The organism is Microbacterium neimengense (genome assembly GCF_054782995.1).
The window spans coordinates 619,809-841,798 of the sequence record NZ_BAAGRK010000015.1; the positions used below are offsets into that span (position 1 = coordinate 619,809).

At 69.6% G+C, this 221,990-nt stretch carries 212 protein-coding genes, 5 tRNA genes, 1 other RNA gene, 1 pseudogene and 2 riboswitches (2 of these 221 cut by a window edge); of the genes and pseudogenes, 84 read left to right on the top strand and 135 right to left on the bottom strand.

Annotated elements, in window-relative coordinates:
• Positions 1-187 carry the 5' portion of an ATP-dependent DNA helicase RecG gene (locus ACYVJS_RS13580; protein WP_460740414.1) on the bottom strand. The gene continues 1,991 nt to the left of window position 1, outside the view, so only the first 187 of its 2,178 coding nucleotides appear in the window; the start codon lies at positions 185-187; its stop codon lies off the left edge, out of view.
• A gap of 50 nt (positions 188-237) precedes the next feature.
• On the opposite strand from ACYVJS_RS13580, the gene rsmD reads away from it, so the two are divergent.
• Positions 238-813: a 16S rRNA (guanine(966)-N(2))-methyltransferase RsmD gene (gene rsmD / locus ACYVJS_RS13585; RefSeq protein WP_460740415.1), complete on the top strand. Its 576-nt coding sequence runs from the start codon at positions 238-240 to the stop codon at positions 811-813.
• Here the strand turns inward: rsmD and thiL are convergent.
• A complete protein-coding gene (gene thiL / locus ACYVJS_RS13590; protein WP_460740416.1) occupies positions 783-1,769 on the bottom strand; it encodes a thiamine-phosphate kinase in 987 nt (328 codons plus the stop codon). The two genes, rsmD and thiL, sit on opposite strands and share 31 nt — an antisense overlap.
• Before the next feature lie 69 nt (positions 1,770-1,838).
• Between thiL and ACYVJS_RS13595 the strand changes: the two genes are divergently transcribed.
• Complete coding sequence (locus tag ACYVJS_RS13595) at positions 1,839-2,306, top strand: DUF3515 family protein (RefSeq protein WP_460740417.1); 468 nt, start codon at positions 1,839-1,841, stop codon at positions 2,304-2,306.
• A 3-nt stretch (positions 2,307-2,309) separates the two neighbouring features.
• Here ACYVJS_RS13595 and ACYVJS_RS13600 read toward each other — a convergent pair whose 3' ends face one another.
• Genes ACYVJS_RS13600 through leuC form a run of 6 tightly spaced genes read right to left on the bottom strand, consistent with a single transcriptional unit; the run spans position 2,310 to position 8,645 of the window.
• Positions 2,310-3,395: a D-alanine--D-alanine ligase family protein gene (locus ACYVJS_RS13600; protein ID WP_460740418.1), complete on the bottom strand. Its 1,086-nt coding sequence runs from the start codon at positions 3,393-3,395 to the stop codon at positions 2,310-2,312.
• Complete coding sequence (locus tag ACYVJS_RS13605) at positions 3,301-4,407, bottom strand: NAD(P)H-dependent glycerol-3-phosphate dehydrogenase (RefSeq protein WP_460740419.1); 1,107 nt, start codon at positions 4,405-4,407, stop codon at positions 3,301-3,303. Before ACYVJS_RS13605 ends, ACYVJS_RS13600 begins: the two co-directional genes overlap by 95 nt.
• 16 nt (positions 4,408-4,423) lie before the next feature.
• Positions 4,424-5,194 (bottom strand): lysophospholipid acyltransferase family protein, encoded by a 771-nt coding sequence (locus ACYVJS_RS13610; RefSeq protein WP_243227669.1) that lies wholly within the window; start codon positions 5,192-5,194, stop codon positions 4,424-4,426.
• On the bottom strand, positions 5,194-6,558 hold the full coding sequence (gene murA, locus ACYVJS_RS13615) for a UDP-N-acetylglucosamine 1-carboxyvinyltransferase (RefSeq protein ID WP_460740420.1): 1,365 nt from the start codon (positions 6,556-6,558) through the stop codon (positions 5,194-5,196). The genes ACYVJS_RS13610 and murA overlap by 1 nt, the downstream gene beginning before the upstream one ends.
• Before the next feature lie 10 nt (positions 6,559-6,568).
• Positions 6,569-7,174 (bottom strand): 3-isopropylmalate dehydratase small subunit, encoded by a 606-nt coding sequence (leuD, locus tag ACYVJS_RS13620; RefSeq protein WP_460740421.1) that lies wholly within the window; start codon positions 7,172-7,174, stop codon positions 6,569-6,571.
• 1 nt (position 7,175) lies between these two features.
• Positions 7,176-8,645, bottom strand: coding sequence for a 3-isopropylmalate dehydratase large subunit (leuC, locus tag ACYVJS_RS13625; protein ID WP_460740422.1), 1,470 nt, complete (start codon positions 8,643-8,645; stop codon positions 7,176-7,178).
• A 247-nt stretch (positions 8,646-8,892) separates the two neighbouring features.
• On the opposite strand from leuC, the gene ACYVJS_RS13630 reads away from it, so the two are divergent.
• Positions 8,893-10,212, top strand: coding sequence for an O-acetylhomoserine aminocarboxypropyltransferase/cysteine synthase family protein (locus ACYVJS_RS13630; protein WP_460740423.1), 1,320 nt, complete (start codon positions 8,893-8,895; stop codon positions 10,210-10,212).
• Entirely contained in the window at positions 10,209-11,525 is a 1,317-nt protein-coding gene (locus ACYVJS_RS13635; protein WP_460740424.1) for an LLM class flavin-dependent oxidoreductase, read from the top strand. The genes ACYVJS_RS13630 and ACYVJS_RS13635 overlap by 4 nt, the downstream gene beginning before the upstream one ends.
• A gap of 9 nt (positions 11,526-11,534) precedes the next feature.
• Here ACYVJS_RS13635 and ACYVJS_RS13640 read toward each other — a convergent pair whose 3' ends face one another.
• Positions 11,535-12,533 carry a TerC/Alx family metal homeostasis membrane protein gene (locus tag ACYVJS_RS13640; RefSeq protein WP_460740426.1) on the bottom strand — a complete coding sequence of 333 codons (999 nt, stop codon included), beginning with the start codon at positions 12,531-12,533 and terminating at the stop codon, positions 11,535-11,537.
• Between the two features lie 121 nt (positions 12,534-12,654).
• Here ACYVJS_RS13640 and ACYVJS_RS13645 point away from each other — a divergent pair, with 121 nt between their 5' ends.
• The 7 genes from ACYVJS_RS13645 to ACYVJS_RS13675 all read left to right on the top strand — a co-directional run bounded on the left by ACYVJS_RS13645 (position 12,655) and on the right by ACYVJS_RS13675 (position 17,375).
• The gene (locus ACYVJS_RS13645) at positions 12,655-13,203 is read left to right on the top strand and encodes an RNA polymerase sigma factor (protein WP_460740427.1); all 549 of its coding nucleotides are present in this window, start codon (positions 12,655-12,657) and stop codon (positions 13,201-13,203) included.
• The gene (locus ACYVJS_RS13650; RefSeq protein ID WP_460740428.1) at positions 13,200-14,279 is read left to right on the top strand and encodes a DUF4349 domain-containing protein; all 1,080 of its coding nucleotides are present in this window, start codon (positions 13,200-13,202) and stop codon (positions 14,277-14,279) included. Before ACYVJS_RS13645 ends, ACYVJS_RS13650 begins: the two co-directional genes overlap by 4 nt.
• Before the next feature lie 61 nt (positions 14,280-14,340).
• Positions 14,341-14,940 (top strand): ECF RNA polymerase sigma factor SigK, encoded by a 600-nt coding sequence (gene sigK, locus ACYVJS_RS13655; RefSeq protein ID WP_460740429.1) that lies wholly within the window; start codon positions 14,341-14,343, stop codon positions 14,938-14,940.
• Positions 14,940-15,671, top strand: coding sequence for an anti-sigma factor (locus tag ACYVJS_RS13660; protein WP_460740430.1), 732 nt, complete (start codon positions 14,940-14,942; stop codon positions 15,669-15,671). The genes sigK and ACYVJS_RS13660 overlap by 1 nt, the downstream gene beginning before the upstream one ends.
• Positions 15,672-15,759: 88 nt before the next feature.
• A complete protein-coding gene (locus ACYVJS_RS13665) occupies positions 15,760-16,287 on the top strand; it encodes a hypothetical protein (RefSeq protein ID WP_460740431.1) in 528 nt (175 codons plus the stop codon).
• Between the two features lie 147 nt (positions 16,288-16,434).
• Entirely contained in the window at positions 16,435-16,842 is a 408-nt protein-coding gene (locus tag ACYVJS_RS13670; protein ID WP_460740432.1) for a DUF4383 domain-containing protein, read from the top strand.
• Positions 16,839-17,375, top strand: a complete 537-nt coding sequence (locus ACYVJS_RS13675; protein WP_460740433.1) for a hypothetical protein — start codon at positions 16,839-16,841, stop codon at positions 17,373-17,375. The genes ACYVJS_RS13670 and ACYVJS_RS13675 overlap by 4 nt, the downstream gene beginning before the upstream one ends.
• A 160-nt stretch (positions 17,376-17,535) precedes the next feature.
• Here ACYVJS_RS13675 and ACYVJS_RS13680 read toward each other — a convergent pair.
• Positions 17,536-17,611 (bottom strand) — tRNA-Glu (locus ACYVJS_RS13680).
• Between the two features lie 109 nt (positions 17,612-17,720).
• Here ACYVJS_RS13680 and ACYVJS_RS13685 point away from each other — a divergent pair.
• Positions 17,721-18,359: an MBL fold metallo-hydrolase gene (locus ACYVJS_RS13685; RefSeq protein ID WP_460740434.1), complete on the top strand. Its 639-nt coding sequence runs from the start codon at positions 17,721-17,723 to the stop codon at positions 18,357-18,359.
• A 69-nt stretch (positions 18,360-18,428) separates the two neighbouring features.
• Here ACYVJS_RS13685 and ACYVJS_RS13690 read toward each other — a convergent pair whose 3' ends face one another.
• The 6 genes from ACYVJS_RS13690 to ACYVJS_RS13715 form a co-directional block, all read right to left on the bottom strand.
• Positions 18,429-18,698 (bottom strand): HPr family phosphocarrier protein, encoded by a 270-nt coding sequence (locus tag ACYVJS_RS13690; RefSeq protein ID WP_460740435.1) that lies wholly within the window; start codon positions 18,696-18,698, stop codon positions 18,429-18,431.
• Between the two features lie 33 nt (positions 18,699-18,731).
• Positions 18,732-20,792, bottom strand: coding sequence for a PTS fructose transporter subunit IIABC (locus ACYVJS_RS13695; protein WP_460740436.1), 2,061 nt, complete (start codon positions 20,790-20,792; stop codon positions 18,732-18,734).
• 24 nt (positions 20,793-20,816) lie between these two features.
• Entirely contained in the window at positions 20,817-21,761 is a 945-nt protein-coding gene (locus ACYVJS_RS13700) for a 1-phosphofructokinase family hexose kinase (RefSeq protein WP_460740438.1), read from the bottom strand.
• The gene (locus ACYVJS_RS13705; RefSeq protein ID WP_460740439.1) at positions 21,758-22,543 is read right to left on the bottom strand and encodes a DeoR/GlpR family DNA-binding transcription regulator; all 786 of its coding nucleotides are present in this window, start codon (positions 22,541-22,543) and stop codon (positions 21,758-21,760) included. The genes ACYVJS_RS13700 and ACYVJS_RS13705 overlap by 4 nt, the downstream gene beginning before the upstream one ends.
• 83 nt (positions 22,544-22,626) lie before the next feature.
• On the bottom strand, positions 22,627-23,058 hold the full coding sequence (locus tag ACYVJS_RS13710; protein WP_460740440.1) for a hypothetical protein: 432 nt from the start codon (positions 23,056-23,058) through the stop codon (positions 22,627-22,629).
• Positions 23,059-23,188: 130 nt separating this feature from the next.
• A complete protein-coding gene (locus ACYVJS_RS13715) occupies positions 23,189-23,962 on the bottom strand; it encodes a hypothetical protein (protein WP_137417202.1) in 774 nt (257 codons plus the stop codon).
• A gap of 162 nt (positions 23,963-24,124) precedes the next feature.
• Between ACYVJS_RS13715 and ACYVJS_RS13720 the strand changes: the two genes are divergently transcribed.
• Positions 24,125-26,137 (top strand): DUF262 domain-containing protein, encoded by a 2,013-nt coding sequence (locus tag ACYVJS_RS13720; protein ID WP_460740441.1) that lies wholly within the window; start codon positions 24,125-24,127, stop codon positions 26,135-26,137.
• A gap of 10 nt (positions 26,138-26,147) precedes the next feature.
• Here the strand turns inward: ACYVJS_RS13720 and ACYVJS_RS13725 are convergent, their stop codons facing one another.
• The 5 genes from ACYVJS_RS13725 to ACYVJS_RS13745 all read right to left on the bottom strand — a co-directional run bounded on the left by ACYVJS_RS13725 (position 26,148) and on the right by ACYVJS_RS13745 (position 31,978).
• The gene (locus ACYVJS_RS13725; protein WP_460740442.1) at positions 26,148-29,150 is read right to left on the bottom strand and encodes a DUF2207 domain-containing protein; all 3,003 of its coding nucleotides are present in this window, start codon (positions 29,148-29,150) and stop codon (positions 26,148-26,150) included.
• A gap of 32 nt (positions 29,151-29,182) precedes the next feature.
• Positions 29,183-29,836 (bottom strand): formylglycine-generating enzyme family protein, encoded by a 654-nt coding sequence (locus ACYVJS_RS13730; RefSeq protein ID WP_460740443.1) that lies wholly within the window; start codon positions 29,834-29,836, stop codon positions 29,183-29,185.
• A gap of 125 nt (positions 29,837-29,961) precedes the next feature.
• Entirely contained in the window at positions 29,962-30,189 is a 228-nt protein-coding gene (locus ACYVJS_RS13735) for a hypothetical protein (RefSeq protein WP_344228693.1), read from the bottom strand.
• Positions 30,186-31,034 carry a CPBP family intramembrane glutamic endopeptidase gene (locus ACYVJS_RS13740; protein WP_460740444.1) on the bottom strand — a complete coding sequence of 283 codons (849 nt, stop codon included), beginning with the start codon at positions 31,032-31,034 and terminating at the stop codon, positions 30,186-30,188. Before ACYVJS_RS13740 ends, ACYVJS_RS13735 begins: the two co-directional genes overlap by 4 nt.
• A gap of 32 nt (positions 31,035-31,066) precedes the next feature.
• Positions 31,067-31,978 carry an alpha/beta fold hydrolase gene (locus tag ACYVJS_RS13745; protein WP_460740445.1) on the bottom strand — a complete coding sequence of 304 codons (912 nt, stop codon included), beginning with the start codon at positions 31,976-31,978 and terminating at the stop codon, positions 31,067-31,069.
• Between the two features lie 64 nt (positions 31,979-32,042).
• Here ACYVJS_RS13745 and ACYVJS_RS13750 point away from each other — a divergent pair, with 64 nt between their 5' ends.
• The gene (locus ACYVJS_RS13750) at positions 32,043-32,648 is read left to right on the top strand and encodes a winged helix-turn-helix transcriptional regulator (protein ID WP_460740446.1); all 606 of its coding nucleotides are present in this window, start codon (positions 32,043-32,045) and stop codon (positions 32,646-32,648) included.
• Between the two features lie 139 nt (positions 32,649-32,787).
• Complete coding sequence (locus ACYVJS_RS13755; RefSeq protein WP_460740447.1) at positions 32,788-34,287, top strand: amino acid permease; 1,500 nt, start codon at positions 32,788-32,790, stop codon at positions 34,285-34,287.
• A 13-nt stretch (positions 34,288-34,300) separates the two neighbouring features.
• Here ACYVJS_RS13755 and ACYVJS_RS13760 read toward each other — a convergent pair whose 3' ends face one another.
• The 7 genes from ACYVJS_RS13760 to fepB form a co-directional block, all read right to left on the bottom strand.
• The gene (locus ACYVJS_RS13760; protein ID WP_460740448.1) at positions 34,301-35,764 is read right to left on the bottom strand and encodes a glycoside hydrolase family 28 protein; all 1,464 of its coding nucleotides are present in this window, start codon (positions 35,762-35,764) and stop codon (positions 34,301-34,303) included.
• A 60-nt stretch (positions 35,765-35,824) separates the two neighbouring features.
• Positions 35,825-36,706 (bottom strand): siderophore-interacting protein, encoded by an 882-nt coding sequence (locus ACYVJS_RS13765; protein WP_460740449.1) that lies wholly within the window; start codon positions 36,704-36,706, stop codon positions 35,825-35,827.
• Positions 36,706-37,830 (bottom strand): LLM class flavin-dependent oxidoreductase, encoded by a 1,125-nt coding sequence (locus tag ACYVJS_RS13770; protein WP_460740450.1) that lies wholly within the window; start codon positions 37,828-37,830, stop codon positions 36,706-36,708. The genes ACYVJS_RS13765 and ACYVJS_RS13770 overlap by 1 nt, the downstream gene beginning before the upstream one ends.
• On the bottom strand, positions 37,827-38,648 hold the full coding sequence (locus ACYVJS_RS13775; RefSeq protein ID WP_460740451.1) for an ABC transporter ATP-binding protein: 822 nt from the start codon (positions 38,646-38,648) through the stop codon (positions 37,827-37,829). The genes ACYVJS_RS13770 and ACYVJS_RS13775 overlap by 4 nt, the downstream gene beginning before the upstream one ends.
• On the bottom strand, positions 38,639-39,718 hold the full coding sequence (locus tag ACYVJS_RS13780; protein ID WP_460740452.1) for a FecCD family ABC transporter permease: 1,080 nt from the start codon (positions 39,716-39,718) through the stop codon (positions 38,639-38,641). The genes ACYVJS_RS13775 and ACYVJS_RS13780 overlap by 10 nt, the downstream gene beginning before the upstream one ends.
• Complete coding sequence (locus tag ACYVJS_RS13785) at positions 39,715-40,755, bottom strand: FecCD family ABC transporter permease (RefSeq protein ID WP_460740453.1); 1,041 nt, start codon at positions 40,753-40,755, stop codon at positions 39,715-39,717. The genes ACYVJS_RS13780 and ACYVJS_RS13785 overlap by 4 nt, the downstream gene beginning before the upstream one ends.
• 64 nt (positions 40,756-40,819) lie before the next feature.
• A complete protein-coding gene (gene fepB, locus ACYVJS_RS13790; RefSeq protein ID WP_460740454.1) occupies positions 40,820-41,815 on the bottom strand; it encodes a Fe2+-enterobactin ABC transporter substrate-binding protein in 996 nt (331 codons plus the stop codon).
• Positions 41,816-42,013: 198 nt separating this feature from the next.
• Between fepB and ACYVJS_RS13795 the strand changes: the two genes are divergently transcribed.
• Positions 42,014-43,411: a helix-turn-helix domain-containing protein gene (locus tag ACYVJS_RS13795; RefSeq protein ID WP_460740455.1), complete on the top strand. Its 1,398-nt coding sequence runs from the start codon at positions 42,014-42,016 to the stop codon at positions 43,409-43,411.
• 88 nt (positions 43,412-43,499) lie between these two features.
• Here ACYVJS_RS13795 and ACYVJS_RS13800 read toward each other — a convergent pair whose 3' ends face one another.
• Positions 43,500-44,738 carry a multidrug effflux MFS transporter gene (locus tag ACYVJS_RS13800; RefSeq protein ID WP_460740456.1) on the bottom strand — a complete coding sequence of 413 codons (1,239 nt, stop codon included), beginning with the start codon at positions 44,736-44,738 and terminating at the stop codon, positions 43,500-43,502.
• Between the two features lie 72 nt (positions 44,739-44,810).
• On the opposite strand from ACYVJS_RS13800, the gene ACYVJS_RS13805 reads away from it, so the two are divergent.
• A complete protein-coding gene (locus ACYVJS_RS13805) occupies positions 44,811-45,317 on the top strand; it encodes a MarR family winged helix-turn-helix transcriptional regulator (RefSeq protein WP_460740457.1) in 507 nt (168 codons plus the stop codon).
• A gap of 83 nt (positions 45,318-45,400) precedes the next feature.
• On the opposite strand, the gene ACYVJS_RS13810 is transcribed toward ACYVJS_RS13805, so the two are convergent.
• Positions 45,401-46,186 carry an SseB family protein gene (locus ACYVJS_RS13810; RefSeq protein WP_460740458.1) on the bottom strand — a complete coding sequence of 262 codons (786 nt, stop codon included), beginning with the start codon at positions 46,184-46,186 and terminating at the stop codon, positions 45,401-45,403.
• 93 nt (positions 46,187-46,279) lie between these two features.
• Here ACYVJS_RS13810 and ACYVJS_RS13815 point away from each other — a divergent pair, with 93 nt between their 5' ends.
• Positions 46,280-46,825 (top strand): DEAD/DEAH box helicase family protein, encoded by a 546-nt coding sequence (locus ACYVJS_RS13815; protein WP_460740459.1) that lies wholly within the window; start codon positions 46,280-46,282, stop codon positions 46,823-46,825.
• On the opposite strand, the gene ACYVJS_RS13820 is transcribed toward ACYVJS_RS13815, so the two are convergent.
• Positions 46,780-47,751, bottom strand: a complete 972-nt coding sequence (locus ACYVJS_RS13820) for an asparaginase domain-containing protein (RefSeq protein ID WP_460740460.1) — start codon at positions 47,749-47,751, stop codon at positions 46,780-46,782. The two genes, ACYVJS_RS13815 and ACYVJS_RS13820, sit on opposite strands and share 46 nt — an antisense overlap.
• Positions 47,748-49,250: an amino acid permease gene (locus ACYVJS_RS13825; RefSeq protein ID WP_460740461.1), complete on the bottom strand. Its 1,503-nt coding sequence runs from the start codon at positions 49,248-49,250 to the stop codon at positions 47,748-47,750. The genes ACYVJS_RS13820 and ACYVJS_RS13825 overlap by 4 nt, the downstream gene beginning before the upstream one ends.
• Positions 49,251-49,430: 180 nt before the next feature.
• On the opposite strand from ACYVJS_RS13825, the gene ACYVJS_RS13830 reads away from it, so the two are divergent.
• The gene (locus ACYVJS_RS13830; RefSeq protein WP_460740462.1) at positions 49,431-50,828 is read left to right on the top strand and encodes an aspartate ammonia-lyase; all 1,398 of its coding nucleotides are present in this window, start codon (positions 49,431-49,433) and stop codon (positions 50,826-50,828) included.
• Here ACYVJS_RS13830 and ACYVJS_RS13835 read toward each other — a convergent pair.
• Positions 50,794-51,477 (bottom strand): FadR/GntR family transcriptional regulator, encoded by a 684-nt coding sequence (locus ACYVJS_RS13835; protein WP_460740463.1) that lies wholly within the window; start codon positions 51,475-51,477, stop codon positions 50,794-50,796. The genes ACYVJS_RS13830 and ACYVJS_RS13835 overlap by 35 nt on opposite strands.
• 157 nt (positions 51,478-51,634) lie before the next feature.
• Positions 51,635-51,706: transfer RNA gene (locus ACYVJS_RS13840), tRNA-Gln, on the bottom strand.
• Positions 51,707-51,839: 133 nt separating this feature from the next.
• On the opposite strand from ACYVJS_RS13840, the gene ACYVJS_RS13845 reads away from it, so the two are divergent.
• Complete coding sequence (locus tag ACYVJS_RS13845; RefSeq protein WP_460740464.1) at positions 51,840-53,747, top strand: mannosyltransferase YkcB-related protein; 1,908 nt, start codon at positions 51,840-51,842, stop codon at positions 53,745-53,747.
• A gap of 9 nt (positions 53,748-53,756) precedes the next feature.
• Here ACYVJS_RS13845 and gltX read toward each other — a convergent pair whose 3' ends face one another.
• Together gltX and ACYVJS_RS13855 are read right to left on the bottom strand one after the other, a co-directional pair.
• Entirely contained in the window at positions 53,757-55,271 is a 1,515-nt protein-coding gene (gene gltX / locus ACYVJS_RS13850) for a glutamate--tRNA ligase (protein ID WP_460740465.1), read from the bottom strand.
• 11 nt (positions 55,272-55,282) lie between these two features.
• Positions 55,283-56,248 carry a LysR family transcriptional regulator gene (locus tag ACYVJS_RS13855; RefSeq protein ID WP_460740466.1) on the bottom strand — a complete coding sequence of 322 codons (966 nt, stop codon included), beginning with the start codon at positions 56,246-56,248 and terminating at the stop codon, positions 55,283-55,285.
• Between the two features lie 83 nt (positions 56,249-56,331).
• Here ACYVJS_RS13855 and ACYVJS_RS13860 point away from each other — a divergent pair, with 83 nt between their 5' ends.
• Positions 56,332-57,384, top strand: a complete 1,053-nt coding sequence (locus tag ACYVJS_RS13860; RefSeq protein WP_460740467.1) for an aminotransferase class V-fold PLP-dependent enzyme — start codon at positions 56,332-56,334, stop codon at positions 57,382-57,384.
• Here the strand turns inward: ACYVJS_RS13860 and ACYVJS_RS13865 are convergent.
• The 5 genes from ACYVJS_RS13865 to ACYVJS_RS13885 form a co-directional block, all read right to left on the bottom strand.
• Positions 57,381-58,628 (bottom strand): MFS transporter, encoded by a 1,248-nt coding sequence (locus tag ACYVJS_RS13865; protein WP_460740468.1) that lies wholly within the window; start codon positions 58,626-58,628, stop codon positions 57,381-57,383. The genes ACYVJS_RS13860 and ACYVJS_RS13865 overlap by 4 nt on opposite strands.
• On the bottom strand, positions 58,621-59,388 hold the full coding sequence (locus tag ACYVJS_RS13870; protein WP_274285546.1) for a fumarylacetoacetate hydrolase family protein: 768 nt from the start codon (positions 59,386-59,388) through the stop codon (positions 58,621-58,623). Before ACYVJS_RS13870 ends, ACYVJS_RS13865 begins: the two co-directional genes overlap by 8 nt.
• Positions 59,389-59,422: 34 nt before the next feature.
• Complete coding sequence (locus ACYVJS_RS13875; RefSeq protein WP_234075240.1) at positions 59,423-60,529, bottom strand: branched-chain amino acid aminotransferase; 1,107 nt, start codon at positions 60,527-60,529, stop codon at positions 59,423-59,425.
• A 61-nt stretch (positions 60,530-60,590) separates the two neighbouring features.
• The gene (locus ACYVJS_RS13880; RefSeq protein ID WP_460740469.1) at positions 60,591-61,643 is read right to left on the bottom strand and encodes a 3-isopropylmalate dehydrogenase; all 1,053 of its coding nucleotides are present in this window, start codon (positions 61,641-61,643) and stop codon (positions 60,591-60,593) included.
• 29 nt (positions 61,644-61,672) lie between these two features.
• Entirely contained in the window at positions 61,673-63,220 is a 1,548-nt protein-coding gene (locus ACYVJS_RS13885) for an MFS transporter (protein WP_460740470.1), read from the bottom strand.
• A gap of 68 nt (positions 63,221-63,288) precedes the next feature.
• Here ACYVJS_RS13885 and ACYVJS_RS13890 point away from each other — a divergent pair, with 68 nt between their 5' ends.
• Complete coding sequence (locus tag ACYVJS_RS13890; protein ID WP_460740471.1) at positions 63,289-63,834, top strand: TetR/AcrR family transcriptional regulator; 546 nt, start codon at positions 63,289-63,291, stop codon at positions 63,832-63,834.
• Positions 63,835-63,946: 112 nt separating this feature from the next.
• Here the strand turns inward: ACYVJS_RS13890 and serA are convergent, their stop codons facing one another.
• The 10 genes from serA to ACYVJS_RS13940 all read right to left on the bottom strand — a co-directional run bounded on the left by serA (position 63,947) and on the right by ACYVJS_RS13940 (position 76,888).
• Positions 63,947-65,551, bottom strand: coding sequence for a phosphoglycerate dehydrogenase (serA, locus tag ACYVJS_RS13895; RefSeq protein ID WP_460740472.1), 1,605 nt, complete (start codon positions 65,549-65,551; stop codon positions 63,947-63,949).
• Between the two features lie 156 nt (positions 65,552-65,707).
• The gene (locus ACYVJS_RS13900; RefSeq protein ID WP_460740473.1) at positions 65,708-66,052 is read right to left on the bottom strand and encodes a bacitracin resistance protein; all 345 of its coding nucleotides are present in this window, start codon (positions 66,050-66,052) and stop codon (positions 65,708-65,710) included.
• Entirely contained in the window at positions 66,049-66,534 is a 486-nt protein-coding gene (locus tag ACYVJS_RS13905) for a hypothetical protein (RefSeq protein ID WP_460740474.1), read from the bottom strand. The genes ACYVJS_RS13900 and ACYVJS_RS13905 overlap by 4 nt, the downstream gene beginning before the upstream one ends.
• 77 nt (positions 66,535-66,611) lie before the next feature.
• Positions 66,612-69,302, bottom strand: a complete 2,691-nt coding sequence (gene adhE, locus ACYVJS_RS13910; RefSeq protein WP_460740475.1) for a bifunctional acetaldehyde-CoA/alcohol dehydrogenase — start codon at positions 69,300-69,302, stop codon at positions 66,612-66,614.
• Between the two features lie 191 nt (positions 69,303-69,493).
• Positions 69,494-70,519, bottom strand: a complete 1,026-nt coding sequence (gene ilvC, locus ACYVJS_RS13915; protein WP_460740476.1) for a ketol-acid reductoisomerase — start codon at positions 70,517-70,519, stop codon at positions 69,494-69,496.
• A gap of 88 nt (positions 70,520-70,607) precedes the next feature.
• On the bottom strand, positions 70,608-71,117 hold the full coding sequence (gene ilvN, locus ACYVJS_RS13920) for an acetolactate synthase small subunit (protein WP_274285555.1): 510 nt from the start codon (positions 71,115-71,117) through the stop codon (positions 70,608-70,610).
• Between the two features lies 1 nt (position 71,118).
• Complete coding sequence (locus ACYVJS_RS13925; RefSeq protein ID WP_460740477.1) at positions 71,119-72,921, bottom strand: acetolactate synthase large subunit; 1,803 nt, start codon at positions 72,919-72,921, stop codon at positions 71,119-71,121.
• Between the two features lie 43 nt (positions 72,922-72,964).
• Positions 72,965-74,671, bottom strand: coding sequence for a dihydroxy-acid dehydratase (ilvD, locus tag ACYVJS_RS13930; protein WP_460740478.1), 1,707 nt, complete (start codon positions 74,669-74,671; stop codon positions 72,965-72,967).
• Positions 74,672-74,717: 46 nt separating this feature from the next.
• On the bottom strand, positions 74,718-75,482 hold the full coding sequence (otsB, locus tag ACYVJS_RS13935) for a trehalose-phosphatase (protein ID WP_460740479.1): 765 nt from the start codon (positions 75,480-75,482) through the stop codon (positions 74,718-74,720).
• On the bottom strand, positions 75,479-76,888 hold the full coding sequence (locus ACYVJS_RS13940) for an alpha,alpha-trehalose-phosphate synthase (UDP-forming) (RefSeq protein ID WP_460740480.1): 1,410 nt from the start codon (positions 76,886-76,888) through the stop codon (positions 75,479-75,481). The genes otsB and ACYVJS_RS13940 overlap by 4 nt, the downstream gene beginning before the upstream one ends.
• A gap of 114 nt (positions 76,889-77,002) precedes the next feature.
• Between ACYVJS_RS13940 and ACYVJS_RS13945 the strand changes: the two genes are divergently transcribed.
• Positions 77,003-77,260 (top strand): cytochrome c-type biogenesis protein, encoded by a 258-nt coding sequence (locus ACYVJS_RS13945; RefSeq protein WP_137417275.1) that lies wholly within the window; start codon positions 77,003-77,005, stop codon positions 77,258-77,260.
• A gap of 20 nt (positions 77,261-77,280) precedes the next feature.
• Here ACYVJS_RS13945 and ACYVJS_RS13950 read toward each other — a convergent pair whose 3' ends face one another.
• Entirely contained in the window at positions 77,281-78,465 is a 1,185-nt protein-coding gene (locus ACYVJS_RS13950) for an acetyl-CoA C-acetyltransferase (RefSeq protein WP_460740481.1), read from the bottom strand.
• Positions 78,466-78,559: 94 nt separating this feature from the next.
• Between ACYVJS_RS13950 and ACYVJS_RS13955 the strand changes: the two genes are divergently transcribed.
• Together ACYVJS_RS13955 and ACYVJS_RS13960 are read left to right on the top strand one after the other, a co-directional pair.
• Positions 78,560-78,994 (top strand): MarR family winged helix-turn-helix transcriptional regulator, encoded by a 435-nt coding sequence (locus ACYVJS_RS13955; protein ID WP_460740482.1) that lies wholly within the window; start codon positions 78,560-78,562, stop codon positions 78,992-78,994.
• The gene (locus tag ACYVJS_RS13960) at positions 78,991-80,214 is read left to right on the top strand and encodes an MFS transporter (protein WP_460740483.1); all 1,224 of its coding nucleotides are present in this window, start codon (positions 78,991-78,993) and stop codon (positions 80,212-80,214) included. Before ACYVJS_RS13955 ends, ACYVJS_RS13960 begins: the two co-directional genes overlap by 4 nt.
• Positions 80,215-80,298: 84 nt before the next feature.
• Here the strand turns inward: ACYVJS_RS13960 and ACYVJS_RS13965 are convergent, their stop codons facing one another.
• The gene (locus tag ACYVJS_RS13965) at positions 80,299-82,746 is read right to left on the bottom strand and encodes an MMPL family transporter (protein WP_460740484.1); all 2,448 of its coding nucleotides are present in this window, start codon (positions 82,744-82,746) and stop codon (positions 80,299-80,301) included.
• A 146-nt stretch (positions 82,747-82,892) separates the two neighbouring features.
• On the opposite strand from ACYVJS_RS13965, the gene ACYVJS_RS13970 reads away from it, so the two are divergent.
• Positions 82,893-83,447: a TetR/AcrR family transcriptional regulator gene (locus ACYVJS_RS13970; protein ID WP_460740485.1), complete on the top strand. Its 555-nt coding sequence runs from the start codon at positions 82,893-82,895 to the stop codon at positions 83,445-83,447.
• A gap of 25 nt (positions 83,448-83,472) precedes the next feature.
• Here the strand turns inward: ACYVJS_RS13970 and ACYVJS_RS13975 are convergent, their stop codons facing one another.
• The 3 genes from ACYVJS_RS13975 to ACYVJS_RS13985 all read right to left on the bottom strand — a co-directional run bounded on the left by ACYVJS_RS13975 (position 83,473) and on the right by ACYVJS_RS13985 (position 84,393).
• Positions 83,473-83,805, bottom strand: coding sequence for a hypothetical protein (locus ACYVJS_RS13975; protein ID WP_460740486.1), 333 nt, complete (start codon positions 83,803-83,805; stop codon positions 83,473-83,475).
• Positions 83,806-83,842: 37 nt separating this feature from the next.
• Positions 83,843-84,250 (bottom strand): DUF1622 domain-containing protein, encoded by a 408-nt coding sequence (locus ACYVJS_RS13980; RefSeq protein WP_460740487.1) that lies wholly within the window; start codon positions 84,248-84,250, stop codon positions 83,843-83,845.
• 70 nt (positions 84,251-84,320) lie between these two features.
• Positions 84,321-84,393, bottom strand: a tRNA-Lys gene (locus ACYVJS_RS13985).
• 104 nt (positions 84,394-84,497) lie between these two features.
• Here ACYVJS_RS13985 and ACYVJS_RS13990 point away from each other — a divergent pair.
• The 4 genes from ACYVJS_RS13990 (at position 84,498) to ACYVJS_RS14005 (ending at position 87,347) form a co-directional block, all read left to right on the top strand.
• Positions 84,498-85,331 (top strand): inositol monophosphatase family protein, encoded by an 834-nt coding sequence (locus tag ACYVJS_RS13990; protein WP_460740488.1) that lies wholly within the window; start codon positions 84,498-84,500, stop codon positions 85,329-85,331.
• Positions 85,328-85,897: a DUF3558 domain-containing protein gene (locus ACYVJS_RS13995; protein ID WP_460740489.1), complete on the top strand. Its 570-nt coding sequence runs from the start codon at positions 85,328-85,330 to the stop codon at positions 85,895-85,897. Before ACYVJS_RS13990 ends, ACYVJS_RS13995 begins: the two co-directional genes overlap by 4 nt.
• A gap of 88 nt (positions 85,898-85,985) precedes the next feature.
• The gene (locus ACYVJS_RS14000; protein ID WP_460740490.1) at positions 85,986-86,435 is read left to right on the top strand and encodes a Cpe/LpqF family protein; all 450 of its coding nucleotides are present in this window, start codon (positions 85,986-85,988) and stop codon (positions 86,433-86,435) included.
• A gap of 69 nt (positions 86,436-86,504) precedes the next feature.
• Positions 86,505-87,347, top strand: coding sequence for a serine hydrolase (locus ACYVJS_RS14005; protein ID WP_460740826.1), 843 nt, complete (start codon positions 86,505-86,507; stop codon positions 87,345-87,347).
• On the opposite strand, the gene ACYVJS_RS14010 is transcribed toward ACYVJS_RS14005, so the two are convergent.
• From ACYVJS_RS14010 to ACYVJS_RS14030, 5 genes are all read right to left on the bottom strand, one after another.
• Entirely contained in the window at positions 87,338-87,598 is a 261-nt protein-coding gene (locus tag ACYVJS_RS14010) for a hypothetical protein (RefSeq protein WP_460740491.1), read from the bottom strand. The genes ACYVJS_RS14005 and ACYVJS_RS14010 overlap by 10 nt on opposite strands.
• Positions 87,599-87,656: 58 nt before the next feature.
• Positions 87,657-87,965, bottom strand: coding sequence for a DUF7882 family protein (locus ACYVJS_RS14015; RefSeq protein WP_460740492.1), 309 nt, complete (start codon positions 87,963-87,965; stop codon positions 87,657-87,659).
• Positions 87,966-88,108: 143 nt separating this feature from the next.
• A complete protein-coding gene (locus tag ACYVJS_RS14020) occupies positions 88,109-88,990 on the bottom strand; it encodes an SDR family oxidoreductase (RefSeq protein WP_460740493.1) in 882 nt (293 codons plus the stop codon).
• A gap of 184 nt (positions 88,991-89,174) precedes the next feature.
• A complete protein-coding gene (locus ACYVJS_RS14025; protein ID WP_460740494.1) occupies positions 89,175-89,525 on the bottom strand; it encodes a DUF7882 family protein in 351 nt (116 codons plus the stop codon).
• A gap of 26 nt (positions 89,526-89,551) precedes the next feature.
• Positions 89,552-89,719, bottom strand: coding sequence for a hypothetical protein (locus ACYVJS_RS14030; protein ID WP_460740495.1), 168 nt, complete (start codon positions 89,717-89,719; stop codon positions 89,552-89,554).
• A gap of 205 nt (positions 89,720-89,924) precedes the next feature.
• Between ACYVJS_RS14030 and ACYVJS_RS14035 the strand changes: the two genes are divergently transcribed.
• Positions 89,925-90,368: a MarR family winged helix-turn-helix transcriptional regulator gene (locus ACYVJS_RS14035; RefSeq protein WP_460740496.1), complete on the top strand. Its 444-nt coding sequence runs from the start codon at positions 89,925-89,927 to the stop codon at positions 90,366-90,368.
• Position 90,369: 1 nt separating this feature from the next.
• Here ACYVJS_RS14035 and ACYVJS_RS14040 read toward each other — a convergent pair whose 3' ends face one another.
• Entirely contained in the window at positions 90,370-90,714 is a 345-nt protein-coding gene (locus tag ACYVJS_RS14040) for a hypothetical protein (protein WP_460740497.1), read from the bottom strand.
• Positions 90,715-90,860: 146 nt separating this feature from the next.
• Positions 90,861-91,064, bottom strand: a complete 204-nt coding sequence (locus ACYVJS_RS14045; RefSeq protein ID WP_137417306.1) for a cold-shock protein — start codon at positions 91,062-91,064, stop codon at positions 90,861-90,863.
• Positions 91,065-91,136: 72 nt separating this feature from the next.
• Here ACYVJS_RS14045 and ACYVJS_RS14050 point away from each other — a divergent pair, with 72 nt between their 5' ends.
• Both ACYVJS_RS14050 and ACYVJS_RS14055 read left to right on the top strand, forming a co-directional pair.
• A complete protein-coding gene (locus ACYVJS_RS14050) occupies positions 91,137-91,496 on the top strand; it encodes a hypothetical protein (protein ID WP_460740498.1) in 360 nt (119 codons plus the stop codon).
• 209 nt (positions 91,497-91,705) lie between these two features.
• The gene (locus tag ACYVJS_RS14055; protein ID WP_460740827.1) at positions 91,706-92,815 is read left to right on the top strand and encodes a fatty acid desaturase family protein; all 1,110 of its coding nucleotides are present in this window, start codon (positions 91,706-91,708) and stop codon (positions 92,813-92,815) included.
• 27 nt (positions 92,816-92,842) lie between these two features.
• Here ACYVJS_RS14055 and ACYVJS_RS14060 read toward each other — a convergent pair whose 3' ends face one another.
• The 4 genes from ACYVJS_RS14060 to ssrA all read right to left on the bottom strand — a co-directional run bounded on the left by ACYVJS_RS14060 (position 92,843) and on the right by ssrA (position 95,447).
• The gene (locus ACYVJS_RS14060; RefSeq protein ID WP_460740499.1) at positions 92,843-93,805 is read right to left on the bottom strand and encodes an LLM class flavin-dependent oxidoreductase; all 963 of its coding nucleotides are present in this window, start codon (positions 93,803-93,805) and stop codon (positions 92,843-92,845) included.
• 63 nt (positions 93,806-93,868) lie between these two features.
• Positions 93,869-94,831, bottom strand: a complete 963-nt coding sequence (locus tag ACYVJS_RS14065) for an NAD-dependent epimerase/dehydratase family protein (RefSeq protein WP_460740500.1) — start codon at positions 94,829-94,831, stop codon at positions 93,869-93,871.
• On the bottom strand, positions 94,828-94,998 hold the full coding sequence (locus tag ACYVJS_RS14070; RefSeq protein WP_460740501.1) for a hypothetical protein: 171 nt from the start codon (positions 94,996-94,998) through the stop codon (positions 94,828-94,830). The genes ACYVJS_RS14065 and ACYVJS_RS14070 overlap by 4 nt, the downstream gene beginning before the upstream one ends.
• Before the next feature lie 79 nt (positions 94,999-95,077).
• Positions 95,078-95,447: a transfer-messenger RNA gene (gene ssrA, locus ACYVJS_RS14075) on the bottom strand.
• A 147-nt stretch (positions 95,448-95,594) separates the two neighbouring features.
• Here ssrA and ACYVJS_RS14080 point away from each other — a divergent pair.
• Positions 95,595-96,410, top strand: coding sequence for a siderophore-interacting protein (locus tag ACYVJS_RS14080; protein WP_460740502.1), 816 nt, complete (start codon positions 95,595-95,597; stop codon positions 96,408-96,410).
• A gap of 20 nt (positions 96,411-96,430) precedes the next feature.
• Complete coding sequence (locus ACYVJS_RS14085; protein ID WP_460740503.1) at positions 96,431-97,078, top strand: SIMPL domain-containing protein; 648 nt, start codon at positions 96,431-96,433, stop codon at positions 97,076-97,078.
• Here ACYVJS_RS14085 and ACYVJS_RS14090 read toward each other — a convergent pair.
• The 5 genes from ACYVJS_RS14090 to prfB form a co-directional block, all read right to left on the bottom strand.
• Positions 97,065-99,068, bottom strand: a complete 2,004-nt coding sequence (locus tag ACYVJS_RS14090) for a sensor histidine kinase (RefSeq protein ID WP_460740504.1) — start codon at positions 99,066-99,068, stop codon at positions 97,065-97,067. The two genes, ACYVJS_RS14085 and ACYVJS_RS14090, sit on opposite strands and share 14 nt — an antisense overlap.
• A gap of 45 nt (positions 99,069-99,113) precedes the next feature.
• Positions 99,114-99,590, bottom strand: coding sequence for an SsrA-binding protein SmpB (smpB, locus tag ACYVJS_RS14095; RefSeq protein ID WP_307324783.1), 477 nt, complete (start codon positions 99,588-99,590; stop codon positions 99,114-99,116).
• A gap of 69 nt (positions 99,591-99,659) precedes the next feature.
• A complete protein-coding gene (gene ftsX / locus ACYVJS_RS14100) occupies positions 99,660-100,574 on the bottom strand; it encodes a permease-like cell division protein FtsX (protein WP_460740505.1) in 915 nt (304 codons plus the stop codon).
• Positions 100,571-101,590 (bottom strand): cell division ATP-binding protein FtsE, encoded by a 1,020-nt coding sequence (gene ftsE, locus ACYVJS_RS14105; RefSeq protein ID WP_460740506.1) that lies wholly within the window; start codon positions 101,588-101,590, stop codon positions 100,571-100,573. The genes ftsX and ftsE overlap by 4 nt, the downstream gene beginning before the upstream one ends.
• A 60-nt stretch (positions 101,591-101,650) precedes the next feature.
• A complete protein-coding gene (gene prfB, locus ACYVJS_RS14110; protein ID WP_234075202.1) occupies positions 101,651-102,760 on the bottom strand; it encodes a peptide chain release factor 2 in 1,110 nt (369 codons plus the stop codon).
• Between the two features lie 20 nt (positions 102,761-102,780).
• Between prfB and ACYVJS_RS14115 the strand changes: the two genes are divergently transcribed.
• The 3 genes from ACYVJS_RS14115 (at position 102,781) to ACYVJS_RS14125 (ending at position 106,217) form a co-directional block, all read left to right on the top strand.
• Positions 102,781-104,052: an MFS transporter gene (locus ACYVJS_RS14115; RefSeq protein WP_460740507.1), complete on the top strand. Its 1,272-nt coding sequence runs from the start codon at positions 102,781-102,783 to the stop codon at positions 104,050-104,052.
• Positions 104,052-105,293 (top strand): FAD-binding protein, encoded by a 1,242-nt coding sequence (locus ACYVJS_RS14120; protein WP_460740508.1) that lies wholly within the window; start codon positions 104,052-104,054, stop codon positions 105,291-105,293. The genes ACYVJS_RS14115 and ACYVJS_RS14120 overlap by 1 nt, the downstream gene beginning before the upstream one ends.
• Positions 105,294-105,392: 99 nt before the next feature.
• On the top strand, positions 105,393-106,217 hold the full coding sequence (locus tag ACYVJS_RS14125) for a formate/nitrite transporter family protein (protein WP_460740509.1): 825 nt from the start codon (positions 105,393-105,395) through the stop codon (positions 106,215-106,217).
• 13 nt (positions 106,218-106,230) lie between these two features.
• Here the strand turns inward: ACYVJS_RS14125 and ACYVJS_RS14130 are convergent, their stop codons facing one another.
• Entirely contained in the window at positions 106,231-106,821 is a 591-nt protein-coding gene (locus tag ACYVJS_RS14130; RefSeq protein ID WP_460740510.1) for a helix-turn-helix domain-containing protein, read from the bottom strand.
• Positions 106,822-106,849: 28 nt separating this feature from the next.
• On the opposite strand from ACYVJS_RS14130, the gene ACYVJS_RS14135 reads away from it, so the two are divergent.
• Positions 106,850-108,379: an FAD-dependent oxidoreductase gene (locus ACYVJS_RS14135; protein ID WP_460740511.1), complete on the top strand. Its 1,530-nt coding sequence runs from the start codon at positions 106,850-106,852 to the stop codon at positions 108,377-108,379.
• Between the two features lie 125 nt (positions 108,380-108,504).
• The gene (locus ACYVJS_RS14140) at positions 108,505-109,026 is read left to right on the top strand and encodes a cupin domain-containing protein (RefSeq protein ID WP_460740512.1); all 522 of its coding nucleotides are present in this window, start codon (positions 108,505-108,507) and stop codon (positions 109,024-109,026) included.
• Positions 109,027-109,033: 7 nt separating this feature from the next.
• Here the strand turns inward: ACYVJS_RS14140 and ACYVJS_RS14145 are convergent, their stop codons facing one another.
• The 10 genes from ACYVJS_RS14145 to ACYVJS_RS14190 form a co-directional block, all read right to left on the bottom strand.
• The gene (locus ACYVJS_RS14145; protein ID WP_460740513.1) at positions 109,034-109,450 is read right to left on the bottom strand and encodes a pilus assembly protein TadG-related protein; all 417 of its coding nucleotides are present in this window, start codon (positions 109,448-109,450) and stop codon (positions 109,034-109,036) included.
• Positions 109,447-109,923: a TadE family protein gene (locus ACYVJS_RS14150; RefSeq protein WP_460740514.1), complete on the bottom strand. Its 477-nt coding sequence runs from the start codon at positions 109,921-109,923 to the stop codon at positions 109,447-109,449. The genes ACYVJS_RS14145 and ACYVJS_RS14150 overlap by 4 nt, the downstream gene beginning before the upstream one ends.
• The gene (locus ACYVJS_RS14155; RefSeq protein WP_460740515.1) at positions 109,898-110,293 is read right to left on the bottom strand and encodes a TadE/TadG family type IV pilus assembly protein; all 396 of its coding nucleotides are present in this window, start codon (positions 110,291-110,293) and stop codon (positions 109,898-109,900) included. The genes ACYVJS_RS14150 and ACYVJS_RS14155 overlap by 26 nt, the downstream gene beginning before the upstream one ends.
• A 249-nt stretch (positions 110,294-110,542) precedes the next feature.
• Positions 110,543-111,127 carry a hypothetical protein gene (locus tag ACYVJS_RS14160; RefSeq protein WP_460740516.1) on the bottom strand — a complete coding sequence of 195 codons (585 nt, stop codon included), beginning with the start codon at positions 111,125-111,127 and terminating at the stop codon, positions 110,543-110,545.
• Positions 111,128-111,196: 69 nt separating this feature from the next.
• Positions 111,197-111,919 carry a hypothetical protein gene (locus ACYVJS_RS14165; RefSeq protein WP_460740517.1) on the bottom strand — a complete coding sequence of 241 codons (723 nt, stop codon included), beginning with the start codon at positions 111,917-111,919 and terminating at the stop codon, positions 111,197-111,199.
• A gap of 91 nt (positions 111,920-112,010) precedes the next feature.
• Complete coding sequence (locus tag ACYVJS_RS14170; protein ID WP_460740518.1) at positions 112,011-112,964, bottom strand: FRG domain-containing protein; 954 nt, start codon at positions 112,962-112,964, stop codon at positions 112,011-112,013.
• Between the two features lie 340 nt (positions 112,965-113,304).
• A complete protein-coding gene (locus ACYVJS_RS14175; RefSeq protein ID WP_460740519.1) occupies positions 113,305-114,225 on the bottom strand; it encodes a type II secretion system F family protein in 921 nt (306 codons plus the stop codon).
• Entirely contained in the window at positions 114,222-115,082 is an 861-nt protein-coding gene (locus ACYVJS_RS14180; RefSeq protein ID WP_460740520.1) for a type II secretion system F family protein, read from the bottom strand. The genes ACYVJS_RS14175 and ACYVJS_RS14180 overlap by 4 nt, the downstream gene beginning before the upstream one ends.
• Positions 115,079-116,242: a CpaF family protein gene (locus ACYVJS_RS14185; protein WP_460740521.1), complete on the bottom strand. Its 1,164-nt coding sequence runs from the start codon at positions 116,240-116,242 to the stop codon at positions 115,079-115,081. Before ACYVJS_RS14185 ends, ACYVJS_RS14180 begins: the two co-directional genes overlap by 4 nt.
• A gap of 150 nt (positions 116,243-116,392) precedes the next feature.
• A complete protein-coding gene (locus ACYVJS_RS14190; RefSeq protein WP_460740522.1) occupies positions 116,393-120,715 on the bottom strand; it encodes a family 43 glycosylhydrolase in 4,323 nt (1,440 codons plus the stop codon).
• Positions 120,716-120,951: 236 nt separating this feature from the next.
• Here ACYVJS_RS14190 and ACYVJS_RS14195 point away from each other — a divergent pair, with 236 nt between their 5' ends.
• A complete protein-coding gene (locus ACYVJS_RS14195) occupies positions 120,952-121,674 on the top strand; it encodes an alpha/beta fold hydrolase (protein WP_460740523.1) in 723 nt (240 codons plus the stop codon).
• Between the two features lie 37 nt (positions 121,675-121,711).
• Here the strand turns inward: ACYVJS_RS14195 and ACYVJS_RS14200 are convergent, their stop codons facing one another.
• Complete coding sequence (locus ACYVJS_RS14200; protein WP_460740524.1) at positions 121,712-122,152, bottom strand: hypothetical protein; 441 nt, start codon at positions 122,150-122,152, stop codon at positions 121,712-121,714.
• Positions 122,153-122,428: 276 nt separating this feature from the next.
• Between ACYVJS_RS14200 and ACYVJS_RS14205 the strand changes: the two genes are divergently transcribed.
• A tRNA-Leu gene (locus ACYVJS_RS14205) sits at positions 122,429-122,510 on the top strand.
• A gap of 59 nt (positions 122,511-122,569) precedes the next feature.
• On the top strand, positions 122,570-123,262 hold the full coding sequence (locus ACYVJS_RS14210; protein ID WP_460740525.1) for a DedA family protein: 693 nt from the start codon (positions 122,570-122,572) through the stop codon (positions 123,260-123,262).
• Positions 123,263-123,277: 15 nt separating this feature from the next.
• Here ACYVJS_RS14210 and ku read toward each other — a convergent pair whose 3' ends face one another.
• Positions 123,278-124,138 (bottom strand): non-homologous end joining protein Ku, encoded by an 861-nt coding sequence (gene ku / locus ACYVJS_RS14215; RefSeq protein WP_460740526.1) that lies wholly within the window; start codon positions 124,136-124,138, stop codon positions 123,278-123,280.
• Between the two features lie 115 nt (positions 124,139-124,253).
• On the opposite strand from ku, the gene ACYVJS_RS14220 reads away from it, so the two are divergent.
• Positions 124,254-126,632: an ATP-dependent DNA ligase gene (locus ACYVJS_RS14220; RefSeq protein WP_460740527.1), complete on the top strand. Its 2,379-nt coding sequence runs from the start codon at positions 124,254-124,256 to the stop codon at positions 126,630-126,632.
• On the opposite strand, the gene ACYVJS_RS14225 is transcribed toward ACYVJS_RS14220, so the two are convergent.
• From ACYVJS_RS14225 to murI, 4 genes are all read right to left on the bottom strand, one after another.
• Positions 126,633-127,547 (bottom strand): cation diffusion facilitator family transporter, encoded by a 915-nt coding sequence (locus tag ACYVJS_RS14225; RefSeq protein WP_460740528.1) that lies wholly within the window; start codon positions 127,545-127,547, stop codon positions 126,633-126,635. It abuts the gene before it with no gap.
• Between the two features lie 79 nt (positions 127,548-127,626).
• A complete protein-coding gene (gene rdgB, locus ACYVJS_RS14230; RefSeq protein ID WP_460740529.1) occupies positions 127,627-128,223 on the bottom strand; it encodes an RdgB/HAM1 family non-canonical purine NTP pyrophosphatase in 597 nt (198 codons plus the stop codon).
• Complete coding sequence (rph, locus tag ACYVJS_RS14235; protein WP_460740530.1) at positions 128,220-128,966, bottom strand: ribonuclease PH; 747 nt, start codon at positions 128,964-128,966, stop codon at positions 128,220-128,222. Before rph ends, rdgB begins: the two co-directional genes overlap by 4 nt.
• A gap of 46 nt (positions 128,967-129,012) precedes the next feature.
• The gene (gene murI / locus ACYVJS_RS14240; RefSeq protein ID WP_460740828.1) at positions 129,013-129,843 is read right to left on the bottom strand and encodes a glutamate racemase; all 831 of its coding nucleotides are present in this window, start codon (positions 129,841-129,843) and stop codon (positions 129,013-129,015) included.
• 41 nt (positions 129,844-129,884) lie between these two features.
• Between murI and ACYVJS_RS14245 the strand changes: the two genes are divergently transcribed.
• Entirely contained in the window at positions 129,885-131,189 is a 1,305-nt protein-coding gene (locus tag ACYVJS_RS14245) for a nicotinate phosphoribosyltransferase (RefSeq protein ID WP_460740531.1), read from the top strand.
• Positions 131,190-131,199: 10 nt separating this feature from the next.
• Here ACYVJS_RS14245 and ACYVJS_RS14250 read toward each other — a convergent pair whose 3' ends face one another.
• The 3 genes from ACYVJS_RS14250 to ACYVJS_RS14260 are packed head-to-tail and all read right to left on the bottom strand — an operon-like array spanning position 131,200 to position 134,274.
• Positions 131,200-131,466 (bottom strand): DUF3039 domain-containing protein, encoded by a 267-nt coding sequence (locus ACYVJS_RS14250; protein WP_137417359.1) that lies wholly within the window; start codon positions 131,464-131,466, stop codon positions 131,200-131,202.
• Between the two features lie 40 nt (positions 131,467-131,506).
• Complete coding sequence (locus ACYVJS_RS14255) at positions 131,507-133,078, bottom strand: hypothetical protein (RefSeq protein WP_460740532.1); 1,572 nt, start codon at positions 133,076-133,078, stop codon at positions 131,507-131,509.
• On the bottom strand, positions 133,054-134,274 hold the full coding sequence (locus ACYVJS_RS14260) for an ABC transporter ATP-binding protein (protein WP_460740533.1): 1,221 nt from the start codon (positions 134,272-134,274) through the stop codon (positions 133,054-133,056). Before ACYVJS_RS14260 ends, ACYVJS_RS14255 begins: the two co-directional genes overlap by 25 nt.
• On the opposite strand from ACYVJS_RS14260, the gene ACYVJS_RS14265 reads away from it, so the two are divergent.
• From ACYVJS_RS14265 to ACYVJS_RS14275, 3 genes are read left to right on the top strand one after another with little or no spacing between them, the layout of a single operon-like run.
• Positions 134,234-134,920, top strand: coding sequence for a hypothetical protein (locus ACYVJS_RS14265; RefSeq protein ID WP_460740534.1), 687 nt, complete (start codon positions 134,234-134,236; stop codon positions 134,918-134,920). The two genes, ACYVJS_RS14260 and ACYVJS_RS14265, sit on opposite strands and share 41 nt — an antisense overlap.
• Before the next feature lie 38 nt (positions 134,921-134,958).
• Entirely contained in the window at positions 134,959-135,651 is a 693-nt protein-coding gene (locus tag ACYVJS_RS14270; RefSeq protein WP_460740535.1) for a phosphocholine cytidylyltransferase family protein, read from the top strand.
• Between the two features lie 47 nt (positions 135,652-135,698).
• A complete protein-coding gene (locus ACYVJS_RS14275; RefSeq protein WP_460740536.1) occupies positions 135,699-136,595 on the top strand; it encodes a hypothetical protein in 897 nt (298 codons plus the stop codon).
• A gap of 12 nt (positions 136,596-136,607) precedes the next feature.
• Here ACYVJS_RS14275 and ACYVJS_RS14280 read toward each other — a convergent pair whose 3' ends face one another.
• Positions 136,608-137,891: a CDP-glycerol glycerophosphotransferase family protein gene (locus ACYVJS_RS14280; RefSeq protein WP_460740537.1), complete on the bottom strand. Its 1,284-nt coding sequence runs from the start codon at positions 137,889-137,891 to the stop codon at positions 136,608-136,610.
• Between the two features lie 40 nt (positions 137,892-137,931).
• Here ACYVJS_RS14280 and ACYVJS_RS14285 point away from each other — a divergent pair, with 40 nt between their 5' ends.
• Positions 137,932-139,026 carry a glycosyltransferase family 2 protein gene (locus ACYVJS_RS14285; protein ID WP_460740538.1) on the top strand — a complete coding sequence of 365 codons (1,095 nt, stop codon included), beginning with the start codon at positions 137,932-137,934 and terminating at the stop codon, positions 139,024-139,026.
• Between the two features lies 1 nt (position 139,027).
• Here the strand turns inward: ACYVJS_RS14285 and ACYVJS_RS14290 are convergent, their stop codons facing one another.
• From ACYVJS_RS14290 to ACYVJS_RS14300, 3 genes are read right to left on the bottom strand one after another with little or no spacing between them, the layout of a single operon-like run.
• Positions 139,028-140,476, bottom strand: a complete 1,449-nt coding sequence (locus tag ACYVJS_RS14290; RefSeq protein WP_460740539.1) for a CDP-glycerol glycerophosphotransferase family protein — start codon at positions 140,474-140,476, stop codon at positions 139,028-139,030.
• On the bottom strand, positions 140,473-141,732 hold the full coding sequence (locus ACYVJS_RS14295) for a CDP-glycerol glycerophosphotransferase family protein (protein WP_460740540.1): 1,260 nt from the start codon (positions 141,730-141,732) through the stop codon (positions 140,473-140,475). The genes ACYVJS_RS14290 and ACYVJS_RS14295 overlap by 4 nt, the downstream gene beginning before the upstream one ends.
• A 48-nt stretch (positions 141,733-141,780) precedes the next feature.
• Entirely contained in the window at positions 141,781-143,292 is a 1,512-nt protein-coding gene (locus ACYVJS_RS14300) for a S1C family serine protease (protein ID WP_460740541.1), read from the bottom strand.
• A gap of 98 nt (positions 143,293-143,390) precedes the next feature.
• On the opposite strand from ACYVJS_RS14300, the gene ACYVJS_RS14305 reads away from it, so the two are divergent.
• A complete protein-coding gene (locus ACYVJS_RS14305; protein WP_460740542.1) occupies positions 143,391-144,590 on the top strand; it encodes a pyridoxal phosphate-dependent aminotransferase in 1,200 nt (399 codons plus the stop codon).
• 1 nt (position 144,591) lies between these two features.
• Here the strand turns inward: ACYVJS_RS14305 and ACYVJS_RS14310 are convergent, their stop codons facing one another.
• Positions 144,592-145,395, bottom strand: a complete 804-nt coding sequence (locus ACYVJS_RS14310; RefSeq protein WP_460740543.1) for a carbon-nitrogen hydrolase family protein — start codon at positions 145,393-145,395, stop codon at positions 144,592-144,594.
• A gap of 86 nt (positions 145,396-145,481) precedes the next feature.
• Here ACYVJS_RS14310 and ACYVJS_RS14315 point away from each other — a divergent pair.
• Positions 145,482-145,555, top strand: a tRNA-Met gene (locus ACYVJS_RS14315).
• Positions 145,556-145,625: 70 nt separating this feature from the next.
• On the opposite strand, the gene ACYVJS_RS14320 is transcribed toward ACYVJS_RS14315, so the two are convergent.
• Positions 145,626-145,883, bottom strand: a complete 258-nt coding sequence (locus tag ACYVJS_RS14320; RefSeq protein WP_460740544.1) for a hypothetical protein — start codon at positions 145,881-145,883, stop codon at positions 145,626-145,628.
• 242 nt (positions 145,884-146,125) lie between these two features.
• Complete coding sequence (locus tag ACYVJS_RS14325) at positions 146,126-146,608, bottom strand: MarR family winged helix-turn-helix transcriptional regulator (protein WP_460740545.1); 483 nt, start codon at positions 146,606-146,608, stop codon at positions 146,126-146,128.
• Positions 146,609-146,684: 76 nt separating this feature from the next.
• Between ACYVJS_RS14325 and idi the strand changes: the two genes are divergently transcribed.
• Genes idi through ACYVJS_RS14360 form a run of 7 tightly spaced genes read left to right on the top strand, consistent with a single transcriptional unit; the run spans position 146,685 to position 152,222 of the window.
• Positions 146,685-147,239 (top strand): isopentenyl-diphosphate Delta-isomerase, encoded by a 555-nt coding sequence (gene idi / locus ACYVJS_RS14330; protein WP_460740546.1) that lies wholly within the window; start codon positions 146,685-146,687, stop codon positions 147,237-147,239.
• The gene (locus ACYVJS_RS14335) at positions 147,236-148,294 is read left to right on the top strand and encodes a polyprenyl synthetase family protein (protein WP_460740547.1); all 1,059 of its coding nucleotides are present in this window, start codon (positions 147,236-147,238) and stop codon (positions 148,292-148,294) included. The genes idi and ACYVJS_RS14335 overlap by 4 nt, the downstream gene beginning before the upstream one ends.
• Positions 148,291-149,163 carry a phytoene/squalene synthase family protein gene (locus tag ACYVJS_RS14340; protein ID WP_460740548.1) on the top strand — a complete coding sequence of 291 codons (873 nt, stop codon included), beginning with the start codon at positions 148,291-148,293 and terminating at the stop codon, positions 149,161-149,163. The genes ACYVJS_RS14335 and ACYVJS_RS14340 overlap by 4 nt, the downstream gene beginning before the upstream one ends.
• Positions 149,160-150,713 (top strand): phytoene desaturase family protein, encoded by a 1,554-nt coding sequence (crtI, locus tag ACYVJS_RS14345; protein ID WP_460740549.1) that lies wholly within the window; start codon positions 149,160-149,162, stop codon positions 150,711-150,713. The genes ACYVJS_RS14340 and crtI overlap by 4 nt, the downstream gene beginning before the upstream one ends.
• A complete protein-coding gene (locus tag ACYVJS_RS14350) occupies positions 150,713-151,039 on the top strand; it encodes a lycopene cyclase domain-containing protein (protein WP_460740550.1) in 327 nt (108 codons plus the stop codon). Before crtI ends, ACYVJS_RS14350 begins: the two co-directional genes overlap by 1 nt.
• Positions 151,036-151,341: a lycopene cyclase domain-containing protein gene (locus ACYVJS_RS14355; protein ID WP_460740551.1), complete on the top strand. Its 306-nt coding sequence runs from the start codon at positions 151,036-151,038 to the stop codon at positions 151,339-151,341. Before ACYVJS_RS14350 ends, ACYVJS_RS14355 begins: the two co-directional genes overlap by 4 nt.
• Positions 151,338-152,222, top strand: coding sequence for a prenyltransferase (locus tag ACYVJS_RS14360; protein WP_460740552.1), 885 nt, complete (start codon positions 151,338-151,340; stop codon positions 152,220-152,222). The genes ACYVJS_RS14355 and ACYVJS_RS14360 overlap by 4 nt, the downstream gene beginning before the upstream one ends.
• Before the next feature lie 197 nt (positions 152,223-152,419).
• Here the strand turns inward: ACYVJS_RS14360 and ACYVJS_RS14365 are convergent, their stop codons facing one another.
• Both ACYVJS_RS14365 and ACYVJS_RS14370 read right to left on the bottom strand, forming a co-directional pair.
• A complete protein-coding gene (locus ACYVJS_RS14365) occupies positions 152,420-155,320 on the bottom strand; it encodes a UPF0182 family membrane protein (RefSeq protein WP_460740553.1) in 2,901 nt (966 codons plus the stop codon).
• Between the two features lie 63 nt (positions 155,321-155,383).
• Positions 155,384-156,505, bottom strand: coding sequence for a YlbL family protein (locus tag ACYVJS_RS14370; protein ID WP_460740554.1), 1,122 nt, complete (start codon positions 156,503-156,505; stop codon positions 155,384-155,386).
• 123 nt (positions 156,506-156,628) lie between these two features.
• Between ACYVJS_RS14370 and ACYVJS_RS14375 the strand changes: the two genes are divergently transcribed.
• Entirely contained in the window at positions 156,629-157,984 is a 1,356-nt protein-coding gene (locus ACYVJS_RS14375; protein ID WP_460740555.1) for a zinc-dependent metalloprotease, read from the top strand.
• A 720-nt stretch (positions 157,985-158,704) separates the two neighbouring features.
• Here ACYVJS_RS14375 and ACYVJS_RS14380 read toward each other — a convergent pair.
• Positions 158,705-160,465: an ATP-dependent helicase gene (locus ACYVJS_RS14380; protein WP_460740556.1), complete on the bottom strand. Its 1,761-nt coding sequence runs from the start codon at positions 160,463-160,465 to the stop codon at positions 158,705-158,707.
• Entirely contained in the window at positions 160,462-161,352 is an 891-nt protein-coding gene (nudC, locus tag ACYVJS_RS14385; RefSeq protein WP_460740557.1) for an NAD(+) diphosphatase, read from the bottom strand. Before nudC ends, ACYVJS_RS14380 begins: the two co-directional genes overlap by 4 nt.
• 63 nt (positions 161,353-161,415) lie before the next feature.
• On the opposite strand from nudC, the gene ACYVJS_RS14390 reads away from it, so the two are divergent.
• Positions 161,416-162,666 (top strand): phosphotransferase, encoded by a 1,251-nt coding sequence (locus ACYVJS_RS14390; protein WP_460740558.1) that lies wholly within the window; start codon positions 161,416-161,418, stop codon positions 162,664-162,666.
• Between the two features lie 18 nt (positions 162,667-162,684).
• On the opposite strand, the gene ACYVJS_RS14395 is transcribed toward ACYVJS_RS14390, so the two are convergent.
• Both ACYVJS_RS14395 and ACYVJS_RS14400 read right to left on the bottom strand, forming a co-directional pair.
• On the bottom strand, positions 162,685-165,951 hold the full coding sequence (locus ACYVJS_RS14395; RefSeq protein ID WP_460740559.1) for a UvrD-helicase domain-containing protein: 3,267 nt from the start codon (positions 165,949-165,951) through the stop codon (positions 162,685-162,687).
• Positions 165,948-169,079 (bottom strand): ATP-dependent helicase, encoded by a 3,132-nt coding sequence (locus ACYVJS_RS14400; RefSeq protein WP_460740560.1) that lies wholly within the window; start codon positions 169,077-169,079, stop codon positions 165,948-165,950. The genes ACYVJS_RS14395 and ACYVJS_RS14400 overlap by 4 nt, the downstream gene beginning before the upstream one ends.
• A gap of 149 nt (positions 169,080-169,228) precedes the next feature.
• Here ACYVJS_RS14400 and ACYVJS_RS14405 point away from each other — a divergent pair, with 149 nt between their 5' ends.
• From ACYVJS_RS14405 to ACYVJS_RS14415, 3 genes and pseudogenes are all read left to right on the top strand, one after another.
• Positions 169,229-169,453 (top strand): DUF3107 domain-containing protein, encoded by a 225-nt coding sequence (locus tag ACYVJS_RS14405; RefSeq protein ID WP_460740561.1) that lies wholly within the window; start codon positions 169,229-169,231, stop codon positions 169,451-169,453.
• A gap of 3 nt (positions 169,454-169,456) precedes the next feature.
• Positions 169,457-169,747, top strand: a complete 291-nt coding sequence (locus ACYVJS_RS14410) for a GlsB/YeaQ/YmgE family stress response membrane protein (RefSeq protein ID WP_460740562.1) — start codon at positions 169,457-169,459, stop codon at positions 169,745-169,747.
• Between the two features lie 13 nt (positions 169,748-169,760).
• Positions 169,761-169,964: pseudogene (locus ACYVJS_RS14415) on the top strand (RidA family protein); the annotation flags it as partial.
• A gap of 18 nt (positions 169,965-169,982) precedes the next feature.
• Here ACYVJS_RS14415 and ACYVJS_RS14420 read toward each other — a convergent pair.
• Entirely contained in the window at positions 169,983-170,699 is a 717-nt protein-coding gene (locus ACYVJS_RS14420) for a ferritin-like fold-containing protein (protein ID WP_460740563.1), read from the bottom strand.
• A gap of 175 nt (positions 170,700-170,874) precedes the next feature.
• Here ACYVJS_RS14420 and ACYVJS_RS14425 point away from each other — a divergent pair, with 175 nt between their 5' ends.
• Positions 170,875-172,323 carry a DEAD/DEAH box helicase gene (locus tag ACYVJS_RS14425; RefSeq protein ID WP_460740564.1) on the top strand — a complete coding sequence of 483 codons (1,449 nt, stop codon included), beginning with the start codon at positions 170,875-170,877 and terminating at the stop codon, positions 172,321-172,323.
• Between the two features lie 24 nt (positions 172,324-172,347).
• On the opposite strand, the gene ACYVJS_RS14430 is transcribed toward ACYVJS_RS14425, so the two are convergent.
• Positions 172,348-173,217 (bottom strand): PHP domain-containing protein, encoded by an 870-nt coding sequence (locus ACYVJS_RS14430; RefSeq protein ID WP_460740565.1) that lies wholly within the window; start codon positions 173,215-173,217, stop codon positions 172,348-172,350.
• A 77-nt stretch (positions 173,218-173,294) separates the two neighbouring features.
• Here ACYVJS_RS14430 and ACYVJS_RS14435 point away from each other — a divergent pair, with 77 nt between their 5' ends.
• A complete protein-coding gene (locus ACYVJS_RS14435; protein ID WP_460740566.1) occupies positions 173,295-174,305 on the top strand; it encodes an endonuclease/exonuclease/phosphatase family protein in 1,011 nt (336 codons plus the stop codon).
• Positions 174,306-174,338: 33 nt separating this feature from the next.
• The gene (locus ACYVJS_RS14440) at positions 174,339-175,748 is read left to right on the top strand and encodes an aminopeptidase P family protein (RefSeq protein WP_460740567.1); all 1,410 of its coding nucleotides are present in this window, start codon (positions 174,339-174,341) and stop codon (positions 175,746-175,748) included.
• 30 nt (positions 175,749-175,778) lie between these two features.
• On the opposite strand, the gene ACYVJS_RS14445 is transcribed toward ACYVJS_RS14440, so the two are convergent.
• Entirely contained in the window at positions 175,779-176,408 is a 630-nt protein-coding gene (locus ACYVJS_RS14445) for a YflT domain-containing protein (protein ID WP_460740568.1), read from the bottom strand.
• A 70-nt stretch (positions 176,409-176,478) separates the two neighbouring features.
• Between ACYVJS_RS14445 and ACYVJS_RS14450 the strand changes: the two genes are divergently transcribed.
• From ACYVJS_RS14450 to ACYVJS_RS14460, 3 genes are read left to right on the top strand one after another with little or no spacing between them, the layout of a single operon-like run.
• Positions 176,479-177,729 carry a magnesium transporter MgtE N-terminal domain-containing protein gene (locus ACYVJS_RS14450; RefSeq protein ID WP_243227508.1) on the top strand — a complete coding sequence of 417 codons (1,251 nt, stop codon included), beginning with the start codon at positions 176,479-176,481 and terminating at the stop codon, positions 177,727-177,729.
• A complete protein-coding gene (locus ACYVJS_RS14455) occupies positions 177,729-178,328 on the top strand; it encodes a DUF1003 domain-containing protein (protein WP_460740569.1) in 600 nt (199 codons plus the stop codon). Before ACYVJS_RS14450 ends, ACYVJS_RS14455 begins: the two co-directional genes overlap by 1 nt.
• Entirely contained in the window at positions 178,318-179,469 is a 1,152-nt protein-coding gene (locus tag ACYVJS_RS14460; protein WP_460740570.1) for an Mrp/NBP35 family ATP-binding protein, read from the top strand. Before ACYVJS_RS14455 ends, ACYVJS_RS14460 begins: the two co-directional genes overlap by 11 nt.
• A gap of 12 nt (positions 179,470-179,481) precedes the next feature.
• On the opposite strand, the gene ACYVJS_RS14465 is transcribed toward ACYVJS_RS14460, so the two are convergent.
• A complete protein-coding gene (locus ACYVJS_RS14465; protein ID WP_243227506.1) occupies positions 179,482-179,862 on the bottom strand; it encodes a Sec-independent protein translocase family protein in 381 nt (126 codons plus the stop codon).
• A gap of 71 nt (positions 179,863-179,933) precedes the next feature.
• On the opposite strand from ACYVJS_RS14465, the gene ACYVJS_RS14470 reads away from it, so the two are divergent.
• Complete coding sequence (locus ACYVJS_RS14470; RefSeq protein WP_243227505.1) at positions 179,934-180,572, top strand: O-methyltransferase; 639 nt, start codon at positions 179,934-179,936, stop codon at positions 180,570-180,572.
• 57 nt (positions 180,573-180,629) lie between these two features.
• Here the strand turns inward: ACYVJS_RS14470 and ACYVJS_RS14475 are convergent, their stop codons facing one another.
• The 3 genes from ACYVJS_RS14475 to dapE all read right to left on the bottom strand — a co-directional run bounded on the left by ACYVJS_RS14475 (position 180,630) and on the right by dapE (position 183,132).
• Positions 180,630-180,800, bottom strand: coding sequence for a DUF3117 domain-containing protein (locus ACYVJS_RS14475; protein ID WP_137417400.1), 171 nt, complete (start codon positions 180,798-180,800; stop codon positions 180,630-180,632).
• Positions 180,801-180,868: 68 nt separating this feature from the next.
• Positions 180,869-182,074, bottom strand: coding sequence for a hypothetical protein (locus ACYVJS_RS14480; RefSeq protein WP_460740571.1), 1,206 nt, complete (start codon positions 182,072-182,074; stop codon positions 180,869-180,871).
• Complete coding sequence (gene dapE, locus ACYVJS_RS14485) at positions 182,059-183,132, bottom strand: succinyl-diaminopimelate desuccinylase (RefSeq protein WP_460740572.1); 1,074 nt, start codon at positions 183,130-183,132, stop codon at positions 182,059-182,061. The genes ACYVJS_RS14480 and dapE overlap by 16 nt, the downstream gene beginning before the upstream one ends.
• A 43-nt stretch (positions 183,133-183,175) precedes the next feature.
• Between dapE and dapD the strand changes: the two genes are divergently transcribed.
• The gene (dapD, locus tag ACYVJS_RS14490; protein ID WP_460740573.1) at positions 183,176-184,114 is read left to right on the top strand and encodes a 2,3,4,5-tetrahydropyridine-2,6-dicarboxylate N-succinyltransferase; all 939 of its coding nucleotides are present in this window, start codon (positions 183,176-183,178) and stop codon (positions 184,112-184,114) included.
• Positions 184,111-184,911 carry a polyphosphate kinase 2 gene (gene ppk2 / locus ACYVJS_RS14495; protein WP_460740574.1) on the top strand — a complete coding sequence of 267 codons (801 nt, stop codon included), beginning with the start codon at positions 184,111-184,113 and terminating at the stop codon, positions 184,909-184,911. The genes dapD and ppk2 overlap by 4 nt, the downstream gene beginning before the upstream one ends.
• A gap of 5 nt (positions 184,912-184,916) precedes the next feature.
• Here ppk2 and ddaH read toward each other — a convergent pair whose 3' ends face one another.
• The 7 genes from ddaH to ACYVJS_RS14530 form a co-directional block, all read right to left on the bottom strand.
• The gene (ddaH, locus tag ACYVJS_RS14500) at positions 184,917-185,678 is read right to left on the bottom strand and encodes a dimethylargininase (protein ID WP_460740575.1); all 762 of its coding nucleotides are present in this window, start codon (positions 185,676-185,678) and stop codon (positions 184,917-184,919) included.
• A 2-nt stretch (positions 185,679-185,680) separates the two neighbouring features.
• The gene (locus ACYVJS_RS14505) at positions 185,681-186,979 is read right to left on the bottom strand and encodes a citrate synthase (RefSeq protein ID WP_137417406.1); all 1,299 of its coding nucleotides are present in this window, start codon (positions 186,977-186,979) and stop codon (positions 185,681-185,683) included.
• Between the two features lie 167 nt (positions 186,980-187,146).
• The gene (gene dapC, locus ACYVJS_RS14510) at positions 187,147-188,259 is read right to left on the bottom strand and encodes a succinyldiaminopimelate transaminase (RefSeq protein WP_460740576.1); all 1,113 of its coding nucleotides are present in this window, start codon (positions 188,257-188,259) and stop codon (positions 187,147-187,149) included.
• A gap of 8 nt (positions 188,260-188,267) precedes the next feature.
• Positions 188,268-188,588 carry a ferredoxin gene (gene fdxA / locus ACYVJS_RS14515; RefSeq protein ID WP_137417408.1) on the bottom strand — a complete coding sequence of 107 codons (321 nt, stop codon included), beginning with the start codon at positions 188,586-188,588 and terminating at the stop codon, positions 188,268-188,270.
• Positions 188,589-188,597: 9 nt separating this feature from the next.
• The gene (locus ACYVJS_RS14520) at positions 188,598-188,975 is read right to left on the bottom strand and encodes a histidinol dehydrogenase (RefSeq protein ID WP_460740577.1); all 378 of its coding nucleotides are present in this window, start codon (positions 188,973-188,975) and stop codon (positions 188,598-188,600) included.
• A gap of 34 nt (positions 188,976-189,009) precedes the next feature.
• Positions 189,010-189,324 carry an AzlD domain-containing protein gene (locus tag ACYVJS_RS14525; RefSeq protein ID WP_460740578.1) on the bottom strand — a complete coding sequence of 105 codons (315 nt, stop codon included), beginning with the start codon at positions 189,322-189,324 and terminating at the stop codon, positions 189,010-189,012.
• On the bottom strand, positions 189,321-190,019 hold the full coding sequence (locus ACYVJS_RS14530; RefSeq protein WP_460740579.1) for an AzlC family ABC transporter permease: 699 nt from the start codon (positions 190,017-190,019) through the stop codon (positions 189,321-189,323). Before ACYVJS_RS14530 ends, ACYVJS_RS14525 begins: the two co-directional genes overlap by 4 nt.
• Positions 190,020-190,083: 64 nt before the next feature.
• Between ACYVJS_RS14530 and ACYVJS_RS14535 the strand changes: the two genes are divergently transcribed.
• Positions 190,084-190,632 (top strand): helix-turn-helix domain-containing protein, encoded by a 549-nt coding sequence (locus ACYVJS_RS14535; RefSeq protein ID WP_460740580.1) that lies wholly within the window; start codon positions 190,084-190,086, stop codon positions 190,630-190,632.
• Positions 190,633-190,639: 7 nt separating this feature from the next.
• Here ACYVJS_RS14535 and typA read toward each other — a convergent pair whose 3' ends face one another.
• The 7 genes from typA to ACYVJS_RS14570 all read right to left on the bottom strand — a co-directional run bounded on the left by typA (position 190,640) and on the right by ACYVJS_RS14570 (position 200,427).
• A complete protein-coding gene (gene typA / locus ACYVJS_RS14540) occupies positions 190,640-192,553 on the bottom strand; it encodes a translational GTPase TypA (RefSeq protein WP_243227493.1) in 1,914 nt (637 codons plus the stop codon).
• Positions 192,554-192,629: 76 nt separating this feature from the next.
• Positions 192,630-193,070 carry a PH domain-containing protein gene (locus ACYVJS_RS14545; protein WP_460740581.1) on the bottom strand — a complete coding sequence of 147 codons (441 nt, stop codon included), beginning with the start codon at positions 193,068-193,070 and terminating at the stop codon, positions 192,630-192,632.
• 101 nt (positions 193,071-193,171) lie between these two features.
• Entirely contained in the window at positions 193,172-194,842 is a 1,671-nt protein-coding gene (locus ACYVJS_RS14550) for a dipeptide ABC transporter ATP-binding protein (protein WP_460740582.1), read from the bottom strand.
• Complete coding sequence (locus ACYVJS_RS14555; protein ID WP_460740583.1) at positions 194,839-195,786, bottom strand: ABC transporter permease; 948 nt, start codon at positions 195,784-195,786, stop codon at positions 194,839-194,841. The genes ACYVJS_RS14550 and ACYVJS_RS14555 overlap by 4 nt, the downstream gene beginning before the upstream one ends.
• Complete coding sequence (locus ACYVJS_RS14560; protein ID WP_243227489.1) at positions 195,776-196,705, bottom strand: ABC transporter permease; 930 nt, start codon at positions 196,703-196,705, stop codon at positions 195,776-195,778. Before ACYVJS_RS14560 ends, ACYVJS_RS14555 begins: the two co-directional genes overlap by 11 nt.
• Positions 196,706-196,869: 164 nt before the next feature.
• Positions 196,870-198,486, bottom strand: a complete 1,617-nt coding sequence (locus ACYVJS_RS14565; protein WP_460740584.1) for a peptide ABC transporter substrate-binding protein — start codon at positions 198,484-198,486, stop codon at positions 196,870-196,872.
• Between the two features lie 195 nt (positions 198,487-198,681).
• Positions 198,682-200,427: an ABC transporter substrate-binding protein gene (locus ACYVJS_RS14570; RefSeq protein ID WP_460740585.1), complete on the bottom strand. Its 1,746-nt coding sequence runs from the start codon at positions 200,425-200,427 to the stop codon at positions 198,682-198,684.
• 131 nt (positions 200,428-200,558) lie between these two features.
• Between ACYVJS_RS14570 and ACYVJS_RS14575 the strand changes: the two genes are divergently transcribed.
• Together ACYVJS_RS14575 and ACYVJS_RS14580 are read left to right on the top strand one after the other, a co-directional pair.
• A complete protein-coding gene (locus ACYVJS_RS14575; RefSeq protein ID WP_460740586.1) occupies positions 200,559-201,389 on the top strand; it encodes a CPBP family intramembrane glutamic endopeptidase in 831 nt (276 codons plus the stop codon).
• A 265-nt stretch (positions 201,390-201,654) separates the two neighbouring features.
• The gene (locus tag ACYVJS_RS14580; RefSeq protein ID WP_460740587.1) at positions 201,655-202,623 is read left to right on the top strand and encodes a hypothetical protein; all 969 of its coding nucleotides are present in this window, start codon (positions 201,655-201,657) and stop codon (positions 202,621-202,623) included.
• 163 nt (positions 202,624-202,786) lie between these two features.
• Here the strand turns inward: ACYVJS_RS14580 and gcvP are convergent, their stop codons facing one another.
• From gcvP to ACYVJS_RS14600, 4 genes are all read right to left on the bottom strand, one after another.
• Positions 202,787-205,600 carry an aminomethyl-transferring glycine dehydrogenase gene (gene gcvP / locus ACYVJS_RS14585; protein WP_460740829.1) on the bottom strand — a complete coding sequence of 938 codons (2,814 nt, stop codon included), beginning with the start codon at positions 205,598-205,600 and terminating at the stop codon, positions 202,787-202,789.
• Positions 205,601-205,653: 53 nt separating this feature from the next.
• Positions 205,654-206,034: a glycine cleavage system protein GcvH gene (gene gcvH, locus ACYVJS_RS14590; protein WP_137417423.1), complete on the bottom strand. Its 381-nt coding sequence runs from the start codon at positions 206,032-206,034 to the stop codon at positions 205,654-205,656.
• Entirely contained in the window at positions 206,031-207,227 is a 1,197-nt protein-coding gene (locus ACYVJS_RS14595; protein WP_460740588.1) for a glycine cleavage system aminomethyltransferase GcvT, read from the bottom strand. Before ACYVJS_RS14595 ends, gcvH begins: the two co-directional genes overlap by 4 nt.
• A gap of 39 nt (positions 207,228-207,266) precedes the next feature.
• Positions 207,267-207,360: riboswitch (glycine riboswitch) on the bottom strand.
• Positions 207,361-207,455: riboswitch (glycine riboswitch) on the bottom strand.
• A 55-nt stretch (positions 207,456-207,510) separates the two neighbouring features.
• Positions 207,511-208,695, bottom strand: a complete 1,185-nt coding sequence (locus tag ACYVJS_RS14600) for a MarP family serine protease (protein WP_460740589.1) — start codon at positions 208,693-208,695, stop codon at positions 207,511-207,513.
• Between the two features lie 110 nt (positions 208,696-208,805).
• On the opposite strand from ACYVJS_RS14600, the gene ACYVJS_RS14605 reads away from it, so the two are divergent.
• Genes ACYVJS_RS14605 through ACYVJS_RS14630 form a run of 6 tightly spaced genes read left to right on the top strand, consistent with a single transcriptional unit; the run spans position 208,806 to position 215,379 of the window.
• Positions 208,806-209,564, top strand: coding sequence for an NUDIX hydrolase (locus ACYVJS_RS14605; protein WP_460740590.1), 759 nt, complete (start codon positions 208,806-208,808; stop codon positions 209,562-209,564).
• The gene (nadA, locus tag ACYVJS_RS14610; protein ID WP_460740591.1) at positions 209,561-210,886 is read left to right on the top strand and encodes a quinolinate synthase NadA; all 1,326 of its coding nucleotides are present in this window, start codon (positions 209,561-209,563) and stop codon (positions 210,884-210,886) included. Before ACYVJS_RS14605 ends, nadA begins: the two co-directional genes overlap by 4 nt.
• On the top strand, positions 210,883-212,412 hold the full coding sequence (gene nadB / locus ACYVJS_RS14615) for an L-aspartate oxidase (RefSeq protein WP_460740592.1): 1,530 nt from the start codon (positions 210,883-210,885) through the stop codon (positions 212,410-212,412). Before nadA ends, nadB begins: the two co-directional genes overlap by 4 nt.
• Positions 212,406-213,272 (top strand): carboxylating nicotinate-nucleotide diphosphorylase, encoded by an 867-nt coding sequence (gene nadC / locus ACYVJS_RS14620; RefSeq protein ID WP_460740593.1) that lies wholly within the window; start codon positions 212,406-212,408, stop codon positions 213,270-213,272. Before nadB ends, nadC begins: the two co-directional genes overlap by 7 nt.
• Before the next feature lie 8 nt (positions 213,273-213,280).
• Positions 213,281-214,417, top strand: coding sequence for a cysteine desulfurase family protein (locus ACYVJS_RS14625; RefSeq protein ID WP_460740594.1), 1,137 nt, complete (start codon positions 213,281-213,283; stop codon positions 214,415-214,417).
• Complete coding sequence (locus tag ACYVJS_RS14630) at positions 214,414-215,379, top strand: glycosyltransferase family 2 protein (protein ID WP_460740595.1); 966 nt, start codon at positions 214,414-214,416, stop codon at positions 215,377-215,379. The genes ACYVJS_RS14625 and ACYVJS_RS14630 overlap by 4 nt, the downstream gene beginning before the upstream one ends.
• A 7-nt stretch (positions 215,380-215,386) precedes the next feature.
• Here ACYVJS_RS14630 and ACYVJS_RS14635 read toward each other — a convergent pair whose 3' ends face one another.
• Positions 215,387-217,249: an ABC transporter ATP-binding protein gene (locus ACYVJS_RS14635; RefSeq protein ID WP_460740596.1), complete on the bottom strand. Its 1,863-nt coding sequence runs from the start codon at positions 217,247-217,249 to the stop codon at positions 215,387-215,389.
• Positions 217,250-217,451: 202 nt separating this feature from the next.
• Here ACYVJS_RS14635 and ACYVJS_RS14640 point away from each other — a divergent pair, with 202 nt between their 5' ends.
• The 3 genes from ACYVJS_RS14640 to ACYVJS_RS14650 all read left to right on the top strand — a co-directional run bounded on the left by ACYVJS_RS14640 (position 217,452) and on the right by ACYVJS_RS14650 (position 220,051).
• Positions 217,452-218,951 (top strand): DHA2 family efflux MFS transporter permease subunit, encoded by a 1,500-nt coding sequence (locus ACYVJS_RS14640; protein ID WP_460740597.1) that lies wholly within the window; start codon positions 217,452-217,454, stop codon positions 218,949-218,951.
• 189 nt (positions 218,952-219,140) lie between these two features.
• On the top strand, positions 219,141-219,482 hold the full coding sequence (locus tag ACYVJS_RS14645) for a hypothetical protein (RefSeq protein WP_460740598.1): 342 nt from the start codon (positions 219,141-219,143) through the stop codon (positions 219,480-219,482).
• Between the two features lie 35 nt (positions 219,483-219,517).
• On the top strand, positions 219,518-220,051 hold the full coding sequence (locus tag ACYVJS_RS14650) for a gluconokinase (RefSeq protein ID WP_460740599.1): 534 nt from the start codon (positions 219,518-219,520) through the stop codon (positions 220,049-220,051).
• Here ACYVJS_RS14650 and ACYVJS_RS14655 read toward each other — a convergent pair.
• From ACYVJS_RS14655 to ACYVJS_RS14670, 4 genes are all read right to left on the bottom strand, one after another.
• Complete coding sequence (locus ACYVJS_RS14655; RefSeq protein ID WP_460740830.1) at positions 220,027-220,818, bottom strand: SDR family NAD(P)-dependent oxidoreductase; 792 nt, start codon at positions 220,816-220,818, stop codon at positions 220,027-220,029. The two genes, ACYVJS_RS14650 and ACYVJS_RS14655, sit on opposite strands and share 25 nt — an antisense overlap.
• A gap of 119 nt (positions 220,819-220,937) precedes the next feature.
• Positions 220,938-221,237, bottom strand: a complete 300-nt coding sequence (locus tag ACYVJS_RS14660) for a DUF6510 family protein (protein ID WP_243227471.1) — start codon at positions 221,235-221,237, stop codon at positions 220,938-220,940.
• The gene (locus ACYVJS_RS14665) at positions 221,237-221,959 is read right to left on the bottom strand and encodes an FAD-binding oxidoreductase (RefSeq protein ID WP_460740600.1); all 723 of its coding nucleotides are present in this window, start codon (positions 221,957-221,959) and stop codon (positions 221,237-221,239) included. The genes ACYVJS_RS14660 and ACYVJS_RS14665 overlap by 1 nt, the downstream gene beginning before the upstream one ends.
• Positions 221,956-221,990 carry the final stretch of a sulfite oxidase-like oxidoreductase gene (locus ACYVJS_RS14670; protein WP_460740601.1) on the bottom strand. 559 nt of this gene lie beyond the right edge of the window, so the window shows 35 of its 594 coding nt (coding positions 560-594); its start codon lies off the right edge, out of view; its stop codon occupies positions 221,956-221,958. Before ACYVJS_RS14670 ends, ACYVJS_RS14665 begins: the two co-directional genes overlap by 4 nt.

A 221,990-nucleotide genomic window follows, 5' to 3' on the forward strand; every position in this document is an offset into this window, starting at 1 on the left:
CGACGATCGTGACCTGCTCGTCGACCGTCAACGAGTCGATGGGGGTGAGTTCGCCGTGCTTCGCGTACCGACGCGGGTAGTGCGTGAGCAGATCACTCACCGTCCGCATCCCGAACGCCCGCTGCAGGGTTGTCGCGGCCTTGCCTCCGATCACCCCGTCGAGACGGGAGTCGAGGGTGACGGACATGACCCGATTCTACGGCGGGCCTCCCCCACGCCCGTCGGTAGGGTGAGGGGGTGACGCGCATCATCGCCGGAGCCGCCGGCGGACTCCGACTCGACGTGCCGGCCAGCGGCACCAGGCCCACGAGCGACCGCGTCCGCGAGTCTCTCTTCGCCGCGCTCGAGTCCCAGGACCTCCTTGCCGGCGCCCGCGTGCTGGACCTGTACGCAGGTTCGGGTGCGCTCGGCCTCGAGGCGCTCAGCCGCGGGGCGGCGCACGTCGACCTCGTCGAGCACAACCCGAAGGCGGCCGCCGTCGTGCGGCGCAACGCCGAGGTCATCGCCCGCGCGACCGGCGCGACCGCGCGGGCGCACCGCAGCACCGTCAACGCCTTCCTGCGCCAGGGCGCGGCCGCGTACGACCTTGTGTTCCTCGACCCGCCCTACGACATCGCCGACGAGGATCTCGCCGAGGCGCTCGCGCTCCTGCGGCCTCTGCTCACCGGCGACGCTCTCGTCGTCGTCGAGCGGGCAAAACGCTCCGCCGAACCCGAGTGGGAGCAAGCCGACCTGGAGCAGGTGCGCGAGCGCCGTCACGGCGACACCGCGCTGTGGTGGGCTCAGCCGCGACCGGCGTCCCAATCCGCGTAAGGATCCCATCCGCCGCGATCGGCGGGACTCGCACCGTCGACCGTGACCGGATGTTCGCCGCGCGTACGCACCCTCCCGATCGGCCGGAAGCCCTCGGGCAGAGCGAGGTGCGCGGGGAAGGTGGCGAGGAGGGCGTGATCTTCTCCACCGCTCAGCACGGTGTCCGCATCCGGACCGAGCGATGCCGCATCGAGCGCGATCGTGACCCCCGAGGCGTCGGCCAGGCGCGTCGCGTCCAGCACGAGACCGTCGGAGACGTCCATCATGGCGTGCGCCCCTGCCGCCGCGGCCCGCGGCCCGATGGCGATCGGCGGATGCGGGCGCAACTGCGCCGCGATGTCGTCGCGTTCCGCATCCGTGAGCACCTGCGAATCCACCGGCACGGGGCGAAGATCGGTATCACGGAACCGCGTGAACAGGAGCCGCAATCCTCGCGCGGCACCGCCCAGCTCTCCCGCGACCGCGACCGTGTCGCCCTCGCGCGCCCCGGAGCGGAGCACCGCGGCACCGTCGAGCTCGCCCAGCGCCGTGACGGCGATGGTCAGCGTGTCGGAGACCGTCAGGTCGCCGCCCTCGACGGCGCATCCCGGAGCGAGCTCGTCGCACGCCGCGCGCAGGCCGTCCGCCACGGCCTCGACGAAGCCGATCGTCGTATCGTCGGGCATCGCGAGGGCCACGAGCAGCGCCGTCGGGCGAGCGCCCATCGCGGCGACGTCCGCGAGGTTCACGGCGGCGGCCTTCCAGCCGAGGTCGAATCCGCCGGTCCACGCGAGCCGGAAATCCGGACCGTGAACGAGGGTGTCGACGGTCGCGACGATCTGCCCGGCAGGGGCCAGCACCGCCGCGTCGTCGCCAGGGCCGACCACGGCGGAGCCCGCCCCGACGCGTGCAAGGATGCGGCGCAGGATCTCGCGCTCGCTGAGCTCCGCCACGGTCGTCTCGGTACGCTCGTCCACCCCGCCACGCTACCTTCCACGGCGCTGACGCGAGACGAATGCGGCCGCGGCCGGGGTTAGCCTGAAGGGGTGATCCGCCCCCGACTCGGCCGCCTGGCAGCCGTCGCCCTCGCGCTGCTCGCGCTCACCGGCTGCAGCAGCACGGTCGCGCTCGAACCCGCCCCGGCCGCGAACGATCCGCACTGCGCGGATATCACCGCCTACCTGCCGCAGAATGTGGCGGGCCAGGACCGTCGGTGGACGGACGCGCAGGCGACGGGGGCGTGGGGCGACCCGGCCGCCGTCATCCTGACCTGCGGCGTGACTCCGCCGGGGCCCTCGACCCTCGTCTGCCAGACGGTGTCGGGCGTGGACTGGCTCATCGACGACAGCGACGCGCCCCGATACCGCCTCACGAGCTTCGGGCGCACGCCCGCCGTGGAGATCTACCTGGACAACGACGTGGTCTCCAGCGTCGACGTGCTCGACAGTCTGTCGTCGCTGGTCGCGAAACTGCCCAAGGACGGGGAGTGCACCGCACGCCCCGGCACCTCGTAGGCGTCAGCGCCGCGCGAGCGCCGTCTCGATGAGCTCCGACAGCAGCTCGGAGTAGCTCAGTCCGGACGCGATCCAGCACTTCGGGAACATCGAGATCGGTGTGAAGCCGGGCATCGTGTTCAACTCGTTGACGATCGGGCCGTCGGCGGTCAGGAAGAAGTCGACGCGTGCGAGACCGCGGCCGTCGACGGCGGCGAAAGCGCGCAGCGCCATGTCACGGACCGCGTCGATCTCGGCATCGGTCATGGCTGCGGGGCACACGACGTCGACTCCGTCGCCGCCGAGGTACTTGCCCTCGAAGTCGTAGAACTCCCGCGAGCTCAACACGATCTCGCCCGGAAGCGAAGCGCGCACGACGCCGTCGCGCCCTTCCAGGACACCCACCTCGACCTCGCGTCCGATGATGCCCTGTTCGACGAGAACCTTGTCGTCCTCGTCGAAGGCGATCCGCAGCGCCGCGTCGAGTTCGTCGGCGGAGTGCACCTTCGAGACGCCCACGCTCGAGCCCGCCCGAGCCGGCTTGACGAACCAGGGAAGCTCGAGGTGCGCGAGGCGCGGGCGCACCGCATCCGTGTTGTCGTTCCACTCAGCGCGGCGCAACGTCACCCCGGGCGAGACCGGGATGCCGTCCGCGTGCAGCGCGACCTTCATGAAGTGCTTGTCCATGCACAGCGCGGAGTCGATCACCCCACCGCCGGCGTAAGCGAGCTCGAGCGTGTCGAAGAAGCCCTGGATGGTGCCGTCCTCACCGTGTGAGCCGTGCAGGATCGGCAGAACCGCATCCACTGCGCCCAACTCGCGAACCGTGCCGTCCGCTTCGCGGACACGCAGCTGCCGGTCGCCCGCGGCCTCTGGCCAGACGATGCGCGTGCCGTTGTCGACGACGGCAGGCAGCTTGTCGGCGACGAGGGCGAACTTGTCCGGGTCGTCGTCCTCCAGCACGAAGGCGCCCTCGCGGGTGAGGCCGACCGGGATCACCCGGTAGCGCTCGCGGTCAAGCGAGCCCAGAACCCCGCCCGCCGTGGCGGAGCTGATCGAATGCTCGCTGGAGCGACCGCCAAAGAGCACCACCACTACCGGCTTGTCCATGCTGGGTCCTCTCCCCCTGCGGGGTGTCGTCGTCGGTGGTCAGGTGAGGGGCGATCTCGCGCGGATTCATCGTGCCGTCCAGCACGCGCTTGACCTGCTCGACGATCGGCATCTGCACGCCGCTCGCCTTGGCCAGCTGCAGGATGGGGGCGACGGATGCGAGCCCTTCCGCCGTCTGCTGCATCTGCGCCACGACGTCCTGGAACTTGTACCCCTGTCCCAGAAGCCTGCCGGCCGTGTTGTTTCGGCTGAGCGGGGATTGGCACGTGGCGATCAGGTCGCCGAGCCCGGCGAGACCCTGCAGGGTCTCCGGCTGCGCCCCCTGAGCGACGGCGAAGTCCGTCATCTCGACCAGACCGCGCGTGATGATCGACGCCTTCGTGTTCTCGCCGTAGCCGACCCCGTCGACGATGCCGATGGCCACCGCGATCAGGTTCTTCAGCACACCGCCGAACTCGGTGCCGATCACGTCCGTATTGACGAAGGAACGGAAGTAGCGGTTGCGCGCCGCACGTGCGACGACCTCCGCCGTCTCGGGGCTGATCGAGGAGATGACCGCGGCTGTGGGCTGCTCCTGGGCGATCTCGAGCGCGAGGTTCGGCCCGGAAGCCACGGCGATGCGCGCCGGGTCGCATCCGAGCGCCTGCTCGATGACCTGACTCATCCGCAGCCCGGTGCGCTTCTCAACGCCCTTCATGAGTGAGACGACGGGCACCGAGCTGCCCTCGAGCAGCGGTCGGACGCCCGCAAGGTTCTCGCGCAGCGACTGGCTCGGGATCGACAGGTAGACCTGGTCTGCGCCCTCGAGCGCCTCTGCGAGGTGCGAGGTCGCGGTCATCGTGCGCGGCAGGTTGATGCCGGGCAGATACTTCGTGTTGCGCTTGCCGGTGTGGATCTCGTTCGCGAGCTCCGGGCGGCGTGCCCACATCACGACGTTCGCACCGCCGTCCGCGAGGATCTTGCCGAAAGTGGTGCCCCAGCTGCCCGCACCGAGCACGGCGACGCGGGTCATGGGGGTGGTGCCACGCCTACTCAAGGCGGCCCGTCTCGCTCTGCCCGTGAGCGCCGGGCTCCCAGCGTGCGGCGGGGGCCGGCTCGCCGCGCAGATCCGACAGAAGCCCTGCGATCTCGTCCATGACGCGCGTGGTGAGCTCCGCCTGCGCCGCGGGATGGGCGGCGCGGTCGCGGTACTCCTCGAGCGCGATCGGCTGGCCGACCCGCACACGCACGCGCCTGCGGAGCGGCCAGAGGCGGAACTTGCCGTAGCGCGGCATGATCTGCTGCGCACCCCACTGCGCCATCGGGATGAGAGGGATGTCGCCGGCCAGCGCCAGGCGCGCCGCCCCCGTCTTTCCGCGCATCGGCCACAGGTCGGGGTCGCGGGTGAGCGTGCCCTCGGGGTACACGATGACGCCGGCGCGACGCTCCGCGAGGTGACGTGCCGTGTCGAGCGCCTGCTTCGCGGCGGCTGCGCTCGAGGCGCGCGCCACGGGAATCATGCCGGTCGCGCGCAGGGCCCAACCGAGCACGGGAACCCGGAAGAGGCTCTCCTTCGCCATGAACCGCGGGGCGCGACCCATGCGCCAGACGGCTACGGCCACGAGAAGCGGGTCGATCTCGCTGTGATGATTGGGGGCCAGGACGAACGGGCCTTCTTCGGGCAGGTTCTCCTCGCCCTCGATCTCGATCTTGGCGATCAGTCCGACGAAGGGGACCACGATCCCGCCGAGCAGCCAGAAGACGCTCGGCCGTGTCTTCTCCGTCGACGCGCGCCGCCGACGGGGCGTGGGCGCCGCCATCAGCCGATGACGTCGAAGTCGGCGCCGAGCGCGGTCAGCTTCGCGAGGAAGTCCGCGTACCCGCGGCGGATGATCCCGATGTTACGCACCGTCGAGGTGCCCTCTGCGGCCAGTGCCGCGATCACGTGGCTGTACCCGCCGCGCAGGTCCGGAACCGTGATGTCGGCACCGTGCAGCGGGGTGGGTCCGGTGATCACCGCGGCCTGCTCCAGCGAGCGGCGCGGCACACGGCGCGGCCCTTCCTGGAGCCCGTGCGGGTAGACCGTGATGTCCGCCCCCATCTTGACCAGCGCCTGTGTGAAGCCGAAGCGGTTCTCGTACACCGTCTCGTGGACGACCGAACGTCCGGTCGCCTGCGTCAGGGCGACGATGAGCGGCTGCTGCCAGTCGGTCATGAAGCCGGGATGTACGTCAGTCTCGACCGTGACGGGCTGGAGCGCGTCACCGCGGGCGAACAGGATGCCGTCCTCGCGCACCTCGAAGTGCGCACCGATCTTGCGGAGCACGTTCAGGAAGGTGAGCATCTCCTGCTGGCGCGCACCGGCGACGAAGATCTCCCCGTCCGTGGCGATGGCGGCGCTCGCCCAGCTGGCGGCCTCGTTGCGGTCGAAGATCGACCGGTGGTCGTAGCCGTTGAGCTTCGGGACACCCTCGATGAGGATGACCCGATTCGGCTCGTAGGAGATGATCGCGCCCATCTTCTGCAGCAGCGCGATGAGATCCATGATCTCGGGCTCGATCGCGGCGTTGCGCAGCTCCGTGATGCCCTGTGCACGCACGGCGGTCAGCAGCACCTGCTCGGTGGCCCCGACGCTCGGGTAGGGCAGGTGGATGTTGGCGCCGTGCAGACCCCGCGGAGCGGACAGGCGGATGCCGCTGGGCAGCTTCTCCACGATCGCGCCGAACTTGCGCAGCGCGTCGAGGTGGAAGTCGATCGGACGGTCGCCGATGCGGCATCCGCCGAGGTCGGGGATGAATGCCTGACCGAGGCGGTGCAGCAGCGGCCCGCAGAAGAGGATCGGGATGCGGGACGCACCCGCGTGCGCGTCGATCTCCTCCATGTGGGCGCTCTCGACGTCACGGGGGTCGAGCACGAGCGAGCCGGGCTCGTCGCCCTCGGCCACGCGAACGCCGTGCACCTCGAGCAGCGATCGCACCACGGCGACGTCGCTGATCATCGGAACGTCCCGCAGGAGGCTCGGGCTCTCGCCCAGGAGGGCGGCGACCATCGCCTTCGTGACGAGGTTCTTCGCCCCCTTCACCTCGACGGTGCCCCGCAGAGGCCGTCCGCCGCGGATCTCGAGGATCTCCGCTTCCTCCGCGAGCGGGCTGGAGGATTCGGTCGTCTGCCCGAGAAGTGTCATGTGCGGTACCTCACTGTGCGGGAAGGGGCGGGAGTGTCCGCGGCTTCCAGGATTCGCGTCGCGCTTCGTAGGCGGCGATCTTGTCTTCGTTGCGGAGCGTCAGCCCGATGTCGTCGAGGCCCTCCAGCAACCGCCATCTAGTGTAATCGTCGATCTCGAACGGGACCCGGAGCTCGCCCGCGACGACCTCGCGCGCCGTCAGGTCGACCGTCATCTCGATGCCGGGCTGTGCGTCGATCGCCGCCCAGAGCGCTTCGCTGTCGGCTTCGGTGACGACCCCCGTCACGAGACCCTGCTTACCCGCGTTGCCGCGGAAGATGTCGGCGAACTTCGGGCTCAGCACGACTTTGAACCCGTAGTCGCGCAGGGCCCAGACCGCGTGCTCACGACTCGAGCCGGTTCCGAAGTCGGGACCGGCGACGAGGATCGAGCTCTGCGCGAAAGCGGGCTGGTTCAGCACGAAATCGGGATCCTGACGCCAGTTGGCGAACAGGGCGTCCTCGAAGCCCGTCTTGGTCACGCGCTTGAGGTAGACGGCCGGGATGATCTGGTCCGTGTCGACGGCGGAACGCTTGAGCGCCGCTGCGACACCGGTGTGAACGCTGAACTTCTCCATGTCAGACCCCCGCCCCGACGATCGCCGGCTCTTCGACGGGATCGAGATCTCCCGGACTCGACAGCGTTCCGCGCACCGCGGTCGCCGCGGCGACGAGCGGCGACACCAGGTGCGTGCGCCCACCCTTGCCCTGCCGGCCCTCGAAGTTGCGGTTCGACGTCGATGCGCACCGCTCGCCCGGGGCGAGCTGATCCGGGTTCATTCCCAGGCACATCGAGCAGCCGGCGAAGCGCCACTCGGCACCGAAGTCCTCGAAGATGCGGTGTAGACCCTCGGCTTCCGCCTCCAGCCGGACGCGGGCCGACCCCGGCACGACCATCACGCGCACACCGTCGGCTTTCTTGCGGCCCTTCACGATCGACGCGAACGCGCGCAGATCCTCGATACGGCTGTTGGTGCACGACCCCATGAAGACCGCATCCACGGGCACGTCCTTCAGCTTCGTGCCGGGGGCGAGATCCATGTACTCCAGTGCCCGCTCGGCTGCCACACGCTCGTTCGGATCCGCGATCTCGGACGGAGTCGGAACGACGTCGTTCAGCGACACGCCCTGGCCGGGGTTCGTGCCCCACGTGACGAAGGGCTCGAGCTCGTCCGCGTCGAGGAAGACCTCCGCGTCGTACACGGCGCCCTCGTCGCTCGGGAGCGTGCGCCAGTAGGCGACCGCATCCTCCCAGTCCTGACCCTTCGGAGCGTGTGGACGGCCCTTCAAGTAGGCGAACGTGGTCTCGTCGGGGGCGACCATGCCCGCGCGGGCGCCGGCCTCGATCGACATGTTGCACATCGTCATGCGCCCCTCCATCGAGAGGGCGCGGATCGCGCTGCCGCGGAACTCGAGGACGTAACCCTGCCCACCGTTGGTGCCGATCTTCGCGATGACCGCAAGGATGATGTCCTTCGCGGTGACGCCGGGGCGCAGCGTTCCCTCCACCGTGATGGCCATGGTCTTGAACGGCTTCAGCGGCAGGGTCTGCGTCGCCATGACGTGCTCGACCTCGCTCGTGCCGATGCCGAAGGCCATGGCCCCGAAAGCACCGTGGGTGGATGTGTGCGAGTCGCCGCAGACGACCGTGATGCCGGGCATGGTGAGCCCCAGCTGCGGACCGACGACGTGGACGATGCCCTGCTCGGCGTCGCCCAGCGAATGGATGCGCACCCCGAACTCGGCGGCGTTGCGGCGCAGCGTCTCGATCTGCAGGCGGCTGGTCGGGTCGGCGATCGGCTTGTCAATGGCCAGAGTCGGGGTGTTGTGGTCCTCGGTCGCGATCGTCAGGTCCAGGCGGCGCAAGCCACGCCCTTCGGCACGAAGACCGTCGAAGGCCTGCGGGCTCGTGACCTCGTGCACGAGATGCAGGTCGATGTAGATGAGGTCGGGCTGGCCGTCCTCACCCTTGACCACCAAGTGGTTGTCCCAGACCTTCTCGGCCAGGGTGCGCGGCGCGGACGCCGCGGAGTGATCGGGATTGCTCATGCTGTCGTTCTCCTGAGATGACGGTGGATCAAGCCCGCAACGAACTCCGCGACGAGGGAGGCCTGGGTCTAGGACTCGTCGCGGCTGCGAAGGAGAAGGCGAGCGATCCGCACCCGCACAGGCTACCACCGCGCTCCGGCGGCGCGGCCCACACGCAGCGGCGCTCAGGTGACGTTGTGTGTCGGCATACTCGCCCGCGGGAGGTCGGCGCTCGTAGGCTGCTGCGACCCGAGACGGCAGGACCCTCATGACCGAACCCACCCATGGATTCGCCACCCGACAGGTGCACAGCGGCACCGAATGGACGGATGCGGCATCGCGCACCGTCCCGGTCTACATGACCGCCGGCTTCCGCTTCGACGACTTCGACCACGCGGCCGCGCACTTCGCCACGGGCGACGGCTACGGCTACACGCGCACCGGCAACCCGACCGTCGACGCCCTCGAACGTCGCCTCGCCGAGCTCGAGGGCGGTGCCGGTGCGGTGTTCGTCGGCAGCGGGCAGGCTGCGGTCTCCGTCGCGCTGATGTCGCTCCTCTCGGCCGGTGACCACCTGGTCAGCTCCACCCACATCTACGAGGGAACGCGCGGGCTCGTGAACGACCTGCTCTCCCGGTTCGGGGTGACGGTCACGTACGTCGACGACATCGCCGACCCGCGGGCGTGGCAGGACGCGATCCGTCCCGAGACCCGCGCGCTGTTCGCGGAGTCCATCGGCAACGCGCGCAATGATCTGCTCGACGTGCCCACCGTCGCCGCCGTCGCCGACGGTCACGGCATCCCGCTCGTCGTCGACAACACCTTCGCTACGCCCTACCTCGTGCGACCGATCGAGCTGGGGGCGGCGGTCGTCGTGCATTCGGCGAGCAAGTTCCTGGCCGGACACGGCGCGGCTCTGGGCGGTGCCATCGTCGACGACGGCCGCTTCGACGCCGCCCGCTCCGGAGCGTTGTTCCCCCAGCTGGTGGCCGCGCGCCACGACGGCGCTCCGAGCGTCTGGGAGCGCCACGGGGCCCGCGCGCGACTGGCCTATGTGCGTGAATCCGTGGCACCGCGGCTGGGCCCGACTCCGTCTCCGCTCAACGCCTTCCTCGTCTCGCAGGGCATCGAGACGCTGCACCTGAGGGTGCGCGAGCAGTCGGCGAACGCCGCACGGATCGCGACGTGGCTCGAGACCCGCGAAGAGGTGGCCTCCGTCGACTACGTGGGGCTCGCGAGCCACCCGCACCACGCCCTCGCGGAGCGCCTTCTCCCCCGCGGCGCCGGCTCCGTCTTCACCTTCACCCTGCACGGCGGCCAGGAGGCGGCTCGCGCCTTCGTCGAGACCGTGCAGGTCGTGACCCACATGACCCACCTCGGCGACGTCCGCTCGCTCGTACTGCATCCGGCGACGACGAGCCACGCGCAGCACAGCGATGACGCACGCGCCGCGCTCGGCGTGCATCCGGGAACGCTGCGCCTGTCGATCGGTATCGAGGACGCCGACGACCTGATCGCCGATCTCGAACGGGCCCTCAAGGCCGCATCCCTCGCGACATCGTCACGCACGATCGAGGTCATCGGATGAGTCGTCCCCAGCATTTCGGGTGGTTCCTGGCCCGCGGTTTCGGCCCGCACGGCTGGGGGCTGCCCAGCCTGGACTGGGACTACGACTGGACCGCCCCGCACCTCTACCAGGAATCGGCGCGCGCCCTGGAGCAGGCCGGGTTCGACCTGCTCATCATCGAGGACGCCCCCTCGCTCGGCTCTGCGGAGACGATCGATCTGCGGGTGCGCCACGCCTTCGGCGGTCCCAAGCACGATCCGTTCGTGCTGGCGCCGTATCTGTTCGCGGCGACACAGCACCTCGGCGTCGTGCCCACCGTCAATCCCGCGGCGTACCTGCCCTACACGGCCGCCCGCCAGTTCGCCTCGCTGCAGCACCTGAGCGGTCACCGGCTGGGGCTGAACGTGGTCACCGACACCGGCAGCGCTCGCCACTTCGGGACCGACGCACCACTCGGACACGACGCGGCCTACGACCGCGCCGAGGAGTGGCTGGACGGCATCCGCTCGCTGTGGCGCAGTTGGGACGAGGGCGCCCTGGTGCTCGACCGCGATGACGACCGCTTTGCGGACGGCACCCGGATGCGAGCGGTCCGCCATCGCGGCGAACACTTCGGGTTCGACGGCCCGCTGAATGCGCTGCCGTTCACCGACGGTGAACCCGCGATCGTGTCGCCGGGCGGGTCGGAGCGCGGCCTGGCTTTCGCCGGAGCGCACTCGGACGTACAGCTCGCTCTCGCCCCTCTGGATGAGGCGAGCGTGCGCGCCTACCGGGAGAGCATCCACCGCGCAGCACGTGAGCGCGGACGGAACCCGTCGGACGTGAAGGTGCTGTTCGCGATCCAGCCCGTGCTCGTCTCCTCCGCCGAGGAGGCGGACCGGCTCGTGGCCGCGTCCCGCACGCCCGACGAATCCGCGCTGCGCGCGATCGCCCGGCGCCAGTCCTCGGATCTGGAGACCGATCTCACCGCGCTCGATCTCGACCGGCCGCTGCCCGAGGGGCTGTTCGCCGGGCACGTGTCGCACGGCAGCATCCGCCGGCTCGTCGGCGACCATGACGCGCGAGAGACGCCGCTGCGGGAGATCCTGGCAGCGCACGCACGCCTCGGCCGCATCTCCGACGGCTCCGGATGGGTGGGAACGGCGGGTGAGCTCGCGGACCGCATCGAGCAGCTCGGCGATTGGGGCAACGATGGTGTGCTGCTGTGGGGCGATCTGCATCCGGTCACCGTGCACCGCATGCTCGACGAGCTCGTGCCCATCCTCCGCCGTCGCGGCGTCCTGCGTCGCGAGTACGACGGCGCCGGCCTCGGCGCGAACCTCCGCGCGTTCTGACGCGGCGACTCAGCTCTCGTCTACGGATGCGGCCTCGCGCCGTGCCGCCAACAGACTCGCGATAGTCGCCGTCGCCATAGCGACCACGATGACGATGAGCGAGACCCACGCAGAGATGTCGGGCGCCCACTCGACGCCGTGACCGCCGTTGATGAAGGGCAGCTCGTTCTCGTGCAGGGCGTGCAGGAAGAGCTTCACGCCGATGAAGGCGAGGATGAACGCGATCCCGTAGTGGAGGTAGCGCAGTCGATCGAGCAGCCCGCCCAGCAGGAAGTAGAGCTGCCGCAGCCCCATGAGCGCGAAGATGTTCGCGGTGAAGACGATGAACGCGCTCTGTGTGATGCCGAAGATCGCCGGGATCGAGTCGATCGCGAAGACGAGGTCGGTGAAGCCGATCGCCACGAAGACCAGCAGCATCGGCGTGAACACCTTCTTGCCGTCGACGACCGTGCGCAGCTTGGATCCGTCGTACTCGTCGCGGATCTGGATGAAGCGCCGCAGCATCCGCACGACGGCGTTCTCCCGCTGCTCGCCGTGCTCGTCGTCACCGGGGAAGGCCTGACGCCAGGCGGTCCAGACGAGGAACAGCCCGAACACGTAGAAGATCCACGAGAGGTTGTCGATCAGAACGGCGCCGAACGCGATGAAGATGCCCCGCAGCACGAGCGCGATGATGATCCCCACCATCAGCACCTCCTGCTGGTACTTGCGCGGGACGGCGAACTGACCCATGAGCAGGACGAAGACGAACAGGTTGTCGACCGAGAGGCTGTACTCCGTCAACCACCCGGCGACGAACTGGCCCGCCGCATCCGCGCTGCCCGAGACCCACAGCAGGATGAGGGCGAACACGAGCGCGAGCGACACGTAGAACACGACCCACAGCGTGGCCTCCCGCGCGGAAGGGATGTGTGGTCGACGGAGAATGAGGAGAAGGTCGGCGGCCAGGATCAGAACGAGCACGATCAGCGCGACGATCTGGAACCACACCGGGATCTCGAAGCCCATGAGAGCCTTTCGGAATCGGCGGACGCCACAGTTTATGCGGATCTGAGACGATCGTGCGGCCGAAGACACCTGAGGGTGAGAGAAGACGTCGGCGCAGTCGGCGCTGAGGGATTGGGGCACGATGACCAGCGATGGGGAGCTGATCGCGCGCGCGTCGCACGGAGACCAGGAGGCGTTCCGTGCGCTGTATCGCGGCAACATCGACGCGGTGTATCGCATCGCGGCGATCCTGTTGCCGACGACCGCGGACGCCGAGGATGCGGCGCAGGAGACGTTCGTCACGGCGTGGCGGAAGCTGCGCGGCTTCCGGTTGGAGGGAGTCTCGGCTCTCCCGTGGTTCGCAACGATCTGTCGCCTCGTGTGCGCGAACCGCCTGCGGGCGCTGCGCCGTGAACGCGACCACGTCGGCGCGACGCTCGACGAGCGCATGCCCTCGCCGATCGACGTGGAGCAGGCGGTCATCGACTCAGAGCTCGCCGATCGCGTCGCCCGCGAGGTGGCGAGCCTCGACGAGCTCGATCGCGAACTCTTCGTGCTCTGCGCCGCGCACGGCTACGCCTACGACGCCGCCGCGGCGGCGCTCGGCATCAGCCACGGTGCTGTCCGCAACCGTCTCTCCCGCATCCGCAGCCGCCTGCGCGGCACCGTCCAGGAGGGAAACGCATCATGACGATCAACGACCGGGATCAGGGCAACGGACGCTCCCTGCCGGAGGGTCCGAGCGCCGCGCAGATCGACCGCATCGAGCGAGGCATCGAACGCGACCTCGAGTTCGACCGGATCCGCCGACGGGCGCGGCGTCGTGGCGGGTGGGCCGTCGCCGCCGCCGGAGTCGCGGTGGTCGCGCTGGCGGCGCTCGTCTCCCCCGTCGTCATCGGTGGCCGCGGCGCCGATGCGAGCTCGGTGTCCCTCTCCGACTCGGCGCCTCTCGACGTCCAGACCCAGGAGGGTGCCATTGCGGCGCAGGACGTCGCGGGGGCCGACGGCGGCCGGTCCGCAGCGACGGATGCGGGGCGCGAGGTCTCCGCATCCGGGTGGCTCCAGATGACCGTGGACGACCCCGAGGACATCCAGCAACAGATCACGTCGATCGTGACAGGTGTGCAGGGGTACGTCTCGTCAGCGAGCATCGCCGGCTCTCCGGCCACGACGGATCCGATCTATCCGGGGCCCGCGCAGAGCTCGATTACGGTGCGGGTCCCCGCCGACCGGCTGCAGGATGTGATCGATCAGGTCGGCGCTCTGGGAACAGTGTCGGCGTCCTCGGTGGACCGCTTCGACGTCACCGATCAGGCGGTCGACCTGCGGGCACGGATCGCCGCTCAGGAGACCTCCGTCGCGCGCCTGACCGAGCTGCTCGGGCAGTCAGCATCGGTCGCGGACCTGATCGCGGCGGAGTCCGCTCTCGCCGATCGACAGGCGGCGCTGGATGCGGACCGGCAGCAGCTCGAGATGCTGGAAGATCAGGTCGCGATGTCGACGTTGACCGTCACCCTGTCTGAGAAGGACGCGGCGCCGCAAGCGGATCCCGCCGGATTCGGCGACGGCATCGCTGCGGGATGGGCGGGACTCGTCGCAACCGTGAACGGCATCGTGATCGGGTTGGGCTTCCTTCTGCCGTGGCTCGCGGTGGTCGCCGTCGCGGTCGTGGTCGTGTGGGCGGTGCGGCGCGTCGCGCGCGGGCGTCGCGCGCGACGCGCTCAGCCCGACCTCCCGCATCCGACGGACTCGCCCGGAGCCGACTGAGCGGTCCTATCACGCGGCGATCCTCGCCGCGCGCCCCCCGGGTCCCGTGTCGCGATGAGGCATGCTGGTGACTGTGGTGATCGACGGCGTCGAGGTTCCCGAGGACGGCTCGGGGGGTATCGATCATGTGGCGACGCTGCTGACCGCGATCGCCGGGGGCGATCAGAACGCCTTCGCGCAGTTGTACGACATGCTTTCGCCGCGCATGTTCGGCCTCATCCGTCGCGTCCTCGTCGACCCTTCGCAGAGCGAGGAGGTGCTGCAGGAGGTCTTTCTCGAGATCTGGCAATCCGCTTCGCGCTTCGCTCCGAACAAGGGACAAGGAAGGTCGTGGGTTCTCACCATCGCGCACCGCCGAGCCGTCGACCGCGTGCGGGCGTCGCAGGCCAGCGCTGATCGTGATGCACGCGTCGGCCTTCGCGATCTCGACGTCGCATATGACGGCGTCGCCGAGACGGTGGAACTGAAGATCGAGGGCGGGCGCGTTTCCGAGGCGCTCGCCGGGCTACCCGAAGCGCAGCGCGAGACGATCGTCCTCGCGTACTACGGCGGTTACTCTCAGACCGAGATCGCCGCGCTCGTCGGGGCGCCGCTGGGAACCGTGAAGACACGCATGCGTGATGGACTGAGCAGATTGCGAACCAGGATGGGGGTGCAGTGATGGACGAGGAAGAGTTCCGCGACCTGGCTGCCGGCCACGCCCTGAATGCGCTGTCCGCAGACGACGAGATGCGCTTCCAGGAGCTCCTCGCCGCCCACCCCGCTTGGAGCACGATCGTAGCCACCGAGCTCGACACCGCAGCCGCCCTTGCCGGTGGCGCAGGCGACGTGGTACCCCGCCCGCAGGTGCGCGACGCGCTCCTCGCGAAGATCGCTTCCCTCCCCCAAGACGCTCCCGTCGCCGACGCGACCCCTGCAGCCGAAGCAGCGCCCGCGCGCCGCCCCCGCTCGCGGATGTGGTTCGCACTCGCGGCCTCCCTCGCCTTCATCCTCGCGCTCGGCATCGGCGGCCTCTCGCTCGGGCGCCTGCTGACCCCCGAGGACGGCGCTCAGGTCGCCCTGGAGCAGATCCAGGACGCCCCCGACGCGCAGTCGGCGAGCGTCACCCTGGACGATGGCGCGTCCGCGACGGCGCATTGGTCCGCATCCACGGGACGGGCCGTGCTGGTCACGGACGGCATGCCGACACTCGAGAACGACAAGACCTTCGAGATGTGGTTCATCCGCGACGGCGCCCCGCTTCCGGCCGGCACCTTCTCGACTGACGACGCCGTCTCCGAGCTCGACGGCACGTTCCAGCCCGGCGACGTGATCGCTGTCACCGTGGAGGCCGCGGGCGGCTCGCCCACCGGTCTGCCCACGACGGACGCCATGTTCGCCATCACGACCTGAGATATTTCCTCCCATCCGATCGAGTCGCGGCTTCGGATGACCTGTGTGCGGCCGAAAGGTCGCAGACGGAAAACAAGGAGAGATATCGATGCGTACGAACACGAAGAACCGTCTGGCAATCATCACCGCTGCGGGAGCGGGCGCTGCAGCGATCGCTGTCGCCGGATTCGCGCTGCCGGCGTCGGCAGACGAGCCCCGCGGAGGCGACTGGTCCACCTTCACCACGACGCTGAGCGCCCCGGTCGAAGCCGCGCAGACCTGGCTGACGAGCGCGATCGAGGCCGGCAGCGCCTCGGTCTCCCCCGACACGTCCGTCGCCCCCGACACCTCTGTCGGCGACGTGAGCGTGATCCAGGGCCCCATCGTGGGCGACGTGCTCTCCGGCAACCAGGCGCCGGTCGCCTCCGGTAACGACGTGCAGGCGCCGGTCGCCTCCGGTAACGACGTGCAGGCTCCTGTCGAGGCACCGGTCGGCTCCGGCAACGAGACCGGCATCGAGGCGCCTGTCGCCCCCGAGACATCGATCGGCGGATCCGTCGGCGACATCGGCACGCAGGTGGGCGACCTCGTGGACGGCCTCACCTCGAACCTCGACCTCGGCGGTCTTCTCAACTGACCTCACCGCGCACGGGGCGTCGTTCCTTCGGGATCGGCGCCCCGTTTCTGTGAGCAGCCTGAAAGTCGTCCCATCCGTTCGCGAGCCTGCCACGAACAAGTGATGGGTGCGGCACACGGTCGCACCCTCCCTACATCGGAGGTCATCATGAGCTCGTCCCCGAACCGCATCGTCGCGACCGTCTTCGGCGCGATCTATCTCCTCGTCGGCCTCCTCGGCTTCGCCGTCACCGGCGGCGTCGGCTTCCTCGCCACCGAGGGCGGGCTTCTCCTCGGCATCTTCGCCGTGAACCCGCTGCACAACATCGCCCACCTGCTCATCGGTGCGGCTCTGCTCGTCGCCGGCCTCGCGAACGTTCGCGCGGCGAAGACCGTGAACACCGTGGTCGGCGCCGCCTACCTGTTGCTCGGCGTCGCTGGATTCTTCCTGGTGGGCACCGCAGCCAACATCCTGGCCCTGAACGTCCCCGACCACTTCCTGCACCTCGGCAGCGCGGTCGTGCTGCTGGCCATCGGCGTCGGCGCGGACCGCGGCACCCGCGTCGCGACGGCATGAGCATCCACCGCACGAGCGCGGCCACGGGCCGGCGGGCAGCACTGCTCGCCGGCCCGTGGCCGGCCGCCCTCGCCTGGGGCGCAGCGCTCGTGCTCACAGCTCTCGGGGCGGGCGCCGTCGTCCTCCAGGATGCGACGTCGGCACACCGGATCATCGGTGTCGGTGCCGCGGCTCTCGGGCTCGGCGGACTCGGATGGGGCATCGCGGCACTTCGCGCCGGTCGCCTTCTCGCCCCCCGTTCCACCACGGCGGGTGCCCTCCTCGCGATGCTCGTCTCGACGTCGCTGCTGGCGAGCGAACCCGCGCACACGAGCATCGTGGGCGTCTCGGTGTGTGTCGCCCTCAGCGCGGCGCTCGGCGCCTGCGCGGCAGCCGCCACCCGTGGCAACGTGCCCGCGCAGCATCTGCGGGTCGGTCAGCTGCTCGCCGCTGCCGCGCTCATCGCGGTGCTGGTGACGCCGGCCCTCGGCGCCGTGCAGGACGGGGTCCTGCTGCGTGATGACGGCACCGTTCCCGTGGTGCCGCACCACTGAGCCGTCAGCTCGCCTCGTCGCCCGGCGGATCCTCGAGGATCTCGGCGAGGATCTCGAGCGCCGCCCGCGTGGTCGCCTCGCGTGACACGCGAGCGGATGCTGCCGAGGCGCACGCCACGAGGAAACAAGAAAACCCCCGGATTGACCGGGGGTTTTCTCTTGGTGACCCCAGCGGGATTCGAACCCGCGTTACCGCCGTGAGAGGGCGGCGTACTAGGCCGCTATACGATGGGGCCGCTGCCGTGGCAACCGTTCAAGTATGCCATGCGGTTTTGCATTGCGCCAAATCGAGGCCGGGATCCGTGTCGGGTTGCCTCGATGACCACTGAAGAGTTGACTCGCGTCATGCGAATCACCAAGCACGAGCATGCCGCCGTCACCCTCGAGAAGCAGGGCCGCAAGCTCATCATCGACCCCGGTTCGTTCACGACTCCCCTGCCCGACACGTCGAACGTCGCGGCCCTCGTGATCACCCACGAGCACCCCGACCATTGGACGGCCGACCATATCGACCGCCTCGTCGCCGCCAATCCCGGGCTGCCCATCTACGCGCCCGAGGGCGTCAAGAACGCCGCACCCGGATACGACATCACCGTCGTAGCCCCCGGCGACACCGTCGAGGTGGAGCCATTCCGCCTCCGCTTCTTCGGCGGGCACCACGCCGTCATCCACGAGAGCATCCCGGTGATCGACAACGTCGGCGTCCTCGTCGACGACACCTTCTACTATCCGGGTGACTCGTACGCCCTCCCCAAGGGTCACGACGTGGCCGTGCTCGCGGCCCCCGTCGGCGCACCCTGGCTGAAGATCGGCGACGCCATGGACTTCGTCCTCGCGGTGAAGCCGCGCCAGGTGTTCGCCACGCACGACATGACGCTCTCGGTCGCCGGCAAGGAGATGGGGCGAGGCCGCTTGAAGTGGGCGGCGGAACAGCACGGCGGCGATCTCGTGGTGCTCGAGCCGGGCGACACCCTCGAACTCTGAGCGCGAACGACGAAGGCGGATGCGGCACCCGCAGGTGACCGCATCCGCCTTCTTCGTATGAAGGACGCCTTACTCGGCGTCGAGGTCCGTCTCGAGCAGCGTGACGAGCTCGTCGAGAGCCTGGTCGGCCCCCTCACCCTCCGCCTTCAACGTCACGACGCTGCCGTGCGATGCGCCGAGACCGATGATCGACAGGATGCTGCCGGCGTTCAGGTCGGGGCCGCCCTCGAGCGCGATCGTGACGGGGAGCTTCTTCTCCTGCACCGCCTGCACGAAGAGCTTGGCGGGGCGGGCGTGAAGGCCCGAGCTGCTGGCGATGGTCGCCTGACGTTCTGCCATGAGTGATTCCTCTCGTCTTACCCTTCTATGCTCTCAGGCCGCGACGGGTGCTGCAGCCGCTTGCGCCTGAGTGAGTTCCTTGCGTCCGACCCACTTCTTCAGGGCCACGACCGCGAGTGCGGTGACCAGGGTTCCGGCGACGAGCGCGAGAAGGAAGCCCCAGATCGGGTCGATGGCGAAGAACACGAAGATGCCGCCGTGGGGGGCGAGCGAGGAGACACCGAGCGCCATGCTCAGTCCGCCGGTGACAGCACCGCCGATGAGGTTGGCGGGGATGACGCGCAGCGGGTCGGCCGCTGCGAACGGGATGGCGCCCTCGCTGATGAAGGCGGCGCCCAGCAGCCAGGCCGCCTTGCCGTTCTCCTTCTCGACAGGCGTGAACAGGCCGCGCGCGAGGACGGTCGAGGCCAGTGCCATGGCCAGCGGCGGGACCATGCCCGCGGCCATGACCGCCGCCATGATCAGGAACGGCACGGCGTGGATGTCGGCCGTCGACGCGCTGGCGAGTCCGGCGGTCGCGAAGGCATACGCCACCTTGTTGACGGGGCCGCCGAGGTCGAAGCACATCATGAGGCCGAGGATGATGCCGACGACGACGATCGCACCGGTACCGGCGAGGTCGGTCAGACCCACGTTCAGTGCGTCCATGAGGGCGGCGATCGGTCGGCCCAGGAAGAGGATCATGAGCCCCGAGGCGATGATCGAGCCGATCAGTGGGATGATCACGACCGGCATCAGACCGCGCAACCAGCGCGGCGGGTTGAGGCGTCCGAGCCACCAGGCGATGAAGCCGGCGAGCAGACCGCCGATGATGCCGCCGATGAAGCCGGCGTTCATGAGCACCGCCACCGCACCGGCGACGAAACCGGGGGCGATGCCGGGGCGGTCCGCGATCGCGAATGCGATGTAGCCGGCCAGCGCCGACACCAGGAAGCCCATCGAGGTCGCACCGATCATGAAGGCGACGGAACCCAGGTACTGACCGATGGGGCCCAGCGGCGACGTGATGTTCTCCGTCGGCAGGTTCCACAGCGAGTTATCGATGATCACCTTGCCGGCGTCAGCGGTCACCTGGTAGCCGCCGAGCAGGAAGCCGAGAGCGATCAGCAGACCGCCGCCGGCGACGAACGGGATCATGTAGCTCACACCCGTGAGGAGGATGCGCTGGATCTTCGCGCCCCATCGCTCGTTCCGGACGGGAGCGTTGCTCGACGCCGAAGCGGAACCGGACGCGGCCGGCACGCGTGCGCCGTTCGGGTCCTTCGCCGCGGCAAGAGCCTCCGTGATGAGGGCGACGGGCTGCTCGATGCCGCGCTTGACGCCCGAGCGCACGACCGGCTTTCCCGCGAACCGCTGCGGCTCACGCACATCCACGTCGACGGCGAAGATCACCGCGTCGGCGTCGTCGATCACGCTCTGCGGAAGCGCCTTGTAGCCGCTGGAACCCTGGGGCTCCACGATGAGGTCGATGCCCTGCTCCTTGGCGGCCGCGGTCAGCGCGTCGGCGGCCATGAAGGTGTGCGCGATACCGGTCGCGCAGGCGGTGACGGCGACGATCCGCGCGGGGCGACCATCGACCTCGAGCGCGGCGGATGCGGATGCGGCGGGTGCCGCCTGAGTCGTCGCGGGCGCTGCGGCCCGCTCCTCGCCGATCGCCTGACGCACGATGGACACCACGGCGGCGGCGTCGGCGGCCTGGCGCAGGTCGCTGGTGAACGACTCCTGCATCAGGCTCCGCGCAAGGCGCGACAGCACGGCGAGGTGCTCCTCGGCGGCGTCTGCGGGAGCGGCGATGAGGAAGACGAGATCGGCGGGGCCGTCGCCGGCGCCGAAGGCGACGGCGGGCTTCAGTCGCGCGAAGGCGAGAGAGGCCTGCGAGACGGCGGGGCTCTTCGCGTGCGGGATCGCGATGCCGCCGGGCAGGCCGGTCTCATCCTTCTCCTCGCGCGCCCAGGCGTCGGCGAACAGCGCGTCGGCATCCGTGGCCCGACCCGCGGCGACCACGCGCGCGGCAAGGGCCCGGATGACGGCGGCCTTGTCGGCGCCGAGATCTTCGTCGAGGACGACGAGCTCCGGTGTGATGGTGTCGGACACGATGACCTCCAGTGGTCGGGTTCGTCAGCGGATGATCCGCTGCACGGGAATCTCGGCGGTCACAAGATCCGCCGGGGTCGGGGGTTGGGTTCCAGGAAGGGATGCGGCGGCCGCGCCGTACCGCATCCCCATACGCAGACGTTCGGCGGGCTCGGCGCCGGCCACATCGGCCAGCAGGTATCCGGCGAGGGAGCTGTCGCCCGCGCCCACCGTGCTGACCGCGGTGATGCGGGGAGCCGTTCCCACCCAGACGCCGTCCTCTGTGACCAGCAGCGCACCAGCGGCGCCGAGCGTCACCAAGGCCGCACCGACACGCGGGCCGACGAGGTTCTGCGCGAGTGCGACGATGCCGTCGATGTCGCGGGTGTCGGCGGGAGCGCCGGTCAGCTCGGCGAGCTCATGCTCGTTGGGCTTGATGAGATCCGGGCGGGCCTCGGCCACGGCCGCCGCGAGCGCGGCGCCGGAGGTGTCGAGGGCGATGCGAGGAGTCGCGTCGCCGTGCGCGGCACGCACAGCGAGGATCGCGCGCACGTAGAAGTCGTCGCCCGCACCCGGCGGAAGGGATCCTGCCAGCACGAGCCAGTCGGCACCTGCCGTGGCGGCGACGATCGTCTCGATCAGCGCGCCCGCATCCGCCGCGTCGAGCTCGGCGCCGGGCAGGTTGATCTTCGTCGTCGTGCCGTGCGGGTCCGCCAGTGTGAGGTTCGCACGGGCGTGGCCGTGCACGGGAACGGAGCGCACCGGGATGCCGGTCTGAGCGAGCGCGGCGGCGTAGGGATCCCGGTCGGCCAGCGGAAGCACGGCGAGCGTCGCCGTTCCGGCGGCGGCAACGACGCGGGAGACGTTCACGCCCTTGCCGCCGGCATCCTCGCGTACGGCGAGGGCGCTCTGCACCTCGCCGACCTCGAGCGGGGCTGCCAACGACACGGCTCTGTCGAGCGACGGGTTGGCGGTGACGGTGACGATCATGCGACCACCACCTCGATGTCGGCGCGCTCGAGCGCTTCGGCCAGCTCGGCGGGCGGAACCGCATCCGTCACGAGCACGTCGAGAGCGGACAGCGGCGCGAACGAGACGAGAAGCTCGAGGTCGAACTTCTGCGCGTCGCAGAGCACCACGACGCGCCGCGCCGCCGCGACGGCCGCACGCTTGACGGCGGCCTCTTCCGGATCGGGGGTGCTGAGACCGAACGCGGCGGAGAGTCCGTTGGTGCCGAGGAAGGCGACATCAGGGCGAAGACCCTCGATCGCGGCGACGGTCGTCGCCCCGACCGCAGCGCCCGTCACGCGACGCACCCGACCGCCCACGAGGGTGAGGTCGATGCCGTCCTGTTCAGCGAGCAGAGGTGCATGGGCGAAGGAATGCGTAACGACATCCGCGCGCCCTCCGCGCATCGCCAGGGCGGACGGCAGCTCCTGCGCGAGTGCGCCCACCGTGGAGCCGGCGTCCAGCAGCACCGATCCGCTGAAGCGGTCGCCGAGGAGGTTCAGCGCCGCACGGGCGATGCGCCCCTTCGCATCGCTGCGTTCATGGATGCGTTCGCTGATCGACGTCTCGCGAGTGCTGGAGCGGCCTTGAGCGACCGCTCCACCGTGCACGCGCTGCAGAACTCCGCGCTGCTCCAGGGCTGCGAGATCGCGTCGCACGGTCTCTGTGGTGACGTCGAAGCGTGCCGCGAGATCGACGACGACCAGTCGTCCCTCGGCGTCCAAGATTCGCTCGATCGCCGCCTGGCGCTCCGTTGCGTACATGATCCTCCTCGAAGGATCAACACATTACAACACATAGCCACACAAACAAACGGTCGAGCCGGGTAAAAACCACACGGAGTCGATCACATGAGCCGCGGGCCGGCCGGAGTGAGCGTGACGATCATCCAGCTGCGCTGTCCGTCGGAAGTGCGTCGCAGGCGAGCCCAGTGCCCGGACGAGGTGACGACAGCGTCTCCGCGCAGCAGACGCCGCGCGTCGATCTGGCCGTAACCGGCGCTCGCGATCGCGAACTCGATCGCCTTGCCGTCTGTCGCGTGCATGTCGACACGCACGAACGAGGCCACGATCGCGACAAGGAAGAGCAGGAACCCGCCGAAAGCGAGAATCAGCACGGCGGGCACCACCCCCAGGCCGGCGAACGGGATCGTCAGCGCCAGGATCGCGGCGACGATCAGCGCGCCCCCGCCCAGGATCGCGCAGACGACCATGACGATCATCCATGTCCGCATCGCCCGCGCTCTGGGCGCGTCGATGACCACCTCACTCGGCTGCATGCCCTCCCCCTCGTCCCGCTCAATCCTGCGCGATCGCCTCCTGCCGACCCCGCCTCTTGACGCGCGAGCGCGTGCACGCAAAGCAGTGGCCCGATCCGCACTGCGGACCGGGCCACCGTTGTAAGAGGTCTCAGGCCTCGCTCATGGCCTGGACGGCCGCCTGGCCCTTCGCCGCGTAGTACGCGGCGCGCGCCGCATCCTTACGCGCCTGCTCGGCGTAGCCGTGCTCGAGCACGTCCTGCGGAACCTCGACGCTCTCGACGTGGTTCACACCGTGGTACTTCTCGATGTACGCGTCGAGCTCGGGACCCGACGTCCACGAGGTGATGAGGCAGTAGCGCGGGTCGGTGCCGTTGTGCGTTGCCGCGTGCCAGAGGCGCTGCGTGTCGATGATCAGCTGCGCGCCGGCGGGAAGCGCGATGCGCACCTCGCCACGCGGGTCCGTGCGGTTCTCGCGCAGAACGAAGTAGCTGTCCTTGTCGTCCGTCAGGTTGAAGAAGCCGCGCACGACCCAGCCGGTTCCGTCCGGGTTCAGGCGGTTGTTGTCGTCCTGGTGCAGGTTGTACAGACAGTCGCCGTAGGGCGTGGGCTGCAGCTCGATGACGCGGCAGCGGCCGACGTTCGCGCCGGGCTCCTGCGCGCGGCGCACGAGGTTCGGGGCCTTCGCGACCTGCGAGTCGATCCACACGCCGTCCTTGTCGGTGCGCGGCGGCTTGTGGTTCCAGAACCCGTTGCACTCGATCTCGCCGAAGGCGCTGGCAAGAGGAGCGAACCGGGTGTCCCCCGAGGACTTCCAGTCGTTGTACTCGATGTCGAGCCACTCTTTGGGATCGAGCTCCTGGTTGTAGCTGTCGAGGACGACGTAGCCGGTCTCCTCGAGAGCGGCGGACTTGATGTAACCCATGACGAATCATGCCTTTCGGTGGGGGGTCAGCGCGTTTTTACTGGCCCAGGTAAGGTCAGCCTACTCGGGCTCCCCGGCAATACCCGGGAGGCCCGAGACCCCGGCCTAGAGTGGTCTGGTCGCCCCGCGCGACGCGCTCCGCCCGCAACGAGATCGAGGATCATGGCCACCGCCACCAACGTCGATGCGACCGCCGTCAACACGATCGCCTGGCTCAGCGATCCCGACCTCGCCATCGTCGTGCCCGTGTACCAACGGCAGTACCGCTGGGACATCGGCGGGTGCGAGCAGCTGTTGGCCGATGTGCGCCAGGTCGCCGATCTCCCGGAGGGCCACACGCACTTCCTGGCATCCATCCTGTCGTCGCGCGGCGGGGACTCCGACGACGCCGAGCTCGTACTGATCGACGGTCAGCAGCGCATCACGACGCTGATGCTTCTGGTCGCCGCCCTCGAGCACACCGTGCGAGACAGCGACCCTGCGCTGGCGGCACGCCTGCACGAGGTGCTCGTGCGCGGCGGCGAGACCCACCGCACGAAGCTGCGCCCCCACCGGGCGTGGGCGGACGTCTTCGAGAGCGTGGTGCTCGACCGGCGAGATGCCGACGCCGAGGATCGCACGTCGCGCTTCGACGACAACTATGCGTTCTTCCGCAGCCAGATCCGACCTGAGGAGGCGCCCCGCATCTGGCGAGGGCTCCAGCGCCTCGAGCACGTCGCCATCGCGCTCGGCGCCGACGCCAATGCGCAGCAGATCTTCGAGAGTCTGAACTCGACGGGCGAGCCCCTGCGCGACCACGAGCTCATCCACAACTACATCCTCATGGGCCTCACCCACGCGGAGCAGACCGAGATCGAGGAGCGGTTCTGGCTGCCGATCGAACAGAACACGGGTGAGGCGATCGCCGACTTCTGGCGCCACTACCTGGTGATGCGCACCGGACGCGAACTCACGGGTGGAACGACGCGCGCCGTCTACGACGCATTCCGCGGCGAGTTCCCGGTGCTCGAAGCCGAGACCCTGGAACGGGATGCGGCCGAGTGGAAGGCGTATTCGGAGATCTACCGCGTGCTCCTCGAGCCCTCGCACGCCTCCGACGAGGGCGTCGCCGCGCAGCTTCGCTTCCTCGGCACGTTCGGCCGCGGCACCTTCCCGCTGGTGATGGCCGCCTACCGTGACCACGAGCAGGGCGTCATCGACCGCGACGCACTGATCCAGACGCTGGAGGATCTGCAGGCGCTGCTGCTGCGCCGGCTGGTCGTCGGTCTCACGAACGATAGGCTCGTCGCCCGTCTGTGTCGTGCGCGAGCCGAAGGGCCCGAGGCGCTGAGCCACGCATTCGGGCGCATCACACCCTCCGACGAGCGGATGCGGATCGCCCTCAAGTTCACTCCGCTGCCGCATCCCGCCTACGTGCTGGCACGCCTCGCCGGACGCGACTCCGCGGCGGATCTCGACGTCGAGCACGTCGTTCCGCTCGCACCCGGCGACGGCTGGAGCGGCGACGGCGTTCGGACCTGGAGCGAGTTCTCGGAGGACGAGCAGAACAGCCACCGCGCCCTGGCGGCGACGCTGGGCAACCTCGCTCTGCTCGAGGAACCGCTCGCGGAGCGGGCGCTCGACCGTTCGTTCCCGGACAAGCGCGACCTGTACCGCCGCAGCACCGTCGGACTGACCGCCTCCGTCGCCGACCTCGAGGCCTGGAACACCGCCGCGATCTCCCGGCGCACCGTGGAGCTGATCGAGCTGTTCCTCGCGGTGTGGCGCCGGAGAGCCGATGTACTTATCGACGACGACGATCTGACCCCCATCCTCGACGCGAAGAAGCGCCGCGGGTTCCCGCCGGGCTGGCAGCAGGAGTGGTCGTACGTGGAGTACCGCGGCGAGCACTGGGAGATCTACGACATCGCGTCCCTGTTCAACCGCATCTTCAAGCGGCTGTGGGCCGATGCCCGCGAGGACCTCCTGTCGTTCAGCGCTCGGCGCGGCGGTCCGGTCTACGAGACCCGGGCGTGGAACGGCCAGTGGGACGAGCTCGGCGATGGAGCCTTCCTCTACATGGGCTGGGACTCGCGTTACATGCTCGCCGCCGTACAGGGCGTGCTCGAGGAGGCGGGGATCGCCGCGGAGGTCTTCGTGAAGTACTCCTACATCGGCAACGCGATGCGCGACTGAGCCGCGGAGCTCACGCGTCTCGCTGCGGGTCGCGCGCCCGCATCCAGGCGCGGTTGTCGGGTCGCTTGGGCGCAGTGACGGGCCTCACCGCGACAGCGGCGGCGATCACGGCGACCAGAGCGAGCCCGCAGGCCGGCAGTTGGATGGCGACTTCAGGCCAACCGGCGGGGATATCGGCGGTGGCCCACACTCCGACGATGACGGCGCCCAGCGCGGTAGCCGGGGTGAGCCACCAGAAGACATCACGGACGAACCCGGGAGGCATCTGGCGTGTTCCGCGCACGCGCCAGGCAACGACCGCGGCCAGGCCCAGGGCAACCGCCACGGCGGCGGTCGAGAGCACGATGATCGTGGGAAGCGCCCAGGCGAACTGCTCGGCGTCGCGCGCGGCGGGATCAGGACCCGCCCACGTTCCGGCGGGGAACTCCATGAGTACCCCCAGATCCGAGTAGAGGCTGTCCGTCGGATAGCCGTACTCACCGCGGGTGACCTCGAAGGAGTGCACGCGTCCGTTCGGCGACGCATCGTCCGACTCGGTGATCGTGCCCGCCTTCTCGCCGGAGGAGGGTGACGGCTCCAGCTCCTTCTCGAGCGTGCCGAAGGCGTACGACGAGTCCTTCCAGTCGCGTGACTCCTCTGATGTCTCAGGGTCCTCCCGCAACCAGCCGGCCGAGATGGCCTGCCGCGCCACGTCGTCGTCGACGCGCACCGAGACCGTGACCGGGTCGGGCTCGGACGGGTACGTCCACCCGCTCTCCCATCCGTCCACCAGCGCCGCCCATCGGATGCGGTCCACCGGCTCGCCCTCTCGCTCCGACGTCCGCGAGGCCTCCCCCGCCACGGCCGGCGAGGTATAGCCGTAGCGCACCTCGACCTCGGCCCGGCCGCTGCGCACCTGGGTCATCGCGGTCGTGATCGTGCCCGCGTCGTCACGGAGCGACAGATGGAACGGAACTGCCTCGCCGTCGACGCGCACCTCGTCGACCTCCAGGCCGAGCGACTGCCCCTCGACCGAGGCGAGCACGGGGGTCGCGAACTGCGGCACACGGGCCGATCCGTCGTCGAAGTCCACCACCGTGGTCTGCACCACGTCCAGACGCGGTCGGTCGCCGTCCGCGCTGAGGCGCGCGTCGACGCCCACACTGGCCACCTGGGTATAGAGCGTGCCCGGGTCTTCGAAGTCCCATCGCTCGTACGTGGTGAGCCGAAGGTAGGGATTGGGCATCACCGCGACGAGCACGACCGCGCCCGCCACGATCAGGAGGGCGGCGGCACGTACGAGCAGGCGGGGCCACGATAGGAAGTCCGTGGTGCGCCATGCGCGCAGGTCTGCGTCGCCGCCGAGCTCCCGCTCGACGAGCGCCGCGACACGGCGACCAGCCTCCCGCGGATCCGCCACGACCACGGCATAGGGCAGCAGTGCATCGTCGATCGTGGTGCGCTGCAGCATCGAGGTGCGGCGGGCGTAGACGTCGACACCCGCCAGGTGCTGCCGCGCGAGAGCGCCCTTCCGGGTCAGCGGACGGGCTGAGGCGGCGATCCACAGCACGATCGCCGACACCGCGAGTGAGACGAGCACGAACAGACCGGGCCACCAGATCACCGCGAGCGTCTCCTGGTGCGAGAGCTGGCGGATGATGGCGAGCTGCACGACGGTCAGCGCGAGCGGCGCTGCGATGAACCAGTCGCGGACGAAGCCGCTCGGGATGCGTCGGAATCCGTCTGCGATCTGGCGCGATCTGGTTCGGTCGAGCAGGTATCCCGCGCGTGCCCGGAATCCATCGCCGACCCGGCCCGTCCGTCGCGCCGCGCGCCCCGCCGCGATCAGGGCCGTACGCCTGACGGCGCGACGTGTGCCGCGCACCGCGGCGACGGCGAGCGCGAGCTCACGGTTGCGGGGACGTTGCACGATCTGCACGGCCTGCGCGACGGAGACGCCCTTCGGCGGATCATACTGGGCGACGTACCAGGGGCGACCGCGCGCATCGCTCCATGCCACGGCACGCGCGGCGATGGCGAACGGCAGTGTGAGCAGAAGGATCGCCAGCGGCAGGAGCGGACCGAAGGTCTGCAACAGGAACAGGCCTGTCGGCGGCGGCATGGTGAAGGTGCCCTCAGGGAACAGCATCCGGAACCATGCGGTCGCGTGCGGGGGGACGTTCTGGTCGACGGTGAACGCGTACGTCTTCTGACCCGGCGGCGAGTCCTCCTCGGGCTCGAGCCAGTCCATCCCGCTCACCAGGGTCCAGGCGACGCCGCCGGAAGGTTGACGACGAAGCAGCGCGTCGAGCTCATCCGGCACCGTCACGCTGACATCGAGCGCAGCGAACCCCTGGGGCCAGTCCGGCCCGAAGACGCTCCACTCCAGCAGATCGACGGCGTCACCGGTGATGTCATCGGTCGACGTGTAGGCGAGGTCCTGGATGCGGTAGCGCAGCACGAACTCGTGGTCGCCGCTCAGCCGGTCGCCCGTGTCGAGCACAAACGTGAGCCGGTCTCCCCTCTCCCGCAGGCGGGGCTCGACAGTGACGCCGTCGATCGACGCCGTCACGTCCCGCGGCGCGAGATCGTGTCCCTGGTACTGCGTCGACAGCACACGCCGGATGCCCGACTCTTCGACGTCGTCGGGGAAGAAGGCTGTGATCGTCTCCACGACCTCCGCCTGCAGCCGCCCGTCGTCGTCCCGCGTGAACGTGTAGTCGACGTCGAAGTCCCGCGCGATCCACGTGTCCGTCGCGTGCTCAGCCGAGTCGGTGATCTCCTCCAGCCCGAGCGGCGGGTTGATGATCGGCCCGACCAACAGGAACGCAGCGATCGCCGTCACGACGATCCAGAAGCCGCCGATCGTCATGCGAAGCGGCCGGCCGCCGTGCGAGCGCAGCCAGGCCTCCCACCGCACGAGCCACCGCGACAGCAGAGCCCACAAGGGTGTCGGACGCGGGCGGTCGTCGGCGAATCGCTCCTCGCCGTCCGCGCGCGGGGCCAGCTCCCCCGACTCCCCCTCGTCGCTCATCCGACCCAGCGTAGGGGGTCGCGGAGCGCGCCCTACGACTCCTGTGGACCGCGGGCCAGACGCATGCCGATGTCGTCTCCGCCCGCATCCGGGAGCGCGCCACGACGCGTGGATGCCCGCGCGCTGAACGCGTCACTCGCGAAGCTTCCCCCACGGAACACCCGACGATCGTCGTCTCCCGAGGGGTCGAGCAGATCCCAGCACCACTCCCACACGTTGCCGAGCGTGTCGAAGAGCCCGTTGAGATTCGGCATCTTCCCGCCCACCGACTGCGCACGCGCAACGCCGTCCGCCGCCGTCCACGCGACCTCCGTCACCGGACCGTAGTGCGCCGCGGTGGAACCGGCGCGGCAGGCGTACTCCCACTCCGCCTCGGTCGGGAGGCGGTAGCCGTCGGCGTCCCGGTGCCAGGTGACCTCCGCGCCGTCGAAGCCGTAGGCGGGATCCAGCCCCTCCCACTCGGATGCGGCGTTGCACAGACGCACCGCACGCAGCCAGCTCAGGTCGGTGGCCGGCACTCGCGGGTGGCGCACTTCGATCCCGAGGAGTTCCGCGAGCAGCTCCTCCGTCACGGGGTATACGCCGATCTCGAAGGCATCGATCGCGACGGCGCGCCGCGATCGTCCGCGTGCGTCGCCCAAGGGGACGGTTCCGGCATCGAGTGCCCGCATCTCGATCTCCACCATTCCGCCACCCTACGTCGGCCCCGCGCCGGCTGATCTTCCGCGAAACTGCATCCTAACCACGAGATCACGGGTAACGACAGTGATCTCGTGCGGGAGATGCAGTCTCGCGGTGAGGAGAGGGCGGGCTAGACGATGCCGCCCACCATCGCATCGCGGCGGAGCTGCTCGTGGGTCGCATGGAACTTGCCGTCCGACGTCCACCAGGCCTCGTGGCCGGCGGCATCCGGATGCTGCTCGATCACGACGGGCCAGTGCTCCTTGATGTTCTTCAGGTAGTAGCGAATCTCCCCGCCCACCGTGCGCTTCTCGACCTTGTCGGATGCTTCGAGCTGTTCCTTCGTTGGCTCAGTCATGGGCTGAGCATAGGGGCGGGCGCCCGGCGAGCGCGAGCGTCGCGCCACAGCAGCCAGGCGCACACCAGTCCCTGCGTCATCACGATCGCGCTGATGGTGGACGCGATGACTCCCGCGGACTGATCCGCGGCCGTCAACAGATCGAATCCTGCGTGCCAGATCAGCACCGGCACGATGCTCCAGCGTGCCTCCTGCGCCATCCATGACAGAAGGAACGATCCCGTGACGAGAGCGAGGATCCAGCCGATGATTCCGGCGCCCATGGCTGTGTAGGTCGGATTGAAGAAGAACGCGGGAGCATGCCAGCCGATCCACACCGCCGCGACGACCAGCGAAGCCCAGAACACCGACAGCCTGCGCGTGAGCGCGGGGAGGAGCCACCCGCGCCATCCCGATTCCTCCCCCAGCCCGAAGGTGACGACCCACACGAGGGCCACCAGCGGCCAGGCGAGGTCGGGGAGCTTCTCCGTTGCGCCGAACCTGGCCAGATCCGGCCAGGACCCGGAGACCCCCGCAGCGACGCCGTATCCGATGACGAAGTAGACGACGGGCATCCCCACGGCAGCGATCCACCACCGCGCGGGGAACCGCACGGAGAACGCGCGCCGCGCCCATCGCGCCCCCTCGCGCCATCCGCCTTCCCAGAGGGATGCGGTCAGCGCGCCGCACGCGGGCCCGAGAGAACCCAGAAAGAACGTCCACGGCACGGTGGCGAGCCCGCCTTGCTGCGCCTGGACGACCAACGGCGCCCACAGGATCCACGTCACGCCGAACGAGACGCACAGGAACACCGCGACACCGCCGCGACGCACGGCTGCTTCCGGGATGCGGCCCGAACCGGTCATGTCGTCAGTGCACACCCGCGCGCGTCCGCGCGCTACGTCGCGACGCCGGGGAAATTCGCCAACCACCCGCGAAGAGACGCTGCCATCTCCGCCGGAGCATCGGAGGGCACGAAGTGTCCGGCCCCCTCGATCACCTCGACGCGTGCGTGCGGGGCGATGGCGCGCCAGCGGGCGAGCTCGGGCCCCCGGAACGCGATGTCGCTGTCGCCCCACACGATGAGGACGGGCAGCGTCTCCAGCACCGAGAGTCCGGCCTCCAGTTCCGCGAGATGGGGCGTCGCGACGACGATCTCCCGTGGAAGCACGGCGCTGAATCCCCGCCGGCGCGCGGTCCCCAGAGCGCGACGGTAGTGCGCCATCTCGGCTCGCGTGAGCCGACGCCGTCGATGGCCCATGGGGATCATCAAGTTGACGAAGAGATTGGCGCGACGGGTGAGGAACGCGCCCATCCGCCCACCCATCGCACCGGCGAACCGCGTGAAGTGCGGGTCGTGCGCGACGGGCCAGGCCCACGTGTTGCCGAGCACCACGCCCCGGAATCCCTCCGGGCTCCGCTCGATCAGACGCAGACCGATCGGGCCGCCCCAATCCTGCGCGACGAGCACGACGTCCTCCAGGCCGAGAGCCTCGACCAAGAGCTCGATGGCTTCCGCGTGCGCGACGAAGGTGCCGTCGAAGTCGTCCGCGGCATCCGAAAGCCCGAAACCGGGAAGGTCCGGCGCGACGCATCGCACGGACGGGGGCATCGCCCGGATGACGTCACGGTAGACGAACGACCAGGTCGGGTTTCCGTGCAGGAACAGCAGCGTCGGTCCGCTCTGTCCCGGTGCGGCCGTGTCGACGTAGTGGATGCGGTGACCCCCGACGGTCACCGAGGCGGTCTCGAACGGGTAGGCGTCGCGATCGACCCACTCGGGCAGAATCGCCTTCTTCTGTGTGTCCACATCGCTCTCCCCTCAGATGGTTGATAATTTAAACCGTTGGTGTGCAAGAGAGCAAGGAGCAGTTGTGAGCGGATACCACCAGTTCTGCGGGCTTGCGGTATCGCTCGACCTGATCGGGGACCGTTGGAACCTCCTCATCGTGCGCGAGCTCCTGATCGAACCGCGACGATTCCGGCAGCTGCGCACCTCGCTCCCCGGTGCCGCCAGCAACCTGCTGACCAGCAGGCTCCGTGACCTGCAGGATGCGGGGATCGTGAGCCGCGCGGAGGACCCGGGAAAGAAGGCGGTCGTCTATTCGCTCACGCCGCGAGGAGCGCAGCTACGCGAACCCGTCTTCGCCCTCATCCGCTGGGGCGCTGCTTCCATGGCGGACGGCCCGAGGGAGGGTGACACCGTGCGCGGGGAGTGGGTAGGACTCGCGGCGGAAGCCCTTCTCTCCCCCGGCGCCGCGATCCAGGCGTCCGCGACGGTCGATGAGAGTTCCGCGCGCGTGCATGTCGAGCTCGGCGCCGAGAGCGCGGAGAACCGAGCCGTCCTCGATGGCCCTCCCGCAGCCGTGTTGGGCGCGATCGCGGGCGCGCTCCCGATCGCAGCCTTCGTGCAACGAGGCGGCAGCATCGAGGACCCGGACGATCTGCTCGGGCGTGGTCGCACCGGCATCCCTTCCTGACGGCGCGCGCCGCGCGGCGACTACCACTCCTGTAGGGAGTTGTACACACGGCGCGATGGACCGTGCGCGCACTGTCGACGGCGGCTATCCTCCCTGAGTGGCTCCGGACGCCACGGAATCCGTCGAAAGTGAGCACCACGTGAGTCTTCTCCGCACCAAATCGGTCGAGCAGTCCATCGCAGATACCGAGGAACCGGAGTTCCGCCTCAAGAAATCGCTCAGCGCGCTCGATCTCACCGTGTTCGGCGTGGGTGTCGTGATCGGCGCCGGAATCTTCACACTCACGGGGCGCGCCGCTCACGAGGTCGCCGGTCCCTCGATCGTCATCAGCTTCGTGATCGCCGCGATCGCGTGCGGCCTCGCGGCCATGTGCTACGCCGAGTTCGCCTCGACCGTGCCGGTGTCGGGTTCCGCCTACACGTTCTCCTACGCGTCGCTCGGCGAGTTCTTCGCCTGGATCATCGGCTGGGACCTCATCCTCGAGATGTTCCTCGGCGCGAGCGTCGTCGCGCAGGGATGGAGCGCCTACCTGGGTGCCTTCCTCGAGCAGATCGGCATCGTGCTGCCCGAGCAGCTCTCGTACGGCGGCGCGGTGGACGTGCCCGCGATCCTGCTCGTCCTCGTGCTCGGCGCACTCATGACGATCGGCATCAAGGAGTCGCTGCGCGTCAACCTGGTCCTGGTCGCGGTGAAGCTGTTCATCGTGCTGTTCGTCATCATCGCCGGACTCATGTTCGTCAACCCCGCCAACTACGCGCCCTTCGTCCCGTCGGCAGAGGCGACAGCATCCACCTCCGGACTCACGCAGCCGTTGCTGCAGTTCCTCTCGGGCATCGAACCGGCCACGTTCGGCGTCGGCGGCATCCTCGCAGGTGCAGCCCTGGTGTTCTTCGCCTACATCGGATTCGACGTCGTCGCGACGACCGCCGAGGAGACGCGGCGTCCGCAGCGCGACATGCCGATCGGTATCATCGCCTCGCTCATCATCTGCACGATCCTGTACTGCGCCGTGGCACTCGTGGTCACCGGCATGGTCTCGTACCGCGACCTCGACCCCGCAGCAGCCCTCGCCAACGCGTTCGCCTACCACGGCCAGTCGTGGATGGCGACGGTCATCTCGGCCGGTGCGGTCGCAGGGCTCACGACCGTCGTCCTGACGCTGCTGATCGGTGCGACGCGCATCATCTTCGCGATGTCGCGCGACGGCCTGCTTCCGCAGAAGCTCGCGCGCGTGCATCCGCGCTGGCGCACCCCGTGGGTCATCTCGATCGTCGTCACGATCGTCGTCGCCGTCGTCGCGGGTGTCACCCCCGTGGGAGTCCTCGAGCAGATGGTCAACATCGGCACACTGTCGGCGTTCGTGCTGGTGTCGATCGGCGTCGTCGTCCTGCGTCGGACGCGCCCCGACCTGAAGCGCGGCTTCCGTGTGCCGTGGAGTCCCGTACTCCCCATCCTGTCGGCGCTGATCTGCACCTATCTGATGCTGAATCTCTCGGTCGAGACCTGGTTGCGCTTCCTCATCTGGCTCGCCCTCGGCGTCGTGATCTACTTCGCGTACTCTCGGCGGCACGCGCGGGTCGGCACCGGCGACTTCCTGAATCCTGCGACGCCGCGGGTCGTCGCGCCGCCCGAGGAGTGATCGGGCCCTCGCGTCACAGCGAGGGGTAGGCGGGGAACACGCACGGCGCCGCCTCGGTGGGGGTCGGTGCATCCGCATCCGAGACGTGCACATCGGATCCGTTCGAGTCCAGTGCCGCTCCCCCGAAGACGGCCCCGGATGCGGTGATGTCCGCGTCGGAGGCCTCAACCCCACCTGCGTCCACATCGACGTTCTCGAGCCGCACGCGCAAGGGATGTGCGGCGTCGGCGCCCTTCAGCACGGACGTCGCCCCGTGCGGCGAGTTCGTGGCGCGCAGGTCTGACACGACGATGTCCTGGAATCGCGGGACGTTCGGACCGTTCGACCCGCCGTAGAACGGGTCAATGTCGATCGGCGCCTTGACGGCATCGACGCAGATACGCCGGTACGTCACCTGCTGCACGACGCCGCCCACATTGGGCGAGCTCTTGATCCGGATGCCGGTCGATGACGTACTGACGTTCCCGAGGGCGTCGGTGCCGCTGACGGTGTCGTCGGCGACGAGCACGTCGCTCACGCCGGCCGTCGTCTCGCTGCCGATTGAGATTCCGTGGGTTCCGAAAAGGTGGTTCCCGAGGATCGAGATGTGCGCTGACGGTTGCGAGCCCGCCTTCACGGCCACTCCGTCATCGCCGTCCATGATCCAGGAGTCGGCGATCGTGACATCCGTCGCTCCAGCCGGGTCGATCCCGTCGGTGTTCCGCGCGGTCGCGGGCGTCTGAATGCGCACCCCCCAGACCGTGAGTCCGTCGGCGTTCTGGAACGAGACATGGACGCCGGCAGCGTCGACGAGGTCGATGTCGTGCAGGCTGACATCATCCGCCTTGGTCGCCTGCACGAGTCGCGGCACGTTCTGGATGCCGTGCCCCTTCGCCGACTGAGCGAGGTCCCACCAGCTCTGCGACGCGCCCAGCATCGCTTGTCCGCCGCGCCCGTCGATACGTCCCTGTCGTCCTGCCGAATCAAGTGTCGACGCCAGACCGGCGTGCGCGCCGGCGAGCGTGAGCAGCGGCGCGCACCCGCCGCCGCTTCTGCCCACCGTGCCACAGGTCTCTCGACCCGCGATCTGGTAGTCGGCGGGATTGCGTGAGCCGTAGAGCGTCACCGTCGAATCGAGGAGGAGGACTTCACCCTGGCGCACGGTCAACGGACCGCTCAGGAAGTCGGTCAGCGTGTCGGATGCGGCCAGCCGAACCGCCACGACCGAATCGTCGGTCCTGGCGCAATCGTCGAGCGCCTGCTGGATACGTGCGGTGTCGGGCGGTGCAGCCTCGTCGGCGTCGTCGCCCGCACCGCCTGTCAGGGTGCGTTGAGCTGACACCGTCGCACAGGTCCGGCTGGGCGCGACGGGTTCGGAGACCTGGCGCCGGTCCCCCGAGGCGAGCTGTCCGGCCGATGAGATCCCGGCCGGACCGGCACACCCGCTGAGGACCAGAAGAGCGAGCAGTGTGCCCACGACGACGAATCGGTTCCGCACGGGCGGATCGTCCCAGGAACGCGTATGCGTAGGCCGTGCGTCGGCGATGTGTCCGCCGACCTACGAGTCGTCGTCGACTTCAGCGTGATGATCGAGGTTGGTGACCCCCTGCTTCCAATACCCGTCGACGTCCACGCGTTCCTTCGCCAGGCCCAACTCTCGCCGCAGGTAACGGCGTATGGGCGTCAGCACCGTCGCCTCGCCCGCGACGAAGACGAACGCGGGTTCCGAGTCGGGCAGGTGCACGGATCTGATGGCGACTTCGAGCGGCGACCACGCTCCGCCGACGGCGCGCGCACCGTGACGGTGCACCCAGCGGATGTCCGCGTCGACCCCATCCCGGACGTCCAGCGGCTGTTCGTCAGCGGCACCGTCCACCTCCACCACTGCGGTGACCCGAGAGCCAATCGGCGCCTCCTCGAGGACGCGCATGATCGCCGGCAGCGCGGTCTCATCTCCCGCCGCCAAATAGTGCGGGTAATCCGTCGGAAAGAGGATGTTCCCACGCGGCCCGAGCTGACCGATCTCGTCCCCGGGTCGCGCACGCGCGGCCCACGAGCCTGCGATGCCGTGCGGGTGCACGACGAAATCGATCGTGAGCTCTCCCCCCTCCCGCTCGTATCCGCGCACCGTGTAGTCGCGGAAGATCGGCGTGCCGAGCTCCGGCGGTACGTGCCATCCGCGGTCCGTGATCACCGGAACGGCGAGCCGACCGCTCGCCGGATCGGGAAAGAACAGCTTGACGTGGTCGGTCGGCGCGAAGGCGCGGAAGGGAAAGCCGTCGTGCAGATCCTCCGCTCGGAAGGTGATCCGGCGATAACGGGGAGCGAGATCGCGCACGCCCACCACGCGGAGCAGGCGCCGACCGAGTGTGGGCACCACCTCGATCCGTGTTCCCCGCAGGTCACGTTCCGCATCCTCTTCGCTTGTCGCTCTGCTCATTATGTTCCTTCTGTGCGCGAGGAGCGCACCTCGTGTGGACGAAAGTGCGCGGTGGGCGTGACAGCCACGAGCCCGAGCTCGCGAAGGCGCGGCATGACGGATGCGCACAGCAATTCGACGGAACGCCACGAACCCACCGGGAAAGCGATGAAGCCGTCGATGACGCCCGCGCGGGCTCGCGCGGCGATCGCGGCGACGGCGTCCGAGGCGGTGCCCACCACAGCCCAATGCGGCCCGACCGTGCGTCGTCCACCGCCCGACGGGTAGGTCGCGCGCTCGATCTCGGCAGCCTCTTCGCGTGTGTCGGCGAGTAGAAGGCTGAGGCCGGGGAGCAGGCGCGGACGCTCTGCCCGACCCGCGGCGACCGCCGCGTCCTGGATAGCGGCACGCTGGGTCGCGGCGTCCACGGCTTCGATCGCCGCGGCGAACAACGCATCGGCCCGCCGTCCCGCCACTGATACTGTGGCTTCTCCCCCACCTGCCACCATGAGCGGCAGGGTCTGCTCGGACGGCAGCGGCAACGGCAACGGCAACGGTCCAGCTACCCGGAAGTGCGCACCGACGTGGTCGATGGGTCGCACTCGCTCGATGTCCACCAGCACCGACGCGGCACGATCCACGACGAAGGCGTCCGCGGGGAATCCGCGTCGCAGCGATTCGACGACGTCGATGAACTCCTCGGCACGTTGCCATCGCTCCGATGAGCTCGGTGGCCTCGATCCTGAGAACTGCGTATCACCGCTTCGCGAAGTGACGACGTTCCAACCGACCCGCCCCGGTGCAAGGTGCTCAAGGGAGACCAGCTGGCGCGCGACCGCGTACGGCTCGGCGAACGTCGCCGAGACCGTTGCGATCAATCCGATCGTTCGCGTCGCCATGGCCAGTTGCGCCGTCTGCACGATCGGGTCCAGGCCCAAGTGGGCGGGGTCGCGCCCGACGCTGTCCACGGGGAGGGTCAGGGCGTCCGGTCGGAACGCGACGTCGAAACCCGCCGCCTCCGCCATCACTACGGCATCGACGATCGGAGCGCCGGAGAAGAGCTCCTCCACCCGTGAGTCGGGCCGGCGCCACGCCTCACCGCGCATCCAGGTCGGCGCCGCGGAGAATCCCGCAAACAGGCTCATGCGACACTCTCCCGTTCCGTCAAGTCCAGCGGGGCGATCGGCACCACCATCGGTGTCCCCGTGACGGGATGGGGCTGCACCAGCGCGCGGAGCCCGAATGCCTCCGCGAGCACCTGTTCGGTCATCGCATCCGCGGGAGAGCCGCTGCCGAGGATCCGCCCCTCACGCATCACGATCAGGTGGTCGGCGTAGCGGCATGCCTGATCGAGATCGTGCAGCACCAGAACGACGGTCCGCGCTTCGGCGCGGTTGAGCCGACGGCAGAGTTCCAGCACCTCCATCTGATGCGCGATGTCGAGGTACGTGGTCGGTTCATCCAGCAGCATGACCGGTGTCTGCTGCGCCAATAGCATTGCGATCCATACCCGCTGACGCTGTCCCCCAGACAGTTCGTCGACGGCGCGCTCACGCAGCTCGCTCACACCCGTGGCACGCATCGCGGCGTTCACCGCCGCCGCATCCTCCGGCGACCACTGCTGGAGCAGACGCTGATGAGGAAAGCGCCCGCGTGCGACGAGCTCGGCGACGGTGACGCCATCGGGCGCGGACGCGGTCTGGGGCAAGAAGCCCACCCTCCGCGCCAACACTTTCGGCGGCATGCGACGAATGTCCTCGCCGCCGAGCAGGACCCGCCCCGATGCCGGTACGAGCAGGCGTGCAAGACCGCGCAGCAGCGTAGATTTGCCGCAGGCATTCGCTCCGACGATCACCGTCACGCGGCCCTCCGGAATGAGCACGTCGAGCGCTTCGATGATCGTGTGTTCGTGATAGCCGAGCGTGAGTTCTCGCGCTTCCAGCGAGTTTTGCGTCAACGCCATCCCCTCCCTTGAACGGCCCCGCGACGGGGCAGCAACAGCCAGAGCAGGTACAAGCCGCCCACGACGCCCGTCATCCGTCCGACCGGCACGGCGAAGCCCACCGGCATCAGTTGGGTGACGAGGTCCGCGGAGAGCAGCAGCGCTGCCCCCATCGCGGCGGCCGCAACGATCGGAGGCCCGTCGGCGCGCAGCAGCCGTCGCGCCAGTTGCGGTGCGGACAGCGCGATGAACGCGATCGGACCGACCGCCGCCGTCGCCGCAGCGGCGAGGGCGACAGCGCAGACGATGAGCGCGAAGCGCGTCCGCTCGACGTGCACGCCGAGTTGGGCGGCGACGTCATCGCCCAGCTCCATGAGACCGGCTCGGCGTGCGAGCATGACGATGATCGGGAGCAGGATCGCCACCGCACCGAGCACGGGCAGCGCATGGCTCCATTGACGAGCATCGAGCGAGCCCGACAGCCACAGGTTGGCCTGGCTGGATGCGTCGATCGTGCCGCGCACGAGGAGCAGACCGTTCACAGCCGAGGCGATCGCACCGATCCCGATGCCCACGAGGATGAGCTGACGCCCCGTCACGCCGCCCCCTCGCCGCGCCAGGACGAGCACCAGTCCGGCTGTCACCGCGCCTCCGATGACTGTCCCGATCGCGACCTGGCTCGGCTGTGCGCCGAACAGAACGATCTGAACGAGCGCTCCAGTCGCCGCGCCGGTGGTGAATCCGATGACGTCGGGTGATCCGAGCGCGTTGCGCGCGAGCGACTGGAAGAGGGCGCCGGAGACGCCCAGCGCGGCGCCCGCTGCGATGGCGCTGACCACACGCGGCAGCCGGACGCCCTGCACGGCGCGTACGGCCACCGGGTCCTCGCCGATGCCGAAGACTGCGGGCAGCACCGCATCCCACGGAACGGGGAAGCGCCCCACGGTCATGGCGAATGCCGCGGCGGACAGCGCGACGACCAGAAGAGACGAGACCACGAGAACGGTGCGTGCCCGCACGAGAAGCGTGAGACGGCCGAACCTCACGACGCGGCGGTCTCCCGGCGCCCGGAGAGCGGTGATCTCTCTCATAGCGGAGCCAGACGACGGCGCCGAACGAGCGCGACGAAGAAGGGTCCGCCGAGGATCGCGACCATGATGCCGACCCCCACCTCGCCGGGAGGAGCCACGACTCTCCCCAAGAGGTCTGCGAAGAGCACGAGCGCCGCACCGAGCAGCATGGCGAGCAACAGCACTCGGCGGTGGTCCGACCCCACGAGTCGGCGAGCGACGTAGGGGGCCGTGAGGCCGACGAACGCGATCGGACCCGCCGCCGCCGTTGCGCCGCCGGCGAGCAGGACGACCGCGAGCCCGGAGCAGGTCCATACGAGGGACGGACGAGCCCCCAGAGCACGTGCGGTCTCCGTCCCGAGCGAGACGGCGTCCAACATGCGCGACAGCAGAAGCGCGATGAGGATCCCGAGACCGATCAGGATCGTCGCGGGCCACAGGACGTCCGCGTCACGCCCGGCCAACGAGCCCACCGCCCAGGCGCGGAAACGGTCGAAGACGATGTCGTCGCCGTTGACGATCACGATCTGGGCGAGAGCACCGAGAACGACCGACAGCGCGGCTCCGGCGAGGACGAGGCGGACGGGGTCGGAACCTTGGCGCACGCCGCCCAGCAGCATCACCAGGGCACCGGCGAGCGCGGCGCCCACCAGCGCAGCGGCGAAGTACGCGAAGGGGGCGACGATCCCCATGACCGCGATGGCTACGGCTACGGCGACGGCCGCGCCGGCATTCACTCCGAGCAGACCGGGCTCGGCGATCGGATTGCGGGTCAGGGATTGCATCACGACGCCGGCCGCGCCCAGCGCGGCACCCACCAGCACCGCGAGCGCTGCCCTGGGCAGCCGCCGGCTCAGGAGGAGGAGATGGGCATCGTTCGTGGGGTCGAAGGCGAGCACCGCTCCGACGAGGTCGCCCGGTGCGAGCATGCGCACGCCCACGATCGAGCTGAGCGCGATGAGGACGAGGACGCCGAGGAGGGCGGCGCCCGTCACGGCGCCCGAGCGTCGGGGTGTCGCGCGCCCGGGCGCGCTCGCCGAGTGGGTGTCAGTGGTCATGGTGGGTTTGGTGGTAGGTCGAGACCGGTCGGCCTCGCCCGGGGGCGAGGCCGACCGAACGGCTTCAGGAGAACAGTTCCTTCACGTGCTCGACGATCTCTCGCGAGCTGTAAGGGTCCATGCGGAAGGAGTTGAGCCCCAGGCCGAACACGCGGCCGGCGGCAACCGACGGAAGATTCGCGAGCACGGGGTCCTCAGCGAATGCCTGCGCTCCGTCGTCGTCCGTCGAGAGGATGAAGGTCGTGCTGCTCGTCAGTTGAAGGAGGTTCTCGTAGGTCGCCCACACGAAATCCGCGCGCTGCTGTGCCTGCGTGTGCCAGGACGGATCCGGATCCTCGATCGTGAAGCCGAGGGACTCCAGCAGATCTGCGTGAGAGCCGCCCTTCCTCGCGATCGGGTTGTCCTGGCCCGGGCCGTTGAACGAAATCACGTTCGCCGTCCCTTCGGGAACAGTGATGGATGCGGCTGTGTCGTCGACGAGATCGTCGAAGTCGGAGATGGCGGCTTCCGCCTGCGCCTCCAGGCCGGTCGCCTCGCCAAGCTCGACGGCGAGATCCTGCCAGGTCTGCGCCCCGTAGTCGACGACGATGGTCGGGGCGACGGACTGCAGGTCACTCACCTGATCTGTGAGCGCATCACGCCCGCTGGTCGCGACGACGATCAGGTCGGGAGCGGCGGACATCACCGCCTCCAGGTCGAACTCGCCCACGCTCCAGAGGTTCTCGACGTCGCGCTCCTCGGCGATGTCGGCCCATTGGTCGAACCAGACACCGCCCACCTGCGAACCGCTCGCCACCACAGGAGCCTCGATGGCCAGCAGCGTGCCTGTCACCGAGACCGCGGTGGAGAGCACTCGCTGCGGCTGCTCGGGGATCTCGGTCGTGGAACCGTCGGCGTTATCGAACACCCGGGGCCAGGACTGGCTCGCCTGCGACGCGCTATCGGCATCCGCCGCGGGTGCCGTCGGTTCAGCGGCGCACCCGGTCAGCGCAATCAGGGCGGTGGCCGCCAGAGCGATGGGCAATGTCGCCAGGCGACGTGCGGATGCGAATGAAGACATGGGTTCCTTCCTGATGACCGGATGGCCGGCGGGCGATCGGGACAGCGCCGCGCGAGGCACCGGAGGCCGGAGAAATCGGGCGCTCCTCGCATCAGGTTAGGGTTGCCTTACTCGATGTGATGAACCCAGATCGGCAGATTCTTGTCCTCCCTCCTCCCCTTCGATCCAGCTGTCCTTCCGTCCGGCCCGACGCGAACCGTGCTCGACGCAGGTGCGCCCGTCGTGGTGTGGGCCGTAACCGGAAGCGCGCACATCGCGACCGCCGCGTCTCACCTCACGCTCGTCGCCGGTGAGGCGCTGTGGCTCCCCGGCAACGAGCGCGCAACGGTCCGCGGGACGGAGGGTGCGTGCATCTTGCCCGTACGCGCGCACAACGCGGATCCGGCAGCGGGGCCGGCACATCCCTTCACTGTCCCTCTCACCTCCACAGGGCGACGACTGCTCCTCTCGCTCTTCACTCGGAGCCTGGGGCTCCTCCATGGCGACGGCGTCCCGGCATCCGCGCTGCTACGGGCTCTCGACCAGCCGATCATCGATCTCGCACCGCCGCGCATGCCGCGATCGAGCGAGCTGCGCCGCGTCGCCGAAGCCCTCCTCGCGGATACCGCAGCCACGCTCACGCGGGTCGCCGGCGACCATGGCCTCAGCGAAAGCGCCGTGACCCGAGGATTCCGGTCGGAGACGGGATGGACGCCCGCGCGATGGCGTGCACGACGCACGCTCGCCGCGGCCGCCGAGCAGGTCCGCCGCACGGGTCGGGTCTCGGCGGGACTGACAGCGACCACGTACACGACTCCGCAGGCCTTCGCTCGCGCCTTCCGTCGCGAATGGGGGTTTCCCCCGAGCCGGCTGCTCGATCCCGCCCCGTCGCCCCGCGAGAACGTCCCTGTCTGCGCGGACGCGCTCGGCCCCCAGCGGAACGGGTATCACGTGGTCTGCTGGGTTGCCGCAGGCGGAGCCGAGCTCACGATCGACGCGGAGACCGTGGTACTCACCGCCGGCGACGTCGTGTGTCTGCCCGCGGGCCGCACGGTGAAGTACCGCACGCACGAAGGGTCCGCGGTCATCCCACTCGGATGGCTGCCGGGCGGTCTCCCCATGGCGGGCGGCATCATCGCGCGCGTGGACGAGTCCGCCACGGCACCGCTTCTCCGCCTGGCGGCGTGGGCGTACACCGGGGTCACTCCGCACCATGGCGGCGACGCTCGGCGCACGCTCGAGGCAGCGCTCGGACTGCAGGAGGCGGGTACCACGCACAGTGATGTGATCCGTGCCACCTACGCGCTGCTCGATGAGCTCTCCCACGAGCCCTCGAACGACGCATCGACCGAGCAGCTCGCAGCCCGGATGGGTATCGAGCCGGCAGATCTGCGCGGCGCGATCGACGCGCTGACAGGGACGAACCTGCCGTCCTGGCGCTCGCGCATGCGAATGGCCTGGGCACGGCGACTGCTCCGTGAGGGCGCGCACGCGACACAGGTCGCCCGACGCCTCGGCTACGCCGATTCCGCCTCCTTCAGCCGCGCGTTCGCGCGCGCGCACGGCTGCCCTCCCGCGACGTATCGGAGGCGGGGATTGGGCAGCGGCGGAGAGTGACGGAACGGATGCGGGTGGGACCGCTCCGGGACGTCACCTGGCGGATGCGGCCGCAGACGGGACCCGCAGCCGAGCCGTCGTCACAGCATCACCGCTGCTCCCGTGGGGTCGCCCGCTGCGCGATGAGGAACGCGGCGTTCGCCACCAGGGAAGCCGCGAGCATGGTCAGCGCGAGCGGCAGGGCGCTCTCCTCGCCGCCGACACCGACGAGCGGCGAGACGAGGCCGGCGAGGGTGAACTGGAGGAAGCCGAGCCAGGCCGACCCGGAGCCTGCACGTCCGCGTGCGGCTTCGAGCGCGAGGGCCGTCGCGTTGCCCATCACGAGGCCGAGTGAGCTGACGGCGGCGAGGATCGGAACGGCGAGCCAGATCGCGGGGACGCCCGCCAGCACCAGCGCCAGCAGCACCACGATGGCACCGAGATTCCAAAGCAGACCGACGCCCAGCAATCGCGTGAGAGGGATGCGGTGGGTGAGGCGGCTGCCCACGATGCTGGAGACCGTCAAGGCGAGGGCGTTGGCCGCGAACGCGAGGCCGTACTGAATCTCGTCGAAGCCCATCATCGTCTGATACACGAAGGGAGACGCCGAGATGTAGGCCATCATCGTCGCGAAGGCGAACGCATAGGCGGCGGCGTAGCCGAGGTAGCGGCGTGAGAGCAGCCGCACCGTCGGGATGGACGCAGGCGATCGCGAGACGTGGCGTGCATCCCGAGGGCGCGTCTCCCGCACGAAGAGCAGCACGAGCGGCACGGCGATCGCACCGAGGGCAGCCACGATCCCGAGCAGCCCCCGCCACCCGAGCGGTGCAGCGAGCACACTGCCGGCGAAGGGTGCGACGATCGGCGCGATGCCGCCCACGAGCATCATGACCGCCATCGCGCGGGCAGCCTCGGTCCCCCGCGCGAGATCGGCGATGATCGCGCGTCCGATGACCATTCCCGCCGCCCCGGCGAGTCCTTGTACGAGACGCGCCAGGACGAGGAGGGTGATCGTCGGGGCCAGCGCGGCGGCAGCACTCGCGAGGACGTAGAGGAGCAGGCCCACGAGCAGCGGCGGGAAGCGCCCCACCCGATCCGAGAGCGGCCCGAAGACGAGCTGCCCGACGCCCGCGCCGATCAGGAACGCCGTGAGGGAGAGTTGCACGCCGGTCGCCGTGGCGCTCAGGTCGACGGTCATCGCCGGGAAAGCAGAGAGATACAGGTCGGTGGCGAACGGGGCGACGGCGGAGAGCAGAGCGAGCGTGAGCAGCAGCGGCACGCCCACCGCAGATCGAGGGGCCACCGTTCGCACGGCTTCCGTGCCCGCCTGTTCCTTCATAGCCGTCATGTGAGCCCTTCCATCCTTCGCTATGTTTGCATAGCTATGTGACAATAGCATAATGAGGAAGGGATTCTGAAGATGACCGCAGAAACGGGGCCCGGTGTGGAGGCCGTCGGATCCATCGGCGGCGGTGCGAGCAGGGAGGACGCGCTCGCCGATCTCGCCGACGTCGTCTTGAGCGTGGCGCGGAAGATCCACGCACGTACGTCGGAAGCCTCGGACGCCATCCCCCTGACGCCGCTCGAAGCGTTGGCCATGCAGCACATCGACCGTCGCCCCGGCATCACCTCGTCGGAGTTCGCCGCCGACCTGTCGCTGAAGAGCAGCAACGCCAGCGCCGCGCTGCGGGAGTTGGAGCGCAAAGGACTCGTCCGCAGGGACCCCGATCCGCTCGACCGGCGCACGGTTCGTGTGACCGCGACCGCCAGGGCCCATGAGAACCTGCTCCGAGTCCGAGGCGCGTGGACCAAGCTGCTGTCCGATGTTCCCGCGGAGGCCGACCGCCTCGCGGAGGCGACAGATCTGCTGCGGTCGGTGGAGCGGGAGCTGTCCGAGCGGCGACACACCCACTCGTCGACCCGGTGATCGACGCCGCACCGCCGGAGCCGTCTCTGCGACGGCGAGGCCCATGAAGGCGAACGGCACTCATACAGGTGACCGACGGGTTGTCAGCTGACGTCGTCGCCGATCCGCTCGGGAGTCAGCGCGAACGATGACGGATGCTGCGGGTCGAGCACCAGAACGTCGAACGCCCCGCCGAGGAGTCGCAGGATCTCACGCCCGGAGCGCGGGACCACGGTGATCTCCTTGCCCGCGTAGATCGCGTCGACCCGTTCCGAATCGGTGAAGGCCAGGAGGATCCGCTCGCCGCGACCGTTGACGATGCTGGCGGGAGTGGAGCCGTCACCGGCCGGATCCAAGACGACGAACAGCTCGGCCTCCGCGATCTCTCGGACGACCGCGGCGTAGGTCTCGTCGTCTTGCGCCGCCGTGTAGGCGTCTGCGGCAGCCTGCACGCGGGGAGCGATGACGACGGCATCCGGCGAATCACGTTCCGCCGGGATCCACTGTCGGAAGAAGCGGAGGTTCGACAGCGACGTCCACGGTCCCGGCGAGTCCAGAACGATCCCGGCGACACCGTTCTGCGCGAAGGATGCGATCCAGTCGAGCGCCTGCGGCAGCGGAACGGCGAGCAGCGTGGCCTCCATGCCTCCCACCTCCGCCGCGCGCTCCGCGGTGCTGTAGACCCCGATGAGAGTGCCGACCCCGTCGAACTGGAATCCGCCGGGCATCGGCTCTTCCGGTGTCCCGCGGTTGACGATGAACCAGTCGGGCAGCTTCGCCGCCGCCTCCCAGACGGCCATCTCGGCTTCGGTGTTCCCCGTCGCAGCCCGGAAGGCCTCCTTACGAAGGTCCAGTTCGCGGACAAGGTCATCACGTGTGCGGTCGATCATCCTGCCATCATGACCGTCGCCCCGCGTCCTTTCACTCGTCTTGCCACAGGGCTCAGCATTCCGGTAGGCGCCCGGGCGAGATAGCTTCTTCTCGTGCGCATCGTCGTCTCCGGCACCCACGCCAGCGGGAAGAGCACTCTCATCTCGGACTTCGCCGCGCGGCATCCGCGGTTCACCGTGCTGACGGATCCGTTCGAGTCGATGGATGAGGCCGACGACGCCCCGCACGCGGGGATGTTCGCCGCACAGCTCCGGATCACCGCCGAGCGGCTCACCGACGAGGACCTGTCCGCCGATGTCATCGCCGAGCGCGGCCCGCTCGACTTCCTCGCGTACCTTCTCGCACTCGAGGACCTCACCGGCCACCCTGTGGACGAGGACGTGATTCAACTCGCCACCGACCTCACCACGAAGGCGCTGGGCACTGTCGATCTCCTCATCGTCCTCCCGCTCACGTCCGCGGATGCGATCCACGTGTCCGCCGATGAGCATCCCGCACTGCGCGAGTCGATGAACGACATCCTGCTCGAGCTCGTCGACGACCCCGACATCGTCGGCCGGACCCGGGTGGTGGAGCTGACCGGGTCTCTGACTCAGCGGCTTGATGCTCTGGAGGCGCTGCTGGCGCCCGAGGACTGAGAGGGCGCATGCCCCGCCACGGCGGCGGCGATGAGATCGCGGTCAGCGCCGGTCGCCAGCAGCGCCGCCAGCAGGATGCGCGCCTGCCCCGGGCGCAGGGTCGGCGAGTGGATGGCACCCGCCTCGGCGAGGTCCGCGCCGCCTCCGCCCCCACCGTACGAGGGGACCAGAAGGCCCCTCGGAACACGGCTGGAGACGACGACGGGGATGCCGCCCGCCACGGCGTCGCGCACCGCGGCGACGACCGTCGGCGTGGTGTTGCCCGACCCGAGCGCCTCGAGGACGAGGCCGTCCGCTCGGGCAGCGAGACTGGCTCGCACGTGCAGGTCGTCCGCGCCGGGCGGCAGCGCGATGACGTCGACTCGCAGCCGTGAGACGGCGCCCCGGAAGTGAGGGAGGACCGCGGCATCCTGTCGCGCGTGCCCGAAGGCGTCGGCGCGGTCCGTCGTCAACTTCGACAGACCCCAGGTCGAGTGGATGCGGCCACCGAAGGCGACCCAGACGCCGGGGTCCGCGGCGCGAGTCGCAGCAAGCGCGTCGCGGATGTTGTCGGGCCCGTCCGAGGCCGGGTGGTCGGCGGTGAACTGGGCACCGGTGAAGACGACCGGAACCCGCGGTCGGCCGACCTGGAGCGCGGCGAGCAGCGAGGTCTCCTCGAGCGAGTCGGTGCCGTGCAGGACGAGGACGCCCCGCACGCCCTCGTCGTCCACGGCGCGGGCGACCGCGTCGGCGATGTGCTGCATGTCGGCGAGCGTGAAGGTCGCCGAGTCGGCCGCCAACGCGTCGACGACGCGCACGTCGTCCCCGTCGGCCAAACCGTGGAGCAGAGCGCTCCCGCCGAGGACGGGAGCGCTCGACCCGTCCGGCGACCGGCGGCTCGCAATGGTGCCGCCGGTCGCGATGACGACGAGGTGGCCTTCGCTCACGCGCCGCCCTCGTCCGTGCGCTGCATCGCGGCGATCGTGCCGGTCTGCTCGGCGGCCAGCATCCGGATGCGGTCGCGCAGCAGGAACCAGCCGCCGATGAGGGCGGGCACGATCACGATGAGGGAACCGACCGTGAAGGTGCCGATCGGGAAGTCGAGCGCCATGAGGACGATGACCGCGGCGAGGAACACGAGGGTGACCCAGCCGGTGTAGGGAGCTCCCGGCATCCGGAACGACGGGCGTTCCATGACGCCGGCGCGCGACAGTCGCTGCAGCTTGATCTGGCACAGGATGATGACCGCCCAGGCGCTGATGATGCCGAGGGCCGAGACGTTCAGGGCGATCTCGAACGCCTGCGAGGGAACGAGGGCGTTGAGCACGACGCCGAGAGCGGTGACGACCGCGGTGACCGCGATGCCCATGTAGGGAACGCCCGCACGGTTCATCCTCATGAGAGGCGCGGGGGCGGAGCCGGTGACGGCCATCGAGTGGAGGATGCGCCCGGTGGAGTACAGGCCGGCGTTGAGAGAGGACACCACCGCCGTGAGCACGACCAGGTTCATGATGACGTCCGCGCCCTGTACGCCGATCGACCCGAAGAAGGTGACGAAGGGGCTCTCACCGGACTTGTAGCTCGAGAACGGCAGCAGGAGGGCGAACAGCAGCACCGAGCCGACGTAGAACACGGCGAGGCGGAACACGACCGCACGGATGGCCTTCGGCATGATCTTGCGTGCGTTCTCGGTCTCGCCCGCGGCGGTGCCGACGAGTTCGATCGACGCGTAGGCGAACACGACGCCCTGCACCACGATGAGGGCGGGGAGGATGCCGTTGGGGAACACTCCCCCGTTGTCGACGATCAGGTGGAAGCCGGGGGTGGTCCCCGCGACGGGCGTGCCGGTGACCACGAAGAAGATGCCGACGACGAGGAAGGTGACGAGGGCGGCGACCTTGATGATCGCGAACCAGAACTCGAGCTCGCCGAAGACCTTCACCGAGAGCAGGTTCATCGCCAGCACCAGCACGAGCGCGACGAGCGCGAACACCCACTGCGGGATGCCGACGAGCGCGGGGACGTACTGCTTGAAGAAGTTCATGTAGAGCGCGACGGCGGTGACGTCTGCGACCGAGGTCATCGCCCAGTTGAGCCAGTACATCCAGCCGGCGGCGAACGCCATCTTCTCGCCGTAGAACTCGCGGGCGTAGGACACGAAGGAGCCGGTCGAGGGGCGGTGGACGATCAGCTCGCCGAGCGCGCGCATCACGAGGAAGGCGAACACGGCGCAGACGGCGTAGACGAGCACGAGCGCCGGTCCTGCCGTCGCGAGTCGGCCGCCTGCGCCCATGAACAGACCCGTTCCGATGGCACCGCCGATGGCGATCATCTGGATCTGGCGCGGACGCAGACCCTTGTGGAAGCCCGCGCCTTCGGCCTGGGCGATCGAGGCCGTGCGCAGCAGCGCGGCCTCCGTCTGTGACGTGCTCGACTCCGTTGTCATGGGTTCTCGCTTTCTGGTCTCGTCGGCTCCATCGCCGCGAGGAGGAGGACGTACTATCTGCCTGACAGGTCGGGGACCACTGAACACCTGCTCGGCCGCATTCGTCAAGTCCGGGCCGTGAAAATGTCGAATCTGTCTGATAGGTTGGCGCCGTTCGTCCACCTCAAGGAAGAGAGCGACATGACGACGACGCGCACCGAGCACGACCTCCTCGGACCTGCCGAGATCCCCCACGACGCGTACTGGGGTGTCCACACGGCCCGCGCCCGGGACAACTTCCCGGTCACCGGCGTGCCGATCGGCACGTACCCCTTCCTCCTGCGCGGACTCGCGTTCGTCAAGGAGGCTGCGGCTCTCGCCAACCGCGACCTCGGCCTGCTCGATCCCGTGCGCGCAGACGCGATCGCCGCGGCCTGCCGCGAGATCCGAGGCGGCGCGCTCGCCGACCAGTTCGTCGTCGACGTCATTCAGGGCGGCGCGGGCACGTCGACCAACATGAACGCGAACGAGGTGATCGCCAACCGCGCCCTCGAGATCCTCGGGCATGCCAAGGGCGAGTACGCCCACCTGCACCCGAACGATCACGTCAACCTGAGCCAGTCGACCAACGACGCCTACCCGACCGCGATCGACGTCGCGCTCGTCGAGGGCGTCGACGGACTGGATGCGGCAATGGGCGTCCTGCACGATGCCTTCGCCGCGAAGGCTGCCGAGTTCGCCGGATTCGTCAAGATCGGGCGGACCCAGCTGCAGGATGCGGTGCCGATGACCCTCGGGCAGGAGTTCCGCGCGTTCGCGGTCATGCTCGACGAGGACCGGCATCGGCTCCGGGAGTCCGCACGACTGCTGCTCGAGGTGAACCTCGGCGCGACGGCGATCGGCACCGGCCTGAACGCGCCCGCCGCCTACGGTCCGCTGGCCGTCAGGCACCTCGCCGACCTCACGGGACGCCCCTTCGTTCCCGCCACGGATCTCGTCGAGGCCACGCAGGATCCGGGCGCCTTCGTCCATCTGTCGGGCATGCTCAAGCGCATCGCCGTAAAGCTCTCGAAGACGTGCAACGATCTGCGCCTGCTGTCGTCGGGACCGCGCGCGGGACTCGGCGAGATTACCCTGCCCGCTCTCCAGGCGGGGTCGAGCATCATGCCGGGCAAGGTGAACCCCGTGATCCCCGAGATGGTCACGCAGGTCGCGTACACCGTCATCGCCGACGATCTCGCCGTCACGCTCGCCGCCGAGGCCGGACAGCTGCAGCTGAATGCGTTCGAGCCGGTCATCGTGCGCGCGCTGTCGCAGAGCATCGCGCACCTGACCGCCGCGTGCCGACTGCTCGCCGAGCGGTGCGTGAGCGGCATCCAGGCCCGTCCGGAGGTGATGGCCGCCCGCGTGACCGAATCGATCGGACTCGCCACCGCCCTCAACCCGCTGATCGGCTACCGCGCCGCGACCGAGGTCGCCGGTGAGGCGCTGCGCTCGGGGCGTTCGGTGCCCGAGGTCGTGCTCGAGCGGGGCCTGCTGGATGCCGACGCTCTCGTGGCGGCACTCAGTCCCGAGAAGCTGGTTCCGACAGCGGGCTGACGACGCGTTCGACGGCGCCGAGGTGCGCGCGCATCGCTTCGCGCGCCTCGATGGCCGAGCCGATGCCGATCGCCTCGGCGATCGCCCGGTGCTCGCGGGAGGAGGGCTCGCGTCGATCCGCGATGAGGTTCACGACGCCGGACTGGTGGCTGAGGGCGTCACGGATGTCGCCGACGGCGCGGGCGAACACCGCGTTGCCGGATGCTTCGGCCACGAGCACGTGGAAGCGGGAGTCGAGCTCGACCCACTCCTCCGGGTCGGTTGTGGCGTCCATGCGATCGCACAGCGCCACGAGCTCCGCGCGCTGTTCGTCGGTGCGGCGCTCGGCGGCGAGGCCCGCGGCGGGCACCTCGATGTGCGGTCGAGCCTCGCTGAGGTCGCGCGGCGAGAAGTCACCGTACCCGAGGGAGAGGGCGGGACGGTCCGACACCACGTACGTGCCGCTGCCCGTCCGAGTACGCGTGAGACCGAGGGCTTGGAGAGACCGGATGGCCTCGCGGACGCTCGGACGGCTGACGCCGTAGCGTTCGGCGAGTGCGGCTTCCGAGGGAAGCCTGTCGCCCACCGCGAGACGGCCGGTGACGATCTCTTCGCGAAGCCCTTCGAAGACGCCGTCCGCGGCGCGGGCACCGACAGAGGACGAGCTCATTGCGCTCCCCCGGTCCGCCTCGTCACGCCAGTCACCCGGCCAGCCTAACGGGCGGCGCGTTTCGCGTACGGGAGGCTCACGGAGCGTGAGGTCGCCCACCGAAAGCAACAGCCCCGGCGGTCCGCTCTGACGCGGATTCCCGGGGCTATCTGACTTGCTGGGGTACCTGGACTCGAACCAAGAACAACTGAACCAGAATCAGCCGTGTTGCCAATTACACCATACCCCACCGGCTTCTACCGAAGTAGCGCCAAGAGAAGAGCTTAGCCCACGCCCGCGGCAATCCCAAACCGGGACGGGCTCACGGCGACGCCATCGACGGCTCATCTGCTATCCCTCACTGTCGCTCCTACGGTCCTGCCATGACCGCTGTCTCCGCTCCCCCTGCCCGCTCGTGGCGGACCCGCGCCACGTGGCCCGTGGGGCTCGTGCTGATCGTGATCGCCGCCGCCGTCTTGACCGGATGGCAGGTATCCGCGTCAATGAGCGATTACTACGGCGCCGTCGCCATGTCGATGAGCAAAAGCTGGTCGAATCTCTTCTTCGGGGCTTTCGACCCCGCCGGTACGGTCTCCCTCGACAAGATCCCCGGCTCCTTCTGGATCCCTGCCCTCGCCGTGCGCATGTTCGGTTTCTCACCGGCGGCCGTCATCATTCCAAACGCCGTCGCGGCCACTGCGGCGGCCGTCGTCACCGCGTTCACGGCCCGTCGGCTGGTAGGGACGACGGGTGGTCTGATCGCGGGTGCGGTCGTGGCGACCACCCCGATCCTCGTGGCGGTGGCTCGGTCCCATCAGCCGCAGGCGTTCTTCGTGCTCGCGCTCGCGCTGGTGGCGTGGGCCGCGGTGCGGGCGATCCAACAGCGCAGTCTCGGCTGGTACCTGCTCGCCGGAGCGCTCGTCGGCGTCGCCTTCCAGACCTACATGCTCGAGGCGTGGGCGGTCTGGCCGGCGCTCGCAGCGGCCTACCTGTGCACACGCCAGCCGTGGTGGCGCCGCATCTGGCACACGCTCCTCGCGGGCGCCGTGAGTCTCGTGGTCTCGCTCGCCTGGGTGGCCGTCGTCTGGCTCGTTCCCGCATCCGATCGCCCGTACGTCGGTGGAACGAACAGCAACAATCCGTGGGAGATGGTGTTCGGCTACAACGGGCTCGGGCGCTTCAGCGCCACTGCCGACTCGGCCGCCTACCGCTCGTTCACGCCGTCCTTCTCTGGCGATCCCGGCCCCTTCCGCCTGTTCAACACCGAACTCGCCGGACAGATCGCGTGGCTGCTTCCCGCGACCGTCGCGGCGATCGTGGTCCTGTTCATCCTGCGGTGGCGCCCCGCGACCGTCGTGTTCCTCGGCGGGTGGTTCGCGACCGAGGTGGCGATGTTCTCGCTCGTCGCCGGGATGCACCAGTTCTACACGTCGGCGCTGGCCATCCCGATCGCCCTGCTGGTGGCGGCGACATTCGCCGTCGCGCGCTCGCGACGCCTGCTGTGGCCCCAGATTCTGCTCATCGCCGTCGCGGCGCTCACGGCCGTCCTGATCGCGGCGATGTACACCGCACCGAACCCGGTCATCGCCTGGGTGCAGGTCGCGGTCGCCGCGGTCGCAGTTCTGCTCCTGGTTCTCGAACGTCGGGCGCAGGCGCTTCGCTGGGTGACCGCCGTGGTCGCGGTGATCGCGCTCCTGCTGACACCGGCAGCCTGGTCGGTGCTGACGATCAGCGCGCCGAGCTCGATCAACCCCACCGCCGCGGGCGTCTCTCAGATGCCGGGTGGTGGCGGTGGCTTCGGTGGCTCCCGGCCCAGCGGCGCGACGTTCGGCGGATCGGCGGGCGGCGCGAGACCGCAAGCGCCGGCCGGCGGCGTGCAGAACGGTGCCCGCGGCGGGATGCGTCCCACGGGCGTACCGGGCGAGACCACCTCGAACACGGCGTTGCTGCTCTACCTCACGGAGCGTCAGGGCGACGCGAAGTACCTCGTCGCCACGTTCGGCGCGCAGTCAGCGGCGCAGCTGATCCTCGCCTCCGGTGGAGGCTCCGTGCTGCCCATCGGCGGATTCGACGGCAGCGACGACGTCCCTACCCTCGCCGCATTCCAGCAGATGGTCGCCGACGGCGAGGTCACGTACGTGCTCGGCTCCGGCGCGTCGGGAGCTGGTGCGGGAGGCACCCGCTCGGCATCGACCTCCACGACGGACATCAGCGCGTGGGTGGCATCCACGTGCACCCTCGTCAGCGATGCCCCCGCGGGCGCGACGCTCTACTCCTGCGCCGCAGGATGAGCGAGCGCGTCAGCCGATCTTCTGCACGAGGGCGTCGAGGCGGCGGATGCTCTCGCTCTTGCCGAGCAGCTCCATCGACTCGAACAACGGCGGTGACACGCGACGACCGCTGACGGCGACCCGGAGCGGTCCGTACGCGACGCGCGGCTTCAGGCCGAGCTCCTCGATCAGCGCCTTCTGCAGCGCCTCCTGCACGGATGCGGCCGCGAACTCCGCGTGCGGCACGAGCTCGAGCGCGTTGACCGAGGCGACCAGCACCTCGCCCGCGTTGGCCGGCAGCGACGCGAGGGCGTCGTCGGCGTACTCCACGTCGTCGCGGAAGAGGAAGCCGAGGAGACCCGGCACATCGCCCAGCAGCTGCACACGCTCCTGCACGAGCGGAGCCGCGGCGGCGATAAGCGCCCGCTCGCGGTCGTCGAGCGTCTCGCCGATGATCCCCGCGTCGCGCAGGTACGGCAGGATGCGGGTCGCGAAGTCCTCGGGCGCCAGCATCCGGATGTGGTCGCCGTTGATGGACTCGGCCTTCTTCTGGTCGAAGCGGGCCGGGTTGGGGTTCACGTCGGCGATGTCGAAGGCCTCGACGAGCTCGTCGAGCGAGAAGACGTCGCGATCGGGCGCGAGCGACCAGCCGAGCAGCGAGAGGTAGTTGAGCAGACCCTCGTGGATGAAGCCCTTCTCGCGCTGCAGGAAGAGGTCGGCCTTCGGGTCGCGCTTGGAGAGCTTCTTGTTGCCCTCCTCCCCCAGAACCAGCGGCATGTGGCCGAAGCGCGGGACGAAGTCGGTGACGCCTGCCTCGATCAGCGCACGGTAGAGCGAGAGCTGACGCGCGGTCGAGGGCATGAGGTCCTCGCCGCGGATGACGTGCGTGATGCCCATGAGCGCGTCGTCGACGGGGTTCACGAACGTGTACAGCGGCACACCGCCCGCGCGCACGATGACGAAGTCGGGGAAGGATCCGGCGGGGAACGTCACCTCACCCCGGATGAGGTCCACGTAGGTGAGGTCTTCGTCCGGCACGCGCAGGCGGTAGGCGGGCTCGCGGCCCTCGGCGCGGAACGCGGCCTTCTGCTCTTCGGTGAGCGTGCGGTCGTAGTTGTCGTAACCGAGCTGCTTGGCGCGGCCGTTCGCCTCGTTGCGCGCGTCGATCTCCTCGGCCGTCGAGTAGCTCTCGTACACGACGCCCGCGGCGAGCAGCTTGTCGAGCACCTCGCGGTAGAGCTCGTGCCGCTGCGACTGCCGGTACGGCGCGTGGGGTCCTCCGACCTCGACACCCTCGTCCCAGTCGATCTCGAGCCAGCGCAGCGCCTCGAGCAGCTGCTGGTAGCTCTCCTCGCTGTCGCGGGCCGCATCCGTGTCTTCGATGCGGAAGACGAGCTTGCCGCCGTTGTGTCGGGCGTAGGCCCAGTTGAACAGCGCGGTGCGGATGAGCCCGACGTGCGGCAGGCCCGTGGGCGAGGGGCAGAACCGCACCCGGATGTCGGAGCCGGTTGCGGTCGTGGTGCGGGGATCGGGTGCGGAAACCATAGGTTCCCAGCCTACCCGCGTCGCCCCGCCGTGCCGCGGCCCACTCCCGCGGCCTCCGCGGCCTCTCCGACAGCCGCGAGCGCCAGCCGGAGCGCAGGCACCCGGTGGGCGTCGGCCGCCGTCACCACGTGGAGCGTGCGTTGCTCCCCCGGCGGCAGCGGCATCGCCTGCACGCCCGGCAGGAGCGGGAACGACTCCAGCGCGAGCCCCGGGAGTGTGGCCACACCCGTGCCGCGGGCCACGAGGTTCTCCACGGCGACGATGTTGTCGGTCTCAAAGGCGATCCGCGGCGTGAACCCGGCACGGGCGCAGAGCTCGAGCAGGTGCCCTCGGCACCGCGGGCACCCCGCGATCCAGGAGGCGTCGGCGAACTCGCCGAGCTGCGCGACGGACGCTCCGACGAGATCGTGTCCGTCGGGAACGACGACGAACATGCGGTCCGCGCCGAGGGTGCGCACGACGAGGCCGCGCGCGCTCTCGCCGTGCGGATCGTTCTCGTCACCCGGATAGCTGAACGTGAGAGCGATGTCGGCGCGATCCTCTCGCACCGCGGCCATCGCCTCCGGAGGCTCCGCCTCGACGTAGGTCACCGCGATCCCGGGCGCCTTCGCCGACAGCGCCGCGAGCACCCGCGGCACGAGCGTGGGCGACGCCGAAGGGAACCCGGTCAGCCGCACGCGACCCGAGGCGAGCCCGCGCAGCTGCGCCAGCTCGTCCGCGGCCGCGTCGATCGAGCGCGCGACCGCATCCGCATGCCTGGCGAGCACGGCACCGGCCTCGGTGAGGCGCACCCGCCGCCCGACACGCTCGACCACCGGCATCCCGACACGACCCTCGATCCGGCGCACCTGCTGGCTGACGGCGGGCTGGCTGTAGCCGAGCGATGCGGCAGCCCCGGTGATGGATCCGGTCTCGGCGATCGCGCGCATCACGCGGAACGCCTGAACGGCGAGCTCACCCTCATCCTGATCGGCCATGCGCCGAATATATAACGCGAGCTTATGAACGCGATGCCCCTTCTGCCGTAGACCGCGACCTCGCGCATCCCGATGCTGGAGACATGACCGCACCGCTGGAACTCACCGCCGTCCGCGCGGCCTTCGACGGCGGTCGGGACTACCTCGCCGCCTGCACCGGCGGGCTACCGCCGCGCGCGAGTCGCGATGCCCTGATCGCCGACATCATGCGTTCGGTGACGCACGGAGCGGATGCGGCGGCCTACTCCGTCGTCGTCGAGCAGACGCGCCGGCACGCCGCACGACTGCTGCAGGTCGCGCCCGAGCGCGTCGCGATCGGGTCCCAGACCTCGGTTCTGGTGAGCCTCATCGCGGCATCCCTGCCGGAAGGCAGCGAGGTGCTCGTGCCGGATGGCGATTTCTCCTCCCTCGTCCTCCCGTTCGTGCACCGCGGCGGCCTCCCGGTGCGCTGCGCCCCGCTCGCGGAGCTCGCCGACGCGGTGCGGCCCGACACCGCTCTTGTGGCCTTCTCGGTCGTGCAATCGGCCTCCGGTGAGGTTGCCGACCATTCCGCCATCACCGCCGCCGCCCGCGCGGTGGGCGCCCGCACGCTGTGCGACGGGACGCAAGCCGTCGGCTGGCTTCCCGTCGACGCATCCGCCTTCGACGCGTTCGTCGTGCACGCGTACAAGTGGCTGTGCGCGCCGCGCGGCGTCGCCTTCCTCGCCCTCACCGAGGAGTTCGCCGCCACCCTCACACCGCTCCACGCCGGCTGGTACGCGGGAGCCGATCCGTGGCAGTCCTGCTACGGCGACGCCGCAAGACTCGCCTCGAATGCCCGCCGCTTCGACGTCTCCCCCGCCTGGCAGGCCTTCGTCGGCGCCGAGCCCTCGCTCGCCCTTTTCGCCGACGCCGACATGGCCGCCGTCCACCGGCACGCGACCGCTCTGGCGACGCGCTTCCTCATCGAGATGGGCCTGCCCGCCCCCACCACACCGAGCGCGATCGTGACGTGGACCGACCCGGATGCCGCCGACCTCGTACGCCTGCAGGCCGCCGGCATCACCGCATCCGGCCGCGCCGGACGCGCGCGCCTCGCCTTCCACGTCTTCAACGACGAGGACGACGTCGACCGCGCGCTGCGGGCCCTCCGCTAGGCCGCGTCGCGTCTGGATCGCGCGAGCGGAGACGCCACCACCACGAGCACGACCAGCGCGAGCGTCACGAGCGCCAGCCCCCCGAATCCGATCCAGCCGAGGATGACTCCCGCGAGGATCGCACCGGCCGCCCCCACGAGGTTCATCGCGAGGTCGCTGCGACCCTGCCGGCGGGTGCGCATCGCCTCACTGCTGGTCTCTACGAGCAATGCCGCGCCCGCCACGGTCGAGGCGCTCCACCCGAGCCCCAGCAGCACGAGGCCGATGGTCACCGCGGTGTTCGAGCTCTGCCCCAGCCCCGACACCAGAAGGGATGCAGCGAGCAGCCCCTGCCCGACGAGCACGGTCGGCACCCGGCCGATCCGGTCGGCGAGGATTCCGAACACCGGCGACAGGGCATACATCCCCGCGATGTGCAGGCTGATGGTGAGTCCCACGATCGTGAGGCTCGCGCCGTGGTGGACGAGATGCACGGGCGTCATCGCCATGACGGCGACCATCGTGCCGTGAGAGGCGGCGATCGCGAGGATCGCGTACCGCGCCGCCACGGGCCGGTCGGCGCGTGCGATCCGAGGGCCCGCGCCGGCCGCATCCCGCGCGACGAGGCGCTGCGCGAGCACGAGCGGGTCGGGGCGCAGAGCAGCGACGTACAGGATGACGGCCAGCACCTGGGCGACGATCGTGAACAGATAGGGGCCGGTCAGCGGAGGCATGCCGACGAGGTCGCCAAGCGCCTGCCCTGGGCCCACCAGGTTGGGGCCGAGGACGGCACCGACTGTCGTCGCCCAGACGACAACCGAGATGTCGCGGCCGCGCGACGCGTCGGTGGCGAGGTCGGCCGCAGCGAACCGCGATTGCAGGTTCGCCGCCTGCCCGGCACCGATCAGCACGACACCCGCCAGCAGCAGCGGGAAGGATGCGGCGGCCACCGCACCGATGACGAGGAGGACGCCGACGAGGGCCACCGAGAGCCCGGCCGCGAGCGCGGGACGGCGCCCGCTTCGACGTGCGAGGGCCGCGAGCGGGATGGCGAACGCGGCGGCGCCGAGCGTCACGGCTGCTGTCGCCCAGCCCGAGAACGCCTCGTCACCGGACAGCTCGGTGGCGAGGATCGCGCCGAGCGAGATCGTTGCACCGAAGGCGATGCCGCCGAGGATCTGTCCGGACGAGAGCAGCCACAGCGTGCGGCGGCGGATGCGGGTCAGCTCGGCCGCATCCGGCAGCAGATCAACAGCTTCAGGCATCGCGCACGGTGTTGCGCAGAACGCCGATCCCCTCGACCTCGACCTCGACCTCGTCGCCGGCCACGAGCGGGCCGACACCGGCGGGGGTTCCCGTCATGATGACGTCGCCCGGAAGCAGCGTGAACACCGACGACGCGTACGCGATGAGCTCGGCGATCGGGAACATCAGGTCGGTGAGCGGAGCGGACTGACGCTCGTCGCCGTTGACGCGCGTCACGACGCGCGCGGCGGATGCGGGATCGAACTCTGTCTCGATGACGGGTCCGAGCGGGCAGAAGGTGTCGAAGCCCTTGGCGCGCGACCACTGGCCGTCGCTGCGCTGAAGGTCGCGCGCGGTCACATCGTTGCCGACCGTGTACCCGAACACGACATCGAGCGCCTTCTCCACTGGCACGTTCTTCGCGATGCGACCGATCACCACGACGAGCTCGCCCTCGAAGTCGACCCGCTCGGATTGCGTGGGGCGCACGATGACGTCGCCCGGGCCGATGACCGCGGTGTTGGGCTTGAGGAACATCAGAGGCTCGGCGGGAACGTCGTTGCCGAGCTCCTCCGCGTGCGCGCGGTAGTTGCGTCCGATCGCCACGACTTTCGATCGCGGGATCACCGGCGCCAACAGCGCCACATCCGCGATCGGGATGCGCTTGCCCGTGGGCTCGAAGCCGGCGAACATCGGGTCCCCGGCGAGCTGCACGAGCTCGTCGTCGTCGACGATTCCGTAAGCGATGGCGTCCTGGTGGCTGAAACGAGCGATCTTCACCCGTTCAGCCTATCCAGGACGCCTCGCTGCGGGATCAGGCGTCGAGTCGGACGAGCCAGTTATGCGTGTCTTCGCGGCGGCCGTACTGGATGTCGGTCAGCTCTTCGCGCAGCGACAGCGCGAGCGAGCCGGTCGGCTGCTCGTCGAAGAAGTTCTTGCCCTTGAGCTGCCCGATCGGCGTCACCACCGCGGCCGTGCCGCACGCGAACACCTCGACGATGTCGCCCGAGGCGACGCCGTCGCGCCACTCGGCGAGCGACACGGCGCGACCCTCGACCTTGTGTCCGCGGTCGATCGCGAGCTGCAGGATCGAGTCGCGCGTGATGCCCTCGAGGATCGAGTCGGACTGCGGGGTCACGAGCGTGCCGTCCTTCTTGACGAACACGATGTTCATGCCGCCGAGCTCTTCGACGTTGCCGTCCTGATCGAGGAACACGACCTGGTCGCACTCGTTCTCGTACGCCTCGGACTGCGGCAGCAGGCTGGCAGCGTAGTTGCCGCCGGTCTTCGCCGCGCCCGTGCCGCCCTTGCCGGCGCGCGAGTAGTCCTCGCTCAGCCAGATCGAGACCGGCTGCACGCCGCCCTTGAAATAGGCGCCCGCGGGGCTCGCGATGAGGTAGTAGGCGACCTTCTGCGCCGGGCGTACGCCCAGGAACGCCTCCTTGGCGAACATGAACGGCCGCAGGTACAGGCTCTGGTCTGCGCCCGAGGGCACCCAGGCCGCATCCACCTTGATCAGCTCGCGGAGCGACTGCACGAAGTACGACACCGGCAGCTCCGGCAGCGCGAGCCGGCGCGCCGAACGCTGCAGTCGCCGGCCGTTCTGGTCGGGACGGAAGGTGTGGATCGAGCCGTCGGCGTGGCGGTAGGCCTTGATGCCCTCGAAGATCTCCTGGCCGTAGTGCAGGACGGCCGCTGCGGGATCCAGCGAGATCGGGCCGTAGGGCTGCACACGCGGACGGTGCCACCCGCCGCGCATCGACCAGCAGATGTCGACCATGTGGTCGGTGAAGGCGGTGCCGAAGCCGGGGTTCTCGAGGATCTGCTCGCGCTCCGCGGCGCCGCGGGCGGCGAGGTTGCGGGTGACGGCGAACTCGAGCGGTGCGAGGCCCTGGTCGGGATCGGTGTCGAGGAGTGTCATGAGGATCTCGCTTCATCTGCGCCTGGCGGCGCGGTCACGGGCGACGGCTGCGGGCTCCAGGTTACGCCTGGAGCCGCGCGATGATCGCGTCGCCGATCTGTGCTGTGGTGCGGACCGAATCGGACCTCTCGGCGATGTCGGCCTCGACCGCGCGGGTGAGGCGGTCGGCGTCATCGCGCAGTCCCAGATGATTCAGCAGGAGAGCGACCGAGAGGATCGCGGCCGTGGGGTCGGCCTTCTGCTGGCCCGCGATGTCGGGAGCCGAACCGTGAACGGGCTCGAACATCGACGGGAAGTCGCCGTCGGGATTGATGTTCCCGGATGCGGCGAGGCCGATGCCACCGGTCACGGCACCTGCCAGGTCGGTCAGGATGTCACCGAAGAGGTTGTCGGTGACGATCACGTCGAAGCGGCTGGGGTTCGTGACCAGGAAGATCGTGGCCGCATCGACGTGCAGATAGTCTACGGCGACCTCGGGGTGCTCCGTGGCCACCTCGTCGACGATCCGCTTCCAGATGCCCCCGGCGTGCACGAGCACGTTCGTCTTGTGCACGAGAGTGAGCTTCTTGCGGCGACGCTCCGCCTCGGCGAACGCGAAACGCACGACACGCTCCACGCCGAACGCCGTGTTCACCGAGGTCTCGTTGGCCACCTCGTGCGGAGTGCCCACGCGGATCGCGCCCCCGTTGCCGACGTACGGCCCCTCGGTCCCTTCGCGCACCACGACGAAGTCGATGTCGCCCGGGTCGGCGAGCGGTCCGCTCGCGCCGGGGTAGAGCTTCGACGGACGCAGGTTCACGTAGTGATCGAGCTCGAAGCGCAGCTTGAGCAGCAGGCCGCGCTCGATGTTCGCGTTCTTCAGGCGCGGATCCCCGGGCACTCCCCCGACGGCGCCGAGCAGGATCGCGTCGTGCGAGGCGATGGCCGCCAGGTCGTCGTCGGTGAGCGTGTCACCCGTCTCGAGATACCGCGCGGCACCGAGCGAGAACCAGGTGCGCTCGAACGTCACGTCGGTACCGGCTACCACCGCGTCGAGCACCTTGTCGGCCTCTGCGACGACTTCGGGACCGATTCCGTCACCGGGGATGACGGCGAGCTTCACGACGCGCGACATGGCACTCCTGTCTCAGGATGCCGCGGGCATCACCGCCGCGGCGAGTTACGGGACGATCCCAGCGTAGTGGCGGCGATCACCGCTGCCACGACGACCAGGCCCGCGCCGATGAGCGAGGTGACGCCGACACCGGCATCGAAGGCGTGCGCGGCCGCATCCCGGAGCGCGGCCCCGGTCTCGGGGGCGAGTCCGTTCGCGGCGCTCACCGCGCCCGCCAGCGTCTCGCGCGCCGCATCCGCCACGTCCGCGGGGACGCCCTGCGGCACGACGAGGTTCGCGCGATACAGCGCGGTGAGCAGGCCCCCGAGCAGCGAGGTGCCCAGCACCGCACCGACCTCGTAGGCCGTCTCGGAGACAGCGCTGGCGGCTCCCGCCTTCGCCGGCGGGGCGCTGGCGAGCACGAGTTCGTTCGAGACGGTCTCGGCCGCGCCGATCCCGATGCCGAGCACCATGAAGGCAACCACGAGGAGCGCCACCGAGCCCGGATCCGTGGACAGCGCGACCATCACGTATCCCGCGAACGAGAACACCAGCGCCACGGGGATGACAACACGGGGCGAGACGCGCTTGGCGACGGGCACGATCGCGAGTCCCGCGACGATCATGAGCACCAGACCGGGCACGAGCGCCAGGCCCGCGGTCATGGGTGAGAGACCGACGATGAGCTGCAGGTGCTGCGAGACGAAGTAGATGAAGCCGACCAGCGCGAGCACGCTCAGCAGGTTCACGAGCAGCGCACCGCTGAACGCGCCGCGAGCGAAGAGGCGGACGTCCAGCATCGGCGTCTCGGAGCGACGCTGGCGCCGCACGAACAGCACACCGAACCCGACGCCGGCCACGAGCAGGGCGGCGACGAGCGGGCTCGGGCCGTGTGCGGCGGCCTCCTTGATCGCATAGACGATCGGCACCATGGTCGCCATGGAGAGCACGATGCTCACCGGGTCCACGCGACCGGGGTGCGGGTCGCGACTCTCCGGCACGAGGATCGGTGCGAGCACCAGCAACGGGATGAGCACCGGCACGGCCATCAGGAACACGGATCCCCAGGCGAAGTGCTCGAGGAGGAACCCGCCCACGACGGGACCGAGCGCCGCACCCGCCGAGAACATGGCCGCCCAGACGGCGATCGCGAGCCGGCGCTGGTTGCGGTCGGTGAAGATGCTGCGAAGCAGCGACAGCGTCGAGGGCATGAGCATCGCACCGAACACGCCCATGACGGCGCGGGCGGCGATGAGCAGTTCGGCGCTGGGGGCGAACGCCCCGAGCGCGGAGACGGCGGCAAAGCCCGTGGCGCCGATGAGGAGCATCCGACGGCGTCCGAAGCGGTCGCCGAGCGTACCCATCGTCACCAAAGAGCCCGCCAGCACGAGCGGATACACGTCGATGATCCAGAGCTGCTGCGTGCTGGTGGGCTGCAGCTGCAGGGCGATCTCCGGCAGCGCGAAGCTCAGCACGGTGTTATCGACCGCGACCAGAAGCACGGGGAGCATGAGGACGACGAGCGCCGCCCAACCGCGCCATCCGACGCGGCGTCCCTCGGCGTCGGCGATGGCGATGTCTTGAGTGAGTGTGTTCATGTGTTTCTATACCGTCCGGCTGGTATAGTAACAGAGATGGAGCGCTCGTCGTCAGTACCATCGAGACCATGAGTCGACCCCCGCGCGCCCGCGAGCTGGTGCTCGACGCCTTCGAGAGGCTTCTCGTCGCCGAGGGCGAACGTGCGGCGACGATGGATGCGACAGCCCGGGCTGCCGGCGTCTCGAAGGGCGGTCTGCTGTACCACTTCGGTTCGAAGGACGCCTTGGAGGTGGGTCTGCTCGAACGTCTCCATGTCCTCGTGGAGGAGGACCTGGACCGGATGTCGGCGTCGGCGGAAGGCCCCGTCGCCTACTTCGTGCGCACGTCAGCGATGAGCGACGACGCGCTGGATCGGGCGCTCGTCGCCGTCTCGCGGCTCGCCCAGGGCGGGCATGCTGCCGCGGGCGCGGCGCTGCGCACGATCCGCGACCGCTGGGCCGATGCGCTGCGGTCGCACGTGGCGAGCGAGGCGGCCCTGGACCTCGTGATGCTCGTGAGCGACGGACTCTACTTCAACAACGCGCTCGAGGGTGACGGCGTCGCCGGCCCCACGCCGACGGGCGCGGCGATGGACGCCCTGGTCGAGATCGTCACGCGCGCCGCGCGCGGCTGACCCGCCGCGCCGTTTCGACCCGGCGCTGCGCGCCTCGCTCAACGACCGGGATCGGCAACGACACACCGGTCGTTGAGCGAGCGCAGCGAGACGAAACGCCCGGCGCCGCAGGTCAGGACTCGGTGATCTCGATCTGACGGAACAGGTCGGCCTGGATGGCCGATCCCACTTCGGCGAGCAGTTCGTCGGGCACCGGCGAGTCGACCGTCAGCACCGAGAGGGCCTGTCCCCCGGCGGCACGGCGGGCGATCTGCATCCCGGCGATGTTGATGCCGGCCTCGCCGAACCGCTGACCGTAGACGGCCACGATTCCGGGACGGTCGGTGTACTGCATCACGATGTGGTGCTGCTCGATCGGAAGCTCGAGGGCGTGACCGTTGATGGCCACGAGCTTCTCGATCTGCTTCGTGCCGGTGAGCGTGCCCGACACCGAGAGCTGTGAGCCGTCGGACAGAGCGCCCGCGACCGTGATGACGTTGCGGTACTCCTCGCTCACGCCGTCGACGATCAGCCGCACCTCGATCCCACGCTGCTCGGCCAGCAGCGGAGCATTCACGTACGACACTGATTCGCTGACGATGTTCGTGAACACGCCCTTGAGGGCTGCGAGCTTCAGCACGCTGACGTCGTAGTCCTTGAGCTCGCCGTGCACCTCGACGTCGATGCTCGTGACGGGCGAGACAGCCAGGGCGGAGAAGATCTGGCCGAGCTTCTCGACGAGCGCGATGCCGGGACGCACGTAGGGGTCGATGACGCCGCCGGCGACATTGACCGCATCCGGGACGAGCTCGCCCGACAGCGCCAGGCGCACGGACTTCGCGACCGAGACGCCGGCCTTCTCCTGAGCCTCGTCGGTCGATGCCCCGAGGTGCGGGGTGACGACCACGTTCGGCAGCGACAGCAGGCGGGCGGCGTCGCTGTCAGCGGCGGGCGGCTCGCTCGAGAACACGTCGAGACCCGCGCCGGCGATCTCACCCGAGGTCAGGGCATCGGCGAGTGCCGCCTCGTCGATCAGCCCGCCGCGGGCGACGTTCACCACGAAGGAGGTCGGCTTCATGCGGCGCAACTGTTCGGTGCTGATCATGCCGGTGGTCTCGGGCGTCTTCGGCATGTGGATGGTGATGAAATCGCTCTGCTCGAGCAGTTCGTCGAGAGTGAGCAGTTCGACACCCAACTGCTGGGCTCGCGCACTCGTGACGTAGGGGTCGTAGGCGACGACGCGCATGTCGAAGGCCTGCAGGCGCGCGGCGATCAGCGCGCCGATGCGACCGAGACCGATGATGCCGACCGTCTTCTCGAACAGCTCGGTGCCGGTGAACGAGCTGCGCTTCCATGCGCCGGATGAGAGCGACGCGTGCGCGGCCGGGATGCGACGCGCGAGGCTCAGGATGTGGCCGACCGTCAGCTCCGCCGCGGAGATGATGTTCGAGGTCGGCGCGTTGACGACCATCACGCCGGCGGTCGTCGCGGCCTTGATGTCGACGTTGTCGAGTCCGACGCCGGCGCGGGCGATGACCTTCAGCACGGGCGCGGCGGCGATGGCTTCCGCATCCATGCGCGTCGCCGAGCGCACGAGCACGGCATGCGCGTCCGCGAGTGCGGGGAGCAGCGCTGCGCGGTCCGCTCCGTCGACGTGGCGCACGTCGAAGTCGGGCCCGAGGGCGTCGATCGTGGCGGGAGAGAGCTCTTCAGCGATGAGGACGACGGGCTTGGTCACAGCGGATGTCCTTTGACACGTGCGGGACCGCGTGCAGAGCACGACGGCGCGAGGCGGGTGGAAGCGCGTCGCGGGCGGGCCGGCCGCGCACTTGTCAGCCTACTGCCCCGACCCCGATGCCCCCGACCGTGTGACGGGACGTTGGGCCTTCGGATCTCAGGCGTTGTAGAGCGACGAAGTGACCGACGCGTAGGCGAAGATGTCGAGCCAGAAGACGGCGACCAGACACAGGCCGAGCAGGAGCAGGAGCGCGAACGGTCCCGCCTTGCGGCGCCAGCCGAGCGCGAAGCAGCCCGCGAACACGAGGATCGGGAACAGCACGGGCAGCAGCAGCACGAACCAGCCGTACCCGGTCAGGCCCGCGTCTCCGCCGGCCTGCTGCAGCAGGAATCCGAGCGCCGTCCAGAGTGCGAACGCGAAGAAGAGGGCGGCGAAGCCGGCGATCGTGACGATGAGCCACACCGGCATCGCGACCCGTCGCGCAACCGTCGTGGCGCTCATACTCCCACTCCCGTCATGAGGAACGGCCAGGGCAGCAGCACCACGGCACCGACGACCAGCGCGAGGATCCGCAGCCAGATCGGCCGGGAGCGCGTCAGCACGAGCGCGGTGGCGAACCAGACGGCAGGAGCGGCGATCGCCAGGATCCAGGCCGCGATGTGCGCCGCGGGGTTGATGAACAGCTGCGCGACGAACTGCAGGCGCGATCCGCCGATGAACCATCCGACGGCGAGTAGCAGATAGATCCCGCCGAACACGCCGAGCGTCACGAGCGCCACGTTGCTCATCGCCGCGGGCTCGGCGTCGCCGTCGTCGGAGACGGATGCGGGAGCCGCCTTCGTCTCGACCTCGAGACGCTTCACGCCGGTCGTGTCAGGCTCCACCTCCGGGGCCGATCCGGCCCTGCGAGGCGCTACCTGCGGGGCGAGCGTCGGGTCGTCGTCACCGTCCCAGCTGAGAGCGTCGTCGTCGCGCGAAACCATGCCTCGACCCTACCTCGTGGCACGGCGAAGGCCCCGGGATCACGAGGATCCCGGGGCCCGGACGCCCAGAAGGGGATTCAGGCGTCCTGCGTCGGACGGGCGGGCTCAGTCGCCGCATCCGCCGCAGCTTCGGCGTGCGCGCGAGCGGCGCGCACTTCGTCGAACGAGGTGCCGTAGTAGGCGGCCTCCATGAGGGTGCGCATGTCCGCGAGCAGCGGCAGACGCGGGTTGGCCGGAGCGCACTGGTCGCCGTAGGCGGCCATGGCGAGCTCGTCGAGGCGTCCGATGAAGTCGCCCTCGGCGACGCCCTGCGCCTGGAACGAGCGCTCGATGCCGACCGCGTCGCGCAGCTTCTCGACCGCGCGGGCGTAGCTCTCGACGCCCTGCTCCGGGGTGTCCGCCTTCAGCCCCAGGTGCTTGGCGATCTCCTGGTAGCGCTCCGGTGCGATGTAGCGCTCGTACTTGGGCCAGCTCGTGACCTTGCTGGGCACCCGTCCGTTGTAGCGGATCGCGTGCGGCAGGTAGATCGCGTTGGTGCGGCCGTGCACGAGGTGGAACTTCGAACCGGTCACGTGCGCCATGGCGTGCACGATCCCGAGGAACGCGTTGCCGAACGCCATGCCGGCGATGGATGCGGCGTTGTGCATCTTCTCGCGGGCCTGCAGATCGGCGGCGTCCTTCGAGTTCATGGGTGCCTGCGTGGAGCGCACGATGTTCTCGAAGATGAGCTTGATCGCGTGGAGCGCGAGCCCGTCCGTGTAGTCGTTCGCGTAGACCGACACGTACGCCTCGGTCGCGTGGGTGAGGGCGTCGAAGCCCGCATCCGCCACGAGGAAGGCCGGCAGCGCCGCGGTCAGCGTCGGATCGATGATGGCGACCGACGGGGTGAGCGCGTAGTCCGCGAGCGGGTACTTCATGCCCGTGGTCTCGTCGGTGATCACCGCGAAGGGGGTCATCTCGCTGCCGGTTCCCGACGTGGTCGGCACGCAGACGAGCTGGGCCTTGGCGCCGAGGTCGGGGAACTTGAACGCCCGCTTGCGGATATCGAAGAACTTCTCGCGCATGTCGGAGAACTGCACGTCCGGGTTCTCGTAGAGCAGCCACATGACCTTCGCCGCGTCCATCGGCGAGCCGCCGCCGAGTGCGATGATCGTGTCGGGCTGGAACTCGCGCATCTGCGCGGCACCGGCCTGCACGCTCGCCACGGTCGGTTCGGGCAGCACGCCGTCGAGGATCTGCAGGTGCACGGGCCTGCTGCGGCGGTGCAGGATGTCCACGACCCGGTCGACGAAGCCCATCTTGGTCATCGTGGCGTCGGTGACGATGGTGACGCGGTCGACGTTCTTCATGTCGATCAGGTACCGCAGCGCATTCGGCTCGAAGTACGTCTTCGCGGGGATCTTGAACCACTGGAGGTTGTTGTTGCGCCGACCGACGCGCTTGATGTTCAACAGATTCACCGCCGAGACGTTGTTCGAGACCGAGTTGTGACCGTAGGAGCCGCAGCCGAGGGTCAGCGACGGCATGAACGCGTTGTAGATGTCGCCGATGCCGCCGAGGGCCGACGGGGCGTTCTCGATGATGCGCACGGCCTTCACGCGATCGGCGAAGTCGGCGATCACCGCGGGGTCGTTGCTGTGGATCGCGCCGGAGTGGCCGAGGCCGTCGAAGGCGACCATCTGCTCTGCGAGGTCGATGCCCTCCTGCGGGTTGCGGGCGTGGAGCACGGCGAGCACGGGCGCGAGCTTCTCGCGCGTCAGGGGCTCGTGCGGTCCGACACCGGAGACCTCGGCGAGGATGATCGACGTGTCCGCGGGCACCTCGAATCCGGCCTGCTGAGCGATCCACGCGGGCGACTGTCCGACGACGGAGGCGTTGAGCTTCGCGTCGGCGCAGTTGGCGCTGTCGGCGGCCACACCGAAGATGAACTCCTCCAGCAGTCGCTTTTCGTCCGGCGTCGCCATGTAGGCGTGCAGGCGAGCGAACTCGGCGAGGGCTTCCTTGGCGATCGGAGCGTCGAGGATGACGGCCTGCTCCGAGGCGCAGACCATGCCGTTGTCGAACGACTTCGAGATCACGATGTCGTTGACCGCACGACCGACCTTCGCGGTGCGCTCGATGAAGGCGGGCACGTTGCCGGCGCCGACGCCGAGGGCGGGCTTGCCGCAGGAGTACGCCGCGCGCACCATGGCGTTGCCGCCGGTGGCGAGGATGAGCGCGACGCCGGGGTGGTTCATGAGCTCACCCGAGGCCTCCATCGACGGCTCCTCGATCCACTGGATGCAGTCGGCGGGCGCGCCCGCGGCGATGGCAGCATCGCGCACGACCGTCGCAGCGGCCACGGACGAGCGCTGAGCAGACGGGTGGAACCCGAACACGATCGGGTTGCGCGTCTTGAGTGCAATGAGCGACTTGAAGATCGTCGTGGACGTCGGGTTCGTCACCGGCGTCAGGGCGCACACGACGCCGACCGGGTCCGCGATCTCGGTGATACCGGTGAGCTCGTCGGTGGAGATCACACCGACCGTGCGCTGGTTGATGATCGAGTTCGTGACGTGTTCGCACGCGAACATGTTCTTCACGGCCTTGTCCTCGAACGTGCCGCGCCGCGTCTCTTCGACGGCGAGCACCGCGAGGTCGGCGTGGTGGCTGAGCGCAGCGACCGACGCCTTGCGGACGATCTGGTCGATCTGCTCCTGGGTGAAGGATGCGTACGCGGCCAGAGCTTCTTGGGCCCGGTCGACGAGGGCATCGATGACGACAGACATCGGAACACTCCCACTCTGCGCGGTCATTCGCCGCGCGTCATGGGACCAGATTATGAATTGGTCAGACCACTACCCAGGGCCGAAGGTCCCACGGAAAAGACCCGGCCACCGCATCCTGTGTTCGGGATGCGATGGCCGGGCCAGGGCCGCCGCGTGGTGCACGGCGAGGTGTTCAGGCGCTCAGGCGCGGATCAACGAGCGGCAGAGCCTTCGGTGTAGTCCGAGTCCTGCTGCTGCCACGAGAAGAGCGAGCGAAGCTTCTTGCCGGTCGCCTCAATCGGGTGACCCTGCTCCTTCTCGCGCAGCGCGAGGAACTCGGGAGCCCCCGCATCCTGGTCGTCGATGAAGCGCTTGGCGAACGCGCCGGACTGGATGTCGGCCAGAACGGCCTGCATGTGCTCCTTGACCGACGGGTCGATGACGCGCGGGCCCGAGACGTAGTCGCCGTACTCGGCCGTGTCGGAGATCGACCAGCGCTGCTTGGCGATGCCGCCCTCCCACATCAGGTCAACGATGAGCTTCAGCTCGTGGAGCACCTCGAAGTAGGCGATCTCGGGCTGGTAGCCGGCCTCGGTCAGCGTCTCGAAGCCGTACTGCACAAGGTGGCTCATGCCACCGCAGAGGACGGCCTGCTCGCCGAACAGGTCGGTCTCGGTCTCCTCGGTGAAGGTCGTCTTGATGACACCGGCGCGCGTGCCGCCGATGGCCTTGGCGTACGAGAGCGCCGTCGCCCACGCGGTGCCGGTCTCGTCGCGCTCGACGGCGATGATGTCCGGGATGCCGCGGCCCGCAACGAACTCGCGACGCACGGTGTGGCCCGGCGCCTTCGGGGCGACGAGGATCACGTCGACGCCCTCGGGCGTCTCGATGTAGCCGAAGCGGATGTTGAAGCCGTGCGCGAAGGCGAGGGTCTTGCCCGCGGTCAGCTTGTCCTTGATGCTGTCGGCGTAGATGGAGCGCTGGTGCTGGTCGGGCGCGAGGATCATGATCAGATCCGCCCACTCGGCGGCGTCGGCGACCGACTTGACCTCGAAGCCGTCCTCCTGCGCCTTGGTGGCGGACTTGGAGCCGTCCTTGAGCGCGATGACGACCTCGACGCCGGAGTCGCGCAGGTTCTGCGCATGGGCGTGACCCTGCGAGCCGTAGCCCACGATCGCGACCTTCTTGCTCTGGATGATCGAGAGGTCGGCGTCGGCGTCGTAGAAGATCTCAGCCATGGTGTGTGTTTTCTCCTTCGTGTGTCGGTCGTTGCGTTTCGACTCGCTGCGCTCGCTCAACGACCGGTGAACGGCTTGCGAAAAGGGGTTATCCGCGCAGGACGCGCTCGGTGATGCTCTTGCCGCCGCGACCGATCGCGAGCAGCCCGGACTGCGCCATCTCCTTGACGCCGAAAGGCTCGAGAGCGCGCAGGAACGCGTCCACCTTGCCCTTGTCGCCGGTGATCTCGACCACGAGCGCGTCCGGCGCGTAGTCGACGACGGAACCGCGGAACAGGTTCACGACCTCGAGCACGTTGGAGCGGCTCGCGTTGTCGGCGCGCACCTTCACCAGCACATGCTGGCGCTGAACGGAGGCGGCCGCATCCAGCTCGACGATCTTGATGACGTTGATCAGCTTGTTCAGCTGCTTGGTCACCTGCTCGAGCGGGAGTTGGTCGACGTCCACGACCACCGTGATGCGCGAGAGGCCTGGCACCTCGGTCACGCCCACGGCGAGCGACTCGATGTTGAAGCCGCGGCGCGCGAAGAGGCCCGCCACGCGGGTGAGCAGACCCGGCTTGTCCTCGACGAGGAGGCTCAGCACGTGTGAAGTCATGTCAGTCCTCCTTGTCGAACTCGGGCGCGTGGTCGCGGGCGTACTGCACGAAGCTGTTGCTCACTCCCTGCGGGACCATCGGCCACACCATCGCATCTGCCGACACGACGAAGTCGATCACGACGGGGCGGTCGTTCGTCTCGAGGGCGAGCGTGATGGCGGCGTCGATCTCGTCCTCGCGCTCCACGCGGATCGCCAGGCAGCCGTACGCTTCGGCGAGCTTCACGAAGTCCGGGATGCGGGCGGTGCCGTGTCCCGTGTTGAGGTCGGTGTTCGAGTGGCGGCCGTCGAAGAACAGCGTCTGCCACTGGCGCACCATGCCCAGCGACGAGTTGTTGATGATCGCGACCTTGATCGGGATCTCGTTGATCACGCAGGTTGCGAGCTCCTGATTGGTCATCTGGAAGCAGCCGTCGCCGTCGATCGCCCAGACGACGCGGTCGGGCTCGGCGACCTTCGCACCCATCGCGGCGGGAACGCCGTAACCCATGGTTCCGGCGCCGCCGGAGTTGAGCCACGAGTTGGGTCGCTCGTACTTGATGAACTGGGCGGCCCACATCTGGTGCTGGCCGACACCGGCGGCGTAGATCGCCTCCGGTCCGCTCAGCTCGCCGATACGGGAGATGACCTGCTGCGGCGAGAGCAGACCGTCGGTCGTGGGTGCGTAGCCCAGGGGGAACTCGTCGCGGAGGCCGTCGAGATAGCTCCACCACTCGGTGATGTCGGGCTGCTGGTCGCCGATGGTCTGGCGGAAGGCGCCGTCGAGGTCGACGAGCACCTCCTTCAGATCGCCCACGATCGGCACATCGGCGAAGCGGATCTTCGAGATCTCCGCGGGATCGATGTCGACGTGCACGACCTTCGCACCCGGGGCGAACAGCGACGCCTTGCCCGTGACGCGATCGTCGAAGCGGGCGCCGAGCGCCACGATGAGGTCGGCCTCCTGCAGTGCCAGCACCGCGGGGACCGTGCCGTGCATACCGGGCATGCCGAGGTTCTGCGGGTGCGAATCCGGGAACGCGCCTCGCGCCATGAGCGTCGTCACGACCGGTGCGCCCGTCGCCTCGGCCAGCACACGCAGCTCCTTGGAGGAGTGCGAGCGGATCACACCGCCGCCGACGTACAGCACGGGCTTGCGGGCCTCGGACAGCAGCTGCGCCGCCGCCTGGATCTGCTTGCCGTGGGCCTTCGTCACCGGACGATAACCGGGCAGTTCGATCTTGGGCGGCCAGATGAAGGGCGCGGTGGCCTGCTGGGCGTCCTTCGTGATGTCCACGAGCACCGGGCCGGGACGCCCCGTGCCGGCGATCTCGAACGCCGCGGCGATCGCACCGGGGATCTCCTCGGCCGTCTTCACCAGGAACGAGTGCTTCGTGATCGGCATCGTGATGCCCACGATGTCGGCCTCCTGGAAGGCGTCCGTGCCCATCAGCGTCGAGAAGACCTGACCGGTGATGCACACGAGCGGCACGGAGTCCATGTAGGCGTCGGCGATCGCGGTGACGAGGTTCGTCGCGCCCGGGCCCGACGTCGCGATGGCGACGCCGGTGCGACCGGATGCGGCGGCGTATCCCTCGGCCGCGTGGCCGGCACCCTGCTCGTGGCGCACGAGGATGTGACGCACGGCCTCATCGTCCATGAGCGGGTCGTAGACGGGCATGATGGCGCCGCCCGGCAGCCCGAACACGTCGGTGACACCGACGAGCTCGAGCGAGCGGACGACGGCCTCCGCTCCCGTGATCACGGGTGCGGACTGCGCACGGGCGGGCGGCCGTGGAATGGCCGCAGAGATGTCTGAGGACATGGGAACTACCTCGGGTGGGGATGACGGGATGTCGGAGGCGAAGTCACCCGGTGACGGCGCCTTCGGCGGCCGAACGCACGAGCTTCGAGTACTTGGCCAGGACGCCACGGGTATAGCGCGGGGGAAGCGGCTCCCAGCCAGAACGGCGGGAGCTCAGCTCGGCCTCATCGACGAGTAGGTCGAGAGAGCGAGCCGCGATATCGACCCGTATCAGATCACCATCGCGCACGAAAGCGATAGGACCTGCGTCCACCGCCTCCGGTGCTACGTGGCCGATGCACAGGCCGGTTGTGCCGCCCGAGAATCGTCCGTCCGTCAAGAGTAGTACATCTTTTCCGAGGCCGGCGCCCTTGATGGCGGCGGTCACCGCGAGCATCTCGCGCATGCCCGGGCCGCCCTTCGGGCCCTCGTACCGGATGACGACGACGTCGCCGGCGTGGATCTCCCCCGCCTCCAGCGCGTCCATCGCGGCGCGCTCGCGCTCGAACACGCGGGCGGGTCCTTCGAACACCGCCGCATCGAAGCCGGCCGTCTTCACGACGGCACCTTCGGGAGCCAGCGAACCGTGCAGGATGCTGATGCCGCCGGTGGCGTGGATCGGGTTGTCGAACGTGTGGATCACCGTGCCGTCGATGGGGTCCGGGTCGAGCTCTCGCAGGTTCTCGGCCAGCGTCTTGCCGGTGACGGTGAGCGCGTCGCCGTGCAGCAGTCCCTCATCCAGCATCGCCTTCATGATGACCGGGATGCCGCCGTGGCGGTCGACGTCGTTCATGACGTACTGACCGAACGGCTTCATGTCGGCGACGTGCGGAACCTTGTCGCCGATGCGGTTGAAGTCGTGGAGCGAGAGCTCGACGTCGGCCTCGCGCGCGATGGCGAGTAGGTGCAGCACGACGTTGGTCGAGCCGCCGAGCGCCATGGCGAGGGCGATCGCGTTCTCGAACGCCTCCTTGGTGAGGATGTCGCGCGTCGTGATGCCCAGCTTGAGCAGGTTCACGACGGCCTCGCCCGAGCGGTGCGCGAAGTAGTCGCGGCGGCGGTCGGCGGAGGGCGGCGCGGCGCTGCCCGGGAGGCTGAGACCGAGCGCCTCGGCGACGGAGGCCATCGTGTTGGCGGTGTACATGCCGCCGCACGCTCCCTCGCCCGGTGCGATCGCGCACTCGATGCGCTTGAGGTCTGCCTCGCTCATCTTGCCGGCGAGGCACGCTCCGACGGCCTCGAACGAGTCGATGATGGTGACGTCCTTCTCGGTGCCGTCGCTGAGCTTGACCCAGCCCGGAGCGATCGAACCCGCGTAGAGGAAGACGCTCGACAGATCGAGGCGAGCCGAGGCCATGAGCATGCCGGGGATGGACTTGTCGCAGCCCGCCAGCAGCACGCTGCCGTCCAGGCGCTCGGCCATCATGACCGTCTCGACCGAGTCGGCGATGACCTCGCGGCTGACCAGTGAGAAGTGCATGCCCTCGTGGCCCATCGAGATGCCGTCGGAGACGGAGATCGTGCCGAACTGCAACGGGTAACCGCCGCCGGCGTGCACGCCCTCCTTCGCACCCTGCGCGAGCCGGTCGAGGCTGAGGTTGCAGGGAGTGATCTCGTTCCAGCTGGAGGCGATGCCGATCTGGGGCTTGTCCCAGTCCTCGTCTCCCATGCCGACGGCACGCAGCATGCCTCGGGAGGTGGTGGCTTCAATGCCGTCCGTCACAGCTCGGCTGCGCGGCTTGATGTCGATCGCTTCGTCGGGGTGGCTCACCCGTGCAGTCTATTGCGGCCCGGCGCCTGTCACGGTCGTGGAACGGTCACCGCTCGGCGCGCAGCCCGGCCAGCCGGTCCAGGAGCGCGGCCAGCGCCGCGGGGTCTTCGACCGACACGGATGCGGCGCTGTCGCCGGCGCCGACGTGCACGCCCAGGTCGTCATCGCCGAGCGCACGCAGCGCATCCTCATCAGTCACGTCGTCGCCGGCGAACAGCACAGCCGTCGCACCGAGACGCTCGCGCAACGCCGCGACCGCCTGGTCCTTGCCCTCATGTCGGAACGCGAACTCAAGGATGTCGCGGCCGGTGCGCCGCCGCCAGCGCGGGGCGCGCTCGGCCATCAGGGCGTCGATCTCGCGCTGGGCCGCCTGTGCCGCATCCGGCTGGGCGAGTCGCGTATGCAGGCCGAGGCCGAAGGCCTTCGGCTCCACCCACGCGCCGTCGACGTGCGCGACGATCCGCTCGGCTTCCGGCAGGAGCTCGCCCAGAAGCGCCCGATCCGCGGGATCGTCGGCGTCCTCGTCCCCTGCTCGAGCACCGGGATGCCAGGTCTCGGCGCCGTGGGAGCCGGCGAGATGGAAGAGCGAGTCGTCGGTGTGCTCGCTGATCACGCGGAGATCGGCCAGCGACCGGCCGGAGACGAGAGCCACGTCGGTGTCGGGCAGGGCGGCCAGCGCATCCAACGCGCGGCGCGCGTCGGGGATCATGCGCGCCGACATCGGTTCGTCCACGAGCGGCGAGAGGGTGCCGTCGAAGTCGAGAGCGACGAGAAGACGCGGGGTGCGGGCGAGGCTGCGCAGATCACTCATGCCGCGCCGCCGCTCCCCCGGATTCCCGCGAGGGCGGCGAGGAACTCCCGCGACCAGTCTTCGACGTCGTGCTCGCGCACCCGTCGGCGCAGTGCCCGCATCCGTCGCCCCTGCTCGCCGGGGGTCATCTCGATCGCGCGGACGATCGTGTCCTTCAGGCCTTCGATGTCGTGCGGATTGACCAGGAGAGAGCTCTTGAGTTCGTCGGCCGCCCCCGCGAACTCGCTCAACACGAGTGCACCGCGGTTGTCGATGCGGCTGGCCACATACTCTTTCGCGACGAGGTTCATCCCGTCCCGGAGCGCGGTGACGAGCATCACGTCGGCCGCCAGGTAGAGGGCGACCATCTCCTCCTTGGGGAACGCCTGGTGGAGGTAGCGGATGGCCGTGTGGCCCATCGTGTCGTAGTCGCCGTTGACGCGGCCCACCATGAGCTCGATCTCGTCGCGCAGCTGCTGATAGGTCTCCACGCGCTCACGGCTGGGGCTCGCGACCTGCACGAGGGTCACATCCTCGACCGAGAGCCGCTCGTCCTGCAGCAGCTCCCCGAAGGCCTTCATCCGGTGCCGGATGCCCTTCGTGTAGTCGAGTCGGTCGACCCCGAGCAGGATGTGGCGCGGGTTGCCCAACTCCTCGCGGATCTCCTTCGCGCGCGCCTGGATCTCCGGACGCTCGGCCAGCTCGACGTAGGAGGCGACATCGATCGAGATCGGGAACGCCTTGGCCAAGGCCATGCGCACCGAGCCGTCCGACTGCGGAACTCTGATGCCCGTCGACTTGGTCTCGTAGCGAAGCTGGCGGCGCACCGCACGAGCGAAGTTGCCCGCATCCGCCACCCGCTGGAAGCCGATCACGTCGGCGCCGAGGAGTCCTTCGAGCACCTGGCGACGCCACGGCAGCTGCGAGAACAGGCCGTATGCGGGGAACGGAATGTGATGGAAGTAACCGATCGTGAGATCGGGTCGCTGCTCGCGCAGGAACTGCGGCACGAGCTGGAGCTGGTAGTCCTGCACCCATACGGTCCCACCCTCGGCCGCGACCTCCGCGGCGGCCTCCGCGAAGCGACGGTTCACGGCGACGTACGCGTTCCACCACTCGCGGCGATACCGGGGAGCGGCGATCACGTCGTGGTACAGCGGCCAGATCGTGTCGTTCGAGAAGCCTTCGTAGTACAGCTCGACCTCTTCGGCGCTGAGCGTGATCGGCACGAGGTGGGTGCCGTCGGCGTCGAACGGCTCGAGCTCGAGGTCGGGCTTTCCGGCCCACCCGACCCAGGCGCCGTCGCTCTTGCGCATCACGGGCTCGAGCGCTGTGACCAGCCCGCCGGGGCTGCGACGCCATCCGCCGTCGGCGTCTCGGTCGACGGGAAGGCGATTGGCGACGACGACGAACTCTGCTTGCGGCACGCGAGCACTCCTGGTCTCTCGGGATGCCACTCAGGCTAACAGCGGCGTGCAGGGCCTCCAGGGGTTCGCGCAAGCCCCGAGCGAGGGGGTATCCTCCCGCGATAGCGTGGCCTCATGCGCTCCTACCTCTTCGGCTCCGGTCTGTTCAGCGCCCTGCTCGGGGGCGCGACGCTCTTTCGAGGGCTGCGCAACAACGAGGAGCCCTTCACCTGGCGGACGGCGCTGGCGTGGGTCAGCTGGGGCATCACGCTCGCCCTCGCGATCGGCGCGATCGTCGACACCTTCCGAGCCAAGCGCGGGCACGTGGCCGCCGGAGACTCCCCCGTCTCGGGTGACGAGACGAAGCTGCTGCGCAAGCGTCTTCGCCGCTGACCTCCCCGGCCGCGCAGTCGTCAGCGCACGAGGATGAGCGCGTCGCCCTGACCGCCGCCGCCGCAGAGCGCGACCGCCGCCGTGCCGGATCCGCGTCGCACGAGTTCGTGCACGGCGTGGACGACGAGACGGTTGCCTGAGGCGCCGATCGGATGCCCGAGTGCGATCCCGCCGCCCTGCGGGTTCACGACCGCATCGGAGACGCCGAGCTCGCGCTGAGAGCGGACGACGACCGCGGCGAAGGCCTCGTTGATCTCGACGAGGTCCAGATCGGATGCGGCGAGCCCCTGCCGTTCGAGCGCCCGGGCGATGGCTCGTGCGGGCTGCGCATGCAGCGAGTTGTCCGGGCCGGCGACCTGACCGCTCGCACCGAGCGCGGCCAGCACCTTCCACCCCTGCGCATCGGCGTGGCTGCGCGTCGTAAGCACCACCGCTGATGCGCCGTCGGAGATCTGCGACGAGTTGCCGGCCGTGATGGTCCCGCCCTCGGCGAAGGCGGGGCGCAGCTTCGCGAGCACCTCTTCGGTCGTCTCGGCGCGGATGCCCTCGTCGCGCGTGATGACGACGGGCTCACCCCGGCGCTGCGGGACCTCGACGGGGACGATCTCGGCGTCGAAGAGGCCGGCCTCCACTGCGGCGGCCGCACGCCGGTGCGACCGCGCAGCGACCGCATCCTGCTCGGCGCGCGTGACCTCGTAGTCGGCGTTGCGGCGCTCGGTCGACTCGCCCATGCTCACGCGGTCGAACGCGTCGGTGAGGCCGTCGTAGGCCATGTGGTCGAGCACCTCGACGCTGCCGTAGGCGTACCCGTCGCGCGAGCCGGTCAGCAGGTGCGGCGCACGACTCATCGACTCCATACCCGCCGCGACGACGACGGATGCATCGCCCACCCGGATCATCCGGGCGGCGTCGATGACGGCGGTGAGTCCGGACAGGCAGACCTTGTTGACGCCCGCGGCGTGCACGTCCCAGCCGAGCCCTGCAGCGATCGCCGCCTGCCTGGCCGGGTTCTGCCCCGTACCGGCCGGGAGCACCTGACCGACGAGGACAGCGTCGACGGCGGATGCGGGGATCCGGCCCTGCGCGAGGGCGCCGCGGATGGCGATCCCGCCGAGCTGAGGGGCCGGAATCGACGAGAGCTGCCCCTTCAGCCTCCCCTGCGGCGTGCGTGCGGCAGCAACGATCACGATGTCGTCGGAAGTCATCGTCCCAGCGTACGGCGCCCGCGGCGGCGCCGCGCCTGCGCACGGCGATGGCCGCATCCGCGTCATGTATATATCGGAGGTATATACTTCCAGTATGCGAAAAGCCGAAGCCATCGAGAGGATCGTCGTCGCCGCGCACGCACTGACCCGCCTCGCCGCCGTCACGACACAGAATGATGCCCCCGCCGCCCAGTGGCGCGCGCTCAGCATCCTGCAGAAGGAGGGCCCGCAGCGCGTGGGCGACCTGGCGCGACTGAGCCGCACCACACAGCCCGGCATGACGAGGCTGGTCGGTCAGCTCGCCGACCTCCACCTGGTCGAGCGCGAGCGCGACGCGGAGGACTCGCGCGTGACGATCGTCTCGATCACGCCCGCCGGCTCGGAGGCGATGGATGCATGGCGCACGCAGCTCGGCGAGGCGCTCGAGCCGCTGTTCACCGACCTCGACGACGCGGAGTGGTCCGCCCTCGAGCACGCGTCCCGCATCCTGATGTCGCGCACCGACGCTTTCGCGGGAGCGGCGCGATGAGCGGGGCGACCACATCCGTCTGGCGTCAGCCCGCCCAGGTGTGGGCCGTCGCGTTCGCCTGTGTCGTCGCGTTCATGGGCATCGGCCTCGTGGACCCGATCCTCCCCGCGATCGCGGAGTCGCTCGAGGCCACCCCGGTCGAGACCGAGCTGCTCTTCACGAGCTACCTGCTCGTGACAGGCCTCGCCATGCTGGTCACCAGCTGGATCTCGAGCCGCATCGGAGCGAAGGCGACCCTCTTGGCGGGTCTCGCGCTCATCGTCGTCTTCTCGCTCTTCAGCGCACTGTCCGGCAGCGTCGACGCCATCATCGGCTTCCGGGCGGGATGGGGTCTGGGCAACGCCCTGTTCATCTCCACGGCGCTCGCGACGATCGTGGGGGCGGCCAGCGGGGGCAGTTCCGCGGCGATCGTGCTGTACGAGGCCGCCCTGGGTGTCGGCATCGCGGTGGGTCCGCTGCTGGGCGGTCTGCTCGGCGAGGTCAGCTGGCGCGGACCGTTCTTCGGCGTCGTCGCGCTCATGGCCATCGCCTTCATCGCCGTCGCCGTGCTGCTGCGCGGCCCCAAGGAGAAGCGCTCGCCCGTGCCGCTGTCGGCGCCGTTCCGCGCGCTCGGAAAGCCCGCCCTCGCCGTGCTCGCGGTGGCGGCCCTGTTCTACAACATCGGCTTCTTCACCCTGCTCGCGTTCTCGCCCTTCCCGCTCGGGTTCGGGGCGATGGGCATCGGCTTCACCTTCTTCGGATGGGGCGTCGCCCTGGCGGTCACGAGCGTGTGGGTCGCGCCGCTGCTGCTGCGCCGATTCACCCGCTCGGGCGTCATGCTCGTCGTCCTGCCGCTGCTCGCCGTCGATCTCGTCGTGGGAGGCATCCTCGTCGCAAGCTCCGCCGCGCTGGTGACGTGCATCGTCGTGGGGGGCCTTCTTCTGGGCGTGATGAACACGGTGCTGACGGAAGCGGTCATGGAAGCCACGGATCTCCCCCGCGCGGTCGCGTCCTCGGCCTACTCGGCGGTCCGCTTCCTCGGCGGAGCAGCCGCTCCCCCGCTCGCCGCGTGGCTGTGGCATGCCTCGAACGCGACCGTGCCGTACCTCGTGGCCGCGGCATCGATCGTGATCGCGGCGCTGACGATCGCGCTCGGCCGCCGCGCCCTGCGACGCATCGATGAGCGGCCGGCGGATGCGGCCGAAGAGGGGGTCGCCGTCCTCGTCGGCGACGCGGCCTGACACGCACACGCGAAGAGGGGGTGCCCACGATCCGGTGGACACCCCCTCTTTCGTGCGGTGCGGAGTCAGCGCTGTCGCGCAGAGTCAGTGCTGCACGGGGTGAGCGCGTTCGAGCGCCGCACCCTCGACGTCCACATCGGGCAGGATGCGGTCGAGCCAGCGCGGCAGCCACCACGCCGCGCGCCCGAACAGGTGCATGAGCGCCGGGACGATCACCATGCGCACGACGAACGCGTCGAAGAGCACACCGATCGCCATGCCGAAGCCGATCGGCCGCACCATCGCCAGGTGGCTGAAGACGAAGCCGCCGAAGACGGAGATCATGATGATCGCGGCGGCCGTCACGACCGCCCGACCTCCACGTAGGCCGGCAACGACCGCGGCGCGCGCCGGCGCACCGTGGACGTACGCCTCGCGCATGCCCGAGACGAGGAACAGCTGGTAGTCCATCGCGAGCCCGAAGAGCACACCCATGAGGATGATCGGCCCGAAGCTCAGCACCGGGCCCGGATCGTGCACGCCGAACACGTCGCTCAGCCAGCCCCACTGGTAGATCGCGGTGACGGCGCCGAGCGCGGCGAACAGGGACAGCACGTAGCCGGCGGTCGCGATGATCGGCACGAGGATCGACCGGAACACCAGCACCATGATGACGAGCGAGAGGCCCACGACCACGGCGAGGTAGACGGGCAGCGCGTCGGCCAGCTTCTGCGACACGTCGATGTTGGCCGATGCCTGGCCCGCGACGCCGAGCTCGATGTCGCCGTCGAGGGGCGACAGGGCGCGCAGATCGTGCACGAGCGTCTCGGTCGACTCGCTGGCCGGGCCGTCCTGCGGAACCACCTGGAACGCGAAGGTCTTGCCGTCATCCGAGACCGCGATCGGAGCGACCGCATCCACGTCGTCCTGCGCCATGAGCGTGCGCACGATGTCGGCCTGCGTCGTGACACGGTCAGCCTCGGCCACTGCCTGCGGCGTCTCCGCCACGACGAGAAGCGGGCCGTTGATGCCGGCGCCGAACGCCTCGGTCGCCGCCGTGTAGGCACGGTACTGGGTCGTATCGGTGGCCTCCGAGGACCCATCGGGCAGTCCGAGGCGCATCGACAGGGCGGGGATCGCGATGACGAGCAGAGCGATGATCGCGACCGCGCCCGCCGCGACCACACGACCGGTACGCATGGGCCGCAGCTCGGCCGGCGCGTGATCGGGGTGCCCGACCTTCGCGCGCAGCCCGCGACGCAGCACGCGGAGCTTCATGAGTCCGAGCAGCGCGGGCGTGACCGTGATCGCGACGAGAACGGCGACGAACACGCACGCCGCGCCCACCACGCCCATGACGCCCAGGAACGGCACGCCGGTGACGAGAAGGGCGACGAGGGCGATGATGACCGTCGTGCCGGCGAAGACCACAGCGTTGCCGGCGGTGCCGTTGGCGAGACCGATCGACTCGCCGATCTCCATGCCCGCGAGCACCTGCTTTCGGTGGCGGTTCACGATGAACAGCGAGTAGTCGATGCCGACGGCGAGACCGAGCATGACACCGAGGATCGGCGTCACGGAGGCCATGTCCACGACGTCGGAGAACGCGAGAGACCCGGCGACACCGATGCCGACGCCGATGAGCGAGCCGATCAGGGGCGTGATCGCGGGCAGCAACGCCCGCATCATGATGGCGAGCACCAGCGCCGCGATGAGTACACCGACGAGCTCGCCGACCCCGATGAGGCCATCGGTCGACTGGGCGATCGTCGAGGAGTAGTCGACGCTGACGCCGGGAATGTCGGCGCTCTTGAGGCGGTCGGCGACCGCCGTCTTCGTCTCCTGCGGCAACGAGAACATGTCCTTCGTGAAGGACACGTTGCCGAGCGCCGTGGCGCCGTCGGTGGAAACGGTGCGGATGTCGGATGCAGCGTCGAGCAGCTCCTGGCCCGCTTCGAGCTGCGGCTTCTGCGCGTCGAGCTGAGCGCGTGATGCGTCGAGCTGCTCCTGCCCCGCGGTGATCTGCGCCTGCTGGGCCGCGAACTGCGCTTCGGCCTGGGCGTAGACGCCCGCCGCCTGCGCCTGGGCGATCGCGGCGTCCAGCTGCGCCTTGCCCGCCTCGAGCTGCTGCTGCGCCGCATCCAACTGGCTCTCGCCCTGCGTGAGCTGGGCGGCGCCGGACTCCAGCTGCGCAGCCTGGTCGGCGCGCTGCGCCTCGGTCTGGAACGGGTCGACCGTGCCCGCGACGCCGTCGATACCGGCGACGTCTTTCAGCAGCGAGGAGATGTCCGCCTTCTGCTCGTCGGTAAACGGCTCACCGTCGGTCTGGAACACGACGGGGGCGCTGGCGCCGGTGAGGTCGGGCAGAGCGTCGGCGAGCCGGTCGTTGACCCGCTCCGTCTCGGTGCCGGGGATGCTGAACGAGGTGGCGAGCGTGCCGCCGAAAGCGACGAACGAGCCGGCCGCGATGCCCAGGGCGATCACCCAGGCGACGAGGACGATCCAGGCGCGGCGCGCCGAGAAGCGCCCCAGCCGGTAGAGGAGTTGGGCCACGACGTGCCTTTCCGAGGGGTGGGTGGGATGCGGCGCACCATCGAGCCTCGTCGAGGATATCCGACACGTGTTGCAAAACCATCACGTGTGGGAGAACTCTCAGCACCGGACCGCTGCTCTGACAAAATGGCTGGATGGATCCCCGCGTGGCGCGCACGAGAGCGAGTCTGCAGAACGCGCTGCTCGACCTCGCCCGCGAGCGTCCGCTCGACGCGATCACCGTGGCCGACGTCGCGGCTGAGGCGGGGGTGAACCGCAGCAGCTTCTACCAGCACTACGCCGACAAGGACCAGCTTCTCGCCGACGCGCTGGAGTCAGCCGTCGATGACGTATCGAGCCGAATCATCCGTTCCGCGGACCCGCGCGACATCAGCCAGCCGCCGGCCGACCTCACGACGTACCTGCAGCACATTGCCGACAACGCCGACCTCTACCGACTCGTTCTCGGCGAGCACGGCTCGCTCGCCGTCGCGGCGCAGTTGCGGGCGCGTGTTCAGGGCATCGTGGGCGACGCGGTGCGCCAGGGGGCGCCGTCGGTGTTCGACGGACTCCCGGTGGACGTCGTCGCAGCAAGTGTGACTGGTAGCGCCCTCGGCGTCATCACGGCCTGGCTCGCTCGCGACCCGCTGCCCCCGATCGAGACGGCGACGCAGTGGCTGTGGCAGGCCCTGTTCGGCCCCCTCGACCGCCCCTCGGCATGAGCCTCCCGGCCTACTCCGGGGTGCATCAGCCGTGGATGACGACGTAAGCGTCCGGGTCGTCCTGTTGGGCGAGCCACTCGTTCACGACGGCGGTCATCTCCTCGCGTGAGCGCGAGACCCCGTCCGGAGCGGGCCCGGCCCCGTTGACCATGGGATATGCGCGCTGCGTGCCAGTCGTGCCGATCTCCTGCGCGGTCGTCGCATCGACGACAGCCCCCACGACAAACGTCGGTTCAGCGGGGGCTGCCGAGCTCGCAACAGGGGTGGCCACGATGTCGGACGAGGGACCGGAGCAGGCCGTCAGGCCGAAGGCGGCCACGAGTACCGCCGCAGCCGCGATGGGAGAGGAGGATCGCATGATCGACACTATCGACCGGGCGTCACGTTCTCCGGCGTCATCGGGCCGACGCGACCCGATCGCGCGCGACGGCCTCGCCGATCAATTGACCACCGCTCGTCAGCAGCGCCCGTCGCCACGGGAGCACACCGTCGATCTCGATCTGGATCGACATCGACAGCACCGTTCGGATGAGCACGACGAGGCCGAGGATGAGCGCATCCTCCAGGGAGGGCTTGGACGTGATCGTGCGGATGAGATCCGCGGCGACGAGCACCTCGAGGCCGAGAAGGATCGCGGAGCCGAGCGTTGTCCGCAGCACCATGAATGCCGCACGCCCGCCTTCCCGGCGTCCGAGAGCGCGCGCCGCGAGGACGACGGCGATCACCGCCCCCACGATCATCGCCGTCGCTCCGACGACTTCGAAACCCACGGCGACCGCGGTGAAAACCGGCTCGAGCTGCACGCCGCCAGCCTAGCTCCGCCCCGAAAAGCAGAAAGCCCCGGCAGATGGCGAGATCTGTCGAGGCAATCCGTGCACCCCCAGGGACTTGAACCCTGAACCCACTGATTAAGAGTCAGTTGCTCTGCCGATTGAGCTAGAGGTGCGTGATTCAGAGCGAGAAACTCACTTTCCGAACCGAGGGACAACGCTATCACCCGACGAAGCGGAGCGCCAATCGAGGCAGGGCCGGCCCGGTAGGCTGGCGATCATGTCCCCCACTTCGTCCTCCGGCGCGCTCGCGGGCAGCTTCTCCGACGACCTCGCGCTCGCCCTCAGAATGGCGGATGCGGCGGACGCCGTCGCGATGTCACGCTTCGACGCCGCCGACCTCAGCATCCAGGTCAAGCCCGATGCGTCTTACGTGACCGAGGCCGACATCGCGACCGAGAAGGCGATTCGCGCCATCCTCTCCAGCGAACGGCCGGATGACGCGGTGCTGGGCGAGGAGTTCGGATCGGTCGGCGACAGCGCACGCCAGTGGATCATCGACCCGATCGACGGCACCCACAACTATCTGAAGGGCATCCCGATCTGGGCGACGCTCATCGCTCTCGCCGTCGACGGCGTGCCCCGAGTGGGCGTGGTCAGTCAGCCCTCGATCGGACGCCGGTGGTGGGCCGCCGAGGGTGAGGGTGCGTGGACGAACGGCGCCGCCCAGCCGCGTCGACTCGCCGTGTCCGACGTACGCAGTCTCGAGCGCTCCAGCGTCAGCTTCCAGAGCATTGCGCAGTGGGATGACGCGGGCCACCTCGACGGCCTGATCCGGCTCTCGCGCGCCGTCTGGCGCGACCGCGGATACGGTGACGCCTGGCCCTACATGCTCCTCGCCGAGGGCCGTCTCGAGATGGTTGCCGAGTTCGACGTCAAGGAGTACGACATCGCAGCCCTGGGACCGATCATCACCGAAGCGGGTGGGCGGATGACGGCTTTCGACGGCACCGACTCGCTCTCGACCAGGTCCGTGCTCGCCACCAACGGCACGCTCCACCAGTCCTTCCTCGACTTCTTCTCCCCCGCTACCGACTCGGAGGCATCGGCATGACCCGCCGCATCCGCACCTCGCTCGGCTCCGCGCTCCTCATCGTCGGCGCGCTGTCCCTCGCAGCATGCTCGAGCCCGGCCGCTCCCGAACCCGCCGCATCCACGCCCGTGTCTGCACCCGACGCCGCCACGCCGACGCCCGTCGCCACCAGCGAACCCACACCCGGAACGATCGACAAGCCGACGTGCGAGTCGCTCCTGCCCGACGACGTGATCGCGGACTTCGCGAAGGCGAAGTGGACGGCGAAAGAGGACGTGTTCCGCGTCGGCAGCCTCACCTTCCCTGACGGCATCCAGTGCGTGTGGGGCGACTACTCGGTCGCGAGCGATCACGTGCAGGTGTTCGGGTGGGCGCCGGTGAGCGACACCGAAGCCCAGACGGCCCGGAGCGAACTGCTGGCGAGTGGCTGGAAGAGCATCGGCGACGAGTACATCACCGAGAATCCGGCGAACGTCCTCAACCCCGATTCGGACGGCTACGGCATGACGTACCAGTTCGGCGACGGCTGGATCACGCTCGCCGACACCAAGCAGGGGCTGTTGCTCGTCGAGCGTCCCGGCTCCTGACGCGCGTTCGAGAAGTCCCCCGCCAGACGGAGGCGCTCAGGCGAGACCATACCTAGCGTGGAAGGGATCCCCACGAAAGGACCCCGCCATGCCCCGCCGGCTGAGCCCGCTCTCGTCCCTCGCCCTCGCCACCGCCGCAGCGCTCGCCCTGACGGCGTGCGCGCCGGCCGCGGAGACACCTGACTCCGAGACGACGCCCCCATCACCGTCCGCCGAGATCGCCGACACACCCGTCGGCGCGAAGACCGCGTGGATCATCGACGTCCTCAGCGCTGAAGAGGACACCACCGCAGCCGAGTGGGAGACCCACCTCGACACGACCTTCACCGCGCAGGTGTCCGCCGCCGAGGTCGCGGACCTGCTCAACACGCAGATCCGGCCCGCCGCGCCGTTCACCGTCACCGGGTACCAGGGAGACGAACGCTCCGCGGTGACGACGCTCAGGGGCACGATCGGCGAACCCTTCGACATGACCGTCGCCGTCAACGACGATGACAAGATCGTCACCTTCCTCCTCGGGCCTGCGTCCGAGCCATGAAGGGCATCGTCCTCGCTCGACGAGGTCGCTGATCGCCTCGATCAACTACCCGGCGAACTCGGGGTCCTCATCAGCCGCGGCGACGACGAGCTCCTCGAACGCGGGGCGGAGGACCCCGCCCCGCTCGGCTCGGTGTTCAAGCTCTTCGTGCTTCTCGCAACCGCCGAGGCCGTCCGTTCGTCGGAGCTCACCTGGGACGAGACGCTCGTGCTCACCGACGCGGATCGGAGCCTGCCCTCCGGGCGCCTTCAGGATCGGCCCGCCGGCACCGAGGTCTCCGTGCGCGATGCGGCCCAGGAGATGATCGCGATCAGCGACAACACCGCGACCGATCTGCTCATCCGGCGACTCGGACGGGAGCGTGTCGAGAGGGCGTTCGCGAGCGTCGGCGGCCAGGGCAATGCACCCTGGCTGACGACGAAGGACTTCTTCACTCTCGGCTGGGGCGACTCGGCCCTGTCCGCCCAGTGGCGTGACGCCGATGAGGTGGAGCGTCGACGCCTTCTGGACGCCATCGACGCCGCTCCGTTGTCGGTGGATACGGCGAGTGTCACTCACCCGGTCTGGAACAACGGGGTCGACTGGTTCGCCACCCCCGAGACCGTGGCGGCGGTCCATCGGGCGCTGCTCGACACCGGCGACGAGACGGTGCGCGCCATCCTCTCGAGGAACCCGGGGATCGGTGCAGATCTCGACCGCACGCTCCTGCCCTACCTGGGCTTCAAGGGCGGCTCCGCGCCCGGAGTACTCGCCGCATCCTGGTCGGGCGAGACGGTGGAGGGCGAACGGGTTACCGTCGTCATCCAGCTACGAGGCGACGACCCTGCGGTGATCACCGCGGTCCAACGCGAGGTGTTCGGCTTGGGCGCGGATGCGTTGCGTCTGGCGGCGCAGGGTCCTGGTCAGCGGTAGGGGTTCGCGATGTCGTCGCTGTGCGTAGCATGACCGGCGGCGAACCCCTCGTCCCAGGCGTCACCCCGCCCCTCCCGCTCGCGCGACAGCGCGTCGACCTCGAGGATCCGCTGCGCGAGGCGTACCCAGTGTCCCCAGTTCGCTTCGGGGGCACCCTCCTCCGTCCCCGTGAGACGCCAACGCTCCGGAGCCTCGGCGGGCTCCAGAGTCAACACTCCGGTACCGAGAGGGCGGCGGCGCGGATCGGGCATGGCGGCTCCTTCGGGTCGGCGACCTCGACATGCTCTCACGGCACCCAAGCCCGGGCCCCTATGTGGGGGTGTGTCCCGTCATCAGCTCTTGCACGTCGAGTCCGTCGGGGCTGTTGGCCGCATCCATCAGGGCTTCGATCAGCTCCCGCCTGATCTGCACCGGACCCGTCCGCGAGTACGTGAATGACAGCGGCACCGCGGGAGACATCCACATGCTCCGCCGTCCGCCCGTTCCATCGGCGGTGGGTACGGTCAGCATGAAGGCCTCTCCGCGACGGAGCTTGTTCATCGTGACCACGCGCAGGTGCGCGATCAGATCGTCCTCGACCACGAAGTACTCCTCGCGCCCGTACCAGAGTCGTCCCATTCTGCTTCCGCGCTCCTGTCCGTGAGCCGCTCGGTCGCGGCCCTGTGTCGATCGTCGGTCGCCCACGCACACCGATGCCGGTCGTCGTCCGCGATGCGCATGCAAGGCTCCGCAGGCGAACGACCGGTACGGGTCGTCGACGATCAGAGGGGTTTGCCGCCCGTGACGGGAAGGACGGCTGCGCTGACGTACCGCGCCGCATCCGACGCCAGGTACACATAGGCTCCGGCGAGTTCTGCCGGCTGCCCGGCGCGACCCAACGGTGTATCCGTGCCGAACGTCTCGATGCGCTCCTCGTCCCAGCCGGTGCCGGGGATCAGCGGCGTCCATACCGGTCCCGGCGCGACGGCGTTGACGCGGATCCCGCGGGGGCCGAGCTCCTCGGCGAGGGCCTTCACGAAGGCGACCTGCGCCGCCTTCGTCATGGCGTAGTCGATGAGCGACGGCGACGGCGAGAACGCCTGCACCGAACTCGTGACGATGATCGAAGACCCCTCCTGCAGATGGGGTACCGCAGCACGCGCACCGGCGATCAGGCCGAGGAGGTTGGTGTCGAAGACTCGCTTCACGTCGTCGAGCGGGATGGTGTCGATGCTCTCGCGATCGCGCTGGTAACCGGCGTTGAGCACCAGCAGGTCGAGACCGCCCAGCTGCTCACGCGCGTGCTCCACCATCTGCATGGCGGCGTCGGTGTCGCGGATGTCGGCAGCGAGAGCGACGCCGCGGCGTCCGGCCTCCTCGATCCAGCGCACCGATTCGGCCGCGTCATCGGCCTCCTCCGGCAGATGGCCGATCGCGACGTCAGCGCCCTCACGGGCGAAGGCGATCGCCACCGCCCGCCCGATGCCGGAGTCACCTCCGGTGATGAGCGCGCGACGGCCGATCAGCTGGCCGTTTCCGCGGTAGCTGTGCTCGCCGTGGTCGGGTTCCGGATCCATCAGCGCGGTCTTGCCGGGCTGCGACTGCTCCTGTCCGGGGAATCCCTCGGCTCCTTTACCCTCGCGCGGGTCGGCGGTCGTGTTCATGATCGTCCTCTCGTCGTGGCTGGGTGCCTGCGGGCCATGCTGCGCGACCCGCGCCACGGCACAGAGGCCCTTGACATCCGGCGGGATGGTCGCCGAGAGGCGCGCCAGCCGACCGAAAGGGGCCAAGCAACGGCGAAGCCCCGAACCGCAGCGACCGCGGTTCGGGGCTTCGTGAGAGGCCGGATCAGGCGACCGATGCGAGCTTGCGCTCGGGGGTGTTTTTCTGGATACCGAAGTCTTCCTTGGTCAGGTCGACATGCATCCCCGCGCTCGAGGCGGCCTGATCGGCGAGGGTCCGCAGCATGGACGGGTCGAGCTGTTCGGGCTCGACGGAGTCGAAGACGAACCGCATCGGAATCGAGGGCTGCAGCCAGAGCGTGGAGCGCCCCACGGGCTCGCCCGGTGCGTGCACCCAGGAGAACGTGAACGATTCGTTGCGACGAAGCTTCGTCGCTGCGACCACCTTGATGTGGCTCAACAGGCGGTCGGGGATGACGACGGCCTCCGTGTCAGCCCCGTAATACAGCTTTCCCATGGTGTCCCTTCCCCTGAGTCGGTATGTCAGACAAGCGCGAGAGCGCCGAGCGTGATGGATACGGATGCGGCGACCACGCACGACGCGACGAACGTGATCTGCGAGGCCGAACGCAAGCCCCCGCGCTGAAGCGGAACGAATGTCGAGCGTCGGCGCGCGGCTTCGGAAGCCCACCCGGATGATGCAAAAGCCATGTCTCCCCCAAGCCGAAATCTTCGACGATCCGGACTTTCGGCCTTTCCCCGGCGTCCGTGTCCTTCTGAAGAAGAAGCTATCAGGTAGTTCACGATTTTAGCTAGCGAGATGAGATATCCCTCATTTTAGCTATAGACCTGAAGAAACCGAAGAGGCTGGATATGCTGTCGGACGGCACTACCCGACCATCGGAGGACCATGCGGATGTCCAGCGAAGCCGCGCCGACCTCGAAGCTCTCGCGCGCCCTGACGGCTTACTCGGCCGCCCGGAATGACTCGCTCGTCGCTGCCCGAAAGGAGCTGCGCATCAGCGAGGTCGATGCCCGCGCACTCCTCCACGTCGTCGAGAACCCGGGCGTCCGCCCGACGGCCCTGCGGGATCATCTGGGCATCACCTCGGCCGGCGTGACGTCGCTGGTCGACCGCCTCGTCGAGCGTGGGCTGGTGCGACGCGATTCTGACGCGGAGGATCGGCGGGGCAACCACATCACGGCGATCGTCGACCTCGCGGAGGAGCCGTGGTCCAAGCTGACGGAGTTCGACCGTCGGTTCGAGAGCGTCGTGGACGCCCAACTCGGCTCCCGCTCCGACGAGCTCGCGGCGCTGCTGACCCGTCTCACCCAGGAGAGCGTCGCGCAGAGCGCCTGATTCAGACGGCGGCAGCGGCCAGGTAAGCCTTCGACTTCGTCTGCAGGAAGGTGCACAGGGCAGACACCATCGCAAGTTCCGTCGAGAGGCGGAAAGCGCCGGCCGCATCCAGCTGCAAGTCGGTGTCGCGAGCCTCGAACGTGACGACCCACGTGCTCGAGCCCGCCTCGACAGGCTGAATGTAGGTGACCGTCTGCGCGTTCAGGAGGCGCACACCCACGAGGCCGGTATCGCTGCCGAACTCGCTGTCCTGCGGGATGACCTTCACCGTGCCGGCGATCGGATAGTCGAGTTCGCGGAACTCGACGAGCCAGGACTCGAGCATCTCGAGGCTTCGAAACGGCATGGCACCTTCTTCCCGCGCATCCTCATGCACCTTGGACGTTGTCGGACAGGGCCCGCTGATCATGTTCTCACGGATCACGGAGATCAAGCGAAAGACAGAAGGCCCCCGCAGCAGTGCTGCGGAGGCCTTCCGAAGACGACGAATCGTCAGAGTGCGCGGATGTTCGCGGCCTGCATGCCCTTGGGGCCCTGCTCGGCGTCGAACTCGACCTTCTGGTCTTCGCGGAGTTCCTTGAAGCCATTGCCAGCGATCGCGCTGAAGTGTGCGAAGAGATCGGCGGAGCCGTCATCGGGAGCGATGAAGCCGTAGCCCTTCTCGGAGTTGAACCATTTCACGGTGCCAGTGGCCATCGTGTCTTTCCTTCTGTTGTTTTGGCCGCCGGGGCGACCGGGTGTGCCGTTCCTATGTCTACGGAACGGACGATGAGGGACGCGGAACTTGTCCGCGTGTTCGCGAGCGTATGCGGAAAACGTTCGTGCCGCTACCACCGCGACGAAAGCGTCCTCCTGCTCGGTGAAGCCGCCGACACGCTCGCCGAGCGCACCGTGCGCGATGTGGGCGTCGTCGATCGATTCCACGAAACCGGCGTACTCGCCGTCGATGGTGGCCACGAAGACGCCGTCGTCGGCCTGACGCCAGACGGGCGCCGTCGCGGTCTCAGGACCGGTGGGGATGGGGATAAACACAAGAACTTTCAGGACTCGCGGACACTGCACACGAGAAGGATCAAAGGCACCCGAGGTGCGGTTGCTTCGGTGGAGGAGAACATCGCTCTTCCATGAGCCGACATCTGTTACTCACCTGCTGCCCCGGTTGCGGGGTTGTTAGCACCCTATCATCCCTCGCTGTTGTGCGCACCGACAGCCGATGCACCGGCTTCATACAGCTGGAGGCATGTGGGCAGGGCTAGCGTGGGCCTCAGGCTTCGGCAACCGTCGAGGAATTGCACCGACGGCCGAAGGCGGCCGGTACACAGGACGGGACGTCCCTCATCTCCGCCACGCTTGCCTCCCCCCTCGCCACGCTCGGTCCGGTTCGCCAGACCTACGCCCGAAAAGAAGACTTCCCCCCGATCACCCGCGCCTACAGCCAGGTGTCGGAAGTGGTGCGCGAGACGGGACTCCTCCGGCGCGCGCGCTGGTTCTACGGCCTCGTCGGCGCGTCCCTTGTGCTCGCGTTGGGCGGCGCCGTCACCGGCTTCATCCTCCTCGGCGACAGCTGGTTCCAGTTACTCATCGCCGCCGCGCTCGGCGTGATCTTCACTCAAGTGGCGTTCCTCGGCCACGAAGCGGCTCACCGTCAGATCCTTGCGACGGGTCCCGCCAACGACCGGCTCGCCCGCGTCCTCATCGGTATCGTCGGCACCAGCTACTCGTGGTGGGACTCCAAGCACAGCCGTCACCACGCGAACCCGAACCGCGTCGGCAAGGACCCCGACATCGAGGTCGACACGATCTCGTTCCTCGATGAGGATGCGGCCGAAGCGCGCGGTCTCCGACGACTCGTCACGCGCAAGCAGGGGTGGTTCTTCTTCCCGCTGCTGACGCTCGAGGGGCTCAACCTGCACTTCCTGAGCGTGAAGCACCTGCTCTCGCGTGCACCCATCAAGGGCCGCAAGACCGAGCTCGCGCTGATCGGCGCACGCTTCGCCATCATCCTCGGCGCGGTCTTCCTCGTGCTTCCGCTGGGGATGGCGTTCGCCTTCCTGGGCGTCATGTTCGCCGTCTTCGGCGTGTACATGGGCGCTTCCTTCGCTCCCAACCACAAGGGCATGCCCGTGATCGCTCCGGACGCGAAGCTCGACTTCTTCTCCAAGCAGGTGCGCACCTCGCGCAACATCCGCGGCGGATGGTGGGCGACCGCCCTCATGGGCGGGCTCAACTACCAGGTCGAGCACCACCTGTTCCCGAGCATGGCGCGCCCGCACCTGGCGAAGACGAGCGAGATCGTGCGTGACTTCTGCAGCGCCAACGACGTTCCCTATACGGAGACCTCGCTCGTACGTTCCTACGCGATCGTGATCGAATACCTCAATCGGGTCGGCCTCGCGGCCAGCGACCCCTTCGACTGCCCTGTGACGGCGCAGTACCGGCGGGTCTGACCTCCGCCGCGCGGGAGCACCGCCCCGTCAGCGACGTTCCGGAAGTGCTTCAGCGAGGGCATGGGTCGCCGCGCTCGGGTTGTCCCCCACGGGAATGAACACGACCGTGGTCGCGCCGGCGTCGTGACGCCGCTGGATGCCGGCGCGCACCTCGTCGACCGTGCCCGACAGTGTCAACTCCGCCACCCATTTCGTGGGCAACGTCTGCGTGAAGGTGTCCACGGGCAGCTCTGCGGCGCGCTGCAAGAGTTCTTCGGCGTACGGCAGAGGCAGAAGGTGAGGTCGCCAGTCGCTCTCGGCGAGGACGGACAAGGCCGGCCGGACGATCGCCTGCGCCTCATCCGTCGAATCTGCCACGACCGCCAGATCGTACGTGATGACGCGGGTCTCGACGTCGCCGATCTGTTCCAGAGCATGAGCGATGTACTCGGGTGCGGCAGGTTCGGCCAGCACCACACCATCCGCGACCTCACCGACCGCCGCGAGCGACCTCGGTCCGCGCACGCCCAGCACGAGGGGCGGGATGACATCGGGGATCTCCTTCAGCTGCACCCCCTGAGCGTCGACGTAAACCCCTCGGGCGGGCCCCGGCTCGCCTTCGAGCAGCGCCCGAAGCGCGGCCACGTACTCGCGGAGGAACGTCAGCGGCTTCTGCGGCCACGCACCGACCGACGTCAGCCAGTCCGGCATGCCGTGACCGATGCCGACGACGAGGCGCCCGGGATGCAGCTGCGCGAGGGTCGCGATCTCCATCGCCGCGAAGGCGACGTTCCGCACGGCGGCGGGCAGGATCCCCACCCCGACAGTCACGTGAGAGGTCACCGCAAGCACCGACGCCGCCTGTGCGATCCCGCCGCGGTAGCCGAGATCCTCGACGACCCAGACTTCGTCGAAGCCCGCCTCCTCGGCGCGCCGCGCGAAGTCCAGGACTTCCGCCACGGGCAGGTCGCGAGGCAGCATGATCCCGACGTTCTTCGTTGCTGACGGCATGAATCTCTCCAGTCAGACCGCCATCACCCCAGCGGTGCAGTCTCCTCCACCCTAAGACACACGTCAGCCGAGCATTCCGAGCTCCTGGAGGCTTCGAGCGGGCTCCACGATCGTGTCTCGGACCGGCCGCGGACGCAGACCGAGTTCTGCTTTGGCCCGCTCGTTGTGTATCACCAGCGGCGGCAGCTCCTCTCCGGCTGCTTCGCGGGTCGGAACGAGCGCGGCGGCGCGTCCGAGGCTGTCGCGGAGCGTCTCAGCGACCTCGAGGAAGGTCATGGTCGGCCCGTCGGCGAGCACCAGGTAGCGCTTGCCCGCGGCGTCCGGTGCGGCCATGGCCGCCCGATGCGCATCAGCCACGTCGCGGACGTCGGCGACGCCGAAGCGCTGGCGAGGTGTGAACGCCATGTGTCCGCCGAGCATGGCGGTGAACACCTGCAGGGACGATCGCGCCTTCGTCGTCAGCGTGGGACCGGCGATCCAGGTCGGATTGATCACCACGAGCTCGGTCTCCCCGCCCTCTCGCTCGATGAAGTCCCAGGCCGCACGCTCCGCGACGACCTTCGAGAGGGGGTACGCGGGCAGCCCGGGTGCGTGGGGATCCGTCCAGTCCTCCTCCGTGAAGTCACGGACAGGCTTGGGCGAGTAGCCGACGGCGGCGAACGACGACGTCAGCACGACCCGATGCACACCCTCATCGCGCGCAGCGCGGAGAACGCGAAGCGCACCATCCCGCGCGGGTCGCACGACCTCGTCGGCATCATCCGTCTGGATCATGGGCGAAGCGAGGTGATAGACGCCATCGAAGCCCGGCACCGCGTCCGACCAGCCCGCGTCGTCAGTCAGCGATGCCACCGTCAGCTCGAGCCCGGCGTCGTCGGCGCCGCCGCGGCGCACGGCCGCTCGCAGGTCGGCCTCCGCATCAAGTGAGCGGACTGTCGTGCGCACACTGACACCCGAGGCCAGCAGGTCGGATATCAGCCGGGTGCCCAGATACCCGGAGCCGCCAGTCACCAGCACCCTGCTCATCGCAGCACCGCCGCAAGCTTCGGGAGCATCTGTTGCACACGCGAATTCGCTCGCATCTCGTCGTCGGCGTCACCGACCGCACGCGCGTCCCAAAGAGATGCCTTGGCGCGGAGGTACTCGAGATGCACCCTCAGCGTCTCCATCTCGAGGTCAAGGCGTTCCCCCATCTCCACTGCGATCCACGAGGAGAACGAAGAGAGGCCGCCCCGAAGGACGGCCTCTCGCGCTCGCATGAGCGACAACGGTTTGTGGAGATGGGGGGAATCGAACCCCCGTCCATCGCTGTGATACGGCGGCTTCTCCGGGCGCAGTCTGTGGAGACGTTCTGCTCGGCTCCGACTTTTAGCACAGACACATAAGTCGACGAGCCCAGTCTGGGAAGAGTCCCACGCACCGTCCAGACGCCGGTGCACAGCAAGATCCCTAGATGACGCCAGGGTCCGTGGCGGGATCACACACGGTCTGACGGACTATCGGGCTCGCTTAGGCAGCGAGGGCGAAGTCAGTGCGCTTGGATTCGGCACTTATTGGTTTACAGGGAGCGTTTACGAGATAACCCTGCATCCTCGGCCCGCTTCTCGGCGATTCGCAGGCGATGTCGAAACCGATCATCCCCGTGAATCCTTCGGTGAAGGAACCATTGTCGCTCTGTGGAGTTGTCACCTCGCGGGACGTACCCGCGAGCGTTACAGACTACAACGGATGCAGCCGTACCGCCATTCCCACGGCCCCTCGGCTGGACCGCCGTGGATAGCATCGAAGAATGACCGTTCCCCGCCGTCCTCCACGCCCGCAGGTGACGCTCGAGGTCGTCCGGACCACGGCGCTGAGCCCCGGGATGGTGCGCGTCACCCTCGGCGGAGACGGCTTCGCGGCGTTCACCGACCGCGAAGAGACCGACAAGTACGTCAAGCTCCATATCCCGCCGGTCGGGAGCACGCTCACCCCGCCGTACGACCTGGCCGAGCTGCGGGAGCGTCTTCCCTTCGACGACTTGCCGAGTGTTCGCACGTACACCGTGCGCCGGGTGGACCGCACCGCGCACACGCTCGACATCGACATCGTCACCCACGGCGACACGGGCGTCGCGGGACGGTGGGCGACAACAGCTCGCCCCGGCGACCTGCTCACCTTCGCCGGGCCCGGGGGTGGATACCGGCCCGACGTCACCGCCGACCACCGACTGCTCGTCGGCGACGAGTCCGCGCTCCCCGCGATCACTGCGGCACTCGAGACGCTGACCGAAGGGGTGCGCGCCACGGCCATCGTGGAGACGCGCTCCTCCGCGCACCGCATCCCCCTGCCGGCATCCGCAGACGTCACCTGGGTCGACGAAGACCACAGCGCGCCGGGCTCGCGACTCGTCGGTGCCGTAGCAGGTGCTCCATGGCCGGCCGGCCGCGTGCAGGTCTTCGCGCACGGAGAACGGGAGGCGATGAAGCGGCTGCGGGCGGTCTTCGCAGAGCGGGGCGTCGAGCGCGCAGACCTCTCGCTGTCCGCCTACTGGGCGTACGGGCGCAGCGAGGACACCTTCCAGGCCGAGAAACGACTCCCTGTCGGCCAGATCTTTCCCGACTGAACGTCCGTAGGCTGTCCCGCATGAGCGAGGACGTCACGATCACGGTCCGCGGGTCCCATGAGGAACGCATCCCCGCAGAGGAGGGCGTCGCCCGAATCGTGGTGCGCGTCGAGCATCCCGACCGCGGCGAGGCGATGGCCCGACTCGCGGCATCCGGCCAGCGAGTGCGCGACGACCTCGAAAGGCGTGCGGCCTCCGACGGGCTCGTGTCATGGACCAGTTCGCGCGCCCAGATCTTCACCGATCGCCCGTGGGGACCCGACGGCAGCCGCCTGGACCCCGTCCACCACGCCTCGCTCGAGTTCCAGGCTGTGTTCGACGATGCGGATGCCCTGTCCGCGTGGATCGACGCAGCCACCGCCGACCCCGCCGTCCAGTTGGACAGCATCGATTGGCGGTTGAAAGAAGCGAGCGCGCTGGCTGCACGTGATCGGGTCGCCCGCGCCGCGGTGGAGGATGCGGTCGCTCGCGCTCGGTCCTATGCGGCGTCGCTCGGTCTGCACCATGTCACGGCCGTCGAGGTCGCGGATGCGGGTCTCCTGTCGTCCGAGGTCGCACCGACCGGACCAATGATGATGAAGTCCGCCGCCGCGGACAGCGCCGTGTCGCTGCGTCCGGACGAGGTGCTCGTCGCGGTCGGAGTCGAGGCGCGGTTCAGCGCTCGCTGAGAGGCTCTTCCGACAGCGGCAGCCGCAAGGTGACGAGGGTTCCGCCTGCCTCCCCCTCCGACAGGAGGATGGCGCCGCCCATCGCCCCCGCCAGCGCCTGCGCGACCGAGAGGCCGATACCCGAGCCGGGCACCCCTGCACTCACCGCCTGCGCACTGCGGTAGAAACGCTCGAAGACGCGCGCATGATCCTGTTCGCTGATGCCGGGGCCGTGGTCCTCGATCTCGACGACCGCCGAATGGCCGACCGGACACGCCGTCACACGGATCACTCCCTGCTCGGGCGAGAACTTGATCGCGTTGGTGAGCAGGTTCGTGACGATCTGTCCGACCTCGGCCTCGTTGGCTCGCACCGGCAACGGCCCCTGGACATCGCTCTCGACGCGAAGGCAGCGTTCGTCGATCCGGTAGCGCAGATCTTCGAGGGAGTCCGTGACGATCTGCGCCAGATCCACGATGCGGGTACCGCGAACGCCGACCGAGGGCTGGGTGATGGTCGCGGCCCGCAGGGCGTTGGACACCAGGGTCGCCAGACGATCGGCGTTGCGACTGATCACCTCGACGTACGCCTTCTGATCCGGATCCGTGACGCTGTCTTCGAGCTCCTCCGCGTACCCCACGATCGCCGTGATGGGTGTACGCAGCTCGTGGGAGACGCTCGCCACGAACGCGTCCTGCTTGTGGTTCAGCTCGCGCAGCGCCTCACTGACGTGCCGCTCGCGATCCAGCTGCGCAGCCATGGACCGTTCCACCGCGCGCACGGGGCGGAGATCCTCGATCGTCACGAGCAGGATGCGGCCCAGCTCGGGGCGAGTGATCGGGTCGATCCAGAAGCGCGCGGGCACCGCATCCTCACCCAGCTCGCCGCTCTCGTGCGAGTGTTCCCCGTCGCCGGCCTCGCCCAGGATGCGGCGAAGCGGGGTGTCGTCGAGCACCCGCCACGCGCCGTCGGCATGCACCAGCTGGCCGTTGAACAGCTCCGCCGCCACATCGTTCGCCTCCAGCACGCGGAGCCTGCGCGACTCCCGCACCTGCGCGACGAGGAAGCCGGTGCGGGAGCGCGCGAACGCATCGCGCAGCAGCCGCAGCAGGGCATCCTGCCGGTCTTCGAGTTCTCTCCGCTCGGCGCGCTGGGTCGCGATCGCCAGACACGTGATCGCGATCGCCACCGCGTAGACCTGCAGCAGTGTTCTGGTCGGCAGCAAGCCCTCCGTGTCGGCGAACGGCCCGAATCCGGCGAGCGTCAGGCCGCTCGCCAGCGACACCGCCACCAGCACCTGCCCCATCGCTACGAACATCGTCTGCGAGAACGCCGCCCATGCCAGCAGGGGCACGGGCAGGAACGAAAGGGGTGCAGACGCGAACGGACCGAAAGCCACCGCGACCAGGAACGCGATCGCGGCGGTCAGGGTGACGGAGTGCCACCACGGCGCGACGCGCTGGCTCGAACGGTCGATGAGCACCAGCGGCACGATGAGAAGCAGGGCCGAGAGATGGGAGGCACCGGTGCCGACGAACCGTGCGACGAAGTCGCCGCCGGCCGCTGCAGCCGCGCCCGCGACGATCAGCGCCAGCGCGCCGGCGGCCGCGATCGTCGTCAGGATGAACCGGCCCACATCCCGCGTCGTCGACAACCGCGGCGGCGCGCCCTTCGGCGTGAGCCCTGCCACCATGACGGCGATCTCGACGGCGGTTCCGACCAGACTCGCCGTGACCACGACGGGCGGACGCCCCGCAAGAGCGGATGCGGTCGCCGTCAGCAGCGACGCGCAGAGGATGACCAGGGGCACGTACCGAGGCGCTGCGCTCAGCGCGGCGGCCGCGCCGGCGCCGGCGGCCGGCCACCACCAGGAGGTCGGCTGTTCCCCCGCCTGGCCGAGGGCGAACGCCGAGGCGAGAACGAACCCCAACAGCAGAAGCGCTGCTACCACGGTGCTGCGACGCCAGGGCGGAAGCGCTGTGATCTGAAAAAGGAGGTTCGGACGGGTCATCGATCGACGCCGCCTATCTGTGTGCGGCGCGGACCCATCGTGCGATCACTCCCCGACGCGGTTGCGCAGGCGCATCGCGCGTTCGGCCTCGCGGGTGTCCTGTCGCTCTCGCAGGGTCTGACGCTTGTCATACTCCCGCTTACCCTTGGCGACACCGAGTTCGATCTTGGCGCGGCCGTCGGAGAAGTACAGACGCAGGGGCACGAGCGTGTAGCCGCCGGCGGAGACGGCGTGGGACAGCTTCACGATCTCCTCCTTGTGCAGCAGGAGCTTGCGCGTGCGCTTGGCCGCATGGTTGGTCCAGTGTCCCTGCGAGTACTCGGGGATGTGGACGGCGTCGAGGAACGCCTCGCCGCCCTGGATGTAGGCGTAACCGTCGGTCAGGTTGGCGCGCCCCTGGCGCAGCGACTTCACTTCGGTGCCGGTCAGCACGAGGCCGGCCTCGTACGTCTTCTCGACGGTGTAGTCGTGGCGCGCGCGGCGGTTGGTCGCGACGACCTTCTCTCCGCGTTCCCTGGGCATGCTCTCTCCTTCGTGCGACCGCACGGCGCGCGGCAGCCCGTCAGTCTAGCAAGCCCAGCGCCTCACGTATCAGGCGCGCAACCACCGACGTATCGCGAATCCGGCCGACAGCGCGGCGAGCAGGACACCGATGACGACGATGACCGGGATCACGAGCGCGAGGTCGGAGTACCCCACCCACGTCGTGACGAAGCCGATGCGCTCACGCAGATACCCGTTGATGCCGAACTCGACGGTCGCCCAGACTCCGACGCTCGCCAGCGCCGAGCCGATCAGCGCGGCGAACACGCCCTCCAGGATGAAGGGTGTCTGGATGAACCGGTTCGAAGCGCCCACGAGACGCATGATCCCGAGTTCCTTGCGCCGGGCGAACGCGGACAGCCGGATGGTGGTCGCGATCAGCAGTACGGCGGCGACGAGCATGAGACCGGCGATCCCCACCGCGACGTACGTCGCGATCGTGAGGGCGGAGAACAGCGGCTCGAGGTACTGCATCTGGTCCTTGACCTCTTCGACGCCCTTGCTTCCGCCGAACGCCTCCGCGATCACATCCGATTGGCTCTGATCGTTGAGCTGGATGGAGAACGTGGCGGGCAGCTGATCAGGCGTGACGATGTTCTTGTAGTCGTCGCCCAACTGTTGAATCGCCTTGTCGTAGACCTCGTCGTTCGTCTCGAACGTGTACTTCTTGATGAGCGGCGACAGCGCGGGGCCTTCGAGCTCCGCCTTCACCTGATCGATCTCGTCCTGGGTGGCGACACCGTCCGAGCAGGTGCTCGCGGTCGACACGCTGGCACACATGTAGACGGCGACCTGGGCGCGATCCACCCAGAAGTCCTTCATCTTTCCGATCTGCATCTGCATGAGAACGGCCGCGCCCACGAAGGTCAGCGACACGAAGGTCACGAGCACGACGGAGATCACCATCGATGCGTTCCGGCGGAGGCCGCTGAGGGCCTCCCCCATGATCAGTCCGAATCTCATCGTGTGGGTCCTACCTCGTCGTCGGACGCACCGAGGCCCAGGCGGTCGGCGAGTCCCAGTTCTGCGGGCAGGTCGGCGCCGGGGCGCTTCGCACGCTCCTCCTCGGCCAGACGCGCCGCCAGTGCTTCCGCGGCCTTCGCCTCGGCCACCGCCGCAGCATGCGCCGGTTCGGTACGGGCTGCCTGTTCGGTGGCTGCGACGGCCGCATCCAGCGTCAAGGGAGCGATCTGACCGGTCTCGGCGATCTCACGATGCACGTCGAGGACGGCCGTGAGAGCGGCGACCGCCGCCGCGCCCTTCTCGACCTCCGGCGCGAGACGCGGGATGGCGGATGTGTCGCCGTAGCCGCCGTGTCGCTCGTCGCGCACGATCTCGCCGCCGCGCAGTTCGATGACGCGGCGCTGCATCTGATCGACGAATCCCGCCTCGTGTGTCGCCATGACGACGGTGGTGCCGCCGGCGTTGATACGTGCGAGCAGCTGCATGATGTCGACGGATGTGGCCGGGTCGAGGTTTCCGGTGGGCTCGTCGGCCAGGAGGATCTGCGGACGGTTGACCAGCGCGCGGGCGATCGCGACGCGCTGCTGCTCACCACCGGACAGCTCGTGCGGAAGTCGCTTCTCCTTGCCGTCGAGACCGACGAGCGCAAGCGCCTCGGGGACGGCCTGCTGGATGAACCCGCGGGAGGACCCGATCACCTGCAGCGTGAACGCCACGTTCTGGAAGACCGTCTTGGTCGGCAGGAGCCGGAAGTCCTGGAAGACGGCACCGATCTGACGACGGAAGTAAGGAACCTTGCGGTTGGGCACCGAGCGCAGGTCGCGACCGAGCACGACCACACGACCCTCGCTGGGCGAGTCTTCGCGCAGGATGAGGCGCAGACAGGACGACTTGCCGGAGCCGGACGCCCCCACAAGAAAGACGAACTCTCCGCGTTGCACCTCGAAGTCCACGCTCTGCAGCGCGGGTCGGGAGGTGCCGCGATACCGCTTGGTGACGTTCTCGAACCGGATCATGGCTGTGACAGCCTAAGCGCGCTCGCTACGGATGCCCGGTGCGACACCCGGCGCGCCGGATCAGTCCTCGTCTTTGCGCTTGCGCCAGCGGATGCCGGCCGCGATGAAGCCGTCGAGGTCGCCGTCGAACACCGTGGCGGGGTTGCCCACCTCGTGTCCGGTGCGCAGGTCTTTCACGAGCTGCTGACCGTAGAGAAAGTAGGAGCGCATCTGGTCGCCCCAGCTCGCGGTGATGGTGCCGGCGAGCTCCTTCTTCTTCGCGGCCTCCTCTTCGCGCTGCAGCAGCATGAGGCGCGTCTGCAGCACACGCATGGCGGCGGCGCGGTTCTGGATCTGGGACTTCTCGTTCTGCATCGAGACGACGATGCCGGTGGGGATGTGCGTGATGCGAACCGCGGAGTCGGTCGTGTTGACCGACTGGCCGCCGGGGCCCGACGAGCGGAAGACGTCCACGCGGATGTCGTTCTCGGGAACCTCGACCTCCTGCGCCTCCTCCATGACCGGGATGACCTCGACGGCGGCGAAGCTCGTCTGCCGCTTGTCGGCCGAGCCGAACGGGCTGATGCGGGCGAGGCGGTGCGTGCCGGCCTCGACGGAGAGGGTGCCGTAGGCGTAGGGGGCGTCGACCTCGAAGGTCGCGGACTTGATGCCGGCGCCCTCGGCGTAGGAGGTGTCCATGACCTTGACGGGGTACTTGTGACGCTCAGCCCACCGCAGGTACATGCGCATGAGCATCTCGGCGAAGTCGGTGGCGTCGTCGCCGCCCGCGCCGGAGCGGATGGTCACGACCGCCGACCGGGAGTCGTACTCGCCGTCGAGGAGGGTCTGCACCTCGAGCTGGCCGACGACGTCTTCGAGCTCGGCGATCTCGCGCCGGGCCTCTTCGGCGGAGTCCTCGTCGTCCATCTCGTTGGCGAGCTCGACGAGCACATCGAGGTCGTCGAGACGCTGCTCGACCTCGGTGACGCGCTTGAGCTCGGCCTGGCGGTGGCTGAGGGCGCTGGTGACCTTCTGCGCCTTCTCGACGTCGTCCCAGAGGTCGGGGGCGCCGGCCTCTTCGGAGAGCCGATCGATCTCTGCCCGGAGGGCGTCGACGTCGACGACGGCTTTGATGTCGCTGAAGGTGGAGCGGAGGGCCTGGATGTCGGCAGACGGATCGAATTCGAGCATGGCACTCCAGAGTATCGTGGATGCACGTGTCCGACCGCGTCAGCTCTCTGCTCTGGCGGTTCGCGCCCATGATCTACGGCCCCACGATCCTCTTCGCCCTCGGCGAAGGGGCCGTGATCCCCCTCATCCCGATCCTCGCGGCAGAGCGCGGAGCGGATGTCGCGGAGGCCGCGTTCATCGCCTCCTTCCTCGTCGTGGGCCAGCTCTGCGGCAACATCCCCGCCGGGTGGTCGGTGGCGCGTCTCGGCGAGCGCCTCACGATGGCGATCGGCGGCGTCCTCGCCATCGCCGGTTCCGTGACGATGCTGCTCTCGCCGAATACGGCCGTCCTCGCCGTCGCCGTGTTCGTGATCGGGTTCTGCGCGGCCGCCTTCGGCCTCGCCCGCCATTCCTTCATGACGACGCGGGTCCCGATCGCGTTCCGGGCCCGCGCCCTCTCGCTGCTGGGCGGCTCGTTCCGCTTCGGCACTTTCGTCGGCCCGTTCATCGCGGCGGGTCTCCTGTTCGCCGTCGGCGACGAGCTGTCCGCGGTCTGGTTCTTCATCGTCTGCCTCGTGGCGACCGTGCTGCTGGTGCTGCTGGGGCCGGACCCCGAGAAGACCGCCGAGGCTCCCGACCGGGCGCCCGCGTCCGAGGACGACAGCGGTGAACCGGTCACGGGTTCGATCCCGGTCGACGAGCGAGTGGGGGTGTTCCGCACGATGTGGCAGCACCGGCGGGTGCTCTCACGTCTCGGAGTCGCCGCGGCATCCCTGTCGGCCGTGCGGTCGGCGCGCCAGGTCGTGCTTCCGCTGTGGGGTCTCTCCCTGGGCCTCGACGCCCCCACCATCGCCCTCGTCGTCGGTGTCTCCGGGGCGATCGACTTCGCCCTCTTCTATGCGAGCGGACAGGTCATGGACCGCTTCGGTCGGCTGTGGGCTGCGCTTCCGGCCATGATCCTCATGGGCACCGGCTTCCTCGCCCTGTCGCTCACGCACGATCTCAACTCGGCGAACATGTGGTTCGCGATGTTCGCGGCGGTGCTCGGCGTCGGAAACGGTCTGTCCAGCGGCATCCTTCTCACGCTCGGCGCGGACGTGGCGCCGAAGAGCGAGCCCGCCGCCTTCCTCGGGTCGTGGCGCACGCTGACGGATGCGGGCGGTGCCGTCGCTCCACTTCTGCTCACCGCCCTCACCGCCATCGCGTCGCTGTCGGTGGCGACCGGCGCGATGGGCGTGGTGGGATTGCTGGGCGCGGCGGCCTTCATCAGGTGGGTGCCGCGCTTCGTTCCGCGACGACGCGAGGAGAGCTGATGGCAGTGCAGAACTGGGCGGGCAACCTTACGTACAGCGGCGAGCTCGTGTCGCCGACCACCCGCGAAGAGGCGGCGCGCATCGTGCGGGATGCGGATGCGGTGCGCGCACTCGGCACCCGCCACTCGTTCTCGGCGATCGCCGACACCCCCGGCATCCTGCTGTCCACCGCGGCGATGCCGGCACGGGTCGAGATCGTTCCGGCGGCCCGCATCGCGCGGGTCTCCGGCGGGCTGCGCTACGGCGACGTCGCCGAGCGTCTGCAGGCCGAGGGCTGGGCGCTCGCAAACCTCGCGTCGCTGCCGCACATCTCGGTCGCCGGGGCAATCGCGACCGGCACGCACGGGTCCGGCGACCGCAATCGGTCGCTCGCGGGATCCGTCGCGGGCGTCGAACTGCTGCTCGCCGAGGGCACCATTCGGTGGTTCCGTCGCGGTGATCCGGAGTTCGCGGGCGTCGTGGTGTCGCTGGGGGCGCTCGGCGTGGTGCTGGACGTCGAGCTCGATATCGAACCGACCTACGACATCGCGCAGACCGTCTACGAGCGCGTGCCCTGGGATGCGGCGCTGGAGGACCTGTCGGCGGTAACCTCGCTCGGTCACAGCGTGAGCCTGTTCAGCACCTGGACCGATCCCGATGTCGCCGACCAACTCTGGCTCAAGGCGCGCGTAGGCGAGGCGCAGCCACCCGCGACCGTGCTGGGCTCCCTGCCCGCATCCGAGCCCCGTCATCCGCTGCCGGGTGTCTCCGCCGAGAACTGCACCGTGCAGCGAGGGGTCGCGGGTCCGTGGCTCGAGCGCCTGCCCCACTTCCGTCTCGGCTTCACCCCCTCGCAGGGCGACGAGCTGCAGAGCGAGTACTTCGTCGACCGACGCGACGCCCCTGCCGCCATCGGGGCGCTGCGCGAGTTGTCGCCGCGGTTCGTCCCGCTGCTCCTTGTGAACGAAGTGCGCACCATCGCCGCCGACGATCTGTGGCTGAGCGGCGCGTACGGACGCGAGTCGGTCGGGCTGCACTTCACCTGGCGGCGAGACGTGGATGCTGTGCGCGCCGTGCTTCCGCGCATCGAAGACGCTCTGGCCCCGTACGCCGCCCGCCCGCACTGGGGCAAGGTCTTCACGATGTCGGCCGCCGACATCCGTGCGCGCTACCCGCGCTTCGACGAGGCGGTCGCGCTGCGCGGGCAGTTGGATCCGACAGGAACCTTCCGAAACGCGTTCCTGGCCGCGCTGGGACTCTGATCCCGTTTATGCACGGCTGACCGAGCGCGGCACGCCCCCGCATCCGGAGGACGATCGACGCAGGAGGCGGACGCGCCCACCACTCGCGCCCGATCGGACATGCTGACTATCGAACGCGCGCTCATCGACGTCCAGGCACCGGCCGCGGAGCACAAAGTGCACGGCCTGCGGCACCCCGGACGCTTTCTCGCGTCGGGGATGATGGCCGGCGCGTACATCGGCGTCGGCGTGGTGCTGATGGTCAGCGCGGCAGGCCCTCTGACGGCTGCCGGAAGCGGATGGGGCAAGTTCGTCAGCGGTCTCGTGTTCGGTGTGGCGCTGACGCTCGTCGTGTTCGCGGGCGGAGAGCTCGTGACGTCATCGATGATGACGCTCGCGCAGGGCACCTACCTGCGCGCCATCAAGCCGGGTCCGGCGATCGGAGCGCTGTTCGCCACCTTCGGCGCCAACCTCGCGGGCTCGATCGTCTTCGGCGTGCTGGTCGCGACGTCGGGGGTGCTGCACAGCAATGCCGCGGCGGGCACGATGCTCGCCGACATGCTCGCTGCGAAGGCTCACGAGGGGCCCGTCGAGCTCTTCGTCCGCGGCGCACTGTGCAATCTGCTCGTCTGCCTGGCGATCTGGATGTGCGCGCGACTCAGCTCCGACGGCGCGAAGCTCGCCGTGATCTTCTGCGCGATCCTCGCGTTCATCACATCGGGCTTCGAGCACGTCGTCGCGAACATGACGACATACACGATCGGCCTCGCCACCGGCGTTCCGGATGCCACGTGGGGGCACTTCGGCACGAATCTGCTGTGGGTCGGACTCGGCAACCTCTTCGGCGGTGCCGTGCTCGTGGGTCTCGTCTACTGGTTCATCGGCGGATCCCCCCGGCTCACCGAGGCCGCCGTCGCTCAGGAGTCCGCGCTCAGCGAGCACTGAACGCACGGCCTGGTCACACGGATTCGGAGTGCGTGTGGATGCGGTCGCCGTCGCCGTGGAAGATGCTGATCACCTGCACGGGCTTGCCGCCCGCAGCAGACATCGCGTGCGGCGTGCGCGTATCGAACTCGGCCGCCTCACCGCGCACGAGCACGAGGTCCTGCTCCCCCATCCGCAGGCGCAGGCGTCCCGAGAGCACGTAGAACCAGGCGAACCCGTCGTGCACCCGCTGCTCGGGCTCGGGCCCCGGGAGATACGTGATCTTGTACGCGTTCGTCGGCGACCCCTCCGGCGCGAGCGGGAGCACGAGGTGGCCCTCGCGATGGATGAGGGCGCGCCGCACCCGGGGGTCCTGGTCTCGCGGCTGCAAGAGATCGTCGATGCGAATGCCGAGCTCGCGAACCAGCGGCAGCAGCAGCTCGAGGCTCGCCTGACGCTTGCCCGATTCCAGCCGTGAGAGCGTGCTCGAGGAGAGGCCCGCGCGCGCGGCGAGGTCGTCGAGCGTCCATCCTTTCGCGCGGCGGACGGTACGCAGCCGCATCCCGAGGTCGTCGAGTTCGGCGCGGATGGAGGGGTTTGCCGTTTCTGCAAGATCGCTTGCCATAGTTGCAGAGTACCCGTGTGATGGGCTCATGCAGCACTCCACGGACGTCCTCGTCGTCGGCGCCGGCCCTGCCGGTCTCTCCGCAGCCCTCATGCTCGTGCGCGCGCGTCGCGCCGTCACGGTCGTCGATTCCGGCTCCGGCCGCAACCGCTTCGCCGAGCACATGCACGGTGTGCTCGGACACGAGGGGCTGGCGCCGGGTGAGCTGCGCTCCCGCGGCCGTGCCGAGGTGGAGGCGTACGGCGGCCGCTTCGTCGACGGATCTGTCTCGCGTGTCGAGGCAGACGACGAGAGCGTGACGGCGGCGCTGGTCGACGGTTCCGTCGTGCGCGCCCGCGCGCTCGTCGTGGCCACGGGACTGAGCGACGAGCTTCCCGACATCCCCGGTCTCGCCGAGCGATGGGGCCGCACGGTGCTCCACTGCCCCTACTGCCACGGCTGGGAGGTGCGTGGACAGGCCATCGGCGTGCTGACGACCTCGCCGCTCGGCGCACACCAGGCGCAGCTGCTCACGCAGTGGAGCGACGATGTCGTGGTCTTCACCGCAGGTCTCGGCGATCTCGATCCAGAGCTCCGCCATCGCCTGCTCGCCCGCGGAGTGCGCCTGGTGAGCTCGCCGGTGATCGAGGTGCGCGGTGACGGCGACCGGATCGACGCGGTGCGAACCGCCGACGGGCGCGAGGTCGCCGTGTCGGCGATCTTCACCGCAGGTCGCCCGGTTCCGCACGACGGCTTCCTCGACGGCCTCGACCTCGTGCGCACCGAGGGGCCGCTGGGTGCCATGATCCAGGTCGACCGCCTGGGACGCACGAGCCATCCGCGCGTCTGGGCCGCCGGCAACGTCGTCGACGCGAGCGCCAACGTCCCGCTGTCGATGGGGACCGCATCCTTCGTCGGCGCCGGGGTGAATGCCGCGCTCGTCGAGGAGGACCTCGACCGCGTGGCCGCGCCGGCCGCCTACTGGGAGGGCCGGTACGCCGGAGACGAGCGGATGTGGTCGGGGCGGGTGAACCGCACGGTCGCCGATGTGGCCGCTTCCCTGTCGCCGGGCACGGCACTCGACCTCGGCTGCGGCGAGGGCGGCGACGCCCTGTGGCTCGCGGAGCAGGGGTGGGAGGTCACGGGCGTGGACATCAGCGCCACGGCGGTCGGGCGGGCGACCGCGGCGGCGGCGAGCGCCGACCTCGCCGGACGCGCGCGCTTCGTGCGGGCGGAGCTTCCGGACGGGATGCCGGAGGGCTCCTTCGATCTCGTGACCGCATCGTTCCTGCATTCCCCCGTGACGCTGGACCGACTCGAGATCCTGCGTGCCGCCGCATCCCGTGTCGCGGCGGGAGGACACCTGCTCGTCGTGTCGCACGCATCCGTTCCGCCGTGGTCGCAAGCCGACGCTCAGCACGCCCACTTCCCCGACGTTCACGAAGAGCTCGCCGCGCTGGCGCTGGATGCGTCCGCGTGGGAGACCATCGTCGCCGAGAACCGCCCGCGCCCCGTGACGGCGCCGGACGGCACCGAGTCCACGATCGACGACGCGGTACTTCTCCTCCGCCGGCGGTGACCGGGCGGGCACCTCCGGGGCCCTCTTCCCGCGAGACTGCATCTTTCGCACGAGATCACGGGTAAACACAGTGAGCTCGTGACGGAGATGCAGTCTCGCGGGAGGGCGGGTGCCATCCTCGAGGGATGACGACCGACGCCTCCTCCCGCGCCGAGTACTGGCGACGTGCGCTGCAGCTCGAGCCGCTCCCCGTGGAGTCCGGGTGGTGGGCGCCGCGCTCGCGCTCCGAACTGCCGGTCACCGTGGGTGAGGACACGCTGGCCGCGCACAACTCGATCTTCTATCTGCTCGACGCCGAGCGGCCCGTCAACTACTGGCACCGGCTCGCCTCCGACGACATCCATGTGCTCATCGAGGGCGGCCCGGTCGAGTACCTCCTGGCCACGGACGAAGGCGTCATCGAGCGGCACGTGCTCGGCACGGATGTGGATGCGGGCGAGCAGCCGATGGTGGTGTGCCCCGCCGGCACGACGAAGGCACTCCGGCTCGGCGATCCGCAGGGCTATGCGCTGATCGGCAGCGTCGTCACTCCGGGGTGGGCTCCGGATCGTGTGATGTTCGCGGCGCCGACGATCCCGGACGACCGGCGCCCGCCATGGCTCGAGCCCGGCACGATCGCCGCGCTCACCTCCCCCGACGTGGTGTGACCCCGCGCTACCGCAGCGCGGTCCGACTGGTCGCGGTCGCCTCGAGCGCGACGCCCTCGGGGACCAACATCGACACGAGCGGCGGGTGCCACACTCCTGCCACCGTCACCTGCGCCGAGACTCCGTCGGGCGTCGTCGCCGACACCAGAGTCGCATCACCAGAGAACGCAACCAGCGCCTCCGCCTGCTCGCGTACGCCGTCCTCGCTCAGCTCGGCGCGCGGAGCACCGTCGACCACGGAGAGGGTGAAGCCGTCGGCTCCGGCGAGGGCCGCCGCATCCGCCACCCCATCCAGGCGCTTCTGCGCGAGATACAGGCTCGTCGCCGACACGCACACGAAGATGGCGGCGAACGCGAGCACGGCGTAACCGATCACGAGGGGCAGGATGCTGCCGTCCTCGTCGTCGAGCGCGGTGCGCTTCATGGCGTCGTCCCCCAGAGTCGGGACACCTTCTGCGCGGCGCTCGCTTCGACCGGAACGGATGCGACCTGGTCGAGGCCGAGCACCGGCGGCACGAGGGGAAGGGGTACATCCGTGCTGACGCTCAGGAGCAGCGTTGCACCCGCGGAGGGGCATTCCACGCCGGCGGGCGCACATTCCCACCGCATCGCCACCGCATCCGGATCGATGCCGTACTCCTCCGCGACGGCCGCCAGAACCAGGTCGGCGCGGGCGGCGGCATCCTCGGCATTCGCCGCGGTGGACACCGCGCGGGCGACGTGGCGCGCCGCCGCCTCCACGCCGAGCGCCTGTGACTGGATCGCTCCGAGCGCCACGATCAGGTAGACGAGCGGTGCGAGGAGGATAAGGCCCGCGACGATGAACTCGAGCGATGCGTTGCCCTCGTCATCCTCCAGCAGCGTCGCGCGCTCAGTCGAAACTCTCGTTCGGCGCATGAGCGGTCACCTCCAACGCCTCGGGCACGCCCCACAGGCCCGCGACCGGCAATGTCGCCCGCACCGTGACCTCGGTCGCGGGATAGCCGAAGCGGTCGGTCTCCGCGGTCTGAACCTCGACGGGATAGGCATCCCCGACTACCCGGGAGACGACGGCCTCCGTGCGCGCAGCTCCATCCGCCAGGCTCGTATCCGCCAGCGCCGCGTGATACGCCCCCTCGACTGCCGCATCGTGCACGACGTTTCGGATGTAGACGGCGAAGCCCAGCTGCAGCACGGCAAGCGTGAGGAAGGTCAGGACGGCACCGACCAGCACGAACTCGACCGGGGCGGACCCTTCGTCGTCGAGCAGCGGATGCCGGTCGGCCATCGTTCAGAACCCGCTGACGCGGTCGATCGCCTGGGTGAACAGATCCGCGAGCGCGGGACCGGCGAGCGCCCAGATCACGACGACGAGCGCGGTCATACCCCGTGGGCGAAGTGCTGCAGGAGGTATTTCAGGGGCCTGCGAAGCTCGAACGCATACGCGCTAAGCGCCAAGCCACGCGATAGGCCTACGGTTGGGTACGGCGCACTCAGGCCTGAATTCGACGCAGCCGCAATCATCTCGCCCCCCGTATCAGATCCGCGCGTCGGCCTTGCTGTCCGTCACGACCGGCCGCCACAGGTCGCCGCGAAGCTCACGGAACAGATCGACCCCGCCGCCCTTCCTCCAGGCGTCGTCGGCGGTCTCGGCGTCGCGAGGGATGAGGTACTCCCCTGCGCCCGCATAGGTCACGCGAAGCTGTATCGCATCGGGCTTCGGCCCACGCATCGTGATCTCCTCCGCGGCGAGCTTGCGCAGGCGATCGCGCGGCACGAGGTGGACCGTCGTCGCGACCTGTTCGCGCTCGCCAACGACCTTCTGCACCTCGACGTCGACGAAATAGCTCCTCGTGAGCGCACGGAGATACAGCGTCTCGGAGTTCAGCGCGTTGAACGGGAAGTCCTGGTGTCGGTTGAACCGCTGCGACTCTGCCGGCGGCTTGTCGAAACCGATCTCCAGGTAGGGGGCGCCCTCCAGCTCATCGCCCACCCACAGCTCGAGCTGCAGCGCGAGGCGGTCGAGCCACTCGGGCGGGTCATCGTGGCGGCCGGATAGACCGTCCCACGCCTTCTCCAGTCGATCCCGCATCGCGATACGCACCGCGTTCAGCTCGCCCATTACCGTTCCCCGTTCTCGTCGTGAAGTTGACCTCTGACCGCGAGCCTAGGTGTGGCCTCGGACACGTGCTCAGGGAGCGTCTGCCGCGCCGCCCCCGGTCAACAGCCACGTCACCAGAGCGCCGACGGCGCCCGATGCGACGGCAGTGATTACCCCGGTCCAGATCGCCTGGCCTGCGGTCAGTGTCACCTGGCGGCGCTCGCGCCGGAAGAACGGCTGCAGGCGCACGCCGCCGCGCTTGCGCTCATCGGAGTAATTGATCCACGTGAGTATCATGCAGAACACCAGGAGCGCCAGCGCGACCAGCGCCGTCGGCCCCGCCTCGATCCGTCCCCAGGCGTACGGGCTGAACGCTAGGGAGCCGCCGACCAGGACGACCAACAGCGTCCCGAACACCGCGATCTGGCGCCCGAGGATGCGCATCCAAACGTAGAGGCCGGGCACCTGGCGTTCCCGCAGGATGGCAGCCACTCGCTCGCTCGCCGCGCGTGCGCGGTCGTCACCGTTCGCGTACTCGATCTTGGCCTCGCCGCCGTAGAGGTATACGCCGAGCGACTTCTCCTCGACGCCGACGACCACGCGCGCCAGCTCCGAGCCGGTTGCACCTTTGAGCGACTCGGCATCGGTCGCGATGGCGGTCTGGCCGGCAGAGATCACGGGCGCGTATCCCTCACGGCGCAGATAGTCCGCCACGTCCTGCACGTCATCGAGAGTGAGCCGCAAGTAGCCGAGTCGAATCGAGCCGATCGCGGGCGGCGTCGGCGCGGGGGGCGGAATGCGCTCCAGCGGCATAGAGTCAACCTATCCAGCGGCGCACTCGCGATCGATGCGACGCGCCTAGAGAGACACACAGCCGTGCTCGCCAACTGCGCGCGGGGCTGACTCACATCGCCTGGACGGGCGCATTCACGTGTCTGCCAAATGCGGCGTACCCCTGGTAGTCCGGGAAGAGCACCCGCGCAGAGCGATTGTAGGTGCCTTCCAGATAGCGCAATAGCTTGTCCTTGAGGTTGGCACTGATGATGATCGCTACAAACGGAAGGTGTCTCGGACGCCCGACGTCGGGATTCAGTAGCCGGCGACTGAGATCACCTTGATTCAGGTCATCCGGCCACCGCACCCGAAGCGATCGGAACGGCGTGGGCTCGATGACTTGGACACCGCTGGAGAGATCGATCGTGGAAGATTCATCCGCTGCGGTCACGAGGTGCGACGAAGGGACAGGAAGGGGGACGGGAACGCGGCCGGCGACGAAGAAGCCTTCCTGCGCGCGCAGACGTGCGTTCGGAGATGCGGATTCCACGACGAAGGGCGCATCAGTTTCGAGCTGGTCGTGCAGTTGCGCCCCCTCGGGATCATCAATGCGCGAGTATGTCATCCCCCCGGCACCCGGCACAGTGGTCAGACGTGGCCAGTCGGTCACGTTGAGCGCGAGTAGAAGACCCGCCTTCCCCAGCCCCTCGGGCGCCGCCTGACAGGCGAACCACAGCGCCGTCATCGGGTTGCTGGTCATGTCGATCAAGCGAGTCGGGATGGCGAAGTGCTGCAGATCCGAAAGAAGCTGCAGATCATCGACCCTTCCCGTGGGATGCGTACCGAGACCCCACTCGCGCGCCTCCGACAGGATCTCCAGCTCGGCTGCGCGGACCGTAGCCTCGTCCCCGCCTACAGCTCGATGCAGAGATGACGACAGTTCGAAGTCGGCGCTGCCCATACCTCGCCACGCGAAGCGTTGGCCAGTGCTATAGACGCCGATTGAGCCGATCATCGACATGACCTCGCGCGAACTCGTGGGTTGCACCCAGTGATTCGTGGCCTTCCACTTCCACCCCAGCATGCGGTCAGGCTAGCGGTCAGATGCCGTTGTGTGGCACAGAAGGATGCCCCTCTACAGCGCACGGGTTTGGGGACGGATAGCGACCCCTGGGAGCCGATCCGACCGAAACGGGGAGGGTGTGGGGGTGCCCCGACTCCCCTGTGCTGGCGCGGTCATCGCGAGAATTACGCCGACATTGTTATGACCGGTAGCCCCGCGGTCATCAACGTGATCAGGACCCAGCCGGGAACGTCGCCACGTTCGTCGGCAAGGAGGTTTCCCCACGCGGTGCGAAGGCGACGTATGGGTGATCGGTCGAACATGGTGCCCTCCTTCATGAGCACGAGGGGCCGGACGGGGGTCATGACAACCCCAGCCGCAGCAGGACGATGCCGGGGAACACAGCGATGAGCACGCTGAGCGGCAGGATGAGGAAGACGAGAGGCAACAGCATGTAGATCTCTTTGCGGCCGGCCTTCTCGATGAGAACGCGCTTGGCGTCCTCGCGCGCGTCGGCCGCTTGCGCTTGCAGGACCTGTGCGAGCGGTGCCCCGCGGTCGATGGCCGCGACGATCTGGTCGATGCTGCGGGCCACGGCGGGCGTGTCGATCACGCGTCCGACGGAGGCGAGCGCGTCGCTCAGTGACGACCCCGTCCCGACATCCAGCACGGCGCGGCGCAACTCCGCCACGATCTCGCCGGAGCCGACGGACGAGACGCGCCGGATCGCATCGAACGCGCTCTCTCCGGCCGCGAGGCACAGGGCGAGGAACTCCAGGATGGTGGGCAGTTCCTCGGCGGCCCGCGCAGCGCGGGCACGAACTGCCGCCCCGAGGCGCAGGTCGTAGCCGACCGCTCCGGCCGCGGCCCCCAGCAGCGGGAGGACGCCAACCGCGGGAGCGAAGGATCCGGCGACGACGAGGGTGACGACCAGGACCGCGCCAGTGACGAGTCCGACGACGGCCCACGTCAGCTGGCGCGCGCGGAAGGCCGCCGCATCCATCGCCCATCCCGCGCGACGCAGTCGCACCTCGAGATCGGCCGCACCGCCCACGCGCGCACCCAAGCGGCGCAGCAGCCTCTCCCCCGCGTCGCGCACGGGTGCGTGCAGCGGCGTCAATCCGCGCGGGTCAGCGACGTCGCGCAGATACGGTGCAATCCGGCGCCCAAGGGAGACCGCGCGCCACCGCGGGGTCGCCCAGAGGATCAGCGAGATCCCCGCGCCCAGCCCTCCGCCGAGAAGCACCGCGAGCGCCACCTGCGTGACGCCGGCCGGGGTCATCCGAACCACCTCCGCGGCTCGGGCAGCCGCCCGACCGCCAGCATCATGCGGAACGCGGCGACAGAGACGAGCGCGCCGACGACGATCAGCACGACGCCCTCGGGGCTCGAATAGGCGGCGGAGCCTTCCGGCCGGAGGGCGAGCAGCACGAGGATCACCCAGGGGGCGACCAGACCCAGCACCGCCGCGCCCCGCACCCACGACTGGCGCGCATCCACTTCGGCGCGCACCGCCGCATCCGCACGCACGGCACCTGACAGCGACCGCAGCACCGGCACCAGCTCGGTTCCGCCCACCTGGCGCGCCATCCGCAAGGTCTCCAGGATGCGGTCGGCCACCGGGTCGGACAACGCGACCTTCACGCGATCGAGACTGGTCTCGAAGTGACCGGATGCGGCGAGGTCGCGCGCGAAGCCGGCGAAGGCGGGCCGCAGGGGTGTGGGCGCAGAACTCTGTAGCGAAGCGAGCGCATCCGGCAGGGCGAAGCCGGCCCGCACCGATGCGATCAGCAGGTCGCAGATGTCGGGCCAGAGTCCCCGACGGATCTTGAGGAGCCGACGCGCTCGGCCGCGGAGCCACAACACGGGTGCCGCCGCCCCCGCGAGCGCGGCGAGCAGGGCGAACGCCGGCACCTGGGTGAGCAGCCAGGCGACCGCTGCTGCGAGAACCGCGCCGGCGGCAGAGGCGAGAATCAGCACGCTGAGGGGCAGGTGCGCGAAGCCGGCCTCCGCCAGGAGCACCGCGCCCCGAGATCGGCGCGGCACGGGGCGGTCGGCCGCCGCGCGCGCGGGCCACAAGCGAGGCGCGAGCATGAGGAGGACTCCGGCGCCGAGGAGCGCACCGAGCAGGACTGTCATCGCACCGCCTCATACACAGGGACGACCTCGACCACACCATCGAGGACCTCACCCGTCGTCTGCATCACTTCCACGACGTGCCGTGCCCCGCGGGCATCCTGGGCGCAATGCACGACGAGATCAATGCTCGACGCGATGGCCGGCACGACGAAGTCCCGGTCGATGTTTCGTCCCGCCAGCAGCGGAAGTGAAGCGAGCTTCACGAGTGCGTCGCGGGCGGAGTTCGCGTGGATTGTGGCGGCACCCGGCACGCCTGTGTTCAGCGCGAGCAGCAGATCGAGTGCTTCCGCGTCGCGCACCTCACCGATGATGAGGCGGTCGGGCCGCATCCGGAGCGCTTCCTTCACGAGCCGTCGCAGCGTGACCTCGCCTGTTCCCTCGAGACTCGGCTGGCGGCCCTGGAGCGCCACGATGTCGTGCGCGTCGACGGCGAGCTCGAACGTCTCCTCGACCGTGATGATGCGCTGGTGCGGTGCGCACTCGGCGATCAGCGCCGCCAACATCGTCGTCTTACCGGCGTGCGTCGCACCTGACACCAGGATGCTGTCGCCGTGGCGCATCGCCCGACTCAGTCGTTCGGCGACCTGAGGCGGCAGCGTGCCCGTGGCGACGAGTTGCGCCAGCCGGCGATAGCGCGGCAGGAACTTGCGGATGTTGACGGCCCAGTGCTTGCGCGTGATGCCGCCGATCACGACGTGCAACCGGCTCCCGTCGGGAAGCGACGCATCGACGAACGGCTGACTCAGATCGACACGTCGCCCGGTCGCGTGCAGCATCCGCTCGACGAGCTCGCGCACCTGCGCCTCGGTGAGCACCACGCCGGTGCGCTCGGAGCGGCCCTCGCGCGCGACGAACACGCGGTCGGGTGCGTTGATCCAGATCTCCTCAACCTCCGGGTCGTCAAGGAAGGGCGGGAGAGGTCCGTAGCCGGCGACGGTCGCGATCACACCGCGGACGGATGCGTCTTCGTCGTCGAGGGTTGCCGCGCCGCGGGCGAGCGCCGCATCGTTGTGTCGGCGCACCTCGGCGCGAGCCAACCGCTCCCCCGCCTCGGGATCCCTCGTGGGGTCGACGCCGTCGGCACGCAGACGCGCCCGCACCCGCTCGGCGAGCGTTGCCTCAGCGGGCATCGCATCGCGAAGACCGGATGACGGTGACATGCGCGGCATCCTGAACGGGACGCGTCCCCGCGCACTGGAGTTATCCACAGCCGCCGCACAGAAACGGCCGGTTGTCGGGCGCAAACACCGCGGCCGGCACGATATACCCCGAAAGGCATACCGTGCCGGCCCCGATTGTTCAGCGGGCTATCAGACCGCCCGGCGACGCGGACGGCGCAGGAACCACGCCATCCCGCCGACCACGACCAGCAGCGATCCCAGGAGCGCCACACCCAACGGGCCCTGCGAGCCAGTGACGGCGAGCTGTCCCGCCGGGACGACGGTGATCAGCTGGCGGGCGATCTCCGATCCGTCGGCCCCGAAGACCACGATCGTGTGGATGCCGGCGGGCAGATCCGCGGGGATCTGCACGTCGAAAACCACGCGACCGGCCGAGTCAGCGGCGGGAATGCCGGCGATCCGAATGGGGTCGCTGCGCAGCTCCGCCGTGACCTGCTCACCCGGAGCGAGCCCCGTCACGGTGACCTTCACGATGCCGCCGCGCTCCACGGTCGACGCCGATACCGACACCCCGGGAGCGCTCGGCTCCGGAGACGGTTGCGGCGACGCAGAACCGCTGGGGTTCGGCGACGGCGACGCAGAGCTGCTCGGGTTCGGCGAAGGCGATGCCGATCCGCTCGGCTCCGGGTCGGGCCCGGTACCCGGCACCGTGCGCGGCTGCACGCCGGTGAGGGTCGGAACGACCGGCTGGAACAGCCCGTCGGAGCCGATCTGGATGCGGTCGATCGTCGTCTCACGGTGCGTGCCGTCACCGCCGGGGATCGCGAACCGGTGGTACGCGATGTACCAGTCGTCGGTGCCCGGAACGTTGACGATCGAGCTGTGCCCCGTACCGAGGATCCCCTGCGTGGTGTCCTTCTGCAGCAGGATGCCGCGGTAGCTCCACGGTCCGTCGACACTCGTCGACGTGGCGTAGCCGACGCGATAGTTCGGTGAACCCGTGTCGTCGATCGAGTACGTCAGGTGGTACAGCCCGTCGCGGTAGTTCATGAACAGGCCCTCACGGAAGTCCGGAAGACCAGAGATCCGCTGGATCGTGCCGGGCACGACGCTGGTCATGTCGTCCGACAGCTCGCCGTACAGCGGGCTGCCGTTACCCCAGAACAGGTAGTACTTGCCCGAGACCGGGTCGTGGAATGCCGCCGGGTCGATGGCCTGCCCGCTCGTGACGCTCTCGTCGTTGCGGATCATCGGCAGCTCCTGGGCCGTGAACGGACCCTCGGGGCTGTCGGCGACCGCGACGCCGATCATCTTGCGGTTGGCGTTCGGCTCGTGACCGCTGAAGTAGAAGTAGTACTTGCCGCCCTTCTCGATGATCGTCGGCGCCCACGCGTTGCCCGTCGCCCACGGCACGTTGCCGTTCTCCCCGCCGAGCGTCAGGAAGGGCTCGGCCGCCCGCGTCCAATCGACGAGGTTCTTCGACTTCCAGACGTAGAACGTGTTGCCGCCCCATCCGGGAACGCCGTCGCTCGTCGCGTAGATGTAGTACGTGTCGCCGAACACCGCGATGTTCGGGTCGGCATACAGGCCCGGCAGCACGGGGGTCTTCACCTCGACCGCCTTCAGCGTCCACACGACGTTCTCCGCACCATCCCGCGACAGCGTCACGGTCACCGGAGCGGTGAGGTTGCGCACCGAGCCGGATGCGTGCGAGGTGGTCACACCCTCCGCCGTCGCGTAGACGGGGCGGAGGTTCGTGAGGTCGGTGCCCCGGTTGACCGGGAAGGTCACCGTGCGGTTGGCCACATCCACGATCGGCGCCATCTTCAGCACCGACGGGTCGGCGAGGCTCACGCCGCCGAGCACCTCGGTGTTGCCCGAACGCTCCACGACCTCGCCCGGCGAAAGCGCCCGGTTGTAGAGCACGAAGTCGCTCACCTGGCCGCGGAAGAGGTTGTCGTCGTTGTAGACCGACTTGCCGATGTAGTTGGCGAGCGTGCGCCCGCCTCCGATGTCCCCGGGGTCAACGGACACGTCGTCGTTCTGGGCGACCTGCACACCGTCGAGATAGATCCGCGCGGTGTTCCCGCTCAGCGTGTACACGAGGTGCGCCCATTCACCACGCGGCAGGGCGGATGCGGATGTGGCGTTGCGCTCCCCCGTCCAGTTACCCGTCGTGATGGCCGCTCGGTACGTGTCGTTGCCGGTGGAGAAGAGGTAGCCGTTGCCCTTGCCGTCGCCGCCCGTGTTACCGAACGAGTACAGGAAGTACGGGCTGCGCTGGGCCGCGTCGATCTTCACGCGGGTCTCGACCGTCACATCCGTCACCCCTGCCAGCAGGTTGTCGGGCAGGTCCACGTAGTCGTTCGACCCGTCGAAGGTCAGCGCGCCGTTCGAGAACGTCGCCCCGCCCTGGATGGTGGCGTCGCGGCCGGCACCCGACCGGTCGTGCAGCGTGGTGCCCGAGCCGTCGGTGAAGTCGTAACGCACGACCTCGCCGTCCTCGTTCGCCGAGATCGGCTGCGGCAGGTTGGCGCGAAGCGCCGTGAGCTCCGCCGCGGTGACCGGCACGACCGTGCCGTGGCGCGGACTGGCGGGCAGACGGTAATTCGCCGGCACCTTCCAGTCCGGGTTGGCGATGTCATCGGTGGCGAGCGGGATGTAGCCGCGGCCGCCGTACTCGTCGACGAAGAGGTAGTACTTCTCGCCGTTCACATCCCCCGGGTTCGCCTTGAACACCGACGGTCCCTCAACCGCACCGGTGCCCGCGTCTCGGCCGATGCACGAGTCCTCCATCGTCCAGCCCGACAGCGGCGCGCGCAGATCGGTCGAACGCTCCTGGATGATGTCGCTGCAGCCCGTGCCGCCGGCGCCCTCATCCTTCGTGAAGCGGTGGTAGACGCCGTCCGCCTTGATGACGGTGGAGTCGATGCGCGACAGGCCGTCGTCCTGCCAGATCTTGGTGTCGCTGAAGGTGACGAAGTCGCGCGTGGTGGCGTACAGCATCCGGTTGTAGGTGTTGCCGGTGTGGTTGACGTCGTCCTCCGCGTAGAGCTTGGAGGCCCAGAACACGACGTACTCGCCGATCGACTCGTCGTAGTACGCCTCGGGCGCCCACGTGTTGCCGGCGGTGTCGGGCGAGACCTTCACGTGGCGCTGCTCGCTCCAGGTGATGAGGTCGTGCGACTCCCACACCTCGATGTACTTCGAGCCGGTGCGCTGCGAGCGGTCCCAGTTGCCGTCGCGGCCGATCGAGAGGTCGGTCGCGATCAGGTAGAACGTGTCGCCCTCGGGCGAGCGGATGAGGAACGGATCGCGCAGACCCTTCTCGCCGTAGTTCGAGGTGAGCGCGTAGTTGCCGTTGTTCAGCTCGGTCCACGACAGCGCGTTGTTGCCGTTGCTGGCCGCGAAGTAGATGTTCTCCCCCTGCACCGAGTTGCCGGTGAAGTAGGCGAACGTGTAACCCTCGAACGGCGCCAGCTCGGCCGCGGCGCGCACCGTCAGGGCGATGTCGCGCGTGCGGGTGGTGTTGCCCTTGGTGACGCTGGCGGTGACGGTCACCGCCGCATCGCTCGAGCCGCGGGTTACGACGCCGTCCGTCCCGACCACGCCCGTGTTCGAGGACGACCACGAGACGTCGAGACCCTTCGACGAGTCAGGGAGCGTGATGTTGCCGCGGACGTCGTCGGCATTCGGCACGGACAGGGCGGCGAGCGCCGCATCCACAGCCTCCGACTCGCCCGGCACGGGCGGCACGTAGACCAGATCGCCCACCTCGTTCGCGGTCAGTGCGCGGTCGTAGAGCCGGAAGTCACGGACGCTGCCGGCGAGCAGGCGGTCGGCGTCGTACGCGGAGCGGCCGATGTAGTTGGCGGTCGTCGTACCCTGGCCGATGTCGCCCGGCTTGGTCGTGGTCTGCGTGTTGACGGCGACCTGCACGCCGTCGAGGTAGATGCGCGACGTGTCGGTCGCGTCGTCGAGCGTGTACGTGAGCGTCTTCCACACGTCACGGGGCACGTTGCTCCCGCTGTTGGGGCCCTGCTCCGTGCTCCAGTTGCCGATGCCGACCGCGGCGCGGTACGGCGTCGAGGTGGCGAAGAGGTACCCGTTGCCGATGCCGTTCGTCGTGTTGCCGAAGTTCCACAGGAAGTGGTTGCCGCTCATCTCCGAGCGAACGAGCACCTGGGCGCTGACCGTCACCGAAGACAGCCCTCGCAGCAGGTCGTTGGGCAGTTTCACGTAGTCGTCGGAGCCGTCCAGGCGCACGCCATCCGCGCCGGTCAGCGTGGGCGAGCCCACATAGGCCGCGTTGCGCGCGTTGCCCGACGAGTCCACCGCCACCGTGCCGCTCGTCTCATCGAGCAGGTAGTGCGCGATGAGACCGGTAGGGGTGTCGGCGTGAGCGATCAAGGGGCTGACGAGTGGTGCGGCGATCAGTGCCGCGAGGACGGGGACGGCGAGCGTCCGGATCGATCGGCGGCGCGGGGGTGCCGCCCGGTGCAACGTGGGCACGGGCTACGGTCCTTTCGGGGAGCGTCTTTGCTGTGGCCGACGACGACGTCGGCTCTCCGAATGTTAGCGCTCACTCACGTCCTCTGTCAGCTTCGATTTCCGGGAGCGCTCCCGCCGGCACGCCTGCGGGTGCCGAGTTTGTCGAACGGCATTGCTCGCGGGCGAGCAAGACCGGACGGTCGTGGCGACGTAGCGTCGGCCGCACCATCCACCCCCCAGAAGCAAGGAGTTGTCCCGTGGCCACACCCACCATCGTCCTGGTGCACGGCGCGTTCGCCGACGCCGCCAGCTGGGCGCCTGTCACCCGTGAGCTGCTCGACCGCGGCTACGACGTGCGCGTTCCCCCCGTCTACAACCGCAGCCTCGGCGAGGATGCCGCATCCATCAAGGCGTTCGTCGAGACCATCGACGGCGACGTCGTGCTCGCCGGGCACTCCTACGGCGGAGCGGTCATCACCGTCGCCGGAGAGGCCTCGAACGTCGTCGCACTCGTCTATGTCTCGGGCTACGTTCTCGAGGTCGGCGAGAGCCTCGGCCAGCTGCAGGGCGGGTTCCCCGATTCCGAGCTCGCCGCCAACCTGGTCTACACGCCCTACCCGGTGCCCGGCAGCGACGAGCCCGGAACCGACGTCTCGGTGGCGATCGCCGCTTTCCCCGAGGTGTTCGCCGCCGGTGTGGACCTCGCGCGCACCCAGGTGCTCGCGGTCTCGCAGCGCCCGCTGTCGGCGGCGGCCTTCTCCGAGCCGGCGACCTTCGCCGCGTGGAAGACGAAGCCGGCGTGGGGCATCGTCTCCAGCGAGGACCACACGATCAATCCCGAGGTCGAGCGCTTCGGCTACACGCGCGCCGATCTTCGCGGCATCGTGGAGCTTCCCGCACCCCACCTCGCGATGCAGAGCCACCCGACCGAGGTGGCGGATCTCATCGAGACGGCGGTGAGCGAGGTCACCGCGTCCTGACACTCGCAGCCTGACCGTGGGGCAAGGATCCGCATGGTCAGGCTCGGGCGTGCTCCTTGGCTCGCAGAACCGCGGCACCGATGGCCTCGGAGGTCGCTTCAGTGATGGTCTCTGCGAGATCGCTGAGGGGAACGAATCCACGACCCCGCCCAAGGTTGTCGTAGGGCGTGACGAGGATGTCGGTCGACTCTCGGAGGAACCAGGAGACGTGCACCGCGGCCACACCCCGCGCATAGGCGGCGTAGCTCGGCGCGCCCAGCCATGCCAAGAGCTCGCGGTCGGGCGGATCTTCTCTGACGTTGCGAGACGGCAAGACACCCGTTGTCGAGTTGCGCAGTGCCCGCAGCACCGCGGTTCCCACCGCCGGACCGTCGGACCCAGGTGGAAGGACGGAGGGAAGACCGTCGGTGATCCAGGCTCCATCGACAGCGCGGGAGTAGGTCGAGACGAACACCTCGCCACCCGGCCGGAAGTGCACCTGCGCCATTCTCCGCGGGGCACGGCGACGCTTCTCGAATTCGGTCAGAGGCTCGATGGCTTGCTGCGGGCTCGTAGCTCCACGCTGATGGCGAGACCCACTCAACCATCGCCTGATGACACCCATGTGTGACATTGTGCCGGCGAGGGACCGCGCTTCTGGCGCTGTCCACACTCCTCCCCGACCGCCTCGCGGTATCGCCGCGACCTGTGCGTCGCCGTCATCCGCGGCGACGCACAGGAGATCCGAAGCGCGCTGGATAGACTGTCCCCACCCGCGGGAGTGGTGAAATTGGCAGACACGCAGGATTTAGGTTCCTGTGCTTTCGAGCGTGTGGGTTCAAGTCCCACCTTCCGCACGGGGACGGGGGCGTGTCACCCGCGCCCCGCATCCTGACATCCGATCGACGGGACGCCCGTGCACTCCATCGCCCTCATCCCCTGGCTCTCGCCCGAGACGATCATCGCGGCGGCCGGTCCGTGGGCTCTCGCCGTGGTCTGCTTCATCGTGTTCGCCGAGACGGGGCTGCTCGTCGGCTTCCTGCTGCCCGGCGACACGCTGCTCATCATCTCCGGGCTGCTCTCGCATTCCTCGGATGTGGCCCCCAACGGCGTCTTCGGCGTGAACGTGTGGGTCGTGGCCCTGCTCATAGGTCTCGCCGCCTTCGTCGGCGGTGAAGTCGGCTACCTCATCGGCCACAAGGGCGGGCCGGCGATCTTCGAGCGCAAAGAGTCGGGTCTATTCAGCAAGAAGAACGTCGAGCGCACAAACGCCTTCTTCGAGCGCTTCGGCGGGCTGACCGTCATCGTCGCCCGCTTCGTCCCGATCGTGCGCACTTTCGCACCGGTCGCCGCCGGCGTCGGTCACATGCCGTGGCGCAAGTACAGCCTCTACAACCTGATCGGCGCCATTCTCTGGGGCTTCGGGCTCACGATGATCGGCTACCTCGTGGGCTACATCCCCTGGGTCGCGAAGATCGTGACCGAGTACATCGACGTCATCCTCATCGGCGTCGTGGCGCTCACGGCCGCCGTCACCCTCTGGCACTACTTCCGCGAGCGCGCGAAGGTCAAAAAGGAACAGCGCGACCAGGCCGCATCGGGCGAGTAAGCCTGCCGCATCCGGTCACGACGCCTTCGAGCTCTTCTTCCGCTTCGTCGCGGGCTTGTCATCTCTCGTCGATGACGAGTCCTTCTTCGATGCCCGGCTGCGCTCCACGCTGGCACGGAGGGCCGCCATGAGGTCGATGACTTCCCCGCCGTCCTTCTCGTCGCTCTCCTCGCCGAACGTGGCCGAGGTGTCGACGCTCTCGCCCTTCTCCATCTTCGCCTCGATCAGCGTGCGCAGCTGCTCCTGATACTCGTCGCGGAACTCGGCGGGATCGAAGTCGGACGAGAAGCTGTCGACCAGCGCCGCCGAGAGCTCGAGCTCCTTCGCGGAGATCTTCACGTCCTCGTCGAGCGACGGGAAGGATGCCTCGCGCACCTCGTCGGCCCACAGCAGCGTCTGCAGTACCAGTACGTCGCCGCGCACGCGCAGCGCGGCCAACCGGGTCTTCTGGCGCAGCGAGAACTGCACGATCGCGGTGCGGTCGGTCTGCTCGAGCGTGCGACGCAGCAGCACGTAGGCCTTCGGCGACGACGAGTCGGGCTCGAGGTAGTACGCCTTGTCGAGGGTGAGCAGATCGACCTGATCGCTCGGCACGAACTCCACCACCGAGATCTCGCGCGACTTCTCCGCCGGCAGCGACTCCAGGTCGTCCTTGGTGAGCACAACCGTGCGATCGCCGTCGTCGTACGCCCGGTCGATGTCGGCGTACGGCACGACCTCGCCGTCGAGCTCGCACACGCGCTGGTACCGGATGCGGCCGCCGTCCGCCGCATGCACCTGGTGCAGCGAGACGTCGTGGTCCTCGGTGGCGGAGTAGACCTTCACCGGCACGTTCACGAGCCCGAACGCGACCGCGCCCTTCCATATCGACCTCATAGGCCTAGTAGACAACCGAGCTGTCCCCCGCGGCTAGGGGTTGCGGGTCTGTTGCATCCGATGTGCGAGGGCGCAACGGGTGCGCGTCGGACGCACCGGACGGCAGGATGGGCGCATGTCCGCACGCGAGCAGACCGTCGACGTGGAGGGCCGCCGCATCCGCGTCAGCCATCTCGACAAGGTGCTGTATCCCGCCTCCGGCACCACCAAGGCCGAGGTCATCGACTACTACGCGCGAATCGCCCCGCTGCTGCTCCCCCACCTCGACGGGCGACCCGTGACCCGCAAACGCTGGCCCGACGGCGTGGACTCCGAGCCGTTCTTCGCGAAGAACCTCGAGCGCGGCGCACCCGACTGGTTGCGCCGACAGAGCATCGAGCACTCCACGAGCACCAAGGACTACGTGCTCGTCGACGACGTGCCCACCCTCGTCTGGCTCGCCCAGACGGCGAGCCTCGAGTTGCACACGCCGCAGTGGCGCTTCGATGCCGACGGACGACCCTCGGATCCCGACCGGCTCGTTCTCGACCTCGACCCCGGCGACGACGTCGACCTTCCCACCGTGGCCGACGTCGCGCGATGGGCGCGCGCGATCCTCACAGATTCGGGCCTCGAGCCCTTCCCGGTCACGAGCGGCAGCAAGGGCATCCACCTGTACTGCGCGCTCCCCGCGGGCCAGACCAGCGAGGCGGCGTCCGCACTTGCCAAGGAGCTGGCGCGGTCGCTCGAGGCCGACCACCCCGATCTCGTCGTCAGCAGCATGTCGCGGGCTCTGCGACCGGGCAAGGTCTTCGTCGACTGGTCGCAGAACAACGGCAAGAAGACGACCATCGCCCCGTACTCGCTGCGCGGCCGGGTCCGGCCGACGGTAGCGGCGCCGCGCACCTGGGAAGAGCTGGAGGACCCCGGGCTCACCCAGCTCGATCTCACGCAGGTACTGGCACGCGCCGAGACCGACGGCGACCTCCTCGCGCCGCTGCGTCCCCGTCGTAGCGCGGCCGATCCGCTCCGGACCTACATCTCCAAGAGATCCGCCGACCGCACGCCCGAGCCCGTGCCATCGGAGCCCGCCGCGGATCCGACATCCACGGGTGCGCTGCGCTTCGTCATCCAGGAGCATCACGCTCGGCGCCTGCACTACGACCTGCGCCTCGAACGCGACGGCGTGTTCGTGAGCTGGGCCGTACCCAAGGGCGTGCCGGAGACGACGAAACGCAACCACCTCGCTGTGATGACCGAAGACCACCCGCTCTCCTACGGCTCCTTCGAGGGCAGGATCCCGGCAGGTGAATACGGCGCGGGCGAGGTGACGATCTGGGACACCGGCACCTACGAGGCGGAGAAGTGGCGACCGGATGAGGTCATCTTCACCGTGACAGGTCGGGAAGGCGGCCCTCTGGGTACCGTGCGGCTCGCCCTCATCCGCACCGACGGCGAGGGTGAGAAGTCGACGTGGCTCCTGCACCGGATGAAGGACGATGCGGCGTCGGCCGCCGCATCCGCCGCGCCGTGGTCGGAAGAGCTTTCACCGTCCCGCCTGCGCCCGATGCTCGCCGAGAACTCCACCGCGGGTCTGGCCGCGGCGGCCTCGCGTCGGTGGGGCGAGCCATGGGCGGAGATGAAGTGGGACGGCGTGCGTGCCCTCGCCTTCTGGGACGGCGAGCGGATGCTGCTGCGCGCCCGCAGCGGGACCGACATCACCGACCGGTATCCGGAGCTCACCGCCGACCCCGGTCTCGGCCGCGCGGCCTGCATCCTCGACGGCGAGATCGTCGCCCTGGATGAGCGCGGACGGCCGAGCTTCCCGTTGCTGCAGTCGCGCATGCATCTCACGAAGGCGCCGGAGATCCGGCGCGAGGCGGAGCGGGTCCCCGTGCATCTGCATGTGTTCGACGTCCTCGCTCTCGACGGACGCGACCTGACCGCGCTCCCGCTGCGCGAGCGCCGCACACACCTCGAGGGCCTGGCCCGTGATCTGAATCCTCCCTGGGTCGTGCCGCCCGTCTTCGAGGACCTGGACGCGGCGCTGGTGACCAGCACCGCGTTCTCGCTCGAGGGGGTGATGGTCAAGAACCCGGCAGCCGTGTACCGCCCGGGCCGGCGCAGCGACCAGTGGCTGAAGATCAAGCACGTCGCCGCACAGGAGGTCGTGATCGGCGCGATCCGCCCCGGTCGTCACGGCCGCGGCGGCATCGGGTCGCTGCTCATGGGCGTTCCCTCACCCGAAGGGCTGCGATACGTCGGCCGGGTGGGAACGGGGTTCAGCGAACGGGAGCTGCGCCGGCTCGACGAGGTGCTGCAGCCGCTGCGGACCGATGCATCCCCGTTCCTCCAGGTGCCGCGCGCAGACGCGGCGGACGCCCTGTGGGTTCGCCCGGAGATCGTGGCGGAGGTCGGCTACGCCGAGGTCACCCCCGACGGCAGGCTGCGACAGGCTCGCTGGCGCGGGCTTCGGCCGGACAAGAACCCCGACGAGGTCCGCGACGAGACGTGATCAGGCGTGCGCCTCGTGCTCGACGTGATCGGCGGGCTCGAGCTGGAAGGTCGAATGCTCGACGTCGAAGTGCGTGGCGAGGCAGCCCTGCAGATCGCTGAGGATGCGGGCGGCGCCGCCGGTCGCATACGCCTCTTCGTCCACCACGACGTGCGCCGTGAACACGGGCGCGCCGCGAGTGAGCTGCCACACGTGCAGGTCGTGCACCGCGACGACGCCGGGCGTGCCGAGGATGTGGGCGCGGATCGTGTCGACCTCGACGCCCTTCGGGGTCGCCTCGCTCAGCACCGAGACCACCTCGCGCAGCAGGCCGATGGCGCGCGGCACGATCATCGCAGCGATGAGCAGCGACGCGATGGCGTCGGCCGGCAGCCACCCGGTCACCAGGATGACGACGGCGGCGACGATCACCGCGACCGAGCCGAGCAGGTCGCCGAGCACTTCGAGATACGCGCCGCGGACGTTGATGCTCGTGCGCTGCGCCGCACCCAGCAGCCACATCGCGACGGCGTTGGCGATGAGCCCGACCGCGGCGACGCCGAGCATCAGCCCGCCCGCGACCTCCGCCTCGGCGGGGTTGATGAGTCGCGTGACGGCTTCGACGCCGACCCACAGCGAGAGCCCGAGCAGGATCACGCCGTTGGCGAGCGCACCGAACACCTCGGCGCGCTGGTATCCGAACGTGCGGCGGTCGTTGGCCGGGCGCGCAGCCACGGCGCTGGCGATCAGTGCGATGACCAGGGCGGCCGCATCCGTCAGCATGTGGGCGGCGTCCGCGAGCAGTGCCAGCGACCCGGACAGGATCGCGCCGACGACCTGCACGACGAACACCGTGGAGGTGATCCCGAGCGAGATCGCGAGAAGGCGGCGGTTGCTCCCGCCGCGGACTCCGGATGCGGGCGCGTGATCGTGCATGGCACCAGGCTAGGCGCCGATGCGCGCGCTCAGACGGTTTGCGCGCAATCGGGAACGAGAGTGATTCTCGCTCCCGCGCTCAGAGTTCGCCGAGCAGGGGCCCGAGCTCTGCGAAGGCGCGGGCGCGGTGCGACGCGGCGTTCTTCTCGGCGGCCGAGAACTGACCGACCGTGCGCTCCGTGCCGGACTGGCCGTCGGGGATGAAGATCGGGTCGTAGCCGAATCCGCCGGAACCGTCCGCGGCGAGCGCGAGCCGGCCGGGCCAGACGCCTTCGACCACGTGCTCGGCGCCACCGGGCATCACGAGCGCGATCGTGGAGACGAACTGCGCGCTGCGGTGCGGGTCGGCGATGTCCGAGAGCTGATCGAGCAGCAGCTCGAGGTTGGCTGCGGCATCCTTGCGGTGTCCGGCCCAATAGGCCGAGAACACGCCCGGCGCTCCCCCGAGCACGTCGACACAGATGCCCGAGTCGTCGGCCAACGCCGGAAGCCCGGTGTAGGCCGCCGCCGCACGGGCCTTGATCAGCGCGTTGGCCGCGAAAGTGACGCCGTCCTCGACCGGCTCCGGCCCGTCGTAGCCGATGACGGTGAGGTCGGGACGGCTCGCCTGCACGATGTGGCGGAACTCCTCGACCTTGTGCGGGTTGTGCGTGGCGAGCACGACGCGATCGGTCACGCCTCGTCTCCCGCTGCGAGCGCCGCGGCCTGCGCCTGGCCCAGCTCGCCGCATCCGGCGACCGCCAGCTCCAGCAGGGCGTCGAGCTCACGCTTGTCGAACGGCGCCCCCTCGGCGGTCCCCTGCACCTCGACGAAGAGCCCACGCCCGGTGACGACCACGTTCATGTCGGTCTCGGCGCGCACGTCCTCGACGTACGCGAGGTCGAGCATCGGCTCGCCGTCGATGATGCCGACCGAGACCGCCGAGACGGAATCGAAGAGCACCTGCGACTTCTGCCCGATGAACTTCTTGCGACGGCCCCACTCGATCGCGTCGGCGAGGGCGACGTAGGCGCCGGTGATGGCCGCGGTCCGTGTGCCGCCGTCGGCCTGCAGCACGTCGCAGTCGATGACGATGGTGTTCTCACCCAGCGCCTTCGTGTCGACGACCGCACGCAGCGCCCGACCGATGAGACGCGAGATCTCGTGCGTGCGGCCGCCGATCTTGCCCTTGACGCTCTCGCGGTCGTTGCGGTCGTTCGTGGCACGCGGCAGCATGGCGTACTCCGCGGTGATCCAGCCCTTGCCCTTGCCGGTCAGCCAGCGCGGCACGCCATTCGTGAACGATGCCGTGCACAGCACCTTGGTGTTGCCGAACGAGATGAGCGCGGACCCCTCGGCCTGGCTCGACCAGCCGCGCTCGATCGTCACGGGACGAAGCTGCGAGACGGTGCGCCCATCGGCGCGGGTGATGTCGGTCATCGTTCTCCTCGGGTAGGGCGGATGCGGGAAAGTCGGGAATGGGTCGTCAGAACGCGCTGGTGCGCGGCAGATCGATCGTGCCGGTCTGCACGAGCTGCACCTGACGCACCTCGCGTCCCATGAGGCGGTGTGCGAGCTGGATGAAGTCGTCGGCCGACGAGCCGGTCGCCTCGTACACGTGCTGGGCCACGGCGTCGGGGCCAGCCAGCAGATCACGGGAGACGAGCTGACGGTAGACGTCCTTCGCCGTCTCGGTGTCGCTCGAGACGAGACTCACACCCTCACCCATGACGTAGCTGATGGCGCCTTCGAGGAACGGGTAGTGCGTGCAGCCGAGCACGAGCGTGTCGACGCCCGCGTGGCGCAGGGGCTGCAGGTATTCCTCGGAGACCCGCAGCACCTCGGGCGAACCGGTGACACCCGCCTCCACGAAGTCGACGAAGCGGGGGCAGGCCTGCGCGAACACGGTGACGTTCGGGTTCACCTCGAGCATGTCCTGGTAGGCACCGGATCCGATCGTGCCGGTCGTGCCGATGACGCCGATGCGGCTGTTCCGAGTCGTCGCGAGTGCGGTGCGCACGGCGGGGCCGATGACCTCGACGACCGGCACGTCGTAGCGTTCCCGCGCATCGCGGAGAACCGCCGCCGACGCGGTGTTGCACGCGATGACGAGCATCTTCACGCCCTGCTCGACCAACGTGTCGAGGATCTCGAGCGAGTACCGGCGCACATCCGCGATCGGCTTAGGGCCGTAGGGCGAGCGCGCGGTGTCACCGATGTAGAGCAGCGATTCGCGCGGTAGCAGCTGCGAGATCGCGCGGGCGACGGTCAGACCACCCACTCCGGAGTCGAAGATCCCGATCGGCGCGTCGTCCACCACGATCACTCAGCCTACCCGCGCTCGATAGAGTGACCGCCATGCCCGAGACGACGTCGCTGCTCACCGACCGCTACGAGCTGACCATGATCGAGGCGGCGCTGCGCGACGGCACCGCCTCACGTCGCACGGTCTTCGAGCTCTTCGCGCGGCGCCTCGCGGGCGGACGCCGGTTCGGCGTGGTCGCGGGAACGGGTCGCCTGCTGTCCCTGCTGCGCGAGTTTCGCTTCGGCGACGAGGAGCTGCGGTACCTGCGCGACAACCGCGTCGTGGATGCGGACACCCTCGCCGCCCTCGCGGACTTCCGCTTCACCGGGTCGATCACCGGCTATCGCGAGGGCGAGCTGTACTTCCCCGGCTCCCCCGTGCTGACCGTCGAGGGCAGCTTCCTCGAGGCCGTCATCCTCGAGACCCTCGCCCTGAGTGTGCTCAACCACGACTCGGCCGTCGCCACAGCGGCCGCGCGGATGTCGCTGGCCGCCGGCGACCGGCCGCTGGCCGAGATGGGCTCGCGGCGGGCGGGCGAGCGCTCGGCCGTCGCCGCCGCGCGAGCCGCCTACATCGCGGGATTCGGGGCGACGAGCAACCTGGAAGCGGGACGCACCTGGGGCATCCCCACGATGGGAACCGCCGCACACGCCTGGACGCTGCTGCACGAGCGCGAAGAGGATGCCTTCCGCGCGCAGATCGCCGCTCAGGGGCTCGGCACGACCCTGCTGGTCGACACCTACGACATCGAGCGGGGCGTCGAGACGGCGATCCGCGTCGCGGGCACGGGCCTCGGCGGCGTGCGCATCGACTCGGGCGACCTGCCCGTCGTCGCGGCGCGCGTGCGGGCGCAGCTCGATGCGCTCGGCGCCACCGACACACGCATCACCGTGACCAGTGACCTGGACGAGTACGCACTGGCGGCACTGGCCGCCTCCCCCGTCGATGCCTACGGCGTCGGCACCTCCGTCGTGACGGGCTCCGGCACGCCCACCGCAGGGATGGTCTACAAGCTGGTCGCCCGTCAGGATGCCGACGGCGCCTGGGTGAGCGTCGCCAAGGCCTCCGCCGAGAAGACCTCGACAGGCGGGCGGAAGACAGCATTCCGACGCCTGCGGGACGGAATCGCCGAGGCGGAGCTCATCCACATCGACGCGGCGGATTCACCGGTCGATCTCGCGGAAGCACGCGCCCTGCAGGTGCCGCTCGTGGCGCACGGCGAGATCGACGCCTCCCACGAAGGACCGGAGGGAGTGCGCGCCGCGCGGGCCCACCACCTCGAGGTCCGCGGCGAACTGCCCCTCGCGGCTCACGGTCTCAGCCGGTCGGATCCGGCGATTCCCACCCGCTACCTGTGAGGGCTGCGCCTCACTGCTGCAGCGACTCGTAGATCTCCTTGCACGACGGGCAGACCGGGAACTTCTCCGGGTCGCGGCCCGGTGTCCACTTCTTACCGCAGAGTGCGCGCACGGGCTTGCCCGTGATGGCCGACTCGAGGATCTTCTCCTTCTTCACGTAGTGCGAGAAGCGCTCATGATCGCCGGGCTCGATGGTCTCTTCGCGGATGAGCTCTTCGAGCTCGCGGTCGAGGGTGGCGAGGCCGCCCTGGTCGGGGCTGTCGGCAGGGGTGCTCATGGTCTGCAAGTGTAGCCGCGAGGGCTGCACGCGGCTCTGGTCAAGAGCTGGTCGCGGCGAACTCCATGAGCTCGCTCTCTCGCCGTTCGAACACCCGCGAGCCGACGGCGAGACCCACACCGAGCACGACCACCCCTGTCGCCGCTCCACCCACGAGTGCCGCAAGGCCGAAGGACTGGTCGCCGGAGACTACGAGCCATGCCCACCACAGCGTCGGCACACTGACCGCGAGCGCACCCAGCATCACGAGCGCCTGCGACAGGATGCCGGCAGATCCCGTGCGCTGGGGCTGCTGGAACGGGCTGTCACCAGGACGCGACACGGCGTAGGGAGCGGCTGCCGAGGCGATGGAGGAGAGCCCGAGACCGGACAGGAACAGGCTGATCGTCACTCCCGCGAGCGCCGGCAGATGTGCCCAACGCCCGTGAATCGCGACCGCGACCGGAACGGCGACGGCGAACGTCGGCACCGCGATGAGCAGGATCGGCACGAGACGTCCGACGCGGTCGGAGATGCCGCGCACGCCGGAGGCGACGTGCATCCAGACCGCGGTGGAGTCGTAGGCCACATCGTTGTGGGGCAACCATCCGAAAAAGAGCGCGATGATCGGCACGGGTACGAGGGCGACGTACTCCGCGGGTACACCGGCGACCAGCAGCGGGATGGTCGTCAGCAGCGCCGCAACCGGCACCACGAGCACGTTCACGCCGTAGCGGCGGTCGCGCAGCCAGTATGTGAGGCTGCGGGCGGCGATGGCGCCTCCCGCAGTGCCGGGAAGCACGGAGAACCAACCCATCCCGCCGCGCTCGCGCGCGGCGAGGGGACGCTCGATCGTCGTGAGCGCACGGCGCACGATGGCGTACCACGCCCACCCGAGCAGGGCGATCGTGACCACCGCGACCATCACGGCCAACCAGAGCCCGCCGACGTCGCCGATCGCGGCCAGTCCCGGCAGCGCCCAGGCAGCTCCGATCGGGGTGAACGCGAGCACGTGGGCCGCCGCGTCGAGCTGACTGGGGACCGCATCGCCCCAGTCGAGGGAGGCGAAGAACACCCCCACCGGCACGAAGACGACCAGCAGCGCGAGGATGAACAGCCCCGTGAGCTCTCGCGACCGACGCGGGAGCGTCCACATCGAGGCCAGTCCCGCGGCGACGCGGGTAAGCAGCGTTGCCGTGACCACGCCCAGCAGCGGTCCGATCACAGCTAGCGCGCCGCCATCGTGCGACAGCCACATCACGGCCGTCGCCACAGCCACCGCCGCCAGGGCCAGCACGGGCACGCTGACGACGCTCGCGAGCAGGATCGCCCCAGCCAGGGGCTTGGGTTCCAGTCCGAGAGTCTGGAACCGGCGGGGGTCGAGCTGGTCCGGGCTGCCGGAGATGGGCGGCGCGAGCGCATAACCCACCGCAACCGCGCTGCCGCCGAGCACCGTGACGACGAAGGCGGATTGTGCGGTGACGGCCTGGAGCGTGATCTGGGCAATGCCGGCGGCGACGACGCCGCCGACGACCAGCACGCTCGCGATGATGGCTCGCCAGCGCTCGGCAGCGTCGCCGCGCAGCGCCCCGATCAGCAGGGCGGCCCTCAGTCGGAGAACGTGTGCAGCCATTCGAGGCCCTCCACCTCGTTCGAACCGCCGACCAGCTCGAGGAACCGCGCCTCGAGCGTCTGCTCGCCGCGGACCTCGGCTACCGTGCCGTCGACCAGCACCTGACCGGAGACGATCACCGCCACCCGATCACACACGCGCTCGACCAGATCCATCCCGTGGCTGGAGAGCAGAACGGTCCCGCCGTGCGACACGTACGTGCCCAGGATGTCGAGGATCACCGAGCTCGATACCGGGTCGACGGCCTCGAAGGGCTCATCGAGGATGAGGAGACGAGGCGAGTGGATCAGGGCTGCGGCAAGCATGATCTTCTTCGTCATGCCCGCCGAGTAGTCGGACACGGACCGACCCAGCGCGGAGGTCAGGTCGAAGGCGCGGCCGAGGTCGGAGGCGCGGCGCTCCACCGTGTTCGCGTCGAGGCCGCGCAGCAGCCCCGCGTAGGAGAGCAGCTGGCGACCGGTCAGGCGATCGAAGGTGCGCAGCCGGTCCGGGAGCACACCGATCAGCTTCTTGGCCTCACGTGACCGGGTGCGCGCGTCGACGCCGGCGACGCGGATGGTGCCCGCATCCGGCTTCAGGAGTCCGGCGATCATCGACAGGGTCGTGGTCTTGCCAGCGCCGTTCGGCCCGACGAGGCCGTAGAACGTGCCGGCGGGCACGACGAGGTCGATGCCGGCGACCGCGACGGTCGCGCCGTAGGACTTGGTCAGTCCGCTCACCTCGAGCGCCAGAGCGGGTTCGTTCGCGGGCGCCGTCGTTTCAGCGACCTCGGCGAACAGCCGCTCGCCCTCCTCATCGTCGGCACGCTCGGTCACGACGACGGTCTCCGCACCAGCCGGCGTGCCGTCGAGAGTCTGATCGCCCGCTTCGGCGACAGGAGACCGCTCCTCGACCGGCTCAGGTACCTCCTCCACGATCTCGACGGTCACCTCCTCCTCGACCGTCTCCACCGGAACGACGGACGACACTTCCGCGGCCCCGGCAGCACTTTCCTCGATCACCGCATCCGTCGTGGGGACGACGGGCACCTCGTCGAGTACCTCGGGCGATGCGGCCTCGACGGGCGCCTCGTCCGGCACGATCATGTCATCGGCGATAGCGGACTGCTCCCCATCCGACGGCGCGGGGCGCGGCGGCAGGGGCGGTTTGGGCGGAATGACGAAGTCCACCGGCACCGGCGCGTCGATCGGGGCCACGGGCGGCGTCTTGGCGGCCGTCGAGCGCGGCGTCTTCGCTCCCGACGGCGCTGCCTTCGTCCGCGGCGCCGCGGTACGCGGCTTGGGCGCGGTCTCGCCTGCACGAGCGGTCGTCGTGCGTGCCGCGGGCTTCCTGGGGGCTGCCGGCTTCTTCGCCGCGGCAGGCTTCTTCGCCGCGGCAGGAGCCACCGCCTCCTCCCCTGACGGCGTCGCGGTGCGCTTCGCAACGGTCGGCCGCTTCGCCGCCGGCTTCTTCGGAGCGACCGGCGCCGCGGCCTCTCCCTCGGCCGGCGCGGACGCTGATGCGGCGGACGACGGCGCCGGCTTCTTCGCCGCGGGCTTACGCGCCGCAGTCGGACGGGCGGTCGTGGAGCGCGGAGAGCGCGGCGTCGACGGACGTGCGGATGCGGGCTTCTTCGGAGCTTCGGAGACCTCCTCGACGGAGCCGTCGTCGGGCGTGGGCGCGTCGGAACCGGAAGGAGTGGAGGTCACTTCACCAACGTACCAACCGCCCCTGACGATCCCATCGGTGGGATACGGCCCCGTCTCCGATTGTCACGAATCCACAACGGCAGGGGGCGGATCTGCGGGCGTCCAGGTGGCCCCGATACCATGGGCACGGCACAAAGGAGTGTTTCGTCGGTGAACCGACCGTGAACTTCGACTCCAGGAGCGATGAACCTTATGAGACTTCAGACTGTGATCCTTGCCGCAGGTATGGGCTCGCGCCTCGGCCGCAGCCTGCCGAAGCCGCTGACCCAGCTGAACGACGGGCGCAGCATCATGCGCCAGCAGCACGACAACATCCGCGCCGCTTTCGGCACGGACGCCAAGATCACGACCGTCGTCGGCTATCGCGCCGAGACCATCGTCGAAGCCTTCCCGGAGGCCGACTACGTCTACAACGAGCGCTACGACCAGACCAACACCTCGAAGAGCCTGTTGCGCGCACTGTCCGCGACAGGGAAGGCCGGCGTGCTCTGGATGAACGGCGACGTGGTCTTCGATCCCCGCGTGCTGGGTCGCGCCGTGGCGCTCATCGAGCGGGAGCAGTCCTTCGTCACCGTCAACACCGCGAAGGTCAGCGACGAAGAGGTGAAGTACACGGTCACGAGCGAGGGCTTCATCAAGGAGCTGTCCAAGACCGTTCGCGGCGGAATCGGCGAAGCCGTGGGAATCAACTACATCTCGCGCGCCGACAAGCGCTCGTTCATGCACCACCTCGCGCGCGTCGACGACCAGGACTACTTCGAGCGCGGTCTCGAGCTCGCCATCCAGCACGACGGCCTTCTACTCGAGCCGATGGACATCTCCGACCTGTACGCCGTCGAGGTCGACTTCGCCGAAGACCTCGAGCGCGCGAACCAGTTCGTCTGATCCGCAATCCCCCGGCACCGTTCAGCCGGGCCGCTTAGCATCGCAGGATGCCGGATAAGGTCCATCGCATCCACAGCCTGCCGGACGAATCGCCGTGGCAGGGCGGGATCCCACCTGCGGGCTCGAGTGAGCACACGTTCACCGTGCGCGCCCTCGACCGCGTGCTCGCTGTTCAGCGCCCGGTGGTGCTTGCGCATCTGCGCAGCATCCGGGTACGTCACCCTCGCGCTACGACGGTCGAGATCGTCCGGATGCTGGAGCGCCGGTATCTCGCGGCGGTGACCACCGGCGGGGCCGCCGTCGGCGCGACAGCCGTGGTGCCCGGCATCGGGACGGGGGTCACGTTGGCGCTGAGCGGCGTGGAGACTCTCGGCTTCCTGGAGACGACGACATTGTTCGCGCAGTCGGTCGCCGAGGTGCACGGCCTCCCGGTCGAGAACCCCGACCGTGCCCGGGCCCTCGTTCTGACGCTGCTGCTCGGCCAGGAGGGGATCGACCTGGTCACCCAGCTCGCCCGTCAGGCCGGCGGCAAGGGCCCCTCGCGCAGCAGCTACTGGGGCGAGTTGATCACAACGACGCTCCCCCGCGCTGCGCTCGGCCCGCTCGTCGACCGACTGAAGACCTCGTTCCTGCACCGGTTCGCCGCGCGCGGCGGCGCCTCGTTCGTCGGCAAGGCGCTGCCGTTCGGCGTGGGTGCGGCGGTAGGCGGCGCCGGCAACCATCTGCTCGGGCGCCGCGTGATCACCACGTCTCGACGCGCGTTCGGGATGCCGCCCATCGATCTGCCCGAGGAACTCGAGCCCCGCCCGGGCGCGGCCCCGATCGAGCGACTCGCGGGGCGGGGTCTCGCGCGCGCGGGCGGGCTCGTGGCCCACGCCGCGGGATCCGCTACCCGGCGTACGCGGGACGCGGCGAAGGCGCTCGGCTCGGCACGGCGCAAGTAGCAGCGTTTCGTCTCAGGAGGCTTCTTCACGGCCGGCGTTCGAGTCGAGCTCCGCCTGTGCCGCGGCGTCGTCCGCGTCACCGCCTGCTCGTGCGTGCCACTGCTCCCACTCGTCCATCAGGCGTTCGATCGCGGCGTGAAAGCGTGCGGTCGGAGCCCCCGGCGAGGTGTCGCCGAAATAGTGGTCCACCCAGTAGGCCAGGCGCGCGACGGCGTCCGGGTCGCCGACCAGGCGATCGACCTCGTCGAGGATGCGGGGGGCGTCGGCGGCATCCAGCCACTCGCACGCCGAGAGATAACCGCTCGTGTCGACCGCGGCGCGCTCGTCGACCGGACGCGTGACGAGCAGCGGCTTGTCGGCGGCGAGGCGGTCGTAGACCATGGCGGAGATGTCGACCACGGCGACGTCGGAGGCGGCCAGCTGCCAGCCGAGTTCCGGCCCGTCGTCGTACACATGCTGAGCGGCGGGGTCGGCGGCGTTCGCCGCGCCGATCGCGGCGACGATGCGTCGATGCGCGGCCAGGTACTCGTGATCCACCACGCCACTGCGCGGATGCGGCCGGTAGATGAGGCGATGGCGCGCGGAGCCGAGGACGGCCGCAGCCAGCGCCTCTCCGTGGCTGGCGATGGATCCGTAGAACGCCGAGGGTCGATCGCCCTCCCACGTCGGCGCGTAGAGCACGACCGTACGATCGTCCGGCGTGTAGGGCAGCACCCCGGAGTAGTGGTCGGCTTGCGGGCGTCCGATCTCGATCGTGCGAGCGTCGAGATCGTAGTTCCAGAGCACGCGTCCCAGACGCTGGCGGGCCGCATCCCCCGCGATCAGGGCGTAGTCGTACGCCTTGAACTGGTTCGTGGTCATGTACATCTTGTCGGACTCGCCGTGGTTGATGAACACGTGCCAGCGGTGCCCGTAGCGGAACATCTGGAAGTTCCGGGTGTTCTGGTTCACGTACAGCACGATGCGCAGCCCCTGCGCGGCCACGACCTTCTCGAGGTCGCGCACGGTCGGCACGAAGGCGACGGGAAGCTCGCTCTCTGCCATGATCGCCGCGGCCGAGGTCGCGTTGCGGCTGAGCACAAGCACCGGCCAGGTGTCGGCGAGCTTCTGGAGCGGCTTGTACCACTGACGCATCTGGTAGAGGTTGACGGCACCGTCGGCGAAGTAGACGCCGATGCGGAAGTGACCGACGGGCAACGGGGTGCGCATCGCGCGCACCTCGCGGACGGCGGAGCGGTTGTCGAGGACCTTCCGGAGAAGTCCCCGCGCCTTGCGGATGTCTGATGCCAGGCCCATCCTTCCAGCCTAACCAGCGCACGCATGGGATGATCGTCGGATGCATGTCGACGCGGGGGGCCATCGTGACGCCCCGGTTCCCGGCGCCGGGGCAGGCGTGTCCTTCGTCATGCCCGTGCTCAATGAGGCGCGATATCTGGAACGCGCCGTGCGGAGTGTGCTCGCCCAGCAGACTCCCGGCCCCATGGAGCTCGTGCTGGCGCTGGGCCCGTCCTCCGACGGCACCGACGAGATCGCCGAGCGTCTCGCCGCCGAAGACGACCGCATCCTGCTCGTCCGCAACCCGGACGCCGACATCCCGACAGGTCTGAATCTGGCGATCGCCGGCAGCACCCTTCCGACCATCGTGCGCGTCGACGCGCATTCCGAGCTGGCCCCGGGTTACACGGCGCGGGCTCTCGAGACGCTCGCGCGCGTGCGTGCCGCGAACGTCGGCGGTGTGATGCAGGCCGACGGCCGCACGCCCTTTCAGCGCGCCGTCGCCCGCGCTTACAACTCCCCTTTCGGTCTCGGCGGCGGGGCGTATCACGGCGGGCGGCGCGAGAGCGCGGCCGAGTCCGCCTATCTCGGCGTCATGCGCCGCGTCGTCGTCGACGAGGTCGGCGGATTCGACGAGTCGCTGCGCCGCGGCGAGGACTGGGAGTTGAACCTCCGCATCCGCCGCGCGGGTTACCGCGTCTGGTTCGATCCCGCTTTGCGCGTGACGTACTGGCCGCGCGAGAGCTGGCAACGACTGGTGCGCCAGTTCCGGGCCACCGGTGCCTGGCGCGGCGAGTTGGTGCGCCGCTACGGCCGCCGCAACTCGCTCCGCTTCTTCGCGCCGCCGGTGCTCGTGGCCTGCGTGACCCTCGCCGTCGTGACCGGTGTGTTGCAGCTCACCGGTCTCCTCTCGGGCGTCACGGCCCTCGTCGCGAGCGCCGTCTACCTGCCCGTGGTCGCCTATGCCGTCCTCGTCGTCGGCGTCGCGCTCGGCCCCGGCGGCGGCAAGGGATGGCGTGACAAGCTCTGGACGATGGGCGTCCTCCCCTCGATGCACCTCGCGTGGGGTGCCGGGTTCATCCAGGGACTCGTGCGCGGTGCGCGCGACACCGTCGACACCTCGCGGCTCGGATCACGCAACACACCGCTGCCCTGACTCAGCCGCCGATCAGCCCCTGATCCAGGATGCGGGCGACCACCCGCTCTGCCGCGTGGCCGTCATCGCGCGCATTGAACGCGCGCTGCCACGCGGCGTACCGGTCGGCATAGGCCGCAGCGTCCTGCGTCATGGCCACGGTCAAGTCCCCCTGCGTACGCACGAGCGGCCCGGGCGCGCGCTCGGCGAGATCGAAGTAGAACCCTCGGAGGCGTCCCCGGTAGTCCTCGAGATCCGGCACGAAGAAGAACACCGGCTTGCCGGTGACGGTGAAGTCGAACATCACCGACGAGTAGTCCGTCACCAGCGCATCGGCGGCCAGCAGCAGCTGGGCGGTGTCGGGGAAGCCCGTCACGTCGACGACCCGTGCGCCCTGGGCGTCCGTGCCGGGCAACAGTGTGCGCGAGTGACCGCGCACCAGCACCACCGCGCCCGTGTCGGCCGCGAGTTTCTCGGCATCCAGGAAGTCCACGATCTGCTCACGGTCGTCACGCCAGGTCGGCGCGTAGAGGATGACGTGTTCGTGCTCGCCGATACCGAGGCGCCCGCGCACCGCCGCCGCATCCCCCGTGCGCAGCACGTCATTGCGCGGGTATCCCTCGACCCAGATCGGTCGGCGCAGAAACGCATAAGCCCGGCGCAGGATCGATGCCGCATACGGGTTCTGCGCCAGCAGCACATTCCATCGGAGCGATTCGCGCATGACGGCGACCGCGCGCCGCGGGTCGAAGCCGGGACGATGAAGCGCCAGCCGTTTCAAGGGAGTCCCGTGCCAGGTCTGGACGACGTGCTGTCCCGTCCTGCGCACATACCGGCGACGCAACCAGTCGTTGACCACCAGCAGGCGCGAGACCGCGCGGGCCCGCCACCAGTCCGGACTCCCCTCGACGACGGGGATCGCCCCCTCGGGCACCTCGACGGAGAGGTCGACGACGCTCCAGTACCGTACGAGGCCGGGCAGCCGCTCGCTGAGCACCCGGTCGATCGCGAGCGGATTGCAACTGGCGTTTCGTCCGTAGAAGCTCTCGAAGAAGACGGCTTCCTCCAAGGGCTCGCGCCCCGTCACGTAGCGTCGTTCGAGCGCTTCCTGCGCTTCTCCGGCGTCGTATGCAGGGTCCACGGGCGGCCCGACCTCGAGCTCCCATCCGGTCAGCGTCGCGCGCACCGGCCCCAGCTGCGCGAGGGCGAGGGGCTCGGGAGCATCGGTCGGCTCCTCGGAGTCTGCGCGCTCCACGTGCACGCGGTAACGTCCGCTCGGCAGCGGAAGCACCGGCCCGCCCCAGCGGGAGGCGGAGAGCGTGAGCGTCGCCGTCCACGTCTTCCCTCGGCCCGTGAGCGTGGCCGCCACCCGCGCACGGGCGCCGATCAGCTCGACGCTCTCGGGCCGGGCGCCGGTTCCCCGCAGGACGAGCGCCGGCGCGCTCCCGGTGATCCACTCCGCCGTGGTCATGCGATCTCCTTACGAGGCTCGTTGCCACCGATGGCGGCCATGATCGACCGGTAGACACGCTCAGCGTTACGGCCGTCGCGGTGCGCGTGCACCGCCGCATCCAGTCGCCGAGCGCGTTCCAGCCGCGCCCGGCGCTCGTCGTCGTCCGAGAACACGGCCGCGATCTGTGTGAGCGTCTCCCCCCAGTCGACGGCGACATCCGATCCTGCGACGTCGGCATACGTGCCGTAGAAGCCGCGACGACGGGCGTAGTCGTCGACGTCCGGGGCGAAGTAGACGACCGGCAACGGCACGAGCGAGGAATCGTAGGCCAGCGAGGAGTAGTCGGTGACGAGCAGATCCATGCCCGGAAGTACCGGCGTGACATCGGCCAGACGCTCACTGCCGAGCAGGTGGACGCGCTGCGTCCCCTCGGGGGGCGCGTACTCTCCGGCGCCCAACGGATGCGGGCGGACGATCAGTCGCGCGCTGTGCTCGTCGAGCAGGGAGGTGATCCGCTCCCAGTCGGCGGCCGTGGGGATCGCCGGGTCCTCGTCGCCGTCGCGCCACGTGGGGGCGTAGAGCACCAGCCGGTCGTCGGCGAGCGGACCCAGCAGTGCGTCGAGCTGCCGGCGAGCGCTCTCCCGACGTTCCGCCGCAGTCCCCCGCGACAGCACGTCGACCCGCGGCTCTCCGACGACGGGCACGCGCGAGTCATCGAGCGAGAACGCCGACTCGAGGCGACCCCGCACGAGGTGGGATGCGGCCGGCAGGAGGCGGATCCGACGTGTCGCGCTGCGGTACATGAGTGCGAGCAGACGCCGTACCAGTCGGGATGACGGGAGGAAGGAGCTCCGCAGGGTCTCGGGAGAGTCGATGCCGATGCGCTTGAGCGGGATGCCGTGCCACAGCTGAACGAGGTACGACCCGGACACGGCGTAGCGGTTGACGTCGCCGAAGCCGTGCGTGACGACGACGACCTCGGCGCGCGCCGTGAGCCAGAGTCCGCGCAGCGAATCGGCCCGGACATGCGGGATGCCTCGAGATGCTGCATCCCGCGCCTGCGCATCGGTGCGGATCAGCCAAACGGCGCGGTGGCCGCGCGCGACCGTCTCGTTCCAGAGAGCGAGGCCGCCGTCGGCGACTCCCGCCGCCGATCCGAACACCCAACTCCCCCGCGCCCGCGGCACGAGCAGCGTGAGGGCGCGTCCGGCCGCATAGAAGGGGATGGCGAGGAGCTTCTTCGCATTGCCGTCGCCGAACGAGAAGGACGCCACCTCGCGAGCCTATCGCGAGGTGGCGTCCGAACCGTCGGAGCGGTGTGGTTACTCCAGAGTGCCCAGCGTGAGCTTGGCCGTCTCGGTCTTGCCGTCGCGGACGTAGCTCAGCGTGGCCTCGGAGCCGCCGGCGGCCGCACGCACCTGGGCGGTGAGATCGATCGCGTTGGTGACGGGAACCCCGTTGAACTCCGTGACGATGTCTCCCGAGCGCAGCCCCGCACCGGCGGCTGCGCCTCCCGAGGACACGTCCTGGATATAGGCGCCCTGGATCGTGGCGTTCTTCTGCGAGGCGGCGTCGGCGACGGTCGCGCCCAGCAGCCCGTGCGTGGCGCTGCCGTCCTTGATGATCTCGTCCGCCACACGCTGGGCGATGTTCGCGGGGATGGAGAAGCCGACGCCGATGTTGCCCGACTGACCGCCCGAGGAGCTGCCGCCGGAGGACGCGATGGCCACGTTGATACCGATGAGCTTGCCGTCGGAGTCCACCAGCGCACCACCCGAGTTGCCCGGGTTGATCGCCGCATCCGTCTGGATGACCGCGATCTTGATCGTGGCGTTCGGGGACTGCTGCTGTTGCTGCTGCCCCTGTCCGAAGTCGAACTGGAACGGGCTCTCCTGCTGGCCCTGACCGCCGTCCTCGTTGGTGGAAGAGTCGTCGGGCGCCGCCGAGGAGGCGATCTCGATGGAGCGGTTCAGGGCGCTGACGATGCCGGTGGTGACCGTGTTGTCGAGGCCCAGGGGGGCGCCGAGCGCGATCGCCTGGTCTCCGACGTTGAGCTTGCTCGAGTCGGCGAAGTCGATCGGGGTCAGCCCGGATGCGTCCGTCAGCTTGATGACAGCGAGGTCATACGTCGGGTCGGTGCCCACGACCGTGGCCCGGTAGACCTTGCCGTCGGAGGTCGTGACGGAAAGGGTCGGGTCGGCCGTGGCGCCGTCCAGCGTCACGACGTGCGTGTTGGTGAGCACGTAGCCGTCCGCGGAGAGGATGACACCGCTGCCCGTGCCCCCGCCGTTGCTCGCGGTGGCCGAGATCGTGACGACACTGGGCAGGACCTTGGCGGCCACGGCGGTGACGTTGTTGACCTTCTGGGTGTCGTTGACCGTCACGACGGTGGGGCTGCTGGCCGCCGTCGTCTGCGTCTGACCCCACATGCTGATCCCGGCGTAGGTTCCGCCGACGCCGGCGGCGCCGCCGACGAGAGCCGCGGCGACGAGCAGACCGACGGTGCGGCCGGCGGTGGACTTCTTGCGCGTCGGCGCCGGCGCGGACGGCGCAGGGCCGCCGAGCGGCAGCGTCGGCGCGGTCTGGGCGCCGGGGCCGAACGCCTGGCCCGTCGCGGCTGCGCCGGCTCCGGGGGCGCCGTAGCCGGCAGGCGCCTTCGGGTACGAGGCGGGGTAGGGCGGGCGCGGCGGCATGGCCGGTGCCGCAGGTGCAGCCGCGGCCGGCGGGGTCGTCGGCACATCGGACGCGGGGGCCGGCTGCGGCGATGCGGCGGGCGCGACGGGTTCGGACACAGAGTCTTCGGATTCGGGGCGGGAGCCCTGGTTGTCACTCATGGTTGCTCCTTCTGACAGGCGATCTTCACTGTGACCGTCGTCTCTGTGGTTTTCCTATGCCAGCCTTGGGACAGCCCTATGGGACTAACGTGTGCTGAATGCGAAACCAGAACGCGCCCTGGCAACGGGTGGCTGCGGGCGCCGGACTCCTGGGCTCTGACGGCACCCCCGCCCCTACGATCTTCGCAGAGATGAGCGCGCTCGCGGCCGAAACGGGTGCCATCAACCTGGGCCAGGGCTTCCCCGATGAGGACGGCCCGGCCGAGCTCCTCGAGATCGCGCGAGAGGCGATCGCGACGGGTGTCAACCAGTACCCGCCCGGTCGCGGCACGGCGGATCTCCGCCTCGCGATCGCCGAACACCAGGCGCGGTTCTACGGGCTGCGCATCGATCCGGATCGCGAGGTGCTCGTCACCGCGGGGGCGACCGAAGCGCTCGCGGCGACCCTCCTCGCGCTCGTGGGCCCCGGCGACGAGGTGGTCGTCTTCGAGCCCCACTACGACGCGTACGCGGCGGACGTGGCGCTGGCCGGCGCCGCACTCGTGACCGTCCCCCTGCGCTGGCCCGACTTCCAGCCGGACCTCGACCGGCTCGCCGCCGCCGTCACCGACCGCACCCGCGTCATCCTGCTCAACGATCCCCACAACCCCACGGGAGTCGTCTTCGCCGACGAGGTGCGTGCGGAGATCGTGCGGCTCGCGCATCGGCACGACGCGATCATCGTGACCGACGAGGTGTACGAGCATCTGGTCTTCGACGGGCGGCGCCACGTTCCCATCGCGACGTTGCCGGGCGCCGCCGAACGCACGATCTCGATCTCCTCCGCGGGCAAGACGTTCTCGGTGACGGGATGGAAGATCGGGTGGGCGACGGGGCCCGCATCCCTCATCGACGCCGTGCTCACGGTCAAGCAGTTCCTCACGTACGTCAACGGTGCCCCGTTCCAGCCAGCCGTCGCTGCGGGACTGCGCATGGACGACGCCTTCTTCGCGAACGTCGGCGCCCGGCTGCAGGACAAGCGCGACACGCTGCACGACGGCCTCAGCGCAGCGGGGTTCTCTCCGTTCCGCGCCGGTGGCTCCTACTTCACGGTGGCGGATGCGGCCCCGCTCGGCGTGAGCGACGCGCACGAGTTCTGCCGCAGCCTCCCGCAAGAGGCCGGGGTCGTGGCGATCCCGCTGACGGCCTTCGCCGCGCGGGGGCGGCGGCACGAGTACGCGAGCCTCGTGCGGTTCGCGGCCTGCAAGCGCCCGGAGGTCATCGCCGAGGCCATGCACCGCCTGACGGTGCTGGCCTGACTCAGCGAGGGACCACGCGGTAGCGCCGCAGCTGCAGCGCCGGATTGACGGCGCGGATGCGGGCCAGCTCTTCGAGGTCGATCGACGCGACCGTAAGCCCTTCCCCTGTGGCGAGGCCGGCGAGCACGACGCCCTGCGGGTCGAGGATGACGGAATGGCCGACGCCGACGGGCGCGGGGTGGTCCGCCGCGGCGACGAACGCCGTGCTCTCGATCGCGCGCGCCGCCAACAGGGTCTGCCACTGCTGCTCCTTCAGCGGACCGCGCACCCACTCGGCCGGCACGAGGATGACGTGCGCGCCGGCATCGACGATGCGGCGCGCGGCCTCGGGGAAGCGCAGGTCGTAGCAGGTCATGATGCCGAAGACGACGCCGTCGACGGTGAAGGTCTGCGGCTCATCGAGATCCCCGGGAGCGACCCAGTCCGACTCCTGCTGCCCGAAGGCGTCGTAGAGATGTTGCTTGCGGTAGCTGGCGAGGACACCCGAGGCGTCGACGGCGACGACGGTGTTGTGCACGCGGTCCGCATCCGCCGCCTCGACCAGACCCGCCACGAGGGTGAGGTCTTCCCGCTGCGCGATGTCGCGCAGACCCCGCACGAAGGGTCCGTCGAGCCCCGGCTCGGCGTTGTGGCGCAGCGACGCGTCGAAGGGGTCGACGAAGAAGCTGCTGTATTCCGGAAGCACCAGGACCCGGGCGCCGCGGGCGGCGGCGTGCGCCGCGAGGAGGCGGATCCGATCCAGGTTGGCGGCGCGGTCGGCTATCGGCGCGAACTGCGCGACGGCGAGGGAGAGAACGGCGGACACTCCCCCATCCTCGTGGCGCAGACGGGCCACGGCAACCGCCTCGATTCGCGCACTGCTCGAACGCGTGCTAGTGTTATCTCTTGTGCCGCGGGGTGGAGCAGTTCGGTAGCTCGCTGGGCTCATAACCCAGAGGTCGCAGGTTCAAATCCTGTCCCCGCAACAAAAAGAAGGCCCGGATCCTCGGATCCGGGCCTTCTGCTTTGCCCGGGAAGCCCCGGTCAGCGGCGGGTTCATCCAGTTGCGCCCCGGTTCGAGATGTCATCGGGAGTCCCCGGGACGCAGAGAGAAGACCCGTCGATGGCGTACAAGCCAGGCTCTGTCGAGAAGGAGACCGCGTTGATGTCGGGCCCTCGCCCGTAGACAACGATCCGCGGCTCGCTCTGGACCTGGACGTCGAGACCTTCCGACTCCCAGAAGTCCGCGACACTCTGAGCGTCAGCGAGATGGTCGGACAGAGGCTCGCGCCACAGACCCCAGGATGCGCTCACGCCTCTCCTCGACCCACTCGAGCATGACCCAATCGGAGCACCCGATGTGTCCCACCCCTCTGGCGAGAGCAGAGCGGCCGTGTCGCTGATCAGGGTGACGAGCCTGTCGCGTGACTCCTGCGGAGTCATGGCCACATCCGATGCACACCCGGTGGCCACAGATGCCAAGGCAAGGCCGCAGACGACGGCCAGCAGGCGGGCAGCGCGTCTTCGGCACGAAAGAAGCGTCATGCGTATACCTCTCAGGCGTCGGGGTCGATGCCGACCGAGAGACGCTCGATGAAGTCGGCGATCACGGCCAGCTCCGCCGGAGAGTAGTCGAACGCCACATCCCGCATCGCGTCGATGCTGTCGCGGAAGTGATGCGTGAAGTCGGTGCGAGACTTGTCCGTCAACGAGATGAGCCTCGCGCGACGATCCACCGGATGCGGCTTGCGCACGACATGCCCCGAGTCCTCGAGACGGTCCACCAGCTTCGTCGTGGAGGCAGTGGAGATCCGCAGGTGCCGCGCGATGTCGTGCGGACTGACGTCCTGTCCCCGCTGTTCGCGGATGATGAGCATGCGCAGGGCGGCAAGGTCGGTGGCGTTCATGTCCATGTCGCCCTTCATGCCGCTGTACATGCGATCCATGGCGTCGCTGAAGGCGCGCACGGCCGACAGGACGCGCCATACTGCGCGATCCGTATCACGCGACGTATCGTCGACGTCAGCGGGACTCGCCATGTGGACACCCCCTTAGGCCGTATGTATGCTCGATCGAACTCGGTTAGCTAGTAAAGCTAGCAAAATGGAAGGGCGTATGGACGAGATCGAACAGGTCATTCTTGTGGATGACGAGGGCAACCAGATCGGGACTGCGCCCAAGAGCAGTGTCCACGGTACAGACACCGCGCTGCATCTCGCTTTCTCCTGCCATGTTCTGGATGACGAAGGCCGGGTCCTCGTCACCCGCCGAGCCCTGCACAAGCGAACCTGGCCCGGCGTGTGGACGAACTCCTTCTGCGGACACCCGCGGCCGGCCGAGCCCGTCCTGAACGCCGTGAAGCGCCACGCCGACTCCGAACTCGGGCTGCGCCTGACCGACATCGAACTGGCCCTCCCCCTCTTCCGGTATCGCGCCACCGACGCGAGCGGCATCGTGGAGAACGAGATCTGCCCCGTCTACATCGCACGGGCCGAGAACCTGCCGCAGCCCAACCCGCTCGAGGTGCTCGAGACGCAGTGGGTGCACCCCGCCGACCTCGTGGCGGCGCTGGATGCCGCCGAGTGGGCGTTCAGCCCGTGGCTTGTGCTGCAGGCGCGTCAGCTCGACCTGTTCGTCGCCGAGCGGCGGACACGGGCCGGGGCACGATGATCTCCTGGCTGAGCGCGGAGAACCGCGCCGGTATCGATGCGGCGGTCGATGCCGCTCTCGCCCGCATCCGTCGGCGCGCGACCGACGGCGCCGACGCCTACGCCGCACTCACCGCCGCCGTGACGCGCGCGGCCACCGGCGGCAAGCGCTTCCGGCCGGCCAATGTTGTGGGCGCCTACCTGGCGTTCGACGGAGCGGACGAGGCGCTGCCGGCGGTCTACGAGGTCGCTGCGGCCTTCGAACTGCTGCACGCGGCCTTCGTGGTGCACGACGACGTGATCGACCACGATGTCCAGCGCCGCGGTGTCCTGAACATCTCCGGCGAGTTCCGCACGCGCGCCACCGCCGCCGGTGCGTCCGCCTCGGGCGCCGACGATCTCGGCGACGCGGCGGCGATCCTCGGCGGCGACCTGCTGCTGTACGAAGCCACCCGCATCCTCGCGCTGGTCGACGTCCCCGCAGCGACCCGGACGGCACTCGTTGAGCTCTTCGACGACGCCGTGTCGGTCTCGGCCGCCGGCGAGCTCGCCGACGTCGAGAATGCTCTCGGACTGCACGCGGCGGAGGCCGCGTCCGTGCTCACGACCGCACACGACAAGACCGCCGTGTACTCCTTCGATGCGCCGCTGCGTGCCGGCGCGCTGCTCGCCGGCGCGAGCGAGCCTGAGCTCGAGGCACTGCGCCGCGCCGGCGGCGCGCTGGGACTCGCCTTCCAGCTCGTCGACGATCTGATCGGCGCCTTCGGTACTGCCGACCAGGCCGGTCGGGATGTGGGCAGCGACCTTCGGGAGGCCAAGCGCACTCCCCTCGTCGTCCTGGCGCAGCAGGGAGCGGGCCGCGACGCGGTCGCGGAGGCTCTCGCGGTCGCGCACACGGGTCCGGTGGCCGTGCTCGCCGCACAACGCGCGCTGGACGCGACAGGCGCCCGCGAGCGCCTCGCGGTTCTCATCGACGAGACGCTCCGTTCCGCTCGAGCCGACGCCGCGACGCTCTCGCCGGCGGCTCTCGGGCTCGTGGACGAGCTCGCGACCCGCATCGCGGAGAGGATGCCGTGAGCGCGCGCGACCAGCCGAGCGGACTCTCCCTCTACGACCGGACGGCGGTGTCCGCCGCCGCATCCGTCATCCGCGCGTATTCCACCTCGTTCGCCCTCGCGACCGGGCTCCTCAGCCCGCGCACCCGCCCCCACATCCGTAACGTCTACGCGCTCGTTCGCGTCGCGGACGAGATCGTAGACGGGCCGGCCGGAGAAGCAGGTCTGGACCCCGATCGGCTGGAAGAAGTGCTGAACGCGTTCGAGCGCGAGACCCGTGCAGCCGTCGAGCGAGGATTCAGTGCGAACCTCGTCGTCCATGCCTTCGCCCTCACCGCCCGCGAGTGCGGAATCGGCGAGGACCTGACCGCCCCGTTCTTCGCATCGATGCGAACGGATCTCGGCGTGCGCGAACACGACGACGTATCGCACGACGCGTACGTCTACGGGTCTGCCGAGGTGGTGGGGCTGATGTGTCTCGCCGTCTTCGAGAACGCCGGACGCCGCTCCCCCTCCGCGCCCCCCGCCGAGCTGGTGGCGGGGGCACGCGCGCTCGGGCGCGCCTTCCAGGACGTCAACTTCCTTCGAGACCTGGAGCACGACGCGGGAGCTCTCGGACGGGACTACCTGGCCGTCGACGGCGTGGAGCGCACGCGGGATGACGTGCTCGACCGGATCGACGCGGATCTCGCAACCGCAGCGGCAACCATCCCCCTCCTGCCTTCGGACTGCCGGAGGGCCGTCACCGCCGCGCACGATCTCTTCGCCGCCCTGTCCACGCGCCTGCGCGGGGCGTCCGACGAAGGGCGCGTGCGTGTTCCCGCATCGCAGAAGGCCGTCCTCGCTGCCCGCGCCTGGCTGGGCGCCGCACCCCGGAAGGAGCGCTCATGAGTCGCACCGTCGTCATCGGAGGCGGGATCGCGGGGCTCGCCACGGCCGCCCTGCTCGCGAACGACGGGCACGAGGTGACCCTCCTCGAGGCGCGTGACGCGGTGGGCGGCCGGGCGGGCTCGTGGGAGCGCGACGGCTTCCGCTTCGACACCGGCCCCAGCTGGTATCTGATGCCGGAGGTGTTCGACCACTTCTTCCGCCTGCTCGGCACAACGACCGCGGAGCAGCTCGATCTCGTCGATCTCGTCCCCGCCTACCGCGTCTATGCCGAGTCCCACCTCGATGAGGCACCCGTCGACGTCGTGTCGGGTCGTGAAGAAGTCACCGCCCTGTTCGAGTCGATCGAGCCGGGAGCCGGTGCGCGTCTGGATGCGTACCTGGACTCCGCCGGCGAGGCTTACGACCTCGCCGTCACCCGCTTCCTGTACGACACGTACGAGTCGTACCGGAACCTCACCGACCGCTCGATCCTGCGCCGACTGGGCCACCTGGCGCGCCTTCTGACCCAGCCGTTGCAGTCCAGGATCGACAAGCGCTTCACCGACACGCGCCTGCGCCAGATCCTCGGCTACGCCGGCGTCTTCCTGGGCGGCTCGCCCTACCAGCTGCCGAGCCTCTACCACCTCATGAGCCACCTCGATCTCGACGATCGGGTGCGCTACCCGCAGGGGGGCTTCACCGCGCTCATCGACGCCATCGCGCGCGTCGCGACCGAACGCGGCGTCGTGATCGAGACGGGCGCCAGCGTCGAGCGCATCCTCGTCGCCGACGGCGTCGCGCGCGGCGTCATCACCGCCGACAGCCGCCGCTTCGACGCCGACGTCGTGGTCTCCACCGCCGATCTGCACCACACGGAGACCCGCCTCCTCCCCGAGCGGTACCGCACCTACCCGGAGTCCTGGTGGCAGTCGAAGACGCCGAGCTACGGTGCCCTGCTCGTGCTGCTCGGCGTGAAGGGCGAACTCCCCGAACTCACCCATCACACGCTCCTGTTCACGGAGGACTGGCGCACGAACTTCGCCGCCATCTTCGGCGACGCGACCCGCATCCCGGATCCAGCGTCGCTCTACGTCTGCCGCCCCAGCGCGACCGACCCCTCCGTCGCGCCCGAGGGACACGAGAACCTCTTCGTCCTCGTACCGATCCCCGCTGACCCGGGCCTCGGCCGCGGCGGTGTCGACGGAGCCGGCGACGTCCTCATCGAGCGCGCGGCGGATGCGGCCATCGATCAGATCGCCGCCTGGTGCGGTGTCCCGGACCTGCGTGATCGCGTCGTCGTGCGCCGCACGATCGCACCCGGCGACTTCGAGAGCGACCTGCACGCCTGGCGCGGCAACGCGCTGGGTCTCGCGCATCCGCTCACGCAGAGCGCCCTGTTCCGGCCCCGCAACGCCTCCGCCAAGGTCGAGGGACTGTACTACGCGGGCGCGTCCGTGCTGCCGGGCATCGGGCTGCCCATGTGCCTGATCTCCGCCGAGCTCGTGGTCAAGCGGTTGCGCGGCGACCGCTCGGCGGGCCCCCTCGCCGAGCCGGTGACCGAGGCGGTGTGATGCCGGGTCTCTACCTGCTGGCGCTGCTGGTCAGCATCGCCGGCGTGGCAGCTCTCGACGCGCGGTTCCGGCTGGCGCTCTGGGCGCGGCCGGGGCGTACCGCGGCAGCCGTCGGCATCGGTACGGCGTTCTTCCTCGTCTGGGATGCGGTCGGCATCACCACGGGTGTGTTCGTCAAGGGCGGCAGCCCCCTGCTCGTCGGCATCGATCTCGCACCCCACCTCCCGCTCGAGGAGCCGGTTTTCCTCGCGTTCCTGTGCTACCTCGCGCTCGTCGTGCACGCCGCAACCCTCCGTGTCGCGAGACGTCGGCGGGACACCGCATGACCTACCCGCTGATCGTGCTGCCCTTCGTGCTGCTGACCGCCGTCGTCACCGCGGTCAGCGCCCGCCGGCCCGGCTTCGCCCGACGGATGCGGGCCAGCGTCGTCGCAGCCGTCGTGTTGTTCGCCCTGACCGCGGTCTTCGATAACGTGATGATCGCCCTCGATCTGTTCACCTACCCAGCGGAGCATCTCAGCGGTATCCGGATCGGACTCGCGCCGATCGAGGACTTCTCCTACCCGCTGTGCGCAGCGTTCGGTGTGCCCGCCGTGCTCTCGCTGCTCCCGACTCGGAAGACCGAATGAGCGACCTCCGCCCCGCCGACGTGCTGCGCACACTGTTCGTCTCGTCGCGCCCCGTGAGCTGGATCAACACGGCTTTCCCGTTCGCGGCGGCCGTCGTGATGACCACGCGCACGGTGGATCTGACCCTCATCGTCGGCACGCTGTTCTTCCTCGTCCCCTACAACCTCGCGATGTACGGCGTGAACGACGTCTTCGACTACGAGTCGGATCTTCGCAATCCGCGCAAGGGCGGAGCGCACGGCGCCGTCCTCGATCGGCGGATGCACCGGATCACGCTGTGGGCGGCGGCGCTGTCGTGCCTGCCGTTCGTGGTCTATCTCATCGCTGTCGGCTCGCCCGCATCCTGGATCGTGCTGGCGATCAGCCTGTTCTTCGTGGTGTTCTACTCAGCGCCGCCGCTACGCCTCAAAGAGGTGCCGTTCGCCGACTCGATGACGAGCAGCATCCACTTCTTCTCACCCGCGGTGTACGGGCTCGTCCTCGCGGGCGCGACCTTCACGCCGGGGCTCGTCGCCGTCCTCGTCGCCTTCGCCCTGTGGGGCGTCGCTTCTCACGCGTTCGGCGCCGTGCAGGACGTCACCGCAGACCGCGAGGCCGGCATCTCCTCGATCGCGACCGTCCGCGGCGCGCGGTGGACCGTGTGGTTCGCGCTCGGATGCTATTTCGTGGCGGGGCTCGTGATGCTCGCGTCGGCCTGGCCGGGACCGCTCGGCGGCCTGCTCGTCATCCCGTACCTGCTCACCCTCTGGCCCTACCGCTCGATCACCGATGAGACATGCGAGCGGGCCACGGTCGGCTGGGGGCGGTTCCTGTGGCTCAACCAGCTGGGCGGCTTCGGTACGACGCTGCTGCTCATCTGGTACGCGCTGCTCACCGCCTGACGCGACGCGGCGCGCATCCCTCCCCCGGTCCGACCCGGATCCGGATCGCCCCCCGGGTCCGCGAGACTGCATTTCGAGCACGAGATCACGGGTAGATACCGTGATCTCGTGGCGAAGATGCAGTCTCGCGGGATGGTGCAGACGTTCGCGCCGGCCCCGCGGAATGCGGGACCGGCGCGAGGTGAAGCGGATGCGGGTCAGCCGCCCAGCTGGATCAGCTTGTCGACCGCGGCCGTGAGCCGGCTGTCGGCCTCGCCGTACTTCGTCCAGTCGCCCGCCTTGAGGGCGGCGTCCCGGTCGAGCAGCGCCTGACGGGCATCCTGCAGCGCGGCCTGGTAGTCCGGGCTTCCGGTCCCGCCGCTGGACGAGCCGTCCGTTCCGCCCGTCTGCTCGGGCGAGGGCGTCGTGCCGGGATCGGGCGCGACGTCCTGATCCCCCGCGTTGGCGCCGGAGTCGCCCCCGAACAGCGCGTTCAGCGCCTCGTTGAGCGTGTCTTCGAACGCGACCTCGGTGCCGAAGGCGACGAGCACCTTCTGCAACTGCGGCAGCTGGGTTCCGCTGGAGGCCTGCACGAACACCGGCTGCACGTACAGCAGTCCGCCGCCGACCGGGAGGGTCAGCAGGTTGCCGTTGATGACGTTCGACTGACCCTGTTTCAGGATGTTGATCTGCGCCGAGATCCCGGGATCCGAGTTGAACGTGTTCTGCACCTGACCGGGACCCGGGATGGTGGCGCCCGCCGTGATCTCCAAGAGCCGGAGCTTGCCGTAGTCGGGGCTCTTCACGCCCGCCTGGCTTCCGGCGTCCGAGTCCACCGAGAGGTATCCCATGAGAACGTTGCGCGACTCCGTGCCGGTCGACTGCGGGATGAAGCTCGTGAACATCGAGTAGCTCGGCTCGTCCTGACCCGGCATCTTCATGCTCAGGTAGTACGGCGGCTGGTTGACGTCGGGGTTCTGCGGGTCGGCCGGCGTGGACCACGCGTTGTCGCGCTCGTAGAGCGACTGCGCCGTGTCGACGTGGTACTCGCCGAGCATCGCGCGCTGCACCTTGAACAGGTCGGTCGGATAGCGCACGTGGCTCATCAGGTCGGCGGACATGTCCGAAACCGGCTTGATCGTCGTCGGGAAGACGTTCTGCCACGCCTGCAGCAGCGGATCGGTGTCGTCCCAGGCGTAGAGCGTGACCTTGCCGTCGTAGGCGTCCACGGTCGCCTTCACCGAGTTGCGGATGTAGTTGACGTTGTCGAGCGCGACGCGCGGAGTCGGGTTGTTCGCATCCTCGATGGCCTGCGACATGCTCGTCGCCGTCGAGTACGGGTACTGGTCGCTCGTCGTGTAGCCGTCGACGATCCACACCACGCGGCCGTCCACGACGCTCGGATACGGGTCGGAGTCGAGCGTGAGGTAGGGCGCCGCCTTCTGCACGCGCACCGCGGGGTCGCGGTCGTAGAGGATCTGCGACTTCTCGTTGATCGAGTCGGAGAAGACGATCTGCTCCGACTGGAACTTCAGTGCGTAGATCAGGCGGTTGAACATGTTGCCGATCGACGGTCCGCCGTCGCCGTCGAAGGTCGTGCGGGTGTCGTTGCCGCCGTCGCTCGCCGACGGGTAGTCCAGCTCGATCGGCGTCGTGCCGTCGGGGGCGCCCACGATGGAGTACGCGGGCGAGTTCTCACCGAAGTAGATCCGCGGTTCGTACTTCTCGTCGGTGAGGAACCCGGATGCGGGGATGCTGCCCTCGATGAAGACGGGGTCGCCGTCGGTCGTGCGCTCGTTGCCCTTGGCGACCACGAGACCGTAACCGTGGGTGTACACGAGGGTGGAGTTCTGCCAGGAGGCCGCATCGCCGAGGCCCGCGGTGTTCACCTCGCGGACCGAGACCACGGTGTCCTGCGTCTGACCGTCGATCTTGTACCGGTCCACATCGAGCGGGTCCTCGAAGCGGTAGTACGGACGGTACTGCTGCAGCTGGCGCACGGTCGGCTGGATGATCGCCGGGTCCATGATGCGGATGGATGCGGTGGTATCGGCGTCCGAGCGCAGCTGACCGGGCTCGGCGTCGGTCTTCGCGTCGTACGACGTCGTGTCGAGACCCTCGATGTTGAACGCCGTCTTCGTCGCCTCGAGGTTCCGCTCGAAGTACGGCATCTCGAGCGTGCGCTGGTTGGGCCGCACCTGGACCGTGTTGAGGATCCACGGGTACGCCACTCCCACCACGAGCGAGGTGACCACCAGCAGCGCGGTCGCGATCAGCGGGTAGCGCCAGCGTCCGATGACGGCCGTGACGAAGAAGAGCACGGCGACGAAGGCGGCGACGATCGAGAGGATCGTGAGGCCGGGGATCGTCGCGTTGACGGTCGTGTAGCTCGCACCCGTGATCCGGTCGCCCGCCTGCGTCAAGGTGCCGAAGCGGTCGAGGAACAGGCTCGCACCCTGCAGCAGCAGGTAGAGACCCGCGATGATCGCGAGCTGGATGCGTGCGGGCTTGGAGATGCGCAGCTCACGCTGGCCGATGCGCACCGAACCGTAGAGGTAGGACACGAGCGCGGTGACCAGCAGCGCCACCAGCACGACCGCCGAGGCGAAGCCGACGGCGCCCTGGTAGAACGGCAGCGCGAACAGGTAGAAGCCGGTGTCCATGCCGAACTGCGGGTCGGCGGTGTCGGTGTGGACGCCGCCCAACCAGAGCGCCGCGGTCTCCCACTGCGCCGAGGTCGCGAAACCGGCGAAGAAGCCGAAGAAGACCGGGATCCCCCACATGGCGAGGCGACGCAGCGGCTCGACGACCTCCTGGTAACGGTCGAGCTGGGAGCTCAATCGCACGTAGACCGGTCGCAGTCGATAGGCGAGCTGGATCGTGATCCAGATCGGGATGGCCATCCCGAGGAATCCGACGACGAACATCGCGGCGCGCCAGAGCCACTGCGTGGTCAAGACCGACGAGTAGCCGAGCTGGTCGTACCAGAGCCAGTCCGCGTAGAGGCTCGCGAAGAGGAAGAACCCCACCGCGAGCGCCGCGATGACGGCAAGCGAGATCGCGATCACCCGCCGCGATCGGTTGACAGGGACGGGCGTCGGCGCTGCGGTCGAAGTCACCCCTTCATCCTACGAGGGGCATGCGCCAGCGGTCGCCGTGAGCCCGCTATGCACGGCGATCGGTCAGCTGCAGGTGGGCAGCGCGTCGAGATCGGCGTCGGACGAGATCGCGTCCAGCACGTCGACAGCGTCGTCGAGCGTCGACACCGAGAAGACGCGAAGACCGTCCGGAACGTGCCCCACGACCTCGTCGCAGTTACTCTCGGGCGCGAGGAAGTACTGCGCGCCGGCGTCGTGCGCACCCCAGAGCTTCTGGCGGATGCCGCCGATGGGGCCCACCTCGCCGTCGGCCGTGATGGTGCCGGTACCGGCGACCTGCGCGCCTCCGTTGAGCTCGCCGGGAGTGAGCTGATCGATCATTCCGAGGGCGAACATCATGCCCGCCGACGGCCCGCCGACGTTGTTGAGCTGCACCTGGACGTCGAAGGGGAACGTGTAGGACACGGTCAGGGTGATACCGATCTGCCAGATGCCCGCCGCGTCGCCGGTTCCCTCCTGCGGCGTGACCGTGACGCTCTCCTGGGCGCCGCCGCGGTCTACGAGGATCTGAACAGGCGCGCCCGCACCGTCGTTGATGATGCGGCGCAGGCCGTCGGCCGTCGTGACGGCCGTGCCGTTCGCCTGGAGGACGCGATCGCCCGCCTGGAGCCGGCCGCTCGCGGGCGATCCGTCGGCGACGGCGGTGACCTGCAGCTGCGGACTCACGTCGTAGCCGAGATGCGTGAGCGCGGCAGCGGTGGCATCCGCCTGCGAGTCCACCATCATCGCGGTGTTCTGCTCCGACCGTTGCTCGCTCGTCTGCCCCGTCGGGAAGATCTGCTCGATCGGGACCACCGCCTTGGTGGGATCGAACCAGGCGACGGCCGCGTCCAGCCAGGACAGCCGCTGCTCGGGAGACCCGACGACCTGCACGGTGAGCAGGTCCAGCGATCCGTCCGTCGGATAGGTCTCGGCGCCGTCGATGGCGATCAACGGCACGTCCTTGCCGTCGGCGTCGGTGACCTCCCCGAGCGTGTTGTAGACGGGACCGGGACGCTCGATCACATACGGGCTGGGCAAGAACGACATCGCCAGCAACGCCAGCAGGGCGACCATCAGCGCCCAGATGCCGGCCACCACACCCCGCGGCATGCGTCGACGCGGCGGCTCGGGCGCAAGGGCGCTCGAGGTCTCGAACAATGTCACTGTGCCTCTTCCGTCGGCCGTTCGCGGCCGGCGTACGGCGAAGTCGTGCTCGCCCGGCTGTGCGATGTATCCCTGCGACTAGCGTAGAACGGGACGTTATCCCCCGGCTGAAAGGCGCCTGACGTGGCAGACGAGGACGACCGGAGCCCCGAAGACCAGTTCCAGGAGCTGCTGCGCCAGCTGTTCGGAGCAGACGGTCTCGACCCGGAGCAGCTGCGACAGCTCCAGCAGATGGGCATCGACCCCGCGATGATGCAGCAGATGATGGGCCAGATGCAGCGAGCTTTCACGAGTTCGGACGGCTCGATCGCATGGGATGCGGCCGAGCGACAGGCTCTGCACATCGCGAACCAGAGCGATCTCGGCGTGGGTGCAGGCTCGCGCAGCGATCTCGACCAGGCCTTCTCACTCGCGACTCTGTGGCTCGGCGAGGCCACCACGATCTCCGAGCTCGCCGAGGCGCCGCGCGCGCTGACCCGCGGCGCCTGGGTCGAGGCGACGATGCCGGTCTGGCGCGAGCTCGCCGAGCCGGTCGCCACGAGCATCGCCGATGCTCTCACCGCCACGCTGGCCGAGCAGGCCCCCGAGGAGATGCAGTCCATGCTCCAGGGCGCAGGACGCATGATGCGCTCGATCGGCGGCTCGCTGTTCGCGACCCAACTGGGCCAGGTGGTGGGGCGTCTGTCCATGGAGGTTGTCAGCGGCGGCGACGTGGGACTTCCCGTCATGCCCGCCGGTGCCGCGGCGATCCTCCCGCAGAACTTCGCCGACTTCGGCCAGGGCCTGGAGATCCCGGAGGATCAGCTCGCACTGTACGTCGCGACCCGGGAGCTCGCCCATGCCCGTCTCTTCCGGCACGCCCGCTGGCTGCGCCTGGACGTCATCGCGCAGGTGACCGAGTTCGCGCGCGGCATCCACGTCGACACGAGCCGACTCGAGGAGCTCGCGGAGCGCTTCGATCCCAGCCAGCCCGAGGAGCTGCGCCAGGCCCTCGAGAGCGGTGCGCTGCTTCCCGAGCGCACGGAGCAGCAGGACCTTGCCCTCACTCGCCTGGAGACACTCCTGGCTCTCATCGAAGGCTGGGTGGACATCGTGACGGCCGATGCGACCCACCGGTTGCCCAGCGCCGACCGTATCGCGGAGGTCGTGCGGCGCCGTCGCGCGGTCGGCGGTCCCGCCGAGAAGGCGCTGGGCTCCCTCGTCGGCCTCGAACTGCGTCCGCGACGGATGCGGGAGGCCGCGGCGATGTGGCGACAGGTCACCGACGCCGTCGGTGTCGCCGGTCGCGACGCCCTCTGGGACTACCCGGACCTGCTTCCGGGCGCAGCCGACATCGACGACCCGACCGCGCTCATCGAGCGGCTGTCGGCACGCGCGCGGGGCGAGGCACCGGAGCGGGATGCGATGGATGAGGCCCTCGAGCAGCTGCTCGCCGAGGAGGAGGGCGGTGAGGGGCCCGAAGGCCCCCGCCCGGTCTGATCTCTCCTCCCCAGCCGGTCCGCGTGGCGAGGCGGCGGTGTGGACAACCACGGCGTCGGTGTCGACGGGAACAGAATCGGGGCATGCTCCGACTCGATCCCGCCTATCCGCCGGTCTGGCGCGACGAGCGCACGCTGCAGTTCGGAGACGAGGCGCGCGCCGTGATCGCCGGGGCCGAGCCGTGGCACGAATGGCTCGTGCATGCGCTCCGCACGGGCATCAGCGCCAACGATGCGATCACTCTCGCCGCCTCGCTCGGGGCGGACCGTGCGGACGTGACCGACGTGCTGGAACAGCTCGCTCCCGTCCTGTGCTCCGACGCTCCCCACACGCGGGTGGGATTCGAGGTCTCCGACGCGATCGACGGTGCCGTCGCCGTCGCGGTGATCCGGCTGCTCGACACCTCGGTAGAACTCGTGACCGACCCCGACGAGCACTGCACGATCATCATGCTGGAGTCGTTCGTCGCCGACCCCGGACGCTACCTCGGGCACTTGCGCGACGAGCGATCGCATCTGCCGATCACCCTCGCCGGCGACCAGGTGCACGTGGGGCCGCTGATCACGCCCGGCGACGGGCCCTGCCTCGCCTGTGACGCGGCGCACCGTCGTGACCAGGATGCCGCGTGGCCAGGCATTGCGGCGCAGCTCATGTCTCAGCCCGCACCGCCGGTCGCGGCGGCGGTGATCGGGGAGGCGGTCGCCTACGCCGCGCGCCTGCTCACCGGTCAGCTGCCGCCGTCGGCCGCGCGGCGCCGGGTGACGTTCGCTGCCTCCTCGCCCCACCGGCAGTCGGCCTGGCCGGCCGTTCATCCAGCGTGCGCGTGCCGATCTCTTGCAGAAAGCGCGACGGCTGCCGAGCCTGCCGCGCCGACTGCGATGCCCACGAGAGCGACAGCGTTCGCGCGGCCCGCGTGATGCCGACGTAGGCCAGCCGCCGCTCCTCATCGATCTGTTCGAATCCCTGCGCGTAGGAGATCGGCAGCAGGCCCTCCGACAGTCCCACGAGATGCACGTGGTCCCACTCGAGACCCTTCGCCGCGTGCAGCGTCGCGAGAGTCACCGTCGCCAGCGAGGGCTCGTGCTGGTCGCGCGCCCTGGCCATCAGATCGTCCGTGAATGCGCGCAGCGTGGTGCCCTCGGGCTGCTCTTCGGCGAGCGCCAACAGTGCGGCGCGCGCTTCCCACGCATCGCGCAGTGCGCCGCCGACGGCGGGCGGCTCGTCGGTGTACCCGCATCCGCGGAGCACGTCACGCACCGTGTCACGGAAGCCCCCCTGCATCGGGGCCACCGTCGCGGCGCGCAGCGCCATGACGGCCTGACGCACCTCCGGCAGGTCGAAGAAGCGCTTGCCACCCATGACGCTGGTGGGAACACCCGCATCCGCGAGCGCCGTCACCAGCTCCGCCGACTGGGCGTGGGCCCGGTACAGCACGGCGACCTGACGGGGATCCGCGCCGTCGTCGAGCTGCGCACGGATGCGGGCGGCGACGCCCGCCGCCTCGTGGGCGTCGTCGTCGAAGCGGGTCACCGTGGGCACGGGAGAGTCCACGCCGCGGTCGGTGACGAGCTGCAGCGCGCCCGGACGACCGCGCATGAGGGCGTTGGCCACGCGGAGCACCGGCTGGTCGCTGCGGTAGTTGTGCTCGAGCGTGAAGCTGCGCGCGTCGGGGTGGCGTCTGGGAAAGTCCAGGAGGTAGTCGGCGCGCGCCCCGGCGAAGGAGTAGATCGTCTGGCTCGCGTCGCCCACGACGCACAGGTCGCGTCGCTCGCCGAGCCACAGCTCGAGCAGCCGGTTCTGCAGCGGCGAGACGTCCTGGAACTCGTCCACGGTGAAGTGCCGGTACTGCTCGCGCACCGACTGGGCGACGCGCGGCTCCGCCTCGATCATGCCGGCGCAGGCGAGCAGGACGTCCTCGAAGTCCAGTTGGTGACGCTCGTCCTTCAGCTTCTCGTAGGCGGCATGCAGCTCACGGATCTGCCCGGTGTCAAGCGTTCCGATCGTGACAGGACGCGTGCTTCCGATCTCGTCGATCCGCTGCATCGCGACCTTGCGCTGCTCGATGTGCGAGGCGACGTCGCGCAGTGTCGCGGTATCGAGATGCAGTCGCTGCTGTTCGGCCGCCTGCGCGAGCAGGCGCACCTTGTTGTCGACGATGCGCGGGGCGGGAACTCCCGCCACCTGCGGCCAGAAGTAGTTCAGCTGCGAGAGGGCGGCGGCGTGGAACGTGCGCGCGGCGACACCCACGATCCCGAGCGCGCGCAGACGTCCCCGCATCTCGCCCGCCGCCTTCGCCGTGAAGGTCAGTGCCATCACGCGGCCCGGTGAGTACGTGCCGCTGTCGACTCCGTAGGCGATGCGGCGCGTGATCACGCGGGTCTTGCCCGTGCCCGCGCCCGCCAGGACCCGCACCGGGCCGCGCACCGCCATCACCGCGGCGTGCTGCTGCTCGTCGAGATCTGCCAGGATGTCCACGCTCATGCGCGCTCCTCGTACCAGTCGCGGATCAGACGCCAGGAGATGGATGCCGAACCGGGCAGCACGACCTCTCCCCTGCCCTCGAGCGCGTCCCCGATCTCTTCGCGGGTGAACCAGCGGACCTCGACGATCTCGTCGCCGTCCGGGCGAGCCGCATCCGCGATCCTCGCCGCCGCATGGAAACCGAGCATGAGCGAACGCGGGTACGGCCAGGGCTGAGATCCGCGGTAGCGTACGCCGACGAGTTCCACCCCCGCCTCCTCCGCGACTTCCCGGGCCACGGCGTCCTCCAACGACTCGCCCGCCTCCGCGAAGCCGGCGAAGCAGGAGTACCTCCCGGCGGGCCAGGCGGCGTTGCTGCCCAGCAGCAGTCTGTTGGGGTCGTCGGCGTCGTGCACGGCGACGATGATCGCGGGATCCGTGCGCGGGAAGTGCTCGCGGCCACAGTGCGGGCAGTGACGGGCCCAGCCCGCCTGTCGCAGTTCGGTGCGCGTGCCGCAGAACGGGCAGTAGCCCTGTTCGCGCAGCCACACGCCCAGCGCCACAGCAGTGGTCGCCGCATCCGATTCCGCCTCCGGAAGCAGTCCGCCGATCTCCCGCAGCCGGGCGAACGGTTCGGCAACGGCCTCGGTCACCGCCGTCAGGACGCCCCGCCCGTCGACCGTGCGCCCCAGGAAGGCCCATTCGGATGCGGCCAGCCCGGCCGCGGCGACCAGGCGCAGACGAGGCACCTCGGCGCTGCCGGAGATCGACACGAGGTCGCCCGCCACAGCCAGGGCGAGGGTGGTGTCGTCGGCGCGCAGGGTGTCGACCAGCGCCGGGTCCTGCCGCTCCTCCGCGGCGCGCCGGAGCGGGAACAGAGCCTGTGCACCGGTGTCGGAAACGCTCACCGATACCTCCTCGACGGGCGTGGCGACCGGCTCGGGCCGGGGGTGGACGCCTACCCTGAGTGCATGCCACGCTCACCTCTCACTCTAGCCGCGTCGGTGACGGCGGCTCTTCCGGAGGCCGTCGTCGTGAGCGCGGGACGGCTGGGAAGCACGGACGAGAACGGTACGGCCGCGGCACTGGTCGAGCTCGCCGACGGTCGCCGCGTCGTGGTGCGTGTCGCGGGAGACGACGAGGCCGGTCGCACGGCGCGCGCCGACGCCCGCGTGCTGTCATCGCTGAGTGCCGGCGTGCGGAGCCTCCTCCCCTTCCGGGCACCCACCGTGCTGGGCGAGACCACGATGGGCTCCGAGCACGTCATCGTCACCGATCACCTCGTCGGCTACCGCGTCGACGCGGCCGATCTGCCGCGCGGTCCCGGATTCACCGGGCTCGTCGGACGCGCCATCGCCGCGGTGCACGATCTCCCCGTGACGGTCATCCGCGCCGAGGGGTACCCGGTGCGCTCCGCGCAGCAGGTGCGCTCCGACGCACGGCGCCTCGTCGAGCGCGCGGACGACACGGGCCGCCTCGTTCCCGAGCTCCGGGAGCGCTGGCTGAGCCTGATCGACGACGACGCCGCGTGGCGCTACGAGCCCACCGTCGTCCTGGACGGGCTCGAAGTGTCCTCCTTCGTCTTCGACGACGTCGACGGGACGCCCGAGGTGGTCGCCCTTCTGGACTGGCAGGGCCTGTCCATCGGGGATCCCGCCGTGGATCTTCGATGGCTGGGCTCCGCGCCGGAATCGGTCGAGGGCGTCCACGACGGCTATACGGCGGCGTCGCATCATTCGCCGGACCCTGCTCTGATCGCCCGGGCGCGGTTGTTCGCGGAGCTCGAGTTCGCGAAGTGGCTCGTGCACGGCGTCGACCAGGGCGATGAGTTCGTCATCCAGGACGCCACGAAGCTTCTGGCCTCACTCGCCGATGCGACCGCGGGCACCGAACTCGTGCGCGGCGTCTCCGCCGACGTCGAGGACGCCATCGCGCTTCTCGGGCGGGTGCCGGAGACCGAGCCCGCAGGCGGGCAGACATCGATGCAGACCGACGCATACGACCCGGTCGAGCTGGGCGCCTACCTCGCCGAGGAGGAGGATCGCCAGGGATCGGCGTCCGCGGAGGGCATGCCGACGCTGCCGGTGGATCTGTCCGAGTGGACGGCCAGACCGCAGCCGGCGCACGACGACACCGCCGACACGGCGGAGGACGACGACGAGAGCCGCGAGGAGACCGCGCGCGCATCGCGGGAGGCGCTGCGCCGCTGGACCGAGGGCTGAGCAGACGCGAACGTCGGCTCAGTCGCGGATGACGAGATCGTCGGCGACGTAATAGAGCGCCACGTCGATCTGCTCGATCGGGACGCCGTGCCGGGCGTGATAGGCCTGACGATACAACTCGAGCTGCACCAGACGCTCGCGTCGCTCGGACTCCGACCGCGGGGCACGACCGGTCTTCCAGTCGACGATCTCGATGCGATCGCCCCGGCGGTAGACCGCGTCCAGCTTGCACACCACGACGTGGGGGCGGTCGTCGATGCCGATGTAGCGGAAGTCGATCTCCGTCTCGACCTCGATCGGCTGGAGAGCCGCCCACTCGCTCGCCTCGAAGATCTCGACGAGACGCTCGAAGTCCGCGTCGTCCCCGCTCTGCTCGGCATCGGACATCCAGAGCGGGTCGTCGAGCGAGGCGGAGGCGCTCACTCCGGAACGACGCTCCACCCAGGCATGGAACCGCGTGCCGAGCGAGGTCTGTCGATAGGGCCGCTCCGGCATCGGGCGCTCGAGGGCTGCGACAGCGGCGTCGTAATCCGTGACGAAGTCCTTGTACGCGGAGGCCGGAATGCGCACCGGCGCGCCCGAACGGGCGGACCGTTGGCGTTCGGTGCGCTCGGCCAGCAGGAGCGCGAGCTCGTCGTCGGGCCCGCCGGGATCCTCGCGGGCTGTCTCCACCGCCGCCGCGGCGGCCGCCACTCGCGCTCGGCGAGACCCCAGCGCGTCCAGTGGCCAGTGCATCGTGCGCGCCGCATCCGCCAGCGGGTTCTCCCCTGGGTCGCTGCGGGGATCGTCCTGACCGAGCGCCTGCGCGATCTCGACCGTGAACCGGCTCAGCTCCCGCGGCCTCGTCGTGCCGGCCCACGGCGATCCGCTCAGCAGCAGATGGTCGCGGGCACGCGTGACCGCCACATACGCGAGACGCCGATCCTCCTCGAGTGCGCGCTCGCGGTGGGCCCCGACGAACGCGGTGCGGCGATCGCGCAGCTGCTGCTGACTCTCGGCACCCTGCCATGAGTACACGGGGAGCCAGGCGGAGTCCCCCCGGAAGGCGTAGGGCAGAACCCCCGCGCCGAGCCAGCCCCTGGTCTCCTTCGGCGTGGAGGGCAGTTCGCCCTCCACGAGCCGGACGACCGCGACCGCATCCCACTCCAGCCCCTTCGAACCGTGGATCGTCAGCAGCTGAACCACGTCGGACTCCGGCGGATCGGTCCGGGGGGCCAGGTCGTCGCTGCGCTCGGCGTGCTCGAGCCAGGCCAGCAGACTCGTCAGAGAACCGTGCTCGTCGGCCGCGAGGAACGCATTGACCTCGTCGACGAACGCGCGCACCTGGGCGGCGGCCGTCCGCGCCGGTCCGCGGCTCTCGTTGGCGGCGAGCTCGACGTCCAGCCGCAACTCCACCTCGATCGCCCGCACCAGCTCCGTCAGGGGCAGGGTCGCCGCGACCTGCCGGAGACCGGCGAACACCGCCGCCGCCTCTCGCAGTCGGTCACGGGCGGCCGGAGTGAACATCTGGAACCAGGCGTGGTCCGGGCGGAGCCTCGTGAACAGATCAAGGGCGTCGATGAGCGATCCGGCCTCGGTGCGTGCGCTCTGACGCAGCCGCGCCAGCAGGTCCGGCTCGCCCTCGCCGGCGGCCTGCGCACGCACCTGCCGTCGGGCGAGATCGTTCAGTGCCGACAGGTCCGCCAACCCGATCGCCCATCGCGGACCGCTCAGCAGACGGATGAGGGCGGAGCCCTGCCTCGGATCGCTGACGACGCGCAACGCGCTGACGATGTCGACGATCTCGGGCGTGCTCAGCAGTCCGCCGAGACCGAGAACGCGATGCGGGATGCCGTGGCGTGCCAGCGCCTCGGCGAATCGCGGCATGTGCTTCTTGGCCCGGAAGAGCACGGCTCCGCTCGTCGAGCGTCCCTGGGCTCCGCGCTCGCGGATGACCTGTGCGAACCAGCGTGCGACCGCATCCGCCTCGCGCTCCAGGTCGGGTTCGGTCACGATCTCGACCCGCCCGTCGTCGGACCCGGGCCTCGCGCGCAAGGTACCCACGGCGACCGCACTGCGTTCGGCGAGCGGCGCCAGCACGGCGGCGGCCGCGTTCAGCACGGCCGGAGCGTTGCGCCAGCTCGTGAGCAGGTCGAAGCGGGCGCACGTGCCGTGCGCCGAGAACGCCGCCCCGAAACCCGCCAGGTTGCCGGCGCTCGCCCCGCGCCACCCGTAGATCGCCTGGTGGGGGTCTCCCACTGCCATGACCGCCGAGTCTGCGAACAGCGTCGACAGCAGCAGGCTCTGCACCACGGAGGTGTCCTGGTACTCGTCCAGCAGCACGACGCGGTACTGCTCACGCAGTTCGTCGACCAGCCTCTGGTCGCCGCGCACGATCTCGTAGGCGCCGGCGACCTGGTCGGCGAAATCGATCACTCCGGTCCGCCGCTTGCTTTGGTCGTACTCGCGGGCGAGGCGCGCGTAGAGCGGGAGCTTCCCGACCGCGGCGACGTCGTCCAGCACGTCCTTGTAGACGGTGGTTCGCGCATTCTCCGACGGGATGTCCGCGACGCGCGCGAAGTGCTGCGGGAACCGCTCGAGGTCGTCGAGATCGACGAGGTTGTCGACGGCGTCGCGCGCGATGCGCAGCGCACGATCGACGAGGGTCCGCAGCGACTCCTCCGCCGTCTCGAGCTCGGGGTCGTCGGAGGCCAGCACGGTCCGACGCATCAGCAGCCACGCGGCGGACTCCGACAGCACGACGGCCTCCGCATCGCGTCCGATACGTGCGGCATGTTCGCGGACGATGCCGTCGGCGAAACTGTTGTACGTCGAGACCGTGGGACGGTCGAGCAGATCGTCGGCGTCGGCGGCGGTCGCGGCGGAGGCCATCCGCTGCTCGGCGAGGCGGTCCAACAGCCTGCGCCGATCATCGTCGGAGCCGCCCGATCGCTCGATCTCGCCGAATCCCGCGAGCTCGCCGCGGCGGTGGAGATCCTCGAGACCGCCGAGCAGGCCGCGCCGCTCGAACTCCGCGAGACGCGCCAGCCGGCGCTGGATACGCTCGGCCAACTCTCCCGCCGCCTTGCGCGTGAAGGTGAGCCCCAGGATCTGGTCGCGGCGGACGAGACCGTTCGCGACAAGCCACACGACGCGTCCCGCCATCGTCTCGGTCTTGCCGCTGCCGGCTCCCGCGACCACGAGAGCCGGTTCGAGATCGGACTCGATGACGGCGGCCTGTTCGTCGGTGGGCGGGAACTGCCCGAGCGCGGCGGCGATCGCCGCCGCACTGATCAATCCGGTCACGGCGCGCTCACCGGCGCGACCGTGTGGATGCGACACACGCCGTGCGAGAAGTCATCACGGCAGTGCGTCTCATAGTGCGCCTCGAAGGAGCGCGCGCTCATCACCGTCGCGGCGGCGTTCAGCCGGCCGAGGAAGGCGGCGCGGGACGCATCGTCGAGGGGCGGCTGTGTGGGCGTCGCGAAGATCGACCGGGAGGACGTGGGCTGCAGGACCAGGAGCTTCGCTCCCGCACCGTCACGCCCTTGCGCGTCGGGCACCATGCCCGCATCCACCGCGATCTGGTAGGCCGCCAGCTGCGCATTGTCGGCCACCTTCTCATCCGTGCTCGCCACGGAGCGCCCGGTCTTGAGGTCCACGATCTCCACGCGTCCGTCGGGAAGGAGCTCGACGCGATCGATGGTTCCCGACAACACCATCGGCTGCGCGTCGTCGCCTGCCGGGTGCGGCAGGGGCACCTCGAACCGCGACTCCGCTCCGAGGAGCGTCCCGCCGCGGGCCTCGAAGTCCCGGAGGTAGGCCGACAGGCGCCGTACGAGGTCGCGCGCACGGTCGCGTTCGACGCGCTCCCGCCAGGGCGCGTCGAACTCGAGTTCGTCCCAACGTGCCTCGACCGCCCGCCAGAGCGAATCCTCGTCGGGTCCCGCCGTCTCCATCGCGTGGTGCAGGAGCGTCCCGAGGCCGGCCGTCGTCTCGGTGCGGGCGCCGCCGAGATCCGCGATGACCCAGTCGAGTTGACACGTTTCCAGCGCCTCGAGCCGAGAGGGCGAGAGTCGCACGGACGTCTCGGAGGCGTCGTGCAGCGGCGCCTGGGAGGTCGCAGGAGCCATGCCGTACCACTGCGCGGGCGCAGCGCCGGCGACGCGGGCGTCGGCCAGCAGGACGAGTTGCCGGGCGGCGTGCGAGCGCGCCGCCGGAGCGGTCGCCGTGGTGAGCGTGCGTCGGTGGGCGGCGACGAGCCCGCGCAGTGACAGCGGATGACGGGTAGGCGCCGGTCGGGCGTCGGGCAGCAGCTCCAGGAGAGGGCTCGGCACCGACGCGTCGTCCGAGACCGCGGTCACCACCACGCGACTCCGGGCGCGAGACAGCGCCCGGGCGAACAGACGCAACTCGTCGTGCAGCACCTCTCGGCGCCGATCACGGGTGCTCGCGGCCGCCGCGCCCATGCGCGCCTCCCCGAGCCGCCACGCCTGCAGCAGGGTGCCGCGCAGACGCGTGTTGGGCCAGACGCCCTCCTGCATACCGGCGATCACCACCGTGTCGAACTCGGTGCCCAGCGCTGCCGCGGGGGTGAGCACCTGCACTCGCTCCCGGCGGCTCGGCGGGGCGAAGAGGTCCTCCGCCACGTCGCTGTCGAGAACACCCCGCACGAACACCATCGGGTCGCGCGGACCACCCTCCTCGGCGCGCTCGCCGAACCGCTTGGCCGCGTGGAACAGCGCCACGACCGCATCCAGATCACGGTCGGCCTGCTCGGCGAGCGGACCCGATCCGCGGGCGAGTGTCGACCAGGCGGCCTCGAGCCCGCTGCGCGACCACGCGGTCCACAGCAGCTCGTGCGCGGTGGCACCGCGGCGGAGCTCTTCTCGCAGCCGAGCGATCGTCCCGGCGATCGTCGCGGCACGCGATCCTTCGCGCGTGCCGAGCGCTTCCAGGCGCGCGGGCTCGTGGAGCGCCTCGCCGAGCAGCTGCGCGGCGGGTCTCGCGCCCGCAACCAACACCTCGGCACGGCGCAGCGCCGCACGGAGCCTGCGGAGGTCCACGGGGTCGAAGCCCGCGGCCAGCAGTGTCTCTGCCGGATCGACGTCCTCCGCCGCCGCACGAACAACCGTGAGCAAGCGCCTCACACTCCCCCGTGTCCCCAACGGCTCGACGAGACCCGGCGCGCGGGCAGGCACCTCTCGCGCGCCGAGCTCCGCCTCCAGGGCGGCGACCTGCCGCGAATCGTGCGCGATCACAGCGCAGTCCGCCCACGCCACCCCGTCACGCAGGTGCCGTTCGCGCAGCACTCGCGCGATGAGATCGTGCTCCTCCGGAGCGGAGCGTGCGAGATAGACGCGCAGGCTGTCGCCCGCGGGCGCGCCCTCAGGCGCCCGCCGGTGGGCGACGACCCCCGCGGCGCCGATCCTGCTCGTGACCCGGCGCACGGCATCCGTCTGCAGCGCGGTTCCGCGATGCGCCCGCTCGAGCACCGCCGTGTGTCCGAGGGATGCGGCCAGACGCGAGAAGTGCTCGGGACGCGCACCGCGGAAAGCGCCCGAGCCGATGTCGGGATCGCCGAAGGCCGTCACCGCGATTCCGCGCTCGCGTAGTGCCTCCAGAAGGGCGACAGCCCCCGGAGTGAGCTCCTGCGCGTCGTCGACCAGCACGGCCCGCAGGCGCCGCACGACCGCGAGCGCCGGGTCTGCCGCATCGAGCCGACCGAGCAGTGCCACGGCCTCGGCGACCAGCCCCGCCGCGTCACGGTGCGAGGAGCGCAGACGACCGCGAGCATCGTCGTACTCGACGAGGAACGAGCTGAGCGCAGCCCAGACCGGTATGCCCTCGGATGCGGACAACGCGGCAAGCTCCGCCGCGTCGACGCCCCATGTCGTGCACTCGGCGAGGAAGGCCCGCAGCTCGCTGCGAAAGGCACGCGACGAACGCACCGCGGCGCCGAACCCCTCCGGCCAGCGCGATGCGACGCCGTCCTGCTCGTCGAGCTCGTCGCCGCGCAGCAGGTCGTGCACGATCTGATCGTCGTCCGCTCCCGTCAGAAGACGCGGAGCCGGTCGCTGGCGGAGCACCTCGTGCGCGCGCACGATCTCGAACGCGAGAGACGCGACGGACCGCGCGGGCGCGCCCGATCGGGCTCCTGTCATCGCCAGCGAGAGACGGTCGCGCAGCGCGGTCGCGCTCTGGCGCGTCGAGGTGAGCACCAGCACCTCGTCCGGGTCGAACCCCCGAGCCGTGAGCTGCGCCACGCGAGCGATCAGCAGGGTGGTCTTGCCCGACCCCGGCGCTCCGACGACCACCAGCGACTGGTCCGGGTCCGCATCCAGCACCGCTCGCTGCGAGGCGTCCCATTCGGGCGCCTCGAACACCGGCTCGGCGTCGGCCGCGGCGCTCGCGGCGGCAGAGAGAAGAGGCATCGGCAAAACGCTAACGCGCCCCGGCGACACCGGCCCGAAGCGACGCGTTCGCCCACAGCGTGCACCGGCACCGGCCCCGCCGGGCGTCGGCATTCTGCGGTGCCGTAGAGTCGGAACGTCCCCGAAGACAGACGAGAGAGGCGACATCCGTGGAGATCCGCATCGGCATCGCGAACACCGGCCGCGAGCTCAACTTCGAGACCGACCAGGCCGCCGACGACGTGAAGAAGTCGCTCGCCGACGCGCTCGGCTCGGGCGCTCCGTTCGTGTCGTTCGCCGACACCAAGGGCAACTCCTACATCGTCCCCTCCGCGAGCCTGGCGTACGTCGAACTGGGTACCGAAGAGGCCCGTCGGGTCGGCTTCTTCGCCTGAGCGATGGAGATCCTGCTTGCGCTGATCTACGGCGCAGCCGTGGGCACCGCGGCGCACTTCACCGTCCGCGGCCGTGACCTGCGCGGCGTCGCGCTCGCGCCGTTGACGGGCGCCGTCGTCAGCGGCGCCGCATGGCTCGCCCTGACGTGGGCCGGCGTCACCACGGCCGAGCCGTGGCTGTGGCTGGCTTCGCTGGTCGCGGCGCCGGTAGTGGTCGTGCCGCTTCTCGTGGTGCTGGCTCGCGTCCGCTCCGCGCACGACGCCCGCGAGCGTCTGCGCCTGCACATCGGCTGAGCCGGTGAGCGCGTCCGCCGGCGCCGGACTGCACGACGTCATCAGCACCCGGGTACTGGTCGCCTCGGCACGCCAGCGCGACCTCGTCGCGGCGTGGGAGGTCGTCCGGGACGCGTTTGGGGACCACGATGCGCCGAGCACCCTGATGGGCGTGACGGTGCTCGGCTACGACGACCAGCTCGTCGAGATCGAGGCGATCGCCGCCGTCGCCGACTGAGACCGGCCGCGTCACCGCTCAGGACGACAGGCCGAGCGACTCCATCCGACGCGCGTGCGCCGCCATCAGCTCGGTGAACACCGGCTCGACCGTCTCTTGGATCGCCGTCGTGTTCTCGGTGCCCTTCAGTGCTGCGCGCGCGATCAGCAGAGTATCGCCGACGAGACGACGTCCCCACAGCGCGAGCAGCGACGGCCACTCCTCGCTCTCGCCGAGGGTCTCGAGCAGGATGTCGACGAGCGCGCTGCGGGCATCGTCCGCCTCCAGCGCGCGGGCGACCCGCAGCCCCGTCTCGCCGTAGCTCGCCGAGAGGGCGAGGTAGAAGTCGTCGAGCATGCCCGCGGTCAGATGCACCGAGAGCATCGTCTCCGGCCAGCGCACGCCGTGCACCTCGGCGCGGAACGCGTCGAGCGGCTCGCGGAAGGGCAGCATGAGGGCGGTCGGATCCTCGTCACGATCACGGATGACGGCGACGAGCTCCTCGTGCTTGCGCAGCGCCGCTCCCGCAGCACGCGAGATCGCCTCCTTGCGAGCGAGTTCGGGGGTCAACGCGATGAGTTCGGTGAGGGTCTCGAAGAAGCCGAGCTGGAGATAGGCGGCCTGCCCGAGGAAGGTGTCGGTGTCGGGGGCGAGTTCGGCGAAGTCGACGCGCGTGATGCCGTCGTACTCCCCTCGCGAGCGCAGGCGCAGCGTGCGACCCGCGGGCCTCGAACGACGTCGGAACCATTCCCACACACGACCAGCCTAGAAGGTTCCTCGCCCGCGCGCCGGAGCGCCAGGCCGAGCCCAGGGCGCGCTCCGGTATCCTGTTGGGGTCCCGGCATCGGATCGGGACCTACGCGCCTGGGGCTGACAAGGGCGCGGACATCCGGCGGCGCCTTCCGCGCCCACAACCAGACAGGTGCATATTGTGACGACTTTCGCCGAGCTCGGCGTCGACCAGGACATCGTCGACGTTCTCGCCGCTCGCGGCATCGCCGACGCGTTCCCCATCCAGGAGCAGACCATTCCGCTCTCCCTGCCCGGGCAGGACATCATCGGCCAGGCCAAGACCGGCACCGGCAAGACCTTCGGCTTCGGCATCCCCGTCGTGCAGCGCCTCGGCGCCTCGCCGGAGCCCGGCGTGAAGGCTCTCATCGTGGTTCCCACCCGCGAACTCGCGGTGCAGGTCTACGAAGACATGGACCTGCTGACCTCCGGCCGCAGCACCAGCGTCGTCGCCATCTACGGCGGCAAGGCCTACGAGGGCCAGATCGACCAGCTGAAGGCAGGCGCACAGATCGTCGTCGGCACGCCGGGTCGACTCATCGACCTGGCGAACCAGCGCCTGCTCGATCTCTCCCACGCGACCGAGGTCGTCCTGGACGAGGCCGACAAGATGCTCGATCTCGGCTTCCTGCCCGACATCGACAAGATCTTCTCCAAGGTTCCCGCGGTGCGGCACACGCAGCTGTTCTCCGCGACGATGCCGGGGCCGATCGTCGCACTCGCGCGACGCTTCATGTCCAACCCCATCCACATCCGGGCCAACGACCCCGATGAGGGGCTGACGCAGGCGAACATCCGCCACTTGGTCTACCGCGCCCACAGCCTGGACAAGGACGAGATCATCGCCCGCATCCTGCAGGCAGAGGGTCGCGGCAAGACCGTCGTGTTCACGCGCACGAAGCGTGCGGCGCAGCGACTGGTGGACGAGCTCAACGACCGCGGCTTCAACGCCGGCGCGGTCCACGGCGACATGAGCCAGGAGTCGCGCGAGCGGTCCATGGCCGCCTTCAAGGCCGGCAAGAAGGACGTGCTGATCGCGACGGATGTGGCCGCACGCGGCATCGACGTCGACGACGTCACCCACGTGATCAACCACACCATCCCGGACGATGAGAAGACCTACCTGCACCGCGTCGGCCGCACCGGGCGCGCCGGCCGCACCGGCATCGCGGTGACCTTCGTGGACTGGGAGGACCTGCACAAGTGGGCCCTCATCAACCGCGCACTCGAGTTCGGACAGCCCGAGCCCGTCGAGACCTACTCGTCGAGCCCGCACCTGTTCGCCGACCTCGACATCCCCGAGGGCACGAAGGGACGCCTGCGCAAGGCTCCCGCCACGGCGACCATCACCACCGTGTCCGCTGACGCTCCCGCCGCAGACGGTGCGCCCCGCACGCGCCGTCGCCGGCGCACCGGCGCGAACTCCGGCGCGCCGGCCACCCCCGCCGCATCCGGCTCCGAGGCTCCCCGCACCGACGGCGGCGGCACCCACGACGGTGGCGGTGCCGAGCACCACGACGGAAAGCCTGCCGCACGGCGTCGCCGGCGTCGGCGCGGTCCCCGCCCCGACGCATCGGCCCCCTCGGCCTGAGACCTCGCGGCGCGCCGGTCCCCCTCAGGGGTGGATCGGCGCGCTGCCGCTTGCGCGGGCGATGATCCGTGCGAGCATCTCGGCCGAGGTGGTGTTCTCCCCCGGCCGGTTGGGTTTGCCCGCGCCGTGGTAGTCGCTGGAACCGGTGACGATGAGACCGTTCTCTTTCGCGACGCGGCGCAGCACCGCTTTGCCGTCGGAAGTGTTCTCGCGGTGCTCGATCTCGAAACCGCCCAGCCCGTGCGCGATGAGCTCGTCGATCACGGGCATCGGCAGCATCCGGTCGCGACCGTGCGGCGTCGGGTGCGCGATGATCGGCACACCGCCCGCGCCCACCACGAGGTCGACGGCGGTGAGCGGGTCGGGCGCGTAGTGCGGCTCGTAGTAGCCCGCACGCGGGTGCAGCACGCCGTCGAACGCCGCTCCGCGATCGGCGACGATGCCGCGCGCGACGAGTGCATCCGCGATGTGCGGGCGCCCCACGGTCGCGTCGGCGCCGGTCTGGGCGAGGACGTCCGCCCAGGTGAGGTCGTAGTCGCGCCCGAGGCTGGCCACGATCCGTTCCGCGCGGCCGATACGGTCGTCCCGGATGCGGGCGAGTTCCGCCGTCAGCGCCGTGTCGGTGGGGTCGAACAGGTACGCGAGGACGTGAACGCTGCGCCACCCGTGCCGTGCGCTCATCTCCATCCCCGGCAGGAACGTCATGCCCAGTCGCACGGCTTCGTCGGCCGCCTCGGCCCACCCCGCCGTCGTGTCGTGATCGGTGAGCGACACCGTGGCCAGCCCCGCCGCGCGCGCCTGGCGCATGACCTCGGCGGGCGACTCGGTACCGTCCGAGCGGGTGGAGTGCAGATGCAGGTCGGCGGGCGTCGTCACGCGGCCGTCTGCACTCATCCCCCGAGCGTACCGCGCACCCCGATGGGCCCCGCTGCGTGCGGCCGACGCTCAGGTCGACTGCCTAGGCTCGGAGGGTGTCACGTCTGCTGGGAATCCTGCTGAGCCTGCTCTGCGCGATCGCGGCGGCCGTGCTCACCTGGCCGGAGTTCTTCCGGCTCTCGCGGACCTTTCCGCTCACCCAGATCGTGTCGTTCCGTTCTCTCGTCGCGCTGGCGTTCGCGGCTCTCGCCGTCGTCGCGTTGCTCCTGTCGGTCGCTCGTCCGATGCGTCGTGTCGTGCTCCCCGTCGCTCTCGTCGCCGTGCTCGCCGTCGGCGCCAACGCGACGATCATCGTCTCGCGCGGCACGGGCACGACGGCTCTGCCCGCGAAGACCGAGAACAGCATCCGGGTCATGACCTGGAACACCGCCGGAGACGCCACCTCGCCCCAGACGATCGCGCAGACCGCCATCGCCATGGGCGCGGACATCGTGAGCCTGCCCGAGACCACGATCGAGACCGGCGCCGAAGTCGCGGTCGCGATGCGGGATCTCGGCAGCCCCATGTGGGCGCACCACACCGAGTACGGCACCGACGGGTGGGCGGCGGATTCGACGACGCTGCTCATCAGCCCGTCGCTCGGCACCTACTCGGTCATCGCCTCCTCGCAGGAGGGCACCAGCACGGTGCCCAGCGCCGTCGCGATGCCGACGGACGGCAACGGCCCCACGGTCGTCGCCGCCCACGCGGTCGCACCCCGCGAGGATCAGATGGAGCACTGGCGCCACGATCTGCAGTGGCTCGCCGACCAGTGCGCGGGCGGGGACGTCATCATGGCCGGCGACTTCAACGCGACCCTCGATCACATGGCGGGTCTCGGAACCGACGGCGGAACGCTCGGCGCCTGCCGGGATGCGGCATCGCAGACCGGTAACGGCTCTGTCGGCACCTGGCCCACCGACCTCCCCGCCCTCGCGGGCGCGCCGATCGACCACGTGCTGGCCACCCCGCAGTGGACGCCCACGGGTTCTGTCGTGCTGAGCGGGATGGACGATGCCGGCAGCGACCATCGGCCGCTCGTCGTGCAGTACGAGCGCACCGGCTGAGCAAGCCGCCGAGGAGGGTGGGAGACTGGAGCCATGTCGGAATCCACGGACACCACACCCGCGACCGCTGAAGAGTCGGTCGTCTCGAACCGCAAGCAGCCCTTCCCCCAGGGATTCCTGTCGACGATCTCGACCGGATGGGCCGAGCGCCCGGAGACGATCGCTCCGCCGCGCATCGAAGCGGCCTACGCCGCCGCACGCCGCGTCGCCCTCTCCGCGCTGTTCCCGGGCTCGCGCCTCGTGATCCCGGCCGGCGAGCTGAAGCAGCGCAGCAACGACACCGACTATCCGTTCCGCGCGCACTCCGCCTTCGCGCACCTGACCGGATGGGGCGCGGACAGCGAACCGGGTTCCGTGCTCGTCTTCGAGCCTCGAGGCGACGAGGGCCACGATGTCATGCTCTACTTCCGCGAGCGCGCCGACCGCACCACGAGCGAGTTCTACGCCGATGCGAGCGTGGGCGAGTTCTGGATCGGTCCGCGCCCGTCGCTGGCGCAGGTCGCCGCGGATCTCGCCATCGCAACGGCGCATCTCGACGCCTTCACGGCGAGCGACGTGGACCGCGTGGTCGACGAGGACGCCGAGCTCAGCCGCATCGTGTCGGAGCTGCGCCTGATCAAGGACGAGCATGAGATCGCCCAGTTGCAGCTGGCGGTGGACGTCACCGGCGCCGGCTTCGACGACATCGTCCGAGAGCTTCCCCGCATCGTCACGCATCCTCGTGGCGAACGCGTCGTGGAGGGCGTCTTCCACCAGCGGGCTCGCAGTGACGGCAACGGGGAGGGCTACGACACGATCGCCGCTTCCGGGGCCCACGCCTGCTACCTGCACTGGACCCGCAACGACGGGCGCGTTCTGCCGGGCGATCTCATCCTGATCGACGCCGGAGTCGAGGTGGACAGCCTCTACACCGCCGACATCACCCGCACGCTGCCGGTCAACGGGCGCTTCACCGAGGTGCAGCGCCGTGTGTACGAGACCGTGCGCGAAGCCGCCGACGTCGCATTCGCCGCCGCTCGTCCCGGCGTGAAGTTCCGTGAGATCCACGAGGCGGCCATGTCGGTCATCGCCGCCCGCGTCGCAGAGTGGGGCCTCATCCCGGTCACGGCGCAGGAGGCGCTGGACGCCGATCACGGCGGCCAGCACCGGCGATACATGGTGCACGGCACGAGCCACCACCTCGGCCTCGACGTGCACGACTGCGCACAGGCGCGGCGTGACATGTACTACGAGGGCGAGTTGGCACCGGGGATGGTCTTCACGATCGAGCCTGGCCTGTACTTCCAGGCCGACGACCTCACCGTCCCCGAGGAGCTGCGCGGCATCGGAGTGCGCATCGAGGACGACATCCTCATGACCGCCGAAGGTCCCGTCAACCTGTCCGCGGGCATCCCTCGCACCGCCGATGAGATCGAGGCGTGGATCGCTCGCCTGTCGAGCTGAGGTAGGCCGGTCGGGCCGGATGCGGCGCGCTCAGGCGCGATCGTCATCCTGGCCCGGCTGCGTCGCCCCCGGCGCGGCGGGCCGCTCGGCGGGCGGCGTCTGGGGCGACGGAGAAGCCGGCGTGATCCGCTCGCCGTAGCGCGGCGGAGTGTCGCTCGGCTGCGGCGCCGGAGCCGGACGGGCCATGGTCGGCGCGGTGCCGAGCGCGGTACGCGCCTTGTGCACGCTCGTGGGCGCGACCTTGACCTCGTAGTGGTCCGCGACGACCTGCATGACGGAGGCGTAGTCACGCCGACGGCGGACGATCGAGAACATCAGGATGTTCAGCAGCATCCCGATCGCGATGCCGACCAGTAGGACGCCCACGAACGCCTGGATCTGCACCGTGGGCGCGCCGAGCACGAAGATGAACGAGAAGAGCACGCCGAGCATGAGGCCGTTGATCGCTCCGGACCTGGCGGCGGTGGCATAGCCCAGTCGGCCCGTGATGCGTTCGATGGAGCGCAGGCCCGCGCCGACGATCGCGATCTCTTTGGCCGGCACCTCGGCGGCGATGAGAGCGGACACGGCCTTCTGCGCCCCCTCGTACTGCGTGAACGAGGCGACGGTCTCGCCCGTCTCGGCGGAGCCTTGCGAGAACGGTGCACCCTGGTTGCTCATCACCCCATCTTCCCACGCCGAGCCGGAGCGCTCCCGGCGTGCTCATCGAGCCCGGGGCTAGGCTGGACGCGTGAGCACACAGCGGGTTTTCGTCGCGCGTCTGGCCGGATGCGCGGTCTTCGATCCCGCCGGTGACCGCCTCGGCCGCGTGCGCGACGTCGTCGTGATCTACCGAGCCGACGACGCTCCCCGCGTGATCGGCCTCGTCATCGAGATCCCCGGACGACGCCACGTCTTCGTCTCGATCGGGAGGGTCACCTCGATCGAGACCGGCCAGGTGATCACGACCGGTCTCATCAACGTGCGCCGCTTCCAGCAGCGCGGCGGCGAGGTGCGGGTTCTGGCGGAACTCGTCGGGCGCAAGGTCTCGTTGCGCGACGGCTCCGGTCAGGCCGTCATCGAAGATGTCGCGATCGAACGCAACCGCCTCGGCGAATGGGACGTGTCGCAGCTCTTCCTGCGCAAGCCCAAGACGAGCCCCTCGCCCTTCGCGAAGGGCGCGACCACGTTCGCCTCCTGGCACGACGTCAACGACGGCCAGACCCGCGGCGAGGCGCAGTCCGCCGAACGGCTGGTTGCCAGCTACGCCGAACTCAAGGCCGCCGACCTCGCCAACACCCTGTTGGATCTTCCCGAGGACCGTCTCCTCGAGGTCGCGGAGGAGCTTCCCGACGACCGCCTCGCCGACGCCCTGGAGGAGATGCCGGAAGAGGAGCAGGTGCACATCCTCGAGGCCCTCGGCGACGAGCGCGCCGCCGACATCCTCGATGCGATGGAACCCGACGACGCCGCCGACGTGCTCGCCCAGCTGCCGGCCGAGCAGCGCGAGGAGTTGCTCGAGCTCATGGAGCCCGATGAGGCGGAGGACGTGCGCGCCCTCCTGCAGTACGGGCCCGACACCGCGGGCGGACTCATGACGCCCGAGCCGATCGTGCTGTCGGCCGACAACACGATCGCCGAGGCGCTCGCGCTCATCCGTCGCCACGAGACGCACCCGGCCCTCGCCGCCGCCGTGTTCGTGACGCTGCCTCCCTACGAGACGCCCACCGGCCGCCTGCTCGGCACGGTGCACTTCCAGCGGATGCTGCGCTATCCCCCGCACGAGCGGCTCGGCGCGCTGCTCGACGATTCGCTCGAGCCCGTGCCCGCCACCGCCTCCGCTGCCGTCGTCGCGCGCCTGCTGGCCACCTACAACCTCGTCTCGGTCCCCGTCGTCGACTCCGCACAGCGCCTCGTGGGCGCCGTCAGCGTCGACGACGTGCTCGATTACCTGCTTCCGGAGGACTGGCGCACGGGAGACTCGGAAGGACGGCCGCAATGATGGCTCGGTCCCCTCGCAAGGGGGCGCTGGACGCACCCCGCGGGCGGGGAGGGATGCTGTCTCGGTCCGCTCAGCCGTCGCGCGACCGCTTCGGCCGCTTCACGGAAGTGATCGCGCGCGGCATGGGAACACCGTGGTTCCTGGTGGGTCTGAGCGCGTTCTGCGCCGCCTGGCTGGCGTGGAACACGATTCTGCCGCCGGAGCTGCGCTTCGACTCGTCGGACAACGGCTTCACCGCTCTCACGCTCGTGCTCTCCCTGCAGGCCTCCTACGCCGCGCCGCTCATCCTGCTCGCGCAGAACCGTCAGGACGACCGAGACCGGGTGCAGATCGAGCAGGACCGTCAGCGCGCGGAGCGCAACCTCGCCGACACCGAGTACCTCGCCCGCGAGATCGTCGCGTTGCGCATGGCGCTGACCGATGTCTCGAGCGAGTCGGTGACGCGCGAAGTGCTCCGCGACGAGCTGCGCGCGCTGCTGGAGGACCTGCAGGCGCACGGCGCCGGTGAAGAGCCGGAGCAGGTCCGCGCCGAGCGCGAGGAGAAGCGCCGTCGGGCCGAACGCCGCGAGAAGGCGGAGCGCGAAGCCCGTGAACTCTGAGACCGACCGCGTCGCCCGAGTACGGGAAGCGGTCGGCGCCGTCACCGATCCCGAGCTGAGACGCAGCCTCGCCGACCTCGACATGCTGCGCGAGGTCAGCGAGAGCGCCGACGGCGGCGTGCGCGTCGCTGTGGCGCTCACGATCGTCGGCTGCCCCGCATCCGATCGCATCGAACGCGACGTTCGCCACGCCGCCGAGCGCATCGTCGGCGACGCCCCGGTCGAGGTCGTCCTGGGCGTCATGAGCCCCGAGGAGCGTGAGGCTCTCACGACCCGTCTGCGCGGCGGCCGCCGGCGAGGCAACCCCTTCACCCCTGAATCGCTGACTCGCGTGATCGCCGTGACGAGCGGCAAGGGGGGCGTCGGCAAGTCGACGCTCACCGCCAATCTCGCCGTCGCGCTGGCGGATCGCGGCAGGCGCGTGGGCGTCGTGGATGCGGACGTGCACGGCTTCTCGATCCCGGCGCTGCTCGGACTCGTGGACGCCGACGGCGCAAGCGCGCGGCCCACCAGGATCGACGATCTCATCGTCCCCCCGGTCGCCTTCGACGTGAAGGTCGTTTCCATCGGCATGTTCCTGCCCGAGGGCGCCGCCCGGAGCGCCGTCGCGTGGCGGGGGCCGATGCTCCACCGCACGATCCAGCAGTTCCTCACCGAGGTGTACTTCGGCGACCTCGATGTGCTGCTCATCGACATGCCGCCGGGCACCGGCGATATCGCCATCTCGATCGGGCAGTTACTCCCGCACGCCGACGTCCTCGTCGTGACCACTCCGCAGGCGGCGGCGTCCGAAGTGGCCGCACGAAGCGGGCTGGTCGCGCGGCAGACGGGTCAGAGCGTTCTGGGGGTCGTCGAGAACATGACCGCCATGACCCTCCCCGACGGCACGACGTTCGACCTGTTCGGGTCGGGCGGCGGTGACCGCATCGCGCGGGAACTGAGCACGGACGCCGAGACGGTCGAGGTGATCGCGCGTGTTCCGCTGAGCCGCGCACTGCGCAGCGGCGGGGATGCGGGCGAGCCGGTCGTGCGCCGCGCTCCGGACGACGCCGCCTCGGTCGCCATCCAGCAGGTCGCCGACCGCATCCTACGATCCGGAAGGCCGCTCTCCGGCAGGCCGCTGCCCGTCACCCCGAGCTGACCGCCGTGGTCGTCAGGTCGCCTCGTCGTCGAACGGGGGCTGCTCCCCCGACTCCAGATCGAAGCTCTCCGCGGCACGGGTCGTCGACATGGTCGCCGCGGCGGCGGCACCGGCCGCGCGCACGGTCGCCGTGGGCGGATCGTCCAGCAGCGCCTCGCGGATGATGCGCCGCGGGTCGTACTGGCGCGGATCCAGCTTGCGCCAGTCCACCTCGTCGAACTCGGGGCCCATCTCCTCCTTCACGCGGCTGCGCGCACCGCGCAGGAACTCGCGTGAGCGGTTCGTGAACCGCGCCAGGGCCTCCGCATACCGGGGCAGACGTTCGGGTCCGATCAGGAAGGCGGCGATCACGGCGATCACCAGGAGCTTCTCGATCGTGAGCCCGAACACCATGCCTTCAGATTACCGCCGCGCCTGACCGCCGCCGCCCATCGGCGACCGTAGGCTTGCCGAGGAGGAACACCATGGCCGGACACGACGCGAGCGATCGATTCGCTCGCGAGGCGACCGTCGAACCCGACGCGATCGCCCGCGCACGCACGCACGCCCTCGAACTGGGCGCCGATCCGGTGAGCCCGCCGATCGGGGCACAGCTCGCGCTGCTCGCCCAGGTCTCACGCGCCCTGAACATCGTCGAGATCGGCACCGGTGCGGGCGTGTCGGGCCTGTGGCTCATGCACGGCGCACCGCGGGCGATCCTCACGACCATCGACAAGGAGCCCGAGCACCTTCAGGCCGCCCGTCGCGCGTTCTCGGATGCGCGCATCGCTCCGGCTCGCGCCCGATTCATCACCGGTCGCGCCTCCGACGTCCTGCCGCGCATGAACGAAGCCTCCTACGACATCGTGCTCGTCGACGCGGATGCGGACGGCGTGATCGAGTACGTGGAGCACGGCCTGCGCCTGGTGCGGCCGGGAGGGCTCGTGCTCGTGCCCCGCATCCTCGCCGGCGGCGCCGTCGCAGACCCCGTGCGCCGCGATCCCGTGACGACCGCCTACCGGTCGCTCATCCAGGAGACGCAGTCCTCTCCCGCCGTCATCGGCGCGCTGTCGATCGTCGGCGAGGGACTCCTGCAGCTCACGACCATCGACGAGAGCCGCTGATACGCCACTGCGGCCGGCCCCGAAGGACCGGCCGCAGTGAAGTAGGAAGTGAACAGTTCAGGCGCCGACGACCCCCGCGAGCACGTCGTGCAATTCCTTGGCCTCGGCGTCGTTGACCGACACCACAAGACGCCCGCCGCCCTCGAGCGGAACACGAACGATGATCAGGCGCCCCTCCTTCACAGCCTCCATCGGCCCGTCTCCGGTTCTCGGCTTCATGGCTGCCATCGTGGCTCCTCTTCGTCAATGGTGAGTTCCCAGTTTATCGTGCGTGAGAGCGCGCCCGACGCTTGTCCTCAGGGGATCTGCCAGAGCGTGTTCCCGAGCGCGTACATGTTGTAGATCCACCACCACTGTCCCGCCAGTCCCGCGACGAGCATGCCGATGCGCCAGGCCGGATGTCGCCCGACGGCGACCGCGCCCCAGAGAGGCGACAGCGGAACGAGCAGTCGGAAGGTGCTCGACTGCGGGAAGAAGACGGCGAGCAGGTACAGCAGGTAACTCGCCGACCAGAGGCGGATCTCCATCCCGAGCCGTCGCACACCCGGCGCGAACGCCAGCACGGCTGCCGCCACGACCACAATCACGGCGAGCAGCGCGAACCCGAGCCACATCGGCCATCCCCACAGCCGCGCCCAGAAGGCTGTGCCGGCGAGGAAGCCGTCGAAGGGGAAGAAGTGTGCGGCCGCATCCGGGATCCAGTTACGTCGCCATGCGAGTTCGGTCGCGAGATATGCGGCAGGATCGCCCGTCGCGACCGCCGCGATCACCTGCCAGGAGAAGCCGACGATGCTCGCCAGGGAGGCGAGGGCCACCAGGTGCACGATCTCCCGCGCGGGGAGCGGATCCACACGCCGGCGGAGCCATCTCCAGATGCCCACGAGACCGAGCGTGAGAGCGAAGGCGAGGATGCCGGGTCGCGTGAACCCCATGAGGGGGATGAGCAGATACAGCCACACGTAGCGGCGGCGGAGCAGGGCGTCCAGGGCCAGCAGGAGCCACAGCAGGAAGAGCGATTCCGCGTACGCGATCTGGAAGAGGCCGGCCAGCGGTCCCGCCACGAAGAAGACGACCGCCCACGTCGCCGTCGAGCGGTCCAGACGCTGACGCATGAGCCGGTAGAAGGCGAGCGCTGCGAAGTAGCCGGCGATCAGCGCGACGACCGGACCCGCCACCGGCCACCCGCCGACGAAGAATCCGACTCCCTGCGACACCCAGGGATACAGCGGCAGGAAGGCCCACGCGTTCTCGGCCACCTGTCCCGCTTCGGTGAGCGGCAGGGGCGAGGGGTATCCGTTGGCGGCGACGACCCAGTACCACTGCGCGTCCCAGCCCATGAGCAGCTTGCCGATGCCGGGATCCACGCCGAACCGGGATGCCGGCGTCGACAGCGCGGAGGCGAGGGCGAAGAAGCCGAGCGTCACCAGACGGGCGGCGACATAGATCAGCCCGATCCGCGCGGCCACGGGCCAGCGGCCGACGCGCGTCAGCTGCTCAGCCACGTGCGCAGTCCGCGCTCGACGTCCTCGATCTGCGCGATCGGCACGCGCTCCTGGTCGTGGTGCGCCAGGCTCGGGTCTCCCGGGCCGTAGTTCACCGCGGGGACTCCGAGCGCCGAGAAACGCGCCACATCCGTCCAGCCGTACTTCGGATGCGGCTGCGCACCGACCGCGCGCACGAACTCCTGCGCGAGCGGGGCGTCCAGACCCGGCCGGGCGCCGGCGGACGAGTCCGTCAGCTCGACCTCGAAGCCCGCGAGCACCTCGCGTACGTGGGCCTCCGCCTCTGCCACCGATCTGCTCGGCGCGAAGCGGTAGTTGATCTCGACCTCGCAGAGATCGGGGATGACGTTGCCTGCCACGCCGCCGGTCACGCGGACGGCGTTCAGACCCTCGCGGTACGCGAGTCCCTCGACGTCGATCGTCGCCGGCTCGTACGCGGCCAGACGGGTGAGGATCGGGGCGGCGGCATGGATCGCGTTCTCCCCCACCCAGGCCCGAGCACTATGGGCTCGGACGCCGTGCGTACGCGCCACGACGCGCAGCGTCCCGTTGCAGCCGCCCTCCACCTGACCGTTCGACGGTTCACCGAGAATGGCGAAGTCCGCCTCGAAGAGGTCCGGGCGCAGGCGCGCCACGCGCCCGAGCCCGTTGAGGGAGGCTTCCACCTCTTCGTGGTCGTACCACATCCAGGTGAGGTCGACGCGCGGATCGGTGAGCTCAGCGGCGAGCTTCAGCTGGACGGCGACGCCCGCCTTCATGTCGACCGTGCCGCGTCCCCAGAGGGCAGGCTGCCCGTCGTCGTCGATCAGACGCGACGGGAGATTGTCGTTGATGGGGACCGTGTCGATGTGGCCGGCGATCACCACGCGCTGCGGCCTGCCGAGGCGGGTGCGGGCGATGATCGTGTCGCCGTCGCGGAAGACCTCGAGGTGCGACAGGGGCGCGAGCGCGGCGGCGATGGCGTCCGCCAGCGTCGCCTCGTCCCCGGAAACGCTCGGAATGTCGCAGATCGCCTGCGTGAGCTCGACGGCGGACGCGGACAGATCCAGCTCGGGCATGGCCTCAGTCTAACGAGGCTGTTCGGGCCGATAACCTGAGGGGATGAGCATGATGCGCACGGTATGGGGCACGGGTCTGTCGACGACGAGCGAGGACGGCACGGTTCTCGACGCGTGGTTCCCGACCGTGGCAGCCGAGGCCCAGATCGGTCCGGCAGCTGAGCTCGCGGAGTACGCCGGCGCAGACGCCCGCCGCCAGGTCACGATCGCTCCCGTCGAACTGACGATCGATGCGGATGCGGCTCCCGCATCCACGATCGACGCCTATCTGCGTCTGCACGCGCTCTCCCATCGCCTCGTGGCTCCGAACGAGATCAACCTCGACGGCATCTTCGGCCATCTGCCGATCGTCGCGTGGACCACGGCGGGGCCGATGCACCCCGGCGACGCGGAGCGGCTGCGTCCGGCGCTGACCCGCGCCGGCATCCAGGTGCACAGTCTCGACAAGTTCCCGCGGCTGCTCGACTACGTCACCCCGCCCGGGGTGCGCATCGCCGACGCCTCGCGCGTGCGCCTCGGCGCCTATCTCTCCCCCGGCACGACGGTGATGCACGAAGGATTCGTCAACTTCAACGCCGGGACCCTGGGCGCCTCGATGGTCGAGGGGCGCATCTCCCAGGGCGTCGTGGTCGGCGACGGCAGCGACATCGGCGGCGGTGCATCGATCATGGGCACTCTCTCGGGCGGCGGCACCCACCGGGTCTCGATCGGATCGCGCACGCTGCTCGGCGCGAACGCGGGCATCGGCATCTCGCTCGGCGACGACTGCGTGGTGGAGGCCGGCCTGTATGTCACCGCCGGATCCAAGATCGTGCTCGCCGACGAGCAGCCGGGCGCCGACGGCACACGACCCGTGGTCAAGGGCGCGGAGCTGTCCGGACGAGACGGCATCCTGTTCCGGAGGAACTCGGTGACCGGCGCCATCGAAGCCGTGCGACGCGCGGGCGTGGGTGTCACCCTCAACGAGGCGCTGCACGCATGAGCGCGGCGCGGCTGCCGAAGAAGCTCTACGAGCGAGAGCTCGCGCGCCTGCAGGCCCAGCTCGTCGACATGCAGGCGTGGGTGCAGACGACCGGCGCGCGTGTCGTGGTGATCTTCGAGGGCCGCGACGCTGCCGGCAAGGGCTCGACGATCAAGCGGGTGTCGGAGTACCTGAACCCCCGCGTCAGCCGCATCGTGGCGCTGCCGACGCCCACGGATCGCGAGAAGTCGCAGTGGTACTTCCAGCGCTATGTGCCGCACCTGCCCGCGGCGGGCGAGATCGTGCTGATGGACCGCTCCTGGTACAACCGGGCCGGCGTCGAACGGGTCATGGGCTACTGCACCGATGCGGAGTACCAGAGGTTCCTGCGCCAGGCGCCGCTGTTCGAACGGATGCTGGTCGAGGACGGCATCCTCCTGCTCAAGTACTGGTTCAGTGTGTCCGACGTCGAGCAGGAGGCGCGTTTCCGCTCGCGGGCCAGCGACCCGATGAGGCGCTGGAAGCTGAGCCCGAACGATGTGCTCTCCATCACCAAGTGGGAGGACTACTCCCGCGCCAAGGACGCGATGCTCGTGCACACCGACATCCCCGAGGCGCCCTGGTACGAGGTCGACAACGAGGACAAGCGTCGTGGACGGATCAACATGATCCACCACCTGCTCGAGCGGATCCCCTGGCAGCCGATCCCTCACGAAGCCGTCGAGATCCCCGAGCGACCCGCCTCACGCGGATACGAGCGTCCGCCGCGAAGCGTGGACGCGATGGTGCCCGACTACGCCGCCACTCTGGAGCGCTGACGGCGTCAGTCGCGCAGCCGCACCGACAGGCAGGTGACGCAGCCCTCGAGCTTCTCGAACTCGCTCACCGGGGTGGTGATGACCTCCAGGCCCCTCTCCCGGAAGAGAGCAGCGGATGCGGGGGCGTCGGCCGACATGAGCACGGTGTTCTCATCGAGCACGACGACGGCCGTGCCATGCTCCTCGGGGACCGGCAGGAACGCCGGGAAAGCCTCGGGGTGATCCACCAGCGGCGGGTAACCGATGACGGTGCCGTCCGGAAGCGCGGTCACCGCGGACTTCAGGTGCAACACCCGCGTCACGGGAACACCCTGCACCACCCAGCCGCGCGGTTCGAGCAGTGCGCGCAGCTGCACCACGGCGTCCTCGGTCGTGCGCGCCGACAGGCCCACGTAGACGGTGCGGCCGATCTTCAGAACGTCGCCGCCGTCGAGTGTCGCCGGGGCGACGATCTCCGCCGTCGCCAGCCCGGTCCGCGCGGTCGCGGCTTCGATCGTGGGCCGCTCACCCCGGCGTGAGTCTGCGCCGGCGCGGCAGAGGACGGCCAGATCGCCGAACACGACGACCGCATCCTCGACGAACACGCCGTCCGCCTGCTCGTCCGCCTCGGCGACCGGTACGATATCCCACCCGCGGGCGCGGAAGACGTCGACGTACGCCGCCCACTGCTCGCGCGCGAGCGTGGGATCGACCGGGACTCGCTCGAGGTGCGTGAGCTCCCCCTCGGCCAGTCGCGAGGACGGCGGCCGCACGAGAAGCCGCGGCATCGTCAGCCCACGCCCGGGTAGTTGCGCTCGGGAGCACCCACGTACAACTGCTGAGGGCGACCGATCTTGGTCTGCGGGTCCTGGTTCATCTCGCGCCAGTGCGCGAGCCACCCCGGAAGACGGCCGATCGCGAACAGCACGGTGAACATGCGCGTCGGAAAGCCCATCGCCTTGTAGATGACGCCGGTGTAGAAGTCGACGTTGGGGTACAGCCGGCGAGAGATGAAGTAGTCGTCGCGCAGGGCGATCTCCTCCAGCTCCTTGGCGAGATCCAGCAGGGGGTCGCTGACGCCGAGCTCGGCGAGCACCTCGTCGGCGGACTCCTTGACGAGCTTCGCGCGCGGGTCGTAGTTCTTGTAGACGCGGTGCCCGAAGCCCATGAGCTTCACGCCGTCTTCCTTGTTCTTGACCCGTTCGACGAAGCGCTGCACGCTCTCGCCGGAGTCGCGGATGCGGCCCAGCATGTCGAGCACGGCCTCGTTCGCACCACCGTGAAGCGGCCCCGACAGGGCGTTGATGCCCGCCGAGACCGAGGAGAAGATGTTCGCCCCCGTGGAGCCCACCAGACGCACCGTCGATGTCGAGGCGTTCTGCTCGTGGTCCTCGTGCAGGATCAGCAGGCGCTCGAGCGCCCGGGACATCACGGGGCTGATCTGGTACTGCTCGCTGAGCACGCCGAAGTTGAGCTTCAGGAAGTTGTCGACGAAGCTGAGCGAGTTGTCGGGGTACAGGAAGGCCTGACCGACGCTCTTCTTGTGCGCGTAGGCCGCGATGACGGGGAGCTTCGCGAGCATCCGGATCGTGTTGAGCTCGACGAACTCGGGATTGTGAGGATCCGACTGGTTCTCGTAGTAGGTCGAGAGTGCCGCCGTAGCAGCCGACAGTACCGACATCGGATGCGCGGTGTGCGGCAGCGCGGAGAAGAAGCGCTTCAGATCCTCGTGCAGCAGCGTGTGACGCCGGATGCGGTTGTCGAAGTCCTCGAGCTCGCTCGCGCTGGGCAGCTCGCCGTAGATGAGCAGCCAGGCGACCTCGAGGTAGGTCGAATTCTTCGCGAGCTGCTCGATCGGGTACCCGCGGTAACGGAGGATGCCCTCGTCGCCGTCGATGAAGGTCACCGCGGACTTCGTCGCCGCGGTGTTGACGAACCCGTAGTCGAGGGTCGTGTGCCCGGTCTGACGCGTCAGCGACGACACATCGATGCTGGGCGCACCGTCCGTGCCCGTCAGCACAGGCAGCTCCGCGGTGTGCTCTGCGACGGTCAGACGTGCGGTCTTCTGCTGCGAGCCGGCTTCGGTCACGGCGCCTCCTTGCGATGGATCGTCGGCGAAAGGTGGGGATCCTCGGTCGCCGGTGGCGACCTGCCCGGGCACGCTACGTGTCGGCGCGCCCCTGCGATTACAGCCTAGCCGTGGCCGGGGCCTACGGTGACTGGCGCCAAAGGAACGAGAGATTCGTAGGAGAAAAGCTACGAGCTGAGGGCGGCGAGGCGCCCTGCGGCCGCGGCGATCCGCTCGTCCGACGCCGTGAGGGAGAGCCGGACGTGCTGGGGGTGGTGCGGCCCGTAGAAGTGCCCGGGACCCGCGAGAATGCCGAGTTCGGCCAGGGCAGCCATGCTGTCCCACGCATCCTCACCGCGCGTCGCCCAGAGATAGAGACCGGCCTCACTTCGGTCGACGCGGAAACCGGCGGCCTCGACGGCGGGCTTCAGCACCGCGCGCCGGGCGCCGTAGCGCGCCTTCTGGGCAGCGACGTGCGCGTCGTCGGCCAGCGCGGCGACCATCGCGGCCTGCACGGGAGCCGGCAGCATGAGCCCCAGATGCTTGCGCGCCGTCAGCAGCCGTGCCACGAGCGCGGGATCGCCCGCGAGGAAGGCCGCACGATACCCCGCGAGGTTGGACTGCTTGCTCAGCGAGTAGACCGACAGCACGCCGGACAGATCGGCTGCGACCACGGCGGGATCCAGGACCGACGGCACGGGGGCATCAACCCACGGCGCCTCCCAGCCCAGTTCGGCGTAGCACTCGTCCGATGCCAGGACCGCGCCGAGCTCCCGGGCACGCTCGCGCGCCCGGCGCAACTCCGGGACGCTCCACACGCGTCCGTCCGGGTTGCCGGGCGAGTTGATCCAGACGAGCTTGGTGCCCTCCGGCCAGGATGCGGGATCGTCGGCGGCCACCGGAGTGGCGCCGACCAGGCGCGCGCCGACCTCGTACGTCGGGTACGCCGCAACCGGATGCACGACGGTGTCGCCCGCGCCGAGCCCCAGCAGCAGCGGAAGCAGCGCGACGAGCTCTTTCGAACCGACGGTCGGCAGCACGTGAGAGGGTGTGAGAACCGGGACGCCGCGGCGCCGCGCGTACCAGTCGACGATCGCCTCGCGCAGCGGGGGCGTGCCCACCGTCTGCGGGTAGGCGTGCGCATCGGTCGCTGCCGCGAGGGCGGCTTCAATCACCGCAGGGGTGCGGTCGACCGGGGAGCCGATCGAGAGGTCCACGATGCCGTCAGGATGTCGGCGTGCAGTCTCGGCGTACGGTGCGACGGCGTCCCAGGGGTACTCGGCGAGGTCGGCGACGCTCATCTAGGCGATCACTCGCCCTGGGGCGGCAACTCGGCGATGACCGGGTGGTCCTTGTGGATCACTCCGACCTTGGCGGCGCCGCCGGGCGAGCCGATGTCGTCGAAGAACTCGACGTTGGCCTTGTAGTAGTCCTGCCACTCTTCGGGAAGGTCGTCCTCGTAGTAGATCGCCTCGACGGGGCATGCCGGCTCGCACGCTCCGCAGTCCACGCACTCGTCGGGGTGGATGTAGAGCGAACGATCGCCCTCATAGATGCAGTCGACGGGGCATTCGTCGATGCAGGCGCGATCCTTGACATCGACGCACGGAAGGGCGATCACATACGTCACGGAATCAGTCTAGTTCGCCTCGGCTGCTCGTCGGGGCGCACGCGGCCACGCCACGACGATGGCGGCGATCAACGGGACGGCCCCCATCCAGATCAGCGCGAGCGTCTCGTGCTCGACGGTGAACAACACGGACCCGCCCGTGGACGGCTGGGCGAACACGTACGTGATGACCATGACGCCCAACGCCGCCGCGAGGGTCGTCCACCTGTCCCCCGTCAGCAGGCGCACGGCGATCAACAGCGCACCGGCTCCGGTCACCCCGAGCAGGAGTCCGATCGGCACCGGTCCGATGAATGCCGCATGCGCGAAGGATCCGGCGGCGCCGTAGACGATGCCCACGACGAGAGCGATCGCCCAGGCGGCGATACGAGATGCAAGCGAGCCCACCCCGGGATCCTAGTCGCCGCGGGTGGGAGTCGTCTCAGGCGACCCAGCCCACCAGACGCAGCAGGGCTGCGACCGCGGCCGCCACGACGACCACGACGAGGAACGGCGCGCGCAGCGCGAGCAGGCTCCCGGCGACCAGGAGTGCGGGCACGCGGGCATCGACGACGATCGCCTGCCCCGCACCCAACGCCTGCACGGCGACCAGCGCACCCAGAAGCGCCACGGTGAGCAGGTCGGCGATGCGCGCGGGCCTCGGCGCCTCGACGAATCGCGTCGGGATGGCGTAGCCCACTGCTTTGAGGGCGAGGCAGATCACAGCGGCGAGAAGGACGGCGTTCCACAGCGTCATGATGCCGCCTTCGCAGCGGGGCGATCTGCCCATCCGACCACGATCGCCACGAGGGCGGCGATCAGCACGGGGACACCCGGCATGAGCGCGGGAGTGAGCACGGTCGCCACCACGGCCGCGGCGATGCCGACGGCGATGGCCTGCCGTCCCGCCAGCCGCGGCCACAGCAGCGCGAGGAAGGCCGCGGCGGCGGCGGCATCCAGTCCGTACGCGCGCGGGTCGCCCAGGACGTCCCCGAGCAGCGCGCCCGCGAGCGTGGAGATGTTCCAGCCGATGTAGATGCCGATGCCCGTGACCCAGAAGCCGAGCGCTTTGGCGCGCGCATCGGTCTGGGCGAGCGAGACGGCCGTCGACTCGTCGATCGTGAACCCGGCGGCGGCCATCTTGCGCCAGATCCCGTCGAACTGCGGCGACAACCGCATGCCGTACGCGACGTTTCGCACCCCGAGCAGTGCCGCTGAGGCGATCGCTGCGGGGGCTGCGGCGATCCCGCCGGCGGCGATCACACCGACGAAGGCGAACTGCGAACCGCCGGTGAACATGAGCAGGCTCAGAACGCACGTCTGCCAGACATCCAGGCCCGCCGCGACCGAGAGAGCGCCGAAGGAGATGCCGTATGCGCTCGTCGCCAGAGCGACCGCGAGCCCCTGCCGTACCGCGCGACGGCCGGTCTCAGGCCGGCGTTCCTCTTCCATTCCCACATGATGTCCGGCGGAGGGATGTTCGTCAAACCGAACAATCGTGCGTCATACTGACCGCATGGAGACCATAGGTCCACGCATCGCCCGCTCCCTCCGCCGCGAGCGGGAACGCGCAGGCGTGAGTATCTCCGAACTCGCGCGACGCGCTGGAGTGGGAAAGGCCACGATCTCGCAACTCGAGTCGGGCGCCGGAAATCCGAGCGTGGAGACGCTCTGGGCGATCGCCACCGCTCTGGGCGTGCCCTTCGCGGTTTTCGTCGAAGAGCCCGACGACGGCCCGCGGCTCATCCGTGCGCGCTCGGGCGACGGTATCCGTGCGGCGGACTCGCCCTACAGCGCGCTGCTGCTCGCCGCCGGGTCGCCGCATTCGCGCAGTGACCTCTACCTGCTGCGCGCCGAGCCGGGGGAACCGCGGCGGTCACTGCCGCACGCCCTCGGGACCATCGAGCACGTCGTGCTGATCACCGGGCGCGCCGCCGTAGGACCGGCGGACTCCCCCGTCGAGCTCTCGCCGGGCGACTACCTGCGGTATCGCGGGGATGCGCCTCACATCTTCGAGGCGCTCACCCGCGACACCAGCGCGGTGCTCGTCTCCGAGGTCCGCTAAGTCACGCTCAGGCGTTGGCGTCCTGGCGCTTCAGGCGCGATGCGGCGCGGCCGCGCTCGGTCGCGTCGAGCACGACCTTGCGGATACGCACCTTCTCGGGGGTGACCTCGACGCATTCGTCGTCGCGGGCGAACTCGAGCGACTCCTCGAGGGTCAGCACACGCGGCGGCGTCATCGACTCGAAGGAGTCGGAGGTCGACGAGCGCATGTTCGTCAGCTTCTTCTCCTTCGTGATGTTGACGTCCATGTCGTCGGCGCGCGAGTTCTCGCCGATGACCATGCCCTCGTAGACCTCCTCGGTGGGCTGCACGAAGAAGCTCATCCGCTCCTGCAGCGCGATCATCGCGAAGGGGGTGACGACACCCTGACGGTCGGCGACGATCGAGCCGTTCTGACGCGTCGTGATCGAACCGGCCCAGTCGTCGTAGCCGTGGGAGATCGCGTTCGCGATACCCGTGCCGCGAGTGATGGTGAGGAACTCGCTGCGGAAGCCGATGAGTCCGCGAGAGGGGACGACGAACTCCATGCGCACCCAGCCCGTGCCGTGGTTCGTCATGTTGTCCATGCGGCCCTTGCGCGCGGCCATGAGCTGCGTGATCGCGCCGAGGTGCTCCTCGGGGGCGTCGATGGTGAGGTGCTCGAACGGCTCCTTGAGCTTGCCGTCCTCGCCGCGCTTGGTGACGACCTGCGGCTTGCCGACGGTGAGCTCGAAGCCCTCGCGGCGCATGTTCTCGACCAGGATGGCCAGCGCCAACTCACCGCGGCCCTGCACCTCCCAGGCGTCGGGACGGCCGATGTCGACGACCTTGAGCGAGACGTTTCCGATGAGCTCCCGGTCGAGACGGTCCTTCACCATGCGCGCGGTGAGCTTGTGGCCCTTGACCTTGCCCATGAGCGGCGAGGTGTTCGTGCCGATCGTCATCGAGATCGCCGGGTCGTCGACCGTGATGGCGGGCAGCGGGCGGACGTCCTCGGGGTCGGCGATGGTCTCACCGATCGTGATGTCTTCGAAGCCCGCGATGGCGACGATGTCACCGGGGCCGGCGGACTCGGCCGGGAAGCGCTCGAGCGCCTTCGTCTTGAGCAGCTCCGTGACGCGCGCGTTCGAGTGCGAACCGTCGTGGCGGACCCAGGCGACGGTCTGACCCTTCTTGAGGGTGCCGTTGAAGACGCGCAGGAGAGCCAGGCGGCCGAGGAAGGGGCTGGAGTCGAGGTTGGTGACCCACGCCTGCAGCGGTGCCTCGTCGTCGTAGGACGGCGCCGGCACGTGCTCGAGGATCGCCTCGAACAGCGGCTCGAGGTCCTCGTTGTCAGGAAGCGACCCGTTCTCGGGGCGGGTGCGCGACGCGGCACCGGCACGACCGGACGCGTAGACCACGGGAACGTCCAGCAGAGCGTCCACGTCGAGGTCGGGCACGTCGTCCTGCAGGTCGGAGGCCAGACCCAGCAGAAGGTCGTGCGCCTCCTCCTCGACCTCGGCGATGCGCGCATCGGGGCGGTCGGTCTTGTTCACGAGCAGGATGACCGGAAGCTTCGCCTCGAGCGCCTTGCGCAGCACGAAGCGCGTCTGGGGCAGCGGGCCCTCGGACGCGTCGACGAGCAGCACCACGCCGTCGACCATCGACAGGCCGCGCTCGACCTCGCCGCCGAAGTCGGCGTGACCCGGGGTGTCGATCACGTTGATCGTGATCGGGGTGTCGGTGTGGATGCCGTTGTAGGTGATCGCCGTGTTCTTGGCGAGGATCGTGATGCCCTTCTCACGTTCCAGATCGTTGGAGTCCATCGCGCGCTCTTCGACGTGCGCGTGTTCACCGAACGAGCCCGTCTGACGGAGCATGGCATCGACGAGAGTCGTCTTGCCGTGGTCGACGTGGGCGACGATCGCGACGTTACGCAGATCGGAGCGGAGGGCGCGCGCCATACAGGTTTCCTTGCAGTGAGGGAGGGTGACCCGGGACTCCGGGCCCCTCAGTCTACCGCAGGCGGCTGCACCGCGGTCAGCCGGCCCCCGCGACCGCCACGGCGATGCCCGCCCAGACCACGAGGGCGATGAACGAGACGAGCGCCGGGACGTCCCACATCCGCCGCACGGGGGCGGGGACCGCCGTGGGCTCGAGGGCCGACTGCCAGTCGTCGATGATGCGCTCGGCGTCTCGCGAACCGGCCGCGGGGCGATCGGTGCTCGAGGAGCGGCGTGCGCCGCTGCGAGCGGACACCGGTCCCCCGTAGCACGTGATCGTGCGTCCCTCGGTCGTCTCGATCACGAGCTGATAGCGCATGCGGATGTCGGCGACAGCCGAGAAGGGGACGCGAGTGATGCGCAGGAAGTTCTGCACGCGCAGCCCGTCGGCGGAGCTGGTCACGCTCGATGCGAAGATGCCGACGTAGATTCCCCACAGCGCGAGCAGGATCCATGGGGCGAGCAGCAGAGCGCTCACGATTCCGGCGCGGATCAGCGCGTCGCCGAGGAGGAAGGCGGCGGCGACCGCCGAGATGATGATCCCGACGGTCGCCGACGTCGACCGGTAGACGGTGCGGTTCAGTTGCCGCCTCCGAGGGGGATCGTCGCGCCGGGGATGGCGTCCAGGAGGCGACGGGTGTACTCCTCGGCGGGGTTGGCGAAGATCTCGTCGACCGTGCCCTGCTCCACGATCCGGCCCTTCTCCATGACCGCGACCATGTCGGCGGCCACGCGCACGACGGCGAGGTCGTGGGTGATGAAGAGGTAGGTCAGCTCGAGCTCCGACTGCAGCTCCGCGAGCAGCTGCAGGATCTGGTCCTGCACCAGCACGTCGAGGGCGGAGACCGCCTCGTCGAGGACGACGATGTCGGGCTTCAGCGCGAGCGCACGGGCGATGGCCACGCGCTGGCGCTGACCGCCGGAGAGCTCGTTCGGATAACGGGTCGCCAGCTCCTGCGGGAGAGAGACCTGGTCGAGCAGCTCCCGGACGCGCGTGCGACGGGAGGCGCTGTCGCCGACCTTGTGGATCTCCATCGGCTCGGCGATCGTGTTGCCGATGTTGCGCAGGGGGTCGAGCGAGCCGTACGGATCCTGGAACACCGGCTGCATCCGGCGACGCAGCGCGAAGGCCTGCCGGTTCGAGAGCTTCTCGATGTTGGTGCCGTCGATCTCGATCGATCCCGCGGTGGGCTCTTCGAGCTTGAGCACCATCTTCGCGACCGTGGACTTGCCGGATCCGGACTCGCCCACCAGCGCGAGGGTCTTCCCGCGCGGGATCTCGAAGGACACGCCGTCCACCGCGCGGAAGGCTTCGCTGCGGAAGCCGCCCTGGCGGATCTTGTACTCCTTGGTCAGATCCGTCACCCGGATCGCGGGAGCGAGACCCTCGATGTCCTCGGTCGTCTCGATGCCACGTCGCTCGGCGACGGCTTGGATGCGCTGCGACGCGAGCGAGGGAGCCGCTGCCACGAGGCGCTGCGTGTACGGGTGGATGGGATTCTGCAGGATCTCGCGGCTGGGACCGGACTCGACGATCTCGCCGTTCTGCATGACCACGATCTTCTCCGCACGCTCGGCCGCGAGGCCCAGGTCATGCGTGATCAGCAGCACCGAGGTGCCCTTCTCCCGCGTCAGGGAGGCCATGTGGTCGAGAATCACGCGCTGCACGGTCACATCCAGCGCAGAGGTGGGCTCGTCGGCGATCAGCAGCTTCGGGTCGGCGGCGAGACCGATGCCGATGAGGGCGCGCTGACGCATGCCGCCGGAGAACTGGTGCGGATACTGATGCAGACGCTTGGCCGCATCCGCGAGTCCTGCCTGCTGGAGGACCTCGATCGCGCGCTCGGTGATCTCCTTGCGGCTGGTCGCGATGCCGTTCGCACGGATCGCCTCCTTGACCTGGAAGCCGATGGACCACACCGGGTTCAGGTTCGACATCGGGTCCTGCGGGACGTAGCCGATCTCGCGGCCGCGCAGACGCTCCAACTGCGTGCGGCTGAGCGTGGTGAGCTCGCGACCGTCCAGGGTGATGCTGCCCTGGGTGACGTGCCCCGTGCCCGGGAGCAGGTTCACGACAGCGGAGGCGGTCGTGGACTTGCCCGAGCCGGACTCGCCGACGATGGCGACGGTCTCGCCGGGGAAGACGTCGAGACTGACGTCGTGCAGGACCTCGCGGCTTCCCGACTGCGTGTCGAAGGCGACGCGCAGGTTGCGGATGCTGAGCAACGGGGTGGCGGCGGTGTCGCTCATCGGCGGGCCCTCGCTCTCGGGTCGAGGGCGTCGCGGATGAGCTCGCCCAGCAGGATGAACGCGAGAACGGTGACGGTCAGCGCGATCGACGGGTAGATGAGCGCCATCGGAGCGACACGCAGCGAGGACTGCGCCCCGCTGATGTCCGCGCCCCACGACATGACGCTCGAGCCGAGTCCGACACCCAGGAACGAGAGGGTCGCCTCGGCGACGATCGCCGCGGCGAGGCTGAGGGTGGAGATCACCAGCAGCGGCGCGATGGCGTTGGGCACGACGTGCGAGACGAGCACCTGGAACCGGTTCTGTCCCAGCGCTCTCGAGGCGGTCACGAAGTCCGCCTGGCGCACCCTGAGCACCTCGGCGCGAACGACGCGCGCCGTCGAGGCCCAGGCGAAGCCGCCGATGGCGAGCGAGAGGGTGAAGACGTTGCGGTAGTCGGCGAACACGCTCATGACGACCACAGCGGCCAGGATGTAGGGGATCGCGAAGAACATGTCGCCCACGCGCGAGAGCAGCGAGTCGAGCCATCCGCCGTAGAAGCCGGCGAGAGCGCCCATGATGAGGCCGATGGTCGAGCCGATGATGGTCGAGATCAGACCCACCGACAGCGAGGTGCGCGAGCCCCACACGATGCGTGCGTAGATGTCGCAGCCCTGGAAGGTGAACCCGAGCGGGTGACCGGCCTGCGGCCCGCCGTTGCTGTTGGAGAGCTGGCAGTTGTCATTCGGCGGCGTCTGGGTGAACAGCGTGGGCCAGATGGCCATCAGCAGCACCACGGCGACCACCAGGAGCGAGATCCAGAAGGTGGGACGCTTGCGCAGGTCGCGCCAGGCGTCGCGCCAGAGACTGGACGGCTTCTCGTCGACGCGCACGGCGTCGACGGTGATGGCCGTCTCCTTGACCTCTGCGACGAAGTGCGTCGGCAGATCGGAGTTACTTGACATAGCGGATCCTCGGGTCGAGCAGACCGTACAACAGGTCGATCACCAGGTTGACCAGGACGTAGATGATCACGAAGACCGTCACGAACGAGACGATCGTGGGGCCCTCGTGACGCAGCGTCGCCTGGAAGAGCGTGTTGCCGACGCCGGGGACGTTGAAGATCGCCTCGGTGACGGTGGCACCCACCAGCAGGACGCCGAAGTTGGTCGCCGAGTTGGTGATGACGGGGATGAGGGAGTTGCGCAGCACGTGGACGGGGATCACGCGCCGGCGCGGAAGACCCTTGCTGTACGCGGTGCGCACCCAGTCCTGGTTGAGCGTGTCGATGACCGAACCGCGCATCAGACGCATGCTGGTCGCGAACAGGCTGAATCCGAGCACGAGGGCCGGCAACCAGAGATCACCCCAGTCGTTCTGCGACCCGACCGTCGGTTTGAACCAGCCGAGCTGGATCGCGAGGAAGTACTGCGCGACGAAGGCCAGGACGAAGATCGGGATGGCGACGAAGATGAGCGAGATGACCAGCGCGACGTTGTCGAAGATCTTGCCCTTGCGCAGTGCCGAGATCGTGCCGATGAGGATGGCCAGAGAGAACTCGATGGCGATCGCCATGACCGCGAGGCGGCCGGTGACAGGCAGCGTCCGGGCGAGGACGTCGTTGACCGATTGGCCCGAGAACGTGGTGCCGAGATCCCCCTGGAAGATGCCCAGGAGGTAGTAGAAGTACTGGACGATGAACGGCTCGTTCAGGTGGTACTGAGCCTCGAGTGCGTCGATGACGGCCTGGTTCGGCGTCTTGTCGCCGAACAGCGCGAGGATCGGGTTGCCCGGCATCGCGAAGACCAGGAAATAGATGAGCAGGGTGGACCCGATGAACACGGGGATCACCTGCAGGATGCGTCTGAGGATGTAAGCGAGCATCCCTCTCCCTCCGAAAAATGGCCGAGACGATCCTCGCACGGTCGGTGCGCTGATCGGCTCGCCCGTAGAGACCACCACCCCGCGGGTGTGAGCGGGTGGGTGTCTGGACAGGCCGCGAGGCGGTGACGAGATCGTCACCGCCTCGCGGTTGCGATCCTTCGGGCTCAGCCCTTAGTGATCGCGTAGTACAGCGGAACCGAGTTCCAACCGAACTGGACGTTCTGAACCGTGTCAGCGTAGCCGCCGTTCACGTTCGAGTACCAGAGCGGAACGGACGGAAGGTCCTGCAGCAGGATCTCCTGTGCCTTCTGGTAGTCCTCGTTCGCCGCCTCAGGGTCGGTGTTGGAGATGCCGTCCTGCAGGAGCTTGTCGAACTCGGGGTTCGAGTAGTCTCCGTCGTTGGACGACGCGTTGGTCGCGTAGAGCGGGCCCAGGAAGTTGTACAGACCCGGGTAGTCCGCCTGCCAACCGGTGCGGAACGCGGTCGTGATGGTACGGTTCGTGACCTCGGTGCGCAGCGAGGCGAAGTCGACGAACGGAGCGCCGGATGCGTCGATGCCGAGCGTGTTCTTGATCGAGTTGCTCACGGCGTCGACCCACTCCTGGTGGCCGCCGTCCGAGTTGTACGCGATCTGGAACGTGCCGGACCAGGGCGAGATCTTGTCGGCCTCGGCCCACAGCTCCTTGGCCTTGTCGGCGTTGTACTCGAGCACGTCAGCGCCCTCGAGCGAGTCCGACCAGCCGGCGATGACCGGCGAGGTGAAGTCGCTGGCCGGGGTACGGGTGTCCTGGAAGATCGTCTTGGTGATCTCGGGACGGTTGATCGCCATCGAGATCGCCTGACGACGGAGCTTGCCCTCTTCGCCCGAGAAGTGCTCGAGCTTCTCCGGGATGGTGAAGGACTGGAAGATCGCGGCGGGCTGGTTGACCGCACGCTCACCCAGGTCCGACTCGTAGGTCGCCAGCGAGGCGGCCGGGATCGCGTCGAGCACGTCGAGGTTGCCCGCGAGGAGGTCGGCGTAGGCCGCGTCCTGCGAAGCGTAGAAGACGATGTCGAGGCCACCGTTCTGGGCCTGACGGCCACCGGTGTAGTCGTCGTTCTTGACGAGGTTGATCTCGACGTCGTGCTGCCACGCGCCGTCGCCGGCGAGCTTGTACGGGCCGTTGCCGATCGGGTTCTCACCGAAGGCGGTGGGGTCGTCGAACGCGGCCTGGGGCAGCGGGAAGTACGCCGAGTAGCCCAGGCGCAGCGCGAAGTCGGAGGCCGGCTTGTTGAGCGCGATCGTGAAGGTGAGGTCGTCGACCTTCTTCAGACCCGTCAGCTCGGTGTCCTCGTCGTAGCTGAAGCCCTCGATGTCCTCGAAGAAGTACGAGTTCTTCTGGTTGTTGGAGAGCTTGGCGCCGTAGTTCCAGGCGTTGATGAAGCTGTCGGCGTTCACCTCCTCACCGTTGGTGAACTTCTGACCCTCCTTGATCTTCACCGTGAGGTTCTGGGGGTCATCGACCGTGATCGAGTCGGCCATGTCGTTGACCGGGTTGCCGTCGGCGTCGTAGTAGACCAGGCCGGCGAAGATCGAGTCGATGATCTTGCCACCACCGGTCTCGTTCGTGTTCGCCGGGAAGAGCGGGTTTTCCGGCTCGGACCCGTTGGTGCTGACGATGGCGTCGCTCGAGCCGCCGGTCGGCTCGGTCGAGCCGCCGCCGCTCGCGCAGCCGGCCAGGGCGAGAGCCCCGATGCCGGCCAGCGCCACGCTCGCGAGAGCGATCTTGCTGCGCTTCACTGTTCCTCCTGTGAAAGGGATGATGCGGGCACGACGAGCTGTGTGAACATCGAGCCGCGGATACCGAAACACTAAGCACGTCCCCCGGCTTGGTCAAAACGACCGCGCGAATAGTTACACACCCTTAACGAACCCCCGCGCGAACCGAGCAGATTGCTCAAGCCCGCCGACCATGGGCAGCCGCACGGGCCGGAATTACTCCCCACTCGGTGTCGGCGGGTCGGGTGAGGGTTGCCACATCGCGAACATGGAGAGGATGCGGTCGACCGACACCTCGGCCGGAGGAGCCTCGAGTGCGTCCGACCACACCGTGAGCTGCGGCACGGCGAACAGCGGCAATGCCCACGCCTTACCGGAGACGGCCTCATCCAGCTGGGACAGAAGCTGGTCGCGCCGCGCGGCGTCCAGGGCGGAGGAGGCATCGACGACCAGCGCGTCGACCGCCTCGTCGCTCCAGCCGTACACGTTCTGCGCCGCCGCGGTGTGGAACACCGTCGCCGGCGCCACGGTGGCCGCGGGGTCGGGGCTCCACGCGAACAGGGCTGCGTCGTACGCATCCGGACGGTCGCGGAGCACGCGCTCCCAGTCCGGCGATGACACATCGACGAGAGTGACTCCCGCCCGCGACGCGGACTCGGACATGAGTGCGAACTCCGCAGCGCGGCGCGCGTCGCCCGCCGGATACAGCACGCGAACAGTCAGTCCTACCTCCTCCGTCGCTTCCGTGGTCGCGCCGCCCGATGTCGACGAGGGCGACGGGGCGGGCTTCGGCTCCGCGGCCTCGATCATGCCCCACCGCAGGGGCTCGTCGGCGAGCAAGGGGTGGATGAGGTCGCCCAGCATCTCTTGGCGCGGAACCGTGGTCAGGAACGCCGCGCGCGCACGGTGCGCGCGCTCCGCATCCCCGCCATAGGAGGCGGGGTCGAACGCTCCGCCTCCTATGGTCTGCAGATCGAGATGGTCGAACGCCTCCCCCGGCGCCACACGGGAGCCGTCTGCTGCGGCCGCCGCGGAGACGAGGTCCTCGTCCGCCGCCGCCGCGGCCAGATCCGCCGCGCCGCCGGCAACGGCCGCAACGCGTTCGGCAGGATCCGGGATCGCGCGCACCCGCACCCGTTCGATGCGCGCGGCGCTGGGACGATCGGCGGCGGTGAGGTCGATCGACCGACCGTCGTCCGCGAGGCGAGCGATGTCGTACGCACCGGCCGTGATCCGCGCCGCATCCGGGAGGGTGCCGTCGAGGCGGAAGTCCTCGCGGAAGGCGCGCGAGACGGGCGCGAGCCAGTCCAGATCCCCGGCCCCGACGGCATCCGTGAACGCCGCCTTCGCTGCCGCCGCATCCTCGTAGCGCCCCGGGTAGGCGAGCTCGACCAGAACGTGTGCGGCGACGGGCGGCGCGTCGAAGGCGATCTGCCAGTCCGCGTAGGGCGTGTCGTAGACCAGCGTCAGGCTGCGTCCGTCGTCGCCGATCCGGGGCACCTGGGAGACGAGATCGAGGCCCTGCCCCTCTCCGGCGCCCGCATCCCAGTGCGTCTCGCCCGCGGCATCCGTGCGGTGCGTTGTGCGCGCAGCCCACACGAGCAGCAGGTCCGCGGCGTCGACCGCTGCGCCGTCGGACCATTTCGCCGAGCCGTCGAGCGTGTAGCGGACGGTGAGCGGGTCGTCGGAGAGCACGCGGACGTTGCCGAAACGTTCGTTCGCCGAGCGCGTGCCGTCGGCCTCCCGCTGCCAGAAGCTGCCCGACGTCAGCGCCGAGAGATCGCGGTCGGCGGCGGTGTCCTGCCCCCGCACGAGCGGGTTGAGCGAGGTCACGGGCGCGGCGGTGGCGACGGTCAGGGACGAGCCGGGGAGGACTCGGTTCCCTTCGGGCGCGCAGCCGACCACCGCGCCCGCCAGCAGAGCGATCACGGCCAGGGTGGTCACGAGCGCGCGTCGCCGCATCCGTCCTCCTTCTCCGCGACGGCAGTGGAGCCCGTCGCGGTCGTGTGCGTCAGCCGCACACACCCTATGCGCGCAATCTGAGCGCTTTCGAAAGCGGGTCCGGCCCGCATCCGCTATGCCAAGCTGAGCGGATGACGACCCTGCCCGCGCGCGAACCGTTCTGGCGCACCGTGAGGGCCTTCGATCCGCCGCGGGCTGCAGGTTTCGACCGTTCGCGCGTGCGGTGGGAGATCTGGCTCGTGCTCGCCGTCACGGTCGGAAAGTCCGCGCTGTACTCGGTGCTCTCCTTCATCCGTACCCTGCAGCGCTCGCTGCAGGAGAACCAGGCGATCTCGTCGCAGCAGACGCAGCTGAACCCCGCGCGCGACGCCGAAGCGCTGTGGGACGCGCTCTACCAGCTGCTCGACATCTTCTTCTCGCTCGCGCTGGTCGCCCTCGTCGTCTACCTGCTCTGGGAGCCGGGGACGAACGCGCTCCGGCGGATCGGCCTCGACTTCCGTCGCTTCGGCGGCGACCTCGGACTCGGTGTTGCACTGATCGCGATCATCGGCATCCCCGGGATCGCCCTCTACGTCGCCGGGCGCCTCGCGGGCATCACGGTCGGGGTCGTCGCCTCGCCGTTGGATGCGGCCTGGTACACCGTGCCGCTGCTGCTGCTCTCGGCCGCGCGCGCCGGGCTGACGGAGGAGGTCATCTTCCTCGGCTACCTCTTCGATCGCCTGCGCCGTCTCGGATGGGGCTGGTGGTCCATCATCCTCGCCACGGCGGCACTGCGTGGCGCCTACCACGCGTACCAGGGCGTCGGATCCGTCGTCGGCAACTTCGCGATGGGCGTCGTGTTCGGCTGGTGCTACCGGCGCTGGGGCCGGGTGATGCCGCTCGTCATCGCTCACACTCTCATCGACGTGTTCGCCTTCGTGGGCTACCCCCTCGTGGCCTCTCTCTGGCCCGGCATCTTCTAGCCGCCGCGTCCCTCCCCCGTCCTCCCTTCCCCTCCCCCTTCCCCGCTTCCCCGCGAAACTGCATCTCCCGCACGAGATCACGGGTATTAACAGTGATCTCGTTCTGAGGATGCAGTCTCGCGGGCTCAGGGGGCGGGGGCGACACCGCTGCAGAGCGGACCGGCGCTCCGGGACCGGGCCTGCACAGCCGCTCGGGGCCGGGGTGTTGCCCACGGATGCGGGAGGTGGCGCGCGCGGTGACCACCGACGCGCGCAGCGTGGAGCGATGACCCAGCCCATTCCCCTGCGCACCGGCGCCCAGCTGCTCCCCTCTCCCGCGCCGCTGCTGCGCGCGCACGACATGCATCGCCCCGACGTCGCGCTCCGCCGCGGCGACATCGTGCGCGTGCACCGCGGGGTGTACGCCCCGGCGCTCGCGTGGAGCGCACTCGCTCCCTGGGAGCGCTATCTCGCCCGCGTGCACGCCGTGGCGCTGCAGATGCCGGATGCGGTCTTCGCACTCGAGTCGGCGGCGGCGCTCCGCGGTGTCCCGCTCGTCGGCGAGGCGGCCGACGTGCACATCCTGCGTCCCGCGGACGGCACGTCACGGCAAGCGGAGCGGGTCCGCATCCACACGCGCCGGGGCGGTGTCGAGATCACGGACGAGGGCGGCATCCTCACGACGGGTCCCATCGAGACCGCCGTCGCGTTCGCGCGGGTTCGCAACCCCGCGCTCGCCCTCAACGTCGCCGACGCCACGCTGCGCTCGCATCCGGAGCTGACGCCGGAGGTGCTCGTGGCGCACAACGAGCTCGCCCCCTCCAGCCGTGGCCGTCGGCTGGCGCGGTGGGCGCTGCATCGCGCGGATCCGCGTGCCGAGACGACGCTGGAGTCGCTGAGCCGGGCCGCCATCGAGTGGCTGGGGTTCGCGTCGCCCGAGCTGCAGTGGCTCGTGCACGGTGGCGGTGTCGCCGCTGACCGCGCCGACTTCGCGTGGCCGGATGTGGGCGCGGTCGGCGAGGCCGACGGGATGCTGAAGTACGACGGCCGCCTCGGCGACCCGCTCCGAGCGGTGCAGGACGAGAAGCGGCGCGAAGACCGCATCCGTCGTCGCGTGAACGGCTTCGCCCGGTGGGGCTGGGCCGACGTACGCGAGCCGGAGCGCCTGGCCGCGATCCTGAAGGCGGCGGGTGTCCGCCGCGAACGCGGGCCCGATGCCCTCGCCCTGCATGCCCTCGCCCGCGCCCTGCGCTGACGGCACGATCCCCCTCGCCCCTGTGCCCCTCCCAGCCCTGCCCACCCTCCGCGAGACTGCACTGCCGTCACGAGATCACGGGTAAACACACTGATCTCGTGCGGGAGATGCAGTCTCGCGAGAAGCGGAACGGAGAGGGAAAGGTGGACGGCGGGAAGGGGCCTCAGGCGAAGGCCTCCGGGGGCGGGCACGCGCACACGAGGTTGCGGTCGCCGTAGGCGTTGTCGATGCGACGCACGGGCGGCCAGTACTTCGTGCGCACGAGGGTCGGAACGGGATAGACCGCCTCCTCGCGCGAGTACGGATGCGTCCACTCGCCGCCGATGACCGACTGCGCGGTGTGCGGTGCATTGACGAGCGGGTTGTCCGCCGCCGGCCAGTGCCCGGCACCGACCTGCTCCGCCTCGGCGGCGATCCGGATCATCGCCTCGATGAAGCGCTCGATCTCGCCGAGGTCCTCGGACTCCGTGGGCTCGACCATGAGCGTGCCCGCGACGGGGAACGACATCGTCGGGGCGTGGAAGCCGTAGTCGATCAGCCGCTTGGCGACGTCGTCGACCGTGATTCCGGTGCGCTCGCGGAGGGGACGCAGATCCAGGATGCACTCGTGCGCCACCAGCCCCGCCTCGCCGGCGTACAGCACCGGGAAGTGCGCCTGCAGGCGGTGGGCGATGTAGTTCGCGGACAACACGGCGGCACCGGTCGCCTCCCCCAGGCCCGCCGCGCCCATCATCCGCACGTAGGCCCACGAGATCGGCAGGATGGACGCCGAGCCGTACGACGCGGCGGACACAGGACCGCCCTCGAACACGAAGCCGCCCGCGTGGTCGGCGCGCTGTGCCAGGGGGTGCGACGGGAGGTAGGGCGCGAGGTGCGCCTTCGCGGCGACGGGTCCGACGCCCGGGCCTCCCCCGCCGTGCGGGATCGCGAACGTCTTGTGCAGGTTCAGGTGCGACACATCGCCCCCGAGATCGCCGAACCGCGCGAAGCCGAGGAGAGCGTTGAGGTTCGCGCCGTCGATGTAGACCTGTCCGCCGGCGTCGTGCACGGCCTGCGTGATGGCGAGCACCTCGTGCTCGTACACGCCGTGCGTGGACGGATAGGTGATCATCAGGGCGCCGAGCTCGGCTGCGTGCTGCGCGATCTTGGCGTGCAGGTCGTCGAGGTCGACGTTTCCCGCCTCGTCGCACGTGACCACGACCACCCGCATCCCCGCGAGCACGGCGGATGCGGCATTCGTGCCGTGCGCGGACGACGGGATGAGGCACACCGTGCGCTGTGCGTCGTCGTTCGCGAGGTGGTAACCCCGGATCGCGAGCAAGCCCGCCAGCTCCCCCTGCGAGCCGGCGTTGGGCTGCAGCGAAACGGCGTCGTAACCGGTGACCTCGGCGAGCCAGGTCTCCAGCTGCTCGATCAGCGCGAGAGTCCCCCGCACGTCGGCTTCCGGCGCGAAGGGATGCACACGCGAGAACTCGGGCCACGACACCGCCGCCATCTCGGTGGCGGCGTTCAGCTTCATGGTGCACGAGCCGAGCGGGATCATGCCGCGGTCGAGCGCGTAGTCGCGGTCGGCGAGCGTCTTCAGGTAGCGCATCATGGCGGTCTCCGAGCGGTGCGCGTGGAAGACCGGATGCGTGAGGAACTCGTCCCGGCGGTGAAGGTCGGCCGCGACGCCGGCCAGGGGCACCGCCCCCTCGACGTCGATCACTGTCTCGTCGGGCAGCCCGAACGCGGCCGCCACCGCGGCGAGGTCGGCGGCCGTGGTCGTCTCGTCGACAGAGATCCCCACCGTCGCCTCATCCGCGAAGAAGAGCTGGTAGCCCCGGCGACGGGCGCGTTCGATGACGCGCTCGGCGGTGCCGGGAACGATCACGCGCACCGTGTCGAAGAATGCGTCGTGCACGACCTCGAGGCCGCCCGAGCGCAGCGTCTCGGCGAGCGCCTGTGCCTTGCGGGCCACATCCGTCGCGATCGCGCGCAGGCCTTCGGGACCGTGGTAGACCGCGTACATCGCCGCCATCACGGCCAGCAGCACCTGCGCGGTGCAGATGTTGGATGTCGCCTTCTCGCGGCGGATGTGCTGCTCGCGCGTCTGCAGCGCGAGGCGGTAGGCGGGGTGTCCCGCCGCATCCTGGGAGACGCCGACGAGGCGTCCGGGAAGCTGACGCTCGAGTCCGGCACGCACGGCGAGGTACCCGGCGTGGGGTCCGCCGAAGCCGAGCGGGACGCCGAAGCGCTGCGTGGTGCCCGCGGCGATGTCGGCGCCGAACGAGCCGGGCGAGCGCAGGAGGGTGAGCGCGAGCAGGTCGGCGGCGACCACCACGAGCCCGCCCTGCGCCTGGACGGCCGCGACGAGCTCGGTGGGATCCCACACGCGACCGCTCGCTGCCGGGTACTGCACGAAGGCTCCGAACACGGCGGCGGATGCGGCGGCCGGGTCCCAGGTGCGGGTGTCGATCTCGCGGATCTCGATACCCACGGCGGCGGCGCGGTGGTGCAGCAGCGCCTTGGTCTGCGGGAGGGCGTCCGCGTCGACCAGGAAGACATCGGACGCGGACTTCGAGGCGCGGCGGGCCACGAGCATCCCTTCGACGACGGCCGTCGCCTCATCCAGCATGGAGGCGCCCGCCGTTGCCAGGCCCGTCAGGTCGGTCACCATCGTCTGGAAGTTGATGAGTGCCTCGAGCCGGCCCTGCGAGATCTCGGGCTGGTAGGGCGTGTAGGCGGTGTACCAGGACGGGTTCTCGAAGACATTGCGGGCGATCACGGCGGGCGTGAACGTGTCGTAGTACCCCAGGCCGATCATCGCCCGTGCCGGACGGTTCGCGTCGGCGAGCGCGCGGAGCTCGGCGAGCGCCTCCGCCTCGGTGGCGGCGTCCGGGATGCTGCTCGTGGCACGCGGGGCGGCATGGATGGATGCGGGAACCGCCGTGCGCACGAGCTCGTCGACGCTCGCGTACCCCAGCGCGTCGAGCATGTGCCGCTGCGCGGCCGCATCCGTGCCGATGTGGCGCTCGGTGAACGGAACGCTCACGCGGCCCCCTCGATCAGCGCCTCGTACCCGGCGCGGTCGAGCAGGGGCGCGCTCTCGCCGTCGAGCTCGATGCGCACGAGCCACGCGCCGTACGGGTCGGCGTTGACGAGCGAGGGGTCGGAGTCGACCTCCCCGTTGACCTGGATGACGCGTCCGCTGAGCGGGGCGTAGAGCTCGCCCACCGACTTGGTCGACTCGATCTCGCCGCAGACCTGCCCGGCGACGACCGGGGCGTCGATCGCGGGAAGGTCGACGAACACGACGTCGCCGAGCTGTTCGGCCGCGTAGTCCGTGATGCCGAAGGTGGCGACGCCGCCCTCGATGAGCACCCACTCGTGCTCGGCGGTGTAGGACAGCGTGGTGGGATCGACGGTCATTTCTTCCTCCGGTAGAAGGGCGGTTCGGTCACGGTCGCGGGGATTCGCGAGCCGCGTACATCGATGAACAGGTCTGTGCCGATCGGGCTTCGGTCGCGGTCGATGTAGGCGAGCGCGATCGGGTGTCCGAGGGTGGGGCTGAGCGCACCGCTCGTGATCTCGCCGACCACCGTGCCCTCGGCGTCGAGGACGGCATAGCCCGCACGCCCTGCGCGCTTCCCCTCAGAGACGAGGGCGACCAGGACGCGTGCGTCGGATGCGGTCTCGGTCGCCCCCTTGCCGATGAAGGCGTCCTTGTCGTCGGCGACCACGCGGCCGAGCCCCGCCTGTGCCGGCAGCACGTCGCGGTTCAGCTCGTGCCCGTACAGCGGCATCCCCGCCTCGAGTCGCAGGGTGTCGCGCGCCGCGAGGCCCGCGGGGATGAGACCGAAAGGCTCCCCCGCCGTCAGGAGGGCGTCCCACAGCTGGGCTGCCGCATCCGGTCGCACGAGGATCTCGACGCCGTCCTCCCCCGTGTACCCGGTGCGCAGGATCAGCAGCGAGTGCCCCTCGAAGTCCGCCGCGCGCACACTGTAGTAGCCGAGGTCGTCGAAGCTCCACGGCGTCGGGGCATCGCCCTGGCGACGCGCGGGTTCGGCGAGTTCCAGACCGGGCAGCGCCTCGAGCACCGCGATCGCCGCCGGGCCCTGCAGAGCCAGCAGCGCCGAGTCGTCGGACACATCCTCGACCGTGACGTGGACCCCGGCGATGAATCCGAACGATCCGTCGGCGCTCACGGCGGGAGCGGGCGGCGTGAAGGATGCTCGCGCGTCGGCGAGCGCCTCGGCGACCGCGTCGTGGTTGCCCGCGTTGGCGATGATGATGAACCAGTCGTCGGCCAGGCGGTAGACGATGACGTCGTCGACGATGCCGCCGTCGGCGGCGAGCACGAGCGAGTACTTCGCCTTGCCGAGCCGCATTGTCGAGTGGCGAGCGGCGAGCGCGTAGTCGAGGAAGGCTCCCGCGTGCGCGCCCGTCACGAGGAACTCCGCCATGTGCGAGATGTCGAACAGCCCCGCGGCCTCGCGCACCGCGCGGTGCTCGGCGAGATCGGACCCGTAGCGCACGGGCATGAGCCATCCGCCGAAGTCGGTGAAGGCGGCTCCGGCCGCCTCGTGGCGGTCGCGGAGCGGGGTGGAGCGTGGATCGGTCATGAGTTCTCCCGGGTGGATGCGGGTAGGCGAGGGCCTGAGAACTCCCCCTCTGTCATGGGCCTGAGAGTTTCGAACACGCGGAGCGTGATCTTTCACCGTCGGCGGATCCGCGAGGATCGCTTTTCAGAGTCGCCCGACCGGTGCGGTACGCGTACCTGAGAGATTGGCGGGGAGGCTTGCTCCTTCGGTGCTCGGACAAGATCTCCGAGGCTCTCCCGCACCGGTCGTGGGGCCGATATTCACGTTGTCGGGCCAGCATAGCCCGACACGCCTGCGCGAGCGATCAGGGCACGCAGGCGCCGGAGCCGACGGCATCCGTCAGGGTGGGCGCGGCCTGCACGAGCGGGGCGAGCTCGTTCGCTGTGGAGGCGTAGCCGACCTCGGAGCCGTCGTCGGCGCGCGCGAAGACGATACCCACGACCTCGCCCGCCGCGTTGAGCACCGGTCCGCCGGAGTTGCCGGGACGCACCGTCGCCGCCAGCGCGTAGACCTCGCGCTGGTCGCGACCCTGGTCGTAGATGTCGGGCACCGAGACGACCCCGACCGTCTGCACCGTGGCGGTTCCCATCGTGAACGGTCCGCCGTAGGGGTACCCCTGCACGACCGCGGCGGCCCCGGGGCCGAGATCGGCGCCGATCGGCAACGCGGCCGCATCCAGATCGTCCACCGCGATCAGGGCGAGATCCGCCGTGGCATCGACGTACACGACGCGTCCCTCGCGCGCCGCGCGGCCCGGCAGCTCCACCATCGGGCGCTCGACGCCCGCGATCACATGGGCGTTGGTCACCACGCGATCGGGAGCCACGACGAAGCCGCTCCCGGTGAGGTTGCGTCCGCAGGAGTAGGCCGTCCCTGCGATGCGCGCCACCGACTGGGCCGCGGTGCTGAGGGCGGGATCGTCGAGGTCGACGGGCGGCGCCACGTCGGTCGGGGCCGTCAGCTCTCCGAACAGCGCCCCCAGCTGCGGGAGCCCCTCGTCGAGAACGCTCGAGCGAACCTGCGCCAACGCCTCATCGACGGGCCGCGGCGTGATCGTATCGATCGTGCGCAGCACCGTGGAGGATGCGAGCGCCGAGGACACGAACGGGATGCCGAGGGCCGCGACGCTCTGTCCGACCAGCGAGAGCACGAGGGCCGCGACGACCGTCATCGCCCCGGCTCCCAGCACACGATCGATCCCTCGCAGGCGGATGCGGGCCGCCCCCCGCCGCAGCGCCCGACCGAGGGCTCCGCCGAGCGAGGCGCCCAGGACCAGCAGCCCCACGGCGACACCGAGCGCCGCCCAGCCGCGCCAGGCGGCGTCGGGCACCCAGCGGGACACGACCGGTACGAGCCACCATGCTGCGGCAGCGCCGAGCACGAGTCCCGCGATCGTCCCGAGGCTCGCCAGGAGCCCCCGCCGCCATCCCTGGATCAGCACGATCACCAGCACCACGACCAGCAGGATGTCGATCACGATCGGCGGCATGCGGTCAGCGTAAGCGGCCGCGCTGACAGGGCGCCGCGAGATGCCTGGGGCGGCGGCGGATTTTGCTTCTGGTCGCGATGACATTAAGATCGTGGCGAGTTAAGGTCACCATGACACGAACTAACCCCTCTCCCGACACCGCCGACGCCGAGTCCACCGAGACGCGCGTGGCGGTCTCGACCGTGATCTTCAGCCTGCGGCGCGACGGCGACGAGGATCCGCGGCTCGTCCTTCCCCTCGTCAAGCGCACGCGCGATCCGCACGAGGGACTGTGGGCTCTGCCGGGCGGTTGGCTGGACGCCTCGGAGAACCTCGATGAGGCGGCTTCTCGCACCCTCGCCGAGACGACCGGTCTCAGCGCGAGCTACCTCGAGCAGCTCTACGCGTTCGGCGACATCGGTCGCTCCCCCAGTCGCGTCGTCTCGATCGTCTACTGGGCGCTGCTGCGCTCCGACGAGGTCGACGCGCAGAGCGCCGCGCACGCCGCAGCGGGAGACGCCCCCGAGAACGTCGACTGGTTCACGGCGACCGATCTTCCACCCCTCGCCTTCGACCACAACGCGATCGTCGACTACGCCCTGTGGCGACTGCGCAACAAGGTCGGCTACAGCCGCATCGCGCACGGTCTGCTTCCGGACGCCTTCACCCTCGCGGATCTGCGCGAGGTCAACGAGGCGATCCTGGACCGCAAACTCGACCCCGCCAACTTCCGCCGGCAGGTCGAGAACAGCAACACCCTGATCCCCACCGAGTCGTTCCGCACCGGAAGTCACCGGCCGGCACGACTGTACCGCTACAACCAGGACGTCGAGCTGGCCGATCGTGGCCCCCTCGGCCGCCCGCGAAGTCACGAATCGAGCACGACATGAGCACGACGCTGACCATCCAGCCGCGTCCCATCGATCCGTCCGTCGACCACGAGATCCAGGCGATCGTCGCAGGCGCAGGATCGGGGTCCACCTGCAACACCGACCTCGCGGCGGGCCCGTGGGACTTCGACTCCCGCCCCGGATACGGGCCCGGCGCCTCGATGGGTGACGTGATCCCCACCGGTTCCCCGCGCCAGGGCATGCTGCCCGCGGCGTACCGCGATGCGAGCGACGAGGAGCTCGACGCCCGCATCCGCCGCGCGAAAGAGACCCTCGGCGATCGCGTCGTGGTGCTGGGGCACTTCTACCAGCGCGAAGAGGTCGTGCGTCACGCCGACTACGTGGGTGACTCGTTCCAGCTCGCCAATGCCGCGCTCGAGCACCCCGACGCCGAGGCGATCGTCTTCTGCGGCGTGCACTTCATGGCCGAGACCGCCGACCTCCTCTCGCAGCCCGAACAGGCCGTCATCCTCCCCAACCTCGCCGCCGGGTGCTCCATGGCCGACATGGCCGACATCGACCAGGTCGAGGAGTGCTGGGAGCAGCTGGAGGAGCTCTACGGCGACATGGACACCCCCGACGCCGACGGCCTCGTGCCGGTCGTGCCGGTGACCTACATGAACTCGTCCGCCGCGATCAAGGGCTTCGTCGGGCGCCACGGCGGCATCGTCTGCACCTCCTCGAACGCGCGCACGGTGCTCGAGTGGGCGTTCGAGCGGGGCCGTCGGGTGCTGTTCTTCCCCGATCAGCACCTCGGACGCAACACCGCCAAGGCCATGGGCGTACCGCTCGAGCAGATGCCGATGTGGAACCCCACGAAGCCGCTCGGCGGCAGCGATGAGCAGATGCTCGCCGACGCACGCGTCATCCTCTGGCACGGCTTCTGCTCCGTTCACCGCCGCTTCACGGTCGACCAGATCGACAAGGCGCGCGCCGAGCACCCCGGAGTCCGTGTCATCGTGCACCCGGAGTGCCCGATGGCCGTCGTGGATGCGGCCGACGAGGCGGGCTCCACGGATTACATCCGCAAGGCGATCGCCGCCGCCACCGAGCCCACGACCTTCGCGATCGGCACCGAGATCAACCTGGTGCAGCGCCTCGCCGCGCAGTACCCGCAGCACGAGATCTTCTGCCTCGACCCGGTCGTCTGCCCCTGCTCCACCATGTACCGCATCCACCCCGGCTACCTCGCCTGGGTGCTGGAGGGCCTCGCCGCGGGCGAGACGCTCAACCGCATCACCGTGCCCGCCTCCGTCGCAGACCCGGCCCGCGTCGCCCTCGAGCGGATGCTGGCCGCCAAGCCCACCGGCAGCGCGGCATGAGAACGGTCGTCGTCGGCAGCGGCATCGCCGGGCTCACGGCGGCGCTCGTGGCCGCAGAGGGCGGGGTCGAAGTCATCCTCCTCACGAAGGCGGCGGCGGATGCGGGCAGCACCGCGCACGCGCAGGGCGGGATCGCCGCCGTCACCGCGGCGAGCGATTCCCCCGACGCCCATTTCGACGACACTCTGACTGCCGGGGCGGGTCTGAATGACCCCGCAGCGGTGCGGGTGCTCGTCGATGCCGGCGGCGAGACGATCCGCGCACTGCTGGCGGCGGGCGTCCCGTTCGACCGCGACGGCGCCGGCGAGCTGAGACGGGGGCTCGAGGCTGCGCACTCGGCGCCCCGCGTGCTGCACGCGGGCGGCGATGCGACGGGTGCAGCCATCGAGGCCGCCCTGCTCGCGCGACTCGCCGCGAGCGACGTGGTCGTGCGCGAGCACACGTTCCTCGCCGATCTCGTTCTGCGGGAGGGGCGGGTGACGGGCGTGGACGTCGTCGACGCTTCGGGGCGCCGGGAGCGGATCGACGCGGACGCCGTCGTGCTGGCCACCGGCGGCGCGGGTCAGCTCTACGCCCACACCACGAACCCCTCGGTCGCGACCGGCGACGGCATCGCCGCCGCGATCCGCGCGGGCGCCGCGGTCGCCGACCTGGAGTTCGTGCAGTTCCACCCCACGGCCTTCGACGGCGAGGACCCGTTCCTCGTCTCCGAGGCCGTCCGGGGCGAAGGCGCGGTGCTGCGGGATGCGTCGGGGAGACGCTTCGCGTTCGACGCCCACCCCGACGGCGAGCTCGCGCCCCGCGACGTCGTCGCCCGCGCGATCGCTCGGCAGTCGGCCGCCCAGCCCGGCATCCCGGTCGTGCTGGACGCGACGGGCCTCGGCGGACCGGAGGCTCTCGCCGCCCGCTTCCCCACGATCGACCGTTCGCTGCGTGAGCGCGGAATCGACTGGTCGACCACCCCCGTGCCGGTCACCCCCGCCGCCCACTACCTGATGGGCGGGGTCCTCACCGATCTCGACGGGCGCACCAGCGTCCCTGGGCTCTTCGCCGTCGGCGAGACGGCGCGCACCGGCGTCCACGGCGCGAACCGCCTGGCCTCGAACTCGCTGCTGGAGGGCGCTGTGTTCGGCGCTCGCGCGGCAGCGGCCCTGCTCGCCGAACCGGCGCGAGCGGCCGTTCTCCCGGTTGCGGTACCTCCGACGCCTGCCGCCCCCGCGAGCGACGCGCCCGCGTTCAGCCGGTCGGCCCTGCAGCAGTTGCTCTGGGATCACGCGGGGCTGGAGCGCGACGAGGCGGGTCTGGCGCACGCCGCATCCGTCATCGCGGCCTGGCGCCGCGCCGCACCCGTGGCGCAGAGCCTGCCCGCCCGGAGCGTCGCCGCGCTGGAGGACGCCAACCTGCTGCTGGTCGCCGAGCACCTCGTCGCCGCAGCACGCCGGCGCACGGTGTCGGTCGGCGCCCACTTCCGTCGCGACGGCGCCCCGGTCGCCGCCGCCATCGCCCAGGAGGCCGAGGCATGCTGACATCCGCCACCATCGACCGGGTCGTGTCCGCGGCCCTCGACGAGGACGCCCCCTGGGGCGACGTGACGAGCGAGACGCTCATCCCCGCGGATGCGGTCGCCACCGCATCGCTCGTCGCCCGCGAAGCCGGGGTGTTCTCGGGCGGCGAGGTCTTCGCCGCCGCCTTCCGGCTGGTCGATCCCCGCACGCGGGTCGAGCTGCTCCTCGCCGACGGTGCCGAGTTCGATGCCGGCACGAACCTGGCCACCGTCACGGGCCCCGCGCGCTCCGTGCTCACGGCCGAGCGGGTGGGACTCAACTTCGTCCAGCGGATGTCGGGCATTGCGACGCTCACGGCGGCGTACGTCGCCGAGGTCGCGCACACCGGTGCGCGGATCGCCGACACCCGCAAGACCACGCCCGGACTTCGCGCCTTCGAACGCCACGCGGTCGTCAGCGGCGGCGGCCACAACCACCGCTTCAGCCTGTCGGACGCGGTCATGGCCAAGGACAACCACCTCGCCGTGCTCGCCGCCGCCGGCGTCCCGGTCACGCAGGCGCTGCAGGAGGCACTGGCACGCCTGCCGCACACGACGCACGTCGAGGTCGAGGTCGACCGTCTCGACCAGATCGACGATGTCCTCGCGGCGGGTGTCGGGACCATCATGCTCGACAACTTCTCGATCGAGGATCTGCGAAGAGGGGTCGAGCAGATCGCCGGCCGCGCGATCGTGGACGCCTCCGGCGGTGTCACGCTGGAGACCGTGCGCGAGATCGCGGAGACGGGCGTCGACGTGATCTCCGTCGGCGCGCTCACGCACGCCGCCCGCGGGCTCGATCTCGGTCTCGACATCGACCTGCGCCTGGCCGACCCGGTGTGAGCGGCCCGATGTACCTCGACAACGCCGCGACGACGCCCGTGCGCCGCGAGGTGATCGAGGCGATGATGCCGTACTGGCGAGGCACGTTCGGCAACCCCTCCAGCCACCACGAGATCGGCGAGCAGGCGGCGTCCGCCCTCGCCGACGCGCGGGCCCGCGTGGCGGCCGTGCTGGGCGTGCGCACGGGCGACGTGATCTTCACCTCCGGCGGCACGGAGGGCAACAATCTCGCCGTCAAGGGGATCGCTCTGGGCGCGATGCTCGCCCGTGGCCGTCGCCACGTCGTGACGACGGGGATCGAGCACGAGTCCATCCTCGAGTCGGTCGCCGCCCTCGAACGCCTCCACGGCTTCGAGGCGACGGTCCTGGATGTCGACGACGCCGGCCGGGTGTCTCCGGATGCGGTCGCCGCAGCCCTCCGGGAGGACACCGCACTCGTCACCCTCGGCTACGCGAACAACGAGACCGGCACCGTGCAGGATGTGAGGGCCATCGCCGCCGTCACGACCGCGGCGCGGGTGACCCTGCATCTCGATGCCGTGCAGGCTGCGGGCTGGCTTGCGCTGTCCGACACCGGAGCCGACGCGATCACCATCGCCGGCCACAAGCTCGGCGCCCCGAAGGGCATCGGTGCCGCGGCCATCCGCGGCCGCCTCCCGGTCGAGCCGATCCTCCACGGCGGCGGACAGGAGCGCGGCAGGCGCAGCGGCACCGAGGACGTCGCCGGCGCGGTGGGGCTGGCGACAGCCCTCGAGCTCGCCGAAGCGGAACGCGCCGCATCCGCGGCCCGCGTCGGTGCCGCACGCGACGCGTTCGTCGCGCAGGTGCTCGCCGGCGTTCCGTCAGCCGCGCTGACGGGGCACCCCACCGAGCGGCTTCCCGCGACGGCGAGCTTCACGTTCGCGGGCACCAGCGGCGAAGCGGTACTGCTGGAGCTCGAACGACGCGGCATCGTCTCCTCCAGCGGATCGGCGTGCGCCGCCGGCAGCGACGAGCCCTCGCACGTGCTCGTGGCGATGGGCATCGCGCCCGAAGTGGCTCAGACCGCCGTGCGCTTCACCTTCCCCCACGACCTGGCAGTCGATCTCGGCCCCGTCGCCGAGGCGGTTGCCGCATCGGTGGCGGCGGTACGATCGGCGACGTGAGTCAGCGCCCCCTCGTCACGGTCGTCGTGCCGGGCTACCAGGTCGAGCCGTGGGCCGAGGCCGCCCTCGACTCGCTGCGCGCGCAGACGCTGTCGGACTGGACGGCGGTGCTCGTCGACGACGCGTCCTCGGATCGCACCGGCGACCTCTTCGACGCGGCCGCCGCATCCGATCCGCGCTTCCGCGTGGTGAGGCTCCCGCGACGCGTCGGGCTCGGCGCCGCCCGCAACGCGGCACTGGATACCGTCGATACGCCCTACCTCGGCTTCTTGGACGCCGACGACGTCATGCTCCCCACGGCTCTCGAGCGCTTCGTCGCCACCCTGGATGAGAGCGGGAGCGATTTCGCCGTGGGCGCGTATGTGCGTCTGCGTCCGGACGGGTCGGGCGGCTACGCCGCCGCCGACGTGCAGCCGTGGGTCAGCCGCGCGACGGCACCCGCGCGGAGGGCGACGACCCTCGAGGAGCACCCCGAGGTGACGGCGAACGTCGTCGCGTGGTCGAAGCTGAGCCGCACCGAGTTCTGGCAGCGCACCGGCCTGCGATTCCCCGAGGGGCGGCTGTACGAGGACCAGGTCGTCGCCCAGCAAATGTACGCGAGAGCGCGCCGATTCGACGTGTTGTCGGACGTCGTCGTGCACTGGCGTGAGCGCGCCGACGGCTCCTCCATCACGCAGCACGAGGAACGACTGGATGTGCTGCGCGACTGCCTGGACGCGATGAGCGAGGGGATGCGGGTGCTCGACGGCACCGGGCACACGGCCGCGGCACGCGCTCGTGCCGGGCAGCTGCTGCGCATGGACATCCCGCGCCTCGCGCGTGTGGCGGCGGCGCATCCCGACGACGAGTACCGCCGACTGGTAGGCGCGTTCGCCCGATCGGTCGCCGAGCGTCAGGATGCGGCGGCCGTCGCCCTGCCGCAGGACGCGCAGCCGCTGATCTCCGCCGCCCTGCTCTGGTGAGCGGCTCTCAGACGGTGAGCTGCTCGGCGGCGAGCGTGGCGTAGAGCCCCTGCGCCGCGACGAGCTCGGCGTGCGTGCCGCGCTCGACGATGCGGCCGTCGTCGACGACGAGGATCACGTCGGCGGCCACCACGGTCGACAGCCGGTGCGCGACGGTGATCGTGGTGCGGCCACGGGCCGCCGTGTCCAGCGCCTGCTGAACGACGCGCTCGCTGCGCGTATCGAGCGCCGAGGTGGCCTCGTCGAGCAGGAGCACGGGCGGGTCCTTCAACAGCACGCGCGCGATCGCGATGCGCTGCTTCTCTCCGCCCGAGAGCCGGTAGCCGCGCTCGCCCACGACGGTGTCGTAGCCCTTCTCGAAGCCCGTGATGACGTGGTGCACGTTGGCGGCCTCGCAGGCAGCGGCGAGCTCCTCGTCGGGCGCGTCGGGCTTCGCGTAACGGAGGTTCTCGGCGATCGTCGCGTGGAACAGGTACGTCTCCTGCGAGACGATCCCGATGCGGTCGATGACGGATGCGGCGGTGAGCGAGCGCACATCGGCGCCCGCGAACAGCACCGCGCCGCCGTCCACGTCGTAGAAGCGCGGGATGAGCGAGAGCACGGTGGACTTCCCCGCGCCGCTCGGTCCGACCAGCGCGACGTGCTGCCCGGGCTCGGCGACGAAGGACACCTCGTCCAACAGCGGGCGTGAGGAGGCGGCAGACTCCGGGTATCGGAAGATGACGTCGCGCAGTTCGACGCGCCCGACCGGGCCCGGCGCATCGGAGACGTCGATCGCGTCGGGGGCGTCACGGACGGCGGGGCGCAGGTCGAGGTACTCGAAGATGCGGGCGAACACGGCAGCGGAGGTCTGCACGTCGAGGGCCACGCGCATCAGGCCCATGAGCGGCTGCAGCAGGCGCGCCTGCACGGTCGTGAACGCGACGATCGTGCCGGCCGAGATCCCCGCATCCGCGCCGCCCGACATGAACACGCCCGCCACGAGGTAGATCACGGCGGGAACGCTCGCCATGATGACGCCCACGAGTGCGAAGAAGCCCTGGCCGCTCATCGCCTGACGAACCTGCAGCCGGATCTGGATGCGGTTCTGCGCTCCGTAGCGCTCCGATTCGCTGCCCTGACGGTTGAACGACTTCGCCAGCAGGATCCCCGACACGCTCAGGCTCTCCTGTGTGATGGCCGACAGCTCGGACAGGGACTCCTGCGTCTGTCCCGCGATGCGGGCGCGCACCTGTCCGACGCGACGCTGGATCAGCGCCAGGATCGGCATCAGGAAGACGGCGATGAGGGTGAGCCGCACATCGATCAGCACCATGGCGACGAGGGACGCGACGACGGTGACCGTGTTGCCCAGCACGCTCGTGACGGTGTTGGTCAGAACGCCCGATACGGCGCCCACGTCGTTCTGCAGCCTGGACTGGATCACCCCGGTCTTCGTGCGCGTGAAGAAGCCGAGTTCCATGGACTGCAGGTGATCGAACAGGCGCACGCGCAGATCACCCGTGACGTTGTTGCCGACCGTCGAGGTGAACCAGGTCTGCGCGACCTGCAGTCCGCCCGAGGCGAGGAAGAGCACCACCATGATCGCGACCAGGCGCACCAGCAAACCCATGTCCACCCCCGAGCCGTCGGCGGGGAAGAGCGCGTCGTCGAAGACCCGCTCGACGATGAGCGCCGGCACGACCGCGACGGCGGCACCGGCGACGACGAGCAGCGCCGTGATGATCAGGCGCGCACGGTAGGGGCGAAACAGCGCGGCGATCCGGCGTCCGAGGTGAGGGATGCGGGGAGCCTCGGCGTTGCGCAGGCGCTGGGCGGCCGCATCCACTCCGCGAAACCCCGGCGGATGCGACGGGCCGGCCATACTCATGCGCTCAGCCTAGATCTCCCCCGCGTGCCGGGATCCGAACCGGTAGTCTTGTCCGACGCGCATCGGTGCCGGCCTCGGGCGACGACCAGGCCCGACCGGATTCCGCCGTCTCGGGAATGCTCCACCCGCTCGCCGCGTTGTCTGATTCGCTCGCCACTTCCGGCGGCCGTCCCCATCCCTTTTCGATTCCGAGGAGACGACCATGCACGCCGAATCCGTCCAGACCGGTTCCGTGGCCACCACGACCGACTCCACCCCCGCAGTCCGCTCCGGCGAGAACCGCATCATCTGGTTGCTGCTCGTGGCGGCCTTCGTCGCGATCCTCAACGAGACGACGATGGGTGTGGCGATCAAGCACCTCATCACCGACCTCGACATCACCGCCGTGCTCGCGCAGTGGCTGACGACCGCCTTCATGCTGACCATGGCCGTCGTGATCCCGATCACCGGCTTCCTGCTGCAGCGACTCACGACCCGCACGGTCTTCCTGCTGGCGATGTCGCTGTTCTCGTTCGGAACGCTCATCGCCATGCTCGCACCGGGGTTCGAGGTGCTGCTCGTCGCGCGCGTCGTGCAGGCGTCCGGTACGGCCATCATGATGCCGCTGCTCATGACGACCCTCATGACCGTGGTCGCGCCCGCCGCGCGCGGGCGGATGATGGGCCGCGTCAGCATCGTGATGGCGCTCGCTCCGGCGATCGGCCCGACGATGTCGGGCTTCGTGCTGCAGTACTTCGGCTGGCGATGGATCTTCGCGATCGTGCTGCCGATCGCCCTCGTGTCCCTCGCCATCGGCGCGCGATGGATCACCAACGTCGGCACGCAGACGCACGCCCGCATCGACGTGCTCTCGGTCGTGCTGTCGGCGTTCGGGTTCGGCGGCGTCGTGTTCGGCCTCAGCCAGATCGGCGGCGGTTCGCACGAGGGCGCGACGGATGCGGCGGCCACCGCGTCGTCGATGACGCTCATCGTCTCGCTGGTCGTCGGTGTCGTGGCGCTCTCGTTGTTCGTGTGGCGACAGTTCGTCCTGCAGCGCGAGGATCGGGCACTGCTGGACCTGCGCGTCTTCCGGTTCACGAACTTCACGATCTCGGTCGTGCACTTCGCGGTGCTGTCGCTCGCCTTCTTCGGCACGATCACGGTCCTGCCGCTGTTCGCGCAGAGCGCGCTGAACCTCGATCCGCTTACGACCGGACTGATCGTGCTGCCCGGCTCTCTCGCGATGGGCCTCGCCGGTCCCTTCATCGGCCGCATCTACGACCGCTGGGGCACGCGGGTGCTGCTCATCCCCGGCTCGATCCTCACGGTGTCGCTGCTGTGGGTGTTCACAACTCTGTCGGAGACGACGCCCGTCTGGGAGCTGGTGGTGACGCAGACGCTGCTCTCGATCGGCCTGGCGATGTCGTTCACGCCGCTGTTCACCGCGTCGCTCGGCTCGCTCGCACCCCGCTTCTACTCCTACGGCAGCGCGATCGTGAGCACCGTTCAGCAGGTGGCGGGAGCTGCCGGCGTGGCCGTGATGATCACGATCATGAACGCGGGCTTCGTCGCCAACGCGGCGTCGGGCGATGCGGCAGCATGGGCGGCGGGTGCGCGCAACGCCTTCCTGTTCGCCGCGATCGTGGCGATCCCGACCATCGTCGGGGCGCTCCTCATCCGCAAGCCCGCCGATTCGATCGGCGCTTCGCCCGCGGGTCACTGACGCCGAAGCGCCCGGCAGGAGTCAGTCGATGCTGCAGGAGCCGCCGCAGCAGCCGAAGGACTCCTCCGGACTCGGCTGGCCGTTCTCGTCCTCGACGGGACGGACGTTCAGCAGCTGGATCGGCGAGGGCTTCGTGGACATGACGACCATGCTACGTCCGCTCGGCGCGCCTGTCGCCCCCGTGATGCCGTGAAGACCGCTCTCGCATCGTGGTGTCTCAGCCGCCACCGGGGCGCCGTCTGCACGAGACCCCGCGGCCACACCGGTCTGCACAATCGGTCCGGCACGTCGCGGATGTGGTCGGACCGGGAGGCGGACGCACCACTCTGTCCCGGCTCGGGCGCGCCCGCGATACCCGCACAGCGACTGGACGACGATGGGTTTCCGCACGGAGCGGCGCTCTGCGAGACCTGCTGGGGCTTCGTCCCGCTCGACGAAGGCCTGCTCGCGCCGCACGACGCCTTCCGCGGCGCCGCCGATGCGGCCGAGGCCGACCGGCGCAGCGCGTGGTTCAATGCCCACGGCTGGTGACAGGCTCTCGACCCGGCGGCCATAGGCTCGAGCGTATGAGCGATACGGGTCGGATGCGGATCGTCGTCATGGGCGTCTCGGGCGCGGGAAAGTCGACGGTCGCGCTCGCGCTGGCCGCACGCCTCGGGGGCGTCTACCTCGACGCCGACGACCTCCACGACGATGCGGCCCGTGCCAAGATGGCCGCCGGCGTGCCGCTGACCGACGAGGATCGCGCGCCGTGGCTCGGTCGCGTCGGGCTCGCCTTCGGAACGGCGGGCGAGGCAGGACCCGTCGTGATCGCCTGTTCGGCGCTGCGCCGCCGGTATCGCGATCTCATCCGCGCCGAGGCCACGGAGCCGATCTTCTTCGCGGCGCTCGAGCTCGACGAGGCCACCCTCGCGAAGCGGATGGCGGCACGTACCGATCACTTCATGCCGGTGGCCCTGCTCGCCTCGCAGCTCGACACGCTCGAGCCGCTCGAGGCTGACGAGTGGGGTGTGACGGTCTCGACGCGCGACAGTGTGCCCCACGTCGTCGCCCGGATCGTCGAGGCCCTCCCCGCTCAGGGAACGATCGAGTCCACGTAACCGCCGTCGACACGGACCGCCGCGCCGGTCGTCGCCGACGCGAGGGGCGAGGCGAGGTAGACGACCATGTTGGCGATCTCGTTCGGCTCGATGAGGCGCCCCAGCAGCGACTGCGGCCGGGCCGTGCGCATGAACTCGCGCTGCGCCTCGTCCCACGGCAGATCCCGACCGACGACCTGCGCCACGAACTCCTCCACGCCGGGTGTGTGCGTGGGTCCGGCGATGACGGAGTTCACCGTGACGCCGGTCCCCGCGGCGGCCTTCGCGAACCCGCGGGAGGCTCCGAGCACCGCGGTCTTCGAGGTGCCGTAGTGGATCATCTCGGCGGGGATGACGACGGCCGAATCGCTCGCGATGTTCAGCACGCGACCCCAGCCCCGCTGAATCATCTGCGGCAGCAGCTCGCGCGTCAGGCGCACGCCCGAGAGCACATTCGTCTCGAAGAAGCGCCGCCAGGCGGCGTCGTCGATCTCCAGCGCCTCGGCAGCCTCGAAGATCCCGAGGTTGTTCACGAGCACATCGACGCGTCCCGCCTCCGCCACCAGTGTCGCCGCCCCGGCTTCATCGGCGGCGTCCGCCACGATGCCGCGCGCCGCGTCTTCGACCTGTGCGTTGATCTCGGCGACGGCACGCGCGACGGACTCCTCGCTACGACCGTTCACGATGACCTCGGCTCCCGCCTCCGCCAGGCGCAGCGCGATCGCGAAGCCGATGCCGGCCGACGACGCGGTCACCAGGGCTGTCTTGCCCGTCAGGTCGATGGACACCATTCCGGTTCGTTCGAGTCGCATGCTCTCTCCCTCGTCTCGGCCGTCGTTCGGCGTCGGATGCGTGTGACGCTACCGGCCGCATCCGAAGCGTGTCCCCGACAGGAGTCGAGGGCTCGTCAGACGGCCGACGGGGTGGAGACCGACCCTCCGGCGGCGCGCACTTCGATGCGGCCGTCACGCCGGAGGATCGTCGCGAAGGTGCGCGTGCAGCCCCGGCAACGCACGATGGCCGCCGCCGCATCCATCTCCACGGACCACTCGGCGAGGGCGGCACTGCGGCCGCAATGACCGCACGTGAGCAGGAGGAGGGCCGGGTCGAGACCGGCGAAGGCGTCCAGCATGCCGGCGAGAGCGTTGCCGTCGACGCGTTGGGCGACGCGGCGCGGGTCGGGGCGGACGTGCGGCGTGCTGTCCATCAGGATCCTCCGAACCTCTCGGTCTTCACGCGAGCGGGATCGTGTCCCGCCGCGACCATCGCATCGGCGGCCGCCTCGACGAAGCTCGTCGGACCGCAGATGAAGGTCAGCGGATGCTGCGCCGGCATCCACGTGGCCTGCGCAATGCGCTCGGCATCGAGCCGCCCGACACGTCCGGGCCATCCGGCGGGCGCCTGGCGGGTGTAGGCCCAGGTCACGTCCAGCCCGGCGGCGCCCAGCCGTTCGACCTCGTCACGGTACAGCGCATCGGCCGCCGTGCGCACCGAGTACAGCAGCCGGAACGGCGCGCCGGTGCCTGCCGCAGCATGTGCACGCGCCATCGCGAGCAGCGGCACGATGCCGGAGCCGCCCGCGATGAGCTGCACGGGCGACGGGTCGACGGCATCCCAGACGAAGTAGGCGCCGAGCGGACCCTTGACCTCGAGCGCGTCGCCCGGCTCGGCGACGCGGACGAGGTAGGGCGACACCTCTCCCTCGGGGATCTCGTCGACCGCGATCTCGACGCTCTCCCCCGGGCCGGACGAGGCGATGGAGTACGAGCGCTCGGCCTGGTAACCGTCGGGCGCTGTGAGGCGGATGTCGAGATGCTGACCGGGGGCGTTACCCGGCCATCCGGGGACGGCGAGGGTCAGCACGCGACCGTGGGCGGTGTCGGGGACGGCGGCTGCGACGCGCGCGGCGAGCCAGTCGCTGGTTCTCACCAGTAGCGTTCCTCTGTCCACGGGTCGCCGT

What these genes read in the sequence shown, in the direction of transcription:
- ACYVJS_RS14025 (WP_460740494.1), bottom strand. Translation starts at nt 89,525, where the DNA reads ATGGGAAAGCTGTATTACGGGGCTGACACGGAGGCCGTCGTCATCCCC.
- ACYVJS_RS13875 (WP_234075240.1), bottom strand. Translation starts at nt 60,529, where the DNA reads ATGACACTCCTCGACACCGATCCCGACCAGGGCCTCGCACCGCTCGAG.
- dapC (WP_460740576.1), bottom strand. Translation starts at nt 188,259, where the DNA reads ATGAGCGTCGCCGACCTCGCCGAGTACCCCTGGGACGCCGTCGCACCG.
- ppk2 (WP_460740574.1), top strand. Translation starts at nt 184,111, where the DNA reads ATGAGCGCGGCGCGGCTGCCGAAGAAGCTCTACGAGCGAGAGCTCGCG.
- ftsX (WP_460740505.1), bottom strand. Translation starts at nt 100,574, where the DNA reads ATGAGATTCGGACTGATCATGGGGGAGGCCCTCAGCGGCCTCCGCCGG.
- crtI (WP_460740549.1), top strand. Translation starts at nt 149,160, where the DNA reads ATGAGTCGCACCGTCGTCATCGGAGGCGGGATCGCGGGGCTCGCCACG.
- ACYVJS_RS13865 (WP_460740468.1), bottom strand. Translation starts at nt 58,628, where the DNA reads ATGCCTGAAGCTGTTGATCTGCTGCCGGATGCGGCCGAGCTGACCCGC.
- ACYVJS_RS14300 (WP_460740541.1), bottom strand. Translation starts at nt 143,292, where the DNA reads ATGAGTGACAACCAGGGCTCCCGCCCCGAATCCGAAGACTCTGTGTCC.
- fepB (WP_460740454.1), bottom strand. Translation starts at nt 41,815, where the DNA reads ATGTCTTCATTCGCATCCGCACGTCGCCTGGCGACATTGCCCATCGCT.
- ACYVJS_RS13880 (WP_460740469.1), bottom strand. Translation starts at nt 61,643, where the DNA reads ATGTCGCGCGTCGTGAAGCTCGCCGTCATCCCCGGTGACGGAATCGGT.
- ACYVJS_RS14020 (WP_460740493.1), bottom strand. Translation starts at nt 88,990, where the DNA reads ATGAACACGACCGCCGACCCGCGCGAGGGTAAAGGAGCCGAGGGATTC.
- ACYVJS_RS13705 (WP_460740439.1), bottom strand. Translation starts at nt 22,543, where the DNA reads ATGTACGCAACGGAGCGCCAGGCGGCGATCGAGCGAATCTTGGACGCC.
- ACYVJS_RS14410 (WP_460740562.1), top strand. Translation starts at nt 169,457, where the DNA reads ATGGAGATCCTGCTTGCGCTGATCTACGGCGCAGCCGTGGGCACCGCG.
- ACYVJS_RS13805 (WP_460740457.1), top strand. Translation starts at nt 44,811, where the DNA reads ATGACCGCAGAAACGGGGCCCGGTGTGGAGGCCGTCGGATCCATCGGC.
- ACYVJS_RS14065 (WP_460740500.1), bottom strand. Translation starts at nt 94,831, where the DNA reads ATGAGCAGGGTGCTGGTGACTGGCGGCTCCGGGTATCTGGGCACCCGG.
- ACYVJS_RS14275 (WP_460740536.1), top strand. Translation starts at nt 135,699, where the DNA reads ATGCCGGATAAGGTCCATCGCATCCACAGCCTGCCGGACGAATCGCCG.
- ilvC (WP_460740476.1), bottom strand. Translation starts at nt 70,519, where the DNA reads ATGGCTGAGATCTTCTACGACGCCGACGCCGACCTCTCGATCATCCAG.
- dapE (WP_460740572.1), bottom strand. Translation starts at nt 183,132, where the DNA reads ATGCCCGAGCTGGATCTGTCCGCGTCCGCCGTCGAGCTCACGCAGGCG.
- ACYVJS_RS14185 (WP_460740521.1), bottom strand. Translation starts at nt 116,242, where the DNA reads ATGTCACCGTCATCCGGTCTTCGCGATGCGATGCCCGCTGAGGCAACG.
- ACYVJS_RS13890 (WP_460740471.1), top strand. Translation starts at nt 63,289, where the DNA reads ATGAGTCGACCCCCGCGCGCCCGCGAGCTGGTGCTCGACGCCTTCGAG.
- dapD (WP_460740573.1), top strand. Translation starts at nt 183,176, where the DNA reads ATGAGCATGATGCGCACGGTATGGGGCACGGGTCTGTCGACGACGAGC.
- ACYVJS_RS14220 (WP_460740527.1), top strand. Translation starts at nt 124,254, where the DNA reads ATGTCCGCACGCGAGCAGACCGTCGACGTGGAGGGCCGCCGCATCCGC.
- sigK (WP_460740429.1), top strand. Translation starts at nt 14,341, where the DNA reads ATGCTGGTGACTGTGGTGATCGACGGCGTCGAGGTTCCCGAGGACGGC.
- ACYVJS_RS14250 (WP_137417359.1), bottom strand. Translation starts at nt 131,466, where the DNA reads ATGAGCACCCCTGCCGACAGCCCCGACCAGGGCGGCCTCGCCACCCTC.
- ACYVJS_RS13740 (WP_460740444.1), bottom strand. Translation starts at nt 31,034, where the DNA reads ATGACCGGTTCGGGCCGCATCCCGGAAGCAGCCGTGCGTCGCGGCGGT.
- ftsE (WP_460740506.1), bottom strand. Translation starts at nt 101,590, where the DNA reads ATGATCCGGTTCGAGAACGTCACCAAGCGGTATCGCGGCACCTCCCGA.
- ACYVJS_RS13960 (WP_460740483.1), top strand. Translation starts at nt 78,991, where the DNA reads ATGAGCGGGGCGACCACATCCGTCTGGCGTCAGCCCGCCCAGGTGTGG.
- ACYVJS_RS13700 (WP_460740438.1), bottom strand. Translation starts at nt 21,761, where the DNA reads ATGATCGTCACCGTCACCGCCAACCCGTCGCTCGACAGAGCCGTGTCG.
- ACYVJS_RS13610 (WP_243227669.1), bottom strand. Translation starts at nt 5,194, where the DNA reads ATGGCGGCGCCCACGCCCCGTCGGCGGCGCGCGTCGACGGAGAAGACA.
- prfB (WP_234075202.1), bottom strand. Translation starts at nt 102,760, where the DNA reads ATGCTCGAATTCGATCCGTCTGCCGACATCCAGGCCCTCCGCTCCACC.
- ACYVJS_RS14465 (WP_243227506.1), bottom strand. Translation starts at nt 179,862, where the DNA reads ATGGTGTTCGGGCTCACGATCGAGAAGCTCCTGGTGATCGCCGTGATC.
- ACYVJS_RS14035 (WP_460740496.1), top strand. Translation starts at nt 89,925, where the DNA reads ATGTCCAGCGAAGCCGCGCCGACCTCGAAGCTCTCGCGCGCCCTGACG.
- ACYVJS_RS14660 (WP_243227471.1), bottom strand. Translation starts at nt 221,237, where the DNA reads ATGGACAGCACGCCGCACGTCCGCCCCGACCCGCGCCGCGTCGCCCAA.
- idi (WP_460740546.1), top strand. Translation starts at nt 146,685, where the DNA reads ATGGACGAGATCGAACAGGTCATTCTTGTGGATGACGAGGGCAACCAG.
- ACYVJS_RS13810 (WP_460740458.1), bottom strand. Translation starts at nt 46,186, where the DNA reads ATGATCGACCGCACACGTGATGACCTTGTCCGCGAACTGGACCTTCGT.
- ACYVJS_RS14390 (WP_460740558.1), top strand. Translation starts at nt 161,416, where the DNA reads ATGCCACGCTCACCTCTCACTCTAGCCGCGTCGGTGACGGCGGCTCTT.
- ACYVJS_RS13675 (WP_460740433.1), top strand. Translation starts at nt 16,839, where the DNA reads ATGAGCATCCACCGCACGAGCGCGGCCACGGGCCGGCGGGCAGCACTG.
- ACYVJS_RS14440 (WP_460740567.1), top strand. Translation starts at nt 174,339, where the DNA reads ATGTCGGAATCCACGGACACCACACCCGCGACCGCTGAAGAGTCGGTC.
- ku (WP_460740526.1), bottom strand. Translation starts at nt 124,138, where the DNA reads ATGAGGTCGATATGGAAGGGCGCGGTCGCGTTCGGGCTCGTGAACGTG.
- ACYVJS_RS14175 (WP_460740519.1), bottom strand. Translation starts at nt 114,225, where the DNA reads ATGACCCCGGCCGGCGTCACGCAGGTGGCGCTCGCGGTGCTTCTCGGC.
- murA (WP_460740420.1), bottom strand. Translation starts at nt 6,558, where the DNA reads ATGACACTTCTCGGGCAGACGACCGAATCCTCCAGCCCGCTCGCGGAG.
- ACYVJS_RS14455 (WP_460740569.1), top strand. Translation starts at nt 177,729, where the DNA reads ATGGCTCGGTCCCCTCGCAAGGGGGCGCTGGACGCACCCCGCGGGCGG.
- ACYVJS_RS14145 (WP_460740513.1), bottom strand. Translation starts at nt 109,450, where the DNA reads ATGAAGCGCACCGCGCTCGACGACGAGGACGGCAGCATCCTGCCCCTC.
- ACYVJS_RS14285 (WP_460740538.1), top strand. Translation starts at nt 137,932, where the DNA reads ATGCATGTCGACGCGGGGGGCCATCGTGACGCCCCGGTTCCCGGCGCC.
- ACYVJS_RS13975 (WP_460740486.1), bottom strand. Translation starts at nt 83,805, where the DNA reads ATGCGATCCTCCTCTCCCATCGCGGCTGCGGCGGTACTCGTGGCCGCC.
- ACYVJS_RS13605 (WP_460740419.1), bottom strand. Translation starts at nt 4,407, where the DNA reads ATGACCCGCGTCGCCGTGCTCGGTGCGGGCAGCTGGGGCACCACTTTC.
- ACYVJS_RS14305 (WP_460740542.1), top strand. Translation starts at nt 143,391, where the DNA reads ATGCGAAACCAGAACGCGCCCTGGCAACGGGTGGCTGCGGGCGCCGGA.
- gcvP (WP_460740829.1), bottom strand. Translation starts at nt 205,600, where the DNA reads ATGCTCGACGCGCTGGGGTACGCGAGCGTCGACGAGCTCGTGCGCACG.
- ACYVJS_RS13845 (WP_460740464.1), top strand. Translation starts at nt 51,840, where the DNA reads ATGACCGCTGTCTCCGCTCCCCCTGCCCGCTCGTGGCGGACCCGCGCC.
- ACYVJS_RS13765 (WP_460740449.1), bottom strand. Translation starts at nt 36,706, where the DNA reads ATGAGCAGAGCGACAAGCGAAGAGGATGCGGAACGTGACCTGCGGGGA.
- ACYVJS_RS13800 (WP_460740456.1), bottom strand. Translation starts at nt 44,738, where the DNA reads ATGACGGCTATGAAGGAACAGGCGGGCACGGAAGCCGTGCGAACGGTG.
- ACYVJS_RS14360 (WP_460740552.1), top strand. Translation starts at nt 151,338, where the DNA reads ATGAGCGACCTCCGCCCCGCCGACGTGCTGCGCACACTGTTCGTCTCG.
- ACYVJS_RS14080 (WP_460740502.1), top strand. Translation starts at nt 95,595, where the DNA reads ATGACCGTTCCCCGCCGTCCTCCACGCCCGCAGGTGACGCTCGAGGTC.
- ACYVJS_RS13690 (WP_460740435.1), bottom strand. Translation starts at nt 18,698, where the DNA reads ATGGCAGAACGTCAGGCGACCATCGCCAGCAGCTCGGGCCTTCACGCC.
- ACYVJS_RS14265 (WP_460740534.1), top strand. Translation starts at nt 134,234, where the DNA reads ATGACGAAGTCCACCGGCACCGGCGCGTCGATCGGGGCCACGGGCGGC.
- ACYVJS_RS14245 (WP_460740531.1), top strand. Translation starts at nt 129,885, where the DNA reads ATGCCCGAGACGACGTCGCTGCTCACCGACCGCTACGAGCTGACCATG.
- ACYVJS_RS14045 (WP_137417306.1), bottom strand. Translation starts at nt 91,064, where the DNA reads ATGGCCACTGGCACCGTGAAATGGTTCAACTCCGAGAAGGGCTACGGC.
- ACYVJS_RS14015 (WP_460740492.1), bottom strand. Translation starts at nt 87,965, where the DNA reads ATGGGACGACTCTGGTACGGGCGCGAGGAGTACTTCGTGGTCGAGGAC.
- nadC (WP_460740593.1), top strand. Translation starts at nt 212,406, where the DNA reads ATGCTGACATCCGCCACCATCGACCGGGTCGTGTCCGCGGCCCTCGAC.
- ACYVJS_RS13905 (WP_460740474.1), bottom strand. Translation starts at nt 66,534, where the DNA reads ATGGTTTCGCGCGACGACGACGCTCTCAGCTGGGACGGTGACGACGAC.
- ACYVJS_RS14160 (WP_460740516.1), bottom strand. Translation starts at nt 111,127, where the DNA reads ATGGGCGAGCTGAACGCGGTGCGTATCGCGATGCGGGATCGACTGGAG.
- ACYVJS_RS14325 (WP_460740545.1), bottom strand. Translation starts at nt 146,608, where the DNA reads ATGGCGAGTCCCGCTGACGTCGACGATACGTCGCGTGATACGGATCGC.
- smpB (WP_307324783.1), bottom strand. Translation starts at nt 99,590, where the DNA reads ATGCCCAGGGAACGCGGAGAGAAGGTCGTCGCGACCAACCGCCGCGCG.
- ilvN (WP_274285555.1), bottom strand. Translation starts at nt 71,117, where the DNA reads ATGACTTCACACGTGCTGAGCCTCCTCGTCGAGGACAAGCCGGGTCTG.
- ACYVJS_RS13955 (WP_460740482.1), top strand. Translation starts at nt 78,560, where the DNA reads ATGCGAAAAGCCGAAGCCATCGAGAGGATCGTCGTCGCCGCGCACGCA.
- ACYVJS_RS13785 (WP_460740453.1), bottom strand. Translation starts at nt 40,755, where the DNA reads ATGACCACTGACACCCACTCGGCGAGCGCGCCCGGGCGCGCGACACCC.
- leuC (WP_460740422.1), bottom strand. Translation starts at nt 8,645, where the DNA reads ATGAGCAATCCCGATCACTCCGCGGCGTCCGCGCCGCGCACCCTGGCC.
- ACYVJS_RS13925 (WP_460740477.1), bottom strand. Translation starts at nt 72,921, where the DNA reads ATGTCCTCAGACATCTCTGCGGCCATTCCACGGCCGCCCGCCCGTGCG.
- ACYVJS_RS14280 (WP_460740537.1), bottom strand. Translation starts at nt 137,891, where the DNA reads ATGGGCCTGGCATCAGACATCCGCAAGGCGCGGGGACTTCTCCGGAAG.
- ACYVJS_RS14115 (WP_460740507.1), top strand. Translation starts at nt 102,781, where the DNA reads ATGCACGTGTCCGACCGCGTCAGCTCTCTGCTCTGGCGGTTCGCGCCC.
- ACYVJS_RS14165 (WP_460740517.1), bottom strand. Translation starts at nt 111,919, where the DNA reads ATGCCGCTGGAGCGCATTCCGCCCCCCGCGCCGACGCCGCCCGCGATC.
- ACYVJS_RS14400 (WP_460740560.1), bottom strand. Translation starts at nt 169,079, where the DNA reads ATGCCTCTTCTCTCTGCCGCCGCGAGCGCCGCGGCCGACGCCGAGCCG.
- ACYVJS_RS14600 (WP_460740589.1), bottom strand. Translation starts at nt 208,695, where the DNA reads ATGCCGCCGATCGTGATCGACATCCTGCTGGTCGTGGTGCTGGTGATC.
- typA (WP_243227493.1), bottom strand. Translation starts at nt 192,553, where the DNA reads ATGGCGCGCGCCCTCCGCTCCGATCTGCGTAACGTCGCGATCGTCGCC.
- ACYVJS_RS13710 (WP_460740440.1), bottom strand. Translation starts at nt 23,058, where the DNA reads ATGCAGCCGAGTGAGGTGGTCATCGACGCGCCCAGAGCGCGGGCGATG.
- ACYVJS_RS13830 (WP_460740462.1), top strand. Translation starts at nt 49,431, where the DNA reads ATGACGACGACGCGCACCGAGCACGACCTCCTCGGACCTGCCGAGATC.
- ACYVJS_RS14430 (WP_460740565.1), bottom strand. Translation starts at nt 173,217, where the DNA reads ATGAGTGCAGACGGCCGCGTGACGACGCCCGCCGACCTGCATCTGCAC.
- ACYVJS_RS13660 (WP_460740430.1), top strand. Translation starts at nt 14,940, where the DNA reads ATGGACGAGGAAGAGTTCCGCGACCTGGCTGCCGGCCACGCCCTGAAT.
- ACYVJS_RS13715 (WP_137417202.1), bottom strand. Translation starts at nt 23,962, where the DNA reads ATGGGTTACATCAAGTCCGCCGCTCTCGAGGAGACCGGCTACGTCGTC.
- ACYVJS_RS14470 (WP_243227505.1), top strand. Translation starts at nt 179,934, where the DNA reads ATGGCCGGACACGACGCGAGCGATCGATTCGCTCGCGAGGCGACCGTC.
- ACYVJS_RS13630 (WP_460740423.1), top strand. Translation starts at nt 8,893, where the DNA reads ATGACCGAACCCACCCATGGATTCGCCACCCGACAGGTGCACAGCGGC.
- ACYVJS_RS14155 (WP_460740515.1), bottom strand. Translation starts at nt 110,293, where the DNA reads ATGGCCGACCGGCATCCGCTGCTCGACGACGAAGGGTCCGCCCCGGTC.
- ACYVJS_RS14085 (WP_460740503.1), top strand. Translation starts at nt 96,431, where the DNA reads ATGAGCGAGGACGTCACGATCACGGTCCGCGGGTCCCATGAGGAACGC.
- ACYVJS_RS14475 (WP_137417400.1), bottom strand. Translation starts at nt 180,800, where the DNA reads ATGGCAGCCATGAAGCCGAGAACCGGAGACGGGCCGATGGAGGCTGTG.
- ACYVJS_RS14090 (WP_460740504.1), bottom strand. Translation starts at nt 99,068, where the DNA reads ATGACCCGTCCGAACCTCCTTTTTCAGATCACAGCGCTTCCGCCCTGG.
- leuD (WP_460740421.1), bottom strand. Translation starts at nt 7,174, where the DNA reads ATGGAGAAGTTCAGCGTTCACACCGGTGTCGCAGCGGCGCTCAAGCGT.
- ACYVJS_RS13860 (WP_460740467.1), top strand. Translation starts at nt 56,332, where the DNA reads ATGACCGCACCGCTGGAACTCACCGCCGTCCGCGCGGCCTTCGACGGC.
- ACYVJS_RS14335 (WP_460740547.1), top strand. Translation starts at nt 147,236, where the DNA reads ATGATCTCCTGGCTGAGCGCGGAGAACCGCGCCGGTATCGATGCGGCG.
- ACYVJS_RS13900 (WP_460740473.1), bottom strand. Translation starts at nt 66,052, where the DNA reads ATGAGCGCCACGACGGTTGCGCGACGGGTCGCGATGCCGGTGTGGCTC.
- ACYVJS_RS14380 (WP_460740556.1), bottom strand. Translation starts at nt 160,465, where the DNA reads ATGAGCGTGGACATCCTGGCAGATCTCGACGAGCAGCAGCACGCCGCG.
- ACYVJS_RS13770 (WP_460740450.1), bottom strand. Translation starts at nt 37,830, where the DNA reads ATGAGCCTGTTTGCGGGATTCTCCGCGGCGCCGACCTGGATGCGCGGT.
- ACYVJS_RS13945 (WP_137417275.1), top strand. Translation starts at nt 77,003, where the DNA reads ATGCGCTCCTACCTCTTCGGCTCCGGTCTGTTCAGCGCCCTGCTCGGG.
- ACYVJS_RS13990 (WP_460740488.1), top strand. Translation starts at nt 84,498, where the DNA reads ATGTCCCCCACTTCGTCCTCCGGCGCGCTCGCGGGCAGCTTCTCCGAC.
- ACYVJS_RS14625 (WP_460740594.1), top strand. Translation starts at nt 213,281, where the DNA reads ATGTACCTCGACAACGCCGCGACGACGCCCGTGCGCCGCGAGGTGATC.
- ACYVJS_RS14550 (WP_460740582.1), bottom strand. Translation starts at nt 194,842, where the DNA reads ATGAGCGACACCGCCGCCACCCCGTTGCTCAGCATCCGCAACCTGCGC.
- ACYVJS_RS13735 (WP_344228693.1), bottom strand. Translation starts at nt 30,189, where the DNA reads ATGACTGAGCCAACGAAGGAACAGCTCGAAGCATCCGACAAGGTCGAG.
- ACYVJS_RS13685 (WP_460740434.1), top strand. Translation starts at nt 17,721, where the DNA reads ATGCGAATCACCAAGCACGAGCATGCCGCCGTCACCCTCGAGAAGCAG.
- ACYVJS_RS14535 (WP_460740580.1), top strand. Translation starts at nt 190,084, where the DNA reads ATGGAGACCATAGGTCCACGCATCGCCCGCTCCCTCCGCCGCGAGCGG.
- ACYVJS_RS14135 (WP_460740511.1), top strand. Translation starts at nt 106,850, where the DNA reads ATGCAGCACTCCACGGACGTCCTCGTCGTCGGCGCCGGCCCTGCCGGT.
- ACYVJS_RS13665 (WP_460740431.1), top strand. Translation starts at nt 15,760, where the DNA reads ATGCGTACGAACACGAAGAACCGTCTGGCAATCATCACCGCTGCGGGA.
- ACYVJS_RS14225 (WP_460740528.1), bottom strand. Translation starts at nt 127,547, where the DNA reads ATGCACGATCACGCGCCCGCATCCGGAGTCCGCGGCGGGAGCAACCGC.
- gltX (WP_460740465.1), bottom strand. Translation starts at nt 55,271, where the DNA reads ATGGTTTCCGCACCCGATCCCCGCACCACGACCGCAACCGGCTCCGAC.
- ACYVJS_RS14270 (WP_460740535.1), top strand. Translation starts at nt 134,959, where the DNA reads ATGAGACTTCAGACTGTGATCCTTGCCGCAGGTATGGGCTCGCGCCTC.
- ACYVJS_RS13650 (WP_460740428.1), top strand. Translation starts at nt 13,200, where the DNA reads ATGACGATCAACGACCGGGATCAGGGCAACGGACGCTCCCTGCCGGAG.
- ACYVJS_RS14120 (WP_460740508.1), top strand. Translation starts at nt 104,052, where the DNA reads ATGGCAGTGCAGAACTGGGCGGGCAACCTTACGTACAGCGGCGAGCTC.
- ACYVJS_RS14255 (WP_460740532.1), bottom strand. Translation starts at nt 133,078, where the DNA reads ATGGCTGCACACGTTCTCCGACTGAGGGCCGCCCTGCTGATCGGGGCG.
- ACYVJS_RS14140 (WP_460740512.1), top strand. Translation starts at nt 108,505, where the DNA reads ATGACGACCGACGCCTCCTCCCGCGCCGAGTACTGGCGACGTGCGCTG.
- ACYVJS_RS13645 (WP_460740427.1), top strand. Translation starts at nt 12,655, where the DNA reads ATGACCAGCGATGGGGAGCTGATCGCGCGCGCGTCGCACGGAGACCAG.
- ACYVJS_RS13855 (WP_460740466.1), bottom strand. Translation starts at nt 56,248, where the DNA reads ATGGCCGATCAGGATGAGGGTGAGCTCGCCGTTCAGGCGTTCCGCGTG.
- ACYVJS_RS14560 (WP_243227489.1), bottom strand. Translation starts at nt 196,705, where the DNA reads ATGCTCGCTTACATCCTCAGACGCATCCTGCAGGTGATCCCCGTGTTC.
- ACYVJS_RS13635 (WP_460740424.1), top strand. Translation starts at nt 10,209, where the DNA reads ATGAGTCGTCCCCAGCATTTCGGGTGGTTCCTGGCCCGCGGTTTCGGC.
- ACYVJS_RS13995 (WP_460740489.1), top strand. Translation starts at nt 85,328, where the DNA reads ATGACCCGCCGCATCCGCACCTCGCTCGGCTCCGCGCTCCTCATCGTC.
- ACYVJS_RS14650 (WP_460740599.1), top strand. Translation starts at nt 219,518, where the DNA reads ATGAGCGATACGGGTCGGATGCGGATCGTCGTCATGGGCGTCTCGGGC.
- ACYVJS_RS13720 (WP_460740441.1), top strand. Translation starts at nt 24,125, where the DNA reads ATGGCCACCGCCACCAACGTCGATGCGACCGCCGTCAACACGATCGCC.
- ACYVJS_RS13825 (WP_460740461.1), bottom strand. Translation starts at nt 49,250, where the DNA reads ATGACAACGGAGTCGAGCACGTCACAGACGGAGGCCGCGCTGCTGCGC.
- nadA (WP_460740591.1), top strand. Translation starts at nt 209,561, where the DNA reads ATGAGCACGACGCTGACCATCCAGCCGCGTCCCATCGATCCGTCCGTC.
- ACYVJS_RS14170 (WP_460740518.1), bottom strand. Translation starts at nt 112,964, where the DNA reads ATGCTGGGGTGGAAGTGGAAGGCCACGAATCACTGGGTGCAACCCACG.
- ACYVJS_RS14350 (WP_460740550.1), top strand. Translation starts at nt 150,713, where the DNA reads ATGCCGGGTCTCTACCTGCTGGCGCTGCTGGTCAGCATCGCCGGCGTG.
- ACYVJS_RS13725 (WP_460740442.1), bottom strand. Translation starts at nt 29,150, where the DNA reads ATGAGCGACGAGGGGGAGTCGGGGGAGCTGGCCCCGCGCGCGGACGGC.
- ACYVJS_RS13885 (WP_460740470.1), bottom strand. Translation starts at nt 63,220, where the DNA reads ATGAACACACTCACTCAAGACATCGCCATCGCCGACGCCGAGGGACGC.
- ACYVJS_RS14355 (WP_460740551.1), top strand. Translation starts at nt 151,036, where the DNA reads ATGACCTACCCGCTGATCGTGCTGCCCTTCGTGCTGCTGACCGCCGTC.
- ACYVJS_RS14070 (WP_460740501.1), bottom strand. Translation starts at nt 94,998, where the DNA reads ATGGGGGAACGCCTTGACCTCGAGATGGAGACGCTGAGGGTGCATCTC.
- ACYVJS_RS14525 (WP_460740578.1), bottom strand. Translation starts at nt 189,324, where the DNA reads ATGACGCTGTGGAACGCCGTCCTTCTCGCCGCTGTGATCTGCCTCGCC.
- ACYVJS_RS14445 (WP_460740568.1), bottom strand. Translation starts at nt 176,408, where the DNA reads ATGAGCAACCAGGGTGCACCGTTCTCGCAAGGCTCCGCCGAGACGGGC.
- ACYVJS_RS13730 (WP_460740443.1), bottom strand. Translation starts at nt 29,836, where the DNA reads ATGGTGGAGATCGAGATGCGGGCACTCGATGCCGGAACCGTCCCCTTG.
- ACYVJS_RS14040 (WP_460740497.1), bottom strand. Translation starts at nt 90,714, where the DNA reads ATGCCGTTTCGAAGCCTCGAGATGCTCGAGTCCTGGCTCGTCGAGTTC.
- ACYVJS_RS13600 (WP_460740418.1), bottom strand. Translation starts at nt 3,395, where the DNA reads ATGGACAAGCCGGTAGTGGTGGTGCTCTTTGGCGGTCGCTCCAGCGAG.
- otsB (WP_460740479.1), bottom strand. Translation starts at nt 75,482, where the DNA reads ATGAGTGATCTGCGCAGCCTCGCCCGCACCCCGCGTCTTCTCGTCGCT.
- adhE (WP_460740475.1), bottom strand. Translation starts at nt 69,302, where the DNA reads ATGTCTGTCGTCATCGATGCCCTCGTCGACCGGGCCCAAGAAGCTCTG.
- ACYVJS_RS13670 (WP_460740432.1), top strand. Translation starts at nt 16,435, where the DNA reads ATGAGCTCGTCCCCGAACCGCATCGTCGCGACCGTCTTCGGCGCGATC.
- ACYVJS_RS13775 (WP_460740451.1), bottom strand. Translation starts at nt 38,648, where the DNA reads ATGGCGTTGACGCAAAACTCGCTGGAAGCGCGAGAACTCACGCTCGGC.
- ACYVJS_RS13950 (WP_460740481.1), bottom strand. Translation starts at nt 78,465, where the DNA reads ATGACTTCCGACGACATCGTGATCGTTGCTGCCGCACGCACGCCGCAG.
- ACYVJS_RS14130 (WP_460740510.1), bottom strand. Translation starts at nt 106,821, where the DNA reads ATGGCAAGCGATCTTGCAGAAACGGCAAACCCCTCCATCCGCGCCGAA.
- ACYVJS_RS14640 (WP_460740597.1), top strand. Translation starts at nt 217,452, where the DNA reads ATGCACGCCGAATCCGTCCAGACCGGTTCCGTGGCCACCACGACCGAC.
- ACYVJS_RS14030 (WP_460740495.1), bottom strand. Translation starts at nt 89,719, where the DNA reads ATGGCTTTTGCATCATCCGGGTGGGCTTCCGAAGCCGCGCGCCGACGC.
- ddaH (WP_460740575.1), bottom strand. Translation starts at nt 185,678, where the DNA reads ATGCCGCGGCTTCTCGTGCGGCCGCCGTCCTCGCGACTGGCCGAGGGG.
- ACYVJS_RS14575 (WP_460740586.1), top strand. Translation starts at nt 200,559, where the DNA reads ATGACGACCCTGCCCGCGCGCGAACCGTTCTGGCGCACCGTGAGGGCC.
- gcvH (WP_137417423.1), bottom strand. Translation starts at nt 206,034, where the DNA reads ATGACCGTCGATCCCACCACGCTGTCCTACACCGCCGAGCACGAGTGG.
- ACYVJS_RS14060 (WP_460740499.1), bottom strand. Translation starts at nt 93,805, where the DNA reads ATGCCGTCAGCAACGAAGAACGTCGGGATCATGCTGCCTCGCGACCTG.
- ACYVJS_RS14580 (WP_460740587.1), top strand. Translation starts at nt 201,655, where the DNA reads ATGACCCAGCCCATTCCCCTGCGCACCGGCGCCCAGCTGCTCCCCTCT.
- ACYVJS_RS14125 (WP_460740509.1), top strand. Translation starts at nt 105,393, where the DNA reads ATGCTGACTATCGAACGCGCGCTCATCGACGTCCAGGCACCGGCCGCG.
- ACYVJS_RS13640 (WP_460740426.1), bottom strand. Translation starts at nt 12,533, where the DNA reads ATGGGCTTCGAGATCCCGGTGTGGTTCCAGATCGTCGCGCTGATCGTG.
- ACYVJS_RS13780 (WP_460740452.1), bottom strand. Translation starts at nt 39,718, where the DNA reads ATGAGAGAGATCACCGCTCTCCGGGCGCCGGGAGACCGCCGCGTCGTG.
- ACYVJS_RS14555 (WP_460740583.1), bottom strand. Translation starts at nt 195,786, where the DNA reads ATGTCAAGTAACTCCGATCTGCCGACGCACTTCGTCGCAGAGGTCAAG.
- ACYVJS_RS13835 (WP_460740463.1), bottom strand. Translation starts at nt 51,477, where the DNA reads ATGAGCTCGTCCTCTGTCGGTGCCCGCGCCGCGGACGGCGTCTTCGAA.
- ACYVJS_RS14150 (WP_460740514.1), bottom strand. Translation starts at nt 109,923, where the DNA reads ATGCGCCGAACGAGAGTTTCGACTGAGCGCGCGACGCTGCTGGAGGAT.
- ACYVJS_RS14595 (WP_460740588.1), bottom strand. Translation starts at nt 207,227, where the DNA reads ATGACCGATCCACGCTCCACCCCGCTCCGCGACCGCCACGAGGCGGCC.
- ACYVJS_RS14290 (WP_460740539.1), bottom strand. Translation starts at nt 140,476, where the DNA reads ATGACCACGGCGGAGTGGATCACCGGGAGCGCGCCGGCGCTCGTCCTG.
- nadB (WP_460740592.1), top strand. Translation starts at nt 210,883, where the DNA reads ATGAGAACGGTCGTCGTCGGCAGCGGCATCGCCGGGCTCACGGCGGCG.
- ACYVJS_RS14570 (WP_460740585.1), bottom strand. Translation starts at nt 200,427, where the DNA reads ATGCGGCGACGCGCGCTCGTGACCACCCTGGCCGTGATCGCTCTGCTG.
- ACYVJS_RS14605 (WP_460740590.1), top strand. Translation starts at nt 208,806, where the DNA reads ATGACACGAACTAACCCCTCTCCCGACACCGCCGACGCCGAGTCCACC.
- ACYVJS_RS14180 (WP_460740520.1), bottom strand. Translation starts at nt 115,082, where the DNA reads ATGACAGTCCTGCTCGGTGCGCTCCTCGGCGCCGGAGTCCTCCTCATG.
- ACYVJS_RS14000 (WP_460740490.1), top strand. Translation starts at nt 85,986, where the DNA reads ATGCCCCGCCGGCTGAGCCCGCTCTCGTCCCTCGCCCTCGCCACCGCC.
- ACYVJS_RS14530 (WP_460740579.1), bottom strand. Translation starts at nt 190,019, where the DNA reads ATGGAAGAGGAACGCCGGCCTGAGACCGGCCGTCGCGCGGTACGGCAG.
- ACYVJS_RS14050 (WP_460740498.1), top strand. Translation starts at nt 91,137, where the DNA reads ATGAGGGACGCGGAACTTGTCCGCGTGTTCGCGAGCGTATGCGGAAAA.
- ACYVJS_RS14010 (WP_460740491.1), bottom strand. Translation starts at nt 87,598, where the DNA reads ATGCCCGATCCGCGCCGCCGCCCTCTCGGTACCGGAGTGTTGACTCTG.
- ACYVJS_RS14635 (WP_460740596.1), bottom strand. Translation starts at nt 217,249, where the DNA reads ATGAGTATGGCCGGCCCGTCGCATCCGCCGGGGTTTCGCGGAGTGGAT.
- rph (WP_460740530.1), bottom strand. Translation starts at nt 128,966, where the DNA reads ATGACCGACATCACCCGCGCCGATGGGCGCACCGTCTCGCAGCTTCGT.